Raw genomic sequence first — 230,686 nt, forward strand, 5'->3', positions numbered from 1 at the left:
CCACTTTCGCTGCAAAGCCTCCTGTAAATGCCGCTGAAGCTCAGGATAACCTTTATAACCAAGAAAGACGGCAAAGCGAATAATTGTCGCTTCGCCGACTCCTGCTTTACGCGCAAGCTTTGATGCAGTAAGAAAGGGGGCACTCTCTGGATTTTCAATTAAAAATGCTGCAATCTTTTTTTGAGATTTGCTCATTTCAGCTTGTTTTGCACTAATTCGTTCGAATACCACATTTTTTCACCCTTTTAACACTTACAATTGCGATAAAACCTTCTCGTATGCTTCGACAGTTTTATCAAGCTCTGCGTCTGTATGCTCTGTTGAGAGACTGTAACGGTTTAGCGGTTTTGTATAGATTCCTTCATTTAACAAAGCATAGTCAATCTTTTTACGTAGAGCCATATTTGTTTTCTGGAATTCACGATAGTTTTTGATTTGTTCCTCTTCTGATAATACTACACTAAAGATTGTTCCTTTTCCAATCGCTTTCATTGGGATTCCTTTTTTCGCAAACAACCATTCTAGCCGTTGTTTCAATGTGTCTGTTGTCTGCATAACACGGTCCATCTCAGACTCTAATACATCTAACACGGCCATTCCAGCAGAAAGAATTGTCGGGTGCCCATTATACGTTCCACTATGGAATAACACGTCTTTGGCGCTTGATGTTTTACTTTGGCTTGAGTCAAAAACGTCAGCATTAATGGATGCGGCACTTTCCATCATAATTTCTTTTTTCCCGCCAACGATACCGACTGGATAACCGCCACCAATTACTTTACCGAGTGTCGTAATGTCAGGCTTGATGTTATACGCTTGTTGCGCACCGCCGATACCGATGCGAAAGCCGGTTTTTACCTCATCATAAATAAGGACAATGCCAAGTTCTTCTGTAATGCGTCTCAATTCTGTCATAAACGCTTGCTCAGCAGGAATAAAGCCTGCTTGGATTGGTTCAATGATTAACGCAGCAAGTTCGTTCTTGTGTTGACGAAGGAGCTTTTCAGTTCGTTCAATATCATTAAATGGCAGCACCAATGTTTGTTTTTGATAATAAGGGTCAATTCCTTTGGATTCAGGCACACTATTTGGCTGTTCTTCAGAACCATATTCACTGTCTGACGGGTTGATACTGATTAATACTTGGTCATAGCCGCCATGATAATGTCCTTCGAATTTAGCTATCTTATTTTTGCCTGTATAAGCAGAAGCAAGGCGGATTGCAAGTAATGTTGCTTCTGTTCCGGAATTTGTATAACGCAAGCGTTCAATGCTCGGGTAATGCTTCATAATACGTTTCCCGAATTTAATCTCAAGCTCGTGTGGAGTTCCAAATAAATTTGTTCCATCTTGTTCAAGCTGTTCGATAACCGCTTTTTTTACTGCTGGATGACCATGTCCAAGCATAAGTGCTCCGTAGGATAAGAGATAATCGATATATTCATTGCCATCTACATCTGTTAAATAAGCACCGTTTCCTTTGTTCATAACAATTGGGTAAGGAGAGAAAGATTTAATATTTGCTGTAACACCATTTGGCATGACATCTTGCGCTTGCTGCATAATGTCATAAGAACCTTTTGTTCGTTTCATATATTCATGTACCACTGGAGAGATTTCTTCAATTGCCACTTTTTATTCCACCTTTTATTAAGAAGTTTTTATTTCATAATCAATTATTTTTTGAATGATGTGTTTCATTATAGATCATACTTACCCAAATTTGAAGTGAAATATTCCATAAAAATTAATTTTTGAAGTGATTATTTCATATTGATAATTTGACAGTAATATAAAAGATTATTTCGCCGCGAATATCAACGAAAAAAGGCTGCTTTACAGGAAGGTTATTCCTAATAAAGCAGCCTTTGGCTAGCTAGGAGCGTGGTGTTTCCAGGTAGCGAAAGACAACACTGCCGCCTTTTTTTGCAATACCGTGAAATTGCTTGAAATCTTCACGATTACGAATAATTGAAAAAAATTGCGGAGCATCTTCTTTGCTTATCTCTTGTACACTTCGCTCACCAGAAGCTAATTCGTCAGCAATGGTATGTAACTCATTATCCATCTTTCATCTCTCCAGAACTAAAATAAATCAACCTTACTTCTGTATATTTAAGTATTCTTCATTCACTCTGTCAACCGCTTGTAGAAAAGATAATTCAGTCGGTGTACATTCACTAATTGGCTTTTTGCTAATTTCTGTGGAAAGCTCCACAGAGGCGATTAATAATTCCCGGCTTAATTGAAGAAGGAGATCCTTTTTCATCTTCATACCCCTTTAGTTTTTTCTTTATCATAGCAATTTTAAGTAAAATTTTGTTAAAATAAATGAAAAACAGGAAGATAGGTTGGCTATTTAATAGCTTATTAACTGAAATATAGGTTTTAGCTGGCATGAAAACCCGATCCATGCAACAATGATAGGTAATTATGGAATGTCGGAGGGAGAAGAATGGACTTTCGCAACATTATGAACAGCTTGTCAAAAGAATATTTAGTGCCAGACGCAAATGTTGAACAAGCTTCTCTGATTTTTATATTAGAATCGCCACATGTGCAAGAAGTGAAAAATGGTGTGCCCGTCGCAGGTGCTTCAGGCGCCACGATGACGAAACATCTAGTAGGTGCTGAACAAAAGACGCCACTTGGGCTGCTTGTAAAAAAATATGTAGAGCATAATGAAGCAGAAGAGGTTGAAAATATCGGGCTAATGAACATTTGTCAATTACCGATGCAAAGAGCAGCATATCAAAAAAACGATATTGAACAATTAAATGACTTCTTTGATATTGTGGAAGGAATCAGAACTTCCAATCATAAGAAGGAATTTAAGGATGAAACATGGAATGATATGCAAAAGGTTATCTTGAATCATTTCTTAAAAAGACTGAAAGAACTAGAGAATAAATCGTATACGTTAGTTCCGTGTGGACGATTTGCCCAAAAGTTTTTCCAAATGGCCATGGAACATGTCGACAGCAGTTCTTGGAAAGTGATTGATGATGTACCGCATCCGTCTTATAATTCGTGGAGCCGTGAGCGTTACCGTAATGCCGTTAAACAAGTGCAAGAAATCTACGAATCTACAAAATCTTAAATGAGGTGCTGGCTGATGCCTGTTATATCAATTAAGTTAGCAAAAGGAAGGACAGAAGAACAAAAAGCTTTATTTGCTTCTGAAATAACCAAGAATGCTGTCGAACTGCTAGGTGTAAAAGCTGAATGGGTAACAGTACTGTTCGAGGAATATGAACGTGAAAATTGGGCGACAGCAGGTATGCTGCATTCAAAAAAGTTTGGTCCGGGATTTGGCCTAAAAGGGACAGAAAAAAAGAGTTGAAATTGGCTTATAATAGCCGCTTTCAACTCTTTTTTATTTGACAAGCTCGAATTCTTCTATAAAACAAATAAGCTCTTCAGCAGAAGTGATAACGGTAATCGGGCTCCTATCTGTTTGCTCGCTAACCTCATCATTAAACACTTCGAAATAAAATGAGTTATCTGAACAATGGTGAACGTAAGAACAGATAACATAGGACGATTCCTTCATTATTTTTCCTCCTTTTTTGTGTCTAATCCAATTATAAACGGATAGTCAGAAAATATATACAGAATTATTCGAATATTTAGTGAAGATAGATAGACGGTAATAATATTATGTTAACTAAATGGTCTTATTGTTTGAAAGAATAGGGTAGGTGGGTAGGGCTTATATAGAGGATTAATAAAAGGAGTGTTTCAAAATGATTCATATGATCGGCTATATTGCGATTGGAATCGGGATTGTTTGCAGTATTATTATTTTATTCGACATACTTAAGCATCCTCAGCACATGAAAATCATGAATGTTGTCTGGCCGATGCAAGGGTTATACTTAGGACCAATTGCGATCTGGGCTTATTGGAGAATGGGCCGTCAAAAAGGTCATGAAGGCCATGGACACGGCGATAAGCCTTTTTGGCAAAGTGTTTTTGTCTCAACAAGTCATTGTTCAAGCGGTTGTATTCTTGGTGATGTAATTGGTGCTCCCCTTGTTTTTATAACAGGTCTTCACTTATTAGGCTCGAAACTCTTTACTGATTATTCGGTTGAATTTACGCTCGCTTATATCTTCGGGATTTTCTTTCAATTGTTCTCGATTGTTCCAATGTCTGAAAACCTAGGCTGGGGAAAAGGTGTCGTGAAAGCTATCAAAGCAGATACGTTATCATTAGTTGCTTTTGAGGTTGGAATGTTTGGTTGGATGACGATTGTTCATTTCTACATCTTTCCGGGTGGTTTGAAGCCGATTGATATTCGTTTTTGGTTTATGATGCAAATTGCGATGATCTTAGGGGCTGCTACTAGTTACCCAGCAAACTGGTTTCTTGTTAAACGAGGGATTAAGCATCAAATGTAAATAGAGGAGGCTCTCCGCCTCCTCTTTATTGTGTTTTTTTTGAGTAAGCCCAACCCGAATTTTTTCTTTTCGGGTTTTTTTTGTGCTGCAACAGCCTGATCGAATGCTTTCTTCCGCATTCTCTCCTGCTTCATTTCCTCACGAATCAGCATCCATTGGTCACGGGCAAGTTCAACAATCCGTTTTTCAATGACTTTATCTTTAAGCTGAATCACTTTTGAAAAGTAAACAATGGCTTTATTAGGGTTCCCTGTTTGGCGATATAACTCTCCCATTAAATAAAGAATACGGGTTAATGACATATTGGCATCCTTATAATCTCCTTGAAAGTAGCTTTGTTCATAAGATTTCAAGGCAAGATTCAGACATTCTATTTCTTTCGTTTCGTCTTTTAGCTTGCGGTAGATCCAGGCAAGACGCATATACAGCCCAGCCATTACAATCGGCTTTTCTTTGCGTAAAATCCCTGAATAAATTGCTAATTTATAGGCCTCAATTGCTTCTTTAGAAGTCCGTTCCTCCGAATAGTAAGACTGTCCACGCCAAAAACGAGTTATTTTCTGCATAATAATGTCTTTTGCTCCAGGCAGAAAATAAGTAGCTGCTTCATCAGCAAACGCATACCCACAAGAAGGACAAACGTTCACATGGTAAAGCAAAGGACTTAGATCTTCATGTTTATAATCAGAATAAAAATCTGACTCTAAACTAACAGCTTGAATAAAACGTGAACGTACTTTTTTTGTAGTAAAGGTGTGATTACATACGAGACAAGTTATGTGCTTATCATATAAAGGGTTCTGTTCACTCATTACGTTCACCTCTTTAGCAAAATAAAGTACCACAGCGTGTCGAGCTATTGGTACTTCTATTATACTAATTAACTAGATATAAAGCACTAGTTATAAGGTTTAGTTAGGTACTTTTTAGTATTTTTTAAACAAGATAGAAAAATAAGGATAATAGGTGAACAAATAGGGGTAAGAAAATAGAAATGTATCTGAATTAACATGTATATTTCTATTTAACTAGCCGACTGTAGTGTAAACTCATTTTAATTTCTGCTTTTCCCTTGCTATTTCAATGCTTTAAAAAGAATTTCACACTTTCTATTCTAAAGTCACAGGTGAAGACCTAATGCTTTATTTTCTTGCAAGTACTATTCTAAAATACCTAACTTGGTGAAAAATCCATCAAAAAATTCACCTTTTTTAGGAACAATTCAGTATTTTCGGTATGTTGTAATATTTCGACAAACTTCGACAGACTTGCATAATTTTTCTTGATACGATTAACGTAAAAATTTAGAAAATATTCACATTTAATCATTAATGAGGAAGGGTCGTAGATTAGGAGGACTAGAAGATGCTGGAGTCAAAGCGAAGAGCAATTATACTACTGATTATTTCTTTTTTACTTGCAGCTGTTGCTGGGTTTTTAATTCTACAAAAGATGAAAGAATTAAATACTCAGCTAGGTGCAAAGGTTGAAGTATATGTCGCAGCAGGGGATATCGCTTCTCGGACGCTGATTCAGCCAGATCAAATCAAGACAATTGAAATGCCACAAAAATATGCCAATGAATCATTTGTAACAAGTGAATCTGCCTTAAAAGGCAAAGTAACGGTCGTTCCACTTTCAGAGGGGGATTTGATCACAAAAAACATTATCAAGCCTGCCACTGTACTGCGCGATGAAAACCACCGTCTTGTTACGATGCTTGCTTCAGAAAAAATAAGGTTTGACCAAGAGTTAGAAGCTCTTGACCGCGTCGATATTATTATTTCAAATGTTGTCAATGATAAGCCTGTGACTAAAGTGTTTATGAAAGATGTCTTAGTAGCGATGGTCGCAAAAAATAATGATAGCTTCAGTGGGGTGGCATTAGAAATTCCTTTCGAAGAGGCTTCAAAGCTTATCCATCAACAGCATTATGCGCAAATGATTCGCGTATTGAAATCAAACGTCGGGAAAGGCGAGCTGAATATTTCCAATCCCTTTGAAAGAAGTAATGAAACGAAGCCAAAACCACCTCTTCCAAATCAAAATACGAATAGCGTAAATACGGAGCAAAAACCTACCAATCCTGAAACAAAGAAAAATACGGAAAACGTAAAGAAAGAAACAACACAATAATAACAGGAGGAGCAAAATGAATACCGCACATCGAATTCTCGTTATTACAGACTATGAAGCAATGAAAAAGCAATTAGCAGAAGAATTAGTTGAATACTCAGATGTTCATTTTCTAACTTCCTTAGAAGTAAAAAAAGAAATTGACCGTATCGCCCCTCAAATTGTATTGCTCGTACAGCCTGAAGACAGCTCTGAAGTTGAACTTGTTCAATATATTCATGCTGAGCTTCAGCAAGCGATGATTATCTTTATTACAGACAAACAAGATTTTCTTCTCCTTCGGGATATTATGCGCGCAGGGGCACTTGAATATATTTTGATGCCTGAGGAACTGAATCTTTTAACAGATCGAATTGACAAAATTTCACTCCTAATTGATGAGCAATCAAAGTTAGATGCTCCTGTGAAATCAGGAAAATCATTTGTTCGCGGGAGAGGTAAAGTATTCTCTTTCTACAGCGGAAAGGGGGGAAGCGGGCGGACACAGCTTGCGACAGCATTTGCCCAATCTTTGAAGCTTGAATCAACCGCACAGGTGTTACTTATTGATTTGAACCTGCAATTTGGCGGAGCTGAAACCTTTCTTTCACTTGATAATCATCGAACAATTGCTGATTTGATGTCAGTGATGGCTGAATTGAATGAAAACAACCTTCGGAATATTGCCCAGCGCGAAAAACATTCAAAGCTTGAAGTATTGCTAAGTCCTTGCGATGCGGAAACAGCTGAGAATATTTCGGAAGAATTTGTTGCACGTGTTATTCGTTCGGCACGCCGAAGCTATGATTTTATCATTATCGATTTACCAAACAATATGAGTGAAATTACGTACAGTGCCCTAGAAGAGTCAGATATGATTTATTACGTCTTAAACTTAGACACCCCTTCTGTGCAAGCCTTCAAACATGTGGAAACACTCTTTCGCAAACTCGGAGTGGATACAGAAGGAAGACTGGAGCTGCTTGTCAATCAAGTCGGAAGAGATAATGAGCTAAATGTATTTGATCTTAAAAAAATCATTCACATTCCTGTAGCAGCAGAAATTAAACGTGACCACAGAGGTGTTCAAGCAGCTGTAAACCAAGGACTGCCTCTTCAAAAACAAGCAAATGAAAAGAAGCTCACGCAAGCAGCGAAAGATATACGAAAATGGACATTGAAAATGTTGTCATAGAGGTGATAAAAAGATGGCGCTCTTTAATCGAAAGCAAGAACAGAAAAAGTCATTTGCACACGAAAACAAAACAAACGAAGAGGCGCTTCGTCAAAGTACTTATATTTTAGAATTAGCTGATCATTATAAAGCCCGCCTGTTAAAAGAAACAAACCTTGAACGGCTCACAAGCATGGGCAAAGCAGAAATGCGACAAACAATTGAGCGGCTTATTACGCAATATATGGCAGAAGAGAAAGTTGTCATTCCACGCAGTGACAAAGAAATGCTGCTTACTAAGCTTATAAATGAATCGACAGGACTTGGTCCGCTTGAACCGCTGTTAGAAGACGAAACGATTACAGAAATTTTAATAAATGGCCATAATGAAGTCTTTATTGAGAAAAAAGGACGCTTAGAGCAAACGCAAATCAGCTTTCGTGATGAGGAACATTTACGGCATATTGTCGATAGAATTGTTGCACCACTAGGCAGGCGGATTGATGAAAGCTCGCCAATGGTTGATGCGCGATTAAGCGATGGAAGCAGGGTAAATGCGGTTATTCCGCCTGTCAGCTTAAACGGCACACTTGTTTCGATTCGTAAGTTTCGTAAAGAACCCTACTCGATGGATGAGCTGATGGCATTTGATTCTTTCAGCCCTGAGATGTCAAAATTTCTTCAAGCTCTGGTGAAAGCAAAAATGAGTGTTTTGATTTCAGGTGGAACCGGCAGTGGAAAGACAACGCTATTAAATGCGGTTGCTCAATCAATCCCAGAAAAGGAACGTGTCGTTACGATTGAGGATTCTGCAGAGTTAAAGCTCATAAACCAAAATGTCGTCGGTATGGAAGCTCGCCCACCTAATATGGAAGGAAGTGGGGAAATTACCATTCGCCAATTAGTGAAGAACTCACTAAGAATGCGGCCTGACCGAATCATTGTCGGAGAAGTGAGGGGCTCAGAAGCCTTCGATATGCTCCAAGCAATGAATACAGGTCATGAAGGTTCCTTAACCACTGTGCATGCCAACTCTCCGGAGGACGCATTCAATCGTCTGGAAGGGATGGTTGTCATGGCAGGGATGGAGTTACCTTCAAACATTATTCGTGATTATATCGTCAGTGCTCTTGATTTCATCGTTCAAGGAACACGTCTATCTGATGGGACACGTAAAATTGTCTCAATCTCTGAAATTGTTACGACAGAAGAGAAGCATGTTGAAGTGAACGAGATTTTTCGTTTTCAACGAACAGGTGTTGCTGACGACGGCACAGTCCTCGGTCATTTCACTCCAACCGGGGTCATCCCACAATGTTTACAGCGCTTAAAAGTATATGGAGTAGAGCTTGAACAGTCGATGTTTATTCCAAGTGAGGTGGAGCCGCATGCTCATTCCCATCATTAGTAGTTTCGCAACTTTATTTGCTGTTTGGGGGATTTATCATTATTTGGGCTATCGTACAAAGAAGAAAGAATGGCGGAATCGAGCTGAAGAAATATTCGGACCTTCACAAGAGCGGAGAAGCTTTCTCGCCGGGCTTGGTGAGCGGTTTGATGAAACTGATTTTGCAAAAGACGTACGCAGAAAATTAAGACGTGCAAACCTTCCTATTGAACCTTCTGAGTTTTATAGCTTTCTTCTAATTGGTGTGATGGGAATTGGTTACACGTTGAACGCATTCTTTGACATTAAATCACCGTATAACATTTTATCAGCCGTTTTAGCTGTGTTTATTGCTCAGAAAATGTTGTTTTTGTTAAGGCGGAATAAGCAGCTTACCAAACTAAACCAACAGCTCCCTGATGTATGCCGGATGCTTGGTAATTCGCTTCGAGCAGGATTAACGCTTTCACAGGGAATGCACCTTGTGGCAAAGGAAATGAGCTACCCTGCTAAGGAGGAATTCGGGCGAATGTCCCGTCAATTGCAGTTAGGCGTTACCTTCGAAAGAGCCCTTTTGGAAATGAAAGAACGGATTCCAACAAGAGATTTTCGCATTTTTGCTGCGATTTTACTTATTCAACGCCGTACAGGTGGTCATTTAAGTGAAGTGATGCAGGAAATGGCAGACACGCTGGAAGACCGAAAGCTTGTTGCTCAAGAAGTCAAAACTCTTACAGCGGAACAACGATATGTGTCAGTGTTGATCCCTGTTATGCCTATTGTCATCGTGCTAATGATGAATTCGATGAATGAAGGCTTTATTGACCCCTTATTTAGGGGCGTTGGACTTCTTTTATTAATCATATTCGTAATCGGAACAGCCGTAGCATTTTTCTTAATCAAAGCTGTGACGAATATAAAGGTGTGACGATATGGATTCTCTCATAATCACAACTGTTGTCCTTTTTCTGTTATGCTTTATCGTTTTCTTAAAGGAATGGTATCGCTACCTTAACGAAAAGCAGCAATTGATGGAACATGTTCATCATGTGGCAGGTGACCAGCTACAAGCAATAAAGAGAAAACAAACAACAACACAGCTTGCCTTAAAGAAGCTATTAAGATTAGCAGATGATTACGCTTCAATTGGAAAGCGAGTTAATTTTTTTAGTGAGTCACATGAGATTGAAAGCTTGTTATTAAGGGCGGGTAATCCACTTGATTTAACCGTTGACCGCTTTCAAGGAACCAAAATTGTTCTAGGCTTAATCGGACTGTTAGCAGGCGTTGTTTTCTTTGTTATTGGCTTTCCTTTTTCGCAGTATGGGATTGTCATTTTACCGCTTGCAGGATACATGACGCCAATTCTGTTATTAAGACAAAAGGCAAAGGCCCGGCAAGAACAAATCCGTTATGACTTACCTGAATTTCTAGATACCGTCAGCGTTACCTTGCAGGCAGGAGCGGGTCTTGATCATTCCTTAAGGGAGGTGATTCGCTTTTTCGAAGGACCACTTCGTGAGGAATTTGCTAGGTTTAATCAAGAGTTAGATCTCGGCTTGCCGCGTGAGAAAGCCTATGAGCAGCTGTTGCGTCGCAATGATAATCCTGAGTTTCAAATCTTAATTAAAGCGTTAATTCAAGGTGGAAGATTAGGTGTTCCCGTTGCCACTACATTCAAAATTCAGTCAGAAAATATGAGAAAGCTAAGAAAAGAGCTTGTCAAAGAAAAAGCTGCTAAAGCATCTCCAAAAGTTACATTAATCACGACACTTATTGTCGCGCCGACAGCTGTTCTTATGATTGCTGGTCTGATGGTGTTGAATATTTTAAAAGACGGAGATTTTATCACTAATTTATTTAACTAAAGGGGGTGGTCTTTCATAAAGATCCGTTGTTCTACTTACATCATTTGAAAAACTTGCCTTGGCAGAGGCAAGTCCTCAACAAGTATTTTTGACTAGTTCTATTGTAACACACTCACCTCATGAAATGACATCTTAATGGAAAAAACTTTATGTAGTTCTGCGTCTACTAGGGAACATTCCCTATCATCATTATGACTTCATTACTAAGGAGGAAATGTAAATGTTAAAACTATATGTGAAAGCAACTGAAAAACTACAAAACTTTAAAGATGATGAAACTGGTGCTCAGGCTGTTGAATGGGTCGCGCTTGCCGGCGTAGTAATTGCCGTAATGGCAGGTGTGTCTGCAGCAGTAGAAGGTAACAGTGAGATAGGAAATGCAGTTACAAGTACGTTAAGTAAAATAGTTAAAGGTTTGAGCGGAAATTAAACATTCACATAATGACAACAAGTTGTTGAGTAGTAACGTATTCAGCAACTTGTTGTCAATTATATACATACAAACTTCTTCTTCACTTAATTGATGGAGGTAAAATTATGAAACGTCTTCACTTGATTCTTATAACAGGGAGCTTGTTACTTTTATTAAGTGCTTGCTTTCAGAATACAGATAATGCAAAACAACAGAGTAAAGAAACACCTATAGAAACCACAACAGATAAGCATGATAGCACAACGCCTGAAGAAAAAATACAACAATTAAAAGCGATGCTTCCTGAAGGTGTAGACAAAATCCCGCAAACTGCAGAAGAGTTTATCGCCTTTCCAGAAGGGCCTTTTTCGGGAGAGGGTTTTGATGAAAAGAAACATGGTCCTACATTAGACGAACTCCCTGTTATCGAGGGGGCAGATGACGAGGTAATGAATTTATATTTTTTAGTCCTGCTTAGCATGTTTTCTGAAAAATACCCAGACCCGCAGCCGATTTTAGACAGAATTAACAGCGGTTCAGTTGAAGGGCCAAACATGGAGGACCCGGGCCTTCAATTTAAAGAGCATTACAATGTTGAAATTATTTTGGATGCAAGCGGCAGTATGGGTGCGGTATCAGGTGGCAAAACAAAAATGACAGCCGCAAAAGAAGCGGTTCAAAGGTTTGCCTCTTCCTTGCCAAAAGAAGCAAATGTGGCATTACGCGTCTACGGTCATAAAGGAAGCAGTGCAGAAAAAGATAAAGCTTTGTCCTGTAAAAGCAGTGAACTTGTCTATGACTTACAACCTTATGATGAAACCAATTTAAAAGGTGCTCTTTCTGAATTTCAGCCGACTGGTTACACCCCAATCGCCCACTCTCTTCAAGAAGCCTCAAAAGACCTGAAGGATTACAGCGGAGAAAATAGTACGAATATTATTTACCTGGTCAGCGACGGTATTGAAACATGCGATGGAGACCCCGTAAAAGCTGCAAAACAACTAGCAGACTCTCAAATTACGCCAATCGTGAATGTCATTGGGTTTGATATGGATCCTGATGGAGCAAAACAGCTTCAAAATGTTGCTCAGGCAGCCGGCGGGCAGTATGCATCTATCAAAAATCAACAAGAGCTAGAAAACGAATTAGAGAAAGCGAAAGAAGAAGCTGAAAAGTGGTATAGGTGGAAAACGAATGCATCCAATGAAGTCTATAACTCAAATAACGATATTGGATGGGAACTTATGGACTTTCATAATGAATGGATCAATACGAAAGATGACATATATGACGATTTGTATGCAATAACCCATTACTTTAGTAACAATGACAGTTTATCAGATGAAAATGTTGATGAGTTGAGAGAGCTTATTACGGAATACTTAGATAAAAGTGACGAAGTTGGAAGTGATTTAAAAGAGAAATTATGGGCGTTAAAGGACAAAAGCCATAATAAAAAGATAAAAGAGATTCATGATTTATACGACAATAACGTGCCAGATTAAAAAAATGGAGGAGGAGTAAGCGTGAAGATTAATTCTAAATTAGCTGGGATATTAGCTGTTTGTATTATTGTGATGAACTTTTTCCCGTTTGTTGCGTTCGCTAACATGAAAGCACCAGACCTGCAAAAAGCTGTTCCTAATTATAAGTCGCCTAATTTAGAAGCACCAGATTTGCAGAAAGCTGTGCCAAACTATGAACCTCCTAACTTAGAAGGTCCAGACTTGCAAAGGGCAGTCCCCAACTATGAATCTCCTAACATAGAAGCGCCAGATTTGCAAAAAGCTATTCCTAAATACGAATCTCCAAAGTTAGAAGCACCAGGTTTACAAGAAGCAGTTCCTAACGGCGAAAATCCATCTCTAAAATCACCCGACTTGCAAAGAGATGGGCCGAATATAAACGACCCAACCTCTGAATTAAATGTTCCTAACCTCGAGATTCAAAACCCAAATGACATTTCAAACGGAACTTTAGAAACGAGGGATTTCGACCCTAAGCCTGCTCAATTTATAAAATATGGCTTCAGAGATTATACGTCAGGTTCTTTAAAATATATCGGAACAGTTATGAAGGATGGCGAAGTGGATGAATGGTCTCAATTGCTTAAAGGGAGTTATCTTTTTAAAGGTAAGCTTGCCTTAAGTGCATCCAATATTGCTTTAGGTGGAGAAGGATTTGCTGGTCAGGCAAATATGGTAGCAATGGATGTCTTAGGTGGAAAAGGTGTCTTATCTGATATTAATAAAGTAAGAGCGGTAACCCCTTCTGCCCCGCTTCCTAAGCTAAATGCTGTCACAGCGGGTCTCAGTTTGTTAGGTGATGGATTTTATACCGGTTATAGCTTTTCACAAGCATATACGACGGACCCGACAAATGGTATCACTGAAGATGAACGAGATAAAATGTTTCAACACGGTGTAGGCGCGTTAGGACAGACGATGATGGATGCTGGAATGATTGCAGCTGTCGTACCCGGAGGTCAAGCTGTGGCTGGAACCTTGATGATCGCCGGGGGGATATTATACGGAACGAGCTTATTATTGAAGTATGCTGACCGAAGCAATGCTGTGACACGTCGTCTTCGCAAGGGAGCCGGTAAAGTTGGAAAAGCAATTGGAAAAGGACTAGGGAAAATTGGTGATGGGATTAAAAGCTTGTTTAGTAATTAAATAAAACTTTATTGAGGGAGGGAAAATCATGCATCCGTTCATAACAAGTGTGCGATTCTATTCACGGAATATAGAGTCCTTATTATTACTTTCCGTAACACTCGTCCTTCCTTTTTTGTTGTTGTATAGCACGGCAATGAACCATATTTATTTTTACGCGAGCATTTCAAATATGCCTCTTATTTCAGCAACGTATAACGTGGCGTTTATTGTTTGGTTTCTTTATATAGCGCAGCTTCCTTTTGCACGGTTTGTACAAAGCGATTTTGAAGGAGAGGAGAACCGTCTTCGTTCTGCCTATTACACCTTCTTTCGTTATGGGTTCTCAGTTTTTCTATTTGGATTCTTCTACATGATAAGTGTGGTAGTAGGCATGTATCTATTCATCATTCCAGGTATGATCGTGTTTGTATTTTTCTACATTACACCTTGTATTGTGGCATTTAAAAATGAACCGGCCTGGAAATGTTGGAACAATGCTTTTTCATTAGGAAAGAAATACTTTTTCCCATTGCTTGGGCTTATACTTTTAACGGGTTTTATTGAATGGTTGATTAGCATGGCAGGATTGTATGGCGTAATGGCATTAACTTCTAAATATAATGCTGTCTTTATTACGCAATTGTTGCTTTTTATAATCGTCTTTCCATTAATAGCCGTTACGTTTGCAGTATACACTCGAAACTGGGCAGAAGAGACGTTTCTTAATCATCCAATCGAAAAGGAAGGCGCATAGAAATGAAACGTATACAAGATGAGAAAGGGTCGATGACTGTTGAATTTATGGCCGTTCTGCCATTGATTTTTCTGTTGTTGCTAATTTGTTGGCAGTTTCTTGTTGGGGCATATGCAGTTGTCGCAACAAAATCAGCTGTTAACGAGGCAGCAAAAGTATATGCAATTACCGAAGATGCTGGGAAAGCACAAGCAGCTGCTGAAAAAGTAATTCAAGCAAACGATCATATTCTTTCTTACGAAGGAAGCACTATTTCTTCACCAGATTCAGAGGGGTATTTTGATGTCGAAATAGAAGTTAAGCTTGCACTTGTCTTTTTACCGGGAATTATTAAAAACAATCTTCCGGCTAATAGACAGTTTGTTTCGTTTGAAGAAGAAATCCAAAGTAGAGTGATCCGCTAATGACTAATTCAATCAGAAATGAAAAAGGAAATGTGACAATTTTTGTGCTAAGTGTTTTCTTTTTGCTTATGATCATTGTGTTTTTCGTACTTCTCAATTTCGCCAAAGTTTTCATTGATAAACAGCAAGCTTCAAATAGCGCTGACCAAGCGAGTCTTGCGGCAACAAAGTTAATCTATGACAAAACGGAAGAAGCGATCAAAGACTATGACCTATACGCGATTCTTAACCCGTTGGACCCGTATGTTCCGATCGGTCCGGATATTAGCCTGAAAGAACAACAGTTAAAAGGGATGCATCCAAATTGGTCTAAAAATGAAATTCGTTATGCGGCTATTGATGACATATTAACTGTTGAACTGTCTAGTAACGTAAAGCTGCAATCTTTCATTCTTGCAGGGCTACAGTCAGCTAGCAGTGAAATGAAAGGTACTGTTAACCGAATTATTACAGACAATGGTGCAACCCCAGCAGGAACAACAATTGATATGTTTGCAAAGGAAAGAGTCGAAGTAAAAACATCTGTACGGTATGAGACAATTAAAGATGAAGAGGGTGTTATACCTCATTTTGAAGAACAAGTCTTTCAAATAGGAAAAAGCAGAGAAATTGATTTTGTTGATAATGTTTATTATTGGATCGATCAAAAGCATGAAATCAATTAAATTTTGCTTGTTATTTGGGGTTGGTTAAACATGGTGAAAAATATAAAATCCATCGTGCTGTTTTTAATGTGCCTGCTTGGGTTACTTGGAGCAGCTGGGTGCTCCAGCTCGCAAACTACAGATAATGAAAGTGAGCAATTGGAAGAAACATTATCTACTGAACAATTAATTGCTACTGAACCAGGTCCATTCTCAGGAAGTTTATTTTATCGGACATCAGAACAAAACCAAGCAGAAGTGATACAGGCACTCGATAATTTTCCAGTATTATCTGGGCAAGGAAATGAATTGTTTGATGAATATTGGTCCCATTTAAGTTCCCTATTTGTAGAGGATTATTACAGTCCTGAATTGGTTATCAGCCGTTGGAAGGTTGCTTCATTTGGCAACCCTGATATTGAAGATAGTCGATTTGCATTTAAGCAAAATTTAAATGTTGAAATAATTCTAGATGCGAGCGGCAGCATGGCGGGCAAGATCGGTGAACAAACAAAAATGGAATTAGCCAAACAAGCTATTAAAGAATTTGCACAAAGTCTTCCAAATGAAGCAAGAGTAGCACTACGAGTATATGGGCATAAAGGAAGTAATAAAAAATCAGATAAGGAAGAGTCATGCAGCCGAAGCGATATCATTTATCCGATGCAAACGTACAACGAGATACAGCTCAATCAAGCTCTTGAAGAGGTTTCACCGACGGGCTGGTCTGCCATTGATAAATCATTAGTCCTCGCCCAAAAAGACTTAGAAAATTACGAATCTGATAAGCATACAAACCTTATTTACCTTGTAAGTGACGGAATTGAAACTTGTGGCGGTAATCCCGTCCACACAGCCAAGAAGCTAAAAAGTTCTCCTATCAAACCTTTGTTAAACGTTATTGGTTTTGATGTAAACATAGAAGGGCAAAAGGAATTAAAAGCAATCGCAGAAGCATCAGAAGGGCTGTATGTAAATGTTCGAAATCAAACCCAACTAAAAAATGAGTTAATTCAAGCGAAAGAAATAGCAAAGAAATGGAAGGAATGGAAACAGAATGCTTCAGTAGAGCTGCAGGCTGTTCAAGTTGACCGTATGAAATGGATTAATCACTATGAAAAAGATTGGTATGAAAAAAGTTGGCGTGAAAGCTTAAACATCGATGCTTCAATTGAATATTTATATGCCAGTGGCAAATTAAGTGAGCAAGCTAAGACGTATTTTAATAAACGCAAAGAACAACGAGAACAAGTAGTAACTGAATCAAAACAAGAACTTATCCAATATTTAATCGGTCTTACGGAATCCTCCTTTAGAAAATTAGAAAAGGAAGTTCAGCAAAAGCACGAAAGCAATATTTACTAAAAAAAGGGGGGGAGAAATATTGCCTATTATTCAAGTGGTTTTCGGTATATATGTTTTTGTGATGATCGGTGTTTCTTTAAAATGGGCATATCATATGTATGCCAATTATGAAATGATGATTTCACAACCTAAAGGATGGAAGAAATTCTTTTTTTATTTATTTTGGCTCCTAGTACTATTAAGTGTATTAATGGTATCAATAGTCATGGCAATTGAACTTAATGTATGGCTGAAAGAGTTGAAAATGACAATCTATGAGATCGAAAATCCTGTTTTTTTCAAGCAGAAGGATTCAGAGCTTTTTCTATATTTAACTGCAGGTATGTGCAGTTTAGGCATTTGGATATTGATTAACTTTATCATTTATGTGTATAAAAAAGAGCGCAAACGATTGCTTGTTCATCTATTAAATTATTTATTGTTATTTTTTCTACTGCCAAATATCCTTTTGTTTGGTGTCTATGAGTATGCTGATGAAGAAGGGTTAACGATAAATGGAATTTTCACACCAGAAAAAACGTACAAGTGGGAAGACTTGCAAGAGATGGACGTCTATATTTACGGTTACCTGGATGATGAGCAAGACCCGGACGAATTTTGGGGTGAGAAGCATGTAGCTCGAGCTACTGTCAACATGGAGCTAACCTTTGAAAATAAAGTACTCACATTTACAACTCAGGAATTAAACTCCACGAAAAGCCTTTACCTCAGTGAAATGAGTTTATTAAAAGAAACAGCGCTTGCCTCCAATGAAAAGATTGCCTATGACATTGCAGCAAATGAAACAGCAATTAAAATATGGAATCAAATTTATAAGCCGATTAGAGAAAATCTTGAGGTTCTCGCTGAAACAGAAAGGTAAATATAATTATTTCTAAAATGGATAGGGGAAAGTGCTATCCATTTTAGAGTTACTATAATAATATTATGTAAACTTCTTCTTCTCCTCCACACATATGGAGAAGAACAAATAAACGTTATTTTCTTTTAAACCCTTCTAATAGTGTTTCAATAAGCAGGGTGGCTTCATTTACTAATTCGTATTTCTCTTCGTACAAACACCAATCATAAAGAGTACCACGCAAGCACCTAGTAAAGAGGCGTGTCATAAAAACAGACGAATGTTTGGTGCTAAACTCTTCATTTTCAATTCCTTCTGCAAAAAATGATTCCACTATTCGATAAAGAGGCCGACTTTCTTGGGCTATATAACGATCATTGTTCGGCTGGATTGCATTCATATAAATTGTCCGCACAAGATCTTTACCGAGGTAGTCGCGCAGGTAATTCATTTGAGCATGGACGAGCTGTAGTAATTTTTCTTCTGCTGTTATCCCAGGAGAAAGTTCCGCTTCAAAGGCTAAATAAAAGTCATCAATTTCTTTAAATTTTTCAATAAAAATTTCATGCTTTGATTTGAAATGGTTGTAAAATGCTCCTTTTGATGTATTTGTAGCTGCAACAATTTCATCAACTGTAACTTTGTTGAACCCTTTTTCACTAAACAAATGTAAGGCTGTGTCTAGTATTTTTTTCTTTGTTTGTTGGGCCTTTACTTGCCTTGGCGTTAATGATTTCAATGATATCACCTTCATTTAAATATTCAAAAAATTCTTGACATTATCCTTGAGTACCTTTTACTATTATACTACAGACTATAGTTTGTGACTTCAGTCTATGAAAAGATGGTAAGATGAATGTATTTATTTATCTTACCAAATTTATGCTTTCTGTTCATATGAAAAGCAGAGATTTGAAAGCGGTTTCTAAAACAGTAGAGGAGTGGATTGATGGAAATTTTACAAGTAGGCGTCATTATCTTGTCATTGGCATTGTTAATTATTTTTGCACTAAGAGGAATCAGCATTATTATCCTTGCGCCGGTTGCAAGCTTATTTGTAATCGTGCTGACAGATATGCCGATTTTAGAAACCTTGCAGGAATCATACATGAAAGGGTTTATCGGCTTTGCGGGTAAGTTTTATTTAATCTTTCTGTTTGCTTCTATGTTTGGGAAATTCATGGAGGACAGCGGTGCAGCCCGTTCGATAGCGGAATCAATTCTAAAGGTTATCGGGAAAAAGAAGCAATTAAATGTCATTCTTGCTGTTGTGTTAATAAGTGCACTGCTGACATATGGCGGCATTAGTGTCTTTGTCGTTATCTTCGCAATCTTACCGATTGCACGGCCATTGTTTAAGGAGTTAAATATTCCATGGCATATTTTTATGGGAGCTTTTTTCTTTGGGGTGGCAACCTTTACAATGACGATGCTTCCAGGTACGCCGGCGATTCAAAATATCATTCCAACTCAATATTTTGATACAACACCAACAGCCGCTCCGATGGTTGGAATTGCAGCGACAATTTCTATTATTATCTTTAACATCTATTACTTAAATCGAGCGTTGAAAAAATCACGTGATAATAATGAAGGCTATGTAACTCGAGGAGAAGAGGAAGAACAAACAGAGGAGTTAAGAGAACTCCCACCGTTTTGGCTTAGTATTATTCCACCGCTTTTCCTTCTTGTTACGTTAAATATTATTAAGCTTGATATTGTATATACGCTTATGCTTTCTGTTGTTTTATCCATGTTTATTTTCTGGAAGTACCTTGATAATAAAACACATACCTTAAATCAAGGAGCATTAAACACGGTTATCCCTATTGTTAATACAAGTGCAGATGTCGGGTATGGGACTGTTATCGCCGCTACCGCAGGGTTTGCAGTTCTATCAGAAGGTCTTGCACAAATTCCAGGAAGCCCGTTGATTTCCCTCTATTCGGCAACATCACTACTAGCAGGTGTGACCGGTTCTGCTTCAGGTGGCCTTGGAATTGCGATGGAAGTACTCGCAGATAAATATATCCAATTAGGAATCGCACCAGAAGCAATTCATCGGATCGCAGCCATTGCGAGCGGTGGACTTGATGCCCTGCCACATAACGGTGCTGTTATTACAGCTCTTGCGATTGCAGGCTTAACACACCGTCAGGCATATAAGCATATTTTCTTTACAACTGTACTGGGACCAACGATTGCAGCAGTGCCTGCATTGATTGTAGCGATTATGTTTTATTCATAAGCTTATTTTTTTACACAGAAAAAGACTATAGTCTGAAACTGTAGTCTCATTAAATGGAGGAGTAAAAAATGACAAAGACCGCAGTACTTACAGGTGGTATTCGAACACCGTTTGGGAAGTTTGGAGGCTTTTTCAAAGATTTTTCAACGGTAGAACTAAGCTCAATTGTAATGAAGGAATTATTGAAACGCTCTGAAGGATTATCAGATAAAATTTCTAATGTGAATTGGGGTGTGTGTACGCAGGCTGAAGCTGAGGAAGTCGTCGCTCCAGTTATTGCACGGCAAGCGTTGTTAAAAGCAGGCTTACCCCCTGAGACAAATTCTATGACAATTGATAAGGCATGCTGTTCAGGGATGTCTGCTGTTTCACAAAGTGCTCATACCATTATGCGGGGAGATGCAGCGATTAGTATAGCCGGTGGTGCAGAGGTGATGAGTCGAACACCAATGATGATTCGGCCGCTCCGTTGGGGAAACCGTCTTGGAGATGTGAATATACGCGACCCGTTAAATGGTATTCGTTATATGGATTATAATCTCGTGTCGATTGATGCAGCAGATGTAGCTTTGGAGTATGGTGTATCACGGGAAGAACAGGATAAATGGGCGTACCGAAGTCAACAGCGGTGGAAACAGGCAAATGAAGGCGGGAAATTTAGCGATGAAGTAATGGAAATAACGAAAACAGACCGAAAAAACAATGTCTACACATGTAAGGAAGATGAATTTCCAAGACCAGAAACGACTTATGAAAAGCTTGCTTCTTTGAAAACAGTGCTTGGAAGTTCGACTGTCACGCCGGGAAACGCGCCGGGTCTTAATGATGGTGCGGTTGGATTAATGTTAATGGATGCTGAGACAGCCAAGCAAAACAACCAGCCGATCTTAGCAGAAATTATTAGTACAGCAAGCGTTGCCACAAATCCTCGCGATATTGCGACTGTGCCAGCACTAGCGATTCAAAAGGCACTCGAAAAAGCAGACTTAACAGTTGATGATTTGTCTTTATTCGAAATTAATGAAGCATTTGCAGCTGTTCCGCTTGTCAGTACAATTCTTTTAGGTGAGAAGAATAAAGAAAAAATTGAAGAAATTCGTTCAAAAACAAATGTAAACGGCGGGTCAATTGCGATGGGACATCCGGTCGGCGCAAGCGGTGCGAGAATACTTTTAACACTTATTCATGAATTACGTCGCAACGGTGGGGGCTACGGGGCAGCAAGTATTTGCGGGGGGCTGGCCCAAGGTGAAGCGATTATTATCAAAGTGCCAAGTGAATAGACCGAATCTTTTAAAAAGGGGTGTAACGATGATGAAACGAGTAGAAAATATTCCTCAACTGTTAAGGGAAAATGCGAAAGACATACCCTCTGAGTTGTTTTTACAGTTTGAAGATCTAACCTATACGTTTAAAGAAATGGACGATTATGCAAATCAAGCTGCAAACGCGTTTAAAAGCCTCGGTGTTCAAAAAGGACAGCATGTGGCGTTTATGATGAAAAACAGTCCTGATTATTTAGCATTATGGTTTGGTTTAGCAAAGCTTGGCGCCGTGATGGTTCCGATTAATACAAATATTAAAGGAGAAGGGCTTGCTTATATCCTGCAGCATTCGGATTCTGAATTGTTAATAATGGATGAAGAATTTGAAGAAGAGCACGTTCGATTGAAAACAGAGCATGCTCTTGCAGTACGTACATCTTCAATAGGAGAGATGATGCAAAAAGTGGCCGGTGAAAGCAAACAGTTTGAAGATATTAGCGCATCAATTGATAAAAGTCACCCAATGGCGATTATTTATACATCTGGTACAACAGGACTGCCGAAGGGCGTTGTCATTCCGCACTATTCCTATGTTCATACAGGCTGGCTTTTTCAAGAACGAATGATGAATCTGACGAAGGAAGATAAGCTGTATACGTGCTTACCGCTATTTCATGCGAATGCCCAGCAATTCTCTGTCATGGGGGCGCTTGTTGCCGGAATTCCGCTTGCATTGTCGCGAAAGTTTAGTGCCAGTCGTTTTTGGAAGGATATTCAGCGCTATGAGCCGACTGTTTTTAACTATATTGGTTCGATGATGACGATTTTAATGAAAAACGAACCAACTGAGCATGAAGCCAATAACTCAGTCAAAAAAGTGTTCGGTGCAGCCTGCCCGAAAGAAATTTGGGAACAGTTCGAGAAGCGTTTTGATTTAACGATTGTCGAAGGCTATGGCTTAACTGAAACAGGAGCAATTGCACTCTGTAATCCACTTGATGCGATTCGAGTCGGTTCAATCGGAACACCAATGGACCATGTTGAGGTAAAGGTAGTAGGAGAAGGCGGAAAGCAGTTACCGCCAAATGAAAATGGAGAAATAGTTGTTAAGGAAACAATCGGGCACACGATGTTCCAAGAATATTACAAAATGCCTGAAAAGACGGCAGAGACCGTTCAAGCCGGCTGGTTTCATACAGGTGACCGCGGTTGCGTAGATAACGATGGCTATTTTTACTTTAAAGACCGCATAAAAGACTGCATCCGCTACCGCGGTGAAAATATTTCATCCTTCGAAATTGAGCGCGCTGTCAATAAACACCCCTTTATTACAGAATCAGCGGCAGTCGGCGTCCCATCAGACTTAGGAGAAGAGGATGTGAAAGTCTTTCTCGTACTGCAGGATGGGAAAGAGCTGGATTATGAATCATTTATTCGTTTCTGTGAGACGGAAATGGCCTATTATATGGTGCCAAGATATGTTGAAATCATCTCAGAACTTCCGAAAACCGCAACACAGCGCACGCAAAAGTTCCAATTACGTAAGCAAGGAAATGATAACGCATGGGACCGAGTAAAAGAAAATATTACATTAAACCGCTAGAAAGGAAGTTACAGTCATGATTAACCTTCAAGGACAAACAGCAATTGTTACAGGAGGGGCGAACGGTATCGGAAAAGCAATTGCAAATCGGCTGACAGAGGCAGGAGCCGTCGTTATTTCATTTGATGTTCATGCAGACAGCACTGACCCGCTCCAAAAGAAAGTAAATGTCGCGAATGAAGAAGAAATCGAACAAGCTGTGAAAGAAGTAAAAGAAGAGCACGAAAATATTCATATATTAGTGAACAATGCAGGGATTTTTCGTGATAAGCGATTGATTCAGATGAGCGGGGAAGAGTGGGACCAAGTATTGAATGTGAACTTAAAAGGTTCTTTCTCCATGATGAAGCATGTAGCACCCCATATGCTAGAGAACGAGTATGGAAGAATCATTAATATCTCATCTGTCTCCCATCTCGGGAATTTCGGTCAAGCGAATTATTCTGCATCAAAAGCCGGAATTGTCAGCATGTCGAATACGGCAGCACTTGAATTAGCACCATCTATTAATGTAAATGCAGTGGCACCAGGTCCGATTGACACACCATTATTTCAATCAATGGATGATAAGGGAAAGCAAAAGCTAACGAAAAAGGTACCGCTCGGCAAGGTCGGTCAGCCTGAAAATATCGCAGATGCTGTTCTTTTCTTTGCCTCCGATCTCGCGTCCTACGTTACAGGAACTTTGCTTCCTGTTGATGGCGGATTAACAAGTGGATTAAATTTACGATAATAACATTATGTTAACTTACAAATGCTGTTCCCACTTATATTAAGAGGGAACAGCATGTTTTAAAGGAGGGAAACCGCTTTTCGTTTTGATTCTTTCTGAACATGGGCATAGATTTGGGTTGTCGCCACCGATTCATGACCGAGCAAGCTTTGAATTGTAAGAATATCAACGCCTTGCCTCGCCAGTTCAGTTGCAAAGCTGTGGCGAAGCTTATGTGGCGTTATTTTTTTATGCTGCAAGAAAGGGCATTGTTGTTTCGCCCGTTCAATATGGCGGCTGAGCATTTTTTGAACGGTACTAATTGAAATATTTTTCGTATAGGTTTGTGTACGAAAATCATAGCCGATAAACAAAGCGTCTTCAAGTGCAGTCGGCCTGTTTTCATGAGGTAAGCTGTTTAAGTAATTTTCTAATGTTTGCTGAATTTTATCATTAAAAGGGATCGTTCGATATTTATTCCCTTTCCCTAATACTGTAACTTCTTTCTCAGACCACGAAATATCCTGCACCGTTATCGCACACACTTCAGATATCCGCATTCCTGTCAGCCCCATTAATAAAATAATCGCCGCATCTCGTGCTTGAAGCACCTTGTGATATTTTTGTCCTCGTTTTGTCAATTGCACTTGAGATGTGACAACTTCTAAGAACTGCTCAAGCTCTGGACGTGTTAAATAGATCGGGTCTCGTCGCTTTACCTTTGGCCGTTCAACGGTTTCAACAGGATTGATCGTCACGACCTTTTTTTTGTTTTAAATAATCGAATAGCGATTTTAAGACTGAGAGTTTACGATGAATTGTTTTTGCACCATTTTTAGCTTCAATTGCAAGGTAGGAGGCATAGCTTTCAATCCCAGAAGCATCGATTTCAATAAAGTCTTCTAATGAAATGTCGCTTGTCCTGATCGAAGCACCCGTCTGCTTCACGACAAAGTCAAAAAAAGAATTTCAAATCGTAAATATAACGTTGAATGGTGTTGACCGAATAGCTGAGCGAAATTCTGCTCATTAAGTATGTTTGAATAAAAGAAGGCATATCATTTATGTAACGATATTGTGTTTGAATATGTAAAGGGATGTCGACGGCTTCAATGCCATCCTGTTTATTATTCTGACCCAAATTAGCAAAAATTGACACAAAATCACCTCTCTACGTTCCGTGAAATATATGTTTCACAGAACTATTATAAATCATCTTGCAAAAAATGACGAGCAATAAGAAAGAAAAAGGTGGAATCCTATGAGAGTTTCATATATTAATTGTAAAAGAATTTTTCGTTTGCAGGTCTAATACCATTCATCGCAAGAGAAAAACAGTTTTAAAAGGAATCTGAGAGGTCATTTTTTTGGAGAGGTGTGGAAAAAACAAGAAAAACCTCACGCGATTTTCTTTCGCGTGAGGTTGCTTTTTAGTATTGGAGACTTTGTGTTGTTTTTGTTCGTTTAAATAACTGTGGTGATGTAAGCAGTAATCCATTTATAACAACTGCTCCAATAATAAAGATTGGAAGCATAAATGTTCCGTTATAAAGAAGAGAATATAACCATACAGGTGTTCCTTCAGGGGCATATTCACCAAAGAACACAACACCCGCTGTATAGTGACACATAAACCTTAAGAAGCTTGCGATGAAAACACCGAGCGAAACGTAAACGGCTGCTGTTTTCTTTTTATCTTCTTTCAGCTTTTGGCCAACCTGTTTTGCAAAGATGCCCGCTGTTCCAAGCAGTGTAAATGCAGCAATATAATCTAAGAATGCTTGAACAGGTGTTGCGATGAAAGCACCATTCATAAGATTTAATAGTCCGAGAATAAAACCTGACAGCAGTCCGCCGACAACTCCCCAGCGGAACGCAATTAAGAAAACAGGAATCATAGAGAGGGTGATGCTTCCTCCTTGCGGCCATAATCGAAACGAGAACAGCTCAAGCACAAAAGCTGCTGCTGATAGAATGGCAATTTCAATAAAAAAGACGAGTGGACGTTTTTTTATCATAGGTAAAATCCTCCTTGTTGCTAGAACCAAAGGATGGCTTAACAACCTAAGGATGCAGTGAAGGTTTCTTACGTAAAAAGCCGAGAACGCTTTTCACATAAAAAAGCAACACAGGTGGCATGATGGACCTGTATTGCTTTCGTCTCCATCAGAAGCCACATCCCTACGCTAGCATTAACTAACAGGTTGTAAGGGTCTGAACGTTAAGTTCACTCTCAGCCGAAAGGGCTCCCCTTGTGGTTCTGCTATTCTTTTATTCTTACTTTCACTATACAAAACGTGTGAGGGAAATGCAAATTTGATTGTGATACGCCTTTACATCCATTTTATTTTCGGTTCGGTCTTGTTTATAATCCGTTTAATATTAGCACGATGACGATAGACAACAAACGTTTCAAGAACCGCCACTACAATAATGAGCGGAAGATCAAGAAGATAAATACTGTAAGCAAGTCCAAATATTCCCGAAATCATCGAGGATAAGGACACATATTTCGTTATTTTAAGTGAAATAAAGAAGCTGATTAAGAGAATGAGAAACAAAATAGGGCTGTAAAACAGCAGTACGCCTCCAGATGTCGCGACCGCTTTTCCACCTCTGAAATTTGCAAAAATCGGAAACATATGACCGATAACGGCCGTGATCCCGGCAAGAAGTGGATGGATATCGCTCCCAAACCAGAATGGCAGGCTTGCAGCAAGTGTCCCTTTTAGAATATCAGCAATCGTGACAATCATCCCGGCTTTTACACCGAGTGTACGGAATGTGTTCGTTCCTCCTAAATTTCCGCTGCCATGTTCACGGATATCAATCCCATAGCCAACCTTTCCAACAATTAAGCCAGAAGGGATCGAACCGATTAAATAAGCTAAAATAAAAAGTATCACGGTTGTAAACATCGTCATAACTCCTTTTATTTAAATTCCTGTAAACAGATAAGTGCACGTTTCATTGTATCACGAATATTTCGTGACGGGGGAGCAAATTTCCTTCATTTAGATTCAGAGTTAATGGTTTCGCAATAATCGTGAAAATTTAGAAAAAGTCGTGTTTTCACTTCCCTTTTTTTACAGTTTCGATTACGATGTTAGGGGGAGGGAAGACGATGACAATCGAGGAAAGACAACGCAGAAAACGTCCGCCAAGACGGAACCTACTATACGCCGCACTACTTTCAATGTTCCTTTTCACTGTTACTATTATCCTGTTACTCTACCCTTTTCCTTCAAAAGAACAAGTGCCGGTATTTGAAGCCGAACATCCAATTCTTTTTGATAAAGGTCGTTACGAGCAGGAAGCTGTGCTGGAGAATGGAGATGTGTACGTCCCATTTACTTTTTTGCAAAAACATATTGATGAAAGCATCACGTATGATCCAATAAGCAGCTCCGTGATTGCAACCACAGCAAACAAAGTGCTGCAATATCCAAATGAAGCACTCGAATACTATTTAAATGAAAAGCCATTTCCGCTTCAAGCGCCTGTCGTTAAAGCAAAGGACAACGAAGTTTACGTTGCAGTAAAACCGTTTGAAGCATTATATGGTTTTAAGACATTATATAAGGAAGAAACTGGGGCAGTTATCATTCAACAAAACAGAGAAACCGTCTTGCCTGCAAAGGTTAAAAGTGAACAAAGCAAGCATAATCGCCGAATACGGTCACAACCTACCAAAACTTCGGCATATAAAGTGGAATTAAAAAGCGGTGCGTCCCTTACAGTTCAAAGTGAAAAAGAAAATTTCTATTATGTCCGTACCGAAACAGGGGCACAAGGCTATTTACCAAAGCAAGCTGTTATCATATTAGAACCTACTGAGTATACATTTGAAAATGAAACCGAGCAAGCGCCGCTTCCAAAGCTCGAGTGGCCGATTAATATGACATGGGAAGCTGTCTATTCCAAAAATCCAGACCCGAACAAGATTGAACCGATGCCTGGGGTGAACGTCATTTCACCGACTTGGTTTTCCTTAAGTGATGAAAGCGGTACAGTGTCAAATATTGCTTCCAGTGCTTATGCAAAGTGGGCAAAGCAAAATAATTACCATCTTTGGGCGCTGTTTTCAAATGACTTTAACCCTGAATTGACTCATGAAGTGTTATCTTCATTCGAAAAAAGGCAGCGAGTCATTCGTCAGCTTCTGGAATATAGTCGAACCTATCAGCTTGATGGAATGAATGTTGACTTTGAAAATGTGAATCTTGAAGACGGGCCTCTTGTTACACAGTTTATGCGTGAGCTTAGTGCTCGTATGCATCAGTCGGGGCTCGTCGTTTCGATGGATGTTACCTTTATTTCAGGAGCAGCAAATTGGTCAAAGTTTTATGAACGCGAGAAATTAGCAAACATCGTCGACTATATCGTTGTGATGGCCTATGATGAGCACTGGGGCACTTCTCCTGTATCCGGCAGTGTTGCGAGCTTGCCATGGGTTGAAAACAACTTAAAACGACTGCTTGAAGTTGTTCCGCATGAACGTGTGATCTTAGGTGTCCCGCTGTATACAAGGTTATGGAAAGAACAAACGACGGAAAATGGGAATATCGAGGTCTCCTCGGAGGCATACAGCATGGACGGTATCCAACAATGGTTAAAAAAGAATCAAATTACGCCGTCACCCGACCAAAAAAGCGGCCAAAACTATGCGGAATATGTAAATCAGAAAGAAAATGTGACCTATAAAGTTTGGATGGAAGATCCATATTCATTGAAACAACGCGGTCAGCTTGTACTTGATTACGAGCTAGCCGGTGTTGCGAGCTGGAGCCGCTACTTTGCCAATCAATCCGCATGGGAGGCTTTGCAAAGCTCATTGAAACAAAAGCAGCCGATTAAAGCAAATCAATAACACCTTCATTGGTACAATGTTAAACTAATTTAAGCTATCCTATAAAAAGGGTAGCTTTTTATTTTGATAGGAATACGTAGGGAAAGGAGGATTCAAAGCAAAAAAAGAAAATAACAGAAGCACTCGAAACGTTTTTGACAGCAGCTTTTTGGGTATTGAGAAGGAAGGCGGACTGTGAAAAGAGAGAAAGAGGGTAATCGATGATTCGATTTGAAAATGTATCCAAAAAATATCAAGACGGCACACTAGCAATCCAAAATATGAACCTAACAATTCCAAAAGGAGAACTTCTCACCTTAATCGGTCCAAGTGGTTGCGGGAAAACGACAACCATGAAAATGATTAACCGTTTAATCGAGCCGACGGAAGGAAGAATATTCGTCGATGAACAAGATATCAGTCAGACAAATCCCGTTGAATTAAGACGGAATATCGGCTATGTCATTCAACGGATTGGCTTGCTTCCGCATATGACCATTGAAGATAACATAGCGCTTGTACCGAAGCTGAAGAAATGGCCTAAACAAAAGTATGAAAAACGCGTTGATGAACTGCTTGACCTTGTTGGCTTAGACCCGCATATCTATAAAGGCCGTTATCCTGCCGAATTAAGCGGAGGCCAACAACAGCGGATTGGGGTTGTTCGGGCTCTTGCTGCAGAACCACCGGTTATATTAATGGATGAGCCATTTAGTGCACTCGATCCGATTAGCAGGGAACAACTTCAGGATGAACTGCTGCACTTACAAAATACGATACATAAGACGATTGTTTTTGTTACACACGATATGAATGAAGCGTTAAAGATTGCCGACCGCATGGCTCTTATGAAAGACGGAGAAATTATTCAATTAGATACACCACAAAACATTGTCCGCCACCCTAAAGATGATTTTGTTGCTGAGTTTATTGGCGACAAAGGAAACCCGCTTCAGCAGGCAGACCTCTCAAATATGGTTGTAAAATGGCCTGCTGTGAAAGAAAATGAACGTCTTTCATCGCTTCAATCACAGTTTGAAGCGAATGATGCAGAAGCATTGGTTGTAGTGGATGAACAAAATCACCCAGTTGGCATTATTACTGCAGAACAATGCCAACAATATCAAGACCAAATTGCCGAAAAGCAGATGAAAAATGTCAAAGTGATGCATGTAAAGAGCTCTTATCAAGAGGCTGCTACTGCTTTATCGACACATACCAATCCTTATCTTGCTGTTGTAAACGATGACGGCTACTATGCCGTATTGACGATGAAAAGCTTCGTAGATGGCATTGCCAATCTTCATCGACACAAGGGGGGAGCATAATGGAACAAAATGCATTCACTATGTTTTTAGAAACAATCTCAACGAGACAATCAGACATCCTGACAGGTCTTCAAGAGCACCTCATCCTTTCCTTTATAGCTATCGTGATTGCGATTCTTATTTCTGTTCCGCTTGGCATTTTCATTTCAAGAATTGGGAAGATGGCTGAATTGATTATCGGGATTACAGCGATTTTTCAAACCATTCCAAGCTTAGCCCTTTTCGGGTTTTTGATTCCGGTATTTGGTATCGGTAATACGACAGCAGTGATTGCACTCACCATGTATGCATTGCTGCCCATCTTACGAAATACATATACAGGCATCACAAGTGTCGATAATTCAGCGATTGAAGCCGGCAGAGGAATGGGGATGACGAATAGCCAAATCTTGCGGATGATTGAGCTCCCATTATCCGTCCCTGTCATTATGGCAGGCGTTCGAACCTCCACTGTCCTGACAATTGGCGTAGCAACACTGGCAACATTTGTCGGTGCAGGCGGACTGGGTGATTTGATTTACCGCGGGTTAAGCACATGGAATAATTCACTTGTTCTAGCGGGGGCCATTCCAGCCGCATTACTGGCAATTGGCTTTGATATTGTCCTTAAAATCTTAGAAAAAGCAACAACACCAAAAGGTTTAAAACAAGAATAGGAGGAAAGCAGTTGAAGAAATTATTCATTTTATTTGCGTCACTCGCATTACTTCTCACAGCTTGCGGAGGAAACGACGGTGGTGAGTCAGCAGATGGGAAAGATCCAATTATTATTTCAGGTAAAAAGTGGACAGAGCAATATATCTTACCAAACATTCTCGCAGAATACATAAAAGCAAAAACAGACTACCCTGTACAAATTAAAGAAGGACTTGGAGAAGTATCGATTTTAACACCAGCTATCCAAAAAGGCGACATTGATATGTATGTTGAATATACAGGTACAGGGCTTGAAGCCGTGTTAAAAGAAAAAGCAAACCCTGATGATACAGCAGAAGACATTTATAACCGTGTAAAAGAAGGGTATCAAGAGGAATACAACATTAAATGGCTTGAGCCGCTTGGATTTGAGAACGGCTATGCACTTGCTTATCCGAAAGAGAAAAACGAAGAATACAAAGCCAAAACATTTTCTGATTTAGTACCGCACTCTGAAAACATGTCATTTGGGGCTCCTCATCAATTTTATGAGCGTGAAGATGGCTATGATGCTCTCGTTGAGGCTTATGGTTTTAAGTTTAAAGAAGAAAAGAGCTTCGACCCTAACATTATGTACAAAGCAGTTGATGATGGTGAAGTTGGCGTCATCCCTGCATTTACAACGGATGGACGCATTGTCCGCTTCGATCTTCATACACTTAAAGACGATAAAAACTTCTTCCCACCGTACTATGCAGCACCGATTGTTCGTCAGGAAGTGTTAGATGAATATCCAAAGCTTGAGGAAGTCGTCAATGAGCTGGCAGGCAAAATTTCTGAAGAAGAAATGTCAGAAATGAATGCGAAAGTAGATATGGATAAGGAAAATCCGAAAGATGTGGCCGTACAATTCTTGAAAGACAAAGGCTTAATTGACTAATAAGCGTAAAATTAGCCAAATGTGTGAATTTTTCGATATAATCGCAATTAAGGGAAAGGAGGAAGAATCATGGCAATTGAAAATCCAACAAGAGATGAGATCGGAAAAATATTAAAAGAGAAAAAGCGCATCGCGGTTATTGGTCTATCAGACAACCCAGACAGAACATCTTATATGGTTTCAAAAGCGATGCTTGATAATGGATATGAAATTATTCCAGTTAATCCGAACGCGGAAAAGGTATTAGGTATTCAAGCCGTGAATTCATTAAAGGAGATTGATGTTCACATTGATATCGTCAACGTCTTTCGCCGCAGTGAGTTCTTACCTGAAATCGCGAAAGAAGCCGTTGAAGTCGGCGCTGATGTCTTCTGGGCACAGCTTGGTGTTGAAAATGAAGAAGCGTACAATTATTTAAAAGAAAACGGCATGACCGTCGTTATGGATCGCTGCATTAAAGTTGAACATGCAATGACGAAATAAACGTAAAGGGGCTGACACTTGTTCAGCCCCTTTGTTTATGCGGTATATTGGCGGATTGTACCTAACAAGGCACTTACGAGAAAGTCAACATCAGCGTCTGTTGTTTGTCTGCCAAATGAAATGCGGAACAATTCCTTTGCTTCTTGTTTGCTTTTTCCTGTAGCGGTCATGGTTTGCGACGGTGTCGTTTTGCCGATGCTGCACGCTGAACCTGTAGAAACCGCAGCCCCTCGTTTGTTGCATTCAAGCATCACGTATTGTCCTTCTATTCCGTGTATTCGTAAGCCGCAAATGTGTGGAAGCTGATGTTCATAACTGCCTTCCACCACCACCTCTGAAACTGCTTCTTTAAGAAAAGTAAGAAATCGTTCGCGTAACCGATTCATGCGTCTTGCTTCTTCTTCCATCTCTTCGACTATCTCCTCTGATGCAGTAACGAAGGAAGCGATGCCGGGGACATCTACTGTTCCAGGCTTAAAGCCTTTTTCATGTGTCGTACCAGGTATAAGGGAAACCCACTTATGAGCAGGGTTAATATAGCAGGCCCCTACCCCTTTAGGCCCGTATATTTTATGACCTGATAATGAAACAGCATCGACGTTCATCTCCTTAACATCGATTGGAAGCTTTCCAAATGACTGAACACAATCACTATGGAAAAAGACGTTGTTCTCCCGAAGAATACTCCCAATTGCTTGTAAATCTTGAATAGTACCTATTTCTGAGTTTACATGCTGAATGGATGCAAAAATCGTATCATCTTGAAGCGCTTCTTTTATATCCTCAACCTGAATTTTCCCTTCGAAGTCAGGTTTTACATAAGTGACATCAAACCCTTCACGTTCTAACATACGAAATACATTTCGAACAGATGCGTGTTCAACTTCGGTCGTAATCAAGTGCCGCCCCTGTTGTTTTCTCGCATACACGACAGACTGAATGACAAGCGCATTTGCTTCAGAACCTCCGCTTGTAAAATAAACCCCTTCGGCTTCTGCCTGCAAAAAAGAGGCAAGGACTGCTCGGCATTTTTCAAGGATCTCCTGAGCTGAAGAACCGATATCATGCAGGCTACTCGTATTTCCGTAATAGTTTCGTGCCGCTTCCTGGTAAGCGGTCAAAGCACGTTCACTCATCGGCGTTGTTGCTGCGTAATCAAAGTATCTCATTTTACTAGCCTCCATTATAAAAAAAGCAGTCGAATTCTATTTTCTTTAAAACACTTGTCAATAGTTTAATTATGTGTAAATATAGGTGTCAAGACATATGTTAATCTATTGTAAACATTTCGACATAAAGATGCCATATTACGTTGGAGGTTGGTGGGCATGCACAATGAAAAAGCGGCTGATGTTTTGATTGTGGGCAGCGGGATTGCTGCATATATGGCCGCATTGCAGATTTCAAAACATCATAAGCATGTATGTATCCTAACAAAATCTACTAAGAAGCATAGTAATTCTGTCAAAGCACAAGGCGGTATCGCTGCAGCCATCGCTCAAACTGATGACTGGAAGAAGCATTACAAAGACACCTTAACAGCTGGAGCCTTTCATAATGATGAAGAGCACGTCAAATTGCTTGTAAAAAAAGGGGCCGAAATGATAAAAAGCCTTCTACAGGAAGGGATGCCTTTTGACCGCGAAAAGGACGGTTCTCTCTCACTTGGAATGGAAGGGGCTCATTGTCAGGCAAGAATTCTCCATGCCGGCGGTGATGCGACGGGCTGGAATATGATGGCTTATTTTGAAAAACAACTTCAAGAAAAAGTCGAGTTCCGCACGCATCATACGGTCACCGATTTATTAATTGAAGATGGGCGTTGCATAGGTGTTAAAGTACGAGAGCCAAACGGCAGCATAAACCGGTTATATGCTTCAGCCGTCGTGCTTGCAACCGGTGGCTGTGGAAGCCTCTATTCTCACTCATCGAATGACCCAGCTGTAAGTGGTGATGGACTTGCGATCGCTTTCCGTGCAGGAGTCGAATTAGCGGACTTGGAGTTTATTCAATTCCATCCAACCCTCCTCACTATAAATGGCGAGTCATTTGGACTCATCTCAGAAGCGGTGCGTGGTGAAGGAGCTTTCCTTATCGATGAAGATGGAAAACGGATTATGGAGAACGCTCATCCATTGCAAGACCTTGCGCCTCGGGATGTTGTAGCTCGTGAAATCTATTATTCGCTTACAAAAGGCAAACAGGTCTTTTTAAATGTTTCGAATGTGAAAGATTTCGCAAGTCGTTTTCCAACGATAACAAGGCTGTGTCAAACAAATGGTGTTGACTTGGAGAAAGGACTCATTCCAGTGGCACCAGGGGCTCATTTTACAATGGGCGGTATTGTGACAAATCAACATGGTCAAACATCACTACCTGGGTTGTATGCAATCGGCGAAGCAGCCTGTACCGGTGTTCACGGAGCCAACCGCCTTGCTAGCAACTCTTTACTAGAAGGGTTAGTGTTTGGCAGTGAGTGCGCTAAGCATATTGTTGCTGAGCCTTCTAGAAACCTTTCAAGCTTATATACTAGCAGTCGCACAATGAACCGAAAGCAAACTTATACACTTCCAGCAAAATCCGATATCCAACGTGTAATGATGGAACACGTTGGCATCATCCGCACCAACGAAACACTCGAACAGGCGAAAGCATGGTTTGAACAGTATATGCCGGCTCTTCAAAGCTTGCCAGAAGACCTTTCTGAAAATGATAGTACGATTGTGAACATGATCACAGTAGGATGGTTAATTACAACCTCTGCGTTATTAAGAAAAGAAAGCAGAGGCGCACATTATCGAAGTGATTATCCACTTGAAGAACAGTCTTTGGCAAAAAAACGGATCATACGCACATTAAAGGAATGGAAACAACCTGATGTGGCCGCAACAGGAGTGAGATAAGATGAACCAGTTAAAATTAAAACAGAAAATGCAGGAATTTTTCATTGAAGATATCGGTGATGGAGATGCAACAAATGAGCATTTGTTCCAATCAACCGACATCACAGAAGGCGAATTTTTATTAAAACAAGATGGTGTGCTCGCTGGCATCAGCTGCATTGAAGCCGGCTATAAGCTTCTTAACCCGAATATTGAAGTAGAAACCCTTCAAAAAGACGGTGAATTCCTTCAAAAAGGAGCCGTTCTTGCGAAGGTGAAAGGGCCTGTAAAAGATTTATTAACAGGCGAGCGAGTTATTTTAAATTTGTTGCAGCATATGAGCGGCATTGCAACGACGACAAAACAGGCCGTTAACGCATTAGACAGTACGCATACGCGGGTGTGTGATACGCGAAAAACACTGCCAGGGCTTAGAATGTTTGAAAAATACGCTGTTACATGCGGGGGCGGTTATAATCACCGGGTTGGTTTATATGACGGTGTTATGCTAAAAGACAACCATATTGCATATGCAGGCAGTATCACAAACGCTGTACAAATGATCCGAAGCCGTATCGGACATATGATAAAAATTGAAGTTGAAACCGAGTCTATGGAGCAAGTACTAAAAGCAGTCGAGGCTGGAGCAGATGTGATTATGTTCGATAATTGCACCCCTCAGCAAGCACAGGAGTATGCTACAGTTGTACCGAAACCAATCATCACAGAAATATCAGGAGGCATTACCCCTTATAATATTGCTTCCTATCGTGAAACAAATGTCGATTATATCTCACTTGGATACTTAACCCAGTCCGCTCGGGCGCTTGATATCAGCTTTAACTTGAAGGAAAGCATAAAATACAATCATAACGCCGTAGTATGTGAAACGATTAACAACAAATGAGGAGGAACGAAAACTGCCATGGGTGTTCTTGATTTATTAAACAGCACATCACAAGTGATGCTGCCTGAAAAATATCGTGAAATGACAACAGAAGAAATGGAACAACGCGTACGAGAAATTAAAGACAAATTCGGGGATGCTCTGTTTATCCCTGGGCATCATTATCAAAAAGACGAAGTGATCCAGTTTGCAGATGCAGCAGGGGATTCCCTTCAACTTGCACAATTAGCAGCAAAAAATGAAGCAGCCTCATACATTGTTTTTTGCGGCGTTCATTTTATGGCTGAAACAGCGGACATTTTAACGCAAAAAGAACAAAAAGTGATCCTGCCAGATATGCGAGCAGGCTGTTCAATGGCTGATATGGCGAATCTAAAGCAAACCGAACGTGCCTGGAGTGCGATTCAGCAACAATTTGGTGATACTGTCATCCCACTCACTTATGTCAACTCGACAGCAGATATTAAATCGTTTGTCGGCATGAATGGCGGCGCGACCGTTACTTCATCAAATGCGGTTGAAATGGTTAAATGGGTCTTTACGCAAAAGGAACGCATCCTCTTCCTGCCTGATCAGCACCTTGGCAGAAACACAGCTTACAAGTTAGGTATCCCGCTCGATGAAATGGCGGTGTGGGACCCTGTTAATGAAACTTTTATCTGTGAAGGCAGTCTTGAGAAAGCAAAAGTGATTTTGTGGAAAGGACATTGCTCGGTTCATGAGAATTTTACAGTGAAGAACATTGAACATATCCGTCAAACAAAGCCTGATATGAAGGTGCTTGTTCACCCTGAGTGTACGTGGGAAGTGGTTCAGCAATCTGATTACAACGGTTCGACTAAATATATTATTGATATGATTGAACAAGCAGCGCCGGGAAGCAAATGGGCAATTGGAACAGAAATGAATCTTGTCAAACGCTTAATCCAGCAGCATTCGGATAAGGAAATTGTTTCACTTAATCCGTATATGTGCCCGTGTCTTACGATGAATCGAATTGATTTGCCGCATTTGCTTTGGTCGCTTGAAGAGCTTGAGAACGGGAAGGTGATGAATCAAATTATCGTTGACGAACATACAGCACGTTTAGCGGAAAAAGCATTGGAAAGAATGTTAGAAAGAGCATAAACCTTTGAGAAGATGGCCGTCTTTATTGGTCATCTTCTTTTCTTTCATAAGCAAATTGTAAGGCTGAAAAAACGAAAGTATTGAAAATACGCAGGAAATCTGCCCTGTTAATACGAACTATTATTGAACCGTTATCATTCGATTCATTCAAAAAATTACTTCGAAGTGATTGGTTTTATGCAAAAGAAAAGCTACAATAAAAAATGCCGCTTAAAAAAAGAGCGATTCATTTCACCTTAAATAGAAACATACGTTCTGTTATGGTAAAATAAACATATGACTGTATCTTGAAAGGAGCAAAAGTCATTGGCTACGAAACAAAACTTTGATTATAACGATGATGCGATTCAAGTTCTCGAAGGGCTTGAAGCAGTCCGAAAGCGTCCGGGAATGTATATCGGAAGCACGGATGGACGCGGGCTGCATCATCTTGTATATGAAATTGTCGATAATGCGGTCGATGAAGCATTATCAGGACATGGCGAACTCATTGAAGTAACGATACATAAAGATAATAGTATCAGCGTCCGGGATGAAGGACGCGGAATGCCGACAGGAATGCACCGTATGGGGAAACCAACCCCTGAAGTCATTCTTACTGTGCTCCATGCCGGCGGTAAATTTGGACAAGGCGGCTATAAAACAAGCGGCGGCTTACATGGTGTCGGTGCTTCTGTCGTAAATGCCTTATCCGAATGGCTAGAAGTCAAAATCATGCGGGATGGAAGTATCTACGAGCAGCGGTTTGAAAATGGTGGTGTGCCTGTTACAACGCTTGAAAAGAAAGGCTCAACACGTAAAACAGGAACGACCATTCACTTTAAGCCGGACCCGTCCATCTTTTCAGTAACGAAATACAACTATGACACGTTAAGTGAGCGTTTACGTGAATCTGCTTTTCTTCTTAAAGGCTTAAAGATTGTTCTTCGTGATAAACGTCATGATAAAGAAGAAACGTTTCATTACGAAAGCGGGATTGAAGCTTTTGTAGATTTTTTGAATGAAGAAAAAGATGTGATGCATCCAGTTGTATCATTTGATGGCCAACAGCTGGGGATTGAAGCGGAATTTGCGTTTCAATTTAATGACGGCTTTTCAGAAAGTGTCTTATCGTTTGTTAACAACGTGCGGACGAAAGACGGCGGCACACATGAAGCTGGAGCAAAGACAGCGATGACACGTACGATGAACGAATATGCAAGAAAAGCCGGTTTGCTCAAAGAAAAGGATAAAAATCTAGAAGGAACGGATATTCGTGAGGGGCTCACAGCGATTGTATCTGTTCGAATCCCAGAAGAAATGCTTCAGTTTGAAGGCCAGACAAAGAGCAAGCTCGGTACGAGTGAAGCACGGTCAGCCGTTGATGCGGTTGTTTCGGAAAAGCTTGCTTACTTTTTAGAAGAAAATGTCGACATTAGTTCGATGCTGATTAAGAAAGCTGTTAAGGCACAGCAAGCGCGTGAAGCGGCGAGAAAAGCACGAGAAGATGCACGCAGCGGCAAAAAGCGCAAACGTAAAGATGCCATGCTAAGTGGAAAATTAACACCAGCACAATCCCGAAACCCGAGTCGAAATGAATTGTATTTAGTGGAGGGTGATTCAGCAGGGGGTTCTGCTAAGCAAGGGCGTGACCGTCGCTTTCAAGCTGTTCTGCCGCTTCGGGGTAAAGTAATCAATACTGAAAAAGCAAAGCTTGCTGATATCTTTAAAAATGAAGAAATTAATACGATTATCCATGCAATCGGAGCGGGTGTCGGACCTGAATTCGATCTTGAAGATACTAACTATGACAAAATCGTCATTATGACTGATGCAGATACCGACGGCGCGCACATTCAAGTACTGCTTTTAACCTTCTTCTATCGGTATATGAAACCACTTGTGGAAGCTGGGAAAATTTTTATCGCCTTGCCTCCGCTTTATAAAGTGAGCAAAGGAAGCGGCAAAAAAGAAGTGATTGAATATGCGTGGGAAGAAAAAGAATTGCAAGAAGCGATCAAAAAAGTTGGTAGAGGCTATACGATTCAGCGTTATAAAGGTCTTGGTGAAATGAATGCAGACCAGCTGTGGGAAACGACAATGAACCCCGAAACACGGACATTGATTCGTGTAAGGATTGAGGACATTGCCCGTGCTGAACGCCGCATAACAACTTTAATGGGTGATAAGGTCGAACCTCGCCGGAAGTGGATTGAGTCCAATGTAGCGTTTGGCTTAGATGAAGAAACAAATATTCTTGAAAATGATAACCTTGCAGTGATGGAGGAGGACTAGGTTTTGGCGCAGACAGAAAAACTATTAGATTTACCGCTTGAAGATGTCCTTGGCGACCGCTTCGGGCGTTATAGTAAATATATTATTCAAGAGCGCGCTCTTCCTGATGCGCGTGATGGGTTAAAGCCTGTACAGCGTAGAATCCTGTATGCGATGTACAAAGAAAATAATACAGCAGAAAAAGCATTTCGGAAGTCCGCGAAAACGGTTGGTACGGTAATTGGGAACTACCATCCACATGGCGATACCTCTGTATACGATGCAATGGTACGAATGAGCCAGGACTGGAAGGTGCGGAATGTCCTTATCGAAATGCACGGGAACAACGGAAGCATTGACGGTGATCCGCCTGCAGCGATGCGTTACACAGAAGCCCGCCTTTCTGCCATTGCTTCTGAATTATTAACGGATATTGATAAAGAAACAGTCGGCTTCACCCCTAACTTTGATGATACACTGCAAGAGCCTGTAGTCTTGCCGGCAAGCTTTCCAAACCTGCTTGTAAACGGTTCGACTGGTATCTCTGCAGGTTATGCGACAGATATTCCGCCTCATCATTTAGGTGAAGTGATTGAAGGTGTTATTAAACGGATCGACTCACCTAACTGTACACTTGATGATCTGATGGAAATCATTAAAGGACCCGATTTCCCAACAGGTGGTATTATCCAAGGCATTGATGGGATTAAAAAAGCCTATAAAACAGGGAAAGGCCGAATCGTTGTACGCGGGCTAGCGGAAGTGGAAAAAATCCGCGGCGGCCGGGAGCAAATTGTTATTACAGAAATCCCCTATGAAATGAACAAAGCGAATCTTGTTAAAAAAATGGATGAGCTTCGGATTGACCGTAAAGTGGAAGGGATTTCTGAAGTGCGTGATGAAACAGACCGAACAGGCTTGCGAATCGTCATTGAGTTAAAAAAAGATGCACAGGCAGACGGTGTATTAAACTACCTTTATAAAAATACGGACTTACAGATTTCGTACAACTTTAATATGGTTGCCATTCATCATAAAACACCACAGCAAATGGGGCTACTGCAATTTTTAGATGCGTATATTGACCATCAAAAAGAAGTAATCACAAACCGCTCCCGTTATGAATTGCGAAAGGCAGAAGAACGTCATCATATTGTAGAAGGCCTAATGAAGGCGCTGTCGATTCTAGATGAAGTGATTGCAACCATCCGTGCTTCAAAAGACAAGCAAGATGCTAAACGTAACTTAATGAAAGAATATGAATTTACTGAACCGCAAGCGGAAGCTATTGTCTCGCTTCAATTGTATCGTCTAACGAATACCGATATAACAGCGCTTAGAAAAGAATCAGAGGAGCTTGAAAAGAAAATCGCGGAGTTAAACGAAATTCTCGCAAGTGAGAAAAAGCTACTACAAGTCATTAAAAAAGATCTTCGCCGCGTAAAGAAAACGTATGCTGATGATCGAAAGACACGAATCGAAGAAGAAATCGAAGAATTAAAAATTGATTTAGAAGTCATGGTTCCAAGTGAAGATGTAATGGTGACAGTGACAAAAGACGGTTATATTAAGCGGACAAGCCTTCGTTCTTATGCTGCTTCAAACGGAAAAGATATGGGAATGAAGGAAAACGATTATGTATTAGGACAGTTTGAAATTAATACGACAGAAACATTGCTTGTTTTCACAAACCGTGGAAATTATTTATACTTGCCTGTTCATGAATTACCAGATATTCGCTGGAAAGACCTTGGCCAGCATGTTTCAAGTATTGTGCCGCTCGACAAAGAGGATGAACTGATTGCGGCTTATCCTGTTAAAGATTTCAAAGAAGAAAAGTATCTCGTCTTCTTTACTAAAAACGGGATGGCGAAAAAATCAGAATTAAACAAATATCAAGCACAACGTTACTCAAAACCGCTGGTCGCTGTAAATTTGAAAAAGGATGATGAAGTGAAAAACATTGTCATCACTTCCGGAAAACAAGATTTATTGATTGTAACGCGAAATGGCTATGGACTTCGCTTTAATGAAGAAGAAGTGAGTATCGTCGGGCCACGGGCAACCGGGGTGAAAGGCATTAACTTAAAGCAGGGTGATGAAGTGGCCACCGGCTTTGCATTAGAGGATGAAAAGCCTTACCTCTTTATCGCTACGCAGCGTGGTGCCGTGAAGAAAATGAAGCTCGATGAATTCGAAGCGGCTTCACGTGCCAACCGTGGCGTTGTGATGCTGCGTGAATTGAAGACAAATCCGCATAAAATTACGGCCGCTCTGCAAACAGATAACCAAATGGCCGTCCTGCTTATCACCGAAAAAGAAGCAATCGAAACAGTGAAGATTAAAGATTTACGTCCAGCTGACCGTTACAGTAACGGCTCCTTTGTTGTTGATACAAGTGAGACAGGAAACGTAACAGAAGCAAGAGTAGATGAACAAATAAATGAAACAGAATAAGATGAAAAGCCGGCTGTTCTATGTATAGCCGGCTTTTATTTGAGGAAAAATTGTAATACAATTATAAAAAAATATGCATTTAGGATTTGAATTTTCTGAATTTTGTTGTATACTAGTTTTCAAGGAGTTAATCATATGAAAAATATTAAAGAACGCATTATCGAAACATCCTTAAAGCTTTTTGAAGCACACGGTTATCATGGTGTAACCGTAAAGCAAATTGTTGAAGAATCAAACACATCAAAAGGCGGCTTCTATCACTACTTTCAATCCAAAGACGAACTTCTCTATGTCATCCACGATCTCTTTATTACATACGCCTTAGAAAAAGCAATTGAAGCTATTGAAACGTACCATACACCAACAGAAAAGCTGTTTGCAATTATCCAGTCACATGTAAAGGTATTTGATTTGTACAAATCACACATTTCAGTATTTTATCAAGAAAGCAATTACTTAAAACCTGAATACCATGAGAAAATTCGTCAAAAACGTTACCAATTCAGGACGATCCTGTTCGATGTTGTCGAAGAAGGAATCCGACAAGGCGAATTTCGCAGCGAGTTACCCGTTGATATTACTGGGATGTCGATTCTCGGTATTGTGAACTGGACTTATAAGTGGTATCGCAGAGATGGAAAGAAATCAATTGATGAGATTGGGTCCATTTTTACAGATTTTATTTTGAACTCTGTTCTGACGGACGAGACGAAACATAATGAAAAATATAAGACTCTTTTTTTAAAGAGTCAGGCATGAAAGTAACTTTTATTGAATACAATTAAAGCGCTTTCATTTTTTAATGAAAGAAACAGACCAACTGGTCGGTCTGTTTTCTAATATATCTTTTGTTTGTTAATTTAAGGGGGAGAAGAAATGAATTTTGAATTGACGAAAGAACAACAAATGATTCGTGACATGGTGCGTGATTTTGCTCAAAATGAAATCCGCCCGAAAGCAGAACACTATGACAAGACAGCTGAGTTCCCAGAAGAAACATTTAAGAAAATGGCGGAGCTAGGTATGCTTGGCATTCCATTCCCTGAAGAATACGGCGGTTCTGGCGGGGATACGATTTCTTACGCAATGGCTGTTGAAGAAGTCGGAAAAGCATGTGGAGGTACAGGTCTTAGCTATGCCGCTGCTGTTTCCTTAGGTGCAAGCCCAATCTATTATTTTGGTACAGAGGAACAAAAGCAAAAATACCTTATTCCACTTGCACAAGGTGAAACACTCGCTTCTTTTGGTTTAACAGAACCAAATGCCGGTTCAGATGCAGGCGGTACTCAAACACGCGCAGTCCTTGATGGTGACGAATATGTCATTAACGGTGAAAAGTGCTGGATTACAAATGCAAGCTATGCAAGAACAGTAACCGTAACAGCAGTAACTGGAAAAGATGAGCGCGGTAGAAATATTATTTCTGCATTTATCGTACCAACTGATTCACCTGGATTTACAATTAACAGCAACTACGAAAAGATGGGTGTCCGAGCTTCCAATACTTGTGAGTTAATTTTAGAGGATGTTCGCGTTCCGAAAGAGAATCTATTAGGAGACCCGCAAAAAGGGTTTAAACAATTTTTGTATACGTTGGATGGAGGACGTATTTCAATTGGTGCACTTGCTTTAGGGATTGGGCAGGCTGCTTTTGAACGTGCCTTAGCGTACTCGAAAGAGCGTAAACAGTTTGGTCAGCCGATTTCCAACTTCCAAGCGATTCAATTCAAGCTTGCGGATATGGCAATGGAACTTGAATTAGCACGTAATATGATTTACAAGGCTGCTTGGTTGAAAGATAATAAGAAACCGTTTACAAAAGAATCAGCCTATGCAAAGCTGTATGCTTCTGAAGCAGCGTTCCGTGCATGTAACCAAGCGATTCAAATTCATGGCGGTTATGGTTATATGAGAGAATATGAGGTTGAAAGAATGCTTCGTGATGTGAAGTTAATGGAAATTGGTGAAGGTACGTCAGAAATCCAACGACTCGTTATTTCTAGACAGCTTGGATGTTAACCTTAAGGTCAATCGTCTCTTGGTCACGCGCACTTTACTATTAAAGAGGGGGACCATACATGTCAGAATTGTTAAATGTTACTGTTGGCAAGTTGCTTGAGGATGTCGCCGCTAAACAACCTGATCATGAAGCTGTCGTTTATGCAGACCAAGACCTACGCTATACGTATAAGGAATTTGATGAAGTGTGCCGTCAAACTGCACGAGGCTTGATGAGCTTAGGCCTTCAAGCTGGAGAGCATGTGGCGATTTGGTCAACAAATACGCCTGAATGGCTGACTTGCCAGTTTGCAACAGGAAAGATGGGCGCTGTGCTTGTAACAGTGAATACAAACTATCAAGCTGCAGAGCTCGAATACTTACTGAAACAATCAGATTCATCCACGATTATCTTAATGGAGCAATTCAGAGACCATTCCTATATTGATACATTGTATAAAGTTGTTCCAGAGCTGAAAACAGCAGAGCCTGGTAAATTACAATCAAAGAAAGTGCCAAAGCTTAAAAACGTTATTGTGCTTGGTGAAAACAGCTATCCAGGTACATATTCTTGGAACGATATCATTGCGATGAGCGACAATGTTTCAGAAGAACAGCTTGATGAACGAATGAATGGGTTAAGCCCTGATGATGTGATTAATATGCAATATACCTCTGGAACGACTGGTTTTCCAAAAGGGGTTATGCTGACACATAATAATCTGACAAACAATGCTCTTAATATCGCAAGCTGCATGAAGTTAACAAATGAAGACCGCCTATGTATTCCTGTTCCATTCTTCCACTGCTTTGGCTGTGTACTTGGAACAATGGCGTGCGTCACAGTTGGGGCCACAATGGTGCCTGTCCAAGAATTTAATCCAAAGCAAGTGCTTCAAACAGTCCAAGACGAAAAATGTACAGGGCTTCACGGCGTACCAACAATGTTTATCGCCGAATTAAATGACCCTGAGTTTGAAAAATATGACCTCTCTTCATTGCGTACAGGGATTATGGCTGGTTCAAATTGCCCGATTGAAGTAATGAAAGCGGTTGTAAATAAAATGGGTGCAAATGAAATTACGATTGCTTATGGCCAAACAGAGTCTTCACCTGTTATAACGCAAACACGCACTGATGACCCGATTGAGCTTCGTGTTTCATCTGTCGGAAAAGCGTTGCCGAATGTAGAGGTAAAAATTGTTGAGCCTGGTACAAATCAAGTCGTGCCTCACGGTGTACAAGGAGAATTGTGTACACGAGGGTATCATGTAATGAAAGGCTATTACAATAACCCAGATGCTACTCAAGATGCCATTGATCCCGACGGCTGGCTTCATACTGGCGACTTAGCTGTTATGGACGAAAACGGCTATTGTAAAATTACCGGCCGACTGAAAGATATGATTATCCGCGGCGGGGAAAATATCTATCCGCGTGAAATTGAAGAATTTCTCTATCAGCATCCAAAAGTGCTTGATGTTCAAGTAGTCGGGGTTCCAGATGAGAAATATGGAGAAGAAATTATGGCTTGGCTGATTCTAAAAGAAGGAGAAACAGCAACTGCCGAAGAAATACGTGAATACTGCAGTGGGCAAATTTCACGACATAAGATTCCACGTTATATTGAATTTACGGATCAATATCCAATGACTGCGTCAGGGAAGATTCAAAAATTCAGATTACGGGAACAATCTATGGAAATGTTAAATTTAAACGCATAAATACCACGTCTTGGGGGGAAAACAGAGGAGGAAGATACTGTGTTTAAAAAAGTGCTTATTGCAAACAGGGGAGAAATTGCGGCAAGAATTATCAGAACATGCGAAAGATTAGGAATTCAGACAGTCGCTGTTTATTCAGAGGCTGACGTGGACGCACCGCACGTGAAAATGGCCAATGAAGCGTATTTAATTGGGAAACCACGTGTGAATGAAAGTTATTTACAGGTTGATAAAATCATTGAAACAGCAAAAGAAGCTGGTGCTGAAGCGGTTCATCCTGGTTATGGTTTGTTAAGTGAAAACATTGACTTTGCAAAGAAATGTGAGGAGGCAGGGCTGACATTCATCGGCCCTTCCGCTGATGTTATTGGCATGATGGGAAGTAAAATCGAAGCACGTAAAGCGATGGAAAAAGCAGGCGTCCCAATTGTTCCGGGCATTGCTAAGCCGATTGAAGATGCTGATGCAGCTGTCGAAATTGCAAAAAAAATGGGCTATCCGGTTATGCTGAAGGCTTCTTCAGGCGGAGGCGGCATCGGGATGCAAATTGTCCGCAATGATGCTGAACTGCAGAAAGGCTTTGAAGGCAATCAAAAGCGTGCCACTATGTTTTTTGGCGACGGTGCGATGTACTTAGAGAAATACATTGAAAACCCAAGACATATTGAAATTCAAATCTTAGCAGATAAGAAAGGAAATACCGTCTACTTGTTTGAGCGAGAGTGTTCCATTCAACGCCGTCACCAAAAGGTCATTGAAGAAGCACCTTCTCCTTTCTTAGATGAAGAAACTCGCAAGAAAATGGGTGAAGCTGCTGTAACTGCAGCGAAAGCGATTGGGTATGAGAATGCAGGAACAATTGAGTTCTTAGTTGATGAGGATAAGAACTTCTATTTTCTTGAGATGAATACCCGTCTGCAGGTTGAACACCCGATTACAGAACAAGTGACTGGTACAGACCTAGTCGAATTACAGCTTCGCGTTGCTTCAGGAGAAGACCTTCCTTGGCAGCAAGACGAGCTGACATTGAGTAATCATGCGATTGAAGCGCGTATCTATGCTGAAGACCCGAAGACATTTTACCCAGCGCCTGGTCAAATCACGGCACTAGAGCTTCCGGAAGGCCCGCATATTCGACATGAATTAGCGGTTCACGGTGAATCTAAGGTAACCCCTTTCTATGATCCGATGATTGCTAAGCTCGTTATCACAGGTTCAACGCGCGATGAGGCAATTAAACTTTTAGAAGAGGCTTTAGAAGGTTATGAAGTAACAGGTATAAAGACAAATATCCCGATGCTAAAAGATGTCGCAAAGCATGAAAAGTTTAAAGAAGGCGAGACGACAACAAATTTTGTAGAGAAATATTATCTTAAAGAACTAACACAAAAGAATTAAGAGGAGGCAATGAAGATGGCAGTTCTAAACTCAAATATGGCAGGTAACGTGTGGAAAGTCGTTGTAAATGTAGGTGACCAAGTGGAAGAAGGACAAGACATTGTAATCTTGGAATCAATGAAAATGGAAATTCCAGTGGCAGCAGAAAGTGCAGGTACTGTTCAAGAGTTGAAAGTAAATGAAGGGGACTTTGTTAACGAAGGAGACCCGATTGCGGTTATCGAATGACCGACCACTCAGTCTAAGTTGTAAAGGAGGCTTTCGATGTATTTACCAAGCAATGTAACAATCAAAGAAGTAGGACCACGAGACGGTCTTCAAAATGAAAAAGCATTCATCTCAACAGCAGATAAAATCGAGTGGGTCAATAAGCTTTCTGAAACGGGCTTATCTTATATTGAAGTCACGTCGTTTGTCCACCCGAAATGGGTGCCACAATTGAAAGATGCGGTTGAGGTTATGAAAAGCATTAAGCGGAAAGAAAACATTACGTATGCGGCGCTCGTTCCAAATCAAAAAGGTTTGGAACTGGCGCTTGAAGCGGATGTCGATGAAGTGTCGGTCTTCATGTCCGCAAGTGAAACGCACAATAAGAAAAATATAAATAAAACGATTGAAGAAACATTTCCTATCTTAAAAGAAGTCGTCGATGAGGCTCGCAATGCTAATAAAACAGTGAGGGGATATGTATCAACTGTTTTTGGCTGTCCTTATGAAGGGGATATATCGATCGAAAATGTTCTTCGTGTTTCTGAGAAGCTATTTAAACTTGGAATCGGGGAGCTGTCGATTGGCGATACAATTGGTGTTGCTAATCCTAAACAAGTGGAAGAAACATTGCAAGCTCTTACGGCAGTTGTTCCAAAAGACAGCATTGCTGTGCATTTTCACAATACGCGTGGAACCGCGCTTGCAAATGTATTAGCTTCACTTCAAGCAGGAATTACGAAGATTGATAGTTCACTAGGAGGACTTGGTGGTTGTCCATACGCCCCAGGGGCTTCAGGAAACCTTGCAACAGATGACCTGCTTTACATGCTTTCTGGCATGGGAATTGAGACAGGTATTGATTCAGAAAAATTGCTGGAAGCTGCGAATTTCATTCAATCTAAAATCGATAAGCCACTCTCAAGTCATGCGCTTCAAGTCGAGCGTGCTAGCTGTGAGAGTTCCAGATAATTTGGGAGGACGTGTTGATGAGTCAAACAGTTTTGGTCGAACGTAGTGAATATGGAGTTGTAACGATTACATTGAATCGTCCAGAAGCGGCGAATGCATTTTCAAGACAGATGCTGTACGACATGCATGAAGTGTTAACAGAGATTAAGTTTGATAGCTCTGTACGCTGTGTCATTATTACAGGGGCTGGTGAGAAAATTTTCTGTGCTGGAGCGGATTTGAAAGAACGCGCTGACATGAAAGTAGAGGTAAAGAAAACCGTCGCGCTTATCCGCTCGACAATGGATGAAATCGAATCACTACCACAGCCGGTCATCGCCGCAATTAATGGTGCTGCATTCGGCGGAGGGCTTGAGCTGGCCCTATCCTGCGATATCCGAATTGCTTCAGATAATGCAAAAGCAGGCTTAACAGAAACATCTCTTGCGATTATCCCCAGGGGCAGGCGGTACACAACGTCTAACACGCCTAATCGGAAAAGGAAAAGCGAAAGAATTAATCTTCACTGCAGCACGGTTGACTGCCCAAGAAGCAAAAGAATACGGCATTGTCGAGCATGTTGTAAGTCAAGAAGAGCTGCTTCAAAAAGCCAATGAAATTGCTGATAAGATTTCCGCAAATGGCCCAATCGCAGTTCGCCAAGCAAAGCTTGCAATTGATAAAGGCGTAGAAGTTGACCTACAAACAGGCTTAAAAATTGAAGAAATGGCCTATGCTATAACGATACCAACAAAAGACCGTATAGAAGGTTTGCAAGCATTTAAAGAAAAACGAAAACCGCAATATAAAGGAGAGTAGTGCGATGAGTACAAACATGAAGGAGGACAAGAAAATGTCATTAGAACAACAATTGCAGGAGCGTATCGAGAAAATCGAAAAAGGCGGTTCAGCAAAATACCATGAAAAGAACGCAGAAAAAGGAAAAATGTTTGTACGGGAGCGCCTAGAAAAATTATTTGACGATGGTCTTAATATTGAAGATGCTTTCTTCGCCAACTGTATGTCAGATGGCTTACCTGCAGACGGTGTTGTAACAGGCATCGGAAAGGTTAACGGTCAAAAGGTTTGCGTAATGGCTAATGATTCAACTGTAAAAGCCGGCTCATGGGGTGCGCGTACAGTTGAAAAGATCATTCGTATTCAAGAAACAGCTGAAAAGCTTGAATTACCAATGCTATACTTAGTCGATTCCGCGGGAGCACGTATCACGGACCAAATTGAGATGTTTCCAGGTAGACGCGGTGCTGGCCGAATCTTCTATAACCAAGTAAAATTATCAGGAAGAGTACCTCAAATTTGTCTACTATTCGGTCCATCAGCAGCAGGAGGTGCCTATATTCCAGCTTTCTGTGATATCGTTGTCATGGTTGATGGAAATGCATCCATGTACCTTGGTTCTCCGCGTATGGCTGAAATGGTTATCGGAGAGAAGGTATCACTTGAAGAAATGGGCGGCGCAAAAATGCATTGCTCAATATCTGGGTGCGGTGATGTATTAGCAAAAGATGAGGACGAAGCTATTTCATTTGCTCGCAATTATTTATCTTATTTCCCTCAAAATTATCAATATGAAGCACCAAAAGCAGAACCGCTTCAACCAAAACAATTTGAGAAGTCGCTCTCTCAAATTATCCCAGAAAATCAAAATGCACCATTTAATATGCATGACTTAATCGAACGCCTTGTTGATGAAGATTCTTTCTGCGAAATTAAGAAACTTTTCGCTGCAGAACTTATCACAGGCTTAGCAAGAATAGATGGAAAGCCAGTTGGAATCATCGCCAACCAGCCGCGTATGAAAGGTGGCGTCTTATTCCACGATTCAGCTGATAAAGCTGCAAAATTTATAAATCTATGTGATGCATTCAATATTCCGCTATTGTTCCTTGCTGATATTCCAGGTTTCATGATCGGCACAAGAGTTGAGAAAGCCGGCATTATTCGCCACGGTGCAAAAATGATTTCGGCAATGAGCGAAGCAACTGTACCAAAAATTTCTGTCGTCGTTCGAAAAGCATACGGCGCAGGTCTATACGCAATGGCAGGCCCAGCATTTGAGCCAGATTGCTGCTTAGCATTACCATCAGCACAAATCGCCGTTATGGGCCCTGAAGCTGCCGTTAACGCTGTATATGCAAACAAAATCGCTGAGCTACCTGAAGAAGAACGTCAGCAATTCATCCAAGAAAAACGTGAAGAATACAAGCAAGATATCGACATTTACCGCTTAGCATCAGAACTAATCGTAGACGGCATTGTCGACCCAGACAAACTCCGCGATGAACTAATCACAAGATTCGATGCCTACATGAGCAAATACCAAGTCTTCACAGAACGCAAACACGGCGTATATCCGGTTTAAAGAATTAGATATAGTGGATAGAAACACAGGGGAATTCATTTTCTCTGTGTTTTTTTGTGAAACAGATCTGAGACGAAATGAGATAACGAAATAGCAGCAATCAATTTAGAAGAAATTTTAAGTTATTAATTGGGAAATAATAAGAGAAATAATTAATAAGAATTTAAAGAAGTGACAAATGTAATTCGTGACTGTAGATAAATTTTGAATGCTGCGAGTTAGATTGGTATTGTAGAGTTTATTTTTAATAAGGTTTCAGAAAGCATCATATAGAAAACATCTGATAATGCAAATTTGGACAAGTACGGGATCTTATTAATAAATTTCCTTTTATGTCTCATTATTATAAGTTTACTTATGATATGAGATAAGAAATTTCATATCATTTATAACTGTAGATAATATATATTATGTAAACTTCTTATTTTTCCCGAAAGATTGGGGTTTCTTCGCTCAAGTTGCCATAATAAACGTTATCATCAAGTTCTCCCCTCCATGTTGACGATAATCTCGGTCGGCTGCATCGGTATAGCAGCCATAAGCAAGAAGTGAAAATGTTTGACTATGTGGATAATAAGGAAGACATGTTAAAGCGGATGTTTGAAAACGATTATACGGTTATAAAAGCACTTGGCTACACATTACCTGAAGATAAGAATAAAGACGAACAAATGAAATTAACCCATTAAAAAGAGAACTTCCCCCTTCAGAAAAGTTCTCTACAATCTTATTCTTTAATCAATAAAGCAACGCATTCAACATGTATCGTATTCGGGAATAAATCAACTGGTTGAACCATTTTTAATGTATAACCAAATGGCTCTAGTTCCTTGATATCTGTTGCAAAAGTGTATGGATTACATGAAACATAAACAATACGTTCTGGATTCGAGCGACCGATTCTTCTCATTACTTTACCACCAGCCCCAGAGCGCGGCGGGTCAAGTAACAATAAGTCTGGATTGCCAAAGCTCTCTAATACCTGGTCAATTCCTTTCCTTGCATCTTTCGCTAGAAAATAGGTGTTTGAAATATCATTATCTTCTGCATTACGTTTAGCAGATTCGATTGAACTCTCAACTATTTCGATTCCAGCAAGCTTTCCAACTCGACTGGCAAATGGCAGCGAAAAGGTACCAACACCACAAAAGAGATCAATCATGTATTCTGTTTCCTTTGGCTCTCCAATTTCGAGTGCAAGCTCTACTAACTTTTCAGCCTGAGTTGGATTCGTTTGGAAGAAGGTATCAAACCACAGACGGAAACGATAGCCAGCCATTTCATCATAAATAAAATCACGTCCAGCAAGGATATGGCTTTCTTCTGATTGCGCACGGTCTGCCCAATCGGTATTTTCTAACCACATCAAGCTTTTCACTTGTGGGAACTTTTCAGTGATTCTTTTGATTAAATCATCTGTTGCTACTTTAAGATTTCCGAAAGGAGCTTCTGTAGCAAACAATGCTAACATGATTTCCCCCGTAGCAAATGATTGTCTAACCATCAAATGACGAAGTAATCCTTCATGAAGATCCTTATTATACCCTCTTAATTCATGCTGTTTTGCCCATTCTGCTACTTCCATTGTCGCTTCAACCATTTCTTTACCAGCAATTAAACATGTTTCCAAAGGAATAACCTTACGCCAATTCCCTTGCTCATGCAAACCAAGTTCACCATCTGGCGAGAAGGTAAACTCCATTTTGTTGCGATAATGCCATGGATTATCCATGCCGATTGTATGGCGAACAAGGCTTGTTTTAAAGCCTTCAGAAGCAACTGCCTCTTTTACATGTTCTGTCTTTTGTTTTAGCTGGCCTTCATAACTCCAATGCTGCCAAACACACCCGCCGCATTTCTCAAAATGAGGACATTCAGGAACGACTCTTTCTGGGTGTTCATCTAGGATTTCGTCCGGCAACGCCTTTCTTCTTTTACGTTCCGGTTGGTCAACTGTTACACGCACCGTTTCTCCAGGAAGTGTTTGAGGAATGATAAGTTTTAACTTCTTTAAATTCCCTTCCTTATTTTCACGCCATACAGCCGCCAAACCCGATCCTTTTTTATCTAATTTCTCTATTTTTGCATCAAACGTTTTTTCTGTCATTCTTTTCCCTCATTTATCTTTTTTCTTTTTCCAATCAAATCATATTATTCCAAATATATTAACTTATTTTTATGAGAATTAAATAACATAACTAAAAAATCATATCAATTATTTGTTCTATTGTAAAATCAGTTCTCATTAATGAAGTGTTGGATATTAATTTTATATTAAATATTCGGCATAGTTGCTATAATAAAGCAAGATATGTGACTCAGCTTATAAACTTGAAAGGATAAAGTGAATGATGAAATACTCATTGTTATCGGTCATAATTGGCGGGGTGATTAGCTTTGAAACTTTTAAAAGTGATTATTTCCAATTCAGTTTGATCGATAAGTTTTTAACGTTTGCATTCTTTGTAGTTGTTCCACTCGTTATTAAATTATTGGACAAAAACGTACAATCAAGCATTCAACAAAAATTTCTACAATACATAACAATTTTGCAATTTCCAGCTGCTCTACTTTCATTAGGTTCCCTTATGAGTAATAAAACGTGGGAATTGAACAATCCAATGCTTTTCGGACTTCTTTCTCTCGGGTGGTTGCTTTTAACGTTTTTACTCGCTTTATATGGGGTGCTCCTTATTTTGGAGAAAAAGAAAAACGTGGAGGAAATCGCAATCGGTGCGGGGCTCATCTATTTCTTCATTGGTGGTGTTTGGTATACCCTCTACCAATTCCAAGTGACTTTCTTGCATGTTGATCCTAAAATAAGCGCTTTAAGTTCTGTTCATTTTCATTACTCATCAGCAATCGTTCCTATTTTCATCGGTATGCTCGGGCGCATTTGGGTTAAGAAAAGTTGGTATAATTGGCTAGTTGGGATTGATATTGCAGGACCAATATTGATTGCCTTTGGAATCATATTCTCAAAATGGATTGAAAATATGGGGGTCATCATTTTTGCTTGTAATATTACAATCTACAATACATATCTCCTCTTGAAAATGAGAAAGCATTTTGAGCAAAATGCTGGCAAACTATGCTTAACCCTTTCGTCGCTTGCCTTTTACTGTATTGTTGCGCTTTCAGCTTTTTATCCATTAGCAAGAAGGTTTTATTCCATAACAATCTTAGATATGATTCCGATATATGGGTCACTACATGCATTTGGATTTGTATTATTTGGGTTAATAGGATGGATAATCGTGATGTCTGGGAATTTAAGAAAACAAGCTGAATAATACTATTATTAATTTTAAAAAGCAGAACCTTCAATCCAAAAAGTTGGATTGAAGGTTCATTTTTTATATTACTTAATCTTTTTTAAGTATCTCCATCACTTCATTTACATACCCTTCAAAGTCTTGCAAGTGATTTTCAATAATACTTTGTAAAATAGTTAGGTTTATCTGTTGATAATCATGAACAGCAATATTACGAAACCCGACCATTGATTGAAGGTTATCTGCTATTGATTTAGAAATAATGTTTTCATTTAAAAGCATATTAAACGCATCCCTACTCACTTGAGGAATACCTATTTTCTTTACTCTAACAATATGCATGGCAAGGTCAATAGAAGCCTCGCAAGCTCGCTGCAAATTTAAAATAATCGAATCTTGCTTCGTATAATTTTTCAAATGTTCTGGATTATGGTCATATTCTTCCCGAATACGTTTTAAGCAACGCTCAATAATGCTAACTTTGTTTAACACTATATTACTGTCCATAAACATTCCCTCTCTCGATAATATCATCTATAATTGCTTGTCGCTCTTCATTAAGTCTCGCATATTTCTTCATAACGAGTACTTCAAATTCCGCCAGCTTCGTTTCATTGTCGCAATAGAGGACTTTCCCTGTAGAAATCACTTGAATTTGAAAAACAGTTGTTGTCTTGTTTAGATCAATCAAATCGACATCACGCTTTGTTATAGTAGCTAGTTCTTGAGCAAGCATAAACCGCTCATAATCTGATATTGATGTTTCACTTAAAAAAGCAAGGTCGATATCACTAGACTGATGTGTTTGGTCGGCTGCTTCTGAACCGAACAAATAAATAACAGCTGGTGAAAGCTTCTCTAACAAAAAATCGACAAGCATTTTCAGTTCTGAATTGGTAAGCAATGTACTTCCCTCGCTTTTCTATTAATCAAGTTCCATACCGTTCAAAATCTCGCGTAGCGCTAAAAGCTCCTCTTTTGTAAGTGTAAGTGTCACACCTTTTCCCATTTTCTCATGCTCTGGTGCCCAATCGCGCAGATCATACTTTGGTGTACGATCGTTCCAGCTAATCAAATTTAGTTCCTTCTTCCAGCCTTTTGCATTTTCAGACAAAGTTCCGATCTCATTCGTGATCTCATATTTAATGTTTGCCATATAGAACAGCTCCTTACTATTATTTTCATATTCAAATATGTATAAAACAACATTTTTCTATTTAGTAAAAATAATCCTAGTGGAGTTGTCTTTTAAGAGCCTTTTATCCTGTTCATTAAATATTCGAATTCATCTAATTACTCTCATATCCAGTTAACCAGTATGTTCTTTTTTCTAAGCCGTGATTTTTTTGCATGTAACGCCATCATGCATGCTTGATTGAAGTATTTCCAATGGTTCTCATCCAACATATTAACTTCTTCTATTGTAAATCTCACAAGCAGGCATGGAAAACTTCTAAATGTCCATTTTTCTAATGCAGCTCTTCTTTCCTTAGGTACAACCCCCTCCAAATTTCCTACCTCTTTTAAAGGGTAGATTAACTGAATGAACTGCTTTTTTGTATAGGGTAACAAAAATATTCGGTTATTTCTTATATTACAAGCGATGTCCGCACTCCTTTTTCCTATCGTATAGCGAAACGCACAATCATCTCTTGCTTGTGTAGGTATGTTTCTTTTGATCGTTTGATAAATCATTTTCATTTCTTTTGCTTCTTCATTACGTAATTGTTGTTTTTTAAAGACAATAACTAATGCTTGTTCTTCATCGATTAATTTTTCATGTTCGTTTTCTTCCACTTCTCCTTTTTGTCTAAAGGTTGTATGGCTTCTATTTGGTTTTATAATGTTTTTACTAGCTAATTCAAGATTATCTATTAATTCATTGGCCTGTTGTTTAATAGTTGTTTTATTTATTTCCTCCTCAATCTTTATAATAAGAGTTTCATCGATCGGTGTGCTATTAACCCATAAATCTGTTACATCTTGATAAATTTGTTCTATCCTCTCATTTAGAATAATTCCGCATTCCATGTTATGGTAAAGACCATTTGAAGTAAAATTAGCGGAAGTTAATACCGCCTTTTCTCGGCCAAATAAGTAAATTTTCGCATGGAGATTTGAATAGTAACGAATATCTACATGTTCTAATGATGAAAGATGTTTAATAACTGTCAAATCTGAAGCCCCAGAAACAAAATCCTTAAGATTCATCAGTACTAGTAATTTTATATCTTTTGATGGGTTCTCATCTATTTGTTGTATTAAAGGGTTTTTCGTGATATATGCTGTCACGATAACTATTTCAGATTGGCATTGGTGAAATAGATTTTTTAGCTCCTCACCAATATATTTCTCAGATTATTTATGATTACTAATCAATTTCATGAGTCACACTCCATCTAAAGTTTCTTTTGAAATAAAATAACCCTACACATATGCTGTATAGGATTATGTAACAAAAATTAGTTTTCCTCATAATTAAACTGCCAGTCTATTCCGAACTTGTCTGTAAGCTGCCCGTAGCATTTGCTCCAAAATGTTTCTTGAAGCTCCATGTGGACTGTGCCGCCTTCTTTCAGTCTTTCAAAGGTTGTTTTCAGTTCTTCGAGGTTTGAGCTGTTGATTGATAGACTAATATTATTACCCTGGGTGAACGCCATTCCTGGAAACACGTCAGAAAACATAAGCGTACTTCCAAATACATCAAGGCGTGTATGCATCACCAAATCTTTCGCGCTCTCTGGTAATGGATGGCTCGGGTCTGCTGGTGCTTCCTTAAACGTCATAATTTGCGGCTTCTCCGTTTCAAAAACTTGTGCGTAAAACTCTACTACTTCGCGAGTATTTCCATTGAAATTCAAGTAAACATTAATCGGCATGTTTCTCCCCCTATCATTTCATTCATACAACTTTTTAAATGTTTCTGCATCATTACGCCCTTTTCCTCTTTATAAAACCGGCCAATCTACATAAAATTCCGATTAGTTGAACTTTTTCCAAATGTATTGAATACAAGATATTTATCATGTTTACTTAATAAAGGAAACTAATATTTGGAGGATAGCAATGGAACTTACTAAAAAACTTCTAATCGTTATACTTGGACTTTTTATCACCTCAATCGGGCTTAAAATGCTTTCATTAAATTTCCTCACCTTTGGAGGTACGGCCGGGATTGCTTCTCTGCTTACAAATGTAACAAGCTTCTCATGGGGACTATGGTTTTTTATCGCAAACCTGCCTTTTTTCTTTATCTCCATACAGCAATTAGGAAAGTGGTTTACGTTCTCTAGTCTTCTTTCGATTACCTTCCTGTCAGTTATAAGTTCATGGCTGGATGAATGGTTTGTTTCATTTGACCTTCCTATTCTGCTTGTAGGAGCGGTTGCTGGAGTATTGATCGGAATTGGGGTAACATTCGTCTTAAATAATGGCTCCTCACTCGGAGGTATACATATATTAGGGCTTTATCTTGACAGAAGATTTGGTTTTAATCGAGGATTAGTCATTTTCATTTGTGACAGTATTATTATCTTATTTACACTTGCGATGGTCGGATGGCAGAAAGCTTTCGTCTCCATTCTTTGTATCTCGGTAGCTAGCACCATTATTGGACGCTATAAGAAATCCCCAATTAAAGAAGAAACACCAGCCCTTGAAGAAAACTTCTTACAAAACCACGTTCAGTCATAGCTTCACAATTAAAAGCAAACGAAAAGCATTAAGTCTCAGCTTCTTGTTTGCTTTTAATCTTTCTCAAGCTTCTTTTATCGATAACACAATAATCTCCTCCCTGATTTTTCTCAGTTTCAGCAAAAGGATGAACCTTATAAAAAGTTAAAAAATCTCAAACATAAGCCCTTTTCACATAAATTAATGATAGTATATAAGTTACGAAAGTAAATGTTCGAAAGGGTTTCTGATATGTTAAGGAATAAAACGTTCTTAAGTAAGTTTCTAAGATATAGTGTCGTTGGGATTGTATGTACATCCATCTATTTCTTATGTATGTTTCTTTGTGTTGAGATGCTCTATCTTAGACCTGTATTAGGGGCATCGATTTCTTTTATCATTATGACCATTTTCTCCTTTTTACTGAATAAAAAATACACCTTTGGCGGTAGGTATACCCATACGCAGTTTGTAAAGTTTACGACTGTGTCTTCTATAGGGTTTGTGATGAACACGGGTATTATTTATACGATTGTAGCGATCCTCTCTTTTCACTACATAATTGGTGAAATCGCAACAACATTGATTATTCCTTTTGTGAACTTTTTTCTCAATAACTATTGGACGTTTAATAGTAATTAAAGTTTCTCTAAAAAAGGTTACGGCAGTGGGACTGTCGTAACCTTTTTAATGCTTTAAAATTGTTTGTCTAGTTCAGCCTTTATCTCGCTGATCTTTTGTTTGAAGTCTTCAAAAATAGCTTTATTTTGATTGTTCATTTCCTTGCATTTTTCTTGCCAATACGCGGCTTTCTTTTTATTTTTTCGTACGGCCTTTCCTTCTCTGTAATAAATACTTAAATCGGACATCGCATCTTCAAATCCTCTTTCTGCCGCTTGTTCATACCACTTTACTGTTTCTTTCTCATTACCATTTTCAGCAAAGATTAAGCCGATGTTGAAAAGAGCAAATGGATGATCATTTTCTGATGCTTTGTGGAACCAATGCAATGCTTGTTCAACATTTCCTGCATCATAAAAGCTACAGGCTATATGAAATTGCGCTTCCACATGATTCTGCTCGGCAGCTTCTTCCATCAATTGTTGAATAATGGCCTCATCTTCACCTAGGTGGTCTGCAAGCAAAGCAAAGGCGTACTTCACTTCTGCTTTACCGAAATCAAATGGTTTTGAAACTGCACGTAATGGGAGTGTAATTGGAAAAGTTGTAAAGATTTGTTGTTCAATATTCAGCATATGGTTTTGATTATAATTTTCAGTGAGTAATTCCATAATCTGCTGGATGTAAGCCATTTCTTTTAAAAACAGCTGCTTTTGTGTTAGTTGAAGAACTTTCTCTTCATCGCCTGCATGCTTAAAGTATTCAATCAGTTGTTTCAGCTCTTTCATTGAAAGCTCTGGATCATTCATAGCGTCTACAAATACTGCATTAATATATGCCTTGGTAACATTACTTTCCTCTTTCTCGTAGCGGTAAATGGCTTCCATGTATCGTTTAATCCGCTTGCAATAGGCGCCACTTCCGTTCCATTGCTGGTGATGATCGAAACTTTTAACTTTATTGGCAGATTTGATATATTCCCACTTGTCTTTCAATTCTTTATCATTTCGAACGTAGCGGATGACATAATTGCTTAAACGTTCAATTTCATCATAGTCTTCTCCAGCTTCAAAGCAATGAAGCGCTTCTTCAAACAGCTCGACAGCTTTAAATTTCGGACCTGCAGCTGTGTAATCCCCATCTTGTTTTGCGATATAGGCTTCACAGATCGTAATTTCTTGTTTCACGTTACTATCGTTTTGAATGCGGTTAAAACATTCTAACGCTTGTTCATACATCTTTTTCTTTAATAATTGCTTCCCTGTTTGAAGCCAGTCTTCTGGTAAGGTTTTCTCAACTTGTTTCGCTTGTTTTGTCGCAAGTTTGTTCATCACACTTAGCTTTGAGGAAAGATTAGCTAATTTCCAAAAAGATGATGAATCTGTCCCATCATAGATAAAGCACTCTTTCATTCCACGCGTTACCGCTACATAGAAGAGACTCGCTTCATAGCGGATAAACCGTTGCATAATTTGGTTCTCTTTAATTTTGTATCGTTCATTATTGTGAATAATTCGGCTTAACTGGTTCCACATTTTTGCTTGTTCTGAGTCTTTTTCAAGCATCGACCACAACAAAACCCGGTTAAATTCAAGTCCTTTTGCTTGAAATACTGTAAAGATCAGTGGGCTGTAATTGTATAGGCTATGGAACGTTTTATGTAAATTTTTCCGAACTTCTTCGTCACGAACAAGAATCGCATCGTGTGGGCCGAATTGATGAAACTGTTCAATGATAGTTTCTTCTTTTAAGCTTTCAAACAAAACAGGCTCTTTGCCAGTGTTAAAGTACTCTATTTGTGAGGTTTTATATTTAAAGTCGGTATAATCGTGCTGTAAGTTATTAATTTCACTTGCTAAAGCCGCGATTGTTCCTGAATTCCGGAAGTTCTTTGATAACTGAACGATGTTTTTAACCGGAATGTTATATTGCTGGTAAAACATATTTTTAACATTTTCCCATCGAAAACCACTATGATGAACAACTTGGTGGTCATCACCTGCTAAAATAATTCTTGTGCAATCATCATTTGCCAGAGCTGCAACAAGCTGAAGGTGGAGCATTGTTAAATCTTGTACTTCATCACAAATCACCATATTATAATGCTCGATTTCGGACTGAAGCTTTTCGTTAAGAAGGTCTTGTTCATCGATATAGTAGCTCTTTTTCAACCAATCTTGATAAGGTTGAAAGATATTTTCATACATGTCACGACGCTTTTTTATAAAGTTAGGAGCCTCTAAGTGCCCTAACGCTTCATATTGCTGTTGTGAAAGTGTATACGAATCCTTTGCAAATATACCGCCTTTTAAAACCCCTCTTATTTCTTCCCAAACCATCAGGAAAGGAAATTGTTTTTCAAGCTGCTGACCTCTTGCAAACTTTTGATAGTAATTTTGAAAATGATCACGCGTCGATAGCACTTGAAATTCATCCTTTTGATCTTCTTTCAACAAGTCATGAAAGGTGCGGAAGGTTGTATTTCGGATCAACTGGTGCTCATCATCGAGCCCTTTTACTAAACTTAGAAACTGCTTCTTCGCTTCATCCCGTAATTCGTCACTATATGTAAGGTATAACTTGCTTACCGCTGGTTCTGATAACAGCTTATGAATAATGATCGTTGTTTTTCCGCTGCCTGCTGTTCCGCTCATTAAAATCGGAAGCGGTTGGTTTAACACATCACGCTGTTCTTTTGTTAACCTTAGTTTCAAATCCCAAAATTCGTCTGCATTGACTTCGTCCTTTTGCATAAAACGGATAATCGTTTCCTCGTCAATTTCATAGCTTTTGAGTTGGTCAAACTGATTGAAAAAGTGCTGCTGGTTCCAGATAGATTCCGTTTCCTTAACAAAATCCGTAAACGGTTGTTCGAGCTCCTTTTCATTTATATACTCTTCCATGCTAATTTGGTCATCTAGTACATATCGTGCTGTATGAATGACATCATCATGCTTAACAGATAGGTTGAAGATGAGAATAATTGTCTTATTTCTTTCATCAGACGGTTCTGGGTAAAGTGTAAATAACATTCGATTCCCACGGTCAACCCTCGCTTCAAAAACAGTTAACTTTTTATTAATTGAACGCAACTTTTTTACCCGTGTGCCATTTTTCCATCGGCCATTTCTCAGCGACTCAATTCGTTTATCGACTAGCTCCAATTCATTTGAATCTAAAGATTGTAATTCGGACTTTGCTTGCTCTGCAAAGCATACAGTAAACATACCCTTCCCCCTCTCCTTTTTATTAAGAGTTCTTTTTTCTAAGTCCATTATAGTACATTTAACCCAATAATAGGAATCACGAAAAAGAACTCCTTCAACTTGAAAGAGTCCATTTTCTACAACCTGTATTACAGAACTTTGGGTGAAATATTGTCATTCCTCTCCTATTATGTAATAAAAAACTGCCGCAAAAGCCTTAACAATAAGGCTTTTGCGGCAGTTGTTTTTAAGCACCAAAGATTAAAAAGACTGCTGAAATAATAACGCCAGTATAAAGAAGGGTAATCATGGTAAAACCCATAATGTCACGGATTTTTAAGCCGGCAATTGCAAGCAACGGGATTGCCCAGAATGGTTGAATCATATTTGTCCACGCATCTCCCCACGCGACAGCCATCACAATTTTGGCAGGGTCGACACCCATTTCGAGAGCTGTAGGTAAGAAGATCGGTGCTTGGATTGCCCATTGTCCTCCGCCTGAAGGAACAAACATATTTAGAAATCCGCTAGAGAAAAAGGTTAGAAGCGGCAGGGTGTCAGGTGTGGAAACGCTTGCAAAAAAGTTCGAAAGCCATAAAGCAAGACCAGATGCACTCATCATCCCCATTATTCCTGCATAGAACGGATATTGCAAAGCAAACTGACCAACACTTCCTGAAGCTTTCTTAAGACCATTTCCAAGTTCTTTTACATTTCCGTATAGAAGAAGTGCGAACGTTAAAAACAACAAATTGACTGTATTTAAATCAAGTGAAAAGCCATTGAAATAAAAGTGATTACCGAGATAAGCTAAACCAAATAATCCACCGATGATCGGTATTAAGCGGCTGCGGTCCATTTTATCATTGATATAATTCCGTTTCTTTTCTGCTTTGCTTTCTTCTAGTTCTTCATCTTTCAATAATTCCGGGTCAACAAGAAAGCGATCAGCTTTGTTTTTCGGCTGAATAAACTTCATTACAAACGGGAGTGTAAAGAAGATTAAACAAACGATCACAATGTTTAAAATTGAAAATAATGTTTCTGATGTTGGAAGTACGCCAACCATATCTTGAAAGTTATGACCTTCAGTTGCGACGAAAAGAGCTGGTGATGAGGAAATTCCACCTTCCCAAAGCAGGAATCCCGAATAACCGGCAGCAACGAGGATTCGATAGTCAACATCATGGACTTTTCGACCAACTAGCTTTGCCATTATCCCGGCTACAACGAGACCAAAAGCCCAGCTAATTAATGATGCGAATGCGGCGGTAAACGTAACAATAACAATTGCTGAATTGGCTGTTTTACAAAGGCCTGCAATTTTTTCGAGCCCCTTCGAAACAGGCTTTGTTAATGCAAGTGCATAGCTCATAATAAAGGTTGTTACAATTTGAGCAGTGAAGGTTAACAATCCCCAGAACCCTTCGCCCCAATGCATCATCATGTCATACGGTCCACTGTCTGTAACAAAAACACCGCCTAAGTACGTAATTACTGTTAATAAAACAGCGAAGATAAAGGCATCAGGCAACCATCTTTCAGCCACTTTCGCAAAAAACATTGCTAGTTTTGCTAACACATTATTTTGCTGTCGTTCAGTCATTTGCGTTTCTGTTCGCTCTACGTTTTGTGCCTCCATTCAATCACACTCCTATTAAATGTATTTATTTTGCAGTCCATCCGCCGTCGACATACAACACTTGACCAGTAATATAACTAGAAGCCTCTGATGCTAGAAATACAACAGGGCCTGCCAAATCATTTAGTTCTCCAACACGCTTAAGCATTGTATGATTAACAATCTGCTCATAACGCTCTGCATCAGACAGCCATGCTTCTGTCATCGGTGTTTTAATATAAGCAGGACCAATGGCATTTACGGTAATACCACTTTCCGCTAGTTCATCCGCCCATACTTTTGTGAGCTGGTTAATGCCCCCTTTGCTTGCTGCATAGCTTGTCTGCATGCTCATCCCAATCCCTCCAAGAATTGAGGAAATATTAATGATGTTTCCGTTTCCTTGTTTATGCATTTGCTTTGCGGCTGCCTGTCCGACAAGGAAAATTCCTTTAAGGTTTGTCGTAAGGACGCGATCCCAATCCTCTTCCTCCACCTCTAATAGAGGCTTTCGAATGTTCATCCCAGCATTGTTTACAAGAATATCTAGCGAACCGAAATGGTTAACAATATTGCTGATTAGCTCTTGAACTTGCGTCTTATTCGTTACATCTACTTGAAACCCCTTAGCATGGATGCCTGCTTTCGTTAACTCTTCTTCTGCTTTTTCAAGTGCGTCTCTTCCACGGCTAGCAATCGCAACGTTTGCTCCGCTTTCACCTAAAGCTTGTGCCATGCCAAGTCCGATTCCTTTGCTGCCACCTGTAACGAGTGCTGTTTTCCCTGTTAAATCAAATAATGCTTTCATCTTCTCACCCACCTATGTTTAAATATTCAGAAAATTAATTATCTAAGCCGTATAGTTTGACTGATGCATCCTGCTTAATCTCGCTTTTAAAATCTTTCCGCCTGGATTGCGTGGAAGTTTATCGATAAATTCAATATGCTTTGGCACTTTATAATCCGCAATTCGTTCTTTAACATATTGTTTAAGTTCTTCGATTTCTACTTTCTTCTCTGGTTTTTTAACGATAAACGCTTTTACTTGTTCACCAAACATTTCGTCTGGCACTCCGACAACTGCTGCTTCTAATACAGCCTCATGCTCATACAGTACATTTTCGACTTCAACGGAATAAATATTTTCTCCGGCGCGATTTATCATATCCTTCTTTCGGTCCATAATGTAGACAAATCGTTCGTCGTCAATCAGTGCCATGTCTCCAGATTTCCAATATCCATCTTCAAACGCTTTCTTATTCGCTTCTTCGTTATCCCAGTACCCTTCAACGACCATTGGACCTTTAATGTATAGTTCACCAATTTGATTAGGAGGAAGCTCTTCGCCATCGTCAGATACGATCTTCATATCTGCTACAGGTACCGGCTGTCCAACTGAAGATAACTTAGAATCATCATATGTGACAGGCATAATCGTTGCTGGTGAGGACGTTTCAGTTGCACCATAAGCATTGTGAAGGTGAACACCAGGAAATGCTTTTCGAAGCTGTTCGATTGTTTCTTGTGACATCGGGGCACCGCCATAAGCAATTACTTTTACAGATGGATAGGTATGCTTTTGAAAAAGAGGATGAGACATGACCATGATATAAATAGTTGGTACGTTAAATAAAAAGGTGATTTTTTCATCGTGCATCGTACGAATAAATGGTTCTGTCTGAAAACGTTCGAGCAAAACGGACGTGCCGCCGATTAGCACCATAAAAAACATTTGACCGATAAGGCCTGTGACATGGAATAACGGAACAGCAATAAGGGTACGTGTTTTCTCTTGCGGTTTAAGCACTTCCCTATAATTCATTGCACTGTGGATTATACCCGCATGACTTCCAATGGCTCCTTTTGGCGTGCCAGTCGTCCCAGAGGTAAACATAATAAATAACGGGTCTGTTTCAAATATTTCGACCTTCTTCAGTTCATATGGTGTGCTGTACAGTTGAAGCAGTTTTTGAAGCGTCATTTCTTCTACTTTTTCATTTTGCTTTGAGAGATAAATAAAGTGACATTCGTTTTCTAAATTTAATTGATTGATTGTCTCACTTGAATCGGTGCTTGCTACTAATAACTTTGTAGTGGAATGGTTTAGCATAAAAGATAGCTCTTTCTCAGATAAACGTGTATTGAGGGGAACAACAATCGCTCCTAATCGTGCACAAGCAAAAACGAATTGAATAAACTCAGGGCAGTTATGCAGCAATAGAGCCACACGGTCGCCTTTCTTTATGCCATAGTGCTGTGATAATGTACCAGCGAGGTGATGAACGGTTTCTCCTATTTGTTGATAGGTTTGCCGAAAGCTTCCCATAACAATGGCTTCTCTGTTTGGATGTTTCATAATGGCATTATCTAACATTTCGTTCACGTTTCGTGGTCTTTCCTTGAAAGTCTTTACATTTCTATCAAAAAGCATGTCATTGACGATCACTCGTTTCACCTTCTTTTTTAAATCTTTGTCTATATCTAATGCAAGTTGTGTGCCAAATTAAAAGAAGAATATAAAAAAATGCGTTTTAGAAGACTTCCAAACAACAAAACAATCATTTTAACAGTAGAAATGTTATTATTTTTCTTTTTAAATTTATTATGTAAGCGATTCCAAAACGAATCACTGATTCAGATTGTAATCGCTTACATTGATTCGATTTGGAATCATACGAGAGATATTTCTTATTTCTCTGTTTACACTGACAATCGCATAAAAAAGAGTAAGCACGAAATGTACCTACTCATCTTCTACAAATTATATCGTTTCATTTTCTTAACGAGTGATGATTGACTGATTCCAAGTGCTTGAGCTGCTTTTCGTGTTGTCTTATGTTTTGTTATCTGCTCAGCAATAAGGGTTTTTTCGTATTCTGAAACTTTATCCTTCAAATCAATAGACGCATTTTCACCTTCTTTTTGCTGTTGCTTCTTACACATAGGCAGCATCGTCTCTGGTAAATCAAAGACCTGTAGCTCTTCATGATCAGTTGTTACGACTATTCTTTCAATTAAGTTTTCCATTTCACGAATGTTTCCGGGCCATTTATATTGTTCCATCGCATAAATAACTTCAGGGTTGAAGTGTTTTTCAAACTGATATCGTTCGTTCACTTTATTCAAAAAATAATAGGCCAGCGGTGCAATATCAGCTTTTCGTTCGCGCAGCGGAGGAATTGTGATCGGTACAATATTTAAGCGGTAAAATAAATCCTTTCGGAAATCTCCTGCTTCAATCATTTTATGGAGGTCTCGGTTTGTAGCTGAAATAACGCGGATATCAACTTTCTTGGCTTTTGAACCCCCTACTCTTACAACCTCGAATTCTTGCAGTACACGAAGAAGCTTCACTTGCAGTTCAAGCGGGACTTCCCCAATTTCATCTAAAAAGATCGTACCGCCATCAGCCTTTTCAAAAAGTCCAGCTTTCCCATTACGGTCAGCGCCTGTAAATGCGCCTTTTTCATACCCAAACAGTTCCGATTCAAGCAGCTGTGGTGGAATTGCACCACAATTTACTTTTATATATGGTTTATCTGTACGAGGACTGTTTGTATGAATCATATTTGCAAACACTTCTTTTCCAACACCAGATTCTCCAAGCAACAGTACGGTTGAATCAACTTGTGAAACCTTTTGCGCTAGCCCGATTGCCTTCATCGTTTGCTTGCTTTGTGCAATCACGCCATCACGGAGCATATTCATCCGGTCTTGGCGCTTAACTTCATTCATTTCGTCAAGAATTTGTTTCATATATTTTCTCGATTCTCTTAATTCAAGCTTTAATCGATTTAGTTCTGAAAGGTCACGTACGTTTGTAATCACATGCGTAATTTCCTTATTATCATTAAAAAGCGGATTCCCTGTTACGAGGACTTCCTTCTCTCTCACTCGTTGCACAATGGTAACTGCTTTTCTTTCCCTTAACACTTTAAATGTCACAGATTCAGAAACGATCCCTTTCTCAACAATCTCTTTCATATTTTTCCCGAGCAACTCTTGCGCTTTTACCCCTGTAATACGCGTATAGGCATCATTCACTTTTAACCCGTTTCCTTTGGCGTCTGCTACATAGATTCCGTCGTAACTAGAGTCAATAATTGAATCGAGCAGCCTGTTCATTTGACTCATCTTTTCATAGTCATCGCTTTTTTCAAAATATGTACCGATGGGTTCAAGTATCCCTGTATCAATAGGCTGTGCTAAGGAATGACGCAAGCTTGTGACCTCCTTTTGATTAACAACGTTTTTATTATAAGTATATTATTAAATATTTTTGCTACTTTTGTCAAAATTCTAAAAATTTATCCATAGTCCTTTTCTTGGTATGGAACTTGCATGATAAACAAGTAACTATTTCAAAGGGGTTGAATGAATTGTTTGATTTTAAGCCGACAGAAGAACAACAAGAAATGATTGATAAAGCGAATGCGTTCATGAAAGAATACGTCTATCCAAATGAAAAACATATGGTCCCGCACCGGGGGCTGCCGGAAGACATTTTGAAGCCACTTCAAGAAAAGGTAAAGGAAATGGGGCTATGGGCAGGGCATCTTCCTAAAGATGTCGGCGGTATGGGAACTGGATTTTTAACGCTTGGTCTTCTTTCTGAAATTATCGGAAAAAGCCCAATTGCGCCATATATATTCGGTTCGATGGCGCCTGATGCTGGTAATGGTGAAATTCTTGTCCATGCTGCAACAGAAGAACAGCGGGAAAAATATTTAGTTCCGCTCGCAAACGGCGAGGTCCGCTCTTGCTTTGCAATGACTGAGCCTGAAGTGTCTGGCTCTGACCCACGCTTACTGCAGGCAACGGCTGAAGAAGATGACGATGGCTGGGTTATCAATGCTCATAAGTGGTTTACAACAGGTGCAATTGGTTCTTCGTTTTCAATTGTAGTCGCTGTAACAGACCCTGATGCAGAGCCGCATAAGAAAACAAGCTTATTTATTGTTGATCATGATAATCCTGGTTTTGAAATTGTAAGAGAAGTACCGGTGATTGGGGATCATTTTGCTGGCGGGCATTGCGAAGTTCGCTATACAAATTGCCGCGTACCAAAAGATGCATTGCTCGGTGAACGGGGTGAAGGGTTCAAACTGGCACAGCTGCGCCTCGGACCTGGAAGAATCACACATGCGATGCGCTGGCTTGGTGTCTGCCACCGCAGTATGGAACTAATGATGGATTACGCCCTTAAGCGTGAGACGAGAGGCAAGAAATTAATTGATTTCCAAAGCATTCAAAACTTCATTGCAGATTCAGCTGCAGAAATCCAAGCTGCACGTTTGATGACCTTGCATGCAGCGTGGCAAATGGACCAAGGAGAGCAGGCTCGTAAAGATATTTCTTTAATCAAATTTTACGGAGCGAATGTTTTGCATAACGTGATCGACCGTGCTATTCAGGTGCATGGCGCATTAGGAGTTACTGGTGACACACCACTAGAAGGCTTTTACCGTGAAGCACGTACCGCTCGGATCTACGACGGCCCTGATGAAGTCCATCGTTATGTAGTAGCCCGGTCATTAAAGAAGGCATTCGAACGAGGAGAGGAATTATATTGAGTATCCAATTACAAGTGAAAGCACCAAGTGAACGAGAAATCCAATGGGAGCTTGTTGCAAAGAAAATTGCAGATAATTTCCCAGAATTAGATGCACGTTCAATGAAGGTGAAACAATTTACAGCTGGTTATTCGAACTTAACCTACTTGCTTCAATTTCCGAACAAGGAAATGGTGCTTCGCCGCCCGCCATTCGGTGAAATTCCACCGAAAGCCCATAATATGGAGCGTGAATATCGGATATTAGAAAAGATTCACCCTTATTTCCCACAAGCTCCAGCACCTTATTTATATGTAGAAGATGACAAACTGATGGATAAACACTTTTATGTGATGGAGAAGAAAGAAGGCATTGTGCTTGATGATCACATTCCAGCTGAAGCAACAAAGCAAGGGCAAGTCGGTGAAAAAGCTTCAACTGCCATGATTAAAACCATTACGCAGCTGCACAGCATTGATATTAAACAAACAGGATTAATTGAGTTAGGCCGTCCTGATGGTTATTTAAAACGTCAAGTAGAAGGATGGATTCGTCGGTATGAGCGCTCAAAGGTTGAGGAGCATCCATATGTTGAACAACTTATTCCGTGGTTCCTAGAACATCTTCCAGCAGAATCCCCTGCTCCAACTGTTGTTCACAATGATTTGAAGCTAAATAATATGATGCTTCATCACCAAGATCTAAGTGATGCGGTAGCCGTTTTTGATTGGGAATTATGCTCTGTCGGTGATCCATTGTCTGATTTAGCTAGTTCAGTAGCTTATTGGACTGAACAAGGCGACAAAGAGACAGGATTAACTTCTGTCACACACCATAATGGATTCATGTCTAGACGTGAATTTGTCGAGCGTTATGCAAATGAAACGAATCGAAACGTCGATCAATTTGATTACTACTTATCCTTTGCTTTCTTTAAAATTGCCGTTATCCTTCAGCAAATTTACTACCGCTGGAAAAAAGGCGAAATTAACGATGACCGCTTTTCTAATTTAAATATTGGAATATCGAATTTGATCGAACAATCGCACCGAGCAAAGGAAAGACAAATAATATGATAAAAGAGTGGAATTAATGCAAAAAATACATGTATTAATGCGGAAAGAGGAAATTGACCCTACAAAGCTTTGTAATTGCGCGGTTATCGTCATAGACTCATTATTAGCAACATCAACAATTTGCATGCTGCTGCAGCACGGAGCTAAATCCGTGCTCCCTGTCTCATCTCCACAGCACGCATTAACGAAAGCTGAAACGCTTAAGGAAGAAAGCTATATCCTTGCTGGTGAAAAATATGGCTATGATCTTGCTGGCTTTAGAAGACCTGATCCTTTGCAGTTAATTAAACTCGGGTTAGATGATAAGCAGGTCATTTTATCAACGACAAACGGTACAGTCGCCTTAAATAATTGTGCAAATGCACATACTGTGTATACAGCTTCGATTTTGAACACGAAGGCAGTTGCTAAAGAAATTACGAGGCTTCATTCCAAGCGTTCTGTGCTTATCGTTTGTGCAGGAAACCATGGGCGATTTTCAATGGAGGACTTTTTAACAGCTGGCTCTCTTCTTCAACATCTGTCTATGTCTCCACAATGGGAAGAATGGGAGCTTTCTGATGGTTCGCAAGCGGCGTTAACAATGTTTGAAGAAACTTCGCCCGCAAAAAAAGAACGTTTATTTTTAACTTCTGAAACAGGGTTGTTTTTAACTGAGGTGGGATATGAATGGACACTTCGTTATTTAGTTGAAGGCCACCAGTATAACATTGCTCCAATCTTATGTGGTGAACAGCTTACTCACCCCTCAAAAGCTTCAATATAGATCAAAGAAAGCTGACACATTCGGCGTGATTGTGTCAGCTTTCTTTGATTTACGTTGTCGTGAGTAATTGATGCTTCTGAATTTTACCGACAGAAGTTCGTGGGAATTCGTCAACAAATTGGACTTCTTCAGGTACTTTAAACGATGCTAATCTTTCCTTACAATAGCTGATTACTTCTTCTTCTGATAAATCCGCATCTTCTTTTTGAATAATAAAAGCTTTAATAGCAACGTCTCTCATTTCGTCTGGAACCCCAATAACAGCACTATCTGAAATATGTGGATGTTCATTTAAAATGTCTTCAATTTCACTTGTCGCAATATTTTCACCAGCACGCTTCACCATATCCTTCATTCGGTCTACAAAGTAAAAACAACCGTCATCACCAATGCGGGCATTATCACCTGTATAAAGCCATTCATCTTGAAGCGATGCTTTTGTTTTCTCTTCGTTTTCAAAGTATCCCTTCATTAACGTCCGGCCAGGAATACCTTTGACAATGATTTGCCCGACTTCACCATTTTCAACCTCTTTTCCATCCTCATCAACCAGCTTTACTTCATAACCGATTCCCGGCTTACCAATACTCATATTCGTTCGTACACCGTCTAATGGATTCATTAATGGTGTTCCAATTGTTTCTGTCATTCCATAAATCTGTAATAAACCTACCTCATATGTTTGTTCAAACTGTTCTAACTGCTCTGCCGTAACCGATTGGGCAAAAATGATTGTCTTTAACTTATGATTATACGTTTTTCCTTCGCCACTACGTAAAATCATTTTAATCGGAGCGGCAAATAAAGAGCCGATGGTTGCTTTAAAGGACTCAGCCTGCTCAAAATAACGAGAAGCACTGAATTTTTCCGTTAAAGCAATGCTGCCACCAACCGTTAACAGCGGCATTGTTAAATAGTATTGGCCATTTCCATGAAACATCGGCAAAACAATTAACCCGCGGTCATCGCTTCTCATCTTAAGTGTTTGTGACATATATTCACCAGCATAAATATAGTTCGCATGTGTTACTAAGACACCTTTCGGCTTTGAAGTTGTGCCTGATGTATATAAAATAGCCGCCACATCATCACTCGTTACATTGTTCGTTTCAACTGAAAGCACTTCAGCAGAATCTAACAACCTCTGTAAATCCTTATCTTCATATTCTCTCCCTTCGCACCTTGACAAAAGGACTTCTAAGTTTCGTTCACTTACGATCTCTGTAAATTTATCCAAATATGCTTCTTCAGTTATAATCAACTTTGAGTTTGAGTGTGAAATCAAATAATCCATTTCTGATTTTGGCGAGAGAATATTCGTCGGCACCATGACTGCACCCATACTTGTAATCGCAAACCATGCATACATAAAATCTAATGAATTTGGCAGGTGAAGAAGCACCTTATCACCTTTTCGGATTCCTTTGCTACATAAGACATTGATCAGTTTTTTTACGGTTTGGTCAAACTCCTCATAGCTGACAGAATAGCTTCCACCATTCGCATCTTCAAACAGCAAAAATGTTTTATTGCCATTTTGCTTCACTTGCTCCTGCAATAACGAGGGGATGGTACGCATACCAATTGCATCCATTGGAACTCCTCCTTCATGGTTTTACTTTAAATAGATGCAAGAATCATGCCAAAATCGGGGTTTGACATATTAATTTATATAAGTAGCAACACCATTACTACTAAATAGCTCCCTACAATTCCAAATGAAGGAACGAGGTACGAAAACGTATTCTGTGCTTGCTTACGTTTAATAATAGCCATCACAATAAGAGTTAACACACACCCTAATATAGCTAATAATAGGAGCTCACCACTTGCCGCCTTCCATATGCTTTCTTTACGATAGAAAAGATCCCCTATTGAAATAATTGATATATTAAACGCGTTGCTCCCTAATATCGCCCCTACAGCCATATTGACATTTGCTAGCTTAAGAGCTGCATAGACACCCATGGCATCAGGTACTGATGTAGCAATCGCCACTAAAATGCTACCAATAATTGTGGCACTTATACCTGTCGTTTTGGCCAGTTCATCTCCTGAAATAGACAAAGCGCTTCCCGAGATAAAAATGAGAATTGAAAAAGCAAAAAAGCGTATCATTAACTGTGCCATTGCAAGGTTTTGCGCCTTATTATTGTTTACCTCGTTTTCATTTTCACTTTTCTTTATCTGTAATTTAGAAATAAACCACATTCCACCAATATAAATAAAAAATAAAACAATGCTGGTTGCACTAATTCCCCACTTAAGCACCGCATTGTCAAATACTATCCCTAAACTAGAAGTTAGAAATAAGAGCAGCACAATAATAGTTGTATAAAAATGCTGATGTGTAAGATTTAAAAAAAGACGTTTCTTTCGAAAATGTATATCGAGTAAAAATAAGAAAAAGAAATTAAATAAAATACTGCCTAACCCATTCCCAATTACAATATCCGCACTCCCGATTATACTTGCAGATACCGTAGTAGTCAGCTCAGGCAATGAGGTAGCAACAGCTAACAGAATTGTTCCTATTAAAAATCCGCCTATATTTGTCTTTTTGCTGATTATATCTGCATACGTAGATAGTTGAATCGCAGAAAGAATCGCTATTAACCCTGAAACAATAAAAATGAAAGCTAATGCAAATACATTCATACATAAGGCCACCCTTAAATCTAAATTCTGTTCCAACAAATCGATAATTGTTTTTATCCCTATTGTGCCTTCCCTATCTTCTGCATTTAAAAACGCACTTGAAATTTCCCACTCTATACAAAAAGACTTCACCTAGTTAAAGATGAAGTCTTTTTAATAGACTTTATTATTGATACTTATCAATAAAGCTGCGGTCAAGCTTGTCCTTAAGGTACCAGGCCCATCTGCTAAAAAATACGTGTCCATTAAAGAAGAACATTCCTTGCTTATCTCCAGCGGATAATAGGGAAGCACGCTTTTCTATAGGCTCAAATAATTCGCCTTCTCCTGTGTTAAAGTAGCCTACTAAATTCTTATAAAGAACTGGTCCCTCTTTATCTGATACGCGTTTGTTCTTTTGTACGATAGGTTCACTATTTATTGTCACGCAGTCCCCTGCACCGAAAATTGATGGATACTTTTTTAATTGCAATGTCTTTTCGACTAGTAAAAAGCCTTTTTCATCGACAGGCAGCTTAGCAAGCTTGAATAAATCTGGAGCTTTCGGTTCTGTTAACCACAATAGGTTATCAAATGGGACTGTTTCGTTAGTGGATGTTTCAAGAGATTGAGGCTTCACTTTCGTAACCTTTGTATTGCTCTTGATGTTAACCCCTTTCTTTCTAACGAATGCTTCAATTTTTTCACATGTTTTGGTCTTCTTATTCGCTATTAAATGACTTGAGTATATGTATGTAACAGGAGTATTAATATGTTGTTTTCTCCTCCATGCTTGAAGTGAAAGACTCAGTTCAGCGCTAGATAATCCCTCTCCAACTACTACAAGCTTTTCCTCGTTTCTTACCTGTTCAATAGCATCAATCGCTTTGTAATTCGGTCGAATTGTCTCAGAATTTTGTGCAACTCCTGGAATGTTAAAACCTTCCGTTAAAGCACCAATATTAAAGGAAATGACATCATAAGAGAGAACTTCCCCTTGTTCTGTTAAAATGACTTTGCCATTTGGGTCAAGAGAGAGAACTGAACCCTCTTTCCATTGGACTCCTGCAGCATCTGCTAAATGTTTTAAATCAATACGAATTTCTTCTTTACTGTATAATCCTTCTGCAAACCCTGGGAACATATTAGAATGATATTGATAGCGATCAGAAGAAATGAATGTTATCTCAACATCATTTAGTTTCTTTTGCTGTAATTGTTTTAACACAAATAGATGGGCACTCCCCCCACCAACTAACACTAATTTTTTCAATGTCATCCTCCAATCCAGCTCTATTTATTTGCTCATTGTAACATTTTCACGTTTTCTCATCCTTAGTAGTTCTTTTAGGGCATGTTTATTCATTTAAAAAACGAAAGACCATTGAAGGTCCTTCGTTTAACTGTTTGCACTTGCTTCTTGTTCTTTTCGCTTTTTCTTTTTCATGAAAAGTTCACGACGTTTTTTCATTGCTTTTGTAATATAACCGCCTTTAAAGTTACGAGGTTCATAGGAAGCAACAAAGGCACTTGGCTCGTATTCACTTATTAATCGATAGAACTCTTTTTCACGATCTCTTCGTGCGGTACAATCTAAGCGATAACGCATAGAGTTCATACCTTCCACTTCACTTGTTGAAACACTAAAGCCCACTTCTCTTAAGCGGTTAATCAATGCTGTATTCTTCTCTGGAATGTTCGCTTCAATTGTCATATAACCAATCGCAAGCTTTTCTTCTAGCACACCACCAATATAAACGCCTGTCCCAAAACCTAATGCATATGCGACCATGTTCATGTAATTAGACAAATCACTAAATACAAGACCTAAAGCACCAACATATATGATTCCTTCTAACATTCCCATCGCAGAAGCTTGTGTTTTCATTCCCTTAACCGCAAGAATAGTTCTTAGCGTCAAAACAGGTACGAAAAACAGCTGTGCTATGAAAATGATGATTGCGTTCAACATCACCCATCCGCCCTTTCAATCATACTGATGCCTAGTGTACCAGAAATTGAGATGGGAGATAACCAATAAAGTCCAATTTACTCATTTCTACGCTTTCGACTAGCTATTAAAATAAACAGATTATTTATTTTTATACAAACCCATTTCTATAAATCTCGTATTTATCGGAACTAAATACATCATAATGTATAATTATTAAATTTTATCGCTTTATATATTTTTCTTTCATTGATCATTAATTACAATGTAGGTTGCCTTTATCGGTCCATGTACACCGACGACTAAGTTCATTTCAATATCTCCGCTGTTACTTGGACCAGAAATAAACTTCATACATGAAGGAACTTCTCCTGTTTGCTGGAACTTTTCGTGTATAGCATCAGTGACTTGCGTTAAGCGCGGGACGATTTTGCTTTTTGGAATGATTGCAATATAAGCAGTTGGCAGTAAACTAACAGAGCGTCCTTGTTCAGCTGAGCTTGTTAACACAACCGTGCCGCTTTCAGCAAGAGCATAATCACAAAATGTGATGCCAATATCCGCATTTTGAGTGATTCTCACATTCTCTTCTCCCAAGCTTGCGTTCCATGTATGCCAGTGATGTTTATTAAGTACCCCGGTCGTTTCATATTCCTCAAACCGCGGGTCGTCCCATGTTACGATGGAAAGATTATCAAACGAACCAATGGCTGCTTCCAAAGTATCTGAAAGGTTGTCTGTCGTTGTTTCCAGTAAAGGTGTATTGACCTTGGCAGCTTCTGCTTTCAATAATTCAACAAGCTCCTCTTGTGTTGCCTCTTGCAAAATTTTATATTGCGGCTTAAGTCCCCAGTTTGGTCGTTTTACTTCCTGCTTTAGCTCTGTTCGGCCTAATTGTTTGCTTAAATGTTTTAGAAAGCTGTCTCTATTTCTTACTTCTCCTTGTCCTCTCAAGACTTTGAACCTCCTTTGTCACGGTTTTTGAACCAATCTCTAAAGCGGTTTTTTGATGGAGCCGGGAAGTCTCTTTCATTTGTCCATTCTTTCAATAGGAAAGGCCCACTTGTTATTTTATCTTCTTTTGTAAATGGCTTTAACAGATGTGGCGCTGCTTTTGTACTTGCGTTATACATCGCTGGTGAGGAAGTTGCCATTTGAAATGCTTTCATTGTAAGCTTTTCGGCACTTGGTGTGTTTCCTTCCTGTACAATGTTTTGACGATGTTTTAATAACAGCTCATGAAGCGGAATCTTTACTGGACAAGCATCCGTACACGCTGAGCAGAGTGTTGACGCATATGGTAATTCTTTATAATCTTCATAACCACCGAGGACAGGTGAAATAACAGCACCGATCGGACCTGAATAAATTGAACCGTACGCATGACCTCCTAGATGGCGATAAACTGGGCAGACATTTAAGCATGCGGAACAACGAATACAGTGCAGTGCCGATTGAAACTCTGTCCCAAGCATTTTAGAACGCCCATTATCGACGATAACTAAATGAAAATCCTCAGGACCATCTCCTTCATCTTCCGTTCTTGGTCCTGTTAAGGTTGTCACATAGGTGGAGATTTTTTGACCAACAGCACTTCTAGCAAGCATACTGATCAAAATATCAAACTCTTGCCACGTTGGTACAATTCGTTCCATTCCCATAACCGCAATTTGGGTGTTCGGATACGTTGTTACCATTTCGGCATTTCCTTCATTTGTAACAAGTGAAATTGTACCGGACTCTGCGATTGCGAAGTTGCATCCTGTAATTCCAATATCAGCTGAAAGAAACTCGTCGCGTAATTGCTCTCTTGCAAACAATGTCATTTCCTCAGGCTTAGATGTATTCGTGTACCCCCGTTTTTCTTTAAAAACCTCTCGAATTTGATCGCGGTTTTTATGGAGGGCAGGTGCTAGAAAATGTGATGGCGGGTCTTCCGCTAATTGAATAATGTATTCACCTAAATCTGTTTCAATTACGTCACAGCCTGATCCTTCTAATGCTTTATTTAATCCAATTTCTTCGGTAACCATTGATTTTGATTTTACAATCTTTTTTGCCTTCTTTTTCTTTGCAATGCTTGTGATATATTCGTTCGCTTCCTCTGGCGTTTGAGCAAAGATTACGTGGCCACCTTGTTTTGTTACGTTTTCACTTAATTCGTGTAAGTATGTATCTAAATGATCAATGGTATGTTTTCGAATTGATGCTGATAATTCTCGCCACTCCTCCCAGTTTCCCAATTCTTCAATTGTTTTTTCACGTACGCCTGTAAGTCGGCTTTGTGCTGTTGAAACTGCCTCACGCATAAATGAATCTGCTAAACTTTTGGATACCCTCTCATTAAAAAGGTCCTCTCCAATTTTCATGCTCACATCTAAAACCCCCTGTTGATCATCTGATGAATTGAAAATAGCTCCTCTATAAAAAGAAGAGCCCGTGCACTTTTTCTTTAGATTGATAATTTTCTGTTAATTTTAGCGAAAAAGTATTTTACATGCAACCTCTATCTTTTAATCGAGCATTGTGACGAGAACCTCCCTGCCGTTATAATAAATGAATAGTCGTTTCCTAAAGGAGAGTTGATTTGAGATGAATAAGAAAGAATTAGAAGACCAAATTATCCAAAACTATCAACGTGATGAACATATGATGATCCTCGTCTTTGCACAGTGGTGTGTAAATCATGACCTAGACCCTGAAGAATTATATCAGAAGGCTTACCCTAACCAAGCCGCAAACCCTGCCCTGAAGCAGACATTAGAATTAACCGTACCAAAGCATGAGTCAGAAGAAATCCCACATAGTACACTACTTGGCGTGTTATCATTGTTTGGAAATGATGATCTTGCGTTTGTTGTAACTGAGGAAATCAATAAATTATCGTAGCAAACAAGCCGACCATCCAAATGAAGGTCGGCTTGCTTAATGGAGGAAACTTCATAAAATTGCAACTTATTTATAACAAAATGGTTTTTGTTCGATTATAATGGAGATACATATTAATTCTTTAGACCTAGTTCTAATTACTTATTTTTACAAAAAACAACTTCTGGAAAGGTGATTAACATGGCAATCCACATCAACGGGCATTGGAAAGAGATGATCGAGTATATCGGGCTTGAAGAAAAACACCTCACATTGTTGAATAACTATCAGTCCTATATCGAGTCAAAAACACAACAGGTTATCGTTCGTTTCTATAATCGAATGGCTGCAGTACCGAAATTGGCTGAAATCGCTGAGACAAACTCCACTTTCCAGCGTCTTGTACAAACACAGGTTGACTATTTCAAGCACTTGTTCACTGATACAATTGATGATGCGTACATCCATTATGTCACACGAATAGGAGCTGCCCATGCAAGAATTGGCCTTGAACCTGATTGGTATATGGGTGGTGTTACGGTTTATTTAGATGAAATGATGGCATTGTGCAGTGATCTTGAAGATGGACTGCCTCTCTATCACGCTTTTACCAAAAGACTTTTATTTGATACGAAAATTGCCTTGCTTGCCTATGATCGTTTAAAGGAAAATCATGAATACAAAGATAAAATCATTATTCATTCGAATGAAATGCTTCATAATTTAACACTGCTTTCAGAGGTAGCAGCGACCCATTCATCAGAAAGCACCAACCTTAACCAAACTTATGCTTCTAACGCGAAGGAAATTGACTTTTTAGCACAAGAGTTGTTGCGAATTGCCCAAGAATTACATGAAGAGGCTCAATAAATCTATCAAAACGTTCCAGGCGATATTCGCTGGAACGTTTTTGTTGTTCTAGAGGGGCTCCATTCTGCTACAATAAATATGGATAATGATTCAAAGGAGCCATTGAATGAACGAAGAAGAAAAAGAAAAATTTTCAGAGCATTTAAATGACTTGAAGCGAAATGAACCAGATTTATACGAAGACCCTGAAGAGATTGAAAAATATTTTAACCAAAAAGAAGAACCGTTAAAAAAAGAAAAGCAACCACCATCTAAATTAAAAAAGAGCATGCTTATAATCGTGGCGTTGTTCTTAATCATTAGTACTGCAGGAACACTTCTCAACGTTCTCAACCTGCCTGCTCTTGAATTTTTATCGAAATCCTCAAACCTTTCTCAAGAAGAGAAGATTCAAACATATAAAAAAAGCGTCGTTATGATTCAGTCGGAAAACCGAAACGGTACAGGCTTTAATATTTCAAGCGAAGGATTAATTGTAACGAATTATCATATTGTTCGCGACAACGGAAAAAGCGTAATTAGTTTTCCGGATGGAACGGTGCTAGAAGCAAAAGTACTGCATACATCAAAGAGTAAAGATTTGGCACTATTATCTGTTAATTCTGATAAGCCTCTTCCACATTTAGATGTGAAGGCAAATGAAACGTGGCAAATGAATGACCCTATTTATGTGATTGGTAATCCACTTTCTTATAATCAAGTTGCAATTGAAGGCACAATTGTCGGCGAAAAAAATAAAACAAACATGTCTGCTATGCTAATTGATGCCCCTATCCACAGCGGAAACAGCGGCAGTCCAGTCATCGATGAAAAGGGGAAAGTAATTGGCATTATTTATGCAAAAGGTTCTGTTGCCTTAAACGAGGAATCAAAAAAGGTTGGATTCGCGATACCAGCAGAAGAAATTTCAAACTTACTTAATGAATGAGTTATTTCCAAGGAGGTTGAACAACGTTGAGAATTGCCTTAATCGCTCATGATAAGAAGAAAAAAGAGATGGTACAATTCACGACAGCTTATAAAGATATTTTAGACGGTCATGAACTTCATGCTACTGGTACAACTGGGCAAAAGATTATCGAAGCAACTGATTTAAAGGTGAAACGATTTCAATCTGGCCCGCTTGGAGGTGACCAAGAGATCGGTGCGCTAATCGCACAAAATAAAATGGATATGGTTATCTTTTTTCGAGATCCTCTTACTGCGCAGCCACATGAACCAGACGTAACGGCTTTATTGCGCCTTTGTGATGTACATGCAATTCCACTTGCTACGAACATGGGAACAGCTGAAATTCTAATCCGTGGATTAGAACGCGGGGATTTAAAGTGGCGTTCCATCATTCACGAAAAGGAATAAGACGTAGAAAACGAGGCGATATTTCCGCCTCGTTTTTGTTTAATATTTGTGTTTATCATAGTGGTCATCTTTGTCATAGTCACAATGATGATGGTGTCCTTTTTCATCGATATACACCTGCTGTTTTTGTAAGACTTTCAGTGTTAACTCAACGACCATTTTTTCTTCTACTTTTGTAAATGTGCCCTCTTCAAACGGACCGTCTACCCAATTTCCACTGCCATCTTGAACACGGCCCATTTTACGGTCAAGTGCTTCATCATATTCAATAAAGTTGCTGTGAAGCAGTTCACAGTAAGGTAACTCGTTGAATGTTTCCCCACTGATTTGGTCAAATTGTGAAAGGTCGCCTGATAATAATTGATCTTTATCCGAGAACCCTTGTGGTAACTTATGCGTTCTAAAGTACGTGAAGTCGCGACGGTCAGGATTTTTCTCAAATTGAGGAGGGTTAATATAATCTATCTCAGTCACTGTGCTAAACGGGAGGTCTATTGTTAAAGAACGAATGTTTGAAACAACAGAGTTTCTGTCTGAATATTTTGGTGTTGCATATTGGATGTTTTTACGAACAAAGCCTTTAATAAACAGCTTATTCGTTGGCAGTAACAAACGGCATTGCGTTACCTTTAAGTTCTTCTTCACTTCTTTAATTTCTAAGACAGGCTCTGGAAACTTAATTGTCGCATCCATATCTATTTGTACCTTTGTTTCACTTAAGACGACAGGCACTTTCACATAAGCTTTTTTAATAGCTTTTGGATGCACGTTTTTATTTGTAGAAGAAGGCACGACCGCATTTTTGTGACGCTTTACAGATTTTTTCTTTTCTTGCTTCGGCTCATGATGCTTTTCTTGGTGATGATGCTGTGGGTAAAGAGGTGTTGACGGTTTGCCTTCACTTCCATATTTCCCCTTGTGATGGTGGTGTGAGGACATGGTGTTCATCCTTTCTCTGATTTGTTTTGCTACAGTACATTGTATGTTTGTAGTACAAATCCGGATGGACAACTATCTTATGGCTATCGCCTTTTTTTAAACGAAACACCAGTGCAGAAATAAGCCGCACTGGTGTATTGTCTATCTTAAATTAAAGCCTTGCTTTTCAATGAATTCTTTCATATATTTACGCTTATTATTGCTAAGTAATGTCATTATTAAGTCTGTCCAGCTGTCCTCTCGTTTACCGTCTGTTCGTTCTTTATAATATTCTTTTATTACACGGTCATATGTAGAAAGCTGGTCTTTCATACGTTCTAAATCAGTGTTATACGTATTTTCATGATAGATAAGTTCAAGTGGTAATCTTGGTTTCAGGTCTGGGTCATGATCAGGAGTACCAACGGTCAGCCCGAATAAGGGAATAACTCGCTTAGGTGTTTCTAAGATTTGTTGAACCCCATCTAAATCATTGCGAATACCGCCAATATAACAAGCGCCAAGTCCCATCGATTCTGCAGCAAGCACAGCATTTTGGGCGGCAAGTGCTGCATCAATAAGAGCGACCATGAATAACTCCGTGCTTTCAAGTGATTCGTCAATTTGTTCACCTTTCCATTGAGCTATTTGCTCATGGCGATATAAATCAGCACAAAATACAAATAAGTGACCACTTTTGGCTACATAGGGCTGGTTCCCAGCTAATTGTGCCAAGGCGTCTTTTTTCTGTTGATCAGTGACACCTATAATGGAATAGGATTGAATATAACTTGAAGTTGCTGCTGATTGAGCTGAACGGACAATTGTTTCAACCTGTTCAGACGTTAATCGTTCATCTTTAAACTTGCGAACAGAACGGTGACTTTGAATCGTATTGATTGTTTGATTCATCGAACTCCTCCTTATCCAATATGTATGGTTCCTTTTCTATCATATTGGAATGGCAAAAGAAAATAAAATGTTCTGCTGTTACATAAAGAAAACGCACAGCTGAAATGAATGGCTGTGCGCTTAATATCTTTACACCCATCGTTTTTTCCGCCGATAGGATTTTACTTCACGATAGTTTTTACGACCTTCATCACTCATGCCTAAGTAATGTTCTTGCACTTCTTTGTTTTCAAGTAATTCGGAAACAGGTGCTTCCATTACCGTTCGGCCGTCTTCTACAATATACCCGTAGTCTGAAATTGAAAGAGCGACATTGGCATTTTGCTCAACAACAAGAATAGACGTTCCTTCCTCCTCGTTAATTTGTTTTATATTTTGAAAAATCTCTTTTACAAGTAAAGGTGCAATCCCAAGTGAAGGTTCATCTAGCAAAAGCAGCTTTGGTTTTGCCATAATTCCTCTACCAATTGCAAGCATCTGTTGTTCACCGCCAGAGAGAAGACCTGCATGGCGTGAGCGGAGCATCTTTAACTTCGGAAAGTAGTGATAGACTCGTTCCATGTCTTCTTTTAAATGATGACGGTCCTTTCGTGAATGTGCTCCTGCAATGAGGTTTTCTTCAACCGTTAAATGCTTGAATACACGGCGGCCTTCCATGCTTTGAAAGATGCCTTTCTTTACAATTGCATCCGCACTTATACCGGTAATTTCCTCATCATTATACGTAATCGAGCCCTTCGTCACTTGGCCGCCATCTCCTCCAAGCAGACCAGAAATTGCTTTAAGTGTTGTAGACTTGCCTGCCCCATTACTTCCAAGCAGGGCAACAATTTTACCAGGCGGTACTTCTAATGACATCCCTTTTAGAACAAGAATCATTTTAGAATAGACAACTTCAATATTATTAACCCGAAGCATTCTTTATCCTCCCCTTATTAGTGTGAGAGAAAAAGGAGGCCGAAGCCTCCTTTCATCATTATTAATCTTCGTAGCTGAAATAATCAGAAATAATCTCGAATTTTCCGTTTTTCACTTCAGCAAGACGAACTTGATTTGTTCCTGCATGGTTATCAGCAGTAAATGTAACTGGAGCAGCTAATCCGCCTAAATCAAGATTATTGATCTTTTCAATCCCTTGACGGATACCCTCACCTGTCATTTCTTCAGCATTGCCGATACCTTGAGCCATAATTTTCGCTGTAACCCAGCCTTGGACGAACTTTTGGCTAATGTCATCTGTGCTTTGCCCTTTTGATTCTAAGTATTCCTTGATTTCAGCCATTCCTTCAAGGTCTTCATAAGGGAATGCATGTGTTACCACACCAAGCATACCTTCAGCCGCATCACCAGCAATATCAATTACACCTTCACCAGTTGCCCAGTTCAAGCCGATAAACTGTGTTTCAATGCCCAATGTTTGTGCTTCACGCAAAATCGTTGCGGCTGCACCCCATGTTTGGTTAATGATCGCATAATCAGGGTTTTTCTTCTGCATATTTAACATTTGAGATTGAGCTTCTGTTGCTGTTACTGGAATTACTTCTTCATCAACAATTTTCACGCCAACCTCAGCTGCGTAATTTTTAATATCTTCAATAGGAGAACGGCCAAAAGCTGTGTCATTATATAGCAATGCAAGTGTTGGTTCGCCATCACCTTTATGGTTGTCTTTAATCCATTTTACAACCGCGCGGCCTTGGTCAGAATATGTAGCGGCTGTTAAGAAGTTATATGGACTTTCGTCTAAGTTTTTCAAATTTTCAGAATAAGAAGCGGAGAAATATGGTAACTTATCATGTGCAACCTGCTGGCGCAGTGCTTCAGTATCTGCTGTTCCCCAGCCAAGAACGGCAACGACTTTATGACGATCGCGTAACTCTTGGTACAACCGTTGACCCTTTGCAATATCGTACGAGTAATCATCACCATTAAGCTCAACTTGAAGTCCATTAATGCCACCATTGCTGTTTAAATATTCATAATAAGCTTTTTCGCCCTCAGCGTATGGTGTACCTACGTCTCCAGTTCCGCCTGTAATATCAAATAATGCACCAATTTTAACTGTGTTACCGCCATCACTTGAACCTTCTCCACTTGCTTCTTGTGCCGGTGCATCTGTTGATTGACTTCCACAAGCTGCTAGTATGCCGGTCATTAACATCATACAAGCGATTAATAACCAAGACTTTGCCCACCTAGTTTTCATTCAATCTACTCCCCTTTGTTTTTGTTTTTCATTTATTGAGTAACAAAACACTGAATGTTTCGTTGTCTCTGCTAATAAGAAAACGGCCAGAGCTTAAAGTAATTTTTAATGTTGCTCCAAATATGCGCTAATCCTCCAGGCTCAAAGATAAGGAACAAAATAATGACTGCTCCAAATGTAAGCTCTTGAAAGGCAGCTAAAGCATTCTGCATATTAGGCATAAAGACGGTAATAAAGTCGACGACAAAACCAAGTCCAACCGGTAGAAGTGTAATAAAAACTGCCCCAAGAATGGAACCCAGAATACTTCCAAGACCGCCTACTAAAATCATCGCCAAATATTGAATAGATACATTGATACTGTATAACTCTGGACTTACAATCATCGTATAATGTGCAAGCAGCGCCCCAGCTATCCCAACAAAGAAGGAACTGATAGCAAACGATAACACCTTATACTTAAAAAGATTAATCCCCATAATTTGTGCGGCTACATCTCGGTCACGAACAGCTAAAAAAGCTCGGCCGATACGGCTCCGGAACAAATTTAATGAATAGATGATTGTCACTAATAAGACGACCAAGCATAAATAGTAGTAACTGCTAGCTGACATGAAGGAGAAACTACCGATGGAAGGTCTTTGAAGCACCATTCCAGATGTTCCGCCTGTTAAACTAGTCCAGCGGCTAATCACAAATAGAATAATAAACTGTGCTGCAAGCGTTGCAATTGCTAAGTACAAACCTTTTAAGCGCAGCGATGGTATTCCAAAAAGTGCCCCAACTGCTGCAGTAACAGCTCCTGCAACTGGGATAGCCACCCAAAAGCTTAAACCAAGTGTGCTCGTTAAGATTGCGGATGTATACCCGCCTACTCCTAAGAAAGCACCCACGCCGATCGAAATTTGTCCTGTAAATCCCGTTAAAATATTTAAACCAATTGCCCCGACAGAAGCAATCGCGCATAGCGTTGCTAAGCCAACCACGTAGTCATTTGTGAGCAGTGGAAACAAAAATGCTAGTGCTGCCAAAATAATCATTCTTACCTTCACTCGTTGTACTGTGAAAATCGCCATGTCTTTGTTGTAACGCGTTTTGTATGTTCCGCATCCCATTACAAATGGATTTCTCACTTCTTCACACCCTTTCAATTCCACCTTTTCCAAACAATCCATATGGCTTAATCATGAGAATCAAAATAACAATAATGAACGGGAAGACATCCTTCAACCCTCCGCCAACAAGAGGGTCTAAATAACCACCTGCCATGCTTTGCAATATTCCAATTAAGAAGCCTCCGACAATTGCTCCTGGAATACTATCAAGTCCGCCAAGTATAACAACCGGTAAAACCGTTAAGCCGATTAACGACATTGTTGCATTCACACCGTTAATATTTCCTAACAGTACGCCACCGACTGCCGCTACTACAGATGCAATTGCCCACGTAGCCGCAAAGACTTTCTTAACGCTGATACCCATTGAAGCAGCTGCTTGAAGATCATCCGCCACTGCTCGCATCGCAATGCCCATTTTTGAAAATTTGAAGAAAACAGTAAAGGCAATTAATAGTGCCAATACAATGACAAACGACCACAAATAAACAGGCGTAATGATTACCTCTCCAATTGTTACTGGAGTGTTCGGGAAGATTTGCGGATACATCTTTGTTTGATGCCCCCAAATCATATGAATCAACCCAGCTAATAAGTTACCAAGACCAATCGTAGCCATGATGACAGATATTGTCGGTGCATTTAATAGTGGTCTTAATACAATTCGTTCAACAATTAACCCAAGAATAGCGTTAAAGACTAAAGTAAGAAGCAGGGCTACTAGGAAAGGCAGCTTCAACACCGTCACTAAAGTTAAACAAATATAGGAACCGATTAACACAAACTCACCGTTCGCTAAGTTAAGTGCATCACTTGCCTTATAGATTAAGACAAATCCTAACGCAACAAGCGCATAGATACTGCCGACAACAATGCCGCTAACGAGCATTTGCATAAAAAATGTCACCTTAAGCCACCCCCTGTGAGATTTCTAGGGATATAATCTGAACTGCCGATTCCCTGTTTGTTTCTTGTTCAAGTTCTTCAAAAGAACGAGACATGTTATCAAATTGTTCATCATTTCCGTATAGAGCAGTTAAATATGGCTCATAATTTTGTGCCACAACCTGTCTCACAATTTTTTGTGTAGGAGTCAACTCACCTTCTGCCACATCAAGTTCTTTTGGCAGAATGACAAATCGTTTGACTTGGCTCTCAGACGGGAGTGACTTAACAATTTTTCCAACTTCATCACGGATTAATTGAACGACTTCCGAGTTTACGGAAAGATCGCGGTAACTCGTGTACGTGATTTGATTTTTCTCTGCCCATCTCCCAACACTAGCTCGATTAATATTAATCATCGCTGTAACAAATGCTCGATCTTTTCCGAAAACAACAGCCTCTTGAATATAAGGGCTTTTCTTAAGACTACTTTCGATAAGTCCAGAAGAAATTTGCTCACCAGAAGGTAAAGTAATAAGGTCATCTATGCGGTCAAACACTTGCAGCTCACCATTTTCATTCATTTGCCCGTAGTCTCCAGTGTCAAAGCTTTTGCCTTGTTCGCTACCAAGATAACCTGCAAACACCCCCGGACCTTCAATTTGGATTTCACCATCTGAAGTTAAGCTAATATTGGTAGAAGGCAATGGCTTCCCTGTTGTATTCGGGTTCACTTGATTATCAAGTTGAATTGCTGAAAAACCGGTTGTTTCGACCGTTCCGTATGTTTGCTTTAAGTTCACACCTAACCCGTGAAAGAATTCAAAAGCGTCTGCGTTTAAAACACCTCCCGTAACATAAGCTCGTTTAAGGCGTGAAAGACCTAAATGGTCTCGAATAGCACTAAAGACCAAATAATCACCAAGCAAATAAGAAATATTAGGTGATGATGAGACTGACTGGTTGCTCAATTTTAGACGTGCCATTTTTTCAATCATTGGTTCAAAAAATGAAAAAACTTTTTTCTTGAAAGGAGTGGAATCGTTCATTCGGACATGAAAACGGGCAATGATATTTTCATAAGTTCTTGGTGGTGCTTGAATAATATGAGGGCCGATTTCTCTTAAATCATTTAAAATAGTAGAAGGTTCTTCTGGGAAGTTTATTGTTAATCCTTTCGTTAATGAAAGACCAATCGCCATAACTTGCTCGCAAATCCAAGCTAATGACAAAAAGGATAAATAATCATCGCTTTCGTCAACTGAATCAACTTCGTTAATCGATAAAGCTGTTTGAATAATATTCTCGTGACTGAATTGAGCTGCTTTTGATTGATCTGTAGCCCCAGAAGTAAATGTGATGAGGGCAATGTCTGTAGGGTCAATTTCTTTAATTTGTTCTTCAAGTATTGTAGGATTCTTACTTAAATGTTTTTCCCCGCTCAATTGAATTTCTTTAAAAAATTTGAGTTTCGGATGGGTATATTTTCGTAAACCCTTGTCATTGTAATAAATAATATGTTCAATTTGTGGAAGCTCATTAACAACATCTAGTACTTTGTCAACTTGTTCTTGATCTTCAACAATAAGTATTCGTGTGTTACTTATTGTTAAGTATTGAAGCAGCTGTTCCGGTGTAGCATCTTGGTAGATACCTATAGGAATTGCTCCAATTGATTGCACGGCAAGTTCTGCAATCACCCACTCTGGACGATTATCCCCAATAATACCTATTTTTTCAGCTTTTCGTACACTGAACTGTTCTTGTAAGCCTATTGCAAATGATTGAACAGCTTCATAATAAGTGGCCCATGACCATTGATTCCAAATACCTAGATCCTTCTGTCTGAGTGCCACTTTGTTGCTTTCGTTCTTTGCTTTATGAAGCAGTAACTGTGGTAAAGTTTGCTGCACCATTTAACTATCTCCCCCCTTTAGCTTACTTCCTCTTGTTCGCCGAGATAAGCACGTATAACTTCTGGATTATTTTGAATTTCTTGTGGTGTTCCAAAGCCAATGCGCTTTCCAAAATCAAGAACAGCAATATGATCCGATAAATCCATAATGACGCCCATATCATGTTCGATTAGGAAAACTGTAATCCCGTTTAATTCATGCATATCTAAAATAAACCGGGCCATATCCTCTTTCTCTGCATTGTTCATTCCAGCCATCGGTTCATCAAGTAGAATTAATTCAGGCTCTAATGCAAGTGCTCTTCCCACTTCTACACGTTTTTGCAGACCATACGGTAATGTTCCGACAGGTGTATGACGAATATCTTGCATTTCCAAAAACTCAATGACTTCCTCAACGGAATGACGGTGGGCCACTTCTTCTTTTTCTGCTCCCCCCCAATACATGCCGCCAGAGAATAAGCCTGACTTCATTCGAACATGACGTCCAAGCTTTAAATTGTCGAGTACAGACATTTGTGCAAATAACGCGATGTTTTGAAAAGCTCTCGCAATCCCTAAGGATGTTCGATTGTACGGCTTCATATTAAGAATGTCTTGACCATTAAATTTAATTGAGCCAGTGGAAGGTTTGTAGAGGCCGCTAATACAATTCAGCATACTTGTCTTTCCAGCACCATTTGGCCCAATTAGTGAAAAGATCTCTCCTTTTTCAACATGATAAGATACGTCATTTAAAGCCTTAACCCCTCCAAATTGCAAGGAAATGTTCTCCACTTCTAAGATAGGCAATTAGACGCCCCCCTTTTTATGTAAGCGTTATCATTCGGATATATCGTATTATATAAATCATCACAATTAGAAGTCAACATAAATTTCTTAATTTTGAGAATATTCTGTTTAATAATTTTGTCGAATCGTTGCCATAATGAATCTTAAACGGTCGATTCTACCATTTTTTTATTATTTGACGAATTGTAATATTAAGTGCAACACCTGAACTTTAGGGTAAAAAAATAACCCATGGCAACCTCGTGTATAATGTTGATTACCACACCAAACATCACACGGAGGAATTGTCATGAGTTATCAACATCTTACCACATTTGACCGAGCACGTATAGAAACCTTGAAAGCTGAAGGTAAATCGATTCGAGATATTGCCATACAGCTAAAGCGCAGTCCATCCACTATCTCCAGAGAAGTTAGACGAAATCAGGTGGGAGATACTTATCAATCTGAGCTAGCCCATGACACGTATCAAACCCGTCGAGAGAATTGTGGTCGGATCGGGAAATGGTCTGAAGAAATGGCTGCGACAATTAACGAGAAATTGCAGGCTACATGGTCTCCAGAACAAATTGTGGGTCGTCTATTCCAAGGGTTCCTGAGCTTTAAAACGCTTTACCGGTGGATCTACACTGGGAAATTGAACGAAGGAGACCTCAACGTACTCCGACAAAAAGGAAAACGGCAGAAACCAAAGGAAACTCGTGGCCGATTTAACGTTGGCACATCTATCAATAAACGTCCCAAAGAGGTTCGAAAACGGTCCACGTTCGGCCACTGGGAACTCGACAGTGTTGTTTCCAGTCGAGGAAACAGTAAGGGGTGTCTAGCCACTTTTGTCGAGAGGAAAACCCGTTGGTATCACGCCATTAAAATGCCTAATCGCACAGCTGCGTCTATGGAAAAGGCTATTCGTCTTCTTGAAGGGCAACTCCCCCATGGAGCTTTTCAAACCGCGACTGTGGATCGCGGAAAAGAGTTTTCGTGTTATAGAACCATTGAGGAAGAACTTGAGATTGATGTGTATTTCGCTGATCCTTACTCTTCGTGGCAACGCGGGAGTAATGAGAACGCGAATGGACTCATTCGTGAATTCTTCCCCAAGAAAACCGACTTAGCTAAAGTAACTGATTACGAACTAGTTGGAGCGTTGTCTTTTATTAATCGCAGACCACGAAAGTGCCTTGAATGGAAATCAGCACACGAAGCGTTTCAGGAAGAACTGTTGCACTTAATTTGACAAACCGTCATTTTAATAACATTTATTGCTTTTGGAAGTATCTACTTTTCTGCCTTGCCATTTATTCTATGTTCATAAGGATTTGGTCATGCTTGTTTTAAGAATAAAAAATAAACGTACGGTTAAACTCCCGTACGTTTACCTTGCTCCCTTCTATTACCCTTTGAAAGCATTATTTATAGCTTGCTGCACCTTTTCAATTTCCTCTAAACCTACTTGCGAATAGCGATTTAACACCAATTCGATCGCTTCTTCAAATGAAATATTTTTTGTTTCTGAAATAGCTTTTAAACTTTTTGCAGTTTCTGGATCAATATTTAAGTTAAACTTCATAAAAATACTCCTTTAATTCAAAACTTCATCCCGTACTATTGTACCTTATTAGGGAAAAACATCAATCTTTTGGCAAGAATAGTCTTAGATTATTTTTTGAAAAACCACTTTCTTGAATTTGAGAGCAGTTTTTTAGTATGATGAGGAAAACTTTTGGTTTGGGGGTTTAATTGTGAAAATTAGTATTCTTGACCAATGTCCAGTTTCCAAAGGGGCCACATATAAAGATGCTTACAATGCGACAATTGCATTAGCAAAAGCTGCTGACAGCTGGGGTTTTACCCGATATTGGTTAGCAGAGCATCACAGTATGGATACCCTCTCCTGTCCATCTCCTGAAATATTTCTCGCTCATCTTGGTGCAGTTACAGAAAATATCAGAATCGGCTCTGGTGGCATCTTGCTTCCATACTATAAACCATATAAAGTAGCTGAGAATTTTCATTTGCTGGAAACATTGTACCCTGCAAGAATTGATTTAGGTATCGGTCGCGCACCCGGCGGCTCAGCTGAAGTATCGATGGCGTTATCAGATAACTATTTACAGCAAGTGAATGAAATGCCAGATAAAATAAAAGAACTTCAATCATTTCTCAATGATCGATTTTCCCCTGATCATCCATCTTCAAAGATTAAAGCCGTTCCTATTCCAAATGATAAACCTTCTCTTTGGTTATTAGGTACAGGGAAAAAAAGCGCGAAAATGGCTGCAGAAAATGGTACAGCATATGTATATGGACATTTTATGAGCAATGTAAATGGTGACGAAATCATTAAAAATTATAGAGAACAATTCACACCTCATAATGGTAGCAAACCATATGTAATGATCGCTGTTTCAGTCATTTGTGCTGAAACAACAAAACAGGCGGAAGAATTAGCTTTAAGTCAATTATTCTGGCACATCCTCGTTGAAAAAGAAGGTTACAGCAGCGGCATTCCTTCTATTAAAGAAGCACAAAGCTATCCCTACACGGAAAAAGATATTAACAAAATGAAGGAACACCGCGAAAAAATGATAGCTGGCAGCCCATCAGAAGTAAAAGAACAATTACGTCTATTAAAAGATACCTATCATGCAGATGAAGTGATGATTCTAACGATCACTCATGATTACAGCGCTCGGGCTAAATCATATGAGCTGATTGCAAAGCATCTCTTGTCGGAAAAGAATTAATGAAATTGTGCTAACTTTCTAAAATGGTCTTTAACAAAATCATAAAAAAGCTTGACGGTCGGAAGTAATTGCCTATTATTTGGAATGATAACTCCAACTGTTCGTGTTACAGGTTTGTCGCGCAACGGAAGCTTGACCGTTGCTCGCGGCAATGTATCAATAATGGTTATTTCCGGAATAAGTGTTACCCCTAGCCCTGCTGCAACTAATCCTTTAATCGCATCAATATCTTCTCCTTCAAAAGCTACATTTGGCTCATACCCACTTTCTTGACAAGCCTTTACCACTACCTCTCGTAAGATATATCCATCTGGAAACAAAATGAACGGGTCATTTTGCAGTTCGCTTAGTGTTACAGAATCTTGAGATGCGGCAGGATGATTGACCGGTACTAACGCAATCATATTTTCTAAGAAAAGAATGTTTCCTTCGACTTTATTTTCATGCTTCGGTATAGGACCTAATAAAGCTAGGTCAATCTCCCCGTTTATAACATTTTTTATTAATTCATGATAAGAGCTTTGATGAAGGTGGAATTTAACTAATGGATATTTCTCTCGGAACGCAGAAATAGCAATTGGAAGCAAATAAGCAGCTAAGCTACTCGGATAGCCGATGCGTATCGTTCCGCGTTCTGGTTCTGAATACTCTTCCACCTCCCGTAAAGCGTTTTCAATTACATGCATTGCTTCTTTCATATGGCTTAGAAATGCTTTCCCAATAGGTGTTAATTTCACATTACGACCTTCTCTAATAAATAAACTGACATCTAACTCTGCTTCAAGATTTACAATTTGTCTACTTACGGCAGATTGAGCAACATGTAATGCATTGGCAGCATCTGTCACATGTTCACGTTCAGCCACTTCGATAAAATATTTAATTTGCCTTAACTCCATTTTTTATCCCCCAATTAAACTATCTCATATTGGCATCAATTTTATCTAAATTAAATATTGTTTGAATTATTTTATAATTGTAATATATTTCTATAGGGATATAAAGAATGATTTTGTCAATTTTCATATTAATTTGTCCAACGTTTCGGGATAATTGGAGTTGACGTGTTATTAATTTAGGGGGAGATTGAGAGATGGCAACTATGCAAGAAACGAAAAGCCCACAATATGAAGCAGCAAAAAAATATGTAAATGATGTTTACGAGCAAATGACAAAACGCAACCCACATCAAATTGAATTTCATCAAGCAGTAAAGGAAAACTTTGATTCACTTGTTCCTGTGTTTGAAAAACATCCAGAATTTATGGATCATGCAATTCTTGAACGATTAGTAGAGCCAGAACGGCTTATTACATTCCGAGTTCCATGGGTAGATGACGAAGGAAAAGTACACGTAAACCGAGGTTTCCGTGTACAGTTCAACAGTGCAATTGGACCTTATAAAGGCGGTTTACGTTTCCATCCGTCAGTAAACGCAAGTATTATTAAGTTCTTAGGTTTTGAACAAATTTTCAAAAACTCACTTACTGGTCAGCCAATTGGCGGCGGTAAAGGCGGATCAGACTTTGATCCGAAGGGAAAATCTGATAACGAAATTATGCGCTTTACACAAAGCTTCATGAGTGAGCTTTCACGTCACATTGGAGCGGATATCGATGTCCCTGCTGGAGACATTGGCGTAGGTGCTAGAGAAATTGGCTATTTGTTCGGTCAATATAAAAAAATGCGCGGTGGATACGAAGCTGGTATTCTAACTGGAAAAGGTCTTGAATATGGTGGAAGTCTTACAAGAACAGAAGCAACTGGCTATGGTACAGTATATTTCGTAAATGAAATGTTAAAAGAAAAAGGTGAAAGCTTTAAAGGTCAAACAGTGGTCATTTCTGGGTCAGGAAATGTATCAACATATGCGATTGAAAAAGCAACTGAACTAGGTGCAAAAGTTGTCGCATGTAGTGATTCAAATGGCTATATTTATGATAAAGCTGGTATCGACCTTGAGGCAGTTAAACAAATTAAAGAAGTTGAACGTAAACGAATCAGCGAGTATGTGAATATTCATCCACATGCAGAATATGTTGAGGGATGCAGCGGTATTTGGTCCATTCCTTGTTCAATTGCACTTCCATGTGCGACACAAAACGAGATTGATGAAGAGGCTGCAAAAATGATGGTTGCTAACGGTGTTAAAGCAGTTGGCGAGGGAGCAAATATGCCTTCAACATTAGAAGCAATTCATATTTTCTTAGACAATGGCATCCTGTTTGGACCAGCAAAAGCAGCTAATGCTGGCGGTGTAGCTGTATCAGCATTAGAAATGGCTCAAAACAGCATGAGAACTCCATGGACATTTGAAGAAGTAGATGCAAAGCTTCAAACAATCATGACAAATATTTATCGTAACAGCTTACAAGCAGCTGAAGAATATGGACAGCCAGGAAATCTAGTAGCTGGTGCAAACATTGCAGGCTTCATGAAAGTGGCCAAAGCGATGATGGCGCAAGGCGTTATTTAAATATTAGACAAGGTCAGCGAATATGCTGGCCTTTTTTTTTATGAGAGAGTATATCGTTCTCCTCCCCTCCACAAGCTAACATGAAAACAGGAGGTGTTGAAATTGAACGACAAAAATTATGAAGAAATTTATAATCAATATGTGCAACAATCAGAACAACAAGCAGCGCAAGAAGCCATGAATTCAAACCCAAACACGAATCAGGAAACAATTATTGCTGTACGCAAAAACAATGATGGCGACCTTATTGCTTTTAAAACAGATACTGGTCGTGTTCTCGATTATCCAACCGCAATAGCAGAAGCAAAAGCAGGAAAGCTTGCTCATATCGATGTCTTTCATAAGTATGGTCGAGATATTCTTAGAAGTGAACCTGATGGTATAAACAGCAATAACTTAGACAACTTAGATGTTTTTTAAGTAAATAAGCGCTCTGCCAATTGGCAAAGCGCTTTGTTTTTTTGAATATAGATTAATTTACTTGCCACGTTTTTCTTCAGATGGCTCTTCATCTAAGTCTGGTTCTTCTTCATCCATATTTTGAGATGTATCTGGCTCACCTGGTTGACGGACATTACGGTTGTCATTATCTAAATCTAGACCTTGATTATCCATATCTAAATCATTGTCTAGATTATCTCTTGTATTATTGACCCCGTCATTATCATACTGAACTGGATTGTAGTTTACATCCTCTGGGTTGTTCATGTCATTTCCTCCATAGTTACATGCAGACAAAACTGTGACAGATAACATCATCGTCATAATAGATAAAAATACTTTTTTCATGCTAATTACCTCCTCGTATGTTCTTGGCATTTGTTAATCTGTTCAAAAACGTACAAATTAACCTCAATTTTTCATGGAATTTAATGTAAAAAAGCAGCCTGTGAAGACAGCCTGCTTTTTATAATTATTTTCTTTTCTGCGCACGTGCATTTGCTGCTTCTGAACGTTGCTGTGCTTCAAAATCATCTTGATCAGCAATCTCTTGAGAAAACTCGATATCTTGACCATCGGGGATAATTTGGTTTTTTGGTGTTTGAGCTAACTTTGCTTTATCTTTGTGCTGACCTTTTTTGCTTTGTCCTCTTGTCATGATTAATGACCCCTTTCATAAATGAAATGTTCTACAATAGGCTTCCTCATATGATCGATATTTATTAAAAAAAGACTGCCTCCCACGAAAAGTGAAAGACAGCCTTGTGCCTATGATGTTGCTATTACATCAATTAATTCTCTTAAGTAATCAGGTAAATCAGGTGGTCTGCGACTTGAAACAAGCTGTCCGTCAACAACGACAGGTTCATCAACCCAAGTTGCTCCCGCGTTTTTCATATCATCCTTAATTCCCGGGGTACTTGTTACCTTTCGACCGTGAAGGATATTTGCAGAAATTAATACCCAACCAGCATGACAAATTTGCCCAATTGGTTTTCGCGCTTGGTCCATTGATTGAACAATTTCAATGACGGTCTTATATCTCCTTAATTTATCCGGAGACCAACCACCCGGAACTAATAAAGCATCATAATCATTTGGATCGATATCCTCAAATGCATAATCAGATGTCACTGGTACGCCATACTTCCCTTTGTATTGTTGCTTGGCTTTCTCACCAACAATATGAACAATCGCCCCTTCTTCACGCAGGCGCAGCACAGGGTACCATAATTCTAAATCTTCAAAATCATCGCTTACTATTTGGATAACTTTTTTTCCTTTTAACTTCAACTGTCAGCCTCCTTCAATGATTTTTTCACTTTCATTTTCAAACATGAAAAAATAAAATGCAAATGATCTGTTGCTTTATTAATTTTACATTTACAAACACACATAAACATGATTTTCTTTATATCCTTTATCTATTTATAATAAATTCATACGGTGCGTGAAATTTTTATTTTCTAGGGACTTTGAGCGGGAAAAATCGATGTTTTAACTGTAAGAGTAGTAAATAAAAGAATGCAGGTCTTCAGTTACTCCCTTTTCAATAGAAAGACCTCTTCTGCATGGTGCAGATGAGGTCTATATACATTATTGTAAGACATTTTCTCCAAGAATGTCAGAAAGCTGCAATAACTCAAATATTGATTTTATGCTTTCAGATACTTCTACAATCGAAATGTTTGTATTTTGTTCATGCAATTCTTGGACCATTTCAATTAATAGGCCAATACCTGTGGAGTCGACAAACTCTACCTCTTGAAAATTGATAACAATATGCTTATAAGTGTGCAAGGAGGGAAGAATTCTATCATACATCATCTCAGTTACCTCAATATCTAGTGATCCTTTAAAATAAAGGATCAAACTTTTCTCTTGTAATTCGATCTGATAAGAAAACAAGCTTTATCACCCCAAATACATTGGTTATTTAAACATTATTTTATTTTCATGCGGATCAAGTTGAGCCTTAATATTGTAAGCGTTTCCATGAAATTTATATTGGACGTTACCAATTTTTATTGTTGTTCCTTCTTTTGCTGTTCCAATCTTTATTGTTTGATCGGCAGGTACACTTATTTTTGTCGGTACGCCTACCTCTGTTCCTGACTCTTCAACATCTACCCCATATTGACCATATACTTCTCCGCCTCTTAAGATACCTTTTATTTCTAACTTTCCACCTGAATGGATTTTTGAATTATAGCTTCCTTGCCCATGTATGGTCACGTTTCCGCTACAATAGATTTTGCTATTTAAGCAATAATTAATGGAAATATAGGCATTGGGCTCTACAGGAGTTTGACTGACTTGATATAAGGTTTCGATTTCTTCTAGTAAATTTTCGATCTGTTCTCGTGAATCATACTCATTCGGAATAGTCGACAAGAAACATCGTTTTAACTTTTCTCCCATTTGCACCCATTCTCTATCTAATGATTCGTCTCCTTGATTTATTGTATGAATAAATTGATTAAGGTATCTTGGAAGGATGTTAAACTTTTTTTCTAGTAATATTTTAATTAAAGGTTTCATGCCGCCTTGGTTTAAATCTGTTGTTTTAAAAGCTGCAGATGTTTCCAATTGTTGAATGGAGCTAATAATTTGCTTCACTTTCGTTTTGATAAGATTAAGCAAGGCACCTAGTTCAGCAATAACCATATTGTTTCTTCCTGCAGATAGGGTACTCCCAATGACATTTTTATTAACAAGAACCGCATTATTTGTTGTAAGTTTTGACATATTTACATTTTTCGCAACGAAGATATTCCCTTCTGCTTCCACAAGCATGCCGTCTTGAACATTACCTAAGATGTCAACGTCCCCTTTAAAACGAATATTTCCAGAGGCTATATCTAAGTCTTGATGATGAACAAGCTTTGGTAGGACTGAAACGGTGGCAAGCATTCCTCGTTTTATCAAATGCGGTCTGCCAGCTTCTGTGGAAACAACCTTTGTATTGTCAATAACTTGTACTCCTTTTCCTTGCTTACAAATGATCGGAAACGCCTGCTTTGGAGGGAGCAGTTCATTCAATACATTTTTTCCCGGCTTACCAGGAACAGGCTGATGAAGAACAGCAACTACTTTTCCTTTTTCAATTGAAGGAATACGTCGTATTTCACGAAAATCCACTGTTCCATTTTGCTTTTCAACAGGACCGCTCGTATCATCTACTTCTACTTTTAATTCTAACCAACCATCCTTTCCATTTGTCGGTTCTATGCCAGATGCCACTACAAATATTTCTTCTTTATTTGTAGTAGTCGCCTTTAACATTTCGGCATGATCAAAGCCATGTTTAACCCCTAACTCTTTGAGTGCAACTAAGATTTCATCATACTCTAAATTGTTTCGGTCAATGATTGATTCAATAACATTTATCGTAATATGTCGTTCTGGCGCCGTATCCTGAATTGTATACTTTTTAATATACCCTGGGATTACTTTTAACAGAGCTTTTGTTTTTGACTGGTTAAAAGTGATGTCCCATTTTGTGGGAACTTCAATGTCTTGAATTCTCATTTCAAATGTATCTTCTTCCGAAACGACTGTTACACCTTTTACCAATTCACCATTTCGGTAAAGCTCAATCTCTGCTCCAACTTGTATGGTCGGGAAATGTGTTTCCCCATTTTTCGAAAAGATTTGACCACTCTTCACCCATACTATCCCCCCTTCGCTTTCTAATTCTTCTTTGGAAGGAGTGGACTCTAATACAGCTGTTTGTACGGGGGAATTCTCCTCTGGAATTTCTAACGTGTCAATCAATTCTTCTAACGTTAGGTTATTGCTCTTTATTTGTTCTACTTCTTCTTTCAACTGTACAACAACGTTTCGGGTGAGCTTTACAATTGCTTGCTTTGAACCTACCTTGAGGACACCTTTCTTTTCTTGCTGCAAAATCTCAATTGAAACTTCTTCTTTCGTAAGACCTAAAATATCTAAGCCGATATTGATTGCTTCAGCGACTGTTTTTCCTTTTGAAACAATACTTCCACTCATAGACTCCACCTCTTACGTAATAATGGGAGAATTATAACTGCTGATCTTTAATTGTTTATTACATATTTTCAGAGTAACCATCGTAATATCATCTTTTTGTGTCACACCTTCTGTAAACTGATTTATTGAGTCGATAACAGCTTTTTCAATTTGTTCAACGTTTTCCTCTTTATGTTCTAACAATATTTGAATTAATCGGTCCTTCTGATACTGAATTCCAGTTTCATTCTGTGCTTCTACAATCCCATCGGTATAGAAGAAGACAAAGTCCTTTTCTTTAAGATGAATTTCTTTTGCTGTATATTGCTGATTTGGTAATCCACCTAACATCACTCCTGTTAGCTTTGGAAGCTCTTGTATGGTCTTCCCTTGAAAGATAAGTGGAAGGTTATGTCCTGCATTTGCATATGTCAACGTATTAGTCTTCGGGTCCCAATCTGCACAAAACACGGTTACAAATGATTTCAACGCCCTTAGATCATTACATATCGCATTATTCATCGCAGTAAGGGTTTCTCCAGGTCCGATCGTACTTTCTGCAGCACTTCGGAACGCCCCTCTTGTTAAGATCATCAGCATGGCTGCAGGGATTCCTTTCCCCATTACATCGCCTATGACAATCCGCATTTTTCCGTTTAATAATGGGTAAAAGTCGTAATAGTCTCCACCAATCAACCTGGCCGGAATCGAAACGCCTTTCACTTCTCCACTATCTAAACTAGGTGTTTGGCCGTTTAATAATGTCATTTGGATGTTGCGAGCTAAATTAATTTCTCTCTCTAACGGTTTCGTCATGCCAGCTTCTTGATCTTGTTTAGAGTTTAACTGTTTAGCACTCATTTCTCTCCCCCCTCAATGCATAATGCTTCTAATATTTTAAATATTCCCATCATTTCAAACACTTCTTCAATTGCTTCATTATAATTAGCAATTCTTAAAGGAATTTGTTTATCATTCGCCAGATAAATTGATTCTAGAATTGCACCAATGCCTGTAGAATCCACAAAATCTACTTCTTTTAAGTCAATGACTAACTTTTGGGTGTGTTCTTTAATAGTTTGTAAATAGTCATTTAATAATTGAATGCTTGCAATGTCTAAATCACCCTTTAGCAATAACCTCGTTTGTGTACCTTCCTCTATTCGATTAACTACTAAGCCCATTACTTCCTCTCCCCTTTGCATCTCGCTCTACTATCAACCGGCTTGCTACCGAAAATAGCACATTAGATATTGACCAATAACAAGGTATCAATTATATTAAACTTATTCATGGATTATACAATCATTGTAAAACCTTATTTTTCGGGGCACATGTGACAAGTAGCTTTGAACCGATTGGGGATGTATAAAGAAGCACATTTTCTGCGATTTTCAAGACTAATTTGAAGCCTTGTCCAAGGGATTTCTTTGTTGAGTAGCCTGCCATTAATATCGTATTTGGCAAATCTTCAAGTGAAAAACCACGTCCATAGTCTTCTACTATCATTTTGTAGTAACCATTATCCTCTATAAAGGTGAGAATACCTTTATCTGCATGTTTAATAACATTGGTAGCTATTTCAGAAATCACTAAACAAATACTCATAATCCGTATTGAATCGATGCCTTGCTCTATTAAAATCACTTTTGCTCTTTCCCGGCAAGATCCGATGTCTGACATCTCAAGTATCTCGTGTTTAAATAATACTTCCCCGGTTGAATGTGCGTTTATTTCCTTATTATCCGCTAACAAAAATTGCTTTTGTGTTGCCGCATACATAACATCTCGATAAACCTTCCATTTTTCAAAAAACTCTATCGAGGAATGACGTTCCCCCGTGTAATAGTATTCTGTGTGATATTCTTCAAAAACTTTAATTAATACGCGGCGAATGTCTTCTGATATAGGAAGCAGCCTTGTTTGCTGCCATATATTTTCTTTATTTTCGATTGCTTCATATAACCATTCAGCAATTTTCAATGTGTTTCTCCATTCATCTTTCGGATTCGATGAAAAGGCCTGAAAAAATAGCTCCTCACAATCCTCTGGTTCAAAATTCAACAATCGTGCAATTCGATTCGCAATTGTACCGATTGCAGCCTTCTCCTTAGCTGTTTTCAATGAAAAGTCGAACTCATTAATTCGAGACTTCTTTTCCTTTAAAGGGGAGAAAATATTTTTAATCAAACTCATTAGGGTGCCCTCCCTTCGTTAATAAAAAAGATTTATCCCGAATGAGGATAAATCTTTCAATCCTTCTTCGGTAACCCGGCTGCCATACATTTATGTAAGGCCCGTGGCTTTGCGTCCATATCTTTCGACTATGTTTGCGATTAACGGAAGTAATCATATAGTTCTTAAGATTTATACTTAACACTATTTTCACATAGGTAATGTTAACTACTTTTATAATAGCAGTTTTTTCGTCAAATGGAAATATAATTATCAAAAAATGTTCACAAATATTTGTTATATATCTTGACAATTGAATTATCATCACATTTTTTGTTCTTTAAATTAGAGCCAATAAAAAATTTAGTATTGATATTATAGAAATTTTTCACTTTCTTGTAAAAAACAAATTCCATTTTTATTAAGAAAATAGTAATATTAAGTTGTACATACAAGATTTTTCATCATTGATAATGGAATAACACAAGGTCTATAGAAGCATATTTTCCCTATTTCATCTATGTAATTCAACCCGGTTAAATTATTATAATTTATAGTTTTATATGCCACTCCAATAATTTCGAACGGGGGGATTTATGAATGGAATTTATGATATACATTGAAGAATTGTTAACAAATAAGAATTCTTCATGTCATAAAGAGCATATAAGCTTATTTCGTACACTATTTGAATACCATCCAGATGTCCTTTTTATTTTAAGTACTAAAGGAAAAATTTTAGCTACAAATCGAATCAGAGCTGGAATTGAAGAAAAGGAGGTACTCAATTCCTTTTACCTCGATTACATTCCTGAAAATTACAAGGTGCAAGCTTCAAATAGTTTTTCGAAAACAATAAACGGAGCCACACAACATTTTATACTTGATATCCTTCATAAAAATGGTATTAAATTCAAGACACGAGTCTCCTATTTTCCAATTTGGCTTCGAGGTGAAGTGATTGGCATTTTAGGAGTTAGTCATGATTTAAGCAAATTAGAGGAAACAGAACAAACATTATTCAAAACACAAAATTATTTAGAATCAATTGCAAAAACAGCCAATGTCGGGAGCTGGGATTATGATGTTGTTGAAGATGAAGCATTTTGGTCACAGCAAATGTATGAAATTGTCGGTGCAGACTTAGATTTTATACCAACAATGAATAACTTTTTGCAACTCGTTCATGAAGAGGATCGTAAGAAGGTAGAAAATGTTGTTAAAAATGCGATTAAGTTAGGGGAAAGCTACTCAGTTGAGTATCGAATTATTCATTTAAAAACAAATGAAGTCCGTTATTTTTATTCACAAGGCAGTCCTTCATTTGATGAAAATAGATCCGTTGTACGATTGATCGGAACGATGTTTGATATTACTTCAAATACAGAAATGGCTTTGAAGCTTAAAGAAAGTGAAAAACGAATTCAAGATATTTACCAAAACTTAGACTTAGGTGTTTGGTCTGTATCATTAACCGACGATAAAAAAATGCATATATCCTCAAAGGTTGAAAAAATTTGCGGCTATCAAAAAGAAGAGTTTATGAACAGTGAATTAAATTGGGTTGATTTAATTCATCCAGATGACCGTGAACAATTTCAAATGAACCAGCAAAAACTTTTCTTAAATAAACCTTTACGACATTTTTATAGAATCATACACAAAAACGGTAATATTGTCTGGATTCATGACTATACTACACCCTACATCAATAAAGAAGGAGAGCTTGTTCGTTTAGATGGTTTAATTATTGACATTACGAAGCAAAAAGAAGCAGAAGAGAAAATAACGTTCTATGCTTATCATGATTCACTTACAGGTTTACCTAATAGGAGGAATCTAGATGAGCATTTTACTGAGCGGATTTTGAATAAGTTACCTTTTACAGTTATGTATATGGATATTGATCGATTAAAAATAATCAATGATACTTTTAGTTATTTAGCAGGTGATCAAGCTTTAATGATTGTCGCTGAACGTATAAAAGAATGTTTAAGCGGAGATATGTTTCTTTCAAGAATTGGTGGAGACGAATTTGTGCTCATATCTTCAATAACTTCACAACATGATTCGCACACTTTAGCAAAACAAATTCTCAGAAAGATTGAAGAGCCTTTTGAAATTGGAGGTCATGAAATTAATTTAACAATTAGTATTGGAATAAGCTCTTTCCCAATTAATGGTGACAACGCCCAACTCCTATTAAAGAACGCGAATCTTGCCCTTAATGAAGCAAAGAAACTTGGCAGGAATATGCATTTAGATTTTAATTCCTCCATGGCCGGCTTCTCTGACACTTTGCTGATTGAACGTGAATTAAAACAAGCTCTTAAAAAGAAGCAATTTGAAGTGCATTATCAACCAAGGATAGATACTAAAAGTCAGAAGGTAATCGCAGCCGAAGCACTTATTCGTTGGAAGCATCCGGAGCTTGGCATGATTTCACCAGGTTTATTCATTCCTATAGCCGAAGAAAATGGTTTGATTCATAATATTACTGAATTTGTAATTGAAACTGTATGTAAACAACTAAAACAATGGACAAATGACGGTTATAACCTAACCATTTCTATAAACGTTTCTACAAGAAGCTTTTTAAGGAAAGATTTTACTAACAAAGTCATGTATTTAATTGAAAAAACAGGAGTAACCCCTCCCCTATTAGAAATGGAAATTACAGAAACATCGATCCTCCTAGACAAACAAGCTGTCGAATCAACGATCGATACACTAAAACAGTATGGAATCAAAATTGCACTAGATGATTTTGGTACAGGTTATTCTTCATTAACACATTTAAAAAGGTTGCAGATTGATACACTGAAAATAGATCGCTCCTTTATAAACGAAATTGGTAAAGAAAATAGAGTTGACATTATTACAACCGCAATTCTTCAGCTGGCAAAAAATTTAGGTATTGAAAGTGTAGCAGAAGGCGTTGAAACAGCTGAACAATTTGAGAAATTAGCTGAGCAAAACTGTGATCAAATACAAGGCTATTATTTTAGTAAGCCCTTATGTGCAGAAGAATTTTCTCGTATTCTTACTGGTGAGCTTTCTCTTATAAATTAAATAATAAAATGAAAAGAATGAACCCCATTAATCTGATGGGTTCATTCTTTTTTTAGGAAAACAGCGATTTATTTAGTAGATATTACTAGATTTACATTATATTTTACACTATAATTACTTTGTTAATAAATTAAAAGTCCTAGTTATTTCAGAGAGGAGATATATCTATGAAACAATTTACCTTAAAAAACAAGAGCATTAGCTTTAAATATTCTCTCGCTTTTCTAATAAGTGTTGTCTTGTTTTTTATTTCCACAGGTATCGTTTACTTTAAAATGCATGATGTATCTGAGGCACTTGATGCGTTAAATCGTCGAAGTGAACGATCAGTTCAATTAACCGAAATGGGCTCTCTAATACGAACAAAAGATGTGAGAGTTGCTAATTATGTAATTTATGGTACAAAAGACATTATCAAAGAATATCAATCAAAGAATGAACAGTTGAAGCTGTTAAAAGAACAAGTCGCAAAACGTTTAGATACGCAAGAACAACAACAGTTACTTGATGCAATTGTTGCAAAAAATGCAAAATTCGATTCTATTTTCGAGGAAAAAATCATACCTTCAGTCGATCGTGGGCAGAAAGCACAATATGTATTAGCAAGAAAAGAAGCAGATGATCTAAGAGGTGAAATTGTAAACCTATTTGAAGAACTCAATGAAACAGTTGAAGCTGAGAGAATAGCAGCAGGAAAATTTGCAAAAGACAAATTAAAAGAAACAATTGCTACTCTCCTTCTATCAATTGTAATAACAGTCATCCTTGGAACGATCACCCTGAGAGTTATTAATCGCTTAGTCACTCCATACATAAGAAAAGTGGTACATATGGCAGATGAAATCTCTCATAACAACCTTCAAGTTGAAGCCATTTCTTATAATGGCAGAGATGAAATTGGACAGCTTGCTTTAGCAATAAATAATATGAAAGAAAACTTACGAAATGTCGTGTATTCCGTTTCTCAAGCATCACAGTTAGTTTCCAGCCAAAGTGAAGAATTAACGCAATCTTCAAATGAGGTGACCGAAGGAAGTCGTCAAATTTCAGTGGCGATGAATGAAGTTTCTACAGGTGCTGAAGCTCAGGCAACTAGTGTAGCTGAATTAGCTGAGTCAATGGATGGTTTTATAAAGAAAATACACATTGCCCAACAAAATGGTCAATCGGTAGCATCCTCTTCAAAAGAAGTAATGGATATGACAAATACAGGAAGCAACCTTATGCAAACATCTATCCAACAAATGAAGCAGATCAGTGAAATGGTAAACGAAACTGTAAACAAAGTACAAGGACTTAATAAACAATCAAAAGAAATTTCAAAGCTTGTACAAATGATAAAAGATATTTCCGACCAAACAAATCTACTTGCCTTGAATGCTGCGATTGAAGCTGCTAGAGCTGGTGAACATGGAAAAGGCTTTGCGGTTGTCGCAGACGAAGTGCGCAAACTTGCTGAACAAGTATCTGATTCTGTCTTTGATATCACGAATATTGTAGAAAATATTCAAGGTGAATCGAATGAGGTAGTTGATGCATTACAAGAAGGGCACGAGCAAGTACATACAGGAACAGAACAAATCAATAAAACCGGCGAAACTTTTGTTACTATATCCCAAATGATTGCTGAAATGACAGGACAAATAAATCATATTTCCCAGTCTTTACTGGATGTTACAAGCAGCAGTGAAGAAATTAATCATACAATTAGTGAAATAGCATCTGTTTCTGAGCAATCTGCAGCCTCAGTTGAAGAAACAAGTGCTTCTATCGAACAAACAGGAAGCTCTATGGAGGAAATTGCAAGAAGTGCCGGCGAATTATCCCGTTTAGCAGAGGACTTAAATAGTCAAATCAAACAATTTAACATGTAATTTTTTCAAAAAATGCTTATCAATTAGGTGCATTATTCAACTACATCTCATTTAAGACACCTCCGCAAACTTTTAACCCCATAAACATGCCTATTAAGGTTTGTTTATGGGGTTAAATATTAATGACTTACTAATTACACCACAGGCAATTCGGTTGCCAGCATCACCGGATCGTTGGGATTTATAATCATCAGCTCATTCATAAGTGCTTAGTGGTGTCCCACCTTCTTTTCACAATGAGTTCACTTCTTCATTCATCGCTAGCATCTATATGATTTAAATGTCTACCTGTCGATAATATTTATATTATCAATACAGTATGTGAAATTTCTTATGTTCGTTGTTAGATTATTACCTTTATCCCCCATCTAAAGTTATATTTACACAATAAAAAAAGGGTTCTTTACCTTCTTCATGAATTACTAAATAAAAGGAAAGGAGCTAACATCATGCTTCGAATCATTATATTGCTATTATTTGTATTATTTTCAACTAACTTACACATTCAGGCTACAACTACTCAAGATGTTTCGATTTTGATTAATGGTGAAAAGCAAAACTACCTCCAACCGCCTATTATTAAAAATAACCGCACTCTTGTACCGTTTCGCCACATATTCGAATCATTAGGTGCAGATGTCAGCTGGAATGCAGAAGAAGAACGTATTTCAGCTACCAAAGATGACACAACCATGCAACTTATACTCCACTCAACTGCAGCCGTAATAAACAATCGCCATTACGAACTTGATACCGCTCCCGAACTAATCAATAATGGAACAACGATGGTTCCGCTCCGTTTTGTCAGTGAAACACTGGGAGCAGATGTGACATGGAATAATGAACATAAAATGATTATTATAAATGATTTACCTAAGCGACAAAGTGAAATAAAAAAGAAATGGCATGACTTACAACCTTCCTTTGATGAAGAACCTTATTTAGAAACACCACGTTATCAAGCACCATTTAAAGCCGGCACATTGAAAAATGAATTTTTACAGGATGGATTGAAAATGGCCAATTTTGTAAGGTATTTAGCTGGGTTACCTGACGACTTAATATTGGATGAAGCATTGAATAGAAAAGCTCAACACGGAGCTGTCTTAACAAAAGCAAATGGCTTGCTTTCTCATTATCCGACCAAACCGAATGGGATGACAGACGAATTTTTCAAACAGGCTTATAAAGCAGCAAGCAGCAGTAACTTAGGGATTGGGTATTCAAATATTGCAGATAGTATTAAAAGAGGCTATATGAGAGACCGTGAGGAAGAAAATGTCGACCGCTTAGGTCATAGGAGATGGATTTTAAATCCTCCATTAAAAAAAGTAGGCTTTGGCTATGCATATGAAGCTACAGCAATGGCAGTTTTTGACCGAAGTCGAGAGGAAAGGTTCGATTATGATCAAATTCTTTGGCCAAACAAAGAAGCTTTTCCTAGTGAATTCTTTAACAGTAGTGATCCATGGTCTGTTTCCTTAAATCCTAACAAATATGAAAAACCGCTCCTGGATGAAGTAGTTGTGAAACTCAAAAATATTCGTACACAGCAAGCATGGACATTTGACAAAAATGATAATACTTTTATGAAAGGTTCCGAATACTTCCACATTAACAATGACTATTACGGTGTACCATACTGCATTATTTTTAAACCGAATAACATTGATTATTATAGTGATGAATATGAAGTAACCATTAATGGAGTGAAAAATATTAATGGCGAAGAGGAAATCATTCGGTATTATGTGAATTTTTTTAATTGACGAATTGTAATATTAAGTGCAACACCTGAACTTTAGGGTAAAAAAATAACCCATGGCAACCTCGTGTATAATGTTGATTACCACACCAAACATCACACGGAGGAATTGTCATGAGTTATCAACATCTTACCACATTTGACCGAGCACGTATAGAAACCTTGAAAGCTGAAGGTAAATCGATTCGAGATATTGCCATACAGCTAAAGCGCAGTCCATCCACTATCTCCAGAGAAGTTAGACGAAATCAGGTGGGAGATACTTATCAATCTGAGCTAGCCCATGACACGTATCAAACCCGTCGAGAGAATTGTGGTCGGATCGGGAAATGGTCTGAAGAAATGGCTGCGACAATTAACGAGAAATTGCAGGCTACATGGTCTCCAGAACAAATTGTGGGTCGTCTATTCCAAGGGTTCCTGAGCTTTAAAACGCTTTACCGGTGGATCTACACTGGGAAATTGAACGAAGGAGACCTCAACGTACTCCGACAAAAAGGAAAACGGCAGAAACCAAAGGAAACTCGTGGCCGATTTAACGTTGGCACATCTATCAATAAACGTCCCAAAGAGGTTCGAAAACGGTCCACGTTCGGCCACTGGGAACTCGACAGTGTTGTTTCCAGTCGAGGAAACAGTAAGGGGTGTCTAGCCACTTTTGTCGAGAGGAAAACCCGTTGGTATCACGCCATTAAAATGCCTAATCGCACAGCTGCGTCTATGGAAAAGGCTATTCGTCTTCTTGAAGGGCAACTCCCCATGGAGCTTTTCAAACCGCGACTGTGGATCGCGGAAAAGAGTTTTCGTGTTATAGAACCATTGAGGAAGAACTTGAGATTGATGTGTATTTCGCTGATCCTTACTCTTCGTGGCAACGCGGGAGTAATGAGAACGCGAATGGACTCATTCGTGAATTCTTCCCCAAGAAAACCGACTTAGCTAAAGTAACTGATTACGAACTAGTTGGAGCGTTGTCTTTTATTAATCGCAGACCACGAAAGTGCCTTGAATGGAAATCAGCACACGAAGCGTTTCAGGAAGAACTGTTGCACTTAATTTGACAAACCGTCAATTTAAAAGAATGATTGTGATACAGCTCACTTCACTATACTTCTACCTCATATATAGTAAAAATAAGAAATAACCTATGAGGTGATGACAATGAGAGAAATTACATTACAAACAACTGTATCTGAAATCGTGTCCATCGTTCCACATACAAGTGATTTATTCCGACAATTACGAATTGACTTTTGCTGCGGAGGTAAAATTTCATTAGCAGAAGCTGCGCAAATGCGACAACTTGACAGTGAGCAAGTGTTAGCCTCTGTACTGGATATTGCAGAAAAGAGTGAAGGAAATGCAGAAGTGGAGCCTACTTCTTATTCTCCGAAAAAATTGATTGAACATATTGAAAGCAAACATCATGCCTATTTGCGAGAAGAGTTTCAACAGCTGACACCATATGTAACCAAAGTTGCTCGTGTACATGGTGAGCGTCATCCGCATTTACTTCGTATTCAAGAAATCTATTCAAACTTGAAACACGATTTACTTGAACATACGGATGAGGAAGAACAAATTGTATTTCCATTGATTAATAAGTATGTAGACAACCCAAGTGAAGCAAATCGCTTTAACCTTCTTCCTTATCTAACAGACCTTGAGCAAGACCATGAAAACGCTGGGGACCTCTTGAAGGAATTGCGTGAGATTACAAACGACTTTGAACCTCCATTTGATGCTTGCGGCACATACAGACTTGTATACAGTCGGCTTGCGATGCTTGAAAAAGATACCTTTGAGCATATTTACTTAGAAAATCATGTTTTATTCGACAATGTACGTAAAATGGTTTTATCTTAATGCTAAATAGAAAAAAGTCAACTGCTTCCTTAACTGTTAGAAGCCGCTGACTTTTTTACTGTTCCACTCCATATTTATTAGCCACCGATATAAGACATTTCAATTTTCCTTTTCTTTCTTTTTCGATGTTTCATTCGTTCATCTGAATAACGGTCGGAACGATGATTCCATACATCTGAAATGGCGTGGAGCAATTCGTCGTCACTTGCTCCTGAACGAAGCATCTCTTTCAAATCAAATCCACTATTTGCAAATAAGCATGTAAAAAACTTACCATCAGAAGAGATTCTTGCTCGTGTACATGTCGAACAAAATGACTCCGACACAGAAGTAATAAAACCAACTTCTGTTCCCGTGCCAACATGGCGATAACGTTGAGCCACTTCTCCATAGTAAGCTGGTTCAACTGGCTCTAATGTATACCTTTCTGCAATTGTTTCATAGATTTGTTTCTTCGTTACGACCTTATCCATTTCCCAGCCGTTTGCATTACCAACATCCATAAATTCAATAAACCGTAAGTTGATGCCTTTCTTATAAAAGTAATCGACCATTGGGAGAATTTGATGCTCATTAACACCTTTTTGTACGACCATATTTATTTTTATATCAAACCCAAGTTTTCTTACATAATCAATGTTATTTAAGACGTATTTCGGAGTGACTCCCCGCCCGTTCATTTCACTAAAAAGCTCAGGGTCAATCGCATCAAGACTAATATTTAATCGACGCAAGCCTGCTTCGTAAAGGGCTTTTCCGTGTTGACGAAGGTAAATGCCATTTGTCGTTAATCCAATATCTTCCATCCCTAACTTCATTAATTTCTTCACTAACAAGTCAACATCTTTACGCACTAATGGTTCTCCACCAGTAATACGAAGTTTTTTTACACCTAAGGAGATATATAATTTTGCCAGCCTTTCTATTTCTTCAAATGTAAGCAATTCTTCTTTTGGCAGAAAATTAAAATCAGGTCCAAATATTTCCTTTGGCATACAGTAACTGCAACGGAAATTGCAACGGTCTGTAATTGAAATCCTTAAATCTCGTAAAGGCCTGTCCAACATATCTGTTATGTGCTTAGCTGTCATTTCATATCATTCCTTTATAAGCTAATCATTTAGCGAAGCGGGCGGTTGATATTTTGAAAGGCTTCCCCTCCATTCTTTGCGATGGACTGTTCTGAAAGCCATTTTACGTTAAGCGATTGTAGCAACTTCATCATCTTTCTCTCTCTATTCCGTAATTGTTGTAAAATAATTGCTTCTGCTCGCTTATGATAGGCACCAACTAACGGGTGTCGCTTTTCTTCTCCTCTTACTAATACAGCATCACTATTTGTATGAAGCTCTGCTTTCACTCGAGTCATAATTTCACTTGTTATAAACGGCATATCACACGGTAACACCATATACCAATCAGCTTCTTGGGCACTCATCACTGCATGAATCCCTGCTAATGGGCCATCTCCCTTAAATGCTTTCTCATCCTCAATAACCGTTAAGTGTTTTGGAAACTGTTTTGTGATGGCGGGATGGCTAACAATTGTAATGGTTTCACAGTTTTGTTGAAGGGCTTGTATTGCATATTCATAGAAATAAGCTCCGTCATATTTTGCAAAAGCTTTTGGCGAACCGAATCGTCGGGACTCTCCTCCTGCTAAAATAATCCCTGCTACTAACGATGCTTTATTCATTGCTTTCCCCTAAAAGGTAGGTTCGTTAACGTTTTCAGATATATTTGATACTTAGTAGTCATGTTCTATCCTCCGCTCACTGGCGGAATAAAAGCGACGGTGTCACCTTGTTGGATCATTTCTTGTTTTGTCGCATATTCTTCATTAATTGCCACCATTAAGTGCTTTGTTGAAATGGTTGGGTAAGAGTTATGAAGCCAGTTCAATGCCTCTTGAACGGTTAGCGACTGAAATGGTATTTCTTCACTTTGTTTTCCTGTCTTCTCTCTTAAGCTCGCAAAATAATACAGTTGAATCATATCTTATCAACCCCTTCCGGCCGTCCTGTTGGATAGGCTGTACGTTCACGTTGGTCTCCAATCCATTCTTCACCGTTTTCCCACTTTTCTTTCTTCCAAATAGGTACCATTTCTTTAATTCGCTCGATGGCATATTCATTTGCTTCATATGCTGCTTTTCGATGTGGGGACGATACGGCGATAATGACAGCAATATCTGAAATTTCAAGTACACCGATACGATGAGAAATGGCAACTTTTGTCCCCGGCCACTTTCCTACAATCTCATTGCCGATTTGCGCTAATTTCTTTTCAGCCATCGGAATATATGCCTCGTATTCAAGAAATAGCGTACGCTTGCCTTTTGTCCATTCACGCACTGTGCCGATAAAATGAGTAACTGCTCCAGCACCCGGGTGAAGGACCTTTTCGAGCATGACATTTAATTCGAGCGGTTGATTTGTTATTTCATATAGCTTCATAGCATTTCCCCCCGAATATAATTAATAAACCATTCTGTATAGGCTTCCTCTTGTTCATATGAAAATACTGGACATGAAAAGTTCATCAAAAAAGGTAAATGAGTAATAATTGCTACAATATTAGTTAAGTGTTGCAGCTGCTCCCACTCTTCTCGGTTACGGATAATCACAACCTTTGGAAAGGCAGCCTGTTTATATCCCTCTATTAAAATAAGAGAAGGTTCAACTATTTGGTAGAATGCAATCATTTGGTCCAAGGTGATATTTTTCTTTTTCAAGAGAAGTTGAATAACACCATCGCCTTCTACCAATGACGCTGTTGCCCCGCTTTTGAAAAACGATACACTATCTGTCTTTTCCTCACCGAGCGAAGGAGCCCCGCCATGACCGTGGTGCTTAATTGCTCCTACCTCCCAGCCAAGCGTTTCACAGCAAGAAATCCATTTTCGCATCAACGTTGACTTCCCGCTTTTTTTATACCCGACGATTTGTAACACTGGTGGTCCTACAGCTGCCATACTGCGCTTCCTTCTTCAATACCAAGCATTAAAACATCTACTTCATTTCCCTTTACAAATCCCCGCGTTCCACTTGGTAACACAATAAAAGCATTTGAACGAGCGAGAGAGGATACGGCATTTGATTTATTGAAACCAGCAGGAACAACATATTGTCCCTGTTCATCTGCCCAATAAATGGCCCGAATAAAACGTGTAAAGGGGTTTGCTTTTTTGAAATCTTCTAACAGCGTTGCTTTTTGATAAGGTAAATAAGGTTTTGACGCTTGCATCATTTTCAAAAGTGCAGTACGTGCATATAGTTCAAATCCGACGAAACAAGCTGATGGGTTTCCTGATAAACCAAAGAGCAACTTTCCTTCTACATGTGCGACAGTTGTAACACTGCCTGGACGCATCGCGATTTTATTAAAAAGGACGTCAGCATTTAATCGTTCATAAATCGCTGGTAAATAATCATAATCGCCGACTGATACGCCACCAGTCGTTATTAGCGCGTCAACTTTATCTAAAGCAGACTGAACTTGTGTAAAACATAAATCTTCATCATCATGCAACTTACCAAAATCAAGTACTCTTACGCCCGTTCGTTTTAGTTGCGCTCGAATCATTGCTCCATTGCTGTTGCGAATTTTTCCAGGTTCTAATGGCTCATCTACTTCAACAAGCTCAGAACCAGTCGCAAAAACACCAACCGTTGGAATTTTGCTTACTTCCACCTTTGCATAGCCAAAGGTTGCTAGTAAGGCAATCACGCCTGGATGAATATAAGCACCTTCTTCAATCAGTACTTCTCCTTTTTTTGCATCTTCACCCTGCATTGACACATTTTCATTTTTCTTGAAAGGCTTTTGAATGCTAAAGTATTGACCATCTGATCGTTCTTCCTCTTTCGTCACTTCAAACATAACAACAGCATCTGCATTTTCAGGTATTTGCGCTCCGGTCATAATTCTTACTGCCTCGTTTGCTTGCAGCCATTGAGAAGAAACGTCTCCAGCTCCGATATGATCGATAACTTTAAAGGTTACACGATTACTTGAAGAGGCTCCTTCTGAGTCGACAGAGCGGATAGCAAACCCATCGTATGGAGAACGGTTGAATGGCGGAACGTTATGGGTTGCGATAATTGGTTCTGCCAAAGTCCTGCCATATGCCTCATCTAAAGGAATATCTTCTGTCCCGGTTGCTCTAACTGTTTGCACCACCTTTTCTATCGCTTCTGAAACAGGAATAGGTTTTCTTCTGCTTATCATCCTACCTCTCCTCTCTTTCTTCTATGTATCATTTTTTATCCATGATATAATAGTCTCCAACTCTTTCAAAAAGGTGTGACATCATGGCGAAATTCACGCATTTTAATGACCAAGGCCGGGCAAAAATGGTTGATATTTCGGATAAACAAATAACGTCTCGAACTGCAATTGCCGAATCACGTATTTCTGTAAGCAGTGCCGTCTATGAACAAATCCAGCAAGGAACCAATAAAAAAGGCGATGTGTTTGCTGTTGCCCAAGTAGCTGGTGTTATGGCAGCAAAGAAAACTTCTGATCTGATTCCGATGTGTCACCCAATCGCCCTTACAGGAGTTAATATTGATTTTGAATGGAACATATCTGTAGAAGATGAATGGTATGAAGCCATCATTACAGTAGAAGCCAAAACAAAGGGCAGTACAGGTGTTGAAATGGAAGCTTTAACTGCTGCCTCTGCTACAGCGTTAACGATTTATGATATGTGTAAGGCGATTGATAAAGAAATGACAATTGGCTCTACATATTTACGCCGTAAGACAGGCGGAAAAAGTGGAAACTATGAGCGCAAGGAATAACCCCTTGCGTTTTTCTTTCTAGTTAAGCATCCTTTTGCAGCTTTGTAGTGAACCAAAGAAAAAAGAAGGAAAGGCTAATACTTACTGCTACATAAACCCATGCAAGCGTGTCATTTCCTTTTTCAAAAGCGACATAAATAGCTGTCGGAATGGTTTGAGTTTTACCTGGGATATTACCTGCAAACATCAGTGTTGCACCAAATTCACCAATTCCACGCGTCAGGCTAAGGATAACACCTGTTAGAAGCGCTCTTTTTGAAAGCGGAAGAAAAATATGTACTAAAAAAATCCATTCTTTTTTTGTCTCCAAAACAGCAGCTTCAATCATATCCTTAGGTATCGACGTAAATCCTGATTTTGCTGATTGGTACATTAGAGGAAATGAGACAACGGCTGATGCAATAATCGCAGCATAAATAGTAAACGTCGGTGTTACATGAAAAAGTTTAAAAACATATTTTCCAATTTCTCCATTTCGTCCTAAAAGCTGTAACAGCAAAAAACCTACAACGCTAGGTGGAAGAACAAGCGGTAGCATAAAAGCCGATTCCCAGATAACCTTCCCCTTCACCTTGTAACGTGTAAATATGTAGGCTAGTAATGTACCTGTAATGAAAACAAGTACTGTAGCAATTGTGGAAACGAACAATGAAAGTTGAATTGGTTCCCAGAAATATTGATTCATAACTCCCCCTACTCTTACTCACATCAAACTCTACTTCACTTCGAACCCATAGCTTTCAAATAAAGCTTGCATTTTTTCTGTAGATAAAAATGCTGTAAAAGCTTCTGCTTCCTCTTTATGTTCTGAAATGTTAAGTACACCTTTCATATAATGAATGGGACGATGAAGGTCTTCAGGAATCGTATCTGTTATTTGGACGTAATGAGAGGATTTTGCATCTGTTTTGTAGACAATCCCCGCTCCGACTTCCCTTTGCTCAACAAGCGTTAATACTTGATGTGTATCTTTTCCGAACACGAGGTGATCATGTGCTTGTTCCCATTTACCTCCATTTCTAAGTGCTTCCTTTGCATATGTTCCAACTGGCACTGCTCCAGGGGTTCCGATTGCAAGCCAATTATTTGTGTCAACAAGGTCGTTGAGCGATTTTTTAGGTGCCCCTTTTGGCTGAATGCTGACAAGTTTATTTTTTAAAAATACGCCTGCACCTTTTTCTTGGACCCGTCCTTTTTCTTCTAATAAATGAAATTCTTTCGCAGAAGCAAGCATGCACACATCAATTGGAGCATACGCTTCGATTTGTCTTGCCAACAAACCGGAACCACCAACATGAAAGCGAACATCAATGTTTGGATATGCTTGTTCAAATTCTTGCTCAATCTCTTCAATCATTGGCAGAAAGCTTGATGCCGCTCCGACAATAAGAGTTGTTTTCTCACTTTTCACGCTCTGTGCTTGGAGCGATAGCATGGCGGTTAAGAGGGTGATGAACGCAACTGCCGCTCCAACATACAATACCTTGCGTTGCTTCATTTACATCCACCACTTTAATTGTCTTTTTGTAATTCATGGGTAATGTGATGAAGCTCAGGGAGTATTAATCGGTTCATCGCCAACGTAACTGCCCCTGTAGAACCAGGTAATACGAATACTACTTTGTTATTCTTCACCCCAGCTGAAGCTCTCGTTAGCAATGCTTTCGTCCCTATATCCTCCGTAAAACTAAGCATCCGAAAGATTTCACCGAAACCTGGGATTTCTTTATCAAATAAGGGTGTAATGGCTTCAATCGTTACATCTCGTTTCGCAATCCCTGTACCACCTGTTATGAGTAAAGCTTGAACGCTGTTATCATCGAGCATTCGCTGTGCTTCATGTTGAATGATTCCTAGTTCATCTGCAACCAGTTCATATGCTGCAACTGAATGGCCGGCTTCTTCTAACAACTTGCGGACCGCTTGGCCGCTTTTATCTGTTTCTTTGTTCCGTGTATCACTTACTGTAAGAATGCCTATTGAAATGGGGGTTGATTTGTTTCCCTTAAATTGAACCGACATTTTCAAAAACTCCTTTTCCCTATCCAAAAAGTTGATGATACAGTTTCTTTGCTCTATTTCTATCCTTAAGACCATGGATTAATAATCGACCGTCAGCAAAGAAAACCATTCGAAAATCTTCCATATAAAATTGCAGTAAGTACGGTGTTTGCTTAACTTTTATTCCACCTTCTTCAATTTGAGCTGCCAATTCAGCTAAATTGACTGTTCGCTCTTGATTTGGACGAATTTGGACAGTATTGCGTCCACAAAGCACTGCGGTTTTCATCTGTCCATCTACCAGCAAACTTGGATATGTAGGTGTTGGTCCGCAGCTTGGACAATTCGGCTTCTTTAGTTTAGATAAATTTAATTCAAGACGTTCATTTGTCCATGTGTCAAAATAAAGTAGCTTTGAACGAATCGATGTTTCATCTTCCACTAATAGCTTCAATGCTTCTGCTGTTTGATATGCAGTAACTAGCTGAACAGCCGGACTAATAATACCTGCTGTGTCACATGTTTGATTCATAGCCGGAATGGATGACCACATACAACGTAAGCAAGGAGTTTCATGAGGTCTGATTACATACATTGCACCCGTACTGCCGACACATGCTCCATAAATCCATGGTTTTCTAAATTTAACAGCTGCATCATTGATCATAAAGCGTGTTTCAAAGTTATCTGTCCCATCCATGACTACATCTGCTTGTTGAACGAGTTTTTCCATTTCTACAGCAGTTATATCTTTGATGTGGGCATGAATAACAGCATCAGGGCGGAGCATTAACAATCTTTCTTTTGCAGCAATGGCTTTCGGTTTTTGCTCAATGGCATCCTGCTCAACGAACAGCTGCTGCCGCTGAAGATTAGAGATCTCAACATAATCGCGATCAACAATTGTGATTTCCCCAATACCAGCCCTTACAAGTGATTCAGCTATCGACGTTCCTAAAGCACCGCAGCCAATAAGAAGAACATGTTTCTGCGAGATTTTCCTTTGGCCTGTAATCCCAATTGGCTGAAACAACTCCTGTCGTGAATATCGATTTTCTTGTGTCATCAAATGTTGTCTCACCTCTTATTGTTCCTTTCCCCATTTCATTCATTTTTCACACATATAAAATGATACCGATCTATTTAATCTGTTCAGCTTGATACCAATACAAAAAAACAACCACCTACAACGTGTAGTGGTTGCTTTTTTGTCATATAATGGTTGCCTGGCAAGCTAATCGATCTCCATGTTCTACTGCTGTTTCTAACTTTTTCTTTTCTTGATCATTAACAGCTGTCAAGTATTCCATTCCTTGATTCACATGAACGTGACATCTACCGCATGTGCCTTTTTTACATTTATAATCTAGCGGGATTTCCTGCATTAATGCTGTATTAAGCAATGTTTCGCCTTTGTTAAGAATGACGTTAAACGTTTGGTCATGCTGAGTAATCACGATTTTCTTTTCTACTTCGTTTATTTGTTCTTTTTTTTGCGAAGACTTTGTAATAAGCAACTTGCCTTTTTGTTGATTTGGAATTAATGAACCGACTGTTAACTTTTTCACGTTATCCCTCCAAAACAAAAATTTTTAGAAAATTAACTTGCACTGAAAGTCATTATCAATTACAATGATAATGAGAATTATTTTCATAGGTTTTATATATTCAAGGAGGTCTCCAACATGTCGACACCAGTAAAAGGGTTAAAAGACATTCATGCAAAGCTTTCAAACGAGAGAAAAATCGGTGGTGTCATTGAAACACAATTTATCCGCCTTCGTTCTGGCGAAGAATATAAAAACGCTGTCATTACAAATGTCGATGTCATGGGCTCTTCTTTTTATTCACTTAGTTTTGTAAATGATGAAGGCCAGCATATGATTGTCAACGTAGCTGAAATTGGAATGATTTCAGTCCCTGTTCATAAAAAAATCGTCGAGTGTCAAAACCAAACATATAAACAAATCAAAATCGAAGAAAAGTTAACATACTTAAAACGTCTGTATGAAGTAAATGAAGGCTCTACAAACCCTCTATTTGTTGAAGAAGCAAAAATGGTCATTCAAGATATTGGAATTGAAAATGTGAAGCCTGTTTTAGATGTTAGTTTTTTGTCAAAACCGCAAAAACTTTATTCAATTGCATAGAAGAGAGAAACAGCAAAATGAGAACAACCTCATTTTGCTGTTTTTGTATTAATCATTTTTTTCCGGGTCTTCTAAAGTACAAATCGCACTTGGTCGTTTAATACGAAGCACAACAGATTCAAACACTCTAAAGATGTAATTCATATTTTCATCATCTAAAAAGACGGTCTCAAAATCTTGAGCAATTGCTAAGTCAACATTCTGCTTACCCGCATCCACGATAACCCCTCTTTCACCGCTAATCATCGGTGATTGAAGCACGCCTCCTGTCATTAATTCACGAACATGTTCAATTTCTAATACATTTGTTCCTTGATGAACACGATGCAACAACGCATAGAGCTGTGGTGATAAAATGAGTGTATATGGCCCTGTATGACCCATTTTCAATAATTTATTACGGGCTTCTACAATATCACTAAAGGCGCCACCTGATGTCATCCAATCATTTCGAATGTGAGAAAGCTTCCCTTTTACATTTAGCAATCCAGGTAAATCAAATTCCTTTGAGCCATTGAAAATTAAATCATCTTCCAAATGTGCACATTGCTGTGCTGCATTCGCAGCGGCAGAAAAATCAATTGGGTTGTTAAGCGCTTCAGCATATTGCAGGTCTCGCCAATAAAGAATGAAGTCTTTATGAAGCAGTGGAACACTTAAATTCACACGTTTTTTCGGAAGAGAAATTTCTGAGGATTGACCATGATAACTAAGACTTCCTAATTCTGAGTCTTCATAGATGTCATTTGTAACAGACTGGACACCATTTCCTAATGGTCCATAAATATCAATAAAGCGGCGGCCAATTAACTGCCTGCTGGCACTGTTAATAACTGTTTGGTCGAGTTCTTCCCATTGTGTTTCATTCAAAGGTGATTCGGACATGTTTTTAATTGACAAAGTAAAACCCCTCCTTTATTTCTTTAAGCTGCCGACTGTTAGCCGTTTTGTTTGTTGTTCTTTCACGGGATGCATCTTTTTCGGCTCATCCGACTCTACATACTGCATGGCTTTCAAGCTTTGAGCGGCACCTTCTTTTTCATCGGTCGGCGTTGCTGCTTCAATGCTTGTCCCTTCATATTTGCTGTTTAACTCATTCATAATACCTTTCATCTCATGATAATCTACAGCGGTCATATCACGCATCGTTTGGATAGCAGAACCATGCTCTGTTTCCTTAAACTGAAACAGCGATAAATCTAAATGTTCTAGAAAGTTGTGTAAGCCAAATTTTTCAAGACTAATATCCTGAAGCAGGCGAACCAATTCCCCTTTATTTTGTTCAGAAGCTTGCATATGAACAATTTTAGGCAGCAAGACGTTTAATCTATCTAATCGATGTTCTTCTTCTTCATAAATATGATGCCAATAAAGCCGTTCGTGTTCATCTTTCGCATCCTCGATTACTGGAGTAATAATCCCCATGAATTGTTGAACAGCATCCTTCGTTCGATTCAAGATTGGCTCTAAAACAGAAAAATTTTCGTTCAAAAATAGCCCCCCTCTCTTATTAAAGACATTTACTTTTTGTTGCTTTTCATGCTTATTATACACAAAATTCGAATTATTTTAAAAAATAAATGATCGCCCTATGACACCAATTATTTTCCCCAATCAAACAGACGATAATCCTTCATTAACTTATAACCTCATCACGTTTTTAGATTGGTTTTATCTGGGTATGTTCTTTATAGTGTGGAAAGCAAAGCAGATTATTGAGAAGGAGCTGAAAAAATGTTCACTAGCAGCCATATTCCGAAAGAAAAAGGACTGGATCATACGCTTTCGTTATTATCAGAAGGTTTTCGATTTATTCCTAATCGTAGGCAGCAATTAAATTCCGATATTTTTCAAACTCGACTACTCGGTGAAAAGGTCATTTGTATGGCAGGGGCAGAGGCCGCTGAAGTCTTTTATGATAATGACCTCTTTATGCGTAAAAATGCCGCTCCAAAACGCGTCCAAAAAACATTATTTGGTGAAAATGCCGTGCAGGGAATGGACGGCGCTGCACATAAGCATCGTAAAAGAATGTTTTTATCGATGATGACTCCAGACCGCCTTGATGAGATGAAAGAAATTACGAAAGAGCAATGGCAAGCCAAAATTAGTGAATGGCGAAATAAAGAGGAAGTCGTCCTATTTCAGGAAACGGAAGAAGTAATGTGCAGGGTCGCTTGTCTTTGGTCAGGTGTACCTCTTCAAGAAGATGAAGTCAAAAAACGAACGAAGGACCTTGGTTTAATGATTGACACCTTTGCAGAAACAGGCGAAAGGTATCGACGTGGAAAGAAAGCACGTGCAAGAACCGAGAAGTGGATAAAGGAAATCATCAAGCAAATCCGCTCGAAGAAAATAAATCCCCCTGCAAATACAGCCGCATACATTATTGCTTGGCATCGAACATTGAATGGGAAAAAGCTCGATGAAGAGATGGCGGCAATTGAATTGTTGAATGTTATTCGGCCGATTGTCGCGATTGGCAGATATATTACATTCGGTGCCCTCGCATTACATGACTATCCAGAAGTAAAAGAAAAGCTACAGGAAAACAAAGGAAACTATAGCCAAATGTTTGTTCAAGAGGTTCGCCGCTTCTACCCTTTTGGTCCTTTCACTGCCGCCAGAGTAAAGAAAACATTCGAATGGAACGGCTTTGTTTTCAAAAAAGGCAGGTTAGTACTGTTAGATATTTACGGCACAAACCATCACCCAGACCTTTGGGACCAGCCTGATGAGTTTAAGCCAGAACGATTTCATAACTGGGAAGGAAGCCCTTTTTCATTTATTCCTCAAGGTGGTGGTGATCATTATATGGGACACCGCTGTGCTGGAGAATGGCTGACTGTGCTGATTATGAAAGAAAGCATGGAATTCTTAACAAAAAAAATTAATTATACTGTCCCACCTCAAGATTTAAGTTATCACATGGGTAGAATACCGACGATCCCTAAGAGTAGGCTTGTGATTAAGAATGTTCAGCGAATAACAGACTAAGCAAATATTAAAAGTCCTCACTCAATTTTTGAAGTGAGGACTTTTTCTTATGACTTGTGTACGCTTGACGTATATTGAGCTTTTTGGTTAAGGATCACCTGCTTAAGCTCTCTTAAATATTTTATGACGATTTGTGAGATCTCTTCAATTTCATGTAATAAGTCATTTGCCTTCGGAAGATTGTTTTGATTAACAGCTGCCACTGCTTCTTTTGCTAATGCATGAAGCTTTCGATGTGGCTCCTCTACCTTTTGATAAGCTGGTTCACTCGAGTATACTTGCTTCGCTTTTCCATAATACCAATTTCCAAAGCGGCATTGCTCATGAGAAGCAACTTCACTTTCTTTCATTGAATCAAATCCTAAGATTAAATTGTAAATCTTCCAGCGCCACAATATATGGTCTGTAATGGCAAGTTCAATTAAATCTTCTTGGCTCATTTTCATATTGGTAGAGATCGAATCAATCCGGTGCTTATCGATGATTTTACTTAAATCATAGACAGCTTGCCCTGTTTCTCTGCTAATTTCAAGTCCTTCTTTTGTAGCTTCAGCAATGCTTTTATTTCGTTGGGTGATTTCATCCATTGAAGCTGTTTGTTGTTCTGTAATTGCTGAGATACTTTCAAACCGTTCTCCAACTGCTTGAAGGCTTGTATTCAATTTATCTAAACGGATTGATAACGTTTCTGTATTTTTCGTACTTTCATGCATCTTCTCACTCGTGTTATCAATTAACACGCTCATATCAGTGGATATCGATGACAGCTCCTTAATATCATTACTAATATCCGAAATCGAACTTTTCGTATTGTCAGCCAGTTTACGGACTTCCTCAGCCACAACAGCGAATCCTTTTCCATGCTCACCCGCTCTCGCTGCTTCAATTGAAGCATTTAACGCTAAGAGATTCGTTTGGTCAGCAATATCTTTTATCAAGCTCATTACTTTCTCCATATTTTGAACTCGATTACTTAAGTCTTCTACATAGTGTTGAATTTGTTCCTGAGAACTGTCCACACCTTTAAGGTTATCGGTTAAATGGATCAGTGTTGAAATATTCTCATCAAGTTCCTTTAAATGCTCTCGAGAAATCGCATTTACTTCATAGACAGAAGATGAGACCTCTTGAATACTTGCGCCAAAGTCCTCAACAACGCTGCTAACTGAACGAGAATCTTCATATTGTTCTTGTTGATATTCCAGAAGCTTTCGAATCTCATCTATGCCTGCATTAAATTCAATCACATTTGCTAATCCACCGATAAAGTTCTTTGCTTGAAGTTCCATATAAGTTTCCATGACAATTTGCTGATCAAGTACAGCGATGCTTTCATACGCAAGTAAAGCATTTAAAAGCTTTGCTGGTTTTTTGATAAACTGCTTCGTAATATGAGGAATAAACAGCTGATTCAGCAAGTTATAGGCAGCCAGCATCCAGTCAGGAGTTAAACCAATTTTAGCGTGTGCCTCAGCTATTGCCCGTCTTTTAAATACGTATGTAAGATTTAACTCATCTTTAAACAAACTTTGCATATATAGATGAAAGGTTTTTTTCAGCCGTTCATCTGTAGAATGCTGTTCAATCAAGCTATGTAGAGCAGGCATTTGATGAAGACGTTCATAAAACTTATCAATAATTTCATCCTTACAGGTCATATACACATCATACAGGTCATGAACGGACTCCCTTCTAATTTGCGAAATTCCTAAGAAGTCTAACTTCTCTTTCAGCCGGTCATTTGCATCTATATCTGAATAGGATGTACTTGAAAAATAATGATATTCTTTTGCCTTCGTCTTGAACAAGACTATACTCCCCCTCAAATGCCTCTATTTTAGGTAATTATACCTATAAGATATCTAAAATTCAAGAAATATTACACTTTAAAGGAAATATAATACAATTTAAAATGTTTTTTATGACTTATTTTTCTTAAGCGAAACGGTTTCATTTATTATTTACTGAAAAGTTGGTAAGCTATAACTATAATGCTTAAAGTGAGGGATACATATGGGAAATTTCCAATCAAAATTAGAAAAATATGCAGAGCTTGCTGTAAAAGTAGGCGTTAATATTCAAAAAGACCAAACACTCGTTATTAATGCACCCATTAATGCTCGTGAATTTGTTCACCAGGCAGCAAAAATTGCCTATGAGGCTGGGGCAAAGCATGTTCATGTTGAATGGAGTGACGAGGATTTAACACTTTTAAAATTTAAAAACGCACCATTTGAAGCCTTCAAAGAATATCCAATGTGGAAGGCAAAAGGCTTTGAAGAAATGGCAGAAAACGGAGCAGCTTTTCTCAGTATCTCAGCATCGAATCCCGACCTTTTGAAAGAAGTTGATCCAGAACGTATTTCAGAAGCAAATAAAACAGCTGGAAAAGCGATGGATAAGTTCAGAAGCTATATTCAATCGGACAAAGTTAGCTGGAGTGTCATTTCAACACCAACGAGCGAATGGGCGAAAAAAGTCTTTCCAGACAGCGGTGACGAAGAAGCAGTCAATAAGCTTTGGGAAGCGATTTTCGAAGCAACACGCATTCATCAAGAAGATCCAGTAACAGCCTGGCAAGAGCATAATCAAACGCTTCAGGATAAAGTTGACTTACTAAATGAAAAGAAATATAAAAAGCTTCATTATAAAGCACCTGGTACCGACTTAACAATTGAGCTTCCTGAAAAACACCTTTGGGAAGGCGGCGGTAGTGTAAATGCAAAAGGCGTTGATTTCGTCGCAAACATGCCGACTGAAGAAGTCTTTACAACACCGCTAAAAGAAGGTGTTAACGGGAAAGTTACAAGTACAAAGCCGTTAAGCTATGGTGGAAACTTAATTGAAAACTTCACCCTTACGTTTGAAAATGGCCGAATTGTAGATTATACAGCTGAAAACGGGTATGAAACGTTAAAGCGATTAATTGAAACAGATGAAGGCTCGCATTACCTTGGTGAAGTTGCACTTGTACCACATGACTCACCGATCTCAAATTCAAATTTGATTTTCTATAATACATTGTTCGATGAGAACGCTTCGTGCCACCTTGCAATCGGCAGTGCGTACGCCTTCTGCCTTGAAGGTGGAAAAGAAATGAGCAAAGAAGAGTTAGCACAAAATGGAGCGAATTCAAGTATTACTCATGTAGATTTTATGATGGGGTCTGCTGAAATGGATATTGACGGGGAAACAAAAGACGGCAAGAAAGAACCGATCTTCCGTAAAGGGAACTGGGCATTTTAAAACTCGAGGCTGATTCAAATTGAATCAGCCTTTTTTTCGATGAAATTCTTATATAAAGTACCTAGAAATGAAAGAAACCACGAAGGATATTTCTTCGGAATGAACCGTAAATGATAGAGACGCTCGTAATACCTTTTGAAATCCGTCCACCTATGATCAACGGCTGCATTTCCGTAACGAACAATATCAATTATTTTCGGTTCCCCATCTACCGTTAGAATGATATTTTTCAAATGGAGGTCAATTGGGATCACTCCAATTGCAGATAATGATTGAAAGGTACGGTCGATTTTTTTCACCACTGACGGTTGGATCGTTACGCCTTTTTCCAGACAGTCAAATAATGTCGTCCCTTCGATATAATCTAAGATAAGATAGCCTTCCTCGTGATGATAGCATCTCGGAAACAGCTTGTGATCACAAACCTTCCTGTAATTCTCGGCTTCTATTGAAGCTAGCACCTCATACTCTGGGTAAAAGGCTTTCATAACTTTATTTGTCCCACTAATACGGAAAACCGCAGCACTTCTTCCTTTTCCAACATACTCTAATTGGTTTGAATACGAAAAGATTTTATATGTTTTGAAAAGAGATTTTTTAAATGAGATCGACTTATATAATTGCTCATACGACACAGTATCATTACTTTCTTTTTGAAATTATGTGGTCTTCAAATTTACATCACATTTATTATAGTCAATAATCATCAAAGAGTCCAAGCTCATCACATCTGTCAGCTGCTAAACCTTTTGTTCATTGGAAAAGATATGGTAGTGTTGAAACAAATACATAAATGATAAGGGTGAGCATGTGATGGAACAAACGGATCTCTATACATTAATTAAAAATTACTACCCCTTTGACCTTTTAACAGACGAACAACTTAATAAAGTTGTTTCCGGAGCGAAATATACAACATTTGCAAAAAATGAAATGCTTTTTCATGAAGATGAATCGGAAGAGGACTTAGATATCTACTTCTTAGTCTCAGGATTAGCGAAAAACGTTCTTCACCGTTCTAGCGGCAAACAGTTCACATTACGTTACTACTACCCAGGTGATTTGGTCGGACTAATGATTATGCTTACAAGTGGTGAAATGACATTTTCTGTGCAAGCACTCGAAAATTGCAATGTATTTAAGTTTAATAAAGCAAATTTCTTAGAAGTCATGACCGATAACAAACAATTTTCGAAAATCATTTTCGAAAGTATTGGTAATCGTATGAAAACACTCTACGATGAAATCAAATTTAAATCATCTCAAGAAGATGACGAAAACATCACCTTATTTCGTACGAAAGTAAAGACCTTAATGGATTCTCCTAACTTCGTTAAGCCGGATGACACGATGCAAACGGCAGCACTTCGTATGAAGGAACAAGGGGTGTACGGCCTTGTCGTTAGTGAAAATGAGAAAACAATGCAAGGTGTGTTAACCCAATACGAGATGTTAAGTTATTTAACTGAGCAGCAAGACAACCATCTCGTAAAGCAATGGAAGAAACATAAACCTTATTGGATCCAAGATGAAGCATTCGCTTATGAGGCGTTGTCGTATTTTAAGAATGATCTGGTTGATTTTATTCCAGTTCTTCATCACCACGCTGTAGTCGGTACGTTGACAAGCACTTCATTTCTTAATATTCAAGATTCCGATTACTTAGATCTTACCTACAAAGTGACAAATGCCCGCAGCATTGAAGATCTAGTGAAATTAGCTCCGCTTGAGAACCGTACATTTCACGCATTTATCCGCGCATTGATTGAGCAAGACAGCTTTGCTTATGATGTGAGTGAAGTGATTACAAATTATAATGATACATTAAACCGGCAAATTATTAAGATTTCAGAAAATGAAATGCGTGCAGAAGGCTATGGCTTTCCGCCAATTAACTATTGTTTCATTGTTATGGGCAGTCAAGGGCGAAAAGAACAAAGCTTTCGAACTGACCAAGATAACGGTATTATCCTAAGTGAATATGCTCACCTACCAAACCGGGCAGAAATTGAAGCTTATTTTCAACGCTTCACAAACAAGTTAAATGAAAAGCTGGCTGCATGTGGCTTTCCTGAATGTACCGGTGGCATCATGGCTCGTGAACTAAAATGGCGTAAATCAACAGAAGAATGGAAAAAAGAAATTGACTATTGGCTTCGGGAAATGGATTCAGATAAAATACGCGATTTTGCAATGTTCTTTGACTTCCGTCCGATATTTGGCGATTTTTCATTAGCTGAAGATGTTCGTGACTTTACAACGACGCGTGTCAAGCATTCGTTAACACTTCAACAGCTGCTTATGAAAGAAGCGATTCGCGTGCGCGTACCTGTCGGTGTGCTCGGGAGGCTGAATATGAAGCCGAAACAAAAGACGTTCAATTTAAAAAAGTCAGCGATTATGCAAATCGTCCATTCCATTCGAATTAATGCATTAAAATATGGCGTAAAAGATGTCAATACAATAAAACGGCTGAATGCACTGAAAAAAATAGAAGCGTTTCATCCGCGTGATGTAAGAAATGCCAAAGTAGCACTTCATCATTTATTGTCCTTTCAAATTAAACAAAACCTTGATGAACTTGAAAGTGGAAAACCACTTACAAATGAAATCATGCTAAAGGATTTAACGAAAGAGGATAAACGGAAATTAAAAGAAGCACTCCATATTGCGAACAGAATGCAGCGGGCTACTGAAGTTAGCTTTAATAGAAATCGGGTGGTTTAATGCTTCCAGTTGACGTAAAAATTCTTAAGTATTTTCTTTATGATCAATTTTTCTATAAGCATAAAATTTTGAAGGCCAAACAGCACCCCTCATTTGAAACTGTAAAACAATCAATTGAACAATTTGAATCGACTCATGACGCCCAAACTGATTTAAGCAATTGTACATTTACAATTTTTGACCTTGAAACGACCGGCTTCTTTCCTGACCTTTCAGATGAAATTATTTCAATCGGAGCCGTTAAAGTGAAGAATCTACAGGTCATTTATGAAGACACTTTTTACTCGGTTATAAAACCACTTGGTTCAGTGCCACAGCATACGGAAGAATTGACAGGGTTAAGTCGGAAAGAAATTCACAAAGGAGCCCGTTTTCCTTTAGCCCTGCATAAGTTTCTAGCATACAGTCAGAACACAATTCTTGTCGCTCATCCGGCAAGCTTTGATATTAATTTTTTGCAAAAAACAATTGAAAAATGGGGCCTCCCAAGCTTCTCCCCTGCTTACATTGATTCTTTGCGATTAGCCAATTGGCTGCATCATTCTAAAAACAATTATTTAGATGACCTTGTGGCCCGTTATCATATACAAACCCGTGAACGTCATCATGCATTAAATGATGCATTGATGACAGCTGAAATTTTCACCCATCTTATGGAAGAGTGTAAGCAAGAAGGGATCATGACTTATAAAGAGATTCAACAATTAATGAAATAAGAGGTTGACTCCGAGTCAACCTCTTTGCTTTATCGTGCCAGCCAGTTTGATAATTGCTTTTCATGCTGCTTTGCGTCGTGATAACCAAGTTCATATAAGTCGACTAAACGTTGTTGATTACGTTCAATTCTGCTTACAGGTAAATCAACGCTCGGCTTAATAACATAAACATTGCCTGCTTGTTGCTCTGCTTCCATATAACCTAATGTTTCATTATATAAACGGTACCGTTGTTGTAACAATTCCGCTACCTTTGGATAGCTTCTGCACATCACTTTTGTGAGCGATGGAAACCGGCTTGGACTACGTTTAAAGTTTTCAGGCTTTGTCATAATCACAATGTTCTTCTTATAGCCATCATTTTGTGATTTCTTTAACGGGATAGGGTCGATAATTCCTCCATCAAGCAGTTTCTTTCCGTTATAATCAACAGCAGGAGCAATAAATGGCAACGAACTGGAAGCTCGAATAATCGTCAGAATATCCTCTCCGTGATCATGCTTATTGTAATAAACCGCTTCCCCTGTTTCACAATCTGTTGTTCCGACTAAGAACTGTTCCTCTCCTCTTAAAAAGGTATCAAAGTCAAACGGGACAACTTTATTTGGAATTTCATCAAATAGAAAATCCATCCCAAATAATTGCCGTTTTAATAATAAGTTTCGAAATGATAAATACCTCGGGTCATTAACGAGCCCTGTATTCACTTTTTTATTACGTCCTTTTTGCCGTGAAAGATAAGAAGCTGCCATACACGCACCTGCTGAAACACCAATTACATATGGAAAGAACAAATTCTTCTCCATAAAATATTCGAGCACACCTGCTGTATAGAGCCCTCTCATTCCTCCGCCTTCTAGTACAAGTCCAGTATCATTCATTTTGTTCCCCTCTTGCCTTTTTATGTATGTCTTTTCAGTATAGCATGCATACAGAGAGAGCGTATACAAATTGCTTATAGGTCCTCTTACATATATTTTTCAGAATTAATTGACAAATCAAACAACGTATTATACCCTATTAAAACAATAGGAATTAACGGAACAATATTTAAAGGAGGACGAGAATGGATAATATTAGCGGAAAAATCGTCATCATAACAGGGGCAGGAAGCGGACTTGGAAGAGAAATGGCGATTGCTTTTGCGAAAGAAGGAGCAAATGTTGTGTTGTGCGGACGCCGAATGGCAAAATTAGAAGAAACCCAAAAACGAATAACTGTTTCTTCCACAGCTGAAACACTTGTCCTTCAAGCAGATGCTTCGATTGAATCAGATGTAAAAATGGTCGTTCAGGCTGCATACGGAAAATTCGGAAAGATTGATTATTTAATTAACAATGCGGCTGTTTTCCAACAGGACTATGTTGCTGACTTGTCTCTTGAATCGTGGCATTATCAATGGAGTAATAATACAACAAGTGTGCTGCTTATGATGAGAGAATGCCTACCAATTATGCGGGCCCAAAAAGGGGGGAAAATTATTAATATAACCTCTGGCTTAGCTAAGGAAGGTGCTGCTGGATTTGCTGCCTATAGTGCAAGTAAAGCAGCTGTTGAAACACTCACTTATTCAGTTGAGGAAGAAGAGTCTCGAAACGGAATTATCACCCATGTATTTAACCCAGGAGTGATGAAGACCGAATTACAAGCATTAGGTGAAGACCCGTCCGGAATTGCCCCATATATTATTGAGTTAGCAAAATCAACCATTCGTAGTGAAAAATCCATACTGAGTATTGACAGCTTTCCGCTTGGGAATGTTCAAACAATTTAATTTTTTTCTACTCCCCACCGTCTTTTAAATAAAACAAGGCAAACACTCCATTTCGAGTTTGCCTTGTTTTATTTAATTGCTAATCTTTACGATTACACAAATAGAAATCCGATTGCGAGATAAAAAATAGAGGAAACACTCGCTACCATCAATGCATAAGGAAGTTGAGTCTTAACATGATCAATATGATCAGCTGCAGCACCAGTCGATGCAAGAATGGTTGTATCTGAGAGTGGCGAACAGTGGTCTCCAAATACACCACCTCCAGCAACTGCTGAAATAGAAGCTAACACAACAGTGGAAACTTCCCCTCCCGCAAAGTTAAAAGCAATCGGCAGCGCTAAAGGCATGACAATTGCAAACGTTCCCCACGAGGTTCCGGTTGAAAATGCAATGACAGCGGCAATAATAAATGTAATAAAAGGCAATAAATGTGGCGTTAGCCAGTTTTCAGAAATAGAAATAATATAGTTTGCTGTACCCATATCTTTACTTAATTGATTAAGAGAATAAGCAAAAGCAAGAATAATAATAGCAGGCATTACTCCCTTCATACCATTTATTGCGGTTTTCATAATATCAGATAAAGGAACACCCTGGATGCGCATTAAAACACCTAATACTACTGAGGCAGTTAGAAATGCTTCCATTGTTTTAGCAGAACCCGTTACAATAAATGTTCCAATTGCAATAGAGATGACAACCAATACTGGGAAAATAAAATTAAGGAAAATATTAGGTTTTATATTTTCGTATGGTGGAGTATCTGTTAGTTCCTCTCCCATCATCGGTTCTGCACCATCACGTAATACTTTTCCTTCTTCCATTGCTCTTTTTTCTGCTTTTTTCATTGGGCCAAAATCAGGGATAACTTTTACAGCTAATAACCCGACTGTTATGACAGATAAAATGGCATAAAAATTAAAAGGAATTGATTTAACAAACGTGTTTATTGCTTCTGTTTCATTTGTAACCGGACCAAAGCCGATTAATAAACCAGAAATGAAAACAGCCCAGCCTGTAATTGGCATCAGGACACTTACAGGGGCAGAGGTCGAGTCCGCGATATATGAAAGCTTTTCGCGAGAAATCTTCGCTTTATCTGAAAGATCTCTCATTGTTGCTCCAACAAAAAGCGGACTAAAATAATCACTAAAGAATACAAACATTCCCATAAACCAAGCAATTAACTGGGTTTTCACTCGACTTAAATTTCTTTTGCTCATACTATTTGTGAAATTTTGAATAGCACCAGTACGTTGAAAAAATGCAATCAATACACCAATAAATAATTCAAGTAAGAAAATCCATGAGAAGCTTGTTGTTCCAAGTGTTTCTTTTAACAATGTAGGGAATCCCATTAACCCTTTTCCCTGTAATAGAATGCCGATAAAGCATGCTAGCGCTAATGAAAAAACTGTATTTCTAGTTGCAAATGCCATAATTACTGCTACAGCTGCAGGAATAAGAGAAATAATCCCCATATTAATTGGTTCTTCCATAAAAAACCCTCCTTATGTAATAATTAAAATGCTTTTGGAGCATTTGTAAGATTTAATCCTTCAAACCCTAACACTTCCTCAGGTGTTTTATAATCCCGCTGTTGAACCATACTAGTTTCCTCATGGGTTAAGAGCCCTTTATATGTTGTTAAGCTTCTTCGTAAGTATGGGTTTCGTTTACAAGCTTCTATGTAGCCCAGATTAGCAATTGCTTGAATATGCGGAAAAACTGAAGCAGCATATGCAATTGAAGTGGTATGAGGAGCAGTACCTGGAATATTATCTACACCAAAATGAAGAACTCCTTCTTCTATATATGTTGGTTGTTCAAAGGTTGTTGGTCGATAGGTTTCAATAGCGCCTCCGACATCTGCACTTATATCAACAATCACCGAACGTTCTTGCATACTTTTCACCATGTCACGTGTAATAAGATGGTCAGTTCGATGCTTTGGCCACTTCACACAATTTATGACTAAATCCATATCGGAGAGAATTTTTCTTATATTAGATTGGTTAGAAAATAATGTAGTGACATTGCCATTAAATAAATATTGCGCCTCTCTTAAAGTAGAAATATTGATATCCATCATCGTAACATGCGCCCCAAGTGAAGAAAGGATGTTTATAACACTCTTGCCTACAATCCCACCTCCGATAACTAAAGCATTAATACCTGGAGCGCCGCCAAGCCCTCCTACAAGCTTCCCCATGCCACCGTTATGCTTTAATAAATATTGAATGCCCATTAAAGCTCCTACTTTTCCTGCAGCTTCACTATTTGGAGAGCCATATTGGTGAGTATCTTCTGCTGTAAACGCAATGACCTTCTTCTTAATTAATGCATTAACTTCTTCCTCATTTGCTGCAGGGTGGAGACAAGTGAAAATCATTTGATTTTCTTTCATTAATTCATATTCTTCAGGCAGAATCTCTTTTACTTTCACAATAAGCTCACTTCTCTCGTACACATCCTTATAGGAACCTACTATTTCAGCTCCCGCAAGACGGTAAGCTTCATTTGAAAAACCTGCTTGAACACCTGCATCTTTTCCTATTATTACCTGATGCCCCTCGGAAATGAGCTGTTCCACTTCTACAGGGGTAAGCACTACTCGTGACTCACCTTTTTTTAACTCCTTGAACGTTCCAATAATCATTTCTCTATCCCATCCTTTCTTCATATAATTCTTAACATTGCAAAAATTGTGCCAAAAAAATAGTGACGTCTAAGCCTCTTTGCTTAAACGCCACTCTATCTAATGATTTACATCTATTTAACATACGAATAATAAAAATAATACGTTCGTTTAGAATAGAAAATAACCCGTTCATTATGTAATAAATTGGGCACCTAATGTTAGGTTTTGGGCACTTTTATTGAATATTATACATTTTTAACTTATTCTGTAGAGTTTGACGAGGAATTTCTAAGGCTTTTGCTGCCTTTGAAACATTTCCTTTTGTTTGAAGAATAGCCTTTTGGATCATTTCCTTTTCTAATTGCTCAACAGCTGTCTTTAGGGTCATTTCTTCCTCTTCTTCTGTTTGCAGATTATGATAGCTTTTAAACGCATCCAAGCGCATTTTTATATGTTCCCTCTCAAGAGTATCTTCATCTTCTTCAATCATATTAATTGCAAATTCAATAACATTTTCAAATTCTCGAATGTTCCCAGGCCAATCGTAGTTTAAAAAAATATCATAAACTTCTTTTGTGACATGCTTTACATTCTTTTTTAATAATTGATTATATTTATTAATAAAAAGCTCTAACAAAGGCTTAATATCCTCTTTTCTATTTTTCAAAGGTGAGATATGGATTGGGGCCACATAAAGCCGATAAAATAAATCTTTTCTCAGCTCTTCTTGTTGCAAACATTCTCGAGGGTGTTTATTTGAGGCTGTAATGATTCGAACATTGACCTTCCGAACCTTATTATCGCCAACCCTTCGAACATAGCCGTCCTGCAAGACACGCAGCAATTTTGACTGCAAATAAATCGGCATGGAGTTAATTTCATCTAAGAAAATTGTGCCTCCATCCGCAACCTCAAACAACCCTTGACTATTATCAGCTCCCGTAAAACTCCCCTTTGTTGTTCCAAATAAGATGCTTTCAATTAACTTCTCAGGGATAGCTGAACAATTTTGCGTGATAAAAGGCTTGTCTGCTCGGTTACTCGCATTATGGATAGCGTGGGCAAATAACTCTTTCCCAGTTCCTGTTTCCCCATAAATAAATACTGGAGAAGGACCTTTTGCCACTTTCCTTGCCATTTGCTTCAATTCCTTTATTGTATCGTTTTCGGTAACAATATCATCAAAGGTAAACCGTGCTTGTTCCATTTTAAGATTTCCATCAAGCCTGTGCAGGTTAGAAAACATGTCAGAATTTAAAGATATAATATTATGGTTTTCAACCTCCGCGCCTAAATCCTTGGATAATTCGATTGCTCCAATAATATTCCCATGTGAAATAATAGGCAGGGATACATTTGTAGTAAGACTTCTTTTTCCTCTAAAATCAGTAATTGTTTGCCTCTCTTTAAAAATAGGAGCCTCTTTTTTTAATACATGATAGAGTGTGCTATTGTCTTCATGTAAAGTAGGAAAAGAGTTAAATAAATGATCACCTATTATTCGATCAACATCTTCTATTTCCGAGTGAAACCTTGGGTTAAATTTAACCGTAAATAGAATCGTACCTTCCGTATCAATAATTGTAATCCCATCTAAATACCTCATACGTTGAAAAAAATCTTTATCCTTATACATTTTTACCTCCCCTACCATTCAAAGGATACTATGAATCAATTATAAAAAGAAAGGCCACACAGAATAGACCTCACACCCAGGCCTATCCTTGTGATTGATTATGCCAATCTTCCTCAATCAACTGATTATTTGCAATTTCAGCCACTTCATAGCCTTCACAAGCAGCTTTTACCACCCCTGAAAAGACATTCCTCGCATCTCCAATAATAAAGAATCCTTCAATGTTTGTGCGACCGTGCTTTTCTGTTTTATAGCTGCCATTGCTGTTTGTTTCAATCCCTAAATGTCTTGGAATTGTGGATGCTTGTTTTTGTAGCATATCTCCCAGAAAAAGACATTCTCTTTTTATACGCTGACCGCTTTCTAGAACAAGCTCTGAAAGCTGTCCATTAGCTGAGTCGATCCGTTGAATTTTGTCTTCGATGACGGTGATGCCGTGTCTTTTTATATCATTTAGGTGCTCCCTTTCAAGTCGAGCATCACCATTTGTAAATAAAATTAAGTCCTTACCCCAATGATGAATTTCCTTACTGTAACGATAAATCTTATCACCGTTGCCGATAATACCTAGTGCTTTTCCTTTATGCTCCCATCCATCACAATACGGACATAAAAAAGCACTGTGACCATATATTTCATGTAAGCCATTAATTTCAGGCAGTTCATCACGCATACCTGTCGCGAAAATCACTTTTCTACTACTGTATTTCTCGCCGCTTTTCGTAATCGTTATGAATTGCTTTCCATGTTGTTTAATATCTGTTACCACATCTGTGTACCGATGGACTGTTTCATATTTCTCCATTTGTTCATGAGCAATCTTTCGTAATTCAGCAGGCTTCACACCATCACGTGTAAGAAAACCATGTGATTCATAAGTTACCGCATGACGTGGATGATTATCGTCAACCAATGCTACCTTACGTAATGACCGGCCTAATATTAAAGCGGCATTTAATCCGCCCGGTCCTCCTCCAACAATGACAACATCAAAGTGTTCTATTTGATTATGCACAACTGACATCCTTTCAAGCCACCTTTATTGCAAATGAGGTGGCGGTTCGGGGATATTTTCCTTCTGAACAACCTCCGTAAATAAATCTGTCTGATTCACAGCAGATGTTAACGAAGACTGCGTAGTACTAGGAAATTTACTATTAATAAGATTCATTAATTGTTGAATGTCTTCCTTCGTCGCTGGCTGTTTATTTTCTAAAAGCATATAGCCAAGCTGTCCGCTCGGTTCCAGCGTTGCCCATTTCACATCATTTACAGATGAAATGTTAGACTGACGTAAACGCATCTCTAATGCATCAACGCTGAGCCGCATTTTCATTAAATTTTGTTGATTGATAACTCCATTTTCAATCACAGGCTTTGCCTGGCCTGTAATAAGCTTTTCGAAGGTGTTTGATTTCATCTGAATGTACTCTAATAATAGTAACGTAACAATTAAAACTGCAGCTGTAGCAAACGTTCTCCAAATATTATTCCCGCTAACAGGCTGAATTAAAATTGTTCCGATTGAAATCATAATCACCGTTTGTGAAACGGTCATTTGAGAAATCGACCGTCTGCCGCTGATACGTAATAATAAGGTTCCAACCAACGTAATAAGTGCCGCTTTCCAAATAAAGCTTATATCCACTATTCTCACTCCTCCTGCATTTTTTCATATCTTTGCCGTAGAAGTAAAAGTTATGTACCAAGCGAGCATTGAAAGAATGCACGGAGTGTCCAAAAAAAATAAAAACAGCCAAAAGGCTGTTTTAAACAAAAGGTCAGAATTTTTTGGTTGTGTTTTCAACGACTTGTAGTACTTTCGTTGTTGATTCCATTTCACTTTTACAAATTGGACAAGTTGGTATTTCTTCGCTTTTAAAGTCATCCCTTAACCAGCAATTACACTCATCAGATTTACATTCCCAAATTTTTGTTTCAGCTGTTTTAATTTCCTCATCATTTCTTCGACCAAAAGCCATTATACACCACTCCTCCTATTTGTAACAAAACCGGGATTAGAAGATGAATAAAAAATTCACATCACTATAGGGAATATTCATGCCGTCTCCCTTAACAGATGTGAATCCATGCATTTTGTTTTATTCTATCTTCAGTTTACCCCTAATTGTTAATATTATACAGGATTTATGCGTGTTTGTCTAATGATTTGTTCGTCCTTTTTCTGGAATGAGTTACATCCCTATTTTTCTACGTAGCTCTGCATTTAAAATATAATTATATTTATCTGCATGTTTCATTTCATCTGTGAGAATTTCAAATACCACGTCACGAAAATAGCGTGTTGGTAATCCTGCTCGTATATCCCGGTAGCGTTCCATTGCAGCAAGCTCCCCAAACAACGCTTGTTTTATGCCATCAATATAGGAAGCTGGTTTTTCAAAGGTCACATCTGGTGAGGTTGTAATTTGTTGTCCAGTTAACGCTTGGTACATTGCGCGTAACATTTTATTATGCTTCCGTTCATCATTGCGGATTGACTTAATTATTTTTTTCTCTTCTTTCGTAGGTGCCAAAGAAATTAAATAATCATAAAACAACTCATCAGCCCGTTCACTTTGTACAGATTCTTGTATCAGCTTTAATGCATTTTGAAATGATTTATATGGCATCATTTGTCCGTACATCCCATAAGGAGCTTGAGTTGGCATTACAGGCATCATACCATTTCCGTACATATTCGTCATTGGCATGCTCATTGATTGACTATTCATTTCATTATCTCTGGACTCGTTCTGGCTCATTGTATTTCCCTCCCGTCATTCAATCATTCTTAACCTATGACAGGAGCTTTGAAATCATAACCCTAATTTTAAATAACGTTTAATTCCTTCCCAATCATTACGACCTTATCAACAGCCTTTTTGACTTGCTCTCGAGTATGAGTCGCCATTAATGTAAAACGAATACGACTGCTTCCTACAGGAACTGTCGGCGGACGAATGGCAGGCGCAAAAACACCTTCTTCTTCCAGTCTTTTCGAAAAACCAAGCGCACGTTCTGACTCTCCAATCACTAGAGCAATAATTGGTGTTTCACCCTTCACCACGTCAAAACCTGCTTCTTCAAGCTGTGAACGAAAGAAATCAGATAATGCTTTTAAATGCATTCTTCTTTCTAATTCTTGTTGGATAATTTGAATAGAAGACCTCGTCGCTCCTATCGTGCCCGGCGGGAGAGCCGTTTGAAAGATAAATGAACGAGCGTGATTCTTTAAATAGTCAATCACTTCCTCAGAAGCTGCCACAAACCCACCTTCTGTGCCAACAGCTTTACTTAAAGTCCCTACTTGGAGCTGCACACGTCCTTCCAGCCCGAGATGTTCAACCGTCCCTCTTCCATGCTTACCTAATACACCTGCTGCGTGTGCATCATCGACCATTACCCAAGCACCAAATTCTTCTGCTTGGTCTACTATCTCACGTAACGGTGCAATATTACCATCCATACTAAACACACCATCTGTAACAATTAATACGCGGCGATATTGAACACTTTCTTTTAGCTTGTTTCGTAAGTCCTTCATATTGACATGTTGATATACGAGTGTTTTTGCTTTGCTTAAACGGCAACCATCAATAATACTGGCATGATTTAATTCATCACTAATGATTAAATCACCTTTTCCCATTAGAGCTGAAATTGTACCGATATTTGCTAAATAGCCACTGCTGAACAGTAAAGCCGATTCTGTTTGCTTCCAGCTAGCAATTTCCTGTTCTAATTGCTCATGGATAAGCATATTTCCCGTCGTAAGCCGTGAGCCGCTTGAGCCAACCCCAAATTCATTGATGGCTGAAACAGCAGCTTGTTTTAAGCGCTCATCATTTGCTAGGCCTAAATAATTATTTGAAGAAAACAACAGAAGACGCTTTCCTTCAACGGACGTTTCAGCCTCACAGGCAGTTTCCATTCGTCTTAAGGCACGCTTTAAATGCTGTTTCTTCAGCACTTCTAATTCTTCATTCAGCTGAAATGTCACTTTTCTCCCCTCCGATCAAGATTGGAACTTTTGATAGGTAATGAATATAGTCTTCAATATTTGCATCGTCTGCGACGAAAAATACTCTTCCTCCTGAATAGTCTCCCTGTTCTTTAAAAGGTGTTATTCGAAAATAGCCAAGATCCTTATTTGCGATATAGCCAGTTACATAGCTTGGGTCATCCGACCAACACAATTCTGCTAGCGTATAAGGAGAAGAAGAAACTTTCGAAGCTAATGCAACCGCTTCTCTTATTCTTGTAGTAGCCAGTTGATGATTCGATTTAGCCCATTGCTTATAGGAATCCTCATCCCAATCAATACGTGAAACCCTTACTGCCTGTCCATTCGGATTAAGGATTTCCCCTGTTCTAGAATGAACAAGATACGCACCAGCAAAGCCTGCTTGACGTGATAAAAGCTGGAAGGCTTTTTCTATTGCATTCACCGATACGCCAAGATCGATTAAATATGTACGGACAGCAAACCTCGTTTCTGACAGATTGTTATACTGCATCGTCATCGGTTCGAGGGGTTCAATATATTGTATATCTTCCTGAGGAATTGTTTCCGCAACTAATTGAATAAAATCAGCTTCTCCCCGCTCATGCTGAAGAGCCCGAGAAATCATTTGCTTGGCATACGCCTCAAGCTGTGACTGCTTCAATATCCGCTCAGCACCTGAAATATGAGTCCCCCCAACTTCATGTGAGCCTCCTTCGGCTGAACGCATTCGCAGACTATAAATTTTTTCCGGCAACTTGACCACCTGCCTTCTCTCGTACTTGTTTTAACATGCGATATAAAGGCCATGATGTAATGGCGGTAAAGATCATTCCAGGAATTGCACTTATAATCAGCGGCCAAAACGGCACTTGAAGTGTGGCGGCAAGCACCCATCTCGCTGTAAAAGAACCTAAAGGTCCTGCTACCGCAACAATTGGAAGTCTTGTTCCTAACACAGCAATTAACCCACCTGCTGTAACACGAAAGACCATCGCGACCTCGACGTTAAGAATATTATGTATACCGAGTAAAAATAAAATCGAACTAGCCAATACACCTGCAGCAAGATACCGCCAAAAACCAAACGCCGCAGCAATCGCCACCGCAATTGGCGCTGACAGCTGAAATTCAGAGCCAGGAATTCCAGTAGGTACTCGCAACGAACCGCTTACTGCAATAATAGCAGCAAGCATACTGACCAATGTCAGATTATATGTACTAATCTTCAAGCTTACCATCCCCCCTAAAATGTAAACTTTTTTATCATTTATGTTAACATTTTAGAAGTTAAAGAGAGTTGCGTCAATATTCCAAAAAGAAAAAGCAGTCGTCAGCTGCTTTTAACTAAGTTCAAAATATACGATTCAATTTCAGCGACAATATCATCAAATTTCTCCTTTAACATTGGACTTAATCCAAAGTGCAATGCAATCTTTTCTGGCTCGATGCCAATAAGCGTACCTTTTAGCTTCTGATCACTCCAATACAGGAAATCAAACAAATGGAGGTTATGAGCAGAAAATCCTTGCTCACTGTGTGGCTTAAGTGTTTCAAGGGGGAACATCGTCATACTCCCAGGTACTTTATTTGTTCGCACAGCATCGATAATAACTACAAACTCCGCTTGCTCTAACACATCGATACAAAAATTAATGTCACTTTCACCGACCACCAGCTCTACCTTTCCATGATTTATTCGCTTTTGCAGTTGTTCGGTTACATATACCCCAATCCCATCATCCATCATTAATATGTTGCCGATCCCAAGGACTGTAACTTTTTTCACGGGATCACCTGAATGGTTTTGATTTCTTTTCCAGGACGATAGACGTGAGTAGCACATGACATGCACGGGTCAAATGAACGAAGAATACGCCCAAGCTCAACAGGATTGTTCTCATCTTGAATCGGCGTTCCAATTAAAGCTTGCTCTACTGTCCCAAGATACTTCTCATCCCGAGTCGAAAAATCCCACGCAGAAGGCGTGATAATTTGATAGAAGGAAATCACTTGTTGATCTATTTTCAACCAGTGCCCTAAAGCCCCGCGAATTGTATCGGTCAATCCCTCACCCTCAGCTTGATTTGGAAGTGAATATTGCTTCTGAAGCTCGACCTCAGGAATCACAAGGTCAAGCAAAACAGCCATTATTTCTGTAATCTTCTTCGTTTCTAGAACTCTTGCAATATCCCGGTCCATCGTTGAAATGCCATTCCGATATTCACCACTTAACCATTGTCTTGCAAGCGGGCCGACTTCATAAGGCAAGCCATTATACCTTGGTGCTTTAACCCATGAATACCCTTTTTCTTTATCAAGGTCAGGAGTTGTCATCGTCTCAAATGGTGTATACGTTTCAAGCTGGTCAGCATGCCACGAATACGTAATATTTTCAGTAATATTGGCCGAATTAAACGGAGCAACCTTACCATTTGTATAGACAGACGGCTTCACGTATAGAGGGGAAATATCTTGATAATTATAAAACAACCCATAGCTCAAGAAATTTCCATACCCTGCACCAATTTTATAATACTCAGGGTAATATTGGGCAATCGTATACACATCTGGAATCATGCTCTCTTCAACAAAAGTGCTGATTGTCTGTAAGGTTGACTTCAGCTGAATGATTTTATCTGCACTAGCCGGCATTGTAATCCCCCCAATAAAAACACCGTGGTTATGGGGAGCTTTCCCACCTAAAACAGCAAGCATTTGATGGGCCAGTCTGCTCATTTGCAATGAATCAACATAATGCTTAGCTAGGCGTGCATTTTCTTTTTCAGGTAGGCGGAAATCTGTATATTCAGAAGCCTGAAGCGGATTAATATTTGGAAGCTTTACAAAGTCAGGGATTGTATGCTGATAGAAGTGACGAATGTGATTTTGTAGAAATTCTGCACAATGAATAATATCACGCAAGTACCTTCCTTGTTCTGGTGGTACTACTCCCAGCGCTTGTTCTAATGCGAGTGATGATGCAATGGAATGAGCTGCTGAACAGATCCCACAAATACGCTGTGTAAAATAAACAGCATCAAACGGCTTTCTGCCCTGGAGCATTTGTTCGAAGCCGCGGAATAAAATGCCCTTTGTTTTTGCTTCTGTGACGACGTTGTTTTCTACAGTGACATCCAGCTCCATAAAACCGCTAATCCGCGTAACAGGATTAAGTATTATTCGTTTTCCCACTCATTCATCCTCTCCTGTCGTATTAAAGCTTATAAATGGTGCCATCGCATCAGGAAACCCAAACTGAGCACAGCCAATACAAGGTGTGCTGTCTCCGATTGGCCAGTTGACGTGTCCGTTCCACTCTCGCGTTGGGCAGTCAACACGTGTAACAGGTCCACGGCAGCCTAACTTAAACAAGCATTCTTTATCACCAAGCTTTTTTGCAAAGATACCACGATCGAAATAAGGTCTGCGAGGGCACCTGTCGTGTATTAATGTACTGTAAAATAAAAGCGGCCGCCCCATACTATCCAATTTCGGTTCTCCATATAACACAAGATGTGCAATCGTCCCAAGATACCAATCAGGATTACACGGGCATCCAGGTAACTTTATGACGGGGCGTTCTAATACACTTTGAAGACCAACTGATTGAGAAGGATTCGGCTTTGCTCCACTCACCCCGCCGTGTGTGGCACAAGCACCAACAGCTACGACATGCTTTGCCTTCTCACCAAACATTTTTGCTGCCTCAAGGCCTGTCAGCGGCTTTCCTTTCCACTTCCCGATAATGTTATAGCGTCCATCGTCCTTTAAGGAAACAGCGCCTTCTACAGAAAGAATAAATTCTTGATCGAGCATACCCATCAGCTTTTCCATTGCTTCTTCGCCTTCTGCAGTCATGAGGCTATTATTATATTGAAGGTTAACGAGTGATGTAATCACATATTCAAATGTTGGGTCGAACCCATCAAGAAATGAAATAATATTGCCTGCACAGCCATTTAACTCTAGATGAATTAAATTCGGTTTGGATTGTCTTCTATCTCTCACATAATGCTGCGCAGTGTGGACAAGCCTTTGGGCTACAGAAGCGTTTGTCACAGACTCTGGCGGTAATAACCTGCTATTCCCCATTTGTCAGCCTCCCTACCGGCGTTAGTTGTTGAAGGATCCATTGCTGTCCAGCATGACAAGAAGCAAATGCAGCAGTTAAATCTTGTCCCGCTCGCAATCCAAAATGTGTAGCAGCTGCCCAAGCCGCATTATTGGTCACATCATAGACAATTCCATTTACAGCGACATAAGCAGGTTTGCCATTTGTCCCTGTGAAATTTGTCAACTCCTCTTCTGTAAAGGTCCGTGAAGGAGTCGATTGATTAATATACTGACCAGTTGTTAACGGATAGCCACTGGAAGGGATATCGGCTTGGTTTGGTGGTTTCATAGGGTTTGAAACAGTTTGTGACGCTTGCAGTTGTTGTAACGTATTCAGTTGCATCCACAGTTGATTGAGTAGAATATTTCGCGTAACAGCGTCAGGAGTAATAGATAACAGTTGCATATTATAGCGCATTTCATCAAACAGTCGTTGCAATAAAAGAGGCTGCTGTCGCAAATAATTAAAAGACCAATGCTGAGTCATCATTGTCACCTCATATGTTAAGTTCTAACTACAACATATTAGTGACCCCCTTTAATTATGAAAAAAGCACAGAACCTCTGAAAAGTTCTGTGCTTTAGGCGAATGTCATTTTATTTCTTTGATTTATTTCTTTTTTTCATTCTCTTTTTTAATTTCTCTAGTAGTCTCTCCAGTGCGTTCCGTTTTCGGGGTATGACGCCGATAGAGGGTTGCTGTGAGTTGGTCGAAGTGGCTGAGTTCAATGTTTTCTCATTTTGATACGATTGGTCATGTTGGATCTCCTGACTATTCACAATATTCACCACCTTCTCTTTTAATATACCATCTTCGAAGTAAAATGATAAGCCATGGGAATATATAGCAGAACACTTATCTTCTTAAACCTTTGTTATAAAGAGTGGACTATATTCATAATCTATAACGATGACAATCTAACAAAGCGGGGTGAAACAATGTTACCTGCTCCATCTCCAATACAGTCTTCAAAACAACCACTTATACAGGTGATAGGGGAAGGAAAGCTTACTGTCCAGCCTAATCAGGCCATTGTGACGATTGGGGTAACGACAGAAGGTATGAACCTTACCGAAGTTCAAGCAGAAAACAGCAAAACCGTCTTAAGAATTATCCATTCACTAAGAGAGCTTGGGATTCCGAAAGAAAAGATTCAAACAGATGATTATCGTATTTTGATGGAATATGATTTTATTGATGGAAAGCAAGTGTTTAGAGGATATAATGTGACACATATGCTTCGCGTAACAATTGATGATATCAACAAAGTCGGCATCGTTGTTGATACTGCTGTCAAAAATGGAACAACGACAATTTCAAATATAAGCTTCACTGTTTCAAATAAACAATTTTATTATAATCAAGCATTATCACTTGCTGTAAGAAATGCACAGGAAAAAGCGGCAATTATCGGCCATACGCTCGGTGTCCCTGTTTTTTCAATTCCCGAAGAAATGGTAGAAGGTGGGGTCACGCCAGAAGCTTATCCAAGTCCACGTGTGTTAGCCGCTTCAACCGAAACGACCCCAATTAGTCCTGGACAAATTGATATTATAGCTTCTGTCCGAGCAAAATTCCGCGCACTCTGTTAGCAATCATAAGAAAATGGGTGGTTCATTGATTAGCCACCCATTTTCCCTGGCATTTCACTTTCTGCAAACCTTACTCTTTTTTGATGCAAATGAATTTTAACAGCCCCGATTGCCCCTAATAAGCTTACAGCTGATGAAAGAATAAAGACACCAATATAATGATGGGTTACATCAATAATATAGCCTGTTACGACTGGCGAAACCACTTGCCCAACACTAAAAAAGATCGTAATAAAACCCATTGCCATCGGAACGTAACGAATGTTAATATAATCCGTCACACTTGCATTCATAATTGTCGGCACCGCCCACAGTGTCATCCCGTAAACTAACACTTCTAATAAAATTAGGATGTTTGCGTAAGTAACACTTAAAGCAAATAGAATAACAAATTGAATGAATAACACAATCGAAAGGGTATACATCCGGCCAAGCCTGTCCGATGTACCTCCCCAAAGAAAACCGCTTATAATACTAGCTAACCCAGCTCCCGAAAAGAACAACCCGGCAGTTTCTTCAGAAAACGCCCGATCACTAATTAAGTAATCAACTAAAAAAGTAGAAAAGATTAAATAACTAAACCCCCATGTTAAGTAAATAATCCCAATCATCCAAATGACTTTGTTTTTGTAAACGCTATCATTCTTCTGGTCTGTTTCTTTTGTTGAATGAGAAATCACTGTGCTATTAAGCTTCTCACCTACAGGCGATAGATTTACTTGCTTTGGTGAGTTTTTCAACCAGACGATATTAAGGAAAATAAAGACACCGATAATCGCTGCTAGCAAAACCCAGCTTAATCGCCAGCCAGAATCAGCATAGTTTGTCACAATCGCTGGTACGATGATGCCGCTTATTACAATACCAACACCAGCGCCACCCATGACAATTCCAATTGCCATTCCTCTTTTATCTTTCGCAAACCATTGACCTGCAAGCCCCATGGCTGGAATTGATGACCCGCCAGAACCCAGTCCCATTAACAAACATCCAGCGTATGCCACCCAAAACCCATTTGCATTTGCGCATAAGACCATTCCTACCGCAACAATTAGCAGTGAAGTGTTTAATACTGCTTTTGCTCCAAACTTAATTGTAAAATTGCCAATAATTGCAACACTAATTAAGTAACCTAAAAACGCTGCTGAAGCCACAAACCCAATCTCTTTATAATCAAGCTGCAAGCCTTCTCTCATAAACGGTAAAATGGCCCCGAGAGAAAACCTCCCAAATCCAAGGCTTCCAAGCATCGTCAGCACCAATAATGCAAGGATAAACCAACCTCTATGTAGCCCTTTCAACGATATTCCCCCTCCCTTATAAAGTTAAGAAAATTCAGACATATAACTTTATAATAAGCGATTTCTTATTTTATTTCAATTTTTGGCAAATGAAATGAAGAACAAGATCAGACCTCTTTGCATGCAGAGAGGCTGATCTCAAAATGTACAATTACTACTTAATAAGTTGACCTCGTGTAACACCAAGCTGGTTCGTTGCTTTAAGTGTACGCCATACACTTGAGCCTGTACGCTTTCCATTTAAGGCTTCTTCATAAAGATGAATGACTTCCTGGACTTTTTCCCCTGTTTCTTCAAGGAATTCAATCCGATAATTCTCTACACCTAATTCCATAAAGTTTGGTAAATATTCGGCACCTGACTGCTCAATCGCATTATAGACCGTATTGCGGCATCCGATGTCCACACGCACAGGGTGAGTCATACCGATTCTATCTTGTAAAGAAATGCGGTGCTCCTCACACGGACGGCCACAGTTCGTATAATCCGTACCGTCACTTAAGAAAGTACAATAAACACAGTGTTCGGTATGGAACATCGGCAAATGCTGATGAATGACGACTTCCATCTTATCCGTTTGTGATCGTTCTAATAGATCAATCATTTGCTCAATATTTAGGTCATATGACGGTGTAACGCGATCCAACCCACGTTCAATAAATAAGTTAACGGCTCTATGATTCGCAATATTTAATGAAAAGTCTCCGATTAGCTGCATACCAAAGTCTTGCTTCGTAAAATATTCGACAGCTCCAAGGCTTCTGACAAGAACCGCATCTGGACGGGCTTTAATCATTCCATTTAAAATACCATTCTCACCTGGCATATGAATACGTGGGGTCGCCAGTGCAATCAGCTTACCGTATTTGCGTGCTGTTTCAACAGATTGCGGATAATCTGTTGTAAATTCAAAGTCTACATAAATCCATTCTACATTTGTCTTACATGCCGCCTCTACTTGTTCCATCGTACGGCATAAAGGAATAAGGTTCGTCGCCTTAGCTGGTGCTGTTTGCTGTGTTGCTTCAAGCTTAACGGAACGCTTTTCGTACTGCCTTGGCTGTTTCCGTAAATGAATTAACTCCTCTACTGCAGCTCGGCGCATTCTGTTTAGCTCTTTAACAGGCAGGATAATCTCCTCTTCAAATTGTGCCTCAACTTCTGCAAGCTCAAAAATCGTCCCGCCAAGACGACCCCATTGTTCACTCAAATACGCTATGGTAAGTGGACGCTTCATTGCTTCTTCTAGTGTTTTTTCTGATGTTACAACGATTTCATTACCCGTCACTAGGTCTTTCCACGTACTGATAAGCGGCTGTCCTGCTCTTCCTTTCGCTGTAATCGAAACAGGGAATAAATGGTGTGATTGCTCTGCTTCATATGTTTTACGGAGACGATTATCTAACTCCTGGTCACTTGTTTTCCAAATACGGTTACCAACCTTCACTTTTGTTAAATTCACGTCATGACGACCAGGTACAATTTCAATCAATCCGCTTTTGACTTCACCTTCTAATTTCGTTCCACGCTTTCGAATATCGTAGACACGTCCACCTTCTTCTTTTTGGTCAGGGCGTCCTGCATCAAACACAATCCCATCCCCGCGTTTTAACGGTGCCTCGATATCACATAGCACGGCATCCTTTAAGATTTTCTTAACCGTACCTAAGTAAACTCCACGGCTCTTCGGAAACGTCCCATCAAGAAGCTGCTTATGGTTCGTCCCTTTTAAGAAGCCGTATGTAAACCCACGACTAAACGATTGCTGGAGTTCCCGCACCTCAGATTGAGACGGTTGATAGTCTTGTCCTTGCAACGCTTCATCAATTGCTTTGCGATATTTACTTACCACGTTTGCAACATATTCAGGAGACTTTAAGCGGCCTTCTACTTTGAAAGATGACACACCTGCTTCAATTAGCTCAGGAACGATTTCTAGGGCAGCTAAATCTTTCGGTGATAACACATAAGCGACATCACCCATTTCCTTCACTTCACCGTCAACAATTAAGTCATATGGAAGGCGGCATGCTTGAGCACATTCACCTCGGTTAGCTGAGCGTCCACCCCACATTTCAGAAGTTAAGCACTGTCCTGAATAGGAAACACAGAGGGCACCATGAACGAAAACTTCAAGCGGCACATTTGTTTTTTCTGAGATTTTTTGAATATGCTTCATATTGTTTTCTCGGCCAAGGACCATTACTTCTAGGTCATATGGCTTTAGAAATTCGACCGCTTCTGTAGACGTGATTGTCATTTGTGTCGAGCCATGAATCGGAAAATCTGGAGAGACTTCGCGAATCATTTGCATCAGCCCCATATCTTGGACAATTAATGCATCTACGCCTGCTTCGATACAGGCTTCAACAAGCAGCTTTGCTTCCTCTAATTCATTTTCAAACACTAAAATATTAAACGTTACATAACCCCGAACATTGTATTTATGCAAATACGCCATAATGTCAGGCAGTTCTTCCATTCGAAAGTTTTTCGCACGAACACGCGCATTATATTTATCAACGCCAAAATAAACGGCATCTGCTCCATTTGCTACAGCGGCGCGCATGCATTCCCAGTTTCCAGCAGGCGCCAATAATTCAACAGTATTACGAGTGATTTGTTTCACGCACATCTCAATCCTTCCAAATTTTCTTTCCAACTCTTTATTTTACTTGAAATGTGCTTTAATTGACATGTTTTTTTCCGATTTCTCACCTTTTCAAGGCAAACTGTGTCGCTAATACGTACTAGAAATGATATAATCTTACCGATATTGAATATTTGGAGGAATCGTTTACGATGCTAACTGTAAATAATGTAAGCTTACGCTTCGGCGGCCGTAAGCTATTTGAAGACGTTAATATTAAATTCACACCTGGTAACTGCTACGGCTTAATTGGTGCAAACGGTGCCGGTAAGTCGACCTTTTTGAAGATTTTATCAGGCGAAATTGAAGCACAAACAGGCGATATTGGTATGAACCCTGGCGAGCGTCTCGCTGTGTTAAAACAGGATCACTTTGAGTATGAGGAATATGAAGTATTAAAAACGGTTATTATGGGTCATCAACGCTTATACGAAGTGATGCAAGAGAAAGATGCCATTTATATGAAGCCAGACTTTTCTGAAGAGGATGGCATGCGTGCAGCTGAGCTTGAAGGCGAATTTGCTGAAATGAACGGTTGGGAAGCAGAATCGGATGCAGCTGTCCTTCTTAAAGGGCTTGGTATCTCTGAAGATCTCCATTCAAAAAAAATGGCTGACTTAACGGGTGGAGAAAAAGTGAAAGTTCTCCTCGCACAAGCGCTGTTTGGTAAACCAGATGTTCTTCTTCTTGATGAGCCGACAAACCATTTAGACATTAAAGCAATCCGTTGGCTGGAAGAGTTTCTTATTAACTTTGAAAATACAGTCATTGTCGTATCCCATGACCGTCACTTCTTAAATAAGGTTTGTACCCATATTGCAGACCTTGATTACGGAAAGATCAAAGTTTATGTCGGAAACTATGATTTCTGGTATGAATCAAGTCAGCTTGCGACAAAAATGGCTCAAGAGCAAAATAAGAAAAAAGAAGAGAAAATTAAAGAGCTTCAAAACTTTATCGCTCGCTTTAGCGCGAACGCTTCAAAATCAAAACAAGCAACATCTCGTAAAAAATTACTTGATAAAATTACACTAGATGACATCCAGCCGTCATCTCGCCGTTATCCTTATGTAGCCTTCAACCCAGAGCGTGAAATTGGAAATGACTTGTTGCGTGTAGAAGGCTTAACGAAAACAATTGACGGTGTGAAAGTTCTTGATAATATCAGCTTTACAATGAATAAGGATGATAAAATTGCACTTGTAGGCCCAAATGAAATTGCTAAAACAACCTTGTTCAAGATTATAATGGGTGAAATGGAGCCGGACAGCGGTACTTATAAGTGGGGAGTTACAACAAGCCAAGCGTACTTCCCGAAGGATAACACTGCTTATTTCGAAAATAATGACTTAAATTTGGTTGATTGGCTTCGTCAATATTCACCAGAAGATGAGACTGAAACATTCTTACGCGGCTTCTTAGGCAGAATGCTTTTCTCTGGTGAAGAAGTATTGAAAAAAGCAAGCGTTCTTTCTGGAGGCGAAAAGGTTCGCTGTATGCTTTCAAAAATGATGTTAAGCGGTGCGAATGTCCTCCTTTTAGATGAACCGACAAACCATTTAGATCTTGAATCCATTACAGCACTTAATGACGGATTAATTAAATTCAAAGGTTCAATGATCTTTGCTTCCCATGACCATCAGTTCGTTCAAACGATTGCAAATCGCATTATTGAACTGACACCAAACGGCATGGTTGACAAACAATTAACATACGACGAATTCCTTGATGATGAAAATGTTCAAAAACAACTTGAAAAATTATATTCATAAAAAAAGAAGCGCAAATCGATTTGATTTGCGCTTCTTTTCTTTAATGCCGCATCTTTTTTATATCATCTTGAAGCTTATGAATTCGCTCTGTTCCTTCAGCACGAAGACGTTTATTCTCTTCTTCAATGGAACGTGTTTCTTCCATTCCTTTGACGATAATTTGCCATGATTCTTCAATTGTATCAATATCAACACTTGGACGCCCTGCAAGCTTTGCAATTTCCGTGCTTTGCTGTGAAATGTTTTCCGCATTACGGCGAATCATCTCATTTGTACGGCGGTCAAGCTCATTCAATGAATCCGCAACCAGCTTTTGACGTTTTGCAGCGACAGCTTGGATCACACTATTTTTAAAAATCGGGATTGTTGTTACAAACGCCGAGTTTATCTTCCCAACAAGGCGGCTGTTCCCGCGCTGTAGAAGACGGATTTGAGGGGCTGTTTGAATAGCAACCATTCTTGCCATTTCCAAATCATAAATTCGTTCTTCTAATGCCTGTACAGAATTTGTTAACGTGTTAAGTTCCATTTGAGCAAGCTGATCGCCTGATTGAACTTTTTGCTCGTATTCTGGCACCATTGCTTTTAATTCTTCGAGCTTGAGTTGTCCTGCCACCACATATTTCTCTAATTCTAAGTAATATTCAACATTATGCTGATACATTTCATCAAGCGTTGTAGTCGTTTTTACCATTTGATCTTTGTAATTGGAAATTTCAACATGAATTTTTTCAATTTCACCACCAAGCGTTTGGTATTTGCTAAAGATTTTCTCAATCATCTTTTCACCGCGGTTAAACATTTTACCGATAAACCCTTTTGGTTCTTCGAAATCTTTCTTATCAAAACGGTCCATCACTTTTCCAAGCTGCTTTAGCATTTTACTTGAATCACTAACTTCTGAAGATTGCATCATCGATAGAATCCGATCTGAAAATTGCGAGATTTGAATAGCTGGTTCTTTCCCAAACTCTAATAACTCATTTTGATTGCGATGGTCTATTTGGTGTGCAAGTTGCTGAACTTCTGGTTCTTTTCTCAGTTGAATTCGCGTATCATCCGCTTCTTCTTTTGTTAAAATATCTTCTTGCTCGACGGAAACAGGATTGTGCTGCTCACTCATCGAATCACTCCTCTCCATTTTCAACCTTTATAAAGGAAAAATATTATTTAAGAAACGTTTAATAAAGGTTGGTTCTTTAAACTCTTGCTCAAACGCTACATCTTCTAACCAATGAATATCATAATTTTCTTGCTCAATGTATAGCTCAATGTCCTGATGACCAGGTGGGTTATAGACTATAATGTCTACTCCAATTTCATTTAAGAACAACAACAACGCTGCATCTGAACGTGATAAAATCCCATTGTGTTCATAATTATACAGCACCACTTTCGGCACCTCTTGCGCGTAATCAAACTGCTGTAAAATAGTCAGTACTTCCTTTGGCAGATTCATTAATTGAGTAAATAGATAAAGACTTATGTCTTCTGGCCGTTCGCTTTCTTTTGGAATCAGCTTTGGTGTTGCACATACACGCGAAATGGCAGAGGCGATTCCTTTTTGTAGCCCATCTGGAAGGAAGTGAAATTGCCACCAATTTGCGGTTTGCATTTTTTCAGGGTCTAAAATATCATTTTTCGTTAAGGCTCGTTGATAATGAAAAATTTGATTCGCATTTGATTCACGTGTAAACGGAAATTGACGAATAAGCAGCGTCATCTTTTGTTCTGTTAACGTTTGGAGCCGCTCCCAATACTCACGCTTATTATTTGAAACACCCGCTACTTTTGCAAAAAGGGCTGGAATATGAACGGTTTGATTTTCAAGTGAGAAATTCGGACGAATGAAGGCACGCTCTTTTGCAATCATAAATAATTCATCGTAAGTTGTCTTCAACGTTACTGAAGCTGGTGTATAATGACGAAATTGCCAAGGCTTATAAATTTGAGAATGATCATGATGAATCACTTGCTCAATTTCTTTTGAAGCCCGGTATGCCACTGTTCCTTTCCGCTCTGGACGTTCAGTTGGAAATGGTTTTACCGACATGGTTGATGGAAACTGAAAAACAGCAGAATATTCAGCTTGCGGGTCTAGTTCCTTTAACGTATCTGTTCCTTCAGGGTGAAACATTAACACATCAAAGCCGAGCAAAATTAAGTAATAGAGGAAGTAGCGCTGACTTTTATTTGCTTCGCCATACCAAAGGACAGTCTTAAATCCATTCTCAATTTCATCCTCCTGCATCCACTTATTAAGGTGATTCCATGACCATTTAATCAAATCAACAAATACCCGCCTGAAATCACTATCTTGAAACCCACCTGGATGCGTCTTATGAAAAAGGCGCAATACATCCATAAATGCTTCACGTAAGCGTCGGTTAAAAGCAAGATTAGAAGATTTAGGAATCAGCTGCTCCCCTTCCATAAACGCAACAAACCGATTAACGGACAAGCCTTTTTCCTTTTGATTTATTAAGATAATATTTTGAATCGCTTGAAATGTTTTTTGTTCAATCTTTTTGTCTAATTCTTCGCTTAAAACACAAACATTGTCCGAACAAGACAGCTCATAAAGCTCATGTAAATATTCTGTCTCATCATGCGGAACACCTAAAATACGCACTGCAACTTGTCCAAATTCAAAGCAATCTTCACTAATTTGATAATGAGGTCTCTCTTGTATTGGCTTCTTAATCTGTTCACGCCACTTTCCGTTTTCTGCTGCAAGCAAACGTGGTTTTAATATGCGGTAATTCATCCTCTCACCCCCTTCTTCATTTCTTTAATCTTTCTCTTCATAGAGGAACTATCCTGTAGAAAATCATTTAAGGGCAACCTTCGTCACCTACGAGTGAGCTGACAACTTAGGCTTTTGTTTAGGAGAGGTACCCGCATGTTTGGCAATGCTTTCGATAATATCCTCTGCTGCATGCATACCTTCTCGTGCTGTTACTTCATACAATTGTTCTGCACGTGCTGCAATTTCCCCATGTAATGGACAAAAACCATATTCAGCCTCATGAAGCATATTGCGATCAAGCATTGCGTCACCAGCTGCATACTTAGTACGAATGCCATACTGCTCATTTATATAACGTAATGCCTTCTCCTTTCCAATACACTTAGGTAAAAAGTAAACTTTACGCCCTTGCTGATTGACAACCCATCCGCTACTTTCAAAATCATTAACAAATACCTCAAGCTGTTCTGCTGGAAAATAGTCTTCATGAAGGACACAATAGATAAATAATTCATCAGCAATCTTCAAGGTTTTTAACCATTTTTCATTGTTATATTGCTGCAAGTGCGCAAAAGCTTCTGACACACTTAATGTAAGTCGGTCCATCTCTAATGCAATTTGTTTTTCCCAGCTTTCATCAAGCTTTCCGTTAACTAAAATTTTCCCACCATTACTTGTAACCGCATATTGTGGCTTGATATGTTCTTGAAAAATGGCAATTCGTCGAAACTGGGCTTCTGTTCGAGTTGTAACGGGGATTACATGCATTTGTTCTGAAAGCATCGTCAACATGTTAAGGGCACTTTCCGTTATATAACTAATCACCCTTCCTTCAAATCGTTCAATTGGAACGGCCGCAATTTCTTCATTAAGAAAACGATAGGAATAAATTAATGTCCGGTCTAAATCACTTGCAAATGCATCCATCCTCTTCACCCCATTGGTTTTATTAAGCCGCAGCATTCATATGTCATCTGCTCATACTGTTCAACCTGAACACCTCGTTCATTTGCGAGAATCAGTATATGTTCTAAATCAGGGTTATCCATCCTCTTAACGAGCACCTTCCATGGCACTCTCCGCAATAACACACGAGTCGTTTCCCCGACACCAGGCTTAATAAAATGGTAATTATCAATCTCAAAATCTGCTTGAATGGCACGAATAGTCTCCATACCTGACCAATCGGGTTCGGTAACACTATCACTTATAAGACGATCATGAACACGCTCACCTACATGCTGAAACTGCTTCGAAATCGTTTCAATATAATAATTCGATACATCTTCATTTTGTAACTCATTGTAGTATTTCGCGCCGTGAAAATCACCTTCGTGAATATAATTGTCATTCAAAATTGTCCTACTGACAAGCCCGCTTACGGTGGAATTTAATGCAGCACTCGGTATTAGAAAATCCTCTCTTGTGCCATATAAGGAGGAGCAGTATCCAGGATCAGCAAGAACAGCCAACTCATCATCTAAGATAATTTTCTCTTGCTCTTTCAACTGTCTACAAGCTTTTGTCAATTCATTTGTAATGGCGCCCTTTCCTGTCCACCCATCAATAAATTGAATATGTGATTTAGGATGTTTTTCGCGGATATAACGAAGCGCATTTGTATCAATTCCTCGATCACGAATAATGGAAATACTATAATGAGGCAAATCGTCGCCGTATCGATAAGCAATGTAACGTTTGATAAGAATACCAATCGGTGTACCTGCTCGCGCTAAGGAAACAAGCACAAGATTTTTACCTTTCTTCTGAAGCATTCGTTCTGCTACAACACCGGCCGCTTCGGCAACACGTTGTTTATACTTTTCTAATGATTGATGAAATACATCTAAGTATTGAGATGAAGGCTTATATTCAACAGGGAGCATTTCTGAATAATGGACGCCTGATTGAATCGCCTTTTCTCGTTCTGTTGTCTCTTTTTCAATCGAAATATGGGATAAATCTTTTAGCAAGAAAACAACATCTTGAGGATGATAGGAACCGAATTTAGCAGCCTGTTTGTTTGTCAAAATCCTCATCCCCTCTCCCTGCTAAGCAGACAATATGTACTTTCCCTTTAAAGCGATCCATTTCTTGTAAAAACACTTTCAACTTCTCAAGCATTGTTGCACGCTCTAACACTACATAAACATCTTCATATTTAGACAGGTTATAAAGATAGTTTTGAACCCTTTCATCATCAGGACTTGGAAAAGTAATACCATTTTGAATTGCGTAATCTTTATCGTTTATCGGGTGAATGGGACTGCGTGTTGTTGATTGGTAGTACACTTCCCCTTCCATATAAGAAGCAATTTTCATCGGTATATACATAAATTCGCCTGTGCCGAGTACTAGTGTTTTACCTTGAGCAGAATGATTTGATAGTTGTAAAGCAATTTCTCGGCATTCCTGCTCTAGTGCTTGATTTCTTTCTGTTTCCAAACCGAAGCGGCCTGTATCTCGTAAATAGGAGCTGTTATTTTGCTCTTTCAAAGAATTAAGAGAAATATACGGCGCTTCCACTAATGAATGATTAACGTTCAGTAGGTTTACCTGTTGATCGCAATCTGCTTGTCCATTTTGTGAAAAGCTGTTTGTAAGGAGTGGTTCCCCCTTTACTTCTACTTCGCCAGAAAGAAGAGAGACTGTTTCAATTGTAATTCCAAGTTCTTGTTCTAGCTTTGTGAATTGCTGTTTATTTGTTTCATTTCGCCAGTCAAGCAGTGAAACGACCGCATATTCTTTTCTTGGAAAAGAAGCATGGATTGAACGGATAATATTAAGCACTGTTTTACCTGTTGTCATTTCATCATCAATAAGCACAACAGGCTGCTTTGATTCAAGTACTTCTTTTGACACGTAGCAGCGGTGAGCTGTTGCATGTGAATGCTCTTCTTCAAACGTAATCACTGAAGTTTCGTTTAATAAATCTTCACGTGTTGTATGAAAATAAGCAGAATCCTCAAAGCAAGCATACATCGCATGCCCTAACGCCGTTGCGGTTTCAGCAAATCCGACAAATAAATGATTATCGGTAAGGGCAAGCTTCTTCTTATCTAATTGCTCATATGCTTGCTGCAACTTAAGCGGTTCATTACTTTGCAGCGCCTGAACGATCGTTTCCACCCGCTCATCATAATTGCCTGTTTTTTGTTGATAAAATTTGAGTGCAAGCAGGCCTGCCGCAAGCTGTGGCACAAGTGGGTGGGTTGGAATATGTTTTCCAAGCACTTTACTGACAAATAAGAAGCTGCGTTTCTTATTCATACGAGCTGCCATTTGAAAAAGGGAATCTGGTGTTAAATTGACCGTGCTGTCTGCCAGTGTAAGAGAAACGGATAAACGGTCCGTGATTTCATATTTTAATTGGCTCTGTGAGTAGGTCGATATATTTGTGGTTTTCATGAAACACCCCGTAGATCTTAGATTTTCGAATTGTTTTTTGTGCCCACTTAAAATGCGGCTTTGTTTCATTCATTTTGTTGCCATATTCACTCTTGAAAACACCGTTGTTTCCTTCAGCCTGATTCATAATCATAGAAGCATCAATAAATTCCTCATAGGTAACGACATGCATTGCTTGCACAGGCTTTATATGTGTTGGATGAATAATCGTCTTTCCGTGCAGGCCATTCGCTAAGTCTAAGTATGTCTCTTGGATAAGCCCGTCAAGGTTGTTATCCAATAATTGTGAACGAACTTCAAGTCCTCTTTCACCATACGCTTGACGGAATGGTGTGCGACGAAGCTGTGGTTTGAAAAGGCGCTCTTTTGAATCGAAATATTCCCATACAGGTCCAGAAATAACATAATCCCTGCCAAACAAATTTACAATATCGGTAATGACATCCCTTATAAGTGAAACATCATAAATACTTGTATAGCAATCTCTCCGAATCCCATACAACCCACAAAAGTCTGTTGCTCCAATACGGATATTTAGAATATCCTCTTGATACGCTGACAGTGTTTGTCTGATCGTTAAGAGGGAGTCAAGCCGGCTTTCCTTATACAGAATTTCAGGCGCTTCAAAGATCGGCATTCCATAAAGCCCCGCTCCAGTCTCCCTTTGAATGGCTTTAAGGTTATCTAAATATTCTTGACAATTAGCCTGGGAGAATTTTGGAAATACACATCCGGCGACAATTTTTATACTTTCTTCTAAGCGAGGAAAGAGCCGCATCATTTGCTGGGGGCTGCGAACACGGATAAAAATGAGGGGAAGTTCTTCTATTGACACCTTTCCTCGTTTCACCGAATCATAGACCATGCGAATACGTTTCACAGCATTGTCTTCTGCTTCAGCAACTTCAAAGTCACTAACAGCATCTTCTAGGCATATGACAAGTGAAGCTAATTCTTCGTACTTTTTCTCGATTAAGAGCGATTCCAGATCAGTTCGGGTAGCAGGCATATACAATACAGCACCAAGCGCAAGTTCAAGGAATTCTTTAGGAGAATCTTTTGTGAAAGAATACGGTGTTTGATAAAATAAACCTTCTCGTTGAAAATCTGTTAAATAATGAAAATACTGCATCCTACCACCCTTTACATCTTAGAATCAGGACCGACGATGAAAAAAAAGAAGGAGATTAGCCCCCTTCTTTTTACTCTTTTGTTGAGGCAGCTTCACGTCTTGCCTGCTTATTCTTATTGCGTTTATGAATAATGAACGTTCCGATAAATGTTACAATTATTAAGGCAAAGAACGCATAATGGCTTAGATGGAAGCCGAAAACACTTGCGAACATTTTCAAAGAAATAATACCTATCAGAATAAATGCAGTATTTTCCATCTCTGGAACTTTCTCGATTAAGACGATAAACACACCTGCAACAGTACGCATCATAAGCACACCGAGCATTCCGCCGAGCAATAAAATCCAAATCTCTTCAGAAATCGCAAGTGCTGCTAAAATACTGTCTGCTGAGAAAGCTAAATCCATTAGCTCAACTGCAATAACGGTACCCCAAAACATACCGAAAGTACGAATAAGCCATCCGTCTTTTTTGATTTCTCCCTCGTCATCGTCTCCACCTTTTTTAGCAAAGTGACTATATACAAGCCAAGCTAGGTAGGCAGCACCTAATACCTTTAACCACCAAAACTTAATCAAATATGTTCCAAGACCGATGAATAAGAAACGGAAGAAATAAGCACCTATCAAACCATATGTAAGAGCTTTTCTACGCTGTTTCTCTGGAAGATGCTTTACCATGACCGCTAATACAAGCGCATTATCTGCTGATAGTAAGCCTTCTAATATAATTAATGTCCCGATGAGGCCCCATGAAACAGGATCGGATAATACTTCACCCCATGCCTGCCAATCAAAAAACTGGGCATATGTCTCGATGATCGTTCTTAAGATTTCCAATCATATTCCTCCCAAATTGTCCAAACACATCACATAAAAATATTAAACTTCTAAACCATAATTTCGACAAAGTGATGCAAGGCCACCCGAAAAGCCGCTTCCAATCGCATTGAACTTCCAATCATCTCCATGTCGATATAACTCACATACCACGACTGCCGTTTCAATCGAGAAATCCTCTCCTAAATCATAGCGAAGAAGCTCTTGACCAGTTGATTCATCAACCACACGTACAAATGAATTCGAAACTTGTCCGAAATTTTGCTTTCTAGCATCTGCATCATGGATTGTGACAGCAATCCCGATACGCTTTACATGGGAAGGAAGTTTTGAGAAGTCAACAACAAGCTGCTCATCATCTCCATCCCCTTCACCTGTACGGTTATCACCTGTATGAACGACACCACCAGAAGGGTGCTCTAAGTTATTATAGAAGACGAAATCTTGGTCGTTGACACAATTGTTGTTTTCATTTGTTAAAAAAGCAGATGCATCTAAGTCGAAGTCCACACCATGATAGTTGTTCACATCCCAGCCAAGTCCAATGACTGCTTTTGTCAAACCTGGGTTATCTTTTGTTAAATCAATTCGTTGACCTTTTGTCAATTGAATGGCCATATCCCTCACTCCAATCATTTCTTTCATAGATAGAGTGCAGATTTCTCTGCACCCTAACCTCTGCTTCTTAATTTATGCGTCTAAGCCGAAGTCTTTAACAAGTGATGCAAGACCACCTTGATAACCGCTTCCAACGGCAGCGAATTTCCACTCACCACTATGGCGATATAATTCTCCTACAACGACAGCTGTTTCGATAGAGAAATCTTCTCCAAGGTCGTAACGGATAAGCTCTTCATTTGATTGTTCATTTACAATACGAGCAAAGCTGTTTGAAACTTGTCCAAAGTTTTGGCTGCGTGCTTCTGCATCATGAATTGTAATGACGAAGGAAATCTTTTCAATATTCGCAGGCACTTGACTTAAATCCACTGTGATTTGCTCGTCATCGCCTTCACCCTCACCTGTACGGTTATCACCTGTATGTTCAACAGAACCGCTCGGATGCTTCGTATTGTTATAGAATACAAAATCCGTTTCAGCTGTACACTTTCCATTCCCATCAAGCAAGAAACAAGAAGCATCTAAGTCAAAATCATTTCCACCATCATATTTATTCGTATCCCAGCCAAGTCCAATGACGACTTTTGTTAACCCTGGGTTCGTTTTTGTTAAATCTACCTTTTGTCCTTTTGATAATGAAATTGCCATTCTTTTATTCTCCTCTCATATTGGAAATTTTATAGAATTATGCGTAACGTCGAACGATGCTTTCAAGACCAGTATCATTTGTGCCCGTACCGACAGCAGCAAACTTCCAATCACTGCCTTGACGATAAATTTCACCAGCAATTAACGTTGTTTTCCCGCTATAATTATCTGTTAAATTGTAACGCATCAATTCTTCTCTGTTTCCTTTATCAACAATCCGAATAAATGCATTTTCAATCATTCCAAAATCTTGGTTTCTACGTTGACAATCGTAGATATTAACGACAAATACGAGTTTATTAATATTTGAAGGCACTTTTTTCAAGTCAATCATGATTTGCTCATCATCGCCTTCACCTTCGCCTGTTAAGTTATCACCTGTATGCTGAACACTGCCATCACGGCTTTTTAACTGACCGAAATATATGAGGTGCTCTTTCTTCGTGAACTTATCATCTTCAAGCATGATGACAGATGCATCACAATCAATATTTGGTTCGCCTCCACCGCCAAATAAGCTGCCTAAGAGACCGCCACTTTTCTTTGTTTTCACTGGATCCCAACCAAGCCCTACCATCAGTTGGCTTAAAGTTGGATTCCCTTTGGTCAAATCAATTCGTTGCCCTTTTTGCAAATTAATTGCCACAAGCGCACACCCTTTCTATGTAATAACTGAAAATAATTCATGTTAGCGTCAATTTAGTTAACGCTACTATACCATATTTCTTCTCAGAAAGACAAAATCTAACAAATACACTTTCTATCAACGAGATAAATCGACATCATTTTGCCTTTCTCTAGTGTATACGCACACAACTTAGAAAAGTTTCACTTAATTTGCTAATTTTAATGATTTCATAGAAAAACGCCTCGTCACAACGAGACGTTTTACGTTTTAAGAAAAGGTGTACGTCCAGAAATGTTCCGTCTTCATCCATTCGATCAGCTGTTCATCATCTTCAACTTGCTCTCTTGATTTAACAGCATTTGAGAGGCCGTGAATTTGGGATTGGTGTGCATTAATTGCCTCTCTTTTTTGCTCAATCACTTCACTGACATCACGGATAATATCAGGTTTACCTAAGTCTTCTTCAGAATTATGAGCAAAGGCAAGTGCATGAACAGTTGGGCGCTCACTTTCAGGGGTGCGCCGCACTGCTTCCATTACAGCAGCAGCCATTGCTTCGTGGTCAGGATGTACACAGTAGCCTGGATAAAAGGTAATAATCAACGATGGCTTTAATTCATCAATTGCATCACGAACAAGCGTAATTAACTTTTCAGGCTCTTCAAACTCAAGTGTTTTATCCCGAAAGCCAAGCATACGTAGATCTTCTATACCTACAGCCTCACATGCCTTTTGTAATTCTGCTTTTCGAATTTGCGGCAAAGTTTCTCGTGTTGCAATTGGCGGGTTCCCCATGTTTCTCCCCATCTCACCAAGTGTTCCACACATATATGTAACAGGCGTACCTTGCTTGCGATATAAGGCAATTGAACCTGAAACTCCAAATGCTTCGTCATCTGGATGGGGGAAGATTACAAGAACATGTCGTTCCATTTTTGTTCCTCCTTTGAATACGTTAATCAAATGGTGTTTCGCTTATTTCCAGTGCAGCTGCCAGCTTTCCATCACCGCTGTGGCCTGCAAGTAATAACCGATCTTTCTCATCAACTTCCCAATGCGTTAAGCCTTCAGCGTAAACCCATCCACCGTTTAGCTTTAAGCCTACACGAAATGGACCCTCTCCTGTAATTTTACCGTGACTATATGTAAGCTTAACGTTCCGAATAAACGCCCCTGCGCTAAACATCTTTTCGTTGAAAAAGTTTGCATATGCACCGTTGGTCGTTTCTAAATGTATGTAAACTTCTTTGTTATTAAATGCATTAATCGCTTGTTGTACTTTATCTGCTTGTATCTTTTCCAAAACCAGAACCTCCTTTATCCGTCTATCAATATGACCTTATTATTAAGAATACTAAAACACATGCGTCTTTGTATAGCAGGATGCTTATAAGACGTTTTGTTAACGTTTTTTCGCAAATAAAACGTTAACTTTGTCTCCGCTTTTGATAAGGTCGAAGCCTACATAGCCATTTTTCAGTAACTGTTGTTGCTTCGTAATATCTTCCTGTCGCACTTCCACTACACTCGCTTCGTCTATTAAAATGGGTTGTTGTAAGTCCTGCATAAAAATATAACGCAGCGTGCCTTGATACTTTTCTTTTAATTCGACAATGACTACATCATGTTTTAACGTATTTTTTACACTCGGTGTATTAAGTGGATGAACCGTTTCAAATACATAGCGGATGTTTTCCATTTTGTTTAACATCTCAAGCAGTTCTTTTGCCATAAGTTGCTGAAGTCCATTCCCACGATATTCAGGATAAATGAGTACAATTTCTAAGTGTGCTGCCTGCATTAGCTGTTTGCTATCCAAACCCCAGTCATATCCTAGATTTTCCTCATCTAAACCAGGAAATAAGACCGCATGAAATCCAACACATTTTCCTTCTACGAATACACCAAGCGTAAGACCTCTTTCACCTAATACATTTAGAAGTTCTTGCTGTGATAGTGCATCACAATATTCTTTAATCGGCATTTCTGCGATGACTGTCTGTTGAAGTGTTTCAATTTCTTCTAAATGCTCGGTACCTAGCTTTCTCATCTCATAGAGGTGTGTTGTACCATCTATTTTCGTCAATGTCCCTGTTTTCACTTTTTCACTTCCTTGCCAGCTACTGTTTCAATATATTCTGCTATACCTGTTACTTGAAATTCCTCAATAAAACGCTTCTGCACTTGCTGTATGTATCCTTCACTTAATACACCTGTTCCGCCGCGGAGAATTTCGCGCGCATAATGGAATGGAGGTGCTAATTCAGGCTGTTTTGGAATGACGAGAAAGGTAAGCACATCAATGAGCACCCCTTCAGAACACGTTAGCTGAACTACAGCAGGCCGGTAGCTTTGCGTATGGACACCCTCTCTTGTAAACAAGTAATCAATTGCTGCATACGGAAGTTCATAAACAATCCCTTCTGCCGTGCCGCCATCTTCAACAAGGTCTGCACGTCCTCCATCTTGTACATGATAAGTAAATTGCAATGAATACCCTTCCAGTACACCTCTTCCTTTTACTCGTTGAAAGTAATGGTCAACTTTTGCAAGCTCGAAGCGTTCTTGATCCATACAGGAACCAAACGCAAAATAAGACAAAGGTTGCTCTTTCTTAAGCAGTTGATGCACCTTCCAATCCCCATATTTAATTTTATTTGTTTTCATCGTTTCATAGTTTGAATGCAGTACATACACGTTTGCTTCGTATACGGCTGTATCTGTGTATACTTGTTGCAAATGCCTGTCATACAGATTATTCTCACCTTCATCTTTGTATCCTTCAAGTACATCAAGCTTCCTTAATTGCTCATCTGTTACAGCATATAATTCCCCATATACTCGTTCTTCTTCTGATGAGAATAAGACAGGGTAATAATCATTTGTTTCATACATTTCTCCATATGTCCAAGCCTGTTCCGCAATTAATGTCGCATCTTTTAAAAGAAAATCATTCGGTTCATTTCTCCGAAGTGTGCCGTAGACAAATACGAAATGTTTGTTCATGGCAATCCCTCCTGTTGATCCATTTAACGAGGATTATAACATGAGCAATGAAAAAGGATACAAACAATATCGTCTGTATCCTTACGACAAGTTATTTTTTTGATGGTCGAACGATAATTTCATTTACATTGACGTATTCCGGTTGTGTTACAGCATAAGCAACGGCTTTTGCGATATCTGTTGGCTCAAGAATTTTTCTGCCTTGATTTTTATCTTTGAAGTTGTCAATGACGGTTTGGTCAGTAATATGATGTGTCAGCTCGGTATCAACTGCACCAGGAGAAATATTTGTTACGCGAATATTCGTGTTTGCCAGCTCTTTCTCTAAGCCCATTGAAATGGCGCGAACTGCGTATTTTGTAGCGCTGTACACAACACTAGATGGAAATACTTCATGTCCTGCCACAGAAGAAATGTTCACAATGTGACCGCTGTCTTGCTTTAACATTGACGGTAAGGCAGCGTGGATCCCATAAAGAACACCTTTTACATTAACATCCACCATTACATCCCACTCTTCTACTTTATCTTTCTCTAGGAAGGAGAGGAGCATGACACCTGCGTTGTTTACATAAATATCGATTTTTCCAAATTCATCTTTCGCCTGCTTGTACATGTTTTCAACATCTTCTCGGTCCCGTACATCTGTTTTCACTACAAGTACTTTTGCTGATGTTGTCTGCTCAATTTCTTTTTTCAATTCTTCTAAACGTTCCACACGCCGTGCAGCTAGGACAACATTTGCGCCTTGCTGTGCCAATTTTGTAGCTATTTCCTTACCGATCCCGCTGCTTGCACCAGTAATAATCGCTGTTTGATCTTGTAAGTGACTCATATGAAAACCTCCAATATGTTTAATGGCCTTTTATTAATTTACCCGCTCACTTGCTTATTCAACCTTAAGATTTCATCCCCATATTCGGTGTGAGCCAATCTGTTGGAATCGAGCCTTTAATTCGCTTGAGATAAATGTTTTCACCGCTTACCCAACGTTCAAAATCAATCTTCACATTCATTGCATTAACGCCAAGCGCAAACCACATTTGTTGCGCCATCGGAAAATAGCTTGTTGTATGAATTGTACCGTCCCAGTTTCCAAATTCCGTTGCAGCAATAGCGTGTTTGGTATGGTTCATAATTTTAAAAGCTTCTTCTGCTGTGTGCCTTGAAAAATCAATCTTTTCAAGCTCTGCCATACGCCTTTTCGACTCAACAAGATGGTAGCGGTTCTCATCAGGCATGAGTTCAAAATGATTCGTACATAGACCGCCTTCCCGTACTTTAACACCGCGTGGCGAACCCTCTACAATTGCATGCTTTCCGCTTGCATCAAACAGGGTGTACATAAATGAATGCCGATGCGGCAAACGTTGTAATGTTTCTACCGCTTCATCTACATCTGCACACGTGTCAAGAACAATGCGAGAAAGAATACAGCATATGAAACCAGGCTCTGCTCGTCGGCGGTTCACAAAGTTATAGCTCATGACTAATCCTTTCTCATTCATGCCGTCAATTCTGCCAATCATCCGCTGTGTCGGGCCAATTGAAGCATAACCGCTTTCTGGTTGCCATAGCAGCAATCTTCCCTCATATGTCTTCGGATGATAATCATAATTTCGAATATAATACTTATCACCGATAACGACCGTACACCCAGAACGCTTCCAATCCATTTGAAAGCCGCTATATTCATGAACTGTTTCATCTAACGACCAGCCAAGACCCTCTGCCAAGCCTCGCAATTCTTCCCACAACCCTGGCGCAAATTGCTGATACAGCTCATATACTTGTTCAGTTTCTGCCGTATACCGGCGCATTGATTGCTTACGCCGCTTGCGGTGATTTTCATAGAGTGGTGATTGCTTTTGGAGACGTCCTTGGAGAAGACCGAGCTCATAATAGGAGCCGCGGCCTTGCAGAACGTCAAGATAAATCGCACTCATGTTGTCTCCTCACTCATCAACTTCTCACGCTTTTGACAAACATTTTCAAACGGTCTAAACCATCTAACACATGTTGTTTCGGTGTTGCCACGTTCATACGTACGAACCCTTTGCCTGTTTCCCCAAATGTGTACCCTTGATTCAAGGCAAGCTTTCCTTCGGTAATTAACTGTTTTTCTAACTGTTTATAATCAAGACCAAGGCTGCGGCAGTCAATCCAAATAAGGTATGTGCCTTCTGGCTTTATCACTTGAAGTTCAGGTAATTGCTCCTGCACAAAATCAACAACTGTTTTAACGTTTTCCTCTACATATTTTAATAAATGATCTAGCCATTGTTCACCATATTGGTAAGCTGCTTCCATCCCAACTAAGCCAAATGTGTTAAGATGGAACATCCCTTGTTTCACTTTCTGATCATTCACCTTTTTACGAATTTGTTCATTTTCAATAATCATATAAGAAGCTTGAAGACCAGCTAAGTTGAATGTTTTACTAGGTGCCATACACGTAACTGTAATCTCCGCAAATTCTTTTGAGATAGAGGCAAACGGGATATGCTTGTGCCCATCAAAAATCAAATCACCATGAATTTCATCGGAAACGATGATGATGTTGTGCTTGACGCAAATATCACCAAGACGCTTCAATTCCTCTTTCGTCCAAACACGTCCCACTGGGTTATGCGGGTTACATAAAATCAGCATCTTTGTTTCTTCATCAATTATGCTTTCTAACTGTTCGAAGTCCATTTCGTAACGCCCATTCTTTTCTTTTAACGTATTTAATGATAGTTGACGGTCATTCTTTTCCACCATCTTAAAAAAAGGAAAATAAACTGGTGGCTGAATGATAATTTTATCTCCCGGCTCAGTTAAAGCATTAATTAAAATACTAATTGCAGGCACAACTCCTGCACTAAAGGAAAGCCACTCCCTCTCAATATTCCAGTTATGACGATTCAACAGCCAATTTATAATGGACTCATAGGTTGAATCAGGGACATGCGGATAACCATATATTCCGTGCTGTGCTTTTTCAATAAGTGCTTTTTGTACGGCTTCTGGCACTTGGAAGTCCATATCAGCAACCCACATTGGATGAAGTTCTTTTCCTCCAAAGATTGCAGAGGCACCATCCCATTTTGCAGAATCTGTATTCCAACGATTATGTATTTGTTCAAAATTCATCGCATATCCTCCTTTTCGAAGCTTCTTCTACTGTTAGTATAGAACAGGCCAGACAAATGCAAAAATATTTCGCTTTGCTTTTCGTTTTTTTCTCCACGTATTATAATCTTAACGATAAGGAGGATTCTAATGCGAAAAACTGAAATCTACATACTCGGCGGGTTTCTCGGCAGCGGGAAGACGTCATTACTGACTCAACTGCTGCAGCATGAAAAGGAATTAAACCGACATGTTGCTGTTGTGATGAATGAAATTGGAGAAATTTCTGTTGATTCAAACGCAGTTTCAGAAGAAACACCATTGAAGGAATTATTAAATGGCTGTGTTTGCTGCTCACTTTCCGGACAATTTGAAGCACAGCTTGCAGATTTACTCTCAAGTTACAACCTAGATGCTGTCTATATTGAAACAACAGGCGCCGCGCATCCAATGGAAGTATACGATGCATGCCTATCACCGATTTTTGCAAATAAAATTGAAATGAAAGGCATTTATTCGATTGTTGATCTAAACCGTTGGAAGCACCAAGAACAGATGAGCATCCAAATGCGCAGACTTATGCATGAACAAATCAAACATGCGGATGTATTACTATTAAATAAAATGGATACGGTAAACGAACAGGAGCAAGGAAGTCTTCTTTATCAAATTCAATCGTTAAACCCAAAAGCGAAAACTTTTTTCACAACGTTCGCAAAGGTGAACCCAGAACAGTTAAAACAATCACCACTAACAGAAAAAGAAGCACACGAACAAGCCCCACATTTGCATATTAAGTCATTTGTTTATACGTTTTCCTCCGCAATTAACCGGACTGCCTTTGAAGATTTTCTACGGACGATGCCTGATACCGTCTATCGTGTAAAAGGTTATGTCAAATTTACGGATGCTGAAAACATTTATTCGTTCCAATATTCCTACGGGGTGCCAATGCTCATGCCAGACCTCATGAAGATGCCCTTAACCCTCGTATTTATTGGGGAAGAACTTGATCGAGAAAAGCTCACACAACAACTGCAACAGCTAGAAGCATAAGAAAATCCGCCTTAAATGGCGGATTTTCTTATTACTGCTCAAATGCTTCCTTTAAGAACCTTGATATTTCTAGCTGTTTTGTTCGAAAGTACTTCGGTGAGGAAATATAAAGCTCTTCCATCGCGCGGGTAATGCTAACATACATTAACCGGCGTTCCTCTTCCACTGATTCATTAACCTGCTCTTCGCTGCTAGCCTTTTCCGTTGGCCTGTCCTCTGCTGCTTCAAGTGATGAACTGTGCGGCAAGATTTGTTCACTTGCACCAATTAAATAAACAACTGGAAATTCTAATCCTTTTGCCCCGTGAATTGTCATGAGAGAGACTGCATCTGGGTTTTCTTGTTTGCGCAGGTTTTCCATTTCATAATGCTTTTCGATAATTTTTTCAACAAAGGCAATATATTTGCGCAAATCTTTGAAATGGCTGGCTGATTCACTTAATTCATCTAATGTTTCTTGAATAATATCTTTATGAAGTGTAAATGTTTGACGTTTGTTATCTTGTAAATAAGCTTCATATTGCCCTGTACCAGAACGAATTTCTTTAATCGCTTCCAATGCTGTCTTCTCTTTTAATGTCTCAATCATTTTAATCCGTTCCTCAAGCTGTTTCTTTTGAAAGGCTTTTAGCTGTGGTAAATCTCGTAAATAATGCAGGGCAGGCTTTCGGTCACCAGTAAGTTCTCCTTCTAACAATTTATTTCGGATAAAATCCAGTGTCCGATCACGGTTTAAATAAAGCGTCGGACAAATCCCCATCACTGCTTCTAAATTATTAGGATTCAAACTAAGCCTTAAATAATCAAGTACTGGCCTTACCAAACCTTGTTCATAGAATAAATCTTTATTGCTGTGCAATACGAAAGGGATTTCCTTCCACACTAATTGGTCGACAATCGCCCGGCTTACAGCATGGGTTCTGTACAGTACGGCTATGTCACGAAATTCCCGTTTGCCATCATTCACATCAGCTACAATTCTTTCAATAACAGCTGTTGCTTCTTCTGTCGTAGTAACCGGGTTTGCATAGGATGGCTGTAAGCCTTTTGTATGTGATGCATTCAACTTCTTCTCATGGCGTTCGCGATTATATTGAATCACTTCATTCCCTAAACCGACAATATAAGGGTTAGAGCGATAATTAATATCCAGTGTTACAATTTCCGTGTGAGGAAAAATGGATGGAAACTCTAAAATAATTTTATGATTTGAACCACGAAATTGATAGATTGTTTGGTCGTCATCCCCAACAACCATTAAGTTATTTCGAGGCTCGGCAATCATTTTTAACACTTCATATTGTGCTAGATTTGTATCTTGAAATTCATCAATAAGAATATATTGAAAACGTTCCTGAAGCCTTGTTCGCAGTTCGTCATCTTCTGTCAGCAAATCGTATGTAAAATATAAAATGTCATCAAAATCCATATAATGATGTTCAATCTTAAATTCGTCATATGATGTATAAATCGCTTTGACCTCTTTTTCAACAGGTGTCGTTGCTTGTAATTTCTGCGGCGGGATAAGCATGTTTTTATAATAAGAGAACTGAGAAAGAAGTGTTTCAGGGTCATACTCATCTTTAAGACCCATCTCTTTTAAAATCTTTTTAATAATAATTTGTTTATGACGTTCATTTGATAATATTTTCTGATCGTAGCCCTTGCTTTTTAAAATACGGAGAAAAACAGAATGAAACGTCCCAACCATCATATGTCGCAGCATCGGTTGTGTAATTCCAGGAATTCTCGTAATACGGTCTTTCATTTCCCCGGCAGCTTTTCGTGTAAAGGTTAAGAGTAATATGTTTTCAGCACGAATTTCTTTCACTGAAAGCATATAACCAACCCGTGAGGTAAGAACCGAGGTTTTTCCGCTCCCAGCACCTGCAAGCGTCAGCAATGGGCCTTCTGTATGTCGAACCGCTTTCAGTTGGTTTTCATTCAAGCAAATACCTTTTTGCTCTAGCATGCGAAAATAGAATGCATCGTTATCTGAAGGTGAGACAAGCTCCACAGTTGTTTTGCGATTTGTTTGCGCAGCTTTTGGAATCATTTTTGCCTGCACCGGCTTCTCTTTATAAATGTCGTTATGTAAGGTCTTTGCGTGACTCATCGCCATCTCACTCTTTCTGCATAAAATCTACGGGTTTCACTTCTCCATTGTACAAAAACTTTTTAAAAAATAAAGGATTTCCTAGGAGAGAAGCACGTTTTACATGTAAATCAGTTTACTTTCATGACTGTTTGCGAGTATAATGAGGGTAGTTAATAGAGGAAAATAAAAAAAGAACCGACGATGCGCAAACATCGACGGTTCCATCTAGCCGCAACCGCAGGAAGAGCGGTCGGCTCATAACAAAAGAGAGTAACTCACCCTAATGCTTGGCCGTTGCAGGGTGGGTTACTTTTTTATTTTATCAATCAACAACACAATAAAATTGAGTAACGCAACGAGGAATATACCAGCTGAAATGACAACTTGTAAATCCTGCACTGTTGGCAGCACCCCCTTTCCTAAAGGGGTACCAACCGCCCACCCTGCTTATGCGACTGTATTTCCATGATACAACAGATCGTACGTTCGCACAATCATACGAAGGACATGTTATCGAAAGAGATGTCAGCCAACAAAAATGACGAACATACCCGCCACAAATAAAATCAGGTACATACCAAATATCACCTCTAATGGCTGTAGCTCAAGACGGTTACTGATCTTAATTTTTTTCTTTGGAAGAGGATAGGATTGCTTTTGACCAGTTGGAATCCATGGGGCACGCTGATAATCGGTTTGAAAATAATTTTGTAGCCCCTTAGCAAGCAAGACAAAAGAACTAGTCGCAAAGATAAGAGCAAACAATGGGATTAATAAAATGTGTTGGTCGTGCCAAATATAACCCCGTGATTGGCCGATAAGCCCTGCCCATTCATTTGTAATCGATAAATAAATCGTTGGGTCTCTCTGGACTTCTGTTCCTCCGATAAAAAGATGAAAAATGCCGAGTTGCCCCATAACTGTCATGACATAGACAATTTCCATCACAAACATAACCAGCAACCCTTCTTTTAATTGAGGAAAAATATGCTTCCAAACGATTCTGTTTCGGTTCGCACCTAAAGTTCTCGCAACCTTTATAAATTCCATCTCGGAAATTGTCTTTGTTTGCTTGCGAACCGAGGCAACAATACTCGGTAAACTAAGAAGTGTTGTTAACCCTATAAAAACAGTCACATGCTGTGAGGGTTCAAGTGATGTTTGAAACGAAATCGGACGCAAAAAGAAATACAAAATTAAAAAGATGGGCACATAGCTCCAAGAATTTTCAACTGCACTCCACCAAGTGAATGGTTTTCGCGATGTTCCAGCGTATAGGCCAATCACACCCCCAATAATAATTTTTAATATGGAAACCGCAAAAGCAATGCCAATCGTATATTTCGCTCCATAAAGAAGCTTCGTTAACAAGTCATATCCAAAATTATCGGTTCCTAACAAATATTCAGTGGTTTCAAACGGACGCATTGGTGGTGCAAGGAGTACGCCCTCACCGTCAATCATTTTGTATTCAGATTCTAATTTGTCCTCTAACGTATAAGGAGCGATTTTATGGCCTCCGATTGAAACAAAAACAAGGACCAATACGAGAAAAAGCCCGACATACAACGGTAGATTTAACTGTTTTAATTTACTCATAGATAAATCCCTTTCTAAACAAAGCTAACAGCAGTTTGACGACACCTAGTACCAATAATGCATCCACTAACAGCGCCAGCAAGCCTAACAGCATGGCTGAAAAATCCTGAACAGCAAATATATAATGAGTAAGTCCAATGATATTCAGTAAGTACTCCACGATGAAAAGGTTTCCAACAGTTAATGAAAGGCCTTTTGTTAATTCAGCATTCAGATACGTTTGCATGTTTCGGTATATGTACTGCATATGAATCGTAGAGCGCTTAAGTCCTTTGGCAACAGCTGTCCGAATATAATCTTCACCGCTAATTTGGATATAGCGCAAATGAATAAGCTTTAAGAAATAAAAAGCTGGTGCAATCGACAAAATCAAAACCGGAAACCAAAAGTCAACTGTCGCTTTATCAGATGTGAGCGTGACAACCCGAATTCCTGTCCATTCATATATTTTTACAGCCAGCATAATTGCAAATAAAATAATTACAAAATCCGGCACTACGGATAAAAGATTGATAAGTGAACGCATGTAACGAAACAATGGAAAGCGCGCCGCAAACAACCCTAATAGTAATGCAAATGCCAACCCTAAACATAGACTTATAAGCAAAACAAAGAATGTACGCACGGTCCGCTCGAAAAATGCAGCATCTACTTTTTCAAACAAGCCTTGCTGTATACTACTTTGAAATAATTCACCGACTTTGTTTAACTTTAATGTAAAGCCTGCTCCTGTTTCGGTAACGATAAATGGCAAGACGGTAATAGCAATGATTAACATGGCCACTACTACACCCTGCATGATGTAATTCTTCAAAATCTCCCTCACCCCTTACTACTCTATTATAATATTTTGACGTAAAATTTAGAAATTTGTCACCCCATTAGGAAAAGTTTTTAAAATTTTGGGCAAATTAATTGCTCTGCAGCATAAAAAACCCTTTGCACAAAAGATGCAAAGGGAAAATTTGTTTATTTATAATGACTCATAAGGGAATGCATCTGGGTCATAGCCCATTCGGTCATTTTTATTGGTTGCTCGCATTTGTTCCATTTCTTCATTTGTTAGCTGGAAATCAAAGATATCTGCGTTTTCAACAATCCGTTTTTCACGCACAGACTTAGGAATCGTCACAACACCATTTTGCACTTCAAAGCGAAGTGTAATTTGAGCTGGTGTTTTCGAATATTTTTCTGCTAATGAAACGATTGTCGGGTCGTCAAACACCTTTCCTCTCATAAGCGGTGCCCACGCTTCTAGTTGAATATTATGTTTTTCACAAAAATCGTGTAAATCCGGTTGCTGAAGAAATGGGTGATATTCAACTTGATTAACAGCTGGCACAACATCACTATCTGCCATTAAGTCTTCTAAATGGCTCACCTTAAAATTACATACACCGATTGCTTTCACAACCCCGTCAGAATAAAGCTTCTCTAACGCCTTCCATGTTTCTTTGTATTTACCAGGAACAGGCCAATGAATGAGATAAAGGTCAATCGTATCAAGCCCTAATTTCTTTAAGCTTCGTTCACATGCTTGAAGTGTTTCATCATAACCTTGCTCTGAGTTCCACACTTTTGTAGTGACAAAAATCTCTTCACGGTTAACCCCAGATTCAGCAATCCCTTTTCCTACTTCTTCTTCATTGTCATAGAAAGAAGCGGTATCAATCAAACGATAACCATGTTGAAGAGCTTTCTTTACAGCCTCGACTGTTTCTTGCTCATTCTCCATTTTGTATGTTCCAAGTCCGAAGTAAGGCATGTTTACACCGTTGTTTAATGTTGTATAGCTTTGAATATTGTTTACCATATTGGCCACCTCCATGATAATTTGCTGCGATTTGACTTACTTTTGTTCCCGACTTGGCGGCGCCATAAATTCTGGGCCAACAGGGTCTTGAATATTGCGTTGTAGGATCTCTTCAATAGCCTGCTTTGTTTCATCATCTAGTTGAAAATCCATCATACTGTTAACTGGCTCAACTTGTTCAGGCTTTCTTGCACCCCATAAAGCAACATTCGATCCTTGTTGGTCTAAGTTCCAGCGTACCGCAAGTGATAGAATGTCTTTATTAAACTGCTCTCTTGCTAGCTTATCTAAATCATCAACTGCCTGCAAATATTGTGAAAACCGTGGTTCTTGAAACTTTGGGTCGTTTTTCCGAAGATCATCTCCTTCGAATTTATGGTCTTTTGACATTTTACCCGTCAACAACCCACGACATAGGCTTCCATATAACAAGGTTGATAGATTATTGGTTTGTGCATATGGAAAAATATCTTTCTCAATGCTGCGTTCAAATAGATTATAAGGCGGTTGAACAGCATGAAGAGGAGCCACCTTCATAAATTCATCTAGTTGTTTAACAGAAAAATTACTGACACCAATCGCTCGAATCTTTCCTTCTTGATAAAGCTCATGCATCGCTTGTGCTGTTTCTTCAATCTCAACTAAGGGGTCTGGCCAATGCACTTGATAGAGATCAATATAATCCGTCTGAAGGCGGCGCAAGGAATCTTCAACTTCCTGCTTAATCCGTTCTTTTGTAGCATTGCGGACTACATTTTCCTCCTCGTCCCAATCAAGTGCAACTTTTGTAGCTAGCACAAGCTTGTCCCGCTGCCCGTATTGCTTCACTGCTTTCCCAACGATTTCTTCAGAACGACCAAATCCATATACAGGTGCGGTATCGATTAAGGTAATTCCTTTATCAATGGCAGAATGGATTGTTTTAATGGATTGCTGTTCATCTGTTCCACCCCACATCCAGCCGCCAATTGCCCATGTACCAAGGCCAATCCTTGAAGCTTCAATCCCTGTACTACCAATTGTTGTATATTCCATACACTCACCTTCCTTTAGTTGAATAAGTACCTCTTGTAGCTATTTCACTTTTTCACCTGCCTAAAACATTAAAAAGAGACTGCAGATATCGAAAACTGCAGTCTCTCTATTAAATTAGCTTGCTTTTCTTATTTTTAACACTTCTTCAGTCGGACGGATAAAGCGAATAAGGCTAAAGAAGATGCCAGCGACAATAAAGAAAACGACCATTCCTAACAGCCCTGTCTTATATAGCAAATCAATTGCAGTAGTTGCATAAATGCTTAAAGCGGCTGAAATGATAAGCGCTGTAACACCTGAACGATTCGAACGAAGCAATGGTTTCCATTGACCTCTTGCATCGATAAGTGTAATGAGTGAAATGGTTGTCATATTTACAATCATCCCAACCCAAACCGGGTGTGTGTTTAAGTAAAACGTTGAAATGTCCCAATTGCTTAAGTGATACCACAGCAACCCTGAAGCAGCTCCTGTAAATAATGAAACAAGCGCTGCTCTTTTTGTTACAATCGGCCAGAATAATGCTGCAATGACTGGAGCAAATGTAGCGGAATTTCGCGTTACCCATGCAAGAACATTCCACCAGGCTGATTGCTCAGCACGAAGTGTCGCAAAGATAATCATTAAACCACTTAATAAAAGTAGCGACCATTTCGTATAACGAACAAGATCTTGTTCATTTGCTTTCGGATTAACCGCTCTGCCAACATCCCGGCCTAGACTTGTTGCTCCAGAAAATTGACAAGGAGCACCCCAGCTAAGTGCAGCAGCCCAGAAACCGAGGAAGAAGAGCGCTGTTAATGGTGCAGGCAATGTTTCCATTAAATAAAGCGGAATGGCTGTTAACCCTCTTGCTTCACCAGGTACCACTGCAGCAGCTGAAACCCCGAATACAATCGCGCCGATTATTAACGGGACACCTATAAGGGCGGCAAGTAATAAACCTTTCTGTCCTTCTTTTTCATTTTTACACGAAAGTGCCATTTGAAAGGCTGCTTGCGCTAATACAACATTCAAAATAAATGTCCCAAACCAAGCAACAATTGTCTGAATCCCGACAGACGTCCAAGAAGCCATTGCTGGTTTTGCTTCAAACAATTTTGTTATTCCATCTATACCTGGATTAAGGAAGAAGGCGTATGTCCCGATACTCAGCATAATAAAGAATACAATGACATTGCTTAGCTGTGTAAAACCAATCGACCACATGCCGCCGAATTGTAAATAGAAAAAAAGCAACAGCGCTGTAATTGCAACTGATACAACAAATGGTACCCCTGTAAAAACACTAAGTGCAGAAGCGAACGCTAGCGACGTTGCGACAGACCACATCGGAAATGTAAAGGCTGTTATTAATCCTGCAAGTGCTTGAACCTGCCTTCCAAAGTGATCACCAATTAAACCAGAGATTGTGACAAGTGCTTTTTTTCGAAACGGTGAAAGAATAACAAATGCAATCAACAATACTTGCACCGTCTCTGCCACTCCATACCACACAGCCGAAATACCCGTTGTATAGCTTAATTCAAGTATCGCAATGTATGAGGAACCAGAAAATAGCCCTGTAATACAAACGGCCACAAACCATTTACCAAAGTTTCTACCTCCAACAAAGAATCCATTTCCGCTTGCAGCACGTTTTCTTGCTAACCGTCCCGAACCAATTAAAAAGAACGTATAAATCAATGCAAATGCAATAAACCAATAACCTGTTTCTGTCATGTGTCTCACTCCCTTTTATTATTTACCACATTAAACCACCTAATATAACCTACTTACTTGGTTTTAAAACTTAAAAAAACCTCTTCAAAAGGAAGAGGGTAAATGACTGACACTCCTCCTCATCTTTCAGACCAATTCGTCTGTTGGAATTAGCACCTTGACAATGCAGGTTGCTGCGGGATCTCAGGACCAGCTTCCTCCCCCGACTCTTGATAAGGAAATACTCATTGAATTATTAAATGTGATACTACATGATTCACGGTTTATTTGTCAATATATTTTTTATAATCTGAATAATAACTTTTCCATTAGAGCTAAGCAACATGGTAAGAAAACAACAAAAAAACCTTAGAGTGAAACCGCAATAATACAAATATCATCATTAGATGAAAGCGAACGATTACAGCTTTGAGTTATTTTGGAAATCAAGGTATTATTCTTATCATGTTCATGCTCCCTTAAAGAGTGTTGAATCATCTTTAAACTTTGTATAGGCGAAGGATGTAAGGCATCCATAAGTCCGTCGGTATATAACACAATTTTTGCTGCTTGATCGTAGTGTAGTTCGCCTTTTTCAATTGGTATAGATGGAAAAGCACCTATCATAATGGTGCCCGTATCCAAGGAAGTAACTGTGCCTGATTCGATTACGTATGCAGGAGGGTGTCCGGCATTTACATATTGGATTTCTTTTTTGTGGGTATCAATTAGAAGATAAATGGCCGTTAAATGAGAGTTGATTGACTTATCAGCACCTTGAAATAAGTGATGCATATGTTTATTAAGTTCTTGCATCACAAGGACCGGGTCGACTATACGTATAATCATTCCTCGAAGCAATGATCGAATGGACATACTAATTAATGCAGAAGAAATGCCATGCCCCATTATATCAAGTAAAATAATTCCATATTGATAGTCAGATATTTGAAACCAAGCATACATATCACCAGCAAGACTTTCACACGGAACATAGGTCGCCTCTACCGATATATTATCTTGATATAACGGTTCGCTTAAAACACTGCGCTGAACTTGTTTGGCCATTTCTAATTCTTTTGCAAAATGAATTTCTTCTTTTAACGGAACAGCTTTCATATGCCATATTAACCCTGTCATTTCTCCCTTGTGGTTAATGTTTGGTAGTATGGAAACATCTCTTTCCAAGCCGGAGTCCCCAAATAGACGGATTTTTATTTTTCCTTTTGAAATTTCTCCATTTTGAACCGTTGCCCAAAATTTTGACTGCTCACGATACGTTTCAGCTTCATAATAAAAGGTTTTAATATTTTTTTGAAAGAGGTTTTTAAGTTGAAATCCTGAAAGTTGTTCAAAAAGGCTATTACACCAAATAATTTCACCCTCAACAGAAGTATAGACTAATGCAGCTCCACTATGATAAATAATCTCCAATAAACTTTTATTCAACTCTACAGGAGCTTGAAGTGTATTGATTGAAAAGCAATCAATTGAATCATTTATATCCTTCATCCATAGAAACCTTTCTTTCTTATATTTTAAATTTATTCACTTGACCATGAAGCTGGGATGAATAATTTGCAAGTTTATTGGCACTATGTTTCACTTCATCCATAATTCCTGTCAACTCTTCTGAGGAAGCTGATACCTCTTCGGCCCCTGCAGCTGATTGCTGGCTAATACTTGATATTTCTTGTGTGGAATCTGTAATTCTTTGCAAATATAGTTTGAATTCCTCTAGCATTTCTTGGATCTTTGTCGTGTCATCTTCCGTTTCTCTTACTTTACTGACGATATTGGTAATAAACTCGCCGCCTTGCTGAATAATTTTCACTTGCTCTGTTACAGCTTCTAAGTTACTTTCCATCGTTTTAACTGTTACATATGTTTCAGCTTGGATATCATTAATCAATTCTGTAATTTTTGAAGCCGCTCCATTTGATTGCTCTGCAAGCTTGCGAACTTCCTGTGCAACAACGGCAAACCCCTTTCCTTGTTCTCCTGCCCTGGCAGCTTCAATTGCGGCATTTAAAGCTAACAAATTCGTTTGATCAGCAATGTCACTAATTGTCGTTATGATACCTCCAATTTCATTAGAGCGCTTACCAAGTTTTTGAATAGCATCAGTTGCAAACGTAACGGTTTTGGTGACAGTACCTAAGTGTTGAATAGCTTCATTAATTTTCTGGTTTCCTTCTTTGGCTAATGTTGTAACAGTAGCCGTATTCTCCACGTTACGTGCAGCTTGAACCATACCTTCTGAGAACTTTGCGTCTGATGAATCAATCAATTTCACAATTTGGTTCGTTTGATTAGCTTGATGTGCAGCACCATCAGCAATTTCCGAAATAGTGAAAGCAACCTGCTGAGAACTTTCATTCGCCTGAAGAGCTGAACCTGTCAAAGCTCTGCTACTTTGATTCAATTCATTTGATAAACCATTCATTTCTTTAATTAATTCAACTAAACGCTGACGCATCGTTTCAAATGACATGGCCAGTTTGCTTGTCTCATCTTTTGAAATCGGGATAATTGGTTCTTTCAAATTCCCTTCTGCTATCTCTTCTGTACTCCTTATCAGTTGGACTATCGGATTGATAATTGAGCGGCCCATGATTGCTGTAATCATAACTGATACTAAAATAATAATAATTGAAGCGATTAAAATTAATAATTGTAAAAATTTGCTTTTATCTATCATAAAGCTAAAATCTGTATTCATCTCATCTAATGCTTTACTAGAATATTTATCCATTTCATTATGTAAATCTTCAGCTACCTGATCAAACTCGCCCATTATTTTATTGCCTGACTGTGGACCACCTTCCACATATGCTTTGGCCATTTTTTGACCAGTATTATAGTATTCATCAAAAGCTTGTTCTAAGGTTCTTAGCTCTGATTCATTGCTCGGGTTTAGCTCTATCAATCTTTTAATATCTTTTTTAAAGCTTACTGCATATTCTTCAGCTAAATCAAATCCATCATTAAGACCGTCAAGGCCTCGAGTAGCACTAATATCTGTTAACCATTGTTGAACTTGAACGATCGATAATTCCATTTCTTTAACAGTTAGCGCTGTCTGTAATGATACTTGGTCAACTTGATGCAGCTTTTGTTTGAAGTTCCCAAACTCCTTGTATTGATAAGCACTTGTGGCTGCAAATAAGATGAAAATAATTCCTAATGACAAAAGAATTTTTGTACGAATACTTTTCATATTTTCCCCTCTTTTATCTTAATAGTCTTGTAAGAGCTTCTGAAAACTTTCATCATTTTGCAACTTATCGAAAGCTTCTTGATCATTATGGACAATCGGAAACAACAAATGAAATTTTGCCATTGTAAAATATTCAGCAAGTTCATCGTTTGAAATGACAAGGACAATTTTATTTGTTCGTTCTTTTAAATGTTTAGCCAAATTTATTAGTACACCAAAGCCAGTACTATCAATAAACATGACTTTTTCCATATTAAGAATGTAGCCTTCTGCTTCCCCTATGTCTGCTTGTAGCTTCGCTTTTACTGTCGAGGTGTTCCCATAAATAAGCTTTCCGCTAAAAGCGATTTTTTCATATTGCTGCATCCTTTCAATATTTACTCTTACCTCATTTTGGTCTTCAAAATTTGTCATCTATTTCCTACCCCCATTATTTTAAAACCAAATTCGTAGGTTTCATTTCCTAGTTCTTTGTACCACATTTTATCTGTTTTTTCCTTAATTAACAGTAAGCCTCTACCACTTTCTTGCCATAGAATATTTTCAAGTTGCTTAGGATTTAATTGGTCTAGGTAAGCTTGAGACAATCCGCCGACAGAATCAATAACTCTTATTTCAATGTCTTGGCTTAGTTTTAATTGAAACGTGAAATATTGATTAATTTGTTTAGAATTATATTTTTTTGAAATTGCTTCTACCGTATTTATCAATGCTTCATGGATGAGAAACTTCAATATATGGACACGCTGCAATTTAAATCTTTCAAATGTTGTATGACAAACATCCATTATATATTCAATTGATGAAGCTGATGACTTGCATGTGAAAGCTACTTCAACGTCCATGGCTACCTCCTTTCTTCAATAAGTCATACTTTAATTGTATACATTTTGATGAAAATCAAGTTAATATTACCATTTTAATGTAATTATAAAGAACTACATTTTGACAAGTTATTGAATTATTTGTAAGATTACATTTAAATATGATACGTGAAAATTTAAATTCGAAAAATAAAAATACCGGCACTTGGCCGGCATTTTCTTCTCAATTGATAAATTTTTCTTCACTTTTATTCACCACAGCTGCCCCAACAAGGTCACCCATTACATTTGAAGCGGTACCTACCATGCCAATTAATGCATCTACCCCTGCAATAAGTGCGACAATTTCAATTGGAAGGTTAAACATTTGGAGCACAATTGATAGGGAAACAAGACCAGCGGCCGGAACGCCTGCAGTACCTACTGAAAGTAATGTTCCTGTTAAGACAATGATCAATAACTCTGTGCCGCTCATTTGAATCCCTGCCACATTGGCTGCAAAAATAACGGAAACACCCATGCGTAAGGCTCCTCCATCAGAGTTAAAGGCAGCCCCAAGCGGCAGACTGAAATTTACGATACGATCGGAAATTCCCGCTCGTTTCGCAGCATCCATCGCCACAGGAAGAGAAGCAATACTGCTTGAGGTGAAGAAGGCTGTTGTGTAAGCTTCCTTTGTATCTTTTAAAAACTTCATAATTGGAATACGGTAAAAAATCAAAAACATTCCATATACAAGTAGCCAGAGAATTGCTATTCCTCCGTAAAAGACACCAACCAGCTTAGCTAACGATTCTACTGTCTGCATCCCCTGCTTTCCGAAGGTAGTAGCGCTAATCGCAAACACTCCAATCGGGGCATATTCCAAGACGCCGGTCAATATACGAAATAGCATCTTGTTCGCTGCTTCTGCGAAGTGATGGAGCGTTTCTCCATATTGACGCATGTGCTGTTCTGTTGAAAAACGCATACCTGCGATAGATAAACCAATAATAATTGCTAAAAACAAAATTGCAAGTATATCTCCACTTGTAAATGCTTCAAACATATTTTTTGGAACAATGTTAAGGAAAACCTCTGAAACAGAAGGTGTTTCTGGTACTTCCACCTTCTCTTCTCCAAGACTTAACCCTTCGCCTGGATTTGTCCAAGCGGCTAATCCAAAACCAATTGAAACAGCTGCTGCCGTTGTTGTTAAATAATAAAGGAACAGCTTGCTCCCGACTCTTCCTAATTGCTTTGGATTCATCTGGTCTACAGCCAACACAACTGTTAAAAAGATAACCGGTATCGCAATCATATTTAATAATCTTAATAATAAATCACCTAAGGGGGAAACAATCGTCGCTGCGGGTCCAACAACTAGCCCTGTTATAATACCTAATAGAAAACCAACACTCACTTTTATAACAAAAGATGTATTTCGATACACCCGCCATAATTTCTTCATATTTAACCTACCTTTTTGCTATGTTTTTACTTCTTTAGCATGCCTTGTTTTGTCATAACTTGCAAGAAATATGGTGTACAAAAGAAAAACACACCCATTTTATAAGGTGTGTCTATCTGCTATTTTTGGAGATAGCTTTTTCTTCCCTAAACGCTCATCATTTGCTTCTTCTTTAAGAGCTTGAAGCCATTTTAATTCTGTTTCTAAGTGCATTTTAACGCCTATCAATATATAAAGCTTTGCCAATTCCTTAACATCTTCAAGCCTAGCTAAGTGGCGAGTAGTTCTCTAATAGTCGTTCAAATTCACCTCTGCCTCTCAGTATAAACACCCTGTTCCATGAAAAAGGGTGTTATTCATCAAGTAACAGATCACTTGCACGACAAAGGATACAATATGTTAACCCTTTTTTTCTTCGCCGTAAAACATGTCGGTGTTCTTGTTTCATCTCGATAATCGAATCCCAAAATGGGAGAACCCGACGTAAGCCCGAAAGATGCTGACGGATATTATCTGGATGTATGTCAACGTGATAAGTTAAACTGTTTCTAAAAATATTTAAAATGGTTGTATTACCAGTCCATTTATCATTTTTCAGAATCACATAAGCAATCCAGAACTTATTAACTTCTAATCGCCGGAGCTCCCCTTCGTATTTTATATACATCCCCTCGTCACTTAAAATGAAGTAGATGGTTTCGGGTGAGTTTTCATCTAAATAGCTATAATACCGCTCCTCTGACACAATACGTTTCTCATCAGGTGTTACGATTCGATAACGCAGCCGCTCCAAGCTTTCTGGTTCTGTAAGAAAAATTTCTTGTTCATATTGCTCCACTTTATCTTCGTCAATTTCTAGCTCACAATTACCTTCTAATTCTTGTTTTCTTTCCAACGCTTGTTTTGCAATTTGAAACCCACAATTAGAAAGAAACATGTAGGACAGCATTTTCTGCGTATCATTTAATTCGCCTGTTTTCAATGCTCGTTCAAAATAAAACACAGCTAAAGAAAAGAGATGTTCCCTGTAATAAAGATGGGCCAGCCGATAATTAGCCACTGCATGTTTAGGACTAAGCCGTAAAGCTTTTTGTAAATAGTTTCTTGCCATTTGTTTGTTTGGTCTTGCCGACATTTTAAAATTCTCACCATGAAAGACATAAAGGTTTACAAGCTGTGCCTTTAACATTTCACTTCGGTTAGTATCCTCCGCCTGCAATGCTTCGTTATAGGCTATTTTTAATTGATTTTCCTGTTGTATTGGTTCAATATCCCGAATTCGCTCCATTGTAGCTCCCCCGCCTCAAGTTATTCTCATGTGAAAGCCACTCACATGAGCCTTGCTATACTATGAATATAACAAAAAAAGGAGCTGATGCTACATGTTAGTAAACCTTCAAACACTTTTTATTCGCCATGGGTTCTTAGCGGAAGATTTAAAAGAGGGCATTATGCCAACAATAGTGGGCCGTTGTCTTCACAATACAGTTGAACAACTTAAAAAAGAAGGAATATCCCAAGAAAACATAACTGAAGATCAGTGGATTCATCTTTTAGAGGGAGCATGCAAACCTGAACGTGTTGGCGGTGAATTATTGCTTGATTCTGAAAAAGGAGACCTTCCATTTGCTGACTTAGATACGTATGTCCGGGGCATTGTGAGATGGTTAAATGAACTTCGTATTTATACTGGAATGTGCTGTGATGGTCACAATAAACGACCTGCTCGAATTTGGTTTAAATATCCTTTAACATTTAAGCAAAAAAGACTTCTTAAAGTATGTGCTCCTTCAACAGTTGATTTACTTTTCCATGGAAGTGAGCGTAAGGTTTCTCTTCGATACAAAGAAATATCTGATTTGCTTGAAATGGCTGAACGTCTTTATGCAGTATGGCAGTCACCACGTATGCTTGATCGTTATTTAGCTGCTGCAAATAAAGCTTACTTTAAAAAGCTTTTCAATATTGTTGGTGAAAGTGGAAATGAACGAAGAATACGTCAATACTTAGTAAATAGACTTTCGAAGCAAGTTGACGATGTATATGTGGACAGTGCAGGGAATGTTCTGGCAACCTATGAATGCGGTGACGGTCCAACCATCTTATTATCTGCCCATATGGATACATGTGAAGCGATTCACCCAACACGGGAAATCATCGAGAATGGGACAGTGCTTTCTTCAAGCAAAGGGATTTTCGGTGCAGACGATCGAGCAGGAATTGGGATTATTCTAAAAGTAATTGAAGAGATACACAAGCTGAATTTCAATGGGACAATAAAGCTTGCTTTTACTGTTAAAGAAGAAATCGGATGTGTAGGAGCAATCGAAATGGACCGCCGCTTTCTAGAAAACGTCGACGCAGCTATCGTTGTTGACCGGAGAAACAGTCGCGATATTGTCACATCACGCATGGGTATTGATTTATTTTGTGAACAAGCATACGGTCGATTGTTTGAGCAGGCTGGCCAAAGACTAGGGATGGCAGATTGGAAAATGACAGAAGGCGGAACAAGTGATGCGCTTATTTTTTCTCGGGAAGGCATACCTTCTGTCAATCTATCTGCTGGCTACCAATACGAACATACAAACAACGAAACATTTGATCTTGTCGCTGCCTATGAAACGATTCAACTTATTCGTGATGTGTTACATCATCCGAATGAACTTCAAAATGCTATTTCAAAAAGAACGAGCGCCAGCCTTTAAGGGGGCGCTTGTTGGATGTTAAGCCTTTTCTTCTTCAAACATTTTATTTAACTTTTGGTACGTATGCGGGAATTGTGCTTCATAACGTAAGTACGTTGGAATTGGATATCGTACACCGCCTTTATGCGTACCCTGTAAGCCTTCAAGAAAATCATCCACCATTGAATAAGGGAACGTAAAGGCCATTTCATGATCATGAGTTTGACCAAACACTCGGTCACCGTAGCATGGTAAGATTACTTGCGGTTTATCTGTTTGCTTTGTGCGGATAATTAAGTCCGCACAGTCAGCACGAGATGAGAAACTTGACGTGATTTCCCCACCTGTGTTGTACAGTGCTGCTGCGACCATTCGCATGACTTGAGCTGAGTTCCCGTAGACAATGACAAGCTCAGGGTCAAAAGATGCTCTTGTAAGCGGGGAAATGACAACAGTGCCAGCCTCTGCTTTTGTAAATTTCGGAACAGCGGCTTCTGTTTTTGCCCCAAGCTCACATGTTTTTGTATACATTTGGTTAGGCAGGTTTCCATCTTTATAAAAATCAATTTCATCTTCATAACCAAAGGCTACCTTTGCAATTGGACAGGACTGGTCCTCTGCTCCCATTGCCATTGCCCATCCATAACGGCGGGACATTGTCACAGCTTGACAGATACTAAACGTCATCCCTAAATCTTGTTTCGGACGTTTGATTCGTTCAGGTAATGCCTCTTCTTCCTTTAAAACTTTTACTGCCAATGGAAAGGTATCAGGGCGTACGTACTTTTCAATCGCTTCATTTAATACGACTAACTTTTCTTGTTCAACCGTTGTTGCTTTCTCCACATTTCTTCCCCCTTACAAAATATCGTATTCTTAATATTTTGACATTTAATTGTAGAATCCTGCTTTCATATGACAAACCTTCCCTATCATACATTAAAACAAGGCGAATTGAGGTGATAACATGTGGAAAATAATCGATTGGCAACTGGTTAGCTTTGTCTCTATGACAATGCTTCAAGACTATTGGCTGCACATCCACCTTCCGAAAGTTTATTATTATGATACTCTTTTTGAACAGAATAACGATAAAAAGGCGGCCTAACTAAGCCGCCTTTCGTCTTTAAGTTGGTGATTGTATTTTCCTTCTTGCCAAAAATTTTGAAAGTAAGCCATGTGAAGGAGAGAGAAAGAAGGTGAGGCCAAAGATTAAACCTGCGATTGTAGCCATCGCGCCAGCAATCGAAACATTAAACACCGTAGCTGTGTAATATCCAATAACAGCACTGAGCACTCCAGTTACCGCACTAAGCAACAACATAAGGTACAGCTTATCAGTTAAGAGATAGGCAGTAGCCCCTGGGACAATTAACATCGCAACGACTAAGATAGCTCCAACACTATCAAATGATGCTACAGTTGTAAGAGAAACCATTCCCATCATCATATAATGAATGAGGAGAACAGGAATTCCGATTGCAGCTGCCATTTGCGGGTCAAAAGAACAGATCTTAAATTCTTTATAAAACAGCACAATCAACAACACATTGATAATCAAAACAGAGCCAAGCATCCAAACAGCTTTCGGACCGAGATTCATATCATTGTATGTCAACGTATCCCACGGAATAAATGTTATCTCGCCCATTAAGGCATGGTTGACGTCCAAGTGGACATTTCCTGCATACATGGATATAAGAATGACACCAAGGGCAAAGAGGGAAGTAAACACAACGCCAATGGCCGCATCACTCTGCACACCGCTCGAATCTAAAAGCTGTACAAAAAATGCCGTTAACAGCCCAACAGCTGTGGCGCCAATCAGCATATAGATACCGTCAAGCGATTGACTGACCAAAAAGGCTAATACAATACCTAAAAGGACGGTATGACTAATTGCATCTGCAAGCATTGCCATCTTTCTTAAGATAAGAAAACACCCTGTAATCCCACATGTGACACCTACAAGGGAGCCTGTAACAATTATCCACGCTTCATAACTCATGCCTGCACCTTCCTTTCATTTAACAAATAACCTTCATTGTCACTCCTTAGTAATAATGGTTCACGATTATATTGACTCAGTTTTTCTTTAAGCTGACTTTTCAAATGCGAAGGGAGCTTCTCATAGTCTGTGCGTATATCCTCTACTTCAGGCACCGCAAACTCCTTCTCATGCATTAAATAAATTTCCTGCAGACGATATTGAAGGGTATGCTGGTGAGCTTGCTTCAAACCACTTGATGATAACTGAATACCATCGTTTTCTGTAAGCTGGATGAAGCCTCTTTTACTCAGCTTTCGAATTGCTGATTTGAGTAAAATGCTTGAAACAGGTCGCTTGGCATTAATATGTTCAGTGGTAAAAGACATTTTTCCATTGTTACCTGCTTCTTCATACAGCTCATACAAAGAGATAAGCACATATTCCTTTGCTGTTTGTCTTTTCATCCGCAAATGTTTAATTGTCTTTATGAGTAAGCCTCTTTTTGGGGCAAACAACAAGGAAAAGAGGAATATTATTGTGGCAGCGATGACGATAATTGGACCTGTGGCAAGCCCTTCCGCAACTGTACTTAATAATGTTCCACTAACACCTGCTACTCCTCCAATTGCTCCTGAGAGAATGACCATAACGCTTAATTTTTCGGTCCAATACCTTGCAGCAATTGCTGGTGTAATCAACATAGCTGACATTAACACAACTCCAACTGCCTGAATTCCGATAACCACTGCACCGACAATTAATGTCATTAATAACCCATTAAACCACTTCACAGGCATTCCAATTCCTTGGGCAAACGCTGGGTCGAAGCTTAGCAATTTGAACTCCTTAAATAAAAGTGCTGTTAGTAATAATAGACATGCGGCAGCACCGGCAATGACTTTCACATCATTTCCAACAAGTGATGCGGCTTGACCGAAGATAAAATCATCCAACCCACTTTTATTCCCTGAGGAAGATTGCGTAATTCGCGTTAGCAACACAATTCCAAAACCAAAGAAGACAGAAAGCACGAGGCCGATCGATGTATCTTCTTTAATACGGGAGTGCTTTGCAATCGCTTGAATAAAGTAAGTGGCAAGTAGTCCAGCCAAAGCCGCTCCAATTAAAAACAACGGCATGGACTTCTTACCATATAAAATAAATGCAAGACAAACACCAGGAAGTGCTGCATGAGCCATGGCATCGCCTATCAAACTTTGCTTACGCAAGAGTGCAAAGCTTCCTAACACCCCACTTGAGATTCCAAGCAGCAAGGTGCCCGCTAATACCCACTGTGTATTTGCATTCCCTAACATTGCAAGCATTTCCTGAAGCATTGTTTTCTCCCTCCTTTAGTGTTCAATAATGGCAGAGCCTTTTTCTAAAAATGCAAGACGTCCGCCATATGTTTTTTGCAAGTTTTCTACTGTAAAGACTTCTTCGGTCGGGCCAGCTTCAAGCAGACGCATATTAAGAAGCAACGTCCAGTCAAAGTATTCCGGGACCGTTTGCAAATCATGGTGAACAACGAGGACGGTCTTCCCTTGCTCCTTCAATTCATTCAGTAGTGTAATAATCGCTTTTTCCGTCGCCGCATCTACACCTACGAACGGTTCATCCATGAAATAAATCGTTGCATCTTGTGCCAACGCTCGCGCTAGGAAGACCCTTTGCTGCTGTCCGCCAGAAAGCTGGCTAATTTGACGACCTGCATATGCACTCATCCCGACTTTTTCAAGACATTCCTTGGCGAAGGTAATATCTTTTTTCGAGGGACGCTTCAACCAGCCGATATGACCGTAGCGCCCCATTAAAACAACGTCGAGTGCATTTGTCGGAAAGTCCCAATCCACTTCACCACGCTGCGGCACATAACCTACTAATTTACGTTGCTTATGATAAGGCTTTCCATATATGTGAACAGAGCCGCTTGCTTTTGGAACAAGCCCCAAGATTGCTTTAATGAGTGTTGACTTCCCGGCACCATTCGGCCCAACAATACTAATCAGCTTGCCTTCTGGTACAGAAAAGTTAACTTCAGAAAGAACAGGTTTCTTCTGATATGCGACTGTAATATTCTCAACTGTTAATGGGTCCACCTTCGTCTCACTCCTTTATTTTAAGGAATCTGTTATCGTATTGATGTTATGCTTGAACATGCCGATATACGTGCCTGTCTCTGTATCTGATGCTCCCATTGCATCTGAATATAGCTCACCTCCAATTTTTACTTCATGCCCTCTTTTACCTGCTCCTTTAACGACTGCATTTATAGATTTTTCGGAAATAGAGCTTTCTACAAAAACAGCTTTTATCTTCCGGTTCACTAGTAAGTCAACGATATTTTGTACGTCTTTTATGCCATATTCAGAATCTGTACTTAAACCTTGCAATCCTTTTACCTCAACCTCGTATGCATTACCAAAATAATTAAAAGCGTCATGGGCCGTTACAAGAACTCGGCTTTCTTCAGGTATCTCTGATAATCGTTCTTTTGCAAAAGCATCAAGCTCAGCCAATTCCTTTTTATAGCTCTCACCGTTTGCCTTGAACTCCTCGGCATGTTCTTTATCCATTTCACTGAGCCCTTTTACTACTTCATCAACTGCATATGTCCACAGCTGCACATCAAACCAAATATGCGGGTCATACGCATCTTTGCCTTCTTTAATTAACTTTTCTTCCGGCACACCATCTGCAACCGCATGTGTCGGCTTTTGAGCACTCATTTTCTCAAAGATTTCATTCATCTTTCCTTCTAAGTGAAGACCATTATAGAAAATAACATCAGCTTCATTTAACTTTTGAATATCCTTTTGAGTTGCTTGATATAAATGAGGGTCTGTACCCGGCCCCATTAAACTTTCAATTTCAACATGCTCGCCGCCAACATTTTTTACAATGTCTGCAATTTGTGCGATTGTTGTTGTAACGCTTATTTTCCCACTCCCATTCGCCTCTGTTTGTACCTCTGTCTGTGAACATGCTGTAGTAAATATAAGAAGTATGGCCACACATACACTCGCTAACCATTTCTTCATTTTTCTCCCTCCTTAACTTTCCTTCATATAACTTTTTTGCATTAATGCAAATTTTAAGCAAAAAAAATATAAATCTACTATTAATGATGAATATTATTATCAGTGGGTTGTAAAAATGAAACTGCCATACAGGCAGCTTCATCATCTATATCCAGCCAAGGGCACGAGCTAGTGTTGCTGTGGCAAATGTAACACCAATTGCAATGGCTGTTGGAATTGCAAATGACATAAACGTCCATTTTTTACTTTTCGTTTCTTTATAAATATTGACAAGTGTTGTACCACATGGATAGTGAAGCAGTGAAAATAACATGACATTCATGGCTGTTACCCACGTCCACCCATGGTCAAGAAATACTTGTTTCATAGCTGACAAATCCTCTAGCTCAAGCATAGCCCCTTGTGAAAGGTAGGCCATTAACAAAATAGGTACAACGATTTCATTCGCTGGAAGCCCTAACAGAAAGGCGGCTAAAATAAAACCATCCATCCCAAGCGCTTGACCGAATGGGTCTAAGAAATTAACGACATACATTAACAAACTTGTATTGCTAATATCAATGTTGGCGAGTATCCATACTAAAATTGATGCTGGCGCGGCAACAACGACTGCTCGCTTTAACACATTCCACGATTTATCAATACTGCTGCGAATCACCGTATCGAAAAATTTAGGTCTCCGATATGGTGGGAGTTCTAATGTATAGTGTGTTGGTACACCCTTGAGTGCTGTTTTCGACAGAACCCAAGAAACAATAAGAGTCACAAGAATGCCAAACAGTACTAATCCCATTAAGATAGCTGCAGTAACAGCTGTAGACATTCCTCCTGTAACCCCTGTTGCCATAAATAAGGTCGCAAGCAAAATGAGCGTCGGCCAGCGGCCATTACATGGTACAAAGTTATTCGTTAAAATAGCCAACATTCTTTCCCGTGGGGATTCAATAATTCGCGTTGACATAATGGCTGCCGCATTACAACCAAACCCCATAGCCATCATTAATGATTGCTTTCCGTGAGCACCTGCACGCTTAAATAAACGATCCATATTGAAGGCAACTCGAGGTAAGTAGCCAAAGTTCTCAAGCAGGGCAAAAATCGGAAAGAAAATAGCCATTGGCGGTAACATAACACTGACTACCCAGCCTGTTCCGCGGAAAAGGCCTAGTACGAGAATGCCGTGTAACCATTCAGGTGCATGGATTGCCATGAACCCTTTCGTTAATTGAGCTTCAAGAGTGGCAAATAAATCTGCAAGCATGCTTGAGGGCACATTTGCTCCGGCTATCGTGACCCAAAAAACCGTCCCAAGGAGAATAAACATAATCGGAAAGCCAAACAAACGTGATGTTAACACGCGATCAAGCTTGCGAGTAAATTGATCTTCCTTTTGCTTCTTTGTGACAATTCCTCCGCAAATTGAACGGCTCGTTTCATAAATGCTAGAAACGATCTCATCACGCGTATCAACAGGTTGTTTGCTCTTCGCGTGACGGTAAAGGTGCTCAATTGACTTCAGCTGCACGTCCGTGTTCATGCTCTACTTCTCCTCTCTGTTTCATAACATGCTGTTTTAATGATTGGAGAAGCTGTTCATCTCCATCAATAATGCGAAGAGCAATCCAACGACTTGGAAATTCATTACCGAAAATTCGTTTCACATGTTCTTCAACCTCGGCAATCTTCTCTTCAAGTGTCTCCGAATAAGACACGTGATATGGTTTTGTTTTCCGATCTCCTGTCGCTATCTCTTCTAAAGCTTTAAACAGCTCATTAAATCCCTTTCTATTTCGTGCTGATATCTTAACAACCGGCACACCAAGCTTTTCTTCTAACCGTGCTGTATCAATCGTAATGCCTTTTTTCTTCGCTTCATCCATTAGATTGATACAAATGACAGTGGTTGATGTCATCTCTAATACTTGAAGTGCCAAGTTCATATTCCTCTCTAACGATGTAGCATCCATTACAACGACCGTTACATCAGGTTTTTCAAAAATAATATAATCCCTTGCCACTTCCTCATCAGTTGAGTTCGAATAAAGCGAATATGTGCCTGGCAAATCTATAAGCTCATATTGATTATCCTGATATTCAAAATGACCAACCGCTTGTAAAACTGTTTTTCCAGGCCAGTTTCCAGTATGTTGTCTCATTCCAGTTAGTGCATTGAAAAGGGTACTTTTCCCTGTATTCGGATTACCAGCCAATGCAATACGAAATGTAGTCATTCTTCATCCTCCTTAAACCGCTCAACAATAATTTTGTCACTTTCTTCTTTTCGAAGAGCGATCGTTGTACCACTGACATAATAGGCTGTTGGGTCTTTTAAAGGGCTCTTTTGCAGAACTTCAACGACTGCTCCTTTCACAAAGCCTAAGTCGAGGAGCCTTCTTCTTAATGTTCCTTCCACATTTATTTGTTTTATCTTAACAATTTCAGCTTCTTTGTAAGCTGATAATGGTTTTTCATTTACCTGTGGCACAATTTCTTCCTCCCACTAAAAAGTTTTACCTAAGGCAACTTTCAATTTCATGATATGCATCTTACTGTTGTGTGTCAACAGTTTTGTTTACTATTGTTTATTTTTTTGCCCTTATGCAACTTTTAAGCCTATTTATTGCCTTTACTTTATTCAAGTGAGCTTGTTTCGGTTCATCATTTCAAATGTATGTGACAATTTTACGAAGCTTGTTTGTTTTAAATCCCTGCAGGGTATACGCTTCATAGAGGAGGCGATAGAATGGAAAATCAAGAACAATTTACCTCAATGCCAAGAATTGGCTCTAAAGCTCCAGCTTTTGAAGCACAAACCACTCATGGAAAGCGTTCCCTAAGGGATTACCGCGGCAAATGGCTTGTCTTATTTTCACATCCTGCTGACTTTACACCAGTTTGTACGACAGAATTTGTAGCCTTTCAGAATATCTATCCTGAATTAAAGAAGATGAATACAGAGTTACTTGGTCTTAGCGTGGACAGCGTATCCTCTCATATTGCATGGGTACGAAACATTGAAAAGAATTTCAATCAAGCAATTGAATTCCCAATTATCGCTGACTTAGACCGAAATGTAGCGATGAAATACGGCATGATTATGCCAGAAGAAAGTCAGACAGAGACAAGCAGAGCTGTATTTGTCATTGACGATAAGCAAGTGATTAAATCAATTATTTACTATCCGCTGACAACAGGGCGTAATATGGATGAGATTTTACGACTAGTAAAAGCACTGCAAACAACTGAAGAACACCAAACACCGACTCCAGCAAACTGGAGACCAGGTGATAAAGTGCTAACACCGCCACCAAAGACACAGGAAGATGCCGAAAAACGAGAAAAAGAAGAAGGACTTGAATGTATCGATTGGTACTTATGTAAAAAAGATATTTAATATAGAAGAAAGCCGGTTATGCATTCAAGCATAACCGGCTTTCTTAACCTAGGAAATGAAAGAAACCGCTGATCGCATCAGCGGTTTCTTTACTATTTATCCTTCTAACAGAAGGTTTTCAGGGTCTTCAATCATATCTTTAATTGCTGCAAGGAATTGAACAGCTTCTGAACCGTCTACAATTCGATGGTCATATGAAAGAGCGATATACATCATCGGACGAACTTCTACTTTATCTGTCTTCTCGTCAACAACGATCGGACGTTTTTGAATTTTATGCATGCCTAAGATCCCAACTTGCGGCGTATTAAGAATAGGTGTTGAGTAAAGGGACCCGAAAATACCACCATTCGTAATCGTGAATGAACCGCCTTGAAGTTCTTTTAATGTTAATTTATTGTCACGTGCTTTCTTCGCTAAATTGCCAATTTCACTTTCAATTTCTGCGAAGCTTAAACGATCTGCATCACGAACAATCGGAACGACAAGACCTTCTTCAGCAGCAACCGCAATACCAACATCATAGTATAGTTTCTTTACAAGCTCGTCCCCGTCAATTTCTGCATTTAGAAGCGGGAATTGCTTCAACGCGCCGACAACTGCTTTTGTAAAGAACGACATGAAGCCTAGCTTCACACCATGCTTATCAAGGAATGCGTCTTTCCGGCGTTTACGCAGCTCCATAATCGCTGTCATATCAATTTCATTGAACGTTGTAAGCATCGCTGCTGTTTGCTGTGCTTCAACAAGACGCTTCGCGATCGTTTGGCGACGACGAGACATTTTCACACGCTCAACTGGCTTCTCATCTTTTGCAGCAGATGATTTAGCTGGCTCTTGTTTTTGTTGTTTTGGCTGCTCTTTTGGTGCTTTCTTATCTTTTGCAGCTTGTTCAACATCTTCTGTACGAACGCGGCCAAGCGGGTCAGACCCTTTAAGATCATTTAAATCAATGCCAAGCTCCCGAGCACGCTTACGTGCAGCAGGAGATGCAACAGGACCTTGCTGTGGACCTTTATTGTCTGTTTCTTCTTGCTTATCATCGCCTGTTGTCTCTTCTTTTTGTTCTTGCTTTTGTTCTTGTTTTTTAGGTTCTTCTTGTTTTTCCTCTTGGTTAGCATCTTCTGCTTTCTCTTGTTTTGATTCAGCAGCACCACCGCCTTCGCCAGATTCATCTAGCTTTGCAATGATGTCGCCAACCTCAACTGTATCGCCTGGTTCTTTTAACAATTCAGTGAGCACACCGTCAAATTCACTATTTACTTCAAGATTAATTTTATCTGTTTCTAATTCAACAATTGGATCACCTTTTTGAACGGTGTCTCCTTCGCCTTTCAACCATTCGGCAATTGTTCCTTCTGTAACGGATTCAGCAAGTTCTGGTACTTTGATTTCTTTCACGGTCGGTCCCTCCTTAATTCTTCGTTAAAGCCGCATTTACGATACGTTGTTGTTCTCTCTTATGAATGTCCGGTTCTCCTGTTGCTGGACTTGAACGGTCTGGTCTTCCGATATAATTGACGTCCATTTCATGATTAACCAATTCACGCAGACGCGGATAGATATAATGCCAGCTTCCCATATTCCTCGGTTCTTCTTGTACCCAAACGATTTCTTTTAAGTTTGGAAAACGTTCCATCGTTTCACGAATTTGTTTTTCAGGGAATGGATAAAGTTGTTCAACTCGTGCAATATGGAGCCATTCTGTATCTAAATCTTCATTCTTTTCAAGCTCTGTCGTTAAATCAATTGCTACTTTACCGCTTGTTAACACGAGGCGTTCAACTTTCTCCTCGTTAGCACCTGTATTTGGGTCGTCCATGACAAGCTTAAAACGTCCGCCACTTAACTCTTCGCCTGGTGAAGCAACTTTTTGGTTACGTATTAAGCTTTTCGGTGCCATTAAAATTAACGGTCTTGCTTCTTCTTTTGTTGTGATCGCTGCTTGTCTGCGAAGAATATGGAAATATTGAGCCGCACTTGTAAGGTTCGCGATTGTCCAGTTATTTTCAGCTGCAAGTGTTAGGAAGCGTTCAAGACGTGCACTCGAATGCTCAGGTCCTTGTCCTTCAAACCCATGTGGAAGTAACATAACAAGGGATGATTTCTGTCCCCATTTTGCACGTCCCGCTGAAATGAATTGATCCATAATCACTTGAGCAACATTCACGAAATCTCCATATTGAGCTTCCCAAAGCACAAGTGTCCTTGTCGTTTCAACGCTATAGCCATATTCAAAGCCGAGAACCGCTGTTTCAGTTAACGGACTATTATAAACGGCAAATGACGCCTTTGCTTGTGGAAAATGATGCAGTGGTGAAAACGTCTTATTCGTTTCTACATCATGCAGAACAATATGACGATGAGCAAATGTTCCACGCTGACTGTCTTGCCCTGTCAAACGAATCGGCGTACCATTTGCAAGAATCGTTGCAAATGCCATCGTTTCTGCTAATGCCCAATCAACTTTATTCCCATCTTCAAACGCACTTTCACGGCGCTTTAAAATTTTTGCAAGCTTCGGATATACTTTATATTCTTCAGGCCATTGCAATAATGACTTGTTAATTTCTTTCAACGTATCAAGCGGAACACCTGTTTGAATTTCAGGGATCCCTTCTGCTACTGGTTTTGGAACTTCTTTTTCTTCAACTTCTCCACCATTATTTTTATCTTTTACATTCTCGTAGATATCAAATAATTTTCTTTCGAAGTTCTCTTCTTTTGCTTTCAACTCTTTCTCTTCAAGAACGCCATCCTCAACTAGCAGCTCTCCATAACGAGTCTTAACAGTTGGATGATTGTTAATCTTCTTATACAGAAGCGGCTGTGTTGCCGTCGGATCATCCATCTCATTATGACCAAAGCGGCGATAACCAACAAGGTCAATTAAGAAGTCACGCTTAAATTTCTTGCGGTAAGCATGCGCAAGGTTAATTGCAGCGATGCATGCTTCTGGATCATCAGCATTTACACGCACAATTGGAATTTCATACCCTTTTGCAACGTCACTTGCATATTTTGTAGAACGTGCCTCTGTACGATCTGTTGTGAAACCAACTAAGTTGTTTGCAATGATATGAATCGTACCGCCAGTCTCATAACCTTTAAGACGACTTAAATTTAATGTCTCAGTTACAACCCCTTCACCTGGGAATGCAGCATCCCCGTGAATCAAAATGGCAAGAGCACGTTGTATATCTTGCTTTGGAAAGCCTGGTTCTTCTCTATCCTCTTGAGCTGCTCTTGTATACCCTTCAACAACCGGGTCAACAAATTCTAAGTGACTTGGATTGTTCGCAAGGTTAACACGGACACAGCTTTCTTCTTGATGCTCAATGTTTCGATTCGCACCTAGATGATATTTCACATCCCCAGTCCAACCATAGTTAATCCCCATGGAACCTTCAGATGGGACCAATTCTTTATTTGGTGCTTTATGGAACTCAGAAAAAATTAGTTCATATGGCTTTCCGAGCACATGTGCTAACACATTAAGACGTCCGCGATGTGCCATTCCAATGAACATATCGTTCGTACCTTCTACACAACTATGCTTAATGATTTCATCAAGCATTGGCACGAGCATATCAACGCCTTCAATTGAAAAACGTTTTTGTCCAACAAATGTTTTATGAAGGAACTTTTCAAAACCATCAACTTCAATTAGACGACTCAATACTTCTTTTCGCTCTTCATTCGTCCAAGAACGATACAACTCACCTGTTTCCACCATTTGCGTTAGCCACTGACGCTCACTTTTATCATGAACATGATGGAACTCAAAAGCGATTGTTTTTGTATACACTTCTTTTAGTTTTTCAATTGCTTCAAGCGCATTTGAGATTGAAGACGGGGCTGTTTCCCATACAATTTGTGCTGGAATCGCCTTTAGGTCTTCCTCCGTTAAACCGTATTTACCTAGCTCTGAATACGGCGCTTCTACTTGGACATCCATTTCAAACGGATAAATATCAGCTTGAAGATGTCCATATGTACGTATGTCTTCTGCTAGCTTTACAGCCGCAGCTGTTTTTCTCAAGCTAGAGAGATTAAACCCTCCAGATTGTTCAGCTGGCGCTTCTTCTCCCGGCGCCCCTGATTGCTCAAACCATTCTCGGACGGAAGGATCAACTGATTCTGGATCCTTTTGATAGTGCTCATATAAATCGAGCATATAGCCTAGGTTGGGGCCGTGAAACTGATGCCACTTGTCATTGTTCATTTCATTTTTACTCATCCTAGTTAAAACCCCCAGTACGTTGTTTGCGGAATGACAGCCCTCATTACCGCCTGACATATATAAATGACAGCGGTTTCGTTCTTTATAATATACCCTTAGATAGATAAATAAAACTAGGAATCAACAGCATGTGTTGTACGTGATGATTCCATACATATAGAAACATACCACAATAGAAAATTCAAGGTTTTCACTACATTTGAGTTATTAAAATTTTTAACGAGAAAGTCCTATGTTAAATAAGAAAATGTTTAGTTGAAATAGTTCTCCAGAAACTGGGGTGTTTTTTCCTAAATTAAAGAAAAAACCGTTATATTCTTCCTAAGAAAGAATGCAACGGTTTTCGTATTTAACGAAATTTTGAATAGATTTTATGCTGATAGTGACTAAAGGAAGGATTAGATGAAAATTTACGTTTCTCCATTAATTGATTGAAACGTAATGTCTTTTCACTTAACCTCCTTTGTAAGCTGCTTCGTTCATTTTCGTCATAACAACAAGAAATTAAATCTTCAATGCGAAGAATCTCTTTCTTTAGCTGAATCTCTTCAGGAACGACACCAGCATTTTTAAGAATTTTGTAACCAACTCGCAGCTCTTCTGGAACAGATGAAAGGTCTTCAAGTTCTAGTGGCTTTCCTTTGCCTGGCAAATGCTCGAAATCCCCTTGATTAACAGACTGCTTAATTCTTTCTTCTGCAAGTTGTGAAAAAAAGTCCATCCAGCGTTCCTCCTGTCATTTTTATTTATTATATCACCACGAAACTTAGCATGAAACTAATGACATTGTTTATAATTAAATACAGTACGTGAAATTAACATTCAAAGGGAAAATGTCGAATATTGCAGCCATCTTTTCATCTACAGGTGGCTGGTTTATGTATTTCCTACCATTTTTCAAAAAGTTTTTTTATTTCCCCCATTTTCATTACACAAATTATCTGTAAAATATAAATAAAAAGACGAAAAAGAAAAACACTATAGGCAGCTAGTTTTAAGACAGCGTTGGGAAAGGAGAAAAAATATTGAACCGTTTTGTCGAAATCTTTTCAGAGCATCACCTTCTTGAGCTATTCGGAATTGAGGAGCTAATCATCTTAATTGCAATTGCTATCCTCTACAGCAAACAAGCCGCAAAGCTCAAGCATACGCAAGACTTGCCATTTAAACGAAACTTGTTCTTTACAGGTCTTTTTCTATACTACTTGGCTTGTGGAAGCCCGTTACACATTATGAGCGAACACCTTTTCAGTATAAAAATGGTGAAAGCGTCGCTTGCATATTTCATCGTCCCGCCGTTTCTATTAGCTGGTTTACCTGCTGAAATGCTAAGACCCATTCTTTGGAATTATCGAATCAAAAAAATAATGAAGGTCCTTACAAACCCCGTATTTTCAACAACTTTTTTTTATGGTTTGTTCTTCGTTTACCTTAACCCTTCGATATTCCTTTTCTTAAACAGCTCATGGGTGCTTGATGCGGTAAGTCATTTAATTTTGTTTTTCTTCTCGATTTTTATGTGGTGGCCAGTTATGACACCGCTCAGAGAATTAAATCCTCTTTCAGATATGTATCGCCTTGTGAATTTGCTTATTAATGGTTGCATCTTATTCGGTATTGCGTACCCTCTTTTTTTATGGGACCAGCCTTATGCACCATTTCAGAACTTTAACTTTCCAGATATCTATACCGCAAAGAATGATGTCATCATTGGGGCTGCAACGATTATGTTTGTTCAGAAGTTTTTAATTGTTGCAATTGGAGGCGTCATTTTATTTAAACGATTCAAAAAAGAAGACGTAATTGACCCTGTAAACGTCTCTGCATTAATGGGTGTAAAAGGAACAAATGGTCAAAATTCATAAGTATTGAAATCTCCATGCCACCCCATGGAGATTTTTTATTTGTGTATATTTCCATACAATCTTGTTAAAAGTAACCATAATCACACATTTACGACTACCAAGGAGGTTGTATGGTTTTGGCAACGGAGGGAAAGAAGAAATCATTTATTTGGGATTATTTGACGACGGTTGATCATAAAAAAATCGCCCACCTATACTTAGTTACAGGCTTGTTTTTCTTTTTGCTAGCAGGATTAGAAGCTCTGTTTATGCGTTTACAGTTGATGTATCCCAATAATACGCTCGTTAGTGCAGGGTTTTATAATCAATTGCTTACGATGCATGGTACGACGATGTTATTTCTTGCTGCTACGCCGATCTTGTTTGCGTTTATGAACGCGATAGTCCCGCTGCAAATCGGAGCGCGTGATGTTGCATTTCCATTTTTAAATTCACTTGGGTTTTGGCTGTTTTTCTTTGGGGGCTTATTATTAAATTTAAGCTGGTTCCTAGGAGGAGCACCTGAAGCTGGCTGGACGTCTTATGCAACGCTCGCACTTGCTAACACGACGCACGGAACTGATTTCTATGTACTTGGCCTTCAAATTTCTGGCCTTGGCACACTTATTTCTGGGATTAATTTCTTAACGACGATTATTACAATGAGAGCGCCTGGGATGACCTTTATGCGTATGCCTTTGTTTACGTGGAGTACATTTGTTTCAGCTGCCTTAATCTTGTTTGCTTTCCCCCCACTTACTGTAGCATTATTGCTACTAATGTTTGAGCGTCTGTTTGGGGCTGCATTTTTTTCGATTGACCTAGGTGGTAACTCTATTATTTGGGAGCATTTATTCTGGATTTTCGGTCACCCTGAAGTATACTTACTAATGCTTCCGGCTTTCGGATTATTTTCCGAAATTATTCCGACTTTTTCAAGAAAACGACTTTTTGGATACACGGCGATGGTGTTCGCTACAGTTTTAATTGGTTTTATCGGATTTATGGTATGGTCTCACCATATGTTTACAACAGGGATGGGAGCGATCCCGAACTCAATTTTCGCACTTTCAACAATGGCGATTGCCTTACCAACAGGGATTAAAATCTTTAACTGGCTGTTTACAATGTGGGGCGGTCAAGTTAAATATACATCTGCAATGCTTTGGGCTGTTTGGTTTCTCGTCTCATTTGTTATGGGCGGGGTTACAGGCGTTATGACCGCCTCTGCCCCTGCAGATTATCAATTTCATGATACGTATTTTGTTGTGGCGCATTTTCACTACGTCCTTGTTGGAGGGGTTGTGTTCGCAATTTTTGCAGGCTTGCATTACTGGTGGCCGAAGATGTTTGGAAAAGTGCTCAATGAAACACTTGGAAAATGGACATTTTGGACATTTTTTATCGGTTTCCATTTAACCTTCTTTATTCAGCACTACCTTGGCTTATGGGGTATGCCGCGCCGCGTATTTACATACTTGCCAAACCAGGGGTTGGAGCTTGGAAACTTTATTAGTACAATCGGTGCGATTCTGATGACGATCGGAACGATTATTCTCCTTATCAATATTATCCTCACTACAAAAAATGGTGAGAAAGCAATAAACGATCCATGGGATGGACGCGCGTTGGAATGGGCAACTTCCTCCCCACCACCTGAATACAACTTTAAACAATTACCATGGATTAAAGCGCTCGATCCGTGGTGGGATGCAAAATACGATAAAGACGGTATCTTACCACTCGCGGAACCAATTGGTGATATCCATATGCCAAACAGCTCATTTATTCCGTTTGTCATTTCACTCGGTCTATTTATTGCAGGGCTAAGCGTTATTTTCATCAATGATATAAATGGCATGTTATTCTTCACCATCGCTGGACTTCTCATTACGCTTGGAGCAATGCTTACACGCTCAATTAAAGATGACTACGGCTATCACATTCATAAAAAAGACCTCGAAGAAAATGACGTCTAATAAGAACAAGGGATAGAGCTTATCGCTCTATCCCTTGTTCTGTATCCCGGCTTTGAATGACAAGCAGTTCACCTTCTTTAACAGAAATCTTCCCTTGTTTTGCATTTAATACATTACTAATCCCAAGCGACATTCCCATTTCTAACGAAGCATTATGTAGTGGATATTGAAACCCTTCCAATGTTACCCCTTTTACGGTATGTGTTAATGGAAGTAACGACACATAAGGATATCCATCAGTTGTAATCATTAATTCATCTTTGGTTAGTTGAATTTGATTGTAAGAATCAATAATTTTACAGCGAACCTGATGTGCTAGTGCTGTTCGCAACAAGTGAACATTTGCTAAGGAATGGTCAAAGCGAGTACCAAGTCCCCCGAGAATTAAGATCTCTGATGCCCCTTTCTCTAGCACTGTGCGCATTCCCATCTCCGTATCAGTTAAATCCTTCATCACAGGATCACATGATTGAAACTCACTAGCATATTTCTTCACTAACTCTATTTCCTCAAGTGTTACAGAATCAAAATCACCAAGCGCAGACTGAAATCGAACTTTGCGCTTCGCTAAAAAAGCTGCACCTGCATCTACTCCGATAATCAAATCATCCTCTTTTATATAAGAAACCGCCCATTCACCAAGACGGCCTCCGCTAAAAACTAAAGCACGCAAACCTAGCCACCCACTTCTTTTTAAGATATCTAATCATTATTATCCCTTCATATTGAAACCAATAAAACTTTACCAAAAAAGACTGCATAGGAGGCAGTCTTTTGGTCATAACGCATATGTATTGCACCAATCCTTGCTTTCCTCCGCTGGCATTACCCAGTTCAGGTATAAGGGTCGGAACCGCTTCAAGTTCCCTCTCAGCCAAGTTATGCTTAGCTCCCCGATTTGACTGCACTGATTATATCAACGCTTTCACCCTTTGTAAACATGAAACCGCTACCTTCACCCTCACGCTGTAAAGATATGATAGAATTAGGTCTGGGTGAAGTAAAATGGAGAATAAAATAAACCAATTAAAGGAATTCATTCAACAAGCAGAAAAGATTTGCTTTTTAACCGGAGCTGGTGTTAGCACAGAGAGCGGTATTCCAGATTTTCGCTCTCAGTCTGGCCTTTGGACAAAGAATGTTGGCTTTGAAGAGGTTGTTTCAAGAGCGTATTTTGAGCAATACCCAGAACAATTTTGGAAGTACTTTAAAGACATTTTTCGTACAAAGCTGTTAGGAAGCTATACGCCAAACAGCGGCCATCAATTTATTGCAGAGCTTGAACAACAAGGAAAAGATGTGTCTGTTATTACACAAAATATTGATGGTTTACACCAAAAAGCAGGCAGTTCTAACGTATTTGAAATCCATGGAACGATTCAACAAGCACACTGTCCAGCGTGTTTAACAGAATACGACTTAGACTATTTGAATAAAACAGAAATCCCAAGGTGCGAGACAGAAGCGTGCAAAACTATTTTAAAACCAAATGTCGTTTTGTTCGGTGACATGATTCACCACTTTGAAGAAGCAACGGAAGCAGCTCTGAACTGTGACTTGTTTATTGTTCTTGGCTCTTCACTTGCAGTAACACCGATAAACCAAATCCCTCAGTATGTCGCACTTAACAGCCATGCGACAACCGTTTTAATTAATCGCGAACAAACCTTAATGGATAGCTTTTTTGATTTACACCTTTACAAAGGGATTGGCGAAACCGTTTCACTTCTTAAACAACAAGCAAGTCGTTCGCAATAATTGCGAACGACTTGCTTGTTAAGACAATTTATTTAGAGCTTGCTCAAGGTCATCCCAAATATCATTGACGTTTTCGAGACCGACAGATAGGCGAATTAATTGATTGCTGATCCCCATTTTCTCACGCTCTTCTTCAGGTACGACCGCATGCGTCATTGTAGCAGGGTGCTGAATAAGTGTTTCTGCATCTCCAAGGCTAACCGCAATTTGGATCATTTCAAGCTGGTTCATAAATGTTTGACATGTCTCCAAGCTTCCGTTAAGTTCAAAAGAAATCAATCCGCTGTATCGTTTCATTTGCTTTTTCGCAATTTCATACTGTGGATTATTCATATCTCCAGGGTAATAGACTTCTTTAACAGCAGGATGTCTTTTCAGCTTATCAATGATTGCCTCTGCATTCTCACAATGACGGTCCATCCGTAGCGGCAATGTTTTCATACCACGCAACAGAAGCCACGCATCAAATGGGCCGAGAATACTGCCGATATCCTTTTGCGTTGTCATGCGTACTTCATCGATAAACTCAGCTTTTCCGACGACAAGACCGGCAACGATGTCACCATGGCCACCTAAATATTTTGTCGCACTATGTAGTACGATATCGCAGCCTAGTTCGAGCGGCTTTTGCAAATATGGTGAACAAAATGTATTATCCACGACCACAGGTATGTTATGTTTCTTTGCAACTTCAGCTACCATTTCTAAGTCGATTAATTTCATCGTTGGATTAATCGGTGTTTCAATATAAATACATGCAGTTTCTGGGCGAATATGCTGTTCGACTTCTTCCTTTGAAGCTAACGCACAAAATTCGTGATCCACGTTATATTTATCTTTAAGAAGCTGTAACAGGCCAAATGTACAGCCATACAGCCCTTTAGAACAAAGAATATGATCGCCTGTCTTCGTCAAGGCGAATAAAATGGCAGATACTGCTCCCATGCCTGAACTGAATGCTAAGCCTTTTTCACCGTTCTCAAGCTGGGCAATTCGTTCCTCTAACACGGTTACTGTCGGGTTTCCAAGTCTTGAATAAATGTAACCCTCTTCTTCACCACCGAACCGTCTTGCTCCTTGTTCAGCTGAATGAAATGCAAATGTGGATGTTTGATACATCGGCACATTTAAACTGCCGTGAAATTTATGAGCATCATAGCCCCCATGAATTATCTTTGTTTCAAAATGGTTTGATTCCTTCTTCATATGGTTCTCCCACCTTAGTATGTAGTTTTTATATTCTTCCCTATCTCAGCATAGTATATTTTAGGAATTTTTGAAAGCGTTTACCTCTGCTTGAAAGCATGATTTTTTTATATTTTTTTCCGTATATCTATTGCAAAGCATCATGTTGTTTGTTATAGTACAAATCAACAACTTCATTAAACAACTTTACTTCATTTTCATGAAGTGAGGATAGAGGTGCAAAGACCATTAGTAGATCATTGGAGGAAAATGAGTTCCAGCGAATATGATCGAAAGGGGGATTTGCCGAAGTGTGCTAAAACTCATAATTTACCACACTGGTTTTGCATTGAATAAGTGCAGGACTGTCATATAGTTTTTACTATATGGAGGGCTATCTCACACGCATTGAATAGTAATATTCATTGCAACAGCGGCCCTTCGTTGTTGCTTTTTTGTTTGCATAAATGCGTGCGATAAAGAATAGGGATAGACCTCTATTCATAGTAAGTCGATGAGCCGAAAAGTAAACGGCAAATAGGCAGTGTGAAAACATCTGCTAATCTCCTTATTCTGTTTTAAATGCCTCTTTGGCGTTTAATACAGTAATAAGGGCATTCAAAATCATGAATAGAGGGTGAATGAAAATGAACTTTGGCGAAGTTTTAACAGCGATGGTAACACCAATGGACACAAACGGTAATATTGATTTTCCACAAACGAAAAACTTAATTAATCATTTAATTCAAAACGGAAGTGACGGTCTTGTTGTCGCTGGTACAACAGGTGAATCTCCGACACTAACAAATGAAGAAAAACTGGAATTGTTTGCATTTACAGTTGAAGTCGTGAATGGCCGCGTTCCTGTTATTGCTGGAACTGGTTCAAACAATACACGCGCTTCCATCCAACTTACACAACAAGCTGAAAAATGTGGTGTTGATGGTATTATGCTCGTTACACCATATTATAATAAACCAAATCAAGAAGGTATGTATCAACATTTTAAAGCAATTGCAGAGGCTACTTCCCTGCCTGTTATGCTTTATAACATTCCTGGACGCAGTGCTGCAGGCTTAACTGTTGATACAATTGTACAACTTTCACAAATTCAAAATATCGTCAGCGTAAAAGAAGCAAGCGGCGATCTTGAAGCAATGACACGTATTATTTACCAAACAGACGAGTCATTTACTTTATACAGTGGGGATGACGGCTTAACGCTTCCAGTTCTTTCAATTGGTGGAGCTGGTGTTGTTTCAGTATCTTCTCACATTTTCGGTAATGAAATGAAGCAAATGGTGACAAGCTATCGCAAAGGCGATGTGAAACGTGCAGCAGCAATTCACCAAGAACTACTTCCAATGATGAAAGCATTATTTATGGCACCTAGCCCTTCCCCAGTAAAAGCTGCACTTCAAATGTATGGGTTAGATGTCGGCGGTGTTCGCTTACCAATGGTTCCATTAACTGATATGGAACGCCAAGCATTGTTTGAAATCATCCGCCCCAAACTAAATGTAGCAGTCAGCTAATTGATTCAAAAATTCCATGTTGATGTCAAAGTCCGCGTTTCTGCGGGCTCTTTTTTTTTGCGAAAAGCGGAGGCGAATCGCTCAGAAACCTTGTTTGCTGGAGCCTTCACGCATAGAGGCGCTCTTTGCCTCGGAGCGGGAAGGTGAAGCAACACAATTTTCTATTCGCGCAGATGGACATAAGAAAAGCGGAGAAAGCCCGCTTAAATCGATCGGCTGGTGGAGCTTCTGACAAAGAAGGTCGGTCTTTACCTTCGACAGAAGAAGCGAAGTAGCCCGACGATTTGGCTTTCGCAGCTAGGTCAAAGGAACACTGGCTAAGAACCTCATGTCCTGTGCGTCAAAAGCGGAGCCGGCTTGCGCATCAGCACCAAGCATAAGACAAGCTTCTTTTTTAATATTTAGACTTCTCTTAATTTTTGTCTTTTGTATGTTATATTAATATATAGTCACGAAATGTTCAATACTTAAAATGAGGTGTGATAGCTTGCTTACTATTGATCAAATCCAACAAGCCAGAAAGCAACTTCAAGGAATTATTCATACAACTCCTCTCGATTATTCAAAGACCTTCAGTGATATCTCCGGACAACAAGTTTATTTAAAGCTTGAAAATCTCCAAAAAACAGGAGCTTTTAAAGTACGCGGAGCCTACAACAAATTAAATGCCTTAACAAAGGAAGAACGTGAAAAAGGTGTCATTGCGGCATCAGCAGGAAACCATGCTCAGGGTGTTGCATTTGCAGGAGCAATCTCGAACGTTCCTGTAACGATTGTTATGCCTGAACGCGCTCCACTTACAAAGGTACAAGCAACGAAAGAATATGGAGCAAATGTTGTTCTTCACGGTGATATTTTTGATGAATCATTAGAGAAGGCTCAAGAAATTCAGAAGGAAACAGGCGCAACGTTTCTTCATCCTTTTGATGATGATGCGGTTATGGCTGGTCAAGGAACGATCGGGCTTGAAATTCTCGAACAACTGCCGGATGTTGACGCTCTCGTTGTTCCTGTTGGTGGAGGCGGTTTAATTTCTGGGATTGCTAAAGCAATAAAAGAAACAAATCCAACTGTTCAAGTAATCGGTGTTGAATCAGAAGCAGCCTCCAGTATGAGCGCATCCCTTCACGCAAAAAAAATAACCCAAATCTCCCCTGGTGAAACAATTGCTGATGGCATTGCTGTAAAGCAGCCTGGCGAAAAAACGTTTCAATACATTCAACAATATGTAGACGAAATTGTTACTGTGAGTGAATTAGAAATCTCACGTACGATGTTATATTTACTAGAACGGAATAAACAAATTGTTGAGGGGTCTGGAGCTGCTGCTTTAGCGGCTCTTCTCTATCACAAATTACCGTTTACAAATAAACGTACGGCAGTCGTAATCAGCGGCGGGAATGTAGACGTGAACTTTATTTCACGCATTATTGAGCATGGGCTTGTAGAAGCGGGGCGGTTTGTTACCTTCTTTACAATGATTCCAGACAGACCAGGACAACTAAACAACCTTCTAAGTATCATAGCAAACTTAGAAGCAAATGTCCTAAGCGTCCACCATCACCGCCAAGGCTCACGTGTAACACCAGGCCTTACAGAAGTAGAGTTTTCTTTAGAAACACGTGACCGCAAACATATTGAAGAAGTTGCTATTGCTCTTATTCATGCAGGGTATGAAGTGAAAGAAAAAATATAATAATCCGTAATTAATAAACCGACAGACCTTTGTTAGCCTGTCGGTTTTGCTTGTTATTCTCCCTGCTCAGTTAAAATAACCGGGCCATCTTTCGTAATTGCAATTGTATGTTCATATTGTGCCGAAAGTGAGCCATCATAGGTGCGGGCCGTCCACCCGTTTTTATCCATTTTACTTTGATATGCACCGATATTGATCATCGGCTCGATTGTAATAACCATTCCTTCTTTTAATCGCTGACCTTTGCCTGCATTACCAAAGTGCGGGATATACGGGTCTTCATGAATGGTTTTGCCAATGCCATGACCTGTAAAATCTCTTACAACCGAAAAACCTTCTGCTTCAACAAAAGATTGAATGGCATGCCCAATATCACCTAGTCGATTCCCAGGTTGCGCCTGTTCAATTGCCTTATAAAGCGATTCTTTTGTTACATCTAGTAAATGTCTTGTTTCATCTGAAACGGTGCCCACTGGATGCGTCCATGCTGAATCTGCCAGGCCTCCCTTATAATTCACTACCATATCGATTGTAACGATATCTCCTTCTACAAGCGGTTCTTCTCGCGGAAAACCATGACATATTTCATCATTTATTGAAGCACATGTTGCAAACTCATACCCTTCATATCCTTTTTGCTCAGCTGTTGCCCCATGCTCTTCTAAAAAGTCTTCAACAAATTGTTCAATGTCCATTGTTGAAATACCTGGCTTAATAATCTTAGCAATTTCCTTATGACAGGCCGCAAGAATCTTCCCCGCCTCTGCCATTAATTCAATTTCTCTTTGAGATTTTAATGAAATCATCGAAATACTCTACCCCTTATTTCGTAAATTTTTTATTGTTAATTATGATTATGCTGTTTTGTCATGTTATTTTACTTTCGGAGTTTATATGACAATCCTTATAAAGCTTAACACGTTCCTTAGTTCATTACCATTTCAGCGCTTTTCGGCCATACAACTTTATACAACAATATACCATTTTTTCATATTTTTGTTATAATTGTAGTAGTGTTTTGTTGAATGGGGGAGAGAATAATTAAAAATCAAAAAGGACTAACGTTAATTGAGTTACTTGCTGTTATTGTCATTTTAGGAGTAATTGCTGCAATTGCTGTGCCTTCTGTCGGAAAAATAATCGAAAATGCAAAAAAAGATGCTCATATTGCAAACGCTACTCGTATAGTTGAGGCAACCAGGCTATATCTCATAAATGAAAATCCTAACTTTTCGCTTTACAATTCTTCTTATGACTACGTAGACATTAAACTCCTTCAACTAAAAGAAAAAGGGTACATGCCAGAAATTAAGTCACCAACCAATCAAAACCCTTATCATCTCAAAGAAACAAAGATTCGAATTGAAAAGCATGCAACAGGGGAAGTAAAATATAGTGTTCGATTAATACCGAGTAGAGATAATGGAAATCATGGAGATATGTATTTTAATGATTATGTTGAAAATTTAAATCGAGATAACATTCAATTAAAAGAATAAAATCCCTGCGCAACTCGCAGGGATTTTATAGGGGAGAATGAATGTGTGTTACACTTTCTTACGGTCTATTATATAAACTCGATAGGAGGACTACCTGATTTCAAATTTCTTATACATGTGTAAGGCTTTCTGCTGCTTTTCTCATTGAACCTGTTTGTTCAAATTGAGAATGCCATGATAATGCTTTTTCCAGCATATGTGGTGTGTGGCCCCCTCGCTTACACGCTTCGTCAAAATAACCTCGAAGTGCTTCACGATAAGATGGATGGGCACAATTTTCAATAATTGCAACAGCACGTTCGCGTGGAGAAAGTCCTCGCAAATCTGCTGCACCTTGCTCTGTTACGATAACATCAACATCATGTTCTACATGGTCAATATGTGGTGAGAAAGGTACAATACTTGAAATGTCACCGTTTTTGGCAATCGATTTTGTCGCAAAAATAGCAATACGTGAATTTCTTGCAAAATCACCTGATCCGCCAATTCCATTCATCATCTTCGTGCCAAGTACATGTGTTGAATTTACATTTCCGTAAATATCAACTTCTAGTGCAGTATTAATTGCAATTAAACCTAAGCGACGAATAATCTCCGGGTGATTAGAAATTTCTTGCGGTCTAAGTACGATTTTATCCTTATATTCATCCAAGTTGTTAAACACGCGTTCCATACAATCTGGAGATAAAGTAATCGAACAACCTGATGCAAACGATGCTTTCCCTGAATCCAATAGTTCAAATACAGAATCTTGTAAAACTTCAGAGTAAATTTCTAGGTTTTCAAACTCTGAATCAACTAATCCGTGAAGAACAGCATTCGCAACAGACCCAATCCCAGATTGGAGCGGCGCTAAATTGTTTGGCAAACGTCCGCTTGCTACTTCATCCTTCAAAAATTGAATCAGGTGTTCGGCCATCATTTTCGTTTCCTCATCTGGTGGAATGATATTAGACGGTGAATCTGGCATATCGCTTAAGACGATGGAAACAATTTTTTCAGGGTCAATTTTGATTGCTGTTTCACCAATGCGATCGCTTACATTTTTAATTGGAATCGCTTCACGCTCACCTTGTTTCGGCATATTGTAAATATCATGCATGCCTTCAAATGCTTCCGGCTGAGCCATGTTGACTTCAATAATCACTTTCTTAGCACATTCCATAAAGATATTGTTGTTTCCGACACTTGTTGTTGGAATGATATAGCCTTCTTCTGTAATGCCTGCTGCTTCAATCACCGCCACATCAATGGCTGGTAAAGCACCTGAGCGGATTTGTTCTGCAATTAATGAAAGGTGTTCGTCTGTAAATAAAACCTCTCCCTCATTAATTGCTTTCCGCATTGTTCGATCTACCTGAAACGGTAAGCGCTTTCGAATTAAGCCTGCCTTTGTCATTAAACCATCTAAATCATTACCGAGTGACGCCCCTGTATAGACATCTAATTTCATTGGCCGTTGCTTCGCATAATCCACTAATGCTAATGGAACTGATTTTGCATCACCAGCTCTTGTGAAGCCACTTAAACCGATAACCATCCCGTCTTGAATATGGGTTATGGCTTCATCAGCACGGACTACTTTCCTTTTCAATTGTTCATTTCGAATACGCTCTAATGTCATGAGAACCCCCCTGTTCAAATGAAGAACTGTCTGACTATAAAGTAACAGGAATTTTCAAAACATTCGCGTTGTTTTCTTTAAAATACAAAAATGAGCGATATCCGACAATTTTACAATTTAAATGATTGATTCATACAAAACCCCTTTCAAGTTAACTGAAAGGGGTTTTGGTTAAAAGCCTAGCAAACGTCTAAACGTGCTGGCATATCGTTGACTGACAGGTACTTTACTGTTCTCTTTGTCGTCCACTAACAATGTAAATGTGGAATGAAAATTCGGATGAATCTCTAGGATGGAAGAAATGCGAATAATAAAAGCTCGATGACAACGAACAAATTGATCAATCGGCAGGCGAGCTTCAAGCTCTGTTAAATTAAATTTATTTTGAAAAATGCCTTGCTTACTATAAATCAATGTCTTTCCGTTATTTGATTCAATGTAGTAAATATCGTTAAATGGAATAGGAATCCAGCGGTCTTCACCTTTTCCGATTAAAAAAGGCTGACTTTGAGCGAACTGTTGTCTTTGTTTCGGTGGTGAAATAATCGTAATAAAACCTTCAAGATGATTTTCTTCAATAATTGGGTAGCTTGTTGCATAATAAGGGACTCCGAAAATACTTTTCTCAACAAGCCTTGATGATTGCTGACGTGCCTTTAATGCTTCGTAAGTGACGGTACCTTCTCTTAAATCCTCACCTGGTTTTAAATGAATATCAATTTTTTGACCGGGTTGATAATAGAGAAACTTTCGCTCATCTGCAATCGCAAACGCAGCATCTTTTGGAAGTAAATTTGAAATCGTCTTGGCAATTAGTGTGCATGATTGTCTTTCCATATGACATTCCCCTCAAAATCTGGTTTGTATTGTCTATAAGAATATCAAAAAATTGAGTTTTTGGAAAAGACTTTACTGAGAAAAATGTGGTTTCAACGAATACTTTGATATGTAAACGATATCACTTCTTGTTTTGCATCATGATAGGCTTTCTGTAGCCCGATTTTTTCAATTGCACTTTTATCTATCATTTTATATGGCAAATCTACAACAGGCGCATGAACAAATGGTGAAAATGACAGCCCGACTGTTGTCTCGTTTATAAAGGCTGGCTTAATTGTTTCTTTATTATTCCACGAAAATGTTTGTGCAAATCCGTTTCGAAACCAACTGATTTCTTTTTCCTTTGCGCAATTTGGTGGGTTAAGACAAATATAGAGGGAAACATTATCAAAAAATTGAAGTAATTTAAAATGAAAAAGTACTGCTTCATCTTCTTCAGTGATTTGTTCTTTCTCTGCAAGCCTTTTTCTTCTGTTCGCTTCATGATTTAAAAAAGGCCTTACGCGTTCATCCTCTTCCATACCCGCGAAAAATGAAGCATAGTGCATACTGCATAAAAAAGCCGCATAAAGACTTTTCGCTTCAACCTCATCAATCCCTTGTATGTACGCTTCGACTTTGGGCTCGAGTGGATAGTGCTGAAAGGAAACTGGTTTCATATTCTCCTGATTCAATAAAGGAGCTTCATCTAGTGGAATCCATGCTCTGTCATGCTCTGTAATGGCAATTACTACTTCTTCTTTCCGCTCCAGTCCATGAAAGTAGTCATCTTTTACATGCTTTGCAAGCTCTCCTGAAATAATTGAATGATCATATTGTGTGACAAGCCTGACCCGTTCCTCTAAATCAAGTACAATCATTGAAACTCCTCCATTTAATTGGTTTTATATACATTTCCTAAAAAATACTTAAATTCCTGCCTTCATTTCGAAAATAAACCGTTGACGTTAATCGTCAACGGTTTATTTAGAATCATCGTAATCATAACGGAATCCATCCTCTAAAGGTGGTTGTTGCGTTTCGGATAATCTCAATAATAAACGGTGGTAGCTTAGTGCTTCATCATCACTGGCCCGTTCCACAGCAGTATGAATTGCTTTTTTGATTAGTGCTTTCTCTTCTTGGTTTAACTGCAATTGCATAAGCAAAACCTCTTTTTTCTTTTTAGTGTGCCGACTTATATGACGATTTATGTAAGTTCAAATGTGCGCGCAATGTGGGTGAAAATTTGTGTTCGATATAACGGTTTTTCATTCCATAATTGATGCAATGCTTTGTCAATTAAGAGGATGTCTGCGTTTGGGAACTTTTTCTTTAAAGCGTTCATATTATAACGCCAATCCACAGTAGTATCACCCGTTCCTTGTAGGATAGTAATGCATTTTGAACTTTGAGGCAGCGTTTCAAACCTTTCTTGCCATTGTTCTAGGGCATCAAGCCATGTAAACGGTATATATGTCGCTTGAAGTGGATCTTTTTTTACAAAGGTTAAATACGATTCATGATGAGAATTTCTTTTAAAGGTGCGCTTGATTTGATTTGCAGCTACAGCAATTGCTCGCTTGCCAAGCATAGAGGCGTGCCAGCGATATGAACGAACAAGCGGAGCCAAGAGTACAACTTTATTGATCGTATCTACTGGCTGTGACAATAACAAATCGACAACCGCCGCTCCCCCAGTGCTATGAGCGATAATATCAAGCGGTTTATCGATCGTAGAAATGACGTGTTGTAAATGTGTAATATAATCTATAAAGGATTCAATATGAGCCGCTTCACCAGATGATAACCCATGGCCGACAAGATCAAATGTGTAAACCTCTACTTCATGTTGCAGTAGAAATGCGATCATTTCTCTTAATTGCCCTGAGTGATCAAGATAACCATGAACAAGCAGTACGGCCCTCTTTGCATTAGAGGGTTGAAAGCGTTGCAGGAAAAGCTTTTCATTGCCACTATTGATATACTCTGCTTCATGCTCCACTTCAAAGTCCAATCCGTAAAAGTCTCGATATGCTTTAAGCGTATGGTACTCTACACCATTTGTACGAATGTCTTCAACCACTTTTTTGAATGTCATTTTCCCAGCTCCAACTCGTTATTCATGACAGCTTAAATACGTTTTAAATACTTTTGTCTTCTTAAACTCTTTCCACTCCAACTTCACGTCTTCCCCATCTGCTGACCAGCCCATTATTTCAAAATAGTTGTGATCGAAGTAAACGTGAGTAAACCCATGTCTCATCCAAAATGGTTGTGAATCATTCCATGCATCTAAATAAATATAAAAATGATGCTGCACAGCATACTCTTTAATTTTCTCTACAATGACAGAACCAATACCTTCTTTTCTTCGGTTTCTTGGGAATCTGAGCAAGCCTATAAACAACACATGTTCATCTTCATCAAAGAAAATATCTAAAACGACATTTGCACAACCAAAGCCTGGGTCGCACATTAACTCATTAATTTTTAAGAAAAAACGTCCTTCTTCCTCTGTTACCTTTGCCTTAAGTTCGTGTTCATCTAAAATTTCAATAATTTCATCAAGGGTTTCCTTAAAACCTGTTAACATACCATATCTCCCCATCTCATTTGGTTTCGTTGGATCAATTTATCTCATAACACTTCCGCCTGAGAGCTTAACAGATTCTCCAACAATATTTTCAGCTGCTTCTGACAATAAGTAGATAATCGTGTTCGCAACCTCCTCTGGCTTTGTTATTCTGCCAGAAGGCATCGTTTCATGAACCTTTTCCCATTGTTCTTCAAAGCTGCGTCCTTCTCGCTCTGCTTTTCGCTTAATAGCTGCAATGCCCATTTCAGTTTCGACAAATCCTGGGCAGACAGCATTCACACGAATATTGCTCCGAATTGCTTCAAGAGCAAATGATTGTGTAAAACCTATTAACGCAAATTTTGAAGCAGCATAAGCTGAATTGCCATACGTTCCGCGCAATCCAGATAACGACGAAACATTTACAATTGCACCTTTTTCTGTTTTCTTCATTTCTTCATATACACGCTGTGTTAATAAAATAGTTGCTGTATAGTTCAGCTCCATAATACGTCGGATGTCTTCTTCCGTAAGCCTTTCTAATACTGTCCCTCCTGCTATGCCAGCAGAATTCACAAGACCTGTAATAAGGCCGTTATGTTTTACAGCGTCTTCCACAAGGGAATCCCGTTCTTGTTTATTTGTTAAGTCAGCTGATAAAGGTGTGACAGTGATATTTGGAAATGTCTTATTTAACTGTTGTGCTAAATCAGCTAATTTCGCTTTATTTCTTCCTGTAACTGTGACAGATGAACCTGCTTGAGCCGCAGCAATGGCAGTTGCTTTCCCAATTCCGCCTGTTGCTCCGGTGATTAGAATATGTTGATTCATTAAAGCCTGATTACTGAAAATATTCACGCTTCTGCCTCCTTATAGGATGAAACCTCTTCTCCACCTTCATTGTATATCCTTTCCAACCTCATTAAAAGATTTGAATCCCTCATTTACTGTGACGATTTTTCAAAACCTATACTCGTCTTTTTCCTTAAATAATAGTGCATCAAACCCACGTATTCCCATTATATACATTGACTGAAGTGGAGATAGTAAGTAATGCTTCATGATTACAACTTGGAGGGAACCATATGGCTAAAAATAAGCGTGAAAAGAAACAGCAAGCACCTGCTCCGAAACGATTACTAGCTGAAGAATTTGGAAATGAATTTATGGAAGCAAACGCAAGCAAAAACTTCCAAGAAGACGACCGCAAAGCTGAAAAACGCTAACGAAAATAAGGAGGCATACGCAAAATGCGAATGCCTCCTCTCTTTATTGATGATTATTTTGAGTTGGTTTCCGTTTTTCAGCAGACATGTCTCTTGCATGCTCACGTTCAAGTGTTTCCTCTGCTTCTGGCGGTAAGTGGTTGTTTTTCTTCGGCTGCAAGCGATTTCGCTGCTTTTTACCCATATTCATTTCCTCCCTTTGAAAACTTTCATACAGGTAGCTTTCTCACATGGAAAAAAGTTTATGCAGTTATGAAAGCGCAATATGAATCGCTGCAAATAGAAAGACTAATACAAATGAAGTGATGTGAAACATTCGGACAATGGAAGAATTCAATTTATTTGTTAAGATACTACCGAATATAGCTGACAAAATTAATGCAATAACCGCCCCAATCCCAACGTACTCTCTAAACTCCAGCTCTCCTTCAGCTAAAAACATTAACACACCATGAAAGATGGATAATGAAAGAGCAAGTATACCAAAGCCAACATGCCATTTTTTAAAGAACAATAAGAAGTCACGGTATTGTTTCTTATAATTGCTGAAGTTGTTCATAACAACAGGTGCGAGTCTTTTTAAAGGAAAGAAAAGAACTGCTCCACCGACAGATACCATTCCTGCCCAACCAATTAACTCACCTGTTTCTTCAACCACTTCATTTTCTTCCTCTTCTTCCCCTTCGTATTCATGTTCTTCATATTCGTCATCATCAGCAAAAACTAATTGTGATGGGAAAACAAACATCCCAGCAATGAAACAAATAAATATAATTGCAATATACTTTTTCACGCTTTCTCCACTCCTACTACAGAGGTATTTTTACACTAAATGTTGCACCCGAGCCTTCGACACTTTGCACCTCAATGGTCCCTTTGTGTGCTTCAATTATCCACTTCGCAATTGACAAACCAATCCCATTCCCGCCATTCTCACGTGTACGAGCTTTATCTACTCGATAGAAGCGGTCAAATACATACGGAAGTTCTTCTGCTGGAATGCCTTTGCCGGTATCTTTTATGCGAATCATAGCATGTTGATCGGTTGTGAAAGTTGTGATGTTTACTGAACCACCTTCTACATTGTATTTCATTGCATTGTCAATAAAGATAAGCAGAGCTTGGTGAAGTCTTTCTTTGTCAGCTGTTATATGGACTGACTGTGAGCTATCATATTCGAGCAAAACACTTTTTTGTTCTGCAATAGGCTGCAGATTCTTAATCAAGCGCTGTAGCATATCGACAACATCTATTTTTTCTTTATGCAAAACAGATGATGGTGAGTCAGTCCGGGCGAGGAACAGTAAATCTTCGACAAGCTTTTGCATACGATTAACCTCGTCATAACAATCATCAAATACTTCCTTTGAAAATGGCTCAAACTTGTTTTTTTCTTCTGCTGCCAATACTTCAAGAGAAGATTTCACAATGCTTAAGGGGGTGCGCAGTTCGTGAGAGGCGTCAGCTGTAAATTGTTTTTGCTTATCGAATGCTTTTTGAATCGGAACCATTGCTTTACCAGCCATATAATTAGCAATAAACGCTGCTATAAGCAGAAACACTAACCCGACAACAATTAGCAAAAGCAATAACTGATTTACAAGCTTTAATTGAGGGGTTATATTTGCACCCGTATAGATTGTCCCAATAAACTCCCCATTTTCAAAAACAGACTGAGCTGTTAATAAGAATTGAAGTTTCTCATCTTGATATGTGATGGTTTCATATTGAATGTCTATGTCAGACGGGCTCCAACCATTCACAACTTCAAGAAGCTTTTCCCGAACTTCAGGTAATATCTCATCTCCTTCTATAAGCGTTCCATCTTTGGCAACGATATAGTAAAATGTACGGGCGCCTGGCACGTAATCGACCTCTTCCTCCTCGTCTTCCTTATGGTAATACCATTCCAACAGCTCTTCACGATGGTCTGCCAATTCATGATTAGCAAGCTTACGTAAGCTTTCCTCTTGGTCAAACCGGAGCAGACCTTGTAAGCCAATATAGACAATGACACAAAAAAACGCGAAAAGCACTCCCATTACAATTAAATATAAGAATGTTAATTGTTTACGAATTTTGTGAAACATATGGCGTCACCAATTTATAACCAATTCCCCGTATATTTTGTATACAACGTTCATCGGCATCCTCGATTTTCTTTCGCAGCAGACGGACAAGTGCATCAAGTGAATTGTTTGTTACTATCGCGTCAAACCCCCAAATGCGATCAATAAGCACTTCACGCGGCAGCACTTGATTCTTATGCCGCATGAACAGTTCAAACAGCTGATATTCTTTCGGAGTTAATTGTACAAAAACCCCATCCTTCCAAACTTCTTTCGTTGTAAGGTTAAGTGAAAGCTGGCCACATTGAATGCTTTCTTCTTGGATCGTTTGTGTCCCGCGACGAGAAAGCGCTCGAATTCTTGCAAAGAGTTCCTCAAACTCAAATGGTTTTACGAGATAATCATCTGCTCCTGCATCAAGTCCATATACACGATCTTCGACAGCATCCTTTGCGGTTAATAATAAGATTGGTTTTGTAAAGTTTTCTTTTCTTAATTTTTGACAAACTTGGATACCACTTAAACCCGGCATCATCCAATCAAGAATAACGAGATCATATCCTGATGATTGAATATAAAAGAGTGCGTCTTCTCCATTTGCTACCCAGTCAACGGAATGGTTTTCTTTTTTCAACATATGAACAATTAACTTCGCTAAACGTTGGTCATCTTCTGCTACCAATAGGTGCAACTTCTTCACCCTCTCACTCACATATTAAAGGAGCTTACAATTAGCATAAGCACCTTTTCTGAAAAATAAATGAAAAACGTCCATTCGCATACTAAAAACCACGAAGCACGCAGCTTCGCGGTTCTAAACATTTAATGAATTTGTAAACGGTTCATGCTTCGCAAAATAAACGATATTATGCTGGCGGAAAGAATGTTTTATACTGTGGTCTTTAACTGAAGAAAAATGCTTCTGAAGCTTGGCATGTAAAAACTTTGAATGTGCTCCACTTGTATAAGTTACACATCCACCTTGCGATAGTCGAGACTTAACAACCTGCATACCATTATCTCCATATAAACTGCGGCTGTTTTCAAAGATAAGCCAATCAGGGCCTTTTTCTACATTTAAACAAATCATATCAAACTGTTCTGCAGAACCTTGCAGGTACGTCGTTAAATCAGCTTGTACGACATGCAATTTGCGGTTGTTTAAAGCGTTTTCATTTAAATCAGCAAAATATGTACGATTCCAATTAATAATTTCTTGTTCTTTTTCAACAACGATTACTTCGTTAATCTGTTCATTTTTTAATACTTCAGCAGCTAAGAAACCAACACCTAAGCCGCCAATCAAAACACGCTTTGGATGCTTAACTTGTAATAACGCATCATGTATAAACGAACAATGAGATTTTTCATTATACGTTGCTGTCAAAAACAACCCATTTGAAATAATTTCAAAGTGAGGGCCACGCTTTTGAAGTTGCAGTTCGCCTCTTTCCGTGGAACACCGCTCGAGAACCTCCAGCTTAATTCCTTTTCCCACCTAATTCACCTCATATATTCATTGAATTTTCCAACAATATTATACATGATAAAAGGCCTGTATTTTCACATATTTTTCATAAAGATGTGTCTTTTATGCGTCAATTTTATAAAAGCTCAGTCGTTATGTATGGTTTTCTGCTAAAGAGTCAAGATTTTATCCAACATATTTCTTCAAAATTCGATCAATTGAGGGACCATATGATTCACCAAACATATTCAAATGTACAAGTAAATAATAAAGTTGATAAAGCTCTTTTCGCTCTTTATATTCTTTTGAAAGCGGAAAAACACGCTGATAGGACTCATAGAATTCCCTGGAGTATCCGCCAAATAATTCCGTAAAAGCAAGTTCAAATTCATGGTCACCATATAATACAGAAGGATCAATTAAATACGGCTCCCCTTTAGCACCAGCAAGCCAATTACCACTCCATAAATCCCCATGAAGTAAACTCCCTTTTGGACATTCAGGTATCCATTTTTCTAGACGGTCAAGAAGCTTATGAAGTTGTTCATGCCTCTGCCCACGGATTAGTCCCTGCTCAACCCCAAGCCGCACTTGAGTGGCTAAGCGTTGTTCACGATAATAGGTACACCAATTATTATACCAACCATTCTCTTGGCGTAACTTTCCAATATACGTGAAATCATCATAACCAAAATGACTTTTTGTCTGAAGGTGCATCTTTGCTAGTCTTTCTCCAAGCTTAACATCCGTGCTTTTATTTGGTGCCCCATTAATCCATTCTAACCAAAGCATCGGACTATTTGTTTTGACAACTCCATACACATTTGGCACGTTAATTGTATTCGTATCTGCTATTAATTGCAGTCCACGAGCTTCTACTGTAAAAAATTCCTTCTCCACTTCTTTATTTAATTTAACGAAATATTCCTGTTCTTTTGTTCGAACATAAAAACTCTCATTAATATCTCCACCTGAAACAGGATGAATAACTTCAATTTCACTTTTATCTCCAAGTTGTGCCGCTCCGTTAATAAAGTCCACTTTCATTTCCTCATCTCCTTTTCACTAATTTATACTTTATCTAAGCAAATAAACGCAAATGTCGTGAAGAGCACATGGGCGTAATGAAACGACAAAAAAATCCTTACTTCTCGATAAGAAGTAAGGACCATAAGGGAATGAGATTTATCGTGTATCCATCGCTGTCGAAACGATGGGCGCACACCAGATGTCATTTATGAACGGAAAGACAGCGCATCACCTTTAATATAGCTGGTGATTTTGCTTATCGAGATGTTCGTCTCAGATGCAATTTCAATCGCATTCGCATAAGGTTTTTTCGACAAATATTGACGAATTTTCCAATAATCTGAACGCTCTGCCTCATAACAAGTTGGACAAAGCATTGCTTGTAATTGACCACTAATTCGCCCACATTCATCACAAAATCCGCTTGAATTCAAGACGACTTCACCCCTTCCTGCACGTCCACATTTCGAAACATTTCATTGTTACCTGTATTTTACTAAAGAAAAAAATGTTCGCTAAGGGTCATTTGCAGGAAGTTTAATCGTTCTTTAGACCTCTTTTCATTAATTTTTTACAATAATTTTAAATTTATTAGGACTTTAGATTAGTTGCTTTAACTATAATCTTTAATTAATCGGTGTAACTCACCTTTTAGATTTGGAAGTTCATCTGCTGTTAAGCGTATACGTAATTTTGTTTCATCCATATCAAGCATTTCGCTAAACAGTCCACCCAGCCCTTGAGCTCGGCGGTCAACTTCCATCCAAACATCGAATTCATTTTCAGAAACAGCTAAGAAAATGACCTCTAGTTCATCAAGCTTTCCTCTAAATTCCCCGCGGTACGGAATAAATTCAAACTCTTGCACGAACGGCAGCCGGCTTCCAAGCATCTTAGGGGCAACTTCATTCTCTGCTTCTTGTAATTTGAACCCAAGCTCATCAAGTGCTTCAAAGAAAGCAGACATGTATGGATGTGGTTCCACACGAATATAATCACGGTCGCTTGGGTCGACAGCCATCTTTATATCTAAGCCCGTTTGAACCCATACATGTGAACGGCCTATGGAAACAGGTGTGCCTAATGGCAATTCAAAAGAAAAAGGAATCTCCTTCACTTCATCTGGTGCAATTGTAAACGGATTTGTTACTTGGTAACGTCCGATCACACCTGTCTCTTCTACTTTATCATCATCCACTTCCCGTAAATACGTGGTATTAAGTGACAGATAAATCGCATCAATATCTTGTGCGACACTGCCCCCGCGAATCACAACCTTACCTGTGATATCACTTCCTGCTCGAAGAATATCCTGCTCAAGCTGTGTATCTACCTCTGCTGCTCCGACTCCTATACTTGCGAACATTTTTTTAAAAAAAGACATTTTCATTCTCCTTCCATCTGTACATGCTTCTCTAATCTATTCGATATGAAATACGATTTTCTTTGATCAATGTTTCATTTTTTTGTATTTTTGTTGTTTCATTCAATTTAAAATCCTAAAAAAAGGCAAATCAATTGTAATAATGCTCAATATTCTTAAAATATTAAGAATTTATAAGCGATTTATAAGCTTTTCATCCTTATCTGTGCTTAGCAGAGGTCAGTGGCTTTAATAAGCTTATTTAGCGTTTAAAGCAATTTGATTCTCTGTTAAAAGCACGTTAGCATTAATCTATAAGAAAAATAAACAACAAAGAATATCAAGTCATTATAAAAACTTATCACCAAATTGTTTGTATCACTATGAACGAAAATGAAAAAAGTTTCGTTTTCGTTCAGCGTGGTATGAATAAAAAGAATAATCTCTAACTATTATTTTATAGGAGGTGGATTGATGAATAGAAAGCAGGCTGTATTAGAACGTACACAACAAACTGACTTCACATTTGAAAAACCTTCTGTAGATGATGGTGCAAAAATGTGGCAGCTTGTCGTCGATTCAGGTGTTTTAGATGAAAACTCTCCATACAGTTACTTGATGATGTGCAAATTTTATCAAGATACATGTATTGTAGCGAAAAAAGATGATGAAATAGCAGGATTTGTAACAGCATTCAAACCGCCTGAAAAAGATGATGCTGTTTTTGTATGGCAGATTGGTGTTTCCCAAAAGTTCCGAGGCAACGGATTAGGAACAAAAATTTTAAAAGCACTTCTAAATAGTGAAGCGTGTAAAGATGTAAGCTATTTGGAAGCTACTGTTTCACCTTCAAACATACCTTCCGAATCGTTATTCCGAGGCATGGCTGATAAGTTTGAAACAGATTGCGAAGTGACAGGATGTTTCAAAGAAGATGATTTCCCTGGTGATGAGCATGAATCTGAGCGGTTATTCCGCATTGGACCTATTAAGAAATAACTGAACAAAAACCCTTTTATACCCATACCCAAAAGCACGAATTAGAGAGAGAAGCAGGTAGAAAATTTTATTGGAGGTTTTGACATCAACATGGAATTTTTGAATCAATCCGAAGGCTTAAATATTTTTGAAAAGTATGAATCAGAAGTACGCTCTTATGTTCGCAGTTTCCCAACTGTTTTTACAAAAGCAAAGGGCTGCAAAATGTGGGACGTAGATGGTAAGGAATATATTGATTTCTTAGCTGGCGCTGGTGCGCTAAACTACGGTCATAATCCAGATGGAATGAAAGAAGCTTTGCTTGATTACATCAAAAACGATGGTGTGACACACAGTCTAGATATGGCAACAACGGCGAAAGAATACTTCTTAAAACGCTTTAACGAAGTTATCTTAAAACCGCGTGATCTTGATTACAAAATTATGTTCCCAGGTCCTACTGGAACAAATACAGTTGAAAGTGCATTAAAACTTGCTCGTAAAGTGACTGGACGTTCAAACGTAATCAGCTTTACAAACGGCTTCCACGGTATGACAATCGGCGCACTTTCAGTAACAGGAAATTCTTTCAAGCGCCAAGGTGCTGGAATTCCGCTAACAAATACTACATCAATGCCTTATGATAACTTCATGAGCGATGATTTCGACACAGTGGAGTATCTCGAGCGTTACCTTGAAAACAATGGGAGCGGCATGGATAAGCCAGCAGCAATAATTTTCGAGACAGTCCAAGGTGAAGGTGGTATTAACGCATCCCGCTTTGAATGGATGAAGCAAATTGAACAAGTTTGCCGTAAGCATGACATCATGTTAATTATTGATGATGTGCAAGCAGGATGTGGACGTACAGGTACATTCTTTAGCTTTGAACCGGCTGGAATTGAGCCTGATATTGTATGCCTATCGAAATCGATCGGCGGATATGGTCAGCCGTTTGCAATTACGCTTTTCAAACCGAAATATGATATTTGGAAGCCAGGCGAGCATAACGGTACATTCCGTGGAAATAACTTTGCTTTCATTGCAGCTGCAGAAGCAATGAAATATTGGGAAGACGGCTCTTTTGAGCAAGGAATTAATGACCGTGCAAAAATCGTTTATGATTTCTTAGAGAAAATTGTAAAGGAATATCCTGAATTAAAAGGTGAGCATCGCGGACGCGGCCTTATGCAAGGAATCGCTGTTGGTGTAGACGGACTTGCAGATGAAGTTTGTGCTGAAGCATTCAAACGCGGCTTAATAATGGAAACTTCTGGACCGAAGAGCGAGGTATTTAAATTATTCCCTCCGCTTAACATAGAAGTGAAAGACCTTGAAAAAGGATTAAGCATCATTGAGGAATCTGTTAAAGCTGCAGTTAAAGAACCTGTAAAGGCCTAACCAATATACAAACTAATTGACTTATCCAAGGAGGAAACCAAACATGAAAATCGTAAAATTAGACGAGGTACAAAACTCTGACAACACAATCGAAGGCGGCACATGGACCAGCAGACGCCTACTTCTTAGAAAAGACGGCATGGGATTCTCCCTTCATGACACAGTGATTAAAGCAGGTACTGAAACACACATTTGGTATCAAAACCACCTTGAAGCAGTTTACTGCATCGAAGGTAAAGGTGAAGTTGAAACATTGAAAGATGGTAAAGTGTATCCAATTGAAGCAGGTACTGTTTATGCACTAGATGAGCATGATGAGCATCTACTCCGTGGTGAAACTGATATGCGTATGGTATGTGTATTTAACCCACCAATTACTGGAAGAGAAATCCATGATGAAAATGGCGTATACCCATTAATTGAAGATGACGAAGAAGAAGTAAGCAAGTAAATAAAAGAAGTGCGGCTATAATAGCCGTACTTCTTTTATTTTGCTTCATTATGAGTTTGATAAATGGTTTCATACAGCACTTTGGCTTCGCTATTTAATCGTTTGCGATATGTCTCATCCTCTAGGAGCCCTAAATTTTCTTCTATTAGATTTCTTGCTCTTCTCCAGCTGAAATCTTTACAGTAATCATTAATCGATTGAATAAGATGAAGGCGTCTGCGTTCCTCCATTGCTTTTTCAGCTTCTAATTTCCGCTTATGGTGGTGATTCACAGGATCTGCTTTTTTTACTTGATCATTTGCTTCATTATTTGCTTGTGCTTGCTTTTTCTTTTCAAAATCTTTTACGACATGTTCCAATAAGTTTAATGCATTTGTGCTAAGGAGCTTTCTTTTCTCTGGTGTGATCAATGTATCATAATTTTTTTCAATTAAAATCCGTGCATGGCCCCACTCCCCACTTGCACAGTGACGCTCAATGTTAAATAGTAACGTTCGAAAATTCATCCCTTTTCCCCCTTTTATTTACAGTGGAAATGCACGAAAACCCTTTCCAATATTACAATATACCTACTACTTTCCATTATAGCAAATTTTTATTACTTGCTTTTTATTTTTTAAAATAACTTTGATTTGCTGATCTTTATTTTTTGAGATATGATTAGAAAACAGTTTACCTGTAGCAGTTCGTAAAATCCTGCTCTACCAAAACTAGGAGGAATTTAATCATGAGCGAATATTATTTACCCCGTTCAGGGCCAATGCCACGTCCTGAAAGTACGAAGCAAGGACGTGAAGTATTAAAGCAAGAAGCGTTCCCTGCACCTAACGTACAAGAAGTAAAATTTCGAGCACTTGAGTTTACAGCAGTTTGTCCGAAGACTGGACAACCTGATTTCGGTAAAGTTGAAATTTCTTATATCCCAAATAAAAAATGTATTGAATCGAAATCATTAAAGTTTTATTTATGGTCCTTCCGTAATGAAGGAGCTTTTTGCGAATCATTAGCAGCAATGATCGCAGATGATATCGTTTATGCGATTGCACCGAAACGCGTTCAAGTCACGGTCTACCAATCCGCCCGTGGCGGTATTGAACTAGAAACAACTGCTGTACGCGACTAGCAGCTACCGGCGTTGCCGATAGCTGCTTTTCTTTTTGACAAGTTTTAGACAGCTTTTGCATAATACTTGTCAATAAAACCCCTTCACGATAAGATGTGTTTGTACCTTTTATAAGAAAGGATTCAACTAAATGAGGCGAATAAGCAATGAAAATAACCTTATCCTCGCATGGATCGCTGCTCTTACGGCTACTGGTGGCAGCCTTTACTTCTCAGAAGTTATGCAGTATATTCCGTGTGAACTATGCTGGTATCAACGAATTTTAATGTACCCAATTGTCTTAATCCTTGGAATGGCCATTGTAAGAAAAGATTACAAAGCAAGCATTTATGCACTTTTATTAAGTGGAATTGGACTTGTCATCTCAATTTATCATTATTTAATCCAAATGGTACCTGCCTTTCAAGAAAAAGGTGGCTCTTGCTCGCTAGTTCCTTGTAATAGTACATACATCCAATGGTTTGGCTTTATTACGATTCCGTTTCTAGCGATGACAGCTTTCATTATCATTATTGCAGCAACATTTTCAGTTTGGCGAAACGAAAGGAGTAAATAAAACATGAAAAAATTGCTTATCTTTGGAGGGGTAATCGTTGCGCTTTTTGTGCTCCTCGGCGTGTTAACGAACATGTCGAACTCCCAAAAAGCAGAAAATAACCCTTTTGGTAAGGATGAATTACATCCAGAAACAGTGAAACAGCTGGATGATCCGAATTACGGTAACTATATTCTTCCTGATGAACTTCAAACTAAGCTAGACAATAATGAAGATGTAACCGTATATTTTTATAGCCCTACTTGTGGGCACTGTAAAAAGACGACGCCTGTCTTAAAGCCAGTTGCCGATGAATTAGGTGTCGATATGAAAATGTATAATGTGCTTGAGTTTGAACAAGGCTGGGATGATTATGCGATTGAAGGAACGCCTACTTTAATTCATTTTAAAGACGGTAAGGAAGCCTATCGTATTTCCGGCTATCATGACGCAGAAACATTCAAAAAATGGTTTGCTCAATTTCATGAAAAAGAATAAATGATTTGAGATTGCTTTTTAAGGCAATCTCTTTTTTTAATGTAAACAAGCAAATTACACAGCTTACTTCATATGTTAAAGAAGGAGAGTTTGATTTTAAGGAGGAAGTGAAATGACTGATGAAGAAAAACGCAAACCTTTTTCTAATGAACAACTGAATCCTTTGATAAAACAGCTGGATGAGTTTTTCCAACAACGACCTGTACGTACTATGCTAGACTCAATTGATTCATTTTTTCATCAAGCTCCTTTCAATGCGACATTTCCTGTAGATATGTATGAAACAGAGCATGATATTGTCATCAAAGCAAATATTCCAGGTGTAAACCGAGAGCAAATTACAATTGAACCGATGTATGATATGATAAAAATTTCGGTCTTAAATAATGAAATAGTTGAGGAAGAAAATGAATTAAAAAGCTATTACAAACGGGAACGAAGAGTCCAGAGAATGGAACGGATTATCCCGCTTCCCTTCCCAGTTTCAGAAAAGAAAACAACGGCTTCTTACCAAAATGGTATTCTTACAATCCGAACACCGAAACAGCAGCGTAAAAAACGAACAATTGAAATTGATGAATAACGCCAACACCCCGCTTTTATAATGATAAAAGCGGGGTGTTGTTATCTTAACTGGAAGTTAAATTGACGCTGATCAATTTGTCCTTCTGAAGTAAATGTTTGTTCTACAAGGTGGACTTTGCTATCTTTATTTATCTTTAAGACTGTCGATGCTCTTGTACCGTAATCAGGTGAAGTAATAAAGAGAGGTGACAATCTCCGTTCCCACTCTACCCCGACACCAGTTTGAGGAAGAAGCTTATCAGGAGCAGGCTCAGCGTTTGAAAGTACTTGAAACAATTCTTCGTCCTTACAGCCTGTTCTTATCGCTTTCTTAAGTCCCGACTTTCCTTTCTCAACTTTAGGCCATGGCGTATCAAGCAGGTGATTACTTAGACCATATATACCTGCTTTCAATGGTATTAATTGATTGTCTACATTCGAATACACCATGAGATGATCATCTGAACCGAATAATACATTATAACCAGGAAAGTCAGCTCGCTCACTTTTTAATTGCTCCCCATATTCTTTTGTAGACATCTTTCCTTTTAAAAATCGGGAAACAATTTCACCACGTGAGCGTAATTTCGACTTTTCATTTGGATTTCGATAATTTGTTAATGCGGCAAACCGCCCTGTTTTTGTAATACCCATCCACGTACCATGCTTCTCTAAGTCTCTTCCAGCAAGTACATATGGGGCATCTTCCCAATAATGAACAGGAGCTGTTGGCCGCTTATAAAACTCATCTCGGTTTGCTGCTACAATGAGGGGATATGTTTTATCAACTTGATAAGCTAATAAAATCAAGCACATATGACATCGTCCTTTGTATACGTTTTCCTCATTATAACAGGTAAAAACTTTTTCTTAAAAAACCTAACTTGATCAGTGCTTCACATTAATTTTTTTATTTATCTTCTAGAGCAAGGATTAAGTCCATTTTCTTTGTTGCGTCAATAAGCGTGCATAATTCAAGCGCCATTTTCATGCCATACATATTGAATTGCCCTTCAATTACAGTCGGAGGTGTAATATCAATTGTGAAACCTTCTTGTTCAATGAATGTAGCAAGGTTTCCACCAATCATATTTCCAAGCTCTCCTGTAAATGATGGGAGCATTTCCCCTTCAATCGGCATTCCAAACATTGATTGACCGATATGACTGCACGTTTCCTTCTCGCTCCGCAAAATGAGCCTTCCTCGTAAGTCTCCAGTAATACCAATTAATACACCGATATCATTTTGGATAACCGGCTGTGTCACAAGTGTTGGCTTTTTTAATTGAATATCCAACGGGATAACTGCTTTCATTGATTTAATCGCACAATTCATAATATCTGTGATCTGCTTTGTAGCTGTCATACCAATTCCCCCATCCCCAACATACATGTTTATCTTTTTTATACACATTTTCTATTTTATTACAAAAGTTTAAATGAGAATAGAAGGAATATTGAAAACTAAATGAATTTTTGTATAAAAACTGCATAAAATAAAATAGATTAAAAATAAATTTACAATCATGTAACATTTGTAACATTTCTTAACTAAAGGTTTACAAAATCTGTTTTAGGGTATAGATTAGATATAAGCTAACACGAATTAACTCTTAAATCATAAGATAAAGAATAGTAATATTGAGTTTTTTAACGTTAAGGGGGGATGATCATGACTGTTCAAGAATTTATGACAAAGGATGATTATACAATCATTCAATTTGCCTTTGAATTGCTAAAAGATGTACAAAATCAAGTCCAACTTAAACATATGTTTTACAAAAACCAAGTGGTTCGTTACATTGATAAACAAATCCAATTATTTATGAATAGCTTGGCTATTAAGCCAGCCTTAAAGGTCGTTTATATTCGACAAATCCATAGTCTGATTGATCATCGCATCAGCAATCTCTTTCAACGAGAAAACCTTTTGCAAATTGTCTAATTCGATCAATCTCATACACATAAAACAACCGCTTAATTTTTAAGCGGTTGTTTCGGTTATTCATATATTTTGCCAGGGTTCAAAATATTATTAGGATCAAACATTCTTTTTAACTCGGTCATCACCGAATATGCTGTGCCATGCTCTTCTTGTTGGTATTGACGCTTCCCAATGCCAACACCATGCTCTCCTGTACATGTGCCTCCACATTTCAGTGCCTCATTTACAAGCTTTTGATTATAAGCTTTTGCTTTCGCATACTCTTCTTCATTCTGAAAGTCAACCATCATTAAGGTGTGAAAGTTTCCGTCCCCTACATGCCCAAATACGCCCCCGACGATTCCTGTTTCATCAAGAGCTTCTCTCGCATAAGTCACTGCTTCACTTAGTGAACTGAGCGGGACACATACATCAGTAGACATAAACTTTTTCTTAGGATATGAATGAATATAGGCATAAGACATTAAATGGCGAACTTCCCATAGCTCAGCAACCTTTTTTGAATTGGTTTCAAAAAAGATTTCCTTACAGTTGAATTCCACTGCAATCTCTTTCATAAAAGAAATATCTTGCTTCACGCCTGGTTCGTTGCCATGAAATTCTAACATTAGCATTGGGTATTCAGGATAACTGGTTCCATTATATTGATTAACTTGTCTCACTGTTTCGGCATCAACAAACTCACAGCGAGCAATCGGAATGCCTGCTGATAGAAAGCTATTAGCAGCATTTATCGCATCCTCCACTCCTTCAAATGACGCTCGGGCTGAAGCGATATATTCAGGGATGCCGTAGACTTGAATTGTCAACTCTGTAAAGCACCCTAAAGTACCTTCCGAACCTACAAACAATCCGTTTAATGCTAAGCCAGATGATGACTTTCTTGCCATACCACCTGTTTGGATAATCCGCCCATCTGCAAGAACGACTTCTAAATTTCTTACATTATCACGCATAATACCGTATTTAACAGATGTCGTTCCACTTGCATTTGTAGCAGCCATACCACCTAATGTTGCATCTGCTCCTGGGTCAACTGGAAAGAATAAGCCATATTTTTTAAGTTTTTTGTTTAATTGTTTTCTTGTTACACCTGGCTGGACTTTAACAAGAAAGTCTTCAGGATACACTTCGATAATGTCATTCATCAATGAAAAATCGAGTGAGATCCCTCTTTTTACAGGAATAATATGACCTTCAAGGCTTGATCCCGCCCCAAAGGGTGTAACTGGGATTCCTTTTGCATTCGCATAGACGAGTATTTTTCGAACTTCTTCCTTTGTCTTAACAAAAGCAACAATTTCAGGCAGGACCCCTTCATGCCCAGACTCATCTTTTCCATGCTGTTCGAGGATTGTTTCATTATCTGTAACACGCTCTTCGCCAATGACGGCAGCAATTGCTTCATATGTAGTCAAGCTCTTTCCCCCTTTAACGTACTGTTCGAATGATGAGATTATACCAACTTTCTGAGTATTCGGAAAGGATAAGTTATCTGAAATAGTCGAAACTTTAAGCTGAACTTCCTATTAACAAAATATAGCTCGAAGCAAATGCTTCGAGCTATGAAACGCCTTTCTTCTTAAACACAAAAAATTTCATGAAAAAGAAACTTGCTGTTGAAGAAAGGAACATCGCTAATCCTTTTGAAATATTACGTGCTACAAAAGGTCGTAGAGATGTGAGTTCTAATAATTGAACGACACTAATAAAAACGATATTACTAATAAGTAATGCGACAAGTGCTTGAATGACAAATGCTACTTTCTCTCTCTTCGTGTAAGCAGCATGATGCTTAAATGTCAGCTTTGAATTCCAAAAATAGCTATTTAAAATTGCAAGCGTGTAGCTAATTGTATTGTAGGTGACAAGTAAAGCACGCTCATCAGTTGGAAATAGCCATAATAATAAATTTAAGCTGCCGATGTCGACAAGCGCATTCAATATGCCAATAAAACCAAATTGCGCAAATTGAACGGCACCATGTGTTTGGCGTTTAAACCATTTCATAGTTTCACCTAAAAGTTTTCATTCACAAGTGCTGGCTGTGAAGCCAAAACCTCTTGATAGAATGAATATAATTGCCGGGAAGGCTTGTCCCAGCCAAAATCTTGACCTGTTTCGTAAGCATTTTTTGCAAGCTGCTGACGAAAGGACTCATCGTTTAAGCGAAGTAATGTTTTCGAAAAGCTCCCTGCTTCATCAGGGTTGTAAAGAAGACCGTCTTGTTCATGCTCAATTTGTTCCCGGGTTGGCCCGCTGTCAGCTGCAACAATCGGCAGCCCTGAAGCCATTGCCTCTAAGATGACTAAACCAAGCGTTTCTGTTGTAGATGGAAACACAAAAACATCGGCTGATGCATAAGCCTCGGCAAGCTCTTCACCGTGCATAAAACCAGTAAATACTGTATCTGTACCGGCAAAGTGTTTTTCAAGCTGCTCACGGTGCGGTCCATCTCCAACTATAGCAAGACAGAAGTTTTGTTTCTTTTCAATTACATGTTTGATTTTTTCAATTTCCTTTTCAGGTGCAAGTCTGCCCACATACAGAAGAAGCGTTTTATTAGGGTTTCCGCCTGTTAATCGGTTCCTCATGTCAGTCGTTTTTTTCTCAGGACCAAATCGTTCCACAGCAACACCACGTGTCCAGAGGTGCACATTTTTGAATCCTTTTCCATCCAATTCATCTTTTATCGTTTGAGATGTACATAAGTTCATATCTGCTCGGTTGTGCAACGTACGAAAAAACCACCATAACGCCGGTTTTACAAATGAAACACGATAATAATCAGCGTACTTCGGTACATTTGTGTGATAAGAAGCAACAAGTGGGTCTTTCCGTTTCCGTGCATAATAGATGCCTGAAACACCTAAAAATGCAGGATTCACAACATGCACAAGATCAGGTGAAAACTTATCCAAAGCATCCTTTACTTTTCGGCTCGGATATGCAAATTTTTTATTCTTATAGAGGAAGAAGGAGCGCGGCGGCACTCCTTCCACTCTTGCTCCCTCATATTCATAGACGCCCCCATCTGGCGCAATAATTAAAATTTCATGTCCTTCTTTTCGCAGCCACTTTATCGACTCACAAAGTCGTGTCACAATTCCGTCTGTTGAGGGCAGAAATGTTTCGGTGACAATTGCGATCTTCATATCATCTCTCCTGTTATTTCCAAGATACTTTCGGAAGGACGTTTTCTTTAATAACACGGTCTTTATGTTTTAATGCTTCGTCTAAAATTCCGCCGATTACTTCATCTGTTAACAGATTGGGTTCAAGCCCTAAGTCACGAAGCTTTGTGTTCACAGCATGAAAATAGTGATCTTCAAGCTCTACCCGTGGATTTTCGATATGGGCAACATTTGCTTCAAGACCCTTTTCTTTGGCCACTTTCTGTACTTTCTTCGCTAAATCCAATACAGAAAACTCTTCTGTAAATTGATTAAATACGCGGAATTCACCTTTATCAGCAGGATTTTCTGCTGCAATTTCAATACAACGTACCGTGTCTTTTATATTTAAGAAGCCACGTGTTTGGCCGCCTTTTCCGTATACAGTCATATCATGTCCAATTGCTGCTTGAATGATGAATCGATTTAATGCTGTACCGAAAACCCCATCATAATCAAGACGATTATTCAGCATCTCATCCATCATTGTTTCATCTGTGTGCAGTCCATATACAACACCTTGGTTCAAGTCTGTAGCACGGATTCCCCATGCTTTACATGTAAACATGATGTTGTGACTATCATGTACTTTGGAAAGGTGGTACATGGAGCCTGGCTGTTTCGGATAAGGAAGCGTATCTTTGCGGCCTTTATGTTCAATCTCTATGTATCCTTCTTCGATGTCGATATTCGGTGTACCGTATTCACCCATTGTTCCTAATTTAATAAGATGACAATCAGGTGCGATTTCTTTTATGCCGTATAAGACATTCAATGTCCCTACAACGTTATTCACTTGAGTAAAAACAGCATGCTCACGGTCGATCATTGAGTATGGTGCAGAACGCTGCTCAGCGAAGTGAACAAATGCATCAGGTTGTTCTTGACGAAGAACTTCTCGGAGAAAATCATAAT

At 39.0% G+C, this 230,686-nt stretch carries 228 protein-coding genes, 2 pseudogenes and 5 riboswitches (2 of these 235 cut by a window edge); of the genes and pseudogenes, 85 read left to right on the forward strand and 145 right to left on the reverse strand.

The window, feature by feature from the left end; translation table 11 throughout:
* The 4 genes from LC040_06705 to LC040_06720 form a co-directional block, all read right to left on the reverse strand.
* Positions 1–195 carry the start of a MurR/RpiR family transcriptional regulator gene (locus LC040_06705; GenBank protein WLR53218.1) on the reverse strand. Its footprint begins 612 nt before the window's first position, so 195 of the gene's 807 nt are visible here — the first part of the coding sequence; the start codon lies at positions 193–195; its stop codon lies beyond the left edge, outside the window.
* Between the two features lie 57 nt (positions 196–252).
* Complete coding sequence (locus LC040_06710; protein WLR52578.1) at positions 253–1,632, reverse strand: aspartate aminotransferase family protein; 1,380 nt, start codon at positions 1,630–1,632, stop codon at positions 253–255.
* A 244-nt stretch (positions 1,633–1,876) separates the two neighbouring features.
* Complete coding sequence (locus LC040_06715) at positions 1,877–2,068, reverse strand: hypothetical protein (protein WLR52579.1); 192 nt, start codon at positions 2,066–2,068, stop codon at positions 1,877–1,879.
* A gap of 33 nt (positions 2,069–2,101) precedes the next feature.
* A complete protein-coding gene (locus LC040_06720; protein ID WLR52580.1) occupies positions 2,102–2,269 on the reverse strand; it encodes a hypothetical protein in 168 nt (55 codons plus the stop codon).
* A gap of 186 nt (positions 2,270–2,455) precedes the next feature.
* Between LC040_06720 and LC040_06725 the strand changes: the two genes are divergently transcribed.
* Together LC040_06725 and LC040_06730 are read left to right on the forward strand one after the other, a co-directional pair.
* Positions 2,456–3,100 (forward strand): hypothetical protein, encoded by a 645-nt coding sequence (locus tag LC040_06725; protein ID WLR52581.1) that lies wholly within the window; start codon positions 2,456–2,458, stop codon positions 3,098–3,100.
* A gap of 15 nt (positions 3,101–3,115) precedes the next feature.
* Positions 3,116–3,343: a tautomerase family protein gene (locus LC040_06730; protein WLR52582.1), complete on the forward strand. Its 228-nt coding sequence runs from the start codon at positions 3,116–3,118 to the stop codon at positions 3,341–3,343.
* Between the two features lie 33 nt (positions 3,344–3,376).
* Here the strand turns inward: LC040_06730 and LC040_06735 are convergent, their stop codons facing one another.
* Complete coding sequence (locus LC040_06735) at positions 3,377–3,553, reverse strand: hypothetical protein (GenBank protein WLR52583.1); 177 nt, start codon at positions 3,551–3,553, stop codon at positions 3,377–3,379.
* A gap of 193 nt (positions 3,554–3,746) precedes the next feature.
* On the opposite strand from LC040_06735, the gene LC040_06740 reads away from it, so the two are divergent.
* Entirely contained in the window at positions 3,747–4,403 is a 657-nt protein-coding gene (locus tag LC040_06740) for a DUF4396 domain-containing protein (GenBank protein WLR52584.1), read from the forward strand.
* Here the strand turns inward: LC040_06740 and LC040_06745 are convergent.
* Entirely contained in the window at positions 4,394–5,215 is an 822-nt protein-coding gene (locus LC040_06745; protein WLR52585.1) for a DUF2225 domain-containing protein, read from the reverse strand. The two genes, LC040_06740 and LC040_06745, sit on opposite strands and share 10 nt — an antisense overlap.
* Before the next feature lie 553 nt (positions 5,216–5,768).
* Here LC040_06745 and LC040_06750 point away from each other — a divergent pair.
* The 13 genes from LC040_06750 to LC040_06810 all read left to right on the forward strand — a co-directional run bounded on the left by LC040_06750 (position 5,769) and on the right by LC040_06810 (position 18,045).
* Positions 5,769–6,539 (forward strand): SAF domain-containing protein, encoded by a 771-nt coding sequence (locus LC040_06750; GenBank protein WLR52586.1) that lies wholly within the window; start codon positions 5,769–5,771, stop codon positions 6,537–6,539.
* Positions 6,540–6,555: 16 nt separating this feature from the next.
* Positions 6,556–7,713 carry an AAA family ATPase gene (locus tag LC040_06755; protein WLR52587.1) on the forward strand — a complete coding sequence of 386 codons (1,158 nt, stop codon included), beginning with the start codon at positions 6,556–6,558 and terminating at the stop codon, positions 7,711–7,713.
* A 13-nt stretch (positions 7,714–7,726) separates the two neighbouring features.
* Positions 7,727–9,100, forward strand: coding sequence for a CpaF family protein (locus LC040_06760; GenBank protein WLR52588.1), 1,374 nt, complete (start codon positions 7,727–7,729; stop codon positions 9,098–9,100).
* Complete coding sequence (locus tag LC040_06765) at positions 9,081–10,007, forward strand: type II secretion system F family protein (protein WLR52589.1); 927 nt, start codon at positions 9,081–9,083, stop codon at positions 10,005–10,007. Before LC040_06760 ends, LC040_06765 begins: the two co-directional genes overlap by 20 nt.
* A 4-nt stretch (positions 10,008–10,011) precedes the next feature.
* The gene (locus LC040_06770) at positions 10,012–10,947 is read left to right on the forward strand and encodes a type II secretion system F family protein (protein WLR52590.1); all 936 of its coding nucleotides are present in this window, start codon (positions 10,012–10,014) and stop codon (positions 10,945–10,947) included.
* 220 nt (positions 10,948–11,167) lie between these two features.
* On the forward strand, positions 11,168–11,377 hold the full coding sequence (locus tag LC040_06775) for a hypothetical protein (protein WLR52591.1): 210 nt from the start codon (positions 11,168–11,170) through the stop codon (positions 11,375–11,377).
* A gap of 107 nt (positions 11,378–11,484) precedes the next feature.
* A complete protein-coding gene (locus LC040_06780) occupies positions 11,485–12,864 on the forward strand; it encodes a VWA domain-containing protein (GenBank protein ID WLR52592.1) in 1,380 nt (459 codons plus the stop codon).
* A gap of 21 nt (positions 12,865–12,885) precedes the next feature.
* Positions 12,886–14,034 (forward strand): hypothetical protein, encoded by a 1,149-nt coding sequence (locus LC040_06785; protein ID WLR52593.1) that lies wholly within the window; start codon positions 12,886–12,888, stop codon positions 14,032–14,034.
* A 28-nt stretch (positions 14,035–14,062) separates the two neighbouring features.
* Entirely contained in the window at positions 14,063–14,770 is a 708-nt protein-coding gene (locus LC040_06790) for a hypothetical protein (protein ID WLR52594.1), read from the forward strand.
* A gap of 2 nt (positions 14,771–14,772) precedes the next feature.
* Positions 14,773–15,174: a TadE/TadG family type IV pilus assembly protein gene (locus tag LC040_06795; GenBank protein ID WLR52595.1), complete on the forward strand. Its 402-nt coding sequence runs from the start codon at positions 14,773–14,775 to the stop codon at positions 15,172–15,174.
* A complete protein-coding gene (locus tag LC040_06800) occupies positions 15,174–15,839 on the forward strand; it encodes a Tad domain-containing protein (protein WLR52596.1) in 666 nt (221 codons plus the stop codon). Before LC040_06795 ends, LC040_06800 begins: the two co-directional genes overlap by 1 nt.
* A gap of 30 nt (positions 15,840–15,869) precedes the next feature.
* Positions 15,870–17,183: a VWA domain-containing protein gene (locus LC040_06805; protein WLR52597.1), complete on the forward strand. Its 1,314-nt coding sequence runs from the start codon at positions 15,870–15,872 to the stop codon at positions 17,181–17,183.
* A gap of 19 nt (positions 17,184–17,202) precedes the next feature.
* Positions 17,203–18,045, forward strand: coding sequence for a hypothetical protein (locus tag LC040_06810; GenBank protein WLR52598.1), 843 nt, complete (start codon positions 17,203–17,205; stop codon positions 18,043–18,045).
* Between the two features lie 115 nt (positions 18,046–18,160).
* On the opposite strand, the gene LC040_06815 is transcribed toward LC040_06810, so the two are convergent.
* A complete protein-coding gene (locus tag LC040_06815) occupies positions 18,161–18,763 on the reverse strand; it encodes a TetR/AcrR family transcriptional regulator (GenBank protein ID WLR52599.1) in 603 nt (200 codons plus the stop codon).
* Positions 18,764–18,973: 210 nt separating this feature from the next.
* Here LC040_06815 and LC040_06820 point away from each other — a divergent pair, with 210 nt between their 5' ends.
* From LC040_06820 to LC040_06835, 4 genes are all read left to right on the forward strand, one after another.
* Positions 18,974–20,272, forward strand: a complete 1,299-nt coding sequence (locus LC040_06820; protein WLR52600.1) for a GntP family permease — start codon at positions 18,974–18,976, stop codon at positions 20,270–20,272.
* A 68-nt stretch (positions 20,273–20,340) separates the two neighbouring features.
* Positions 20,341–21,555, forward strand: coding sequence for a thiolase family protein (locus LC040_06825; GenBank protein WLR52601.1), 1,215 nt, complete (start codon positions 20,341–20,343; stop codon positions 21,553–21,555).
* Positions 21,556–21,583: 28 nt separating this feature from the next.
* A complete protein-coding gene (locus LC040_06830) occupies positions 21,584–23,140 on the forward strand; it encodes an ATP-dependent acyl-CoA ligase (protein WLR52602.1) in 1,557 nt (518 codons plus the stop codon).
* Positions 23,141–23,156: 16 nt separating this feature from the next.
* Positions 23,157–23,873, forward strand: a complete 717-nt coding sequence (locus LC040_06835) for an SDR family NAD(P)-dependent oxidoreductase (protein ID WLR52603.1) — start codon at positions 23,157–23,159, stop codon at positions 23,871–23,873.
* 59 nt (positions 23,874–23,932) lie between these two features.
* Here LC040_06835 and LC040_06840 read toward each other — a convergent pair whose 3' ends face one another.
* From LC040_06840 to plsY, 3 genes are all read right to left on the reverse strand, one after another.
* The gene (locus LC040_06840) at positions 23,933–24,610 is read right to left on the reverse strand and encodes a tyrosine-type recombinase/integrase (protein ID WLR52604.1); all 678 of its coding nucleotides are present in this window, start codon (positions 24,608–24,610) and stop codon (positions 23,933–23,935) included.
* A gap of 672 nt (positions 24,611–25,282) precedes the next feature.
* Entirely contained in the window at positions 25,283–25,870 is a 588-nt protein-coding gene (gene thiT / locus LC040_06845; protein WLR52605.1) for an energy-coupled thiamine transporter ThiT, read from the reverse strand.
* Positions 25,871–26,013: 143 nt separating this feature from the next.
* A riboswitch (TPP riboswitch) is annotated at positions 26,014–26,115 on the reverse strand.
* Positions 26,116–26,185: 70 nt separating this feature from the next.
* A complete protein-coding gene (plsY, locus tag LC040_06850; protein WLR52606.1) occupies positions 26,186–26,770 on the reverse strand; it encodes a glycerol-3-phosphate 1-O-acyltransferase PlsY in 585 nt (194 codons plus the stop codon).
* A 206-nt stretch (positions 26,771–26,976) separates the two neighbouring features.
* Between plsY and LC040_06855 the strand changes: the two genes are divergently transcribed.
* The 5 genes from LC040_06855 to LC040_06875 all read left to right on the forward strand — a co-directional run bounded on the left by LC040_06855 (position 26,977) and on the right by LC040_06875 (position 32,088).
* Positions 26,977–28,722 (forward strand): glycosyl hydrolase family 18 protein, encoded by a 1,746-nt coding sequence (locus LC040_06855; GenBank protein ID WLR52607.1) that lies wholly within the window; start codon positions 26,977–26,979, stop codon positions 28,720–28,722.
* Positions 28,723–28,922: 200 nt separating this feature from the next.
* Complete coding sequence (locus tag LC040_06860) at positions 28,923–30,029, forward strand: betaine/proline/choline family ABC transporter ATP-binding protein (GenBank protein WLR52608.1); 1,107 nt, start codon at positions 28,923–28,925, stop codon at positions 30,027–30,029.
* A 20-nt stretch (positions 30,030–30,049) separates the two neighbouring features.
* The gene (locus LC040_06865; protein WLR53219.1) at positions 30,050–30,685 is read left to right on the forward strand and encodes an ABC transporter permease; all 636 of its coding nucleotides are present in this window, start codon (positions 30,050–30,052) and stop codon (positions 30,683–30,685) included.
* An 11-nt stretch (positions 30,686–30,696) separates the two neighbouring features.
* Positions 30,697–31,605: a glycine betaine ABC transporter substrate-binding protein gene (locus tag LC040_06870; GenBank protein WLR52609.1), complete on the forward strand. Its 909-nt coding sequence runs from the start codon at positions 30,697–30,699 to the stop codon at positions 31,603–31,605.
* Positions 31,606–31,674: 69 nt separating this feature from the next.
* The gene (locus tag LC040_06875; GenBank protein ID WLR52610.1) at positions 31,675–32,088 is read left to right on the forward strand and encodes a CoA-binding protein; all 414 of its coding nucleotides are present in this window, start codon (positions 31,675–31,677) and stop codon (positions 32,086–32,088) included.
* A gap of 35 nt (positions 32,089–32,123) precedes the next feature.
* On the opposite strand, the gene LC040_06880 is transcribed toward LC040_06875, so the two are convergent.
* Positions 32,124–33,257: an IscS subfamily cysteine desulfurase gene (locus LC040_06880; protein WLR52611.1), complete on the reverse strand. Its 1,134-nt coding sequence runs from the start codon at positions 33,255–33,257 to the stop codon at positions 32,124–32,126.
* Positions 33,258–33,416: 159 nt separating this feature from the next.
* On the opposite strand from LC040_06880, the gene nadB reads away from it, so the two are divergent.
* The 14 genes and pseudogenes from nadB to LC040_06950 all read left to right on the forward strand — a co-directional run bounded on the left by nadB (position 33,417) and on the right by LC040_06950 (position 51,065).
* Positions 33,417–34,991: an L-aspartate oxidase gene (nadB, locus tag LC040_06885; protein ID WLR52612.1), complete on the forward strand. Its 1,575-nt coding sequence runs from the start codon at positions 33,417–33,419 to the stop codon at positions 34,989–34,991.
* Between the two features lies 1 nt (position 34,992).
* Positions 34,993–35,877 (forward strand): carboxylating nicotinate-nucleotide diphosphorylase, encoded by an 885-nt coding sequence (gene nadC, locus LC040_06890; protein ID WLR52613.1) that lies wholly within the window; start codon positions 34,993–34,995, stop codon positions 35,875–35,877.
* Between the two features lie 18 nt (positions 35,878–35,895).
* Complete coding sequence (gene nadA / locus LC040_06895; protein WLR52614.1) at positions 35,896–37,005, forward strand: quinolinate synthase NadA; 1,110 nt, start codon at positions 35,896–35,898, stop codon at positions 37,003–37,005.
* Between the two features lie 306 nt (positions 37,006–37,311).
* Positions 37,312–39,279 carry a DNA topoisomerase IV subunit B gene (parE, locus tag LC040_06900; protein ID WLR52615.1) on the forward strand — a complete coding sequence of 656 codons (1,968 nt, stop codon included), beginning with the start codon at positions 37,312–37,314 and terminating at the stop codon, positions 39,277–39,279.
* A gap of 3 nt (positions 39,280–39,282) precedes the next feature.
* On the forward strand, positions 39,283–41,715 hold the full coding sequence (parC, locus tag LC040_06905; protein WLR52616.1) for a DNA topoisomerase IV subunit A: 2,433 nt from the start codon (positions 39,283–39,285) through the stop codon (positions 41,713–41,715).
* A gap of 135 nt (positions 41,716–41,850) precedes the next feature.
* Positions 41,851–42,474 carry a TetR/AcrR family transcriptional regulator gene (locus LC040_06910; protein WLR52617.1) on the forward strand — a complete coding sequence of 208 codons (624 nt, stop codon included), beginning with the start codon at positions 41,851–41,853 and terminating at the stop codon, positions 42,472–42,474.
* A 117-nt stretch (positions 42,475–42,591) separates the two neighbouring features.
* Positions 42,592–43,734, forward strand: a complete 1,143-nt coding sequence (locus tag LC040_06915) for an acyl-CoA dehydrogenase (protein ID WLR52618.1) — start codon at positions 42,592–42,594, stop codon at positions 43,732–43,734.
* Between the two features lie 68 nt (positions 43,735–43,802).
* Positions 43,803–45,437 carry an AMP-binding protein gene (locus tag LC040_06920; protein ID WLR53220.1) on the forward strand — a complete coding sequence of 545 codons (1,635 nt, stop codon included), beginning with the start codon at positions 43,803–43,805 and terminating at the stop codon, positions 45,435–45,437.
* Positions 45,438–45,476: 39 nt separating this feature from the next.
* On the forward strand, positions 45,477–46,835 hold the full coding sequence (locus LC040_06925; protein WLR52619.1) for an acetyl-CoA carboxylase biotin carboxylase subunit: 1,359 nt from the start codon (positions 45,477–45,479) through the stop codon (positions 46,833–46,835).
* A gap of 15 nt (positions 46,836–46,850) precedes the next feature.
* Positions 46,851–47,063, forward strand: a complete 213-nt coding sequence (locus tag LC040_06930; GenBank protein ID WLR52620.1) for an acetyl-CoA carboxylase biotin carboxyl carrier protein subunit — start codon at positions 46,851–46,853, stop codon at positions 47,061–47,063.
* A 36-nt stretch (positions 47,064–47,099) separates the two neighbouring features.
* Positions 47,100–48,014 (forward strand): hydroxymethylglutaryl-CoA lyase, encoded by a 915-nt coding sequence (locus LC040_06935; GenBank protein WLR52621.1) that lies wholly within the window; start codon positions 47,100–47,102, stop codon positions 48,012–48,014.
* Positions 48,015–48,031: 17 nt separating this feature from the next.
* Positions 48,032–48,812 (forward strand): annotated as a pseudogene (locus LC040_06940) (enoyl-CoA hydratase).
* Between the two features lie 34 nt (positions 48,813–48,846).
* The gene (locus LC040_06945; GenBank protein ID WLR53221.1) at positions 48,847–50,376 is read left to right on the forward strand and encodes an acyl-CoA carboxylase subunit beta; all 1,530 of its coding nucleotides are present in this window, start codon (positions 48,847–48,849) and stop codon (positions 50,374–50,376) included.
* A gap of 554 nt (positions 50,377–50,930) precedes the next feature.
* Positions 50,931–51,065 (forward strand): hypothetical protein, encoded by a 135-nt coding sequence (locus LC040_06950; GenBank protein ID WLR52622.1) that lies wholly within the window; start codon positions 50,931–50,933, stop codon positions 51,063–51,065.
* Between the two features lie 38 nt (positions 51,066–51,103).
* Here the strand turns inward: LC040_06950 and rlmD are convergent, their stop codons facing one another.
* The gene (gene rlmD, locus LC040_06955) at positions 51,104–52,483 is read right to left on the reverse strand and encodes a 23S rRNA (uracil(1939)-C(5))-methyltransferase RlmD (GenBank protein ID WLR52623.1); all 1,380 of its coding nucleotides are present in this window, start codon (positions 52,481–52,483) and stop codon (positions 51,104–51,106) included.
* A 241-nt stretch (positions 52,484–52,724) separates the two neighbouring features.
* On the opposite strand from rlmD, the gene LC040_06960 reads away from it, so the two are divergent.
* Positions 52,725–53,669, forward strand: a complete 945-nt coding sequence (locus LC040_06960; GenBank protein WLR52624.1) for a YndJ family transporter — start codon at positions 52,725–52,727, stop codon at positions 53,667–53,669.
* Between the two features lie 72 nt (positions 53,670–53,741).
* Here LC040_06960 and LC040_06965 read toward each other — a convergent pair whose 3' ends face one another.
* From LC040_06965 to LC040_06985, 5 genes are all read right to left on the reverse strand, one after another.
* Positions 53,742–54,158 (reverse strand): DUF86 domain-containing protein, encoded by a 417-nt coding sequence (locus LC040_06965; protein ID WLR52625.1) that lies wholly within the window; start codon positions 54,156–54,158, stop codon positions 53,742–53,744.
* On the reverse strand, positions 54,148–54,555 hold the full coding sequence (locus LC040_06970; protein WLR52626.1) for a nucleotidyltransferase domain-containing protein: 408 nt from the start codon (positions 54,553–54,555) through the stop codon (positions 54,148–54,150). The genes LC040_06965 and LC040_06970 overlap by 11 nt, the downstream gene beginning before the upstream one ends.
* Positions 54,556–54,576: 21 nt before the next feature.
* Positions 54,577–54,807 carry a PC4/YdbC family ssDNA-binding protein gene (locus LC040_06975; protein ID WLR52627.1) on the reverse strand — a complete coding sequence of 77 codons (231 nt, stop codon included), beginning with the start codon at positions 54,805–54,807 and terminating at the stop codon, positions 54,577–54,579.
* 143 nt (positions 54,808–54,950) lie between these two features.
* Positions 54,951–55,943: a phospholipase D family protein gene (locus LC040_06980; GenBank protein ID WLR52628.1), complete on the reverse strand. Its 993-nt coding sequence runs from the start codon at positions 55,941–55,943 to the stop codon at positions 54,951–54,953.
* Positions 55,944–56,113: 170 nt separating this feature from the next.
* Positions 56,114–56,530 carry a VOC family protein gene (locus LC040_06985; protein ID WLR52629.1) on the reverse strand — a complete coding sequence of 139 codons (417 nt, stop codon included), beginning with the start codon at positions 56,528–56,530 and terminating at the stop codon, positions 56,114–56,116.
* A 187-nt stretch (positions 56,531–56,717) separates the two neighbouring features.
* On the opposite strand from LC040_06985, the gene LC040_06990 reads away from it, so the two are divergent.
* Both LC040_06990 and LC040_06995 read left to right on the forward strand, forming a co-directional pair.
* Complete coding sequence (locus LC040_06990) at positions 56,718–57,344, forward strand: YitT family protein (GenBank protein ID WLR52630.1); 627 nt, start codon at positions 56,718–56,720, stop codon at positions 57,342–57,344.
* Positions 57,345–57,575: 231 nt separating this feature from the next.
* Entirely contained in the window at positions 57,576–57,965 is a 390-nt protein-coding gene (locus LC040_06995) for a GtrA family protein (protein WLR52631.1), read from the forward strand.
* A 53-nt stretch (positions 57,966–58,018) separates the two neighbouring features.
* Here the strand turns inward: LC040_06995 and LC040_07000 are convergent, their stop codons facing one another.
* From LC040_07000 to LC040_07020, 5 genes are all read right to left on the reverse strand, one after another.
* Positions 58,019–61,171: an AAA family ATPase gene (locus LC040_07000; GenBank protein WLR52632.1), complete on the reverse strand. Its 3,153-nt coding sequence runs from the start codon at positions 61,169–61,171 to the stop codon at positions 58,019–58,021.
* Positions 61,172–61,397: 226 nt separating this feature from the next.
* Positions 61,398–62,792 carry a TIGR00366 family protein gene (locus LC040_07005; GenBank protein WLR52633.1) on the reverse strand — a complete coding sequence of 465 codons (1,395 nt, stop codon included), beginning with the start codon at positions 62,790–62,792 and terminating at the stop codon, positions 61,398–61,400.
* A gap of 25 nt (positions 62,793–62,817) precedes the next feature.
* Positions 62,818–63,579 carry a glucose 1-dehydrogenase gene (locus LC040_07010; GenBank protein ID WLR52634.1) on the reverse strand — a complete coding sequence of 254 codons (762 nt, stop codon included), beginning with the start codon at positions 63,577–63,579 and terminating at the stop codon, positions 62,818–62,820.
* A 42-nt stretch (positions 63,580–63,621) separates the two neighbouring features.
* Complete coding sequence (locus LC040_07015; protein ID WLR53222.1) at positions 63,622–65,145, reverse strand: long-chain-fatty-acid--CoA ligase; 1,524 nt, start codon at positions 65,143–65,145, stop codon at positions 63,622–63,624.
* Positions 65,146–65,525: 380 nt separating this feature from the next.
* A complete protein-coding gene (locus LC040_07020) occupies positions 65,526–66,992 on the reverse strand; it encodes a sigma 54-interacting transcriptional regulator (protein WLR52635.1) in 1,467 nt (488 codons plus the stop codon).
* Between the two features lie 158 nt (positions 66,993–67,150).
* Here LC040_07020 and LC040_07025 point away from each other — a divergent pair, with 158 nt between their 5' ends.
* Genes LC040_07025 through LC040_07035 form a run of 3 tightly spaced genes read left to right on the forward strand, consistent with a single transcriptional unit; the run spans position 67,151 to position 70,165 of the window.
* Positions 67,151–68,344, forward strand: coding sequence for an acyl-CoA dehydrogenase family protein (locus LC040_07025; GenBank protein WLR52636.1), 1,194 nt, complete (start codon positions 67,151–67,153; stop codon positions 68,342–68,344).
* Complete coding sequence (locus tag LC040_07030; GenBank protein WLR52637.1) at positions 68,341–69,399, forward strand: phosphotransferase family protein; 1,059 nt, start codon at positions 68,341–68,343, stop codon at positions 69,397–69,399. Before LC040_07025 ends, LC040_07030 begins: the two co-directional genes overlap by 4 nt.
* A gap of 16 nt (positions 69,400–69,415) precedes the next feature.
* The gene (locus LC040_07035) at positions 69,416–70,165 is read left to right on the forward strand and encodes a 2-phosphosulfolactate phosphatase (protein WLR52638.1); all 750 of its coding nucleotides are present in this window, start codon (positions 69,416–69,418) and stop codon (positions 70,163–70,165) included.
* A 49-nt stretch (positions 70,166–70,214) separates the two neighbouring features.
* Here LC040_07035 and LC040_07040 read toward each other — a convergent pair whose 3' ends face one another.
* The 6 genes from LC040_07040 to LC040_07065 form a co-directional block, all read right to left on the reverse strand.
* The gene (locus LC040_07040; protein ID WLR52639.1) at positions 70,215–71,759 is read right to left on the reverse strand and encodes an AMP-binding protein; all 1,545 of its coding nucleotides are present in this window, start codon (positions 71,757–71,759) and stop codon (positions 70,215–70,217) included.
* Positions 71,760–71,833: 74 nt separating this feature from the next.
* Entirely contained in the window at positions 71,834–72,823 is a 990-nt protein-coding gene (locus tag LC040_07045; GenBank protein ID WLR52640.1) for a hypothetical protein, read from the reverse strand.
* Between the two features lie 166 nt (positions 72,824–72,989).
* Entirely contained in the window at positions 72,990–74,075 is a 1,086-nt protein-coding gene (locus tag LC040_07050; protein ID WLR52641.1) for an FAD-dependent oxidoreductase, read from the reverse strand.
* 126 nt (positions 74,076–74,201) lie between these two features.
* Positions 74,202–74,774: a DUF2179 domain-containing protein gene (locus LC040_07055; protein ID WLR52642.1), complete on the reverse strand. Its 573-nt coding sequence runs from the start codon at positions 74,772–74,774 to the stop codon at positions 74,202–74,204.
* 225 nt (positions 74,775–74,999) lie between these two features.
* Positions 75,000–75,707: a lactate utilization protein C gene (locus tag LC040_07060; GenBank protein ID WLR52643.1), complete on the reverse strand. Its 708-nt coding sequence runs from the start codon at positions 75,705–75,707 to the stop codon at positions 75,000–75,002.
* On the reverse strand, positions 75,704–77,128 hold the full coding sequence (locus LC040_07065) for a LutB/LldF family L-lactate oxidation iron-sulfur protein (protein ID WLR52644.1): 1,425 nt from the start codon (positions 77,126–77,128) through the stop codon (positions 75,704–75,706). Before LC040_07065 ends, LC040_07060 begins: the two co-directional genes overlap by 4 nt.
* Before the next feature lie 217 nt (positions 77,129–77,345).
* Between LC040_07065 and LC040_07070 the strand changes: the two genes are divergently transcribed.
* The 4 genes from LC040_07070 (at position 77,346) to mgsA (ending at position 79,850) form a co-directional block, all read left to right on the forward strand.
* Positions 77,346–77,642, forward strand: coding sequence for a hypothetical protein (locus tag LC040_07070; protein ID WLR52645.1), 297 nt, complete (start codon positions 77,346–77,348; stop codon positions 77,640–77,642).
* A 180-nt stretch (positions 77,643–77,822) separates the two neighbouring features.
* Positions 77,823–78,491, forward strand: a complete 669-nt coding sequence (locus LC040_07075) for a protoglobin domain-containing protein (protein ID WLR52646.1) — start codon at positions 77,823–77,825, stop codon at positions 78,489–78,491.
* 106 nt (positions 78,492–78,597) lie between these two features.
* Positions 78,598–79,419 (forward strand): serine protease, encoded by an 822-nt coding sequence (locus LC040_07080; GenBank protein ID WLR52647.1) that lies wholly within the window; start codon positions 78,598–78,600, stop codon positions 79,417–79,419.
* 26 nt (positions 79,420–79,445) lie between these two features.
* Complete coding sequence (mgsA, locus tag LC040_07085; GenBank protein ID WLR52648.1) at positions 79,446–79,850, forward strand: methylglyoxal synthase; 405 nt, start codon at positions 79,446–79,448, stop codon at positions 79,848–79,850.
* A 39-nt stretch (positions 79,851–79,889) separates the two neighbouring features.
* Here the strand turns inward: mgsA and LC040_07090 are convergent, their stop codons facing one another.
* The 8 genes from LC040_07090 to LC040_07125 form a co-directional block, all read right to left on the reverse strand.
* On the reverse strand, positions 79,890–80,789 hold the full coding sequence (locus LC040_07090) for a DUF3794 domain-containing protein (protein ID WLR52649.1): 900 nt from the start codon (positions 80,787–80,789) through the stop codon (positions 79,890–79,892).
* A 141-nt stretch (positions 80,790–80,930) separates the two neighbouring features.
* Complete coding sequence (nfsA, locus tag LC040_07095; protein WLR52650.1) at positions 80,931–81,680, reverse strand: oxygen-insensitive NADPH nitroreductase; 750 nt, start codon at positions 81,678–81,680, stop codon at positions 80,931–80,933.
* Positions 81,681–81,809: 129 nt separating this feature from the next.
* Positions 81,810–82,598: an ABC transporter ATP-binding protein gene (locus LC040_07100; GenBank protein WLR52651.1), complete on the reverse strand. Its 789-nt coding sequence runs from the start codon at positions 82,596–82,598 to the stop codon at positions 81,810–81,812.
* Between the two features lie 61 nt (positions 82,599–82,659).
* Positions 82,660–83,886, reverse strand: coding sequence for an ABC transporter substrate-binding protein (locus LC040_07105; GenBank protein ID WLR52652.1), 1,227 nt, complete (start codon positions 83,884–83,886; stop codon positions 82,660–82,662).
* 71 nt (positions 83,887–83,957) lie between these two features.
* Positions 83,958–85,019, reverse strand: a complete 1,062-nt coding sequence (locus LC040_07110; protein ID WLR52653.1) for a branched-chain amino acid ABC transporter permease — start codon at positions 85,017–85,019, stop codon at positions 83,958–83,960.
* A gap of 4 nt (positions 85,020–85,023) precedes the next feature.
* The gene (locus tag LC040_07115; GenBank protein WLR52654.1) at positions 85,024–85,908 is read right to left on the reverse strand and encodes a branched-chain amino acid ABC transporter permease; all 885 of its coding nucleotides are present in this window, start codon (positions 85,906–85,908) and stop codon (positions 85,024–85,026) included.
* A gap of 1 nt (position 85,909) precedes the next feature.
* Entirely contained in the window at positions 85,910–87,802 is a 1,893-nt protein-coding gene (locus LC040_07120) for an AMP-binding protein (protein ID WLR52655.1), read from the reverse strand.
* A gap of 17 nt (positions 87,803–87,819) precedes the next feature.
* Positions 87,820–88,593: an ABC transporter ATP-binding protein gene (locus tag LC040_07125; GenBank protein WLR52656.1), complete on the reverse strand. Its 774-nt coding sequence runs from the start codon at positions 88,591–88,593 to the stop codon at positions 87,820–87,822.
* Between the two features lie 289 nt (positions 88,594–88,882).
* Here LC040_07125 and LC040_07130 point away from each other — a divergent pair, with 289 nt between their 5' ends.
* Positions 88,883–89,830, forward strand: coding sequence for an IS30 family transposase (locus LC040_07130; protein WLR52657.1), 948 nt, complete (start codon positions 88,883–88,885; stop codon positions 89,828–89,830).
* 156 nt (positions 89,831–89,986) lie between these two features.
* On the opposite strand, the gene LC040_07135 is transcribed toward LC040_07130, so the two are convergent.
* On the reverse strand, positions 89,987–90,163 hold the full coding sequence (locus tag LC040_07135) for a hypothetical protein (protein ID WLR52658.1): 177 nt from the start codon (positions 90,161–90,163) through the stop codon (positions 89,987–89,989).
* Positions 90,164–90,335: 172 nt separating this feature from the next.
* Here LC040_07135 and LC040_07140 point away from each other — a divergent pair, with 172 nt between their 5' ends.
* Positions 90,336–91,340 (forward strand): LLM class flavin-dependent oxidoreductase, encoded by a 1,005-nt coding sequence (locus LC040_07140; protein WLR52659.1) that lies wholly within the window; start codon positions 90,336–90,338, stop codon positions 91,338–91,340.
* On the opposite strand, the gene LC040_07145 is transcribed toward LC040_07140, so the two are convergent.
* Positions 91,337–92,239: a LysR family transcriptional regulator gene (locus LC040_07145; GenBank protein ID WLR52660.1), complete on the reverse strand. Its 903-nt coding sequence runs from the start codon at positions 92,237–92,239 to the stop codon at positions 91,337–91,339. The genes LC040_07140 and LC040_07145 overlap by 4 nt on opposite strands.
* A 194-nt stretch (positions 92,240–92,433) precedes the next feature.
* Between LC040_07145 and gdhA the strand changes: the two genes are divergently transcribed.
* Together gdhA and LC040_07155 are read left to right on the forward strand one after the other, a co-directional pair.
* Positions 92,434–93,816: an NADP-specific glutamate dehydrogenase gene (gene gdhA / locus LC040_07150; GenBank protein WLR52661.1), complete on the forward strand. Its 1,383-nt coding sequence runs from the start codon at positions 92,434–92,436 to the stop codon at positions 93,814–93,816.
* 102 nt (positions 93,817–93,918) lie between these two features.
* Positions 93,919–94,236, forward strand: a complete 318-nt coding sequence (locus LC040_07155; GenBank protein WLR52662.1) for a DUF3892 domain-containing protein — start codon at positions 93,919–93,921, stop codon at positions 94,234–94,236.
* Positions 94,237–94,293: 57 nt separating this feature from the next.
* Here the strand turns inward: LC040_07155 and LC040_07160 are convergent, their stop codons facing one another.
* The 8 genes from LC040_07160 to LC040_07195 all read right to left on the reverse strand — a co-directional run bounded on the left by LC040_07160 (position 94,294) and on the right by LC040_07195 (position 100,443).
* Positions 94,294–94,524 (reverse strand): hypothetical protein, encoded by a 231-nt coding sequence (locus LC040_07160; protein WLR52663.1) that lies wholly within the window; start codon positions 94,522–94,524, stop codon positions 94,294–94,296.
* A 205-nt stretch (positions 94,525–94,729) separates the two neighbouring features.
* On the reverse strand, positions 94,730–94,915 hold the full coding sequence (locus LC040_07165) for a YfhD family protein (GenBank protein ID WLR52664.1): 186 nt from the start codon (positions 94,913–94,915) through the stop codon (positions 94,730–94,732).
* Positions 94,916–95,025: 110 nt separating this feature from the next.
* A complete protein-coding gene (locus LC040_07170; GenBank protein WLR52665.1) occupies positions 95,026–95,550 on the reverse strand; it encodes a type 1 glutamine amidotransferase domain-containing protein in 525 nt (174 codons plus the stop codon).
* Between the two features lie 303 nt (positions 95,551–95,853).
* On the reverse strand, positions 95,854–96,165 hold the full coding sequence (locus LC040_07175) for an STAS domain-containing protein (protein WLR52666.1): 312 nt from the start codon (positions 96,163–96,165) through the stop codon (positions 95,854–95,856).
* A gap of 24 nt (positions 96,166–96,189) precedes the next feature.
* Positions 96,190–98,268 carry a FapA family protein gene (locus LC040_07180; GenBank protein WLR52667.1) on the reverse strand — a complete coding sequence of 693 codons (2,079 nt, stop codon included), beginning with the start codon at positions 98,266–98,268 and terminating at the stop codon, positions 96,190–96,192.
* A gap of 12 nt (positions 98,269–98,280) precedes the next feature.
* Positions 98,281–99,108 (reverse strand): PP2C family protein-serine/threonine phosphatase, encoded by an 828-nt coding sequence (locus LC040_07185; protein ID WLR52668.1) that lies wholly within the window; start codon positions 99,106–99,108, stop codon positions 98,281–98,283.
* Positions 99,105–99,431 carry an STAS domain-containing protein gene (locus LC040_07190; GenBank protein WLR52669.1) on the reverse strand — a complete coding sequence of 109 codons (327 nt, stop codon included), beginning with the start codon at positions 99,429–99,431 and terminating at the stop codon, positions 99,105–99,107. The genes LC040_07185 and LC040_07190 overlap by 4 nt, the downstream gene beginning before the upstream one ends.
* Positions 99,432–99,552: 121 nt before the next feature.
* Positions 99,553–100,443: a hypothetical protein gene (locus LC040_07195; protein ID WLR52670.1), complete on the reverse strand. Its 891-nt coding sequence runs from the start codon at positions 100,441–100,443 to the stop codon at positions 99,553–99,555.
* 66 nt (positions 100,444–100,509) lie between these two features.
* Positions 100,510–100,592: riboswitch (cyclic di-GMP riboswitch) on the reverse strand.
* Positions 100,593–101,022: 430 nt separating this feature from the next.
* Between LC040_07195 and LC040_07200 the strand changes: the two genes are divergently transcribed.
* The 5 genes and pseudogenes from LC040_07200 to ric all read left to right on the forward strand — a co-directional run bounded on the left by LC040_07200 (position 101,023) and on the right by ric (position 108,999).
* A complete protein-coding gene (locus LC040_07200; protein ID WLR52671.1) occupies positions 101,023–103,494 on the forward strand; it encodes an EAL domain-containing protein in 2,472 nt (823 codons plus the stop codon).
* A gap of 167 nt (positions 103,495–103,661) precedes the next feature.
* Positions 103,662–105,368 (forward strand): methyl-accepting chemotaxis protein, encoded by a 1,707-nt coding sequence (locus tag LC040_07205; protein WLR52672.1) that lies wholly within the window; start codon positions 103,662–103,664, stop codon positions 105,366–105,368.
* Positions 105,369–105,817: 449 nt separating this feature from the next.
* Positions 105,818–107,137, forward strand: a complete 1,320-nt coding sequence (locus LC040_07210; GenBank protein ID WLR52673.1) for a stalk domain-containing protein — start codon at positions 105,818–105,820, stop codon at positions 107,135–107,137.
* A 110-nt stretch (positions 107,138–107,247) separates the two neighbouring features.
* Positions 107,248–108,194, forward strand: a pseudogene (locus LC040_07215) (IS30 family transposase).
* Positions 108,195–108,294: 100 nt separating this feature from the next.
* Complete coding sequence (gene ric, locus LC040_07220) at positions 108,295–108,999, forward strand: iron-sulfur cluster repair di-iron protein (GenBank protein WLR52674.1); 705 nt, start codon at positions 108,295–108,297, stop codon at positions 108,997–108,999.
* A 77-nt stretch (positions 109,000–109,076) separates the two neighbouring features.
* Here the strand turns inward: ric and moaA are convergent, their stop codons facing one another.
* The 6 genes from moaA to LC040_07250 all read right to left on the reverse strand — a co-directional run bounded on the left by moaA (position 109,077) and on the right by LC040_07250 (position 113,229).
* Positions 109,077–110,090 (reverse strand): GTP 3',8-cyclase MoaA, encoded by a 1,014-nt coding sequence (gene moaA, locus LC040_07225; GenBank protein WLR52675.1) that lies wholly within the window; start codon positions 110,088–110,090, stop codon positions 109,077–109,079.
* A 29-nt stretch (positions 110,091–110,119) separates the two neighbouring features.
* On the reverse strand, positions 110,120–110,695 hold the full coding sequence (locus tag LC040_07230; GenBank protein ID WLR52676.1) for a molybdenum cofactor guanylyltransferase: 576 nt from the start codon (positions 110,693–110,695) through the stop codon (positions 110,120–110,122).
* A gap of 65 nt (positions 110,696–110,760) precedes the next feature.
* A complete protein-coding gene (gene moaD, locus LC040_07235; GenBank protein ID WLR52677.1) occupies positions 110,761–110,994 on the reverse strand; it encodes a molybdopterin converting factor subunit 1 in 234 nt (77 codons plus the stop codon).
* A complete protein-coding gene (locus tag LC040_07240) occupies positions 110,991–111,455 on the reverse strand; it encodes a molybdenum cofactor biosynthesis protein MoaE (GenBank protein ID WLR52678.1) in 465 nt (154 codons plus the stop codon). Before LC040_07240 ends, moaD begins: the two co-directional genes overlap by 4 nt.
* Positions 111,452–111,973, reverse strand: coding sequence for a molybdopterin-guanine dinucleotide biosynthesis protein B (gene mobB, locus LC040_07245; GenBank protein WLR52679.1), 522 nt, complete (start codon positions 111,971–111,973; stop codon positions 111,452–111,454). The genes LC040_07240 and mobB overlap by 4 nt, the downstream gene beginning before the upstream one ends.
* Positions 111,961–113,229, reverse strand: coding sequence for a molybdopterin molybdotransferase MoeA (locus LC040_07250; protein WLR52680.1), 1,269 nt, complete (start codon positions 113,227–113,229; stop codon positions 111,961–111,963). The genes mobB and LC040_07250 overlap by 13 nt, the downstream gene beginning before the upstream one ends.
* Positions 113,230–113,312: 83 nt before the next feature.
* On the opposite strand from LC040_07250, the gene moaC reads away from it, so the two are divergent.
* The gene (gene moaC, locus LC040_07255) at positions 113,313–113,804 is read left to right on the forward strand and encodes a cyclic pyranopterin monophosphate synthase MoaC (protein WLR52681.1); all 492 of its coding nucleotides are present in this window, start codon (positions 113,313–113,315) and stop codon (positions 113,802–113,804) included.
* A gap of 22 nt (positions 113,805–113,826) precedes the next feature.
* Here moaC and modB read toward each other — a convergent pair whose 3' ends face one another.
* The 5 genes from modB to LC040_07280 form a co-directional block, all read right to left on the reverse strand.
* On the reverse strand, positions 113,827–114,489 hold the full coding sequence (gene modB, locus LC040_07260) for a molybdate ABC transporter permease subunit (GenBank protein WLR52682.1): 663 nt from the start codon (positions 114,487–114,489) through the stop codon (positions 113,827–113,829).
* A 30-nt stretch (positions 114,490–114,519) separates the two neighbouring features.
* A complete protein-coding gene (gene modA, locus LC040_07265; GenBank protein ID WLR52683.1) occupies positions 114,520–115,302 on the reverse strand; it encodes a molybdate ABC transporter substrate-binding protein in 783 nt (260 codons plus the stop codon).
* Between the two features lie 14 nt (positions 115,303–115,316).
* Entirely contained in the window at positions 115,317–115,826 is a 510-nt protein-coding gene (locus LC040_07270; protein ID WLR52684.1) for a molybdenum cofactor biosynthesis protein B, read from the reverse strand.
* Between the two features lie 19 nt (positions 115,827–115,845).
* Positions 115,846–116,871 (reverse strand): ThiF family adenylyltransferase, encoded by a 1,026-nt coding sequence (locus LC040_07275; protein ID WLR53223.1) that lies wholly within the window; start codon positions 116,869–116,871, stop codon positions 115,846–115,848.
* Positions 116,872–117,016: 145 nt separating this feature from the next.
* The gene (locus tag LC040_07280; protein ID WLR52685.1) at positions 117,017–117,373 is read right to left on the reverse strand and encodes a 2Fe-2S iron-sulfur cluster-binding protein; all 357 of its coding nucleotides are present in this window, start codon (positions 117,371–117,373) and stop codon (positions 117,017–117,019) included.
* A 117-nt stretch (positions 117,374–117,490) separates the two neighbouring features.
* On the opposite strand from LC040_07280, the gene LC040_07285 reads away from it, so the two are divergent.
* Complete coding sequence (locus LC040_07285) at positions 117,491–117,955, forward strand: hypothetical protein (protein WLR52686.1); 465 nt, start codon at positions 117,491–117,493, stop codon at positions 117,953–117,955.
* 48 nt (positions 117,956–118,003) lie between these two features.
* Here LC040_07285 and LC040_07290 read toward each other — a convergent pair whose 3' ends face one another.
* A complete protein-coding gene (locus LC040_07290) occupies positions 118,004–118,840 on the reverse strand; it encodes a family 1 encapsulin nanocompartment shell protein (protein WLR53224.1) in 837 nt (278 codons plus the stop codon).
* Positions 118,841–118,870: 30 nt separating this feature from the next.
* A complete protein-coding gene (locus tag LC040_07295; protein ID WLR52687.1) occupies positions 118,871–119,446 on the reverse strand; it encodes a hypothetical protein in 576 nt (191 codons plus the stop codon).
* A 243-nt stretch (positions 119,447–119,689) separates the two neighbouring features.
* Between LC040_07295 and LC040_07300 the strand changes: the two genes are divergently transcribed.
* Positions 119,690–120,952, forward strand: a complete 1,263-nt coding sequence (locus tag LC040_07300) for a cytochrome P450 (protein ID WLR52688.1) — start codon at positions 119,690–119,692, stop codon at positions 120,950–120,952.
* A gap of 47 nt (positions 120,953–120,999) precedes the next feature.
* Here the strand turns inward: LC040_07300 and LC040_07305 are convergent, their stop codons facing one another.
* Entirely contained in the window at positions 121,000–122,760 is a 1,761-nt protein-coding gene (locus LC040_07305) for a methyl-accepting chemotaxis protein (GenBank protein WLR52689.1), read from the reverse strand.
* Between the two features lie 205 nt (positions 122,761–122,965).
* On the opposite strand from LC040_07305, the gene LC040_07310 reads away from it, so the two are divergent.
* The gene (locus LC040_07310) at positions 122,966–124,198 is read left to right on the forward strand and encodes an aminopeptidase (GenBank protein WLR52690.1); all 1,233 of its coding nucleotides are present in this window, start codon (positions 122,966–122,968) and stop codon (positions 124,196–124,198) included.
* Positions 124,199–124,212: 14 nt separating this feature from the next.
* Here LC040_07310 and LC040_07315 read toward each other — a convergent pair whose 3' ends face one another.
* Positions 124,213–124,833: a protein kinase family protein gene (locus LC040_07315; GenBank protein WLR52691.1), complete on the reverse strand. Its 621-nt coding sequence runs from the start codon at positions 124,831–124,833 to the stop codon at positions 124,213–124,215.
* A 178-nt stretch (positions 124,834–125,011) separates the two neighbouring features.
* Between LC040_07315 and LC040_07320 the strand changes: the two genes are divergently transcribed.
* Positions 125,012–126,925 carry a DUF294 nucleotidyltransferase-like domain-containing protein gene (locus LC040_07320; protein WLR52692.1) on the forward strand — a complete coding sequence of 638 codons (1,914 nt, stop codon included), beginning with the start codon at positions 125,012–125,014 and terminating at the stop codon, positions 126,923–126,925.
* The gene (locus LC040_07325; GenBank protein WLR52693.1) at positions 126,925–127,641 is read left to right on the forward strand and encodes an exonuclease domain-containing protein; all 717 of its coding nucleotides are present in this window, start codon (positions 126,925–126,927) and stop codon (positions 127,639–127,641) included. Before LC040_07320 ends, LC040_07325 begins: the two co-directional genes overlap by 1 nt.
* Positions 127,642–127,670: 29 nt before the next feature.
* Here LC040_07325 and LC040_07330 read toward each other — a convergent pair whose 3' ends face one another.
* Positions 127,671–128,522 (reverse strand): patatin family protein, encoded by an 852-nt coding sequence (locus LC040_07330; GenBank protein ID WLR52694.1) that lies wholly within the window; start codon positions 128,520–128,522, stop codon positions 127,671–127,673.
* Positions 128,523–128,707: 185 nt separating this feature from the next.
* Between LC040_07330 and LC040_07335 the strand changes: the two genes are divergently transcribed.
* Positions 128,708–129,415 carry an SDR family oxidoreductase gene (locus tag LC040_07335; GenBank protein ID WLR52695.1) on the forward strand — a complete coding sequence of 236 codons (708 nt, stop codon included), beginning with the start codon at positions 128,708–128,710 and terminating at the stop codon, positions 129,413–129,415.
* A 92-nt stretch (positions 129,416–129,507) separates the two neighbouring features.
* On the opposite strand, the gene LC040_07340 is transcribed toward LC040_07335, so the two are convergent.
* The 14 genes from LC040_07340 to LC040_07405 all read right to left on the reverse strand — a co-directional run bounded on the left by LC040_07340 (position 129,508) and on the right by LC040_07405 (position 142,307).
* Positions 129,508–130,917: a Na+/H+ antiporter NhaC family protein gene (locus LC040_07340; GenBank protein ID WLR52696.1), complete on the reverse strand. Its 1,410-nt coding sequence runs from the start codon at positions 130,915–130,917 to the stop codon at positions 129,508–129,510.
* Between the two features lie 23 nt (positions 130,918–130,940).
* The gene (locus LC040_07345) at positions 130,941–132,077 is read right to left on the reverse strand and encodes an alanine dehydrogenase (protein WLR52697.1); all 1,137 of its coding nucleotides are present in this window, start codon (positions 132,075–132,077) and stop codon (positions 130,941–130,943) included.
* A gap of 217 nt (positions 132,078–132,294) precedes the next feature.
* The gene (locus tag LC040_07350) at positions 132,295–133,695 is read right to left on the reverse strand and encodes a sigma 54-interacting transcriptional regulator (protein WLR52698.1); all 1,401 of its coding nucleotides are present in this window, start codon (positions 133,693–133,695) and stop codon (positions 132,295–132,297) included.
* Between the two features lie 82 nt (positions 133,696–133,777).
* Positions 133,778–134,719 carry an NAD(P)/FAD-dependent oxidoreductase gene (locus tag LC040_07355; protein WLR52699.1) on the reverse strand — a complete coding sequence of 314 codons (942 nt, stop codon included), beginning with the start codon at positions 134,717–134,719 and terminating at the stop codon, positions 133,778–133,780.
* A 15-nt stretch (positions 134,720–134,734) separates the two neighbouring features.
* Entirely contained in the window at positions 134,735–135,343 is a 609-nt protein-coding gene (locus tag LC040_07360) for a DUF421 domain-containing protein (protein WLR52700.1), read from the reverse strand.
* Between the two features lie 133 nt (positions 135,344–135,476).
* Entirely contained in the window at positions 135,477–135,677 is a 201-nt protein-coding gene (locus LC040_07365; GenBank protein WLR52701.1) for a cold-shock protein, read from the reverse strand.
* Between the two features lie 213 nt (positions 135,678–135,890).
* A complete protein-coding gene (locus LC040_07370; GenBank protein WLR52702.1) occupies positions 135,891–136,460 on the reverse strand; it encodes a ferritin-like domain-containing protein in 570 nt (189 codons plus the stop codon).
* A gap of 68 nt (positions 136,461–136,528) precedes the next feature.
* The gene (gene bioF, locus LC040_07375; protein ID WLR52703.1) at positions 136,529–137,698 is read right to left on the reverse strand and encodes an 8-amino-7-oxononanoate synthase; all 1,170 of its coding nucleotides are present in this window, start codon (positions 137,696–137,698) and stop codon (positions 136,529–136,531) included.
* Positions 137,679–138,458, reverse strand: coding sequence for a 6-carboxyhexanoate--CoA ligase (gene bioW, locus LC040_07380; protein ID WLR52704.1), 780 nt, complete (start codon positions 138,456–138,458; stop codon positions 137,679–137,681). The genes bioF and bioW overlap by 20 nt, the downstream gene beginning before the upstream one ends.
* Positions 138,439–138,933 (reverse strand): hypothetical protein, encoded by a 495-nt coding sequence (locus tag LC040_07385; protein ID WLR52705.1) that lies wholly within the window; start codon positions 138,931–138,933, stop codon positions 138,439–138,441. The genes bioW and LC040_07385 overlap by 20 nt, the downstream gene beginning before the upstream one ends.
* Positions 138,934–139,034: 101 nt before the next feature.
* Positions 139,035–139,490, reverse strand: coding sequence for a hydrogenase maturation protease (locus tag LC040_07390; protein WLR52706.1), 456 nt, complete (start codon positions 139,488–139,490; stop codon positions 139,035–139,037).
* Entirely contained in the window at positions 139,487–140,896 is a 1,410-nt protein-coding gene (locus LC040_07395) for a nickel-dependent hydrogenase large subunit (GenBank protein WLR52707.1), read from the reverse strand. The genes LC040_07390 and LC040_07395 overlap by 4 nt, the downstream gene beginning before the upstream one ends.
* Positions 140,897–141,796, reverse strand: coding sequence for a hydrogenase small subunit (locus tag LC040_07400; GenBank protein WLR52708.1), 900 nt, complete (start codon positions 141,794–141,796; stop codon positions 140,897–140,899).
* Complete coding sequence (locus LC040_07405) at positions 141,786–142,307, reverse strand: cytochrome b5 domain-containing protein (protein WLR52709.1); 522 nt, start codon at positions 142,305–142,307, stop codon at positions 141,786–141,788. Before LC040_07405 ends, LC040_07400 begins: the two co-directional genes overlap by 11 nt.
* Positions 142,308–142,756: 449 nt before the next feature.
* Between LC040_07405 and LC040_07410 the strand changes: the two genes are divergently transcribed.
* Positions 142,757–143,410, forward strand: a complete 654-nt coding sequence (locus tag LC040_07410) for an SIMPL domain-containing protein (protein WLR52710.1) — start codon at positions 142,757–142,759, stop codon at positions 143,408–143,410.
* Positions 143,411–143,439: 29 nt separating this feature from the next.
* Here LC040_07410 and LC040_07415 read toward each other — a convergent pair whose 3' ends face one another.
* Positions 143,440–144,711 carry an MFS transporter gene (locus tag LC040_07415; GenBank protein ID WLR52711.1) on the reverse strand — a complete coding sequence of 424 codons (1,272 nt, stop codon included), beginning with the start codon at positions 144,709–144,711 and terminating at the stop codon, positions 143,440–143,442.
* A 154-nt stretch (positions 144,712–144,865) separates the two neighbouring features.
* Entirely contained in the window at positions 144,866–147,346 is a 2,481-nt protein-coding gene (locus LC040_07420) for a DUF3656 domain-containing protein (GenBank protein WLR52712.1), read from the reverse strand.
* Positions 147,347–147,513: 167 nt separating this feature from the next.
* Here LC040_07420 and LC040_07425 point away from each other — a divergent pair, with 167 nt between their 5' ends.
* The gene (locus tag LC040_07425) at positions 147,514–149,133 is read left to right on the forward strand and encodes an ATP-binding cassette domain-containing protein (GenBank protein WLR52713.1); all 1,620 of its coding nucleotides are present in this window, start codon (positions 147,514–147,516) and stop codon (positions 149,131–149,133) included.
* Between the two features lie 40 nt (positions 149,134–149,173).
* On the opposite strand, the gene LC040_07430 is transcribed toward LC040_07425, so the two are convergent.
* The 17 genes from LC040_07430 to LC040_07510 form a co-directional block, all read right to left on the reverse strand.
* A complete protein-coding gene (locus tag LC040_07430) occupies positions 149,174–150,256 on the reverse strand; it encodes a toxic anion resistance protein (protein ID WLR52714.1) in 1,083 nt (360 codons plus the stop codon).
* A 27-nt stretch (positions 150,257–150,283) separates the two neighbouring features.
* Positions 150,284–151,900 carry a YceG family protein gene (locus LC040_07435; GenBank protein ID WLR52715.1) on the reverse strand — a complete coding sequence of 539 codons (1,617 nt, stop codon included), beginning with the start codon at positions 151,898–151,900 and terminating at the stop codon, positions 150,284–150,286.
* A gap of 87 nt (positions 151,901–151,987) precedes the next feature.
* Positions 151,988–152,809: an HAD family hydrolase gene (locus LC040_07440; protein ID WLR52716.1), complete on the reverse strand. Its 822-nt coding sequence runs from the start codon at positions 152,807–152,809 to the stop codon at positions 151,988–151,990.
* Between the two features lie 5 nt (positions 152,810–152,814).
* Positions 152,815–153,912 (reverse strand): cysteine protease StiP family protein, encoded by a 1,098-nt coding sequence (locus LC040_07445; GenBank protein ID WLR52717.1) that lies wholly within the window; start codon positions 153,910–153,912, stop codon positions 152,815–152,817.
* Positions 153,890–155,290 carry a phosphoribosyltransferase family protein gene (locus tag LC040_07450; protein WLR52718.1) on the reverse strand — a complete coding sequence of 467 codons (1,401 nt, stop codon included), beginning with the start codon at positions 155,288–155,290 and terminating at the stop codon, positions 153,890–153,892. Before LC040_07450 ends, LC040_07445 begins: the two co-directional genes overlap by 23 nt.
* Positions 155,241–156,422, reverse strand: a complete 1,182-nt coding sequence (locus tag LC040_07455) for an HpcH/HpaI aldolase/citrate lyase family protein (protein ID WLR52719.1) — start codon at positions 156,420–156,422, stop codon at positions 155,241–155,243. The genes LC040_07450 and LC040_07455 overlap by 50 nt, the downstream gene beginning before the upstream one ends.
* A gap of 70 nt (positions 156,423–156,492) precedes the next feature.
* Positions 156,493–157,263, reverse strand: coding sequence for a TerC family protein (locus LC040_07460; GenBank protein ID WLR52720.1), 771 nt, complete (start codon positions 157,261–157,263; stop codon positions 156,493–156,495).
* Positions 157,264–157,305: 42 nt separating this feature from the next.
* The gene (locus LC040_07465; protein ID WLR52721.1) at positions 157,306–157,881 is read right to left on the reverse strand and encodes a TerD family protein; all 576 of its coding nucleotides are present in this window, start codon (positions 157,879–157,881) and stop codon (positions 157,306–157,308) included.
* 72 nt (positions 157,882–157,953) lie between these two features.
* Positions 157,954–158,532, reverse strand: a complete 579-nt coding sequence (locus LC040_07470; GenBank protein WLR52722.1) for a TerD family protein — start codon at positions 158,530–158,532, stop codon at positions 157,954–157,956.
* A 37-nt stretch (positions 158,533–158,569) separates the two neighbouring features.
* The gene (locus tag LC040_07475; protein WLR52723.1) at positions 158,570–159,178 is read right to left on the reverse strand and encodes a TerD family protein; all 609 of its coding nucleotides are present in this window, start codon (positions 159,176–159,178) and stop codon (positions 158,570–158,572) included.
* A gap of 249 nt (positions 159,179–159,427) precedes the next feature.
* Positions 159,428–160,093 (reverse strand): bacillithiol biosynthesis deacetylase BshB2, encoded by a 666-nt coding sequence (gene bshB2 / locus LC040_07480; protein WLR52724.1) that lies wholly within the window; start codon positions 160,091–160,093, stop codon positions 159,428–159,430.
* 22 nt (positions 160,094–160,115) lie between these two features.
* Entirely contained in the window at positions 160,116–160,463 is a 348-nt protein-coding gene (locus LC040_07485) for a YojF family protein (protein ID WLR52725.1), read from the reverse strand.
* Positions 160,464–160,562: 99 nt separating this feature from the next.
* Positions 160,563–161,261, reverse strand: a complete 699-nt coding sequence (locus LC040_07490; GenBank protein ID WLR52726.1) for a GNAT family N-acetyltransferase — start codon at positions 161,259–161,261, stop codon at positions 160,563–160,565.
* Entirely contained in the window at positions 161,258–162,166 is a 909-nt protein-coding gene (locus LC040_07495; protein ID WLR52727.1) for a gamma-glutamylcyclotransferase, read from the reverse strand. Before LC040_07495 ends, LC040_07490 begins: the two co-directional genes overlap by 4 nt.
* 91 nt (positions 162,167–162,257) lie before the next feature.
* On the reverse strand, positions 162,258–163,001 hold the full coding sequence (locus tag LC040_07500) for an SDR family oxidoreductase (GenBank protein ID WLR52728.1): 744 nt from the start codon (positions 162,999–163,001) through the stop codon (positions 162,258–162,260).
* A 64-nt stretch (positions 163,002–163,065) separates the two neighbouring features.
* On the reverse strand, positions 163,066–164,112 hold the full coding sequence (locus LC040_07505; GenBank protein WLR52729.1) for a C45 family autoproteolytic acyltransferase/hydrolase: 1,047 nt from the start codon (positions 164,110–164,112) through the stop codon (positions 163,066–163,068).
* Between the two features lie 16 nt (positions 164,113–164,128).
* Positions 164,129–165,301: a PatB family C-S lyase gene (locus LC040_07510; protein WLR52730.1), complete on the reverse strand. Its 1,173-nt coding sequence runs from the start codon at positions 165,299–165,301 to the stop codon at positions 164,129–164,131.
* A 129-nt stretch (positions 165,302–165,430) separates the two neighbouring features.
* Here LC040_07510 and LC040_07515 point away from each other — a divergent pair, with 129 nt between their 5' ends.
* A complete protein-coding gene (locus LC040_07515; GenBank protein ID WLR52731.1) occupies positions 165,431–166,336 on the forward strand; it encodes a GTP-binding protein in 906 nt (301 codons plus the stop codon).
* A 31-nt stretch (positions 166,337–166,367) separates the two neighbouring features.
* Here the strand turns inward: LC040_07515 and LC040_07520 are convergent, their stop codons facing one another.
* The 14 genes from LC040_07520 to LC040_07585 all read right to left on the reverse strand — a co-directional run bounded on the left by LC040_07520 (position 166,368) and on the right by LC040_07585 (position 181,364).
* Positions 166,368–168,452 (reverse strand): ATP-dependent helicase, encoded by a 2,085-nt coding sequence (locus LC040_07520; protein ID WLR52732.1) that lies wholly within the window; start codon positions 168,450–168,452, stop codon positions 166,368–166,370.
* Between the two features lie 288 nt (positions 168,453–168,740).
* A complete protein-coding gene (locus LC040_07525; protein ID WLR52733.1) occupies positions 168,741–168,833 on the reverse strand; it encodes a putative holin-like toxin in 93 nt (30 codons plus the stop codon).
* Between the two features lie 126 nt (positions 168,834–168,959).
* Positions 168,960–170,033, reverse strand: a complete 1,074-nt coding sequence (locus tag LC040_07530) for an ABC transporter permease subunit (GenBank protein ID WLR52734.1) — start codon at positions 170,031–170,033, stop codon at positions 168,960–168,962.
* Complete coding sequence (locus tag LC040_07535; protein ID WLR52735.1) at positions 170,026–170,847, reverse strand: ABC transporter permease subunit; 822 nt, start codon at positions 170,845–170,847, stop codon at positions 170,026–170,028. Before LC040_07535 ends, LC040_07530 begins: the two co-directional genes overlap by 8 nt.
* A gap of 159 nt (positions 170,848–171,006) precedes the next feature.
* Complete coding sequence (locus tag LC040_07540; protein ID WLR52736.1) at positions 171,007–171,846, reverse strand: aldo/keto reductase; 840 nt, start codon at positions 171,844–171,846, stop codon at positions 171,007–171,009.
* 36 nt (positions 171,847–171,882) lie between these two features.
* Positions 171,883–172,881: an aldo/keto reductase gene (locus LC040_07545; protein ID WLR52737.1), complete on the reverse strand. Its 999-nt coding sequence runs from the start codon at positions 172,879–172,881 to the stop codon at positions 171,883–171,885.
* A gap of 114 nt (positions 172,882–172,995) precedes the next feature.
* The gene (locus LC040_07550) at positions 172,996–174,603 is read right to left on the reverse strand and encodes a sodium:solute symporter family protein (GenBank protein WLR52738.1); all 1,608 of its coding nucleotides are present in this window, start codon (positions 174,601–174,603) and stop codon (positions 172,996–172,998) included.
* A gap of 116 nt (positions 174,604–174,719) precedes the next feature.
* A riboswitch (SAM riboswitch) is annotated at positions 174,720–174,822 on the reverse strand.
* Positions 174,823–174,951: 129 nt separating this feature from the next.
* A complete protein-coding gene (locus LC040_07555) occupies positions 174,952–176,094 on the reverse strand; it encodes a SpoIIE family protein phosphatase (protein WLR52739.1) in 1,143 nt (380 codons plus the stop codon).
* Positions 176,095–176,113: 19 nt separating this feature from the next.
* On the reverse strand, positions 176,114–177,802 hold the full coding sequence (locus LC040_07560) for a HAMP domain-containing methyl-accepting chemotaxis protein (GenBank protein WLR52740.1): 1,689 nt from the start codon (positions 177,800–177,802) through the stop codon (positions 176,114–176,116).
* A gap of 18 nt (positions 177,803–177,820) precedes the next feature.
* Positions 177,821–178,216: an STAS domain-containing protein gene (locus tag LC040_07565; protein ID WLR52741.1), complete on the reverse strand. Its 396-nt coding sequence runs from the start codon at positions 178,214–178,216 to the stop codon at positions 177,821–177,823.
* Entirely contained in the window at positions 178,213–178,647 is a 435-nt protein-coding gene (locus LC040_07570) for an ATP-binding protein (protein ID WLR52742.1), read from the reverse strand. The genes LC040_07565 and LC040_07570 overlap by 4 nt, the downstream gene beginning before the upstream one ends.
* A gap of 202 nt (positions 178,648–178,849) precedes the next feature.
* Positions 178,850–180,076 carry a dicarboxylate/amino acid:cation symporter gene (locus LC040_07575; GenBank protein WLR52743.1) on the reverse strand — a complete coding sequence of 409 codons (1,227 nt, stop codon included), beginning with the start codon at positions 180,074–180,076 and terminating at the stop codon, positions 178,850–178,852.
* 99 nt (positions 180,077–180,175) lie between these two features.
* The gene (locus LC040_07580) at positions 180,176–180,322 is read right to left on the reverse strand and encodes a hypothetical protein (GenBank protein ID WLR52744.1); all 147 of its coding nucleotides are present in this window, start codon (positions 180,320–180,322) and stop codon (positions 180,176–180,178) included.
* A 106-nt stretch (positions 180,323–180,428) separates the two neighbouring features.
* A complete protein-coding gene (locus LC040_07585) occupies positions 180,429–181,364 on the reverse strand; it encodes a hypothetical protein (GenBank protein ID WLR52745.1) in 936 nt (311 codons plus the stop codon).
* A 94-nt stretch (positions 181,365–181,458) separates the two neighbouring features.
* Here LC040_07585 and LC040_07590 point away from each other — a divergent pair, with 94 nt between their 5' ends.
* Complete coding sequence (locus LC040_07590; protein WLR52746.1) at positions 181,459–182,784, forward strand: M20/M25/M40 family metallo-hydrolase; 1,326 nt, start codon at positions 181,459–181,461, stop codon at positions 182,782–182,784.
* Positions 182,785–182,802: 18 nt separating this feature from the next.
* Here LC040_07590 and LC040_07595 read toward each other — a convergent pair whose 3' ends face one another.
* The 8 genes from LC040_07595 to LC040_07630 all read right to left on the reverse strand — a co-directional run bounded on the left by LC040_07595 (position 182,803) and on the right by LC040_07630 (position 190,279).
* Positions 182,803–183,609: a DUF169 domain-containing protein gene (locus LC040_07595; GenBank protein WLR52747.1), complete on the reverse strand. Its 807-nt coding sequence runs from the start codon at positions 183,607–183,609 to the stop codon at positions 182,803–182,805.
* A 280-nt stretch (positions 183,610–183,889) separates the two neighbouring features.
* Positions 183,890–184,771: a metal ABC transporter permease gene (locus LC040_07600; GenBank protein ID WLR52748.1), complete on the reverse strand. Its 882-nt coding sequence runs from the start codon at positions 184,769–184,771 to the stop codon at positions 183,890–183,892.
* Positions 184,768–186,090: a metal ABC transporter permease gene (locus LC040_07605; GenBank protein WLR52749.1), complete on the reverse strand. Its 1,323-nt coding sequence runs from the start codon at positions 186,088–186,090 to the stop codon at positions 184,768–184,770. The genes LC040_07600 and LC040_07605 overlap by 4 nt, the downstream gene beginning before the upstream one ends.
* A gap of 15 nt (positions 186,091–186,105) precedes the next feature.
* Entirely contained in the window at positions 186,106–186,852 is a 747-nt protein-coding gene (locus tag LC040_07610; protein WLR52750.1) for a metal ABC transporter ATP-binding protein, read from the reverse strand.
* Positions 186,853–186,867: 15 nt separating this feature from the next.
* Positions 186,868–187,794 (reverse strand): zinc ABC transporter substrate-binding protein, encoded by a 927-nt coding sequence (locus LC040_07615; protein WLR52751.1) that lies wholly within the window; start codon positions 187,792–187,794, stop codon positions 186,868–186,870.
* A 145-nt stretch (positions 187,795–187,939) separates the two neighbouring features.
* On the reverse strand, positions 187,940–189,331 hold the full coding sequence (locus LC040_07620; protein ID WLR52752.1) for a nucleoside recognition domain-containing protein: 1,392 nt from the start codon (positions 189,329–189,331) through the stop codon (positions 187,940–187,942).
* Positions 189,300–190,025 carry a FeoB small GTPase domain-containing protein gene (locus tag LC040_07625; protein WLR52753.1) on the reverse strand — a complete coding sequence of 242 codons (726 nt, stop codon included), beginning with the start codon at positions 190,023–190,025 and terminating at the stop codon, positions 189,300–189,302. The genes LC040_07620 and LC040_07625 overlap by 32 nt, the downstream gene beginning before the upstream one ends.
* Positions 190,022–190,279: a FeoA family protein gene (locus tag LC040_07630; GenBank protein ID WLR52754.1), complete on the reverse strand. Its 258-nt coding sequence runs from the start codon at positions 190,277–190,279 to the stop codon at positions 190,022–190,024. The genes LC040_07625 and LC040_07630 overlap by 4 nt, the downstream gene beginning before the upstream one ends.
* A gap of 258 nt (positions 190,280–190,537) precedes the next feature.
* On the opposite strand from LC040_07630, the gene LC040_07635 reads away from it, so the two are divergent.
* The gene (locus tag LC040_07635; protein ID WLR52755.1) at positions 190,538–191,188 is read left to right on the forward strand and encodes a peroxiredoxin; all 651 of its coding nucleotides are present in this window, start codon (positions 190,538–190,540) and stop codon (positions 191,186–191,188) included.
* 96 nt (positions 191,189–191,284) lie between these two features.
* On the opposite strand, the gene odhB is transcribed toward LC040_07635, so the two are convergent.
* The 3 genes from odhB to LC040_07650 all read right to left on the reverse strand — a co-directional run bounded on the left by odhB (position 191,285) and on the right by LC040_07650 (position 196,152).
* A complete protein-coding gene (gene odhB / locus LC040_07640) occupies positions 191,285–192,589 on the reverse strand; it encodes a 2-oxoglutarate dehydrogenase complex dihydrolipoyllysine-residue succinyltransferase (GenBank protein ID WLR52756.1) in 1,305 nt (434 codons plus the stop codon).
* A 13-nt stretch (positions 192,590–192,602) separates the two neighbouring features.
* Positions 192,603–195,428, reverse strand: coding sequence for a 2-oxoglutarate dehydrogenase E1 component (locus LC040_07645; protein WLR52757.1), 2,826 nt, complete (start codon positions 195,426–195,428; stop codon positions 192,603–192,605).
* A gap of 352 nt (positions 195,429–195,780) precedes the next feature.
* Entirely contained in the window at positions 195,781–196,152 is a 372-nt protein-coding gene (locus LC040_07650; GenBank protein ID WLR52758.1) for a DUF1992 domain-containing protein, read from the reverse strand.
* Positions 196,153–196,456: 304 nt separating this feature from the next.
* Here LC040_07650 and LC040_07655 point away from each other — a divergent pair, with 304 nt between their 5' ends.
* Both LC040_07655 and ctaD read left to right on the forward strand, forming a co-directional pair.
* Positions 196,457–197,296 carry a cytochrome c oxidase assembly protein gene (locus LC040_07655; protein WLR52759.1) on the forward strand — a complete coding sequence of 280 codons (840 nt, stop codon included), beginning with the start codon at positions 196,457–196,459 and terminating at the stop codon, positions 197,294–197,296.
* Between the two features lie 116 nt (positions 197,297–197,412).
* Positions 197,413–199,254 carry a cytochrome c oxidase subunit I gene (gene ctaD, locus LC040_07660; GenBank protein ID WLR53225.1) on the forward strand — a complete coding sequence of 614 codons (1,842 nt, stop codon included), beginning with the start codon at positions 197,413–197,415 and terminating at the stop codon, positions 199,252–199,254.
* A 19-nt stretch (positions 199,255–199,273) separates the two neighbouring features.
* Here ctaD and LC040_07665 read toward each other — a convergent pair whose 3' ends face one another.
* On the reverse strand, positions 199,274–199,927 hold the full coding sequence (locus LC040_07665) for a thiamine diphosphokinase (protein ID WLR52760.1): 654 nt from the start codon (positions 199,925–199,927) through the stop codon (positions 199,274–199,276).
* A gap of 121 nt (positions 199,928–200,048) precedes the next feature.
* Positions 200,049–200,160: riboswitch (TPP riboswitch) on the reverse strand.
* A 99-nt stretch (positions 200,161–200,259) separates the two neighbouring features.
* Between LC040_07665 and LC040_07670 the strand changes: the two genes are divergently transcribed.
* A complete protein-coding gene (locus LC040_07670; GenBank protein WLR52761.1) occupies positions 200,260–201,012 on the forward strand; it encodes an NAD-dependent protein deacylase in 753 nt (250 codons plus the stop codon).
* An 18-nt stretch (positions 201,013–201,030) separates the two neighbouring features.
* Here LC040_07670 and megL read toward each other — a convergent pair whose 3' ends face one another.
* Entirely contained in the window at positions 201,031–202,218 is a 1,188-nt protein-coding gene (gene megL, locus LC040_07675; GenBank protein WLR52762.1) for a methionine gamma-lyase, read from the reverse strand.
* Positions 202,219–202,421: 203 nt separating this feature from the next.
* A riboswitch (Lysine riboswitch) is annotated at positions 202,422–202,602 on the forward strand.
* Positions 202,603–202,844: 242 nt separating this feature from the next.
* Between megL and dapA the strand changes: the two genes are divergently transcribed.
* Positions 202,845–203,732 (forward strand): 4-hydroxy-tetrahydrodipicolinate synthase, encoded by an 888-nt coding sequence (gene dapA, locus LC040_07680; GenBank protein WLR52763.1) that lies wholly within the window; start codon positions 202,845–202,847, stop codon positions 203,730–203,732.
* Between the two features lie 487 nt (positions 203,733–204,219).
* On the forward strand, positions 204,220–205,428 hold the full coding sequence (gene ilvA / locus LC040_07685) for a threonine ammonia-lyase (GenBank protein WLR52764.1): 1,209 nt from the start codon (positions 204,220–204,222) through the stop codon (positions 205,426–205,428).
* Positions 205,429–205,481: 53 nt separating this feature from the next.
* Here ilvA and map read toward each other — a convergent pair whose 3' ends face one another.
* Positions 205,482–206,234 (reverse strand): type I methionyl aminopeptidase, encoded by a 753-nt coding sequence (map, locus tag LC040_07690; protein ID WLR52765.1) that lies wholly within the window; start codon positions 206,232–206,234, stop codon positions 205,482–205,484.
* Between the two features lie 219 nt (positions 206,235–206,453).
* Here map and LC040_07695 point away from each other — a divergent pair, with 219 nt between their 5' ends.
* Positions 206,454–206,927 (forward strand): type II secretion system protein, encoded by a 474-nt coding sequence (locus LC040_07695; GenBank protein WLR52766.1) that lies wholly within the window; start codon positions 206,454–206,456, stop codon positions 206,925–206,927.
* Between the two features lie 109 nt (positions 206,928–207,036).
* On the opposite strand, the gene LC040_07700 is transcribed toward LC040_07695, so the two are convergent.
* The 7 genes from LC040_07700 to LC040_07730 all read right to left on the reverse strand — a co-directional run bounded on the left by LC040_07700 (position 207,037) and on the right by LC040_07730 (position 212,806).
* Complete coding sequence (locus LC040_07700; protein WLR52767.1) at positions 207,037–208,551, reverse strand: acetyl-CoA hydrolase/transferase family protein; 1,515 nt, start codon at positions 208,549–208,551, stop codon at positions 207,037–207,039.
* 171 nt (positions 208,552–208,722) lie between these two features.
* Positions 208,723–209,388 carry a LytTR family DNA-binding domain-containing protein gene (locus tag LC040_07705; protein ID WLR52768.1) on the reverse strand — a complete coding sequence of 222 codons (666 nt, stop codon included), beginning with the start codon at positions 209,386–209,388 and terminating at the stop codon, positions 208,723–208,725.
* 92 nt (positions 209,389–209,480) lie between these two features.
* A complete protein-coding gene (locus tag LC040_07710) occupies positions 209,481–210,251 on the reverse strand; it encodes a DUF3891 family protein (GenBank protein ID WLR52769.1) in 771 nt (256 codons plus the stop codon).
* Positions 210,252–210,353: 102 nt separating this feature from the next.
* Positions 210,354–210,533 carry a hypothetical protein gene (locus LC040_07715; GenBank protein WLR52770.1) on the reverse strand — a complete coding sequence of 60 codons (180 nt, stop codon included), beginning with the start codon at positions 210,531–210,533 and terminating at the stop codon, positions 210,354–210,356.
* Positions 210,534–210,580: 47 nt separating this feature from the next.
* Positions 210,581–211,471 carry an alpha/beta hydrolase gene (locus LC040_07720; GenBank protein WLR52771.1) on the reverse strand — a complete coding sequence of 297 codons (891 nt, stop codon included), beginning with the start codon at positions 211,469–211,471 and terminating at the stop codon, positions 210,581–210,583.
* A gap of 18 nt (positions 211,472–211,489) precedes the next feature.
* Complete coding sequence (locus LC040_07725) at positions 211,490–211,966, reverse strand: GNAT family N-acetyltransferase (GenBank protein ID WLR52772.1); 477 nt, start codon at positions 211,964–211,966, stop codon at positions 211,490–211,492.
* A 39-nt stretch (positions 211,967–212,005) separates the two neighbouring features.
* Positions 212,006–212,806 carry an SDR family oxidoreductase gene (locus tag LC040_07730; protein ID WLR52773.1) on the reverse strand — a complete coding sequence of 267 codons (801 nt, stop codon included), beginning with the start codon at positions 212,804–212,806 and terminating at the stop codon, positions 212,006–212,008.
* A 227-nt stretch (positions 212,807–213,033) separates the two neighbouring features.
* On the opposite strand from LC040_07730, the gene LC040_07735 reads away from it, so the two are divergent.
* Positions 213,034–213,174, forward strand: a complete 141-nt coding sequence (locus LC040_07735; GenBank protein ID WLR52774.1) for a hypothetical protein — start codon at positions 213,034–213,036, stop codon at positions 213,172–213,174.
* Between the two features lie 43 nt (positions 213,175–213,217).
* Here the strand turns inward: LC040_07735 and LC040_07740 are convergent, their stop codons facing one another.
* The 8 genes from LC040_07740 to LC040_07775 form a co-directional block, all read right to left on the reverse strand.
* Entirely contained in the window at positions 213,218–213,358 is a 141-nt protein-coding gene (locus LC040_07740) for a hypothetical protein (protein WLR52775.1), read from the reverse strand.
* 66 nt (positions 213,359–213,424) lie between these two features.
* Entirely contained in the window at positions 213,425–213,967 is a 543-nt protein-coding gene (locus LC040_07745; GenBank protein ID WLR52776.1) for a hypothetical protein, read from the reverse strand.
* Between the two features lie 16 nt (positions 213,968–213,983).
* Complete coding sequence (locus LC040_07750) at positions 213,984–215,264, reverse strand: ATP-binding protein (GenBank protein ID WLR52777.1); 1,281 nt, start codon at positions 215,262–215,264, stop codon at positions 213,984–213,986.
* Entirely contained in the window at positions 215,245–215,934 is a 690-nt protein-coding gene (locus tag LC040_07755) for a response regulator transcription factor (GenBank protein WLR53226.1), read from the reverse strand. The genes LC040_07750 and LC040_07755 overlap by 20 nt, the downstream gene beginning before the upstream one ends.
* A gap of 123 nt (positions 215,935–216,057) precedes the next feature.
* Positions 216,058–216,741, reverse strand: coding sequence for a spermine/spermidine synthase (locus LC040_07760; protein ID WLR52778.1), 684 nt, complete (start codon positions 216,739–216,741; stop codon positions 216,058–216,060).
* Positions 216,742–216,897: 156 nt separating this feature from the next.
* On the reverse strand, positions 216,898–217,758 hold the full coding sequence (locus tag LC040_07765) for a fructosamine kinase family protein (protein ID WLR52779.1): 861 nt from the start codon (positions 217,756–217,758) through the stop codon (positions 216,898–216,900).
* A 188-nt stretch (positions 217,759–217,946) separates the two neighbouring features.
* Positions 217,947–218,174 (reverse strand): winged helix-turn-helix domain-containing protein, encoded by a 228-nt coding sequence (locus tag LC040_07770; protein ID WLR52780.1) that lies wholly within the window; start codon positions 218,172–218,174, stop codon positions 217,947–217,949.
* Between the two features lie 179 nt (positions 218,175–218,353).
* Positions 218,354–219,124 carry a sporulation protein gene (locus LC040_07775; protein ID WLR52781.1) on the reverse strand — a complete coding sequence of 257 codons (771 nt, stop codon included), beginning with the start codon at positions 219,122–219,124 and terminating at the stop codon, positions 218,354–218,356.
* A gap of 453 nt (positions 219,125–219,577) precedes the next feature.
* Here LC040_07775 and ectA point away from each other — a divergent pair, with 453 nt between their 5' ends.
* From ectA to LC040_07790, 3 genes are all read left to right on the forward strand, one after another.
* Positions 219,578–220,102, forward strand: coding sequence for a diaminobutyrate acetyltransferase (ectA, locus tag LC040_07780; GenBank protein WLR52782.1), 525 nt, complete (start codon positions 219,578–219,580; stop codon positions 220,100–220,102).
* A 90-nt stretch (positions 220,103–220,192) separates the two neighbouring features.
* Positions 220,193–221,482: a diaminobutyrate--2-oxoglutarate transaminase gene (ectB, locus tag LC040_07785; protein ID WLR52783.1), complete on the forward strand. Its 1,290-nt coding sequence runs from the start codon at positions 220,193–220,195 to the stop codon at positions 221,480–221,482.
* Positions 221,483–221,525: 43 nt separating this feature from the next.
* The gene (locus LC040_07790; protein WLR52784.1) at positions 221,526–221,933 is read left to right on the forward strand and encodes an ectoine synthase; all 408 of its coding nucleotides are present in this window, start codon (positions 221,526–221,528) and stop codon (positions 221,931–221,933) included.
* 35 nt (positions 221,934–221,968) lie between these two features.
* Here LC040_07790 and LC040_07795 read toward each other — a convergent pair whose 3' ends face one another.
* Positions 221,969–222,439, reverse strand: a complete 471-nt coding sequence (locus LC040_07795) for a hypothetical protein (protein WLR52785.1) — start codon at positions 222,437–222,439, stop codon at positions 221,969–221,971.
* Positions 222,440–222,660: 221 nt separating this feature from the next.
* Here LC040_07795 and queF point away from each other — a divergent pair, with 221 nt between their 5' ends.
* From queF to LC040_07815, 4 genes are all read left to right on the forward strand, one after another.
* Positions 222,661–223,056: a preQ(1) synthase gene (gene queF / locus LC040_07800; GenBank protein WLR52786.1), complete on the forward strand. Its 396-nt coding sequence runs from the start codon at positions 222,661–222,663 to the stop codon at positions 223,054–223,056.
* 130 nt (positions 223,057–223,186) lie between these two features.
* Positions 223,187–223,612 (forward strand): disulfide oxidoreductase, encoded by a 426-nt coding sequence (locus tag LC040_07805; protein WLR52787.1) that lies wholly within the window; start codon positions 223,187–223,189, stop codon positions 223,610–223,612.
* A gap of 3 nt (positions 223,613–223,615) precedes the next feature.
* Entirely contained in the window at positions 223,616–224,089 is a 474-nt protein-coding gene (locus LC040_07810; GenBank protein WLR52788.1) for a thioredoxin domain-containing protein, read from the forward strand.
* A 112-nt stretch (positions 224,090–224,201) separates the two neighbouring features.
* Complete coding sequence (locus LC040_07815; protein WLR52789.1) at positions 224,202–224,672, forward strand: Hsp20/alpha crystallin family protein; 471 nt, start codon at positions 224,202–224,204, stop codon at positions 224,670–224,672.
* A gap of 41 nt (positions 224,673–224,713) precedes the next feature.
* Here the strand turns inward: LC040_07815 and LC040_07820 are convergent, their stop codons facing one another.
* Together LC040_07820 and LC040_07825 are read right to left on the reverse strand one after the other, a co-directional pair.
* Positions 224,714–225,469 (reverse strand): NRDE family protein, encoded by a 756-nt coding sequence (locus tag LC040_07820; protein WLR52790.1) that lies wholly within the window; start codon positions 225,467–225,469, stop codon positions 224,714–224,716.
* 94 nt (positions 225,470–225,563) lie between these two features.
* Positions 225,564–226,019 (reverse strand): chemotaxis protein CheX, encoded by a 456-nt coding sequence (locus LC040_07825; GenBank protein ID WLR52791.1) that lies wholly within the window; start codon positions 226,017–226,019, stop codon positions 225,564–225,566.
* Positions 226,020–226,325: 306 nt separating this feature from the next.
* Between LC040_07825 and LC040_07830 the strand changes: the two genes are divergently transcribed.
* On the forward strand, positions 226,326–226,598 hold the full coding sequence (locus LC040_07830) for a hypothetical protein (GenBank protein WLR52792.1): 273 nt from the start codon (positions 226,326–226,328) through the stop codon (positions 226,596–226,598).
* 56 nt (positions 226,599–226,654) lie between these two features.
* On the opposite strand, the gene LC040_07835 is transcribed toward LC040_07830, so the two are convergent.
* From LC040_07835 to LC040_07850, 4 genes are all read right to left on the reverse strand, one after another.
* Entirely contained in the window at positions 226,655–228,016 is a 1,362-nt protein-coding gene (locus LC040_07835; GenBank protein WLR52793.1) for an FAD-linked oxidase C-terminal domain-containing protein, read from the reverse strand.
* A 145-nt stretch (positions 228,017–228,161) separates the two neighbouring features.
* Positions 228,162–228,608, reverse strand: a complete 447-nt coding sequence (locus tag LC040_07840; GenBank protein ID WLR52794.1) for a GtrA family protein — start codon at positions 228,606–228,608, stop codon at positions 228,162–228,164.
* A gap of 8 nt (positions 228,609–228,616) precedes the next feature.
* Positions 228,617–229,753, reverse strand: coding sequence for a glycosyltransferase family 1 protein (locus tag LC040_07845; protein ID WLR52795.1), 1,137 nt, complete (start codon positions 229,751–229,753; stop codon positions 228,617–228,619).
* Between the two features lie 13 nt (positions 229,754–229,766).
* A protein-coding gene (locus LC040_07850; protein WLR52796.1) for an NAD-dependent epimerase/dehydratase family protein crosses the window boundary here: on the reverse strand, positions 229,767–230,686 show its 3' portion. 229 nt of this gene lie beyond the right edge of the window; only the last 920 of its 1,149 coding nucleotides appear in the window; its start codon lies beyond the right edge, outside the window; its stop codon occupies positions 229,767–229,769.

Source organism: Bacillus tianshenii, assembly GCA_020524525.2.
GTDB lineage: Bacteria > Bacillota > Bacilli > Bacillales > Bacillaceae_N > Bacillus_AV.

What these genes read in the sequence shown, in the direction of transcription:
- LC040_07605 (WLR52749.1), bottom strand. Translation starts at nt 186,090, where the DNA reads ATGCTTCAGGAAATGCTTGCAATGTTAGGGAATGCAAATACACAGTGG.
- LC040_06825 (WLR52601.1), top strand. Translation starts at nt 20,341, where the DNA reads ATGACAAAGACCGCAGTACTTACAGGTGGTATTCGAACACCGTTTGGG.
- LC040_07560 (WLR52740.1), bottom strand. Translation starts at nt 177,802, where the DNA reads ATGAAAAGTATTCGTACAAAAATTCTTTTGTCATTAGGAATTATTTTC.
- LC040_07465 (WLR52721.1), bottom strand. Translation starts at nt 157,881, where the DNA reads ATGGCCATTCAATTGACAAAAGGTCAACGAATTGATTTAACAAAAGAT.
- LC040_07425 (WLR52713.1), top strand. Translation starts at nt 147,514, where the DNA reads ATGCTAACTGTAAATAATGTAAGCTTACGCTTCGGCGGCCGTAAGCTA.
- LC040_07370 (WLR52702.1), bottom strand. Translation starts at nt 136,460, where the DNA reads ATGAGCCAGAACGAGTCCAGAGATAATGAAATGAATAGTCAATCAATG.
- LC040_07310 (WLR52690.1), top strand. Translation starts at nt 122,966, where the DNA reads ATGGGAAATTTCCAATCAAAATTAGAAAAATATGCAGAGCTTGCTGTA.
- LC040_07575 (WLR52743.1), bottom strand. Translation starts at nt 180,076, where the DNA reads ATGAAGAAATTATGGCGGGTGTATCGAAATACATCTTTTGTTATAAAA.
- ectB (WLR52783.1), top strand. Translation starts at nt 220,193, where the DNA reads ATGGAATTTTTGAATCAATCCGAAGGCTTAAATATTTTTGAAAAGTAT.
- LC040_07005 (WLR52633.1), bottom strand. Translation starts at nt 62,792, where the DNA reads ATGGAGGCACAAAACGTAGAGCGAACAGAAACGCAAATGACTGAACGA.
- LC040_07290 (WLR53224.1), bottom strand. Translation starts at nt 118,840, where the DNA reads ATGTCCGAATCACCTTTGAATGAAACACAATGGGAAGAACTCGACCAA.
- LC040_07210 (WLR52673.1), top strand. Translation starts at nt 105,818, where the DNA reads ATGCTTCGAATCATTATATTGCTATTATTTGTATTATTTTCAACTAAC.
- LC040_06750 (WLR52586.1), top strand. Translation starts at nt 5,769, where the DNA reads ATGCTGGAGTCAAAGCGAAGAGCAATTATACTACTGATTATTTCTTTT.
- moaC (WLR52681.1), top strand. Translation starts at nt 113,313, where the DNA reads ATGGCGAAATTCACGCATTTTAATGACCAAGGCCGGGCAAAAATGGTT.
- LC040_07240 (WLR52678.1), bottom strand. Translation starts at nt 111,455, where the DNA reads ATGAAGCTATATGAAATAACAAATCAACCGCTCGAATTAAATGTCATG.
- LC040_06775 (WLR52591.1), top strand. Translation starts at nt 11,168, where the DNA reads ATGTTAAAACTATATGTGAAAGCAACTGAAAAACTACAAAACTTTAAA.
- LC040_07135 (WLR52658.1), bottom strand. Translation starts at nt 90,163, where the DNA reads ATGAAGTTTAACTTAAATATTGATCCAGAAACTGCAAAAAGTTTAAAA.
- LC040_06735 (WLR52583.1), bottom strand. Translation starts at nt 3,553, where the DNA reads ATGAAGGAATCGTCCTATGTTATCTGTTCTTACGTTCACCATTGTTCA.
- dapA (WLR52763.1), top strand. Translation starts at nt 202,845, where the DNA reads ATGAACTTTGGCGAAGTTTTAACAGCGATGGTAACACCAATGGACACA.
- LC040_07715 (WLR52770.1), bottom strand. Translation starts at nt 210,533, where the DNA reads ATGCAATTGCAGTTAAACCAAGAAGAGAAAGCACTAATCAAAAAAGCA.
- LC040_07845 (WLR52795.1), bottom strand. Translation starts at nt 229,753, where the DNA reads ATGAAGATCGCAATTGTCACCGAAACATTTCTGCCCTCAACAGACGGA.
- LC040_06945 (WLR53221.1), top strand. Translation starts at nt 48,847, where the DNA reads ATGTCATTAGAACAACAATTGCAGGAGCGTATCGAGAAAATCGAAAAA.
- queF (WLR52786.1), top strand. Translation starts at nt 222,661, where the DNA reads ATGAGCGAATATTATTTACCCCGTTCAGGGCCAATGCCACGTCCTGAA.
- map (WLR52765.1), bottom strand. Translation starts at nt 206,234, where the DNA reads ATGATTTCATTAAAATCTCAAAGAGAAATTGAATTAATGGCAGAGGCG.
- LC040_07130 (WLR52657.1), top strand. Translation starts at nt 88,883, where the DNA reads ATGAGTTATCAACATCTTACCACATTTGACCGAGCACGTATAGAAACC.
- LC040_07545 (WLR52737.1), bottom strand. Translation starts at nt 172,881, where the DNA reads ATGGAATATACAACAATTGGTAGTACAGGGATTGAAGCTTCAAGGATT.
- LC040_07055 (WLR52642.1), bottom strand. Translation starts at nt 74,774, where the DNA reads ATGTTGAACGCAATCATCATTTTCATAGCACAGCTGTTTTTCGTACCT.
- LC040_07335 (WLR52695.1), top strand. Translation starts at nt 128,708, where the DNA reads ATGGATAATATTAGCGGAAAAATCGTCATCATAACAGGGGCAGGAAGC.
- LC040_07495 (WLR52727.1), bottom strand. Translation starts at nt 162,166, where the DNA reads ATGAACAAACATTTCGTATTTGTCTACGGCACACTTCGGAGAAATGAA.
- LC040_07355 (WLR52699.1), bottom strand. Translation starts at nt 134,719, where the DNA reads ATGTCAGTTGTGCATAATCAAATAGAACACTTTGATGTTGTCATTGTT.
- LC040_07750 (WLR52777.1), bottom strand. Translation starts at nt 215,264, where the DNA reads ATGTTTCACAAAATTCGTAAACAATTAACATTCTTATATTTAATTGTA.
- nadC (WLR52613.1), top strand. Translation starts at nt 34,993, where the DNA reads ATGAACCAGTTAAAATTAAAACAGAAAATGCAGGAATTTTTCATTGAA.
- LC040_07400 (WLR52708.1), bottom strand. Translation starts at nt 141,796, where the DNA reads ATGGGGAATAGCAGGTTATTACCGCCAGAGTCTGTGACAAACGCTTCT.
- LC040_07145 (WLR52660.1), bottom strand. Translation starts at nt 92,239, where the DNA reads ATGGAGTTAAGGCAAATTAAATATTTTATCGAAGTGGCTGAACGTGAA.
- LC040_06770 (WLR52590.1), top strand. Translation starts at nt 10,012, where the DNA reads ATGGATTCTCTCATAATCACAACTGTTGTCCTTTTTCTGTTATGCTTT.
- LC040_07510 (WLR52730.1), bottom strand. Translation starts at nt 165,301, where the DNA reads ATGAATTTTGAACAAATACATAATCGTTGGAATACAGATTCTGCAAAA.
- LC040_07505 (WLR52729.1), bottom strand. Translation starts at nt 164,112, where the DNA reads ATGAGTGCGATTTATCTTGACGTTCTGCAAGGCCGCGGCTCCTATTAT.
- LC040_06935 (WLR52621.1), top strand. Translation starts at nt 47,100, where the DNA reads ATGTATTTACCAAGCAATGTAACAATCAAAGAAGTAGGACCACGAGAC.
- LC040_07565 (WLR52741.1), bottom strand. Translation starts at nt 178,216, where the DNA reads ATGACAAATTTTGAAGACCAAAATGAGGTAAGAGTAAATATTGAAAGG.
- LC040_06880 (WLR52611.1), bottom strand. Translation starts at nt 33,257, where the DNA reads ATGAGATACTTTGATTACGCAGCAACAACGCCGATGAGTGAACGTGCT.
- LC040_07500 (WLR52728.1), bottom strand. Translation starts at nt 163,001, where the DNA reads ATGAGTCACTTACAAGATCAAACAGCGATTATTACTGGTGCAAGCAGC.
- LC040_07015 (WLR53222.1), bottom strand. Translation starts at nt 65,145, where the DNA reads ATGTTAGATAATGCCATTATGAAACATCCAAACAGAGAAGCCATTGTT.
- LC040_06765 (WLR52589.1), top strand. Translation starts at nt 9,081, where the DNA reads ATGCTCATTCCCATCATTAGTAGTTTCGCAACTTTATTTGCTGTTTGG.
- LC040_06965 (WLR52625.1), bottom strand. Translation starts at nt 54,158, where the DNA reads ATGGACAGTAATATAGTGTTAAACAAAGTTAGCATTATTGAGCGTTGC.
- LC040_06930 (WLR52620.1), top strand. Translation starts at nt 46,851, where the DNA reads ATGGCAGTTCTAAACTCAAATATGGCAGGTAACGTGTGGAAAGTCGTT.
- LC040_07670 (WLR52761.1), top strand. Translation starts at nt 200,260, where the DNA reads ATGGAGAATAAAATAAACCAATTAAAGGAATTCATTCAACAAGCAGAA.
- LC040_07200 (WLR52671.1), top strand. Translation starts at nt 101,023, where the DNA reads ATGGAATTTATGATATACATTGAAGAATTGTTAACAAATAAGAATTCT.
- gdhA (WLR52661.1), top strand. Translation starts at nt 92,434, where the DNA reads ATGGCAACTATGCAAGAAACGAAAAGCCCACAATATGAAGCAGCAAAA.
- LC040_06860 (WLR52608.1), top strand. Translation starts at nt 28,923, where the DNA reads ATGATTCGATTTGAAAATGTATCCAAAAAATATCAAGACGGCACACTA.
- bshB2 (WLR52724.1), bottom strand. Translation starts at nt 160,093, where the DNA reads ATGGAACGACATGTTCTTGTAATCTTCCCCCATCCAGATGACGAAGCA.
- LC040_07350 (WLR52698.1), bottom strand. Translation starts at nt 133,695, where the DNA reads ATGTATAAGGATAAAGATTTTTTTCAACGTATGAGGTATTTAGATGGG.
- nadA (WLR52614.1), top strand. Translation starts at nt 35,896, where the DNA reads ATGGGTGTTCTTGATTTATTAAACAGCACATCACAAGTGATGCTGCCT.
- LC040_06740 (WLR52584.1), top strand. Translation starts at nt 3,747, where the DNA reads ATGATTCATATGATCGGCTATATTGCGATTGGAATCGGGATTGTTTGC.
- LC040_07705 (WLR52768.1), bottom strand. Translation starts at nt 209,388, where the DNA reads ATGGAAAGACAATCATGCACACTAATTGCCAAGACGATTTCAAATTTA.
- LC040_06960 (WLR52624.1), top strand. Translation starts at nt 52,725, where the DNA reads ATGATGAAATACTCATTGTTATCGGTCATAATTGGCGGGGTGATTAGC.
- LC040_07790 (WLR52784.1), top strand. Translation starts at nt 221,526, where the DNA reads ATGAAAATCGTAAAATTAGACGAGGTACAAAACTCTGACAACACAATC.
- LC040_07530 (WLR52734.1), bottom strand. Translation starts at nt 170,033, where the DNA reads ATGAGTAAATTAAAACAGTTAAATCTACCGTTGTATGTCGGGCTTTTT.
- LC040_07590 (WLR52746.1), top strand. Translation starts at nt 181,459, where the DNA reads ATGTTAGTAAACCTTCAAACACTTTTTATTCGCCATGGGTTCTTAGCG.
- LC040_07470 (WLR52722.1), bottom strand. Translation starts at nt 158,532, where the DNA reads ATGGCAATTTCATTATCAAAAGGACAAAAGGTAGATTTAACAAAAACG.
- plsY (WLR52606.1), bottom strand. Translation starts at nt 26,770, where the DNA reads ATGTTTACAACCGTGATACTTTTTATTTTAGCTTATTTAATCGGTTCG.
- LC040_07250 (WLR52680.1), bottom strand. Translation starts at nt 113,229, where the DNA reads ATGATAAGCAGAAGAAAACCTATTCCTGTTTCAGAAGCGATAGAAAAG.
- LC040_06720 (WLR52580.1), bottom strand. Translation starts at nt 2,269, where the DNA reads ATGAAAAAGGATCTCCTTCTTCAATTAAGCCGGGAATTATTAATCGCC.
- LC040_07185 (WLR52668.1), bottom strand. Translation starts at nt 99,108, where the DNA reads ATGAGTGCTAAACAGTTAAACTCTAAACAAGATCAAGAAGCTGGCATG.
- LC040_06755 (WLR52587.1), top strand. Translation starts at nt 6,556, where the DNA reads ATGAATACCGCACATCGAATTCTCGTTATTACAGACTATGAAGCAATG.
- modB (WLR52682.1), bottom strand. Translation starts at nt 114,489, where the DNA reads ATGAATCAATATTTCTGGGAACCAATTCAACTTTCATTGTTCGTTTCC.
- LC040_07645 (WLR52757.1), bottom strand. Translation starts at nt 195,428, where the DNA reads ATGAGTAAAAATGAAATGAACAATGACAAGTGGCATCAGTTTCACGGC.
- LC040_07625 (WLR52753.1), bottom strand. Translation starts at nt 190,025, where the DNA reads ATGACTACATTTCGTATTGCATTGGCTGGTAATCCGAATACAGGGAAA.
- thiT (WLR52605.1), bottom strand. Translation starts at nt 25,870, where the DNA reads ATGATAAAAAAACGTCCACTCGTCTTTTTTATTGAAATTGCCATTCTA.
- LC040_06985 (WLR52629.1), bottom strand. Translation starts at nt 56,530, where the DNA reads ATGCCGATTAATGTTTACTTGAATTTCAATGGAAATACTCGCGAAGTA.
- LC040_07270 (WLR52684.1), bottom strand. Translation starts at nt 115,826, where the DNA reads ATGTCGGTTCAATTTAAGGGAAACAAATCAACCCCCATTTCAATAGGC.
- LC040_07300 (WLR52688.1), top strand. Translation starts at nt 119,690, where the DNA reads ATGTTCACTAGCAGCCATATTCCGAAAGAAAAAGGACTGGATCATACG.
- LC040_07100 (WLR52651.1), bottom strand. Translation starts at nt 82,598, where the DNA reads ATGCTTCGGGTTAATAATATTGAAGTTGTCTATTCTAAAATGATTCTT.
- LC040_07570 (WLR52742.1), bottom strand. Translation starts at nt 178,647, where the DNA reads ATGGACGTTGAAGTAGCTTTCACATGCAAGTCATCAGCTTCATCAATT.
- LC040_06730 (WLR52582.1), top strand. Translation starts at nt 3,116, where the DNA reads ATGCCTGTTATATCAATTAAGTTAGCAAAAGGAAGGACAGAAGAACAA.
- LC040_07695 (WLR52766.1), top strand. Translation starts at nt 206,454, where the DNA reads ATGGGGGAGAGAATAATTAAAAATCAAAAAGGACTAACGTTAATTGAG.
- LC040_07815 (WLR52789.1), top strand. Translation starts at nt 224,202, where the DNA reads ATGACTGATGAAGAAAAACGCAAACCTTTTTCTAATGAACAACTGAAT.
- LC040_07010 (WLR52634.1), bottom strand. Translation starts at nt 63,579, where the DNA reads ATGAAAGCATTATTTGATTTAACAGGGAAAACAGCACTCGTTACAGGT.
- LC040_07540 (WLR52736.1), bottom strand. Translation starts at nt 171,846, where the DNA reads ATGGTAAACAATATTCAAAGCTATACAACATTAAACAACGGTGTAAAC.
- LC040_07810 (WLR52788.1), top strand. Translation starts at nt 223,616, where the DNA reads ATGAAAAAATTGCTTATCTTTGGAGGGGTAATCGTTGCGCTTTTTGTG.
- rlmD (WLR52623.1), bottom strand. Translation starts at nt 52,483, where the DNA reads ATGACAGAAAAAACGTTTGATGCAAAAATAGAGAAATTAGATAAAAAA.
- moaA (WLR52675.1), bottom strand. Translation starts at nt 110,090, where the DNA reads ATGACAGCTAAGCACATAACAGATATGTTGGACAGGCCTTTACGAGAT.
- LC040_07420 (WLR52712.1), bottom strand. Translation starts at nt 147,346, where the DNA reads ATGTGCGTGAAACAAATCACTCGTAATACTGTTGAATTATTGGCGCCT.
- LC040_07795 (WLR52785.1), bottom strand. Translation starts at nt 222,439, where the DNA reads ATGAATTTTCGAACGTTACTATTTAACATTGAGCGTCACTGTGCAAGT.
- LC040_07740 (WLR52775.1), bottom strand. Translation starts at nt 213,358, where the DNA reads ATGGGTAAAAAGCAGCGAAATCGCTTGCAGCCGAAGAAAAACAACCAC.
- LC040_07190 (WLR52669.1), bottom strand. Translation starts at nt 99,431, where the DNA reads ATGGGCTTAGTAGTTAATCGAATAGAGGAAGGTACACAAACGAGGTTA.
- LC040_06950 (WLR52622.1), top strand. Translation starts at nt 50,931, where the DNA reads ATGTTTGACTATGTGGATAATAAGGAAGACATGTTAAAGCGGATGTTT.
- LC040_07070 (WLR52645.1), top strand. Translation starts at nt 77,346, where the DNA reads ATGAATAAGAAAGAATTAGAAGACCAAATTATCCAAAACTATCAACGT.
- LC040_07410 (WLR52710.1), top strand. Translation starts at nt 142,757, where the DNA reads ATGTTACCTGCTCCATCTCCAATACAGTCTTCAAAACAACCACTTATA.
- LC040_06725 (WLR52581.1), top strand. Translation starts at nt 2,456, where the DNA reads ATGGACTTTCGCAACATTATGAACAGCTTGTCAAAAGAATATTTAGTG.
- LC040_07825 (WLR52791.1), bottom strand. Translation starts at nt 226,019, where the DNA reads ATGACAGCTACAAAGCAGATCACAGATATTATGAATTGTGCGATTAAA.
- LC040_07455 (WLR52719.1), bottom strand. Translation starts at nt 156,422, where the DNA reads ATGCAGTATTTTCATTATTTAACAGATTTTCAACGAGAAGGTTTATTT.
- LC040_06830 (WLR52602.1), top strand. Translation starts at nt 21,584, where the DNA reads ATGATGAAACGAGTAGAAAATATTCCTCAACTGTTAAGGGAAAATGCG.
- ric (WLR52674.1), top strand. Translation starts at nt 108,295, where the DNA reads ATGAGAGAAATTACATTACAAACAACTGTATCTGAAATCGTGTCCATC.
- LC040_07325 (WLR52693.1), top strand. Translation starts at nt 126,925, where the DNA reads ATGCTTCCAGTTGACGTAAAAATTCTTAAGTATTTTCTTTATGATCAA.
- LC040_07365 (WLR52701.1), bottom strand. Translation starts at nt 135,677, where the DNA reads ATGGCTTTTGGTCGAAGAAATGATGAGGAAATTAAAACAGCTGAAACA.
- LC040_07840 (WLR52794.1), bottom strand. Translation starts at nt 228,608, where the DNA reads ATGAAATGGTTTAAACGCCAAACACATGGTGCCGTTCAATTTGCGCAA.
- LC040_07555 (WLR52739.1), bottom strand. Translation starts at nt 176,094, where the DNA reads ATGAAGGATATAAATGATTCAATTGATTGCTTTTCAATCAATACACTT.
- LC040_07830 (WLR52792.1), top strand. Translation starts at nt 226,326, where the DNA reads ATGACTGTTCAAGAATTTATGACAAAGGATGATTATACAATCATTCAA.
- LC040_06975 (WLR52627.1), bottom strand. Translation starts at nt 54,807, where the DNA reads ATGGCAAACATTAAATATGAGATCACGAATGAGATCGGAACTTTGTCT.
- LC040_07230 (WLR52676.1), bottom strand. Translation starts at nt 110,695, where the DNA reads ATGAATAAAGCATCGTTAGTAGCAGGGATTATTTTAGCAGGAGGAGAG.
- LC040_07430 (WLR52714.1), bottom strand. Translation starts at nt 150,256, where the DNA reads ATGAGTGAGCAGCACAATCCTGTTTCCGTCGAGCAAGAAGATATTTTA.
- LC040_07165 (WLR52664.1), bottom strand. Translation starts at nt 94,915, where the DNA reads ATGACAAGAGGACAAAGCAAAAAAGGTCAGCACAAAGATAAAGCAAAG.
- LC040_07775 (WLR52781.1), bottom strand. Translation starts at nt 219,124, where the DNA reads ATGTCTTTTTTTAAAAAAATGTTCGCAAGTATAGGAGTCGGAGCAGCA.
- LC040_07285 (WLR52686.1), top strand. Translation starts at nt 117,491, where the DNA reads ATGTCGACACCAGTAAAAGGGTTAAAAGACATTCATGCAAAGCTTTCA.
- modA (WLR52683.1), bottom strand. Translation starts at nt 115,302, where the DNA reads ATGAAGCAACGCAAGGTATTGTATGTTGGAGCGGCAGTTGCGTTCATC.
- LC040_07000 (WLR52632.1), bottom strand. Translation starts at nt 61,171, where the DNA reads ATGTTTACTGTATGCTTTGCAGAGCAAGCAAAGTCCGAATTACAATCT.
- LC040_06795 (WLR52595.1), top strand. Translation starts at nt 14,773, where the DNA reads ATGAAACGTATACAAGATGAGAAAGGGTCGATGACTGTTGAATTTATG.
- LC040_07320 (WLR52692.1), top strand. Translation starts at nt 125,012, where the DNA reads ATGGAACAAACGGATCTCTATACATTAATTAAAAATTACTACCCCTTT.
- LC040_06760 (WLR52588.1), top strand. Translation starts at nt 7,727, where the DNA reads ATGGCGCTCTTTAATCGAAAGCAAGAACAGAAAAAGTCATTTGCACAC.
- LC040_06865 (WLR53219.1), top strand. Translation starts at nt 30,050, where the DNA reads ATGTTTTTAGAAACAATCTCAACGAGACAATCAGACATCCTGACAGGT.
- LC040_06910 (WLR52617.1), top strand. Translation starts at nt 41,851, where the DNA reads ATGAAAAATATTAAAGAACGCATTATCGAAACATCCTTAAAGCTTTTT.
- LC040_06995 (WLR52631.1), top strand. Translation starts at nt 57,576, where the DNA reads ATGTTAAGGAATAAAACGTTCTTAAGTAAGTTTCTAAGATATAGTGTC.
- LC040_07035 (WLR52638.1), top strand. Translation starts at nt 69,416, where the DNA reads ATGCAAAAAATACATGTATTAATGCGGAAAGAGGAAATTGACCCTACA.
- LC040_07615 (WLR52751.1), bottom strand. Translation starts at nt 187,794, where the DNA reads ATGAAGAAATGGTTAGCGAGTGTATGTGTGGCCATACTTCTTATATTT.
- LC040_07515 (WLR52731.1), top strand. Translation starts at nt 165,431, where the DNA reads ATGCGAAAAACTGAAATCTACATACTCGGCGGGTTTCTCGGCAGCGGG.
- LC040_07340 (WLR52696.1), bottom strand. Translation starts at nt 130,917, where the DNA reads ATGGAAGAACCAATTAATATGGGGATTATTTCTCTTATTCCTGCAGCT.
- LC040_07075 (WLR52646.1), top strand. Translation starts at nt 77,823, where the DNA reads ATGGCAATCCACATCAACGGGCATTGGAAAGAGATGATCGAGTATATC.
- LC040_07275 (WLR53223.1), bottom strand. Translation starts at nt 116,871, where the DNA reads ATGACACAAGAAAATCGATATTCACGACAGGAGTTGTTTCAGCCAATT.
- LC040_07820 (WLR52790.1), bottom strand. Translation starts at nt 225,469, where the DNA reads ATGTGCTTGATTTTATTAGCTTATCAAGTTGATAAAACATATCCCCTC.
- LC040_07725 (WLR52772.1), bottom strand. Translation starts at nt 211,966, where the DNA reads ATGTTAACAGGTTTTAAGGAAACCCTTGATGAAATTATTGAAATTTTA.
- LC040_07195 (WLR52670.1), bottom strand. Translation starts at nt 100,443, where the DNA reads ATGAGTTTGATTAAAAATATTTTCTCCCCTTTAAAGGAAAAGAAGTCT.
- LC040_07600 (WLR52748.1), bottom strand. Translation starts at nt 184,771, where the DNA reads ATGAGTTATGAAGCGTGGATAATTGTTACAGGCTCCCTTGTAGGTGTC.
- LC040_07735 (WLR52774.1), top strand. Translation starts at nt 213,034, where the DNA reads ATGGCTAAAAATAAGCGTGAAAAGAAACAGCAAGCACCTGCTCCGAAA.
- LC040_07710 (WLR52769.1), bottom strand. Translation starts at nt 210,251, where the DNA reads ATGATTGTACTTGATTTAGAGGAACGGGTCAGGCTTGTCACACAATAT.
- moaD (WLR52677.1), bottom strand. Translation starts at nt 110,994, where the DNA reads ATGATTCAACTGTATTATTTTGCGAGCTTAAGAGAGAAGACAGGAAAA.
- LC040_07805 (WLR52787.1), top strand. Translation starts at nt 223,187, where the DNA reads ATGAGGCGAATAAGCAATGAAAATAACCTTATCCTCGCATGGATCGCT.
- LC040_07765 (WLR52779.1), bottom strand. Translation starts at nt 217,758, where the DNA reads ATGAAAGTGGACTTTATTAACGGAGCGGCACAACTTGGAGATAAAAGT.
- LC040_06715 (WLR52579.1), bottom strand. Translation starts at nt 2,068, where the DNA reads ATGGATAATGAGTTACATACCATTGCTGACGAATTAGCTTCTGGTGAG.
- LC040_07045 (WLR52640.1), bottom strand. Translation starts at nt 72,823, where the DNA reads ATGAATGTATTTGCATTAGCTTTCATTTTTATTGTTTCAGGGTTAATA.
- LC040_06855 (WLR52607.1), top strand. Translation starts at nt 26,977, where the DNA reads ATGACAATCGAGGAAAGACAACGCAGAAAACGTCCGCCAAGACGGAAC.
- nfsA (WLR52650.1), bottom strand. Translation starts at nt 81,680, where the DNA reads ATGAATCAAACAATCAATACGATTCAAAGTCACCGTTCTGTTCGCAAG.
- LC040_06745 (WLR52585.1), bottom strand. Translation starts at nt 5,215, where the DNA reads ATGAGTGAACAGAACCCTTTATATGATAAGCACATAACTTGTCTCGTA.
- mobB (WLR52679.1), bottom strand. Translation starts at nt 111,973, where the DNA reads ATGGCAGCTGTAGGACCACCAGTGTTACAAATCGTCGGGTATAAAAAA.
- LC040_07120 (WLR52655.1), bottom strand. Translation starts at nt 87,802, where the DNA reads ATGGTGCAGCAAACTTTACCACAGTTACTGCTTCATAAAGCAAAGAAC.
- ectA (WLR52782.1), top strand. Translation starts at nt 219,578, where the DNA reads ATGAATAGAAAGCAGGCTGTATTAGAACGTACACAACAAACTGACTTC.
- LC040_07405 (WLR52709.1), bottom strand. Translation starts at nt 142,307, where the DNA reads ATGATGACTCAGCATTGGTCTTTTAATTATTTGCGACAGCAGCCTCTT.
- LC040_07160 (WLR52663.1), bottom strand. Translation starts at nt 94,524, where the DNA reads ATGAACAACCCAGAGGATGTAAACTACAATCCAGTTCAGTATGATAAT.
- LC040_06820 (WLR52600.1), top strand. Translation starts at nt 18,974, where the DNA reads ATGGAAATTTTACAAGTAGGCGTCATTATCTTGTCATTGGCATTGTTA.
- LC040_07090 (WLR52649.1), bottom strand. Translation starts at nt 80,789, where the DNA reads ATGTCCTCACACCACCATCACAAGGGGAAATATGGAAGTGAAGGCAAA.
- LC040_07520 (WLR52732.1), bottom strand. Translation starts at nt 168,452, where the DNA reads ATGAGTCACGCAAAGACCTTACATAACGACATTTATAAAGAGAAGCCG.
- LC040_06835 (WLR52603.1), top strand. Translation starts at nt 23,157, where the DNA reads ATGATTAACCTTCAAGGACAAACAGCAATTGTTACAGGAGGGGCGAAC.
- megL (WLR52762.1), bottom strand. Translation starts at nt 202,218, where the DNA reads ATGAAGAAGGAATCAAACCATTTTGAAACAAAGATAATTCATGGGGGC.
- LC040_07435 (WLR52715.1), bottom strand. Translation starts at nt 151,900, where the DNA reads ATGAATTACCGCATATTAAAACCACGTTTGCTTGCAGCAGAAAACGGA.
- LC040_07080 (WLR52647.1), top strand. Translation starts at nt 78,598, where the DNA reads ATGAACGAAGAAGAAAAAGAAAAATTTTCAGAGCATTTAAATGACTTG.
- LC040_07585 (WLR52745.1), bottom strand. Translation starts at nt 181,364, where the DNA reads ATGGAGCGAATTCGGGATATTGAACCAATACAACAGGAAAATCAATTA.
- LC040_06800 (WLR52596.1), top strand. Translation starts at nt 15,174, where the DNA reads ATGACTAATTCAATCAGAAATGAAAAAGGAAATGTGACAATTTTTGTG.
- LC040_07650 (WLR52758.1), bottom strand. Translation starts at nt 196,152, where the DNA reads ATGGACTTTTTTTCACAACTTGCAGAAGAAAGAATTAAGCAGTCTGTT.
- LC040_07330 (WLR52694.1), bottom strand. Translation starts at nt 128,522, where the DNA reads ATGAATGATACTGGACTTGTACTAGAAGGCGGAGGAATGAGAGGGCTC.
- LC040_07180 (WLR52667.1), bottom strand. Translation starts at nt 98,268, where the DNA reads ATGAGTGGAAGTATTGTTTCAAAAGGAAAAACAGTCGCTGAAGCAATC.
- LC040_07635 (WLR52755.1), top strand. Translation starts at nt 190,538, where the DNA reads ATGGAAAATCAAGAACAATTTACCTCAATGCCAAGAATTGGCTCTAAA.
- LC040_06875 (WLR52610.1), top strand. Translation starts at nt 31,675, where the DNA reads ATGGCAATTGAAAATCCAACAAGAGATGAGATCGGAAAAATATTAAAA.
- LC040_07620 (WLR52752.1), bottom strand. Translation starts at nt 189,331, where the DNA reads ATGAACACGGACGTGCAGCTGAAGTCAATTGAGCACCTTTACCGTCAC.
- LC040_07450 (WLR52718.1), bottom strand. Translation starts at nt 155,290, where the DNA reads ATGAAAACCACAAATATATCGACCTACTCACAGAGCCAATTAAAATAT.
- LC040_06790 (WLR52594.1), top strand. Translation starts at nt 14,063, where the DNA reads ATGCATCCGTTCATAACAAGTGTGCGATTCTATTCACGGAATATAGAG.
- nadB (WLR52612.1), top strand. Translation starts at nt 33,417, where the DNA reads ATGCACAATGAAAAAGCGGCTGATGTTTTGATTGTGGGCAGCGGGATT.
- LC040_06780 (WLR52592.1), top strand. Translation starts at nt 11,485, where the DNA reads ATGAAACGTCTTCACTTGATTCTTATAACAGGGAGCTTGTTACTTTTA.
- LC040_07345 (WLR52697.1), bottom strand. Translation starts at nt 132,077, where the DNA reads ATGATTATTGGAACGTTCAAGGAGTTAAAAAAAGGTGAGTCACGAGTA.
- LC040_07205 (WLR52672.1), top strand. Translation starts at nt 103,662, where the DNA reads ATGAAACAATTTACCTTAAAAAACAAGAGCATTAGCTTTAAATATTCT.
- LC040_07550 (WLR52738.1), bottom strand. Translation starts at nt 174,603, where the DNA reads ATGACAGAAACAGGTTATTGGTTTATTGCATTTGCATTGATTTATACG.
- LC040_07040 (WLR52639.1), bottom strand. Translation starts at nt 71,759, where the DNA reads ATGGATGCAATTGGTATGCGTACCATCCCCTCGTTATTGCAGGAGCAA.
- LC040_07700 (WLR52767.1), bottom strand. Translation starts at nt 208,551, where the DNA reads ATGACATTAGAGCGTATTCGAAATGAACAATTGAAAAGGAAAGTAGTC.
- LC040_07720 (WLR52771.1), bottom strand. Translation starts at nt 211,471, where the DNA reads ATGACATTCAAAAAAGTGGTTGAAGACATTCGTACAAATGGTGTAGAG.
- LC040_06915 (WLR52618.1), top strand. Translation starts at nt 42,592, where the DNA reads ATGAATTTTGAATTGACGAAAGAACAACAAATGATTCGTGACATGGTG.
- LC040_06990 (WLR52630.1), top strand. Translation starts at nt 56,718, where the DNA reads ATGGAACTTACTAAAAAACTTCTAATCGTTATACTTGGACTTTTTATC.
- LC040_06805 (WLR52597.1), top strand. Translation starts at nt 15,870, where the DNA reads ATGGTGAAAAATATAAAATCCATCGTGCTGTTTTTAATGTGCCTGCTT.
- LC040_07105 (WLR52652.1), bottom strand. Translation starts at nt 83,886, where the DNA reads ATGAAAACTAGGTGGGCAAAGTCTTGGTTATTAATCGCTTGTATGATG.
- LC040_07440 (WLR52716.1), bottom strand. Translation starts at nt 152,809, where the DNA reads ATGGATGCATTTGCAAGTGATTTAGACCGGACATTAATTTATTCCTAT.